Origin of the sequence: Janthinobacterium sp. 64 (assembly GCF_002813325.1) — a bacterium.
GTDB lineage: Bacteria > Pseudomonadota > Gammaproteobacteria > Burkholderiales > Burkholderiaceae_D > Janthinobacterium.
Map to the genome: position 1 here is coordinate 5,314,728 of NZ_PHUG01000001.1, position 227,556 is coordinate 5,542,283.

General features: G+C 62.1%; 204 protein-coding genes, 7 tRNA genes, 3 rRNA genes, 1 other RNA gene, 2 pseudogenes and 1 riboswitch (2 of these 218 running past the window's edge). Of the genes and pseudogenes, 114 read left to right on the forward strand and 103 right to left on the reverse strand.

Annotation, left to right across the window (positions count from 1 at the left end):
- The 15 genes from epsE to CLU91_RS23440 form a co-directional block, all read left to right on the forward strand.
- Window positions 1–398 carry the 3' portion of a polysaccharide export protein EpsE gene (gene epsE, locus CLU91_RS23370; protein WP_232730851.1) on the forward strand. Its footprint begins 367 nt before the window's first position, so the window shows 398 of its 765 coding nt (coding positions 368–765); the start codon falls outside the window, past its left edge; the stop codon is at window positions 396–398.
- Between the two features lie 109 nt (window positions 399–507).
- Window positions 508–1,917 (forward strand): chain length determinant protein EpsF, encoded by a 1,410-nt coding sequence (gene epsF, locus CLU91_RS23375; protein WP_100876027.1) that lies wholly within the window; start codon window positions 508–510, stop codon window positions 1,915–1,917.
- Between the two features lie 16 nt (window positions 1,918–1,933).
- Window positions 1,934–2,821 (forward strand): chain length determinant protein tyrosine kinase EpsG, encoded by an 888-nt coding sequence (gene epsG, locus CLU91_RS23380; protein WP_100876028.1) that lies wholly within the window; start codon window positions 1,934–1,936, stop codon window positions 2,819–2,821.
- A 377-nt stretch (window positions 2,822–3,198) separates the two neighbouring features.
- Window positions 3,199–4,299: a glycoside hydrolase family 5 protein gene (locus CLU91_RS23385; protein ID WP_157814786.1), complete on the forward strand. Its 1,101-nt coding sequence runs from the start codon at window positions 3,199–3,201 to the stop codon at window positions 4,297–4,299.
- Between the two features lie 460 nt (window positions 4,300–4,759).
- Window positions 4,760–5,653, forward strand: a complete 894-nt coding sequence (gene xrtB, locus CLU91_RS23390; RefSeq protein WP_100876030.1) for an exosortase B — start codon at window positions 4,760–4,762, stop codon at window positions 5,651–5,653.
- Window positions 5,646–6,359, forward strand: a complete 714-nt coding sequence (gene epsI, locus CLU91_RS23395) for an exosortase-associated protein EpsI, B-type (RefSeq protein ID WP_157814787.1) — start codon at window positions 5,646–5,648, stop codon at window positions 6,357–6,359. Before xrtB ends, epsI begins: the two co-directional genes overlap by 8 nt.
- A gap of 57 nt (window positions 6,360–6,416) precedes the next feature.
- The gene (locus CLU91_RS23400) at window positions 6,417–7,703 is read left to right on the forward strand and encodes a polysaccharide polymerase (protein WP_100876032.1); all 1,287 of its coding nucleotides are present in this window, start codon (window positions 6,417–6,419) and stop codon (window positions 7,701–7,703) included.
- Window positions 7,704–7,746: 43 nt separating this feature from the next.
- Complete coding sequence (locus CLU91_RS23405; RefSeq protein WP_232730852.1) at window positions 7,747–8,820, forward strand: glycosyltransferase family 4 protein; 1,074 nt, start codon at window positions 7,747–7,749, stop codon at window positions 8,818–8,820.
- A gap of 192 nt (window positions 8,821–9,012) precedes the next feature.
- Complete coding sequence (locus CLU91_RS23410) at window positions 9,013–10,080, forward strand: acyltransferase family protein (RefSeq protein ID WP_100876033.1); 1,068 nt, start codon at window positions 9,013–9,015, stop codon at window positions 10,078–10,080.
- A 45-nt stretch (window positions 10,081–10,125) separates the two neighbouring features.
- Window positions 10,126–11,328 (forward strand): glycosyltransferase, encoded by a 1,203-nt coding sequence (locus CLU91_RS23415; protein WP_157814788.1) that lies wholly within the window; start codon window positions 10,126–10,128, stop codon window positions 11,326–11,328.
- A gap of 13 nt (window positions 11,329–11,341) precedes the next feature.
- A complete protein-coding gene (locus tag CLU91_RS23420; protein ID WP_100876035.1) occupies window positions 11,342–12,841 on the forward strand; it encodes a lipopolysaccharide biosynthesis protein in 1,500 nt (499 codons plus the stop codon).
- A gap of 18 nt (window positions 12,842–12,859) precedes the next feature.
- Complete coding sequence (locus CLU91_RS23425) at window positions 12,860–13,585, forward strand: WecB/TagA/CpsF family glycosyltransferase (RefSeq protein WP_100876036.1); 726 nt, start codon at window positions 12,860–12,862, stop codon at window positions 13,583–13,585.
- A gap of 150 nt (window positions 13,586–13,735) precedes the next feature.
- Window positions 13,736–14,881: a sugar phosphate nucleotidyltransferase gene (locus tag CLU91_RS23430; RefSeq protein WP_100876037.1), complete on the forward strand. Its 1,146-nt coding sequence runs from the start codon at window positions 13,736–13,738 to the stop codon at window positions 14,879–14,881.
- Between the two features lie 16 nt (window positions 14,882–14,897).
- Complete coding sequence (locus tag CLU91_RS23435) at window positions 14,898–16,316, forward strand: mannose-1-phosphate guanylyltransferase/mannose-6-phosphate isomerase (protein ID WP_100876038.1); 1,419 nt, start codon at window positions 14,898–14,900, stop codon at window positions 16,314–16,316.
- 76 nt (window positions 16,317–16,392) lie between these two features.
- Window positions 16,393–17,418, forward strand: coding sequence for a TIGR03790 family protein (locus CLU91_RS23440; protein ID WP_332870901.1), 1,026 nt, complete (start codon window positions 16,393–16,395; stop codon window positions 17,416–17,418).
- Between the two features lie 6 nt (window positions 17,419–17,424).
- On the opposite strand, the gene CLU91_RS23445 is transcribed toward CLU91_RS23440, so the two are convergent.
- A complete protein-coding gene (locus CLU91_RS23445) occupies window positions 17,425–18,219 on the reverse strand; it encodes a PEP-CTERM sorting domain-containing protein (RefSeq protein ID WP_157814789.1) in 795 nt (264 codons plus the stop codon).
- 372 nt (window positions 18,220–18,591) lie between these two features.
- Between CLU91_RS23445 and CLU91_RS23450 the strand changes: the two genes are divergently transcribed.
- Window positions 18,592–21,615 (forward strand): ExeM/NucH family extracellular endonuclease, encoded by a 3,024-nt coding sequence (locus CLU91_RS23450; RefSeq protein ID WP_100876040.1) that lies wholly within the window; start codon window positions 18,592–18,594, stop codon window positions 21,613–21,615.
- Window positions 21,616–21,625: 10 nt separating this feature from the next.
- Window positions 21,626–22,264 (forward strand): NF038129 family PEP-CTERM protein, encoded by a 639-nt coding sequence (locus CLU91_RS23455; RefSeq protein WP_100876041.1) that lies wholly within the window; start codon window positions 21,626–21,628, stop codon window positions 22,262–22,264.
- A 29-nt stretch (window positions 22,265–22,293) separates the two neighbouring features.
- On the opposite strand, the gene CLU91_RS23460 is transcribed toward CLU91_RS23455, so the two are convergent.
- Complete coding sequence (locus CLU91_RS23460; protein WP_157814790.1) at window positions 22,294–22,644, reverse strand: protease inhibitor I9 family protein; 351 nt, start codon at window positions 22,642–22,644, stop codon at window positions 22,294–22,296.
- A gap of 276 nt (window positions 22,645–22,920) precedes the next feature.
- Here CLU91_RS23460 and gspG point away from each other — a divergent pair, with 276 nt between their 5' ends.
- The 12 genes from gspG (at window position 22,921) to CLU91_RS23520 (ending at window position 33,181) form a co-directional block, all read left to right on the forward strand.
- Window positions 22,921–23,364 carry a type II secretion system major pseudopilin GspG gene (gene gspG / locus CLU91_RS23465; protein ID WP_100876043.1) on the forward strand — a complete coding sequence of 148 codons (444 nt, stop codon included), beginning with the start codon at window positions 22,921–22,923 and terminating at the stop codon, window positions 23,362–23,364.
- 35 nt (window positions 23,365–23,399) lie between these two features.
- Window positions 23,400–24,605, forward strand: a complete 1,206-nt coding sequence (locus CLU91_RS23470) for a type II secretion system F family protein (protein WP_100876044.1) — start codon at window positions 23,400–23,402, stop codon at window positions 24,603–24,605.
- Window positions 24,602–26,296, forward strand: coding sequence for a GspE/PulE family protein (locus CLU91_RS23475; protein WP_100876045.1), 1,695 nt, complete (start codon window positions 24,602–24,604; stop codon window positions 26,294–26,296). The genes CLU91_RS23470 and CLU91_RS23475 overlap by 4 nt, the downstream gene beginning before the upstream one ends.
- Complete coding sequence (locus CLU91_RS23480) at window positions 26,289–27,113, forward strand: hypothetical protein (protein WP_100876046.1); 825 nt, start codon at window positions 26,289–26,291, stop codon at window positions 27,111–27,113. Before CLU91_RS23475 ends, CLU91_RS23480 begins: the two co-directional genes overlap by 8 nt.
- Entirely contained in the window at window positions 27,110–27,658 is a 549-nt protein-coding gene (locus CLU91_RS23485) for a hypothetical protein (protein ID WP_100876047.1), read from the forward strand. Before CLU91_RS23480 ends, CLU91_RS23485 begins: the two co-directional genes overlap by 4 nt.
- Window positions 27,655–28,227, forward strand: coding sequence for a hypothetical protein (locus CLU91_RS23490; protein WP_100876048.1), 573 nt, complete (start codon window positions 27,655–27,657; stop codon window positions 28,225–28,227). The genes CLU91_RS23485 and CLU91_RS23490 overlap by 4 nt, the downstream gene beginning before the upstream one ends.
- A complete protein-coding gene (locus CLU91_RS23495; RefSeq protein WP_100876049.1) occupies window positions 28,224–28,754 on the forward strand; it encodes a hypothetical protein in 531 nt (176 codons plus the stop codon). The genes CLU91_RS23490 and CLU91_RS23495 overlap by 4 nt, the downstream gene beginning before the upstream one ends.
- Complete coding sequence (locus CLU91_RS23500) at window positions 28,754–30,745, forward strand: secretin N-terminal domain-containing protein (protein ID WP_100876050.1); 1,992 nt, start codon at window positions 28,754–28,756, stop codon at window positions 30,743–30,745. Before CLU91_RS23495 ends, CLU91_RS23500 begins: the two co-directional genes overlap by 1 nt.
- On the forward strand, window positions 30,742–31,224 hold the full coding sequence (locus tag CLU91_RS23505) for a type II secretion system protein (protein WP_100876051.1): 483 nt from the start codon (window positions 30,742–30,744) through the stop codon (window positions 31,222–31,224). The genes CLU91_RS23500 and CLU91_RS23505 overlap by 4 nt, the downstream gene beginning before the upstream one ends.
- A 3-nt stretch (window positions 31,225–31,227) precedes the next feature.
- Window positions 31,228–31,620, forward strand: coding sequence for a type II secretion system protein (locus tag CLU91_RS23510; RefSeq protein ID WP_100876052.1), 393 nt, complete (start codon window positions 31,228–31,230; stop codon window positions 31,618–31,620).
- Window positions 31,621–31,625: 5 nt separating this feature from the next.
- Window positions 31,626–32,300: a type II secretion system protein gene (locus CLU91_RS23515; protein ID WP_232730853.1), complete on the forward strand. Its 675-nt coding sequence runs from the start codon at window positions 31,626–31,628 to the stop codon at window positions 32,298–32,300.
- 398 nt (window positions 32,301–32,698) lie between these two features.
- The gene (locus CLU91_RS23520; RefSeq protein ID WP_100876053.1) at window positions 32,699–33,181 is read left to right on the forward strand and encodes an FxDxF family PEP-CTERM protein; all 483 of its coding nucleotides are present in this window, start codon (window positions 32,699–32,701) and stop codon (window positions 33,179–33,181) included.
- A gap of 57 nt (window positions 33,182–33,238) precedes the next feature.
- Here the strand turns inward: CLU91_RS23520 and CLU91_RS23525 are convergent, their stop codons facing one another.
- Window positions 33,239–34,207: an IS1595 family transposase gene (locus tag CLU91_RS23525; RefSeq protein WP_100876054.1), complete on the reverse strand. Its 969-nt coding sequence runs from the start codon at window positions 34,205–34,207 to the stop codon at window positions 33,239–33,241.
- Window positions 34,208–34,367: 160 nt separating this feature from the next.
- A complete protein-coding gene (gene murJ / locus CLU91_RS23530) occupies window positions 34,368–35,915 on the reverse strand; it encodes a murein biosynthesis integral membrane protein MurJ (protein WP_100876055.1) in 1,548 nt (515 codons plus the stop codon).
- A gap of 308 nt (window positions 35,916–36,223) precedes the next feature.
- On the opposite strand from murJ, the gene rpsT reads away from it, so the two are divergent.
- Window positions 36,224–36,490, forward strand: coding sequence for a 30S ribosomal protein S20 (rpsT, locus tag CLU91_RS23535; RefSeq protein ID WP_010395935.1), 267 nt, complete (start codon window positions 36,224–36,226; stop codon window positions 36,488–36,490).
- 132 nt (window positions 36,491–36,622) lie between these two features.
- Here the strand turns inward: rpsT and CLU91_RS23540 are convergent, their stop codons facing one another.
- The 3 genes from CLU91_RS23540 to CLU91_RS23550 form a co-directional block, all read right to left on the reverse strand.
- Window positions 36,623–37,075 carry a DUF192 domain-containing protein gene (locus CLU91_RS23540; RefSeq protein ID WP_100876056.1) on the reverse strand — a complete coding sequence of 151 codons (453 nt, stop codon included), beginning with the start codon at window positions 37,073–37,075 and terminating at the stop codon, window positions 36,623–36,625.
- Between the two features lie 131 nt (window positions 37,076–37,206).
- Entirely contained in the window at window positions 37,207–37,476 is a 270-nt protein-coding gene (locus CLU91_RS23545) for a hypothetical protein (protein WP_100876057.1), read from the reverse strand.
- A gap of 110 nt (window positions 37,477–37,586) precedes the next feature.
- A complete protein-coding gene (locus CLU91_RS23550) occupies window positions 37,587–38,150 on the reverse strand; it encodes a pseudouridine synthase (protein WP_100876058.1) in 564 nt (187 codons plus the stop codon).
- Between the two features lie 280 nt (window positions 38,151–38,430).
- Between CLU91_RS23550 and icd the strand changes: the two genes are divergently transcribed.
- Window positions 38,431–39,684 carry an NADP-dependent isocitrate dehydrogenase gene (gene icd / locus CLU91_RS23555; RefSeq protein WP_100876059.1) on the forward strand — a complete coding sequence of 418 codons (1,254 nt, stop codon included), beginning with the start codon at window positions 38,431–38,433 and terminating at the stop codon, window positions 39,682–39,684.
- A gap of 95 nt (window positions 39,685–39,779) precedes the next feature.
- On the opposite strand, the gene cspE is transcribed toward icd, so the two are convergent.
- Window positions 39,780–39,983, reverse strand: coding sequence for a transcription antiterminator/RNA stability regulator CspE (cspE, locus tag CLU91_RS23560; protein WP_010395943.1), 204 nt, complete (start codon window positions 39,981–39,983; stop codon window positions 39,780–39,782).
- 321 nt (window positions 39,984–40,304) lie between these two features.
- Here cspE and clpS point away from each other — a divergent pair, with 321 nt between their 5' ends.
- The 3 genes from clpS (at window position 40,305) to CLU91_RS23575 (ending at window position 46,414) form a co-directional block, all read left to right on the forward strand.
- Complete coding sequence (gene clpS, locus CLU91_RS23565) at window positions 40,305–40,607, forward strand: ATP-dependent Clp protease adapter ClpS (protein ID WP_096234388.1); 303 nt, start codon at window positions 40,305–40,307, stop codon at window positions 40,605–40,607.
- The gene (gene clpA / locus CLU91_RS23570) at window positions 40,604–42,904 is read left to right on the forward strand and encodes an ATP-dependent Clp protease ATP-binding subunit ClpA (protein ID WP_100876060.1); all 2,301 of its coding nucleotides are present in this window, start codon (window positions 40,604–40,606) and stop codon (window positions 42,902–42,904) included. Before clpS ends, clpA begins: the two co-directional genes overlap by 4 nt.
- A gap of 168 nt (window positions 42,905–43,072) precedes the next feature.
- A complete protein-coding gene (locus tag CLU91_RS23575; RefSeq protein ID WP_232730854.1) occupies window positions 43,073–46,414 on the forward strand; it encodes a S41 family peptidase in 3,342 nt (1,113 codons plus the stop codon).
- 4 nt (window positions 46,415–46,418) lie between these two features.
- Here the strand turns inward: CLU91_RS23575 and CLU91_RS23580 are convergent, their stop codons facing one another.
- The 4 genes from CLU91_RS23580 to prpR form a co-directional block, all read right to left on the reverse strand.
- A complete protein-coding gene (locus CLU91_RS23580; protein WP_198521393.1) occupies window positions 46,419–47,138 on the reverse strand; it encodes a LytR/AlgR family response regulator transcription factor in 720 nt (239 codons plus the stop codon).
- Window positions 47,135–48,190 (reverse strand): sensor histidine kinase, encoded by a 1,056-nt coding sequence (locus CLU91_RS23585; protein WP_232730855.1) that lies wholly within the window; start codon window positions 48,188–48,190, stop codon window positions 47,135–47,137. Before CLU91_RS23585 ends, CLU91_RS23580 begins: the two co-directional genes overlap by 4 nt.
- Before the next feature lie 3 nt (window positions 48,191–48,193).
- Window positions 48,194–49,066: an alpha/beta fold hydrolase gene (locus CLU91_RS23590; protein WP_100876062.1), complete on the reverse strand. Its 873-nt coding sequence runs from the start codon at window positions 49,064–49,066 to the stop codon at window positions 48,194–48,196.
- Between the two features lie 105 nt (window positions 49,067–49,171).
- On the reverse strand, window positions 49,172–50,797 hold the full coding sequence (gene prpR, locus CLU91_RS23595; RefSeq protein ID WP_100876063.1) for a propionate catabolism operon regulatory protein PrpR: 1,626 nt from the start codon (window positions 50,795–50,797) through the stop codon (window positions 49,172–49,174).
- 209 nt (window positions 50,798–51,006) lie between these two features.
- Between prpR and CLU91_RS23600 the strand changes: the two genes are divergently transcribed.
- Entirely contained in the window at window positions 51,007–54,666 is a 3,660-nt protein-coding gene (locus tag CLU91_RS23600; protein ID WP_100876896.1) for a sensor domain-containing protein, read from the forward strand.
- Here the strand turns inward: CLU91_RS23600 and xth are convergent.
- Window positions 54,663–55,427 (reverse strand): exodeoxyribonuclease III, encoded by a 765-nt coding sequence (gene xth / locus CLU91_RS23605; RefSeq protein WP_100876064.1) that lies wholly within the window; start codon window positions 55,425–55,427, stop codon window positions 54,663–54,665. The genes CLU91_RS23600 and xth overlap by 4 nt on opposite strands.
- 570 nt (window positions 55,428–55,997) lie before the next feature.
- Between xth and CLU91_RS23610 the strand changes: the two genes are divergently transcribed.
- Genes CLU91_RS23610 through CLU91_RS23625 form a run of 4 tightly spaced genes read left to right on the forward strand, consistent with a single transcriptional unit; the run spans window position 55,998 to window position 57,617 of the window.
- Window positions 55,998–56,369: a hypothetical protein gene (locus tag CLU91_RS23610; protein WP_100876065.1), complete on the forward strand. Its 372-nt coding sequence runs from the start codon at window positions 55,998–56,000 to the stop codon at window positions 56,367–56,369.
- A 10-nt stretch (window positions 56,370–56,379) separates the two neighbouring features.
- A complete protein-coding gene (locus tag CLU91_RS23615) occupies window positions 56,380–56,568 on the forward strand; it encodes a DUF1653 domain-containing protein (RefSeq protein WP_034782199.1) in 189 nt (62 codons plus the stop codon).
- 33 nt (window positions 56,569–56,601) lie between these two features.
- Window positions 56,602–57,072, forward strand: coding sequence for a CreA family protein (locus CLU91_RS23620; RefSeq protein WP_100876066.1), 471 nt, complete (start codon window positions 56,602–56,604; stop codon window positions 57,070–57,072).
- An 11-nt stretch (window positions 57,073–57,083) separates the two neighbouring features.
- Window positions 57,084–57,617 (forward strand): hypothetical protein, encoded by a 534-nt coding sequence (locus CLU91_RS23625; RefSeq protein WP_232730856.1) that lies wholly within the window; start codon window positions 57,084–57,086, stop codon window positions 57,615–57,617.
- A gap of 62 nt (window positions 57,618–57,679) precedes the next feature.
- Here the strand turns inward: CLU91_RS23625 and CLU91_RS23630 are convergent, their stop codons facing one another.
- Entirely contained in the window at window positions 57,680–59,173 is a 1,494-nt protein-coding gene (locus CLU91_RS23630; protein WP_100876067.1) for a leucyl aminopeptidase, read from the reverse strand.
- 67 nt (window positions 59,174–59,240) lie between these two features.
- Between CLU91_RS23630 and lptF the strand changes: the two genes are divergently transcribed.
- Genes lptF through CLU91_RS23650 form a run of 4 tightly spaced genes read left to right on the forward strand, consistent with a single transcriptional unit; the run spans window position 59,241 to window position 62,924 of the window.
- Complete coding sequence (lptF, locus tag CLU91_RS23635; RefSeq protein WP_100876068.1) at window positions 59,241–60,386, forward strand: LPS export ABC transporter permease LptF; 1,146 nt, start codon at window positions 59,241–59,243, stop codon at window positions 60,384–60,386.
- Window positions 60,383–61,552: an LPS export ABC transporter permease LptG gene (gene lptG / locus CLU91_RS23640; RefSeq protein ID WP_100876069.1), complete on the forward strand. Its 1,170-nt coding sequence runs from the start codon at window positions 60,383–60,385 to the stop codon at window positions 61,550–61,552. Before lptF ends, lptG begins: the two co-directional genes overlap by 4 nt.
- Window positions 61,552–61,959 carry a sirohydrochlorin chelatase gene (locus tag CLU91_RS23645; protein WP_100876070.1) on the forward strand — a complete coding sequence of 136 codons (408 nt, stop codon included), beginning with the start codon at window positions 61,552–61,554 and terminating at the stop codon, window positions 61,957–61,959. Before lptG ends, CLU91_RS23645 begins: the two co-directional genes overlap by 1 nt.
- Entirely contained in the window at window positions 61,956–62,924 is a 969-nt protein-coding gene (locus CLU91_RS23650) for a Stealth CR1 domain-containing protein (RefSeq protein ID WP_100876071.1), read from the forward strand. The genes CLU91_RS23645 and CLU91_RS23650 overlap by 4 nt, the downstream gene beginning before the upstream one ends.
- On the opposite strand, the gene CLU91_RS23655 is transcribed toward CLU91_RS23650, so the two are convergent.
- The 8 genes and pseudogenes from CLU91_RS23655 to CLU91_RS23685 form a co-directional block, all read right to left on the reverse strand.
- Window positions 62,921–63,571: a hypothetical protein gene (locus CLU91_RS23655; RefSeq protein WP_157814791.1), complete on the reverse strand. Its 651-nt coding sequence runs from the start codon at window positions 63,569–63,571 to the stop codon at window positions 62,921–62,923. The genes CLU91_RS23650 and CLU91_RS23655 overlap by 4 nt on opposite strands.
- Window positions 63,572–63,822: 251 nt before the next feature.
- Complete coding sequence (gene cobA / locus CLU91_RS23660) at window positions 63,823–64,587, reverse strand: uroporphyrinogen-III C-methyltransferase (protein ID WP_100876073.1); 765 nt, start codon at window positions 64,585–64,587, stop codon at window positions 63,823–63,825.
- A gap of 14 nt (window positions 64,588–64,601) precedes the next feature.
- The gene (locus CLU91_RS23665; protein WP_100876074.1) at window positions 64,602–65,921 is read right to left on the reverse strand and encodes a sulfate adenylyltransferase subunit 1; all 1,320 of its coding nucleotides are present in this window, start codon (window positions 65,919–65,921) and stop codon (window positions 64,602–64,604) included.
- Window positions 65,921–66,838 (reverse strand): annotated as a pseudogene (cysD, locus tag CLU91_RS28565) (sulfate adenylyltransferase subunit CysD); the annotation flags it as partial. The gene CLU91_RS23665 and the pseudogene cysD, both read right to left, overlap by 1 nt.
- 33 nt (window positions 66,839–66,871) lie before the next feature.
- The gene (locus CLU91_RS28570) at window positions 66,872–67,588 is read right to left on the reverse strand and encodes a phosphoadenylyl-sulfate reductase (protein WP_232730858.1); all 717 of its coding nucleotides are present in this window, start codon (window positions 67,586–67,588) and stop codon (window positions 66,872–66,874) included.
- 9 nt (window positions 67,589–67,597) lie between these two features.
- On the reverse strand, window positions 67,598–68,158 hold the full coding sequence (locus tag CLU91_RS23675; RefSeq protein ID WP_100876075.1) for a DUF934 domain-containing protein: 561 nt from the start codon (window positions 68,156–68,158) through the stop codon (window positions 67,598–67,600).
- Window positions 68,151–69,839: a nitrite/sulfite reductase gene (locus CLU91_RS23680; RefSeq protein ID WP_100876076.1), complete on the reverse strand. Its 1,689-nt coding sequence runs from the start codon at window positions 69,837–69,839 to the stop codon at window positions 68,151–68,153. The genes CLU91_RS23675 and CLU91_RS23680 overlap by 8 nt, the downstream gene beginning before the upstream one ends.
- A gap of 69 nt (window positions 69,840–69,908) precedes the next feature.
- Window positions 69,909–70,682, reverse strand: a complete 774-nt coding sequence (locus CLU91_RS23685; protein ID WP_100876077.1) for a sulfite exporter TauE/SafE family protein — start codon at window positions 70,680–70,682, stop codon at window positions 69,909–69,911.
- A gap of 160 nt (window positions 70,683–70,842) precedes the next feature.
- Between CLU91_RS23685 and CLU91_RS23690 the strand changes: the two genes are divergently transcribed.
- The 3 genes from CLU91_RS23690 to CLU91_RS23700 all read left to right on the forward strand — a co-directional run bounded on the left by CLU91_RS23690 (window position 70,843) and on the right by CLU91_RS23700 (window position 73,688).
- Window positions 70,843–71,784, forward strand: a complete 942-nt coding sequence (locus CLU91_RS23690; protein ID WP_034751505.1) for a CysB family HTH-type transcriptional regulator — start codon at window positions 70,843–70,845, stop codon at window positions 71,782–71,784.
- A 60-nt stretch (window positions 71,785–71,844) separates the two neighbouring features.
- Window positions 71,845–72,495 (forward strand): class I SAM-dependent methyltransferase, encoded by a 651-nt coding sequence (locus CLU91_RS23695; RefSeq protein WP_100876078.1) that lies wholly within the window; start codon window positions 71,845–71,847, stop codon window positions 72,493–72,495.
- 194 nt (window positions 72,496–72,689) lie between these two features.
- Window positions 72,690–73,688 (forward strand): porin, encoded by a 999-nt coding sequence (locus CLU91_RS23700; protein ID WP_100876079.1) that lies wholly within the window; start codon window positions 72,690–72,692, stop codon window positions 73,686–73,688.
- A gap of 48 nt (window positions 73,689–73,736) precedes the next feature.
- Here the strand turns inward: CLU91_RS23700 and CLU91_RS23705 are convergent, their stop codons facing one another.
- The 3 genes from CLU91_RS23705 to CLU91_RS23715 form a co-directional block, all read right to left on the reverse strand.
- On the reverse strand, window positions 73,737–74,927 hold the full coding sequence (locus CLU91_RS23705; RefSeq protein WP_100876080.1) for a PAS domain-containing sensor histidine kinase: 1,191 nt from the start codon (window positions 74,925–74,927) through the stop codon (window positions 73,737–73,739).
- A gap of 170 nt (window positions 74,928–75,097) precedes the next feature.
- Window positions 75,098–75,856: a LytR/AlgR family response regulator transcription factor gene (locus tag CLU91_RS23710; RefSeq protein WP_100876081.1), complete on the reverse strand. Its 759-nt coding sequence runs from the start codon at window positions 75,854–75,856 to the stop codon at window positions 75,098–75,100.
- A 63-nt stretch (window positions 75,857–75,919) separates the two neighbouring features.
- Entirely contained in the window at window positions 75,920–77,212 is a 1,293-nt protein-coding gene (locus tag CLU91_RS23715; RefSeq protein ID WP_100876082.1) for a sensor histidine kinase, read from the reverse strand.
- 574 nt (window positions 77,213–77,786) lie between these two features.
- Between CLU91_RS23715 and CLU91_RS23720 the strand changes: the two genes are divergently transcribed.
- The 6 genes from CLU91_RS23720 (at window position 77,787) to CLU91_RS23745 (ending at window position 84,351) form a co-directional block, all read left to right on the forward strand.
- Window positions 77,787–79,317: ribosomal RNA gene (locus CLU91_RS23720) — 16S ribosomal RNA — on the forward strand.
- 79 nt (window positions 79,318–79,396) lie between these two features.
- Window positions 79,397–79,473 (forward strand) — tRNA-Ile (locus tag CLU91_RS23725).
- 25 nt (window positions 79,474–79,498) lie between these two features.
- Window positions 79,499–79,574, forward strand: a tRNA-Ala gene (locus tag CLU91_RS23730).
- 242 nt (window positions 79,575–79,816) lie between these two features.
- A 23S ribosomal RNA gene (locus tag CLU91_RS23735) occupies window positions 79,817–82,692 on the forward strand.
- A 138-nt stretch (window positions 82,693–82,830) separates the two neighbouring features.
- Window positions 82,831–82,943, forward strand: a 5S ribosomal RNA gene (gene rrf / locus CLU91_RS23740).
- Together the 16S, 23S and 5S rRNA genes with 2 tRNA genes alongside form the textbook arrangement of a ribosomal RNA operon.
- A 109-nt stretch (window positions 82,944–83,052) precedes the next feature.
- Entirely contained in the window at window positions 83,053–84,351 is a 1,299-nt protein-coding gene (locus CLU91_RS23745) for a leucine-rich repeat-containing protein kinase family protein (protein ID WP_100876083.1), read from the forward strand.
- A gap of 53 nt (window positions 84,352–84,404) precedes the next feature.
- Here the strand turns inward: CLU91_RS23745 and CLU91_RS23750 are convergent, their stop codons facing one another.
- Window positions 84,405–85,664, reverse strand: a complete 1,260-nt coding sequence (locus CLU91_RS23750) for a nitronate monooxygenase (RefSeq protein WP_100876084.1) — start codon at window positions 85,662–85,664, stop codon at window positions 84,405–84,407.
- Window positions 85,665–85,847: 183 nt separating this feature from the next.
- On the reverse strand, window positions 85,848–86,333 hold the full coding sequence (locus tag CLU91_RS23755; protein WP_034759416.1) for a YajQ family cyclic di-GMP-binding protein: 486 nt from the start codon (window positions 86,331–86,333) through the stop codon (window positions 85,848–85,850).
- A 185-nt stretch (window positions 86,334–86,518) separates the two neighbouring features.
- On the opposite strand from CLU91_RS23755, the gene murB reads away from it, so the two are divergent.
- Window positions 86,519–87,547, forward strand: a complete 1,029-nt coding sequence (murB, locus tag CLU91_RS23760; RefSeq protein WP_100876085.1) for a UDP-N-acetylmuramate dehydrogenase — start codon at window positions 86,519–86,521, stop codon at window positions 87,545–87,547.
- On the opposite strand, the gene ppnP is transcribed toward murB, so the two are convergent.
- The 15 genes from ppnP to CLU91_RS23835 all read right to left on the reverse strand — a co-directional run bounded on the left by ppnP (window position 87,548) and on the right by CLU91_RS23835 (window position 105,629).
- Window positions 87,548–87,862 carry a pyrimidine/purine nucleoside phosphorylase gene (gene ppnP / locus CLU91_RS23765; protein WP_100876086.1) on the reverse strand — a complete coding sequence of 105 codons (315 nt, stop codon included), beginning with the start codon at window positions 87,860–87,862 and terminating at the stop codon, window positions 87,548–87,550. It lies immediately after the preceding gene.
- A 25-nt stretch (window positions 87,863–87,887) separates the two neighbouring features.
- Window positions 87,888–88,913 (reverse strand): diguanylate cyclase, encoded by a 1,026-nt coding sequence (locus tag CLU91_RS23770; protein ID WP_100876087.1) that lies wholly within the window; start codon window positions 88,911–88,913, stop codon window positions 87,888–87,890.
- A 10-nt stretch (window positions 88,914–88,923) separates the two neighbouring features.
- On the reverse strand, window positions 88,924–89,973 hold the full coding sequence (cheB, locus tag CLU91_RS23775; protein ID WP_100876897.1) for a chemotaxis-specific protein-glutamate methyltransferase CheB: 1,050 nt from the start codon (window positions 89,971–89,973) through the stop codon (window positions 88,924–88,926).
- Window positions 89,974–89,995: 22 nt separating this feature from the next.
- The gene (locus CLU91_RS23780; protein ID WP_100876088.1) at window positions 89,996–92,281 is read right to left on the reverse strand and encodes a hybrid sensor histidine kinase/response regulator; all 2,286 of its coding nucleotides are present in this window, start codon (window positions 92,279–92,281) and stop codon (window positions 89,996–89,998) included.
- Entirely contained in the window at window positions 92,278–92,964 is a 687-nt protein-coding gene (locus CLU91_RS23785; RefSeq protein ID WP_100876089.1) for a chemotaxis protein CheW, read from the reverse strand. Before CLU91_RS23785 ends, CLU91_RS23780 begins: the two co-directional genes overlap by 4 nt.
- 9 nt (window positions 92,965–92,973) lie before the next feature.
- Window positions 92,974–94,209 (reverse strand): CheR family methyltransferase, encoded by a 1,236-nt coding sequence (locus CLU91_RS23790; protein ID WP_100876090.1) that lies wholly within the window; start codon window positions 94,207–94,209, stop codon window positions 92,974–92,976.
- Window positions 94,206–94,661, reverse strand: coding sequence for a chemotaxis protein CheW (locus CLU91_RS23795; protein WP_100876091.1), 456 nt, complete (start codon window positions 94,659–94,661; stop codon window positions 94,206–94,208). Before CLU91_RS23795 ends, CLU91_RS23790 begins: the two co-directional genes overlap by 4 nt.
- Window positions 94,662–94,665: 4 nt before the next feature.
- Entirely contained in the window at window positions 94,666–96,477 is a 1,812-nt protein-coding gene (locus tag CLU91_RS23800) for a methyl-accepting chemotaxis protein (RefSeq protein WP_100876092.1), read from the reverse strand.
- Between the two features lie 326 nt (window positions 96,478–96,803).
- A complete protein-coding gene (locus tag CLU91_RS23805) occupies window positions 96,804–98,039 on the reverse strand; it encodes an argininosuccinate synthase (protein WP_100876093.1) in 1,236 nt (411 codons plus the stop codon).
- A gap of 69 nt (window positions 98,040–98,108) precedes the next feature.
- Window positions 98,109–99,029, reverse strand: a complete 921-nt coding sequence (gene argF, locus CLU91_RS23810) for an ornithine carbamoyltransferase (RefSeq protein ID WP_100876094.1) — start codon at window positions 99,027–99,029, stop codon at window positions 98,109–98,111.
- A 286-nt stretch (window positions 99,030–99,315) separates the two neighbouring features.
- Window positions 99,316–102,165: an ATP-binding protein gene (locus CLU91_RS23815; RefSeq protein WP_232730859.1), complete on the reverse strand. Its 2,850-nt coding sequence runs from the start codon at window positions 102,163–102,165 to the stop codon at window positions 99,316–99,318.
- A gap of 179 nt (window positions 102,166–102,344) precedes the next feature.
- The gene (locus CLU91_RS23820) at window positions 102,345–102,800 is read right to left on the reverse strand and encodes a hypothetical protein (RefSeq protein ID WP_100876096.1); all 456 of its coding nucleotides are present in this window, start codon (window positions 102,798–102,800) and stop codon (window positions 102,345–102,347) included.
- A gap of 269 nt (window positions 102,801–103,069) precedes the next feature.
- On the reverse strand, window positions 103,070–103,975 hold the full coding sequence (gene rsgA, locus CLU91_RS23825; protein WP_096234426.1) for a ribosome small subunit-dependent GTPase A: 906 nt from the start codon (window positions 103,973–103,975) through the stop codon (window positions 103,070–103,072).
- A complete protein-coding gene (locus CLU91_RS23830; protein ID WP_198521394.1) occupies window positions 103,972–104,352 on the reverse strand; it encodes a 4a-hydroxytetrahydrobiopterin dehydratase in 381 nt (126 codons plus the stop codon). Before CLU91_RS23830 ends, rsgA begins: the two co-directional genes overlap by 4 nt.
- Window positions 104,349–105,629, reverse strand: a complete 1,281-nt coding sequence (locus tag CLU91_RS23835) for a M48 family metallopeptidase (RefSeq protein ID WP_100876097.1) — start codon at window positions 105,627–105,629, stop codon at window positions 104,349–104,351. Before CLU91_RS23835 ends, CLU91_RS23830 begins: the two co-directional genes overlap by 4 nt.
- Before the next feature lie 56 nt (window positions 105,630–105,685).
- Between CLU91_RS23835 and orn the strand changes: the two genes are divergently transcribed.
- Window positions 105,686–106,294, forward strand: coding sequence for an oligoribonuclease (orn, locus tag CLU91_RS23840; RefSeq protein ID WP_198521395.1), 609 nt, complete (start codon window positions 105,686–105,688; stop codon window positions 106,292–106,294).
- Between the two features lie 72 nt (window positions 106,295–106,366).
- Here orn and CLU91_RS23845 read toward each other — a convergent pair whose 3' ends face one another.
- Both CLU91_RS23845 and gcvA read right to left on the reverse strand, forming a co-directional pair.
- Window positions 106,367–106,732, reverse strand: a complete 366-nt coding sequence (locus CLU91_RS23845; protein ID WP_100876098.1) for a hypothetical protein — start codon at window positions 106,730–106,732, stop codon at window positions 106,367–106,369.
- Window positions 106,729–107,673, reverse strand: a complete 945-nt coding sequence (gene gcvA / locus CLU91_RS23850; protein ID WP_100876099.1) for a transcriptional regulator GcvA — start codon at window positions 107,671–107,673, stop codon at window positions 106,729–106,731. Before gcvA ends, CLU91_RS23845 begins: the two co-directional genes overlap by 4 nt.
- Before the next feature lie 316 nt (window positions 107,674–107,989).
- Between gcvA and CLU91_RS23855 the strand changes: the two genes are divergently transcribed.
- From CLU91_RS23855 to CLU91_RS23875, 5 genes are all read left to right on the forward strand, one after another.
- The gene (locus CLU91_RS23855; RefSeq protein WP_100876100.1) at window positions 107,990–108,889 is read left to right on the forward strand and encodes a DMT family transporter; all 900 of its coding nucleotides are present in this window, start codon (window positions 107,990–107,992) and stop codon (window positions 108,887–108,889) included.
- A 198-nt stretch (window positions 108,890–109,087) separates the two neighbouring features.
- A complete protein-coding gene (locus CLU91_RS23860; protein ID WP_198521396.1) occupies window positions 109,088–110,188 on the forward strand; it encodes a hemin-degrading factor in 1,101 nt (366 codons plus the stop codon).
- On the forward strand, window positions 110,176–111,102 hold the full coding sequence (locus CLU91_RS23865; protein WP_100876101.1) for a heme/hemin ABC transporter substrate-binding protein: 927 nt from the start codon (window positions 110,176–110,178) through the stop codon (window positions 111,100–111,102). The genes CLU91_RS23860 and CLU91_RS23865 overlap by 13 nt, the downstream gene beginning before the upstream one ends.
- Window positions 111,099–112,145, forward strand: coding sequence for a FecCD family ABC transporter permease (locus tag CLU91_RS23870; RefSeq protein ID WP_100876102.1), 1,047 nt, complete (start codon window positions 111,099–111,101; stop codon window positions 112,143–112,145). Before CLU91_RS23865 ends, CLU91_RS23870 begins: the two co-directional genes overlap by 4 nt.
- Window positions 112,146–112,156: 11 nt before the next feature.
- On the forward strand, window positions 112,157–112,945 hold the full coding sequence (locus CLU91_RS23875) for an ABC transporter ATP-binding protein (protein WP_100876103.1): 789 nt from the start codon (window positions 112,157–112,159) through the stop codon (window positions 112,943–112,945).
- Between the two features lie 4 nt (window positions 112,946–112,949).
- On the opposite strand, the gene CLU91_RS23880 is transcribed toward CLU91_RS23875, so the two are convergent.
- The 6 genes from CLU91_RS23880 to CLU91_RS23905 all read right to left on the reverse strand — a co-directional run bounded on the left by CLU91_RS23880 (window position 112,950) and on the right by CLU91_RS23905 (window position 119,367).
- Window positions 112,950–113,384 (reverse strand): hypothetical protein, encoded by a 435-nt coding sequence (locus CLU91_RS23880; RefSeq protein ID WP_198521397.1) that lies wholly within the window; start codon window positions 113,382–113,384, stop codon window positions 112,950–112,952.
- Complete coding sequence (locus tag CLU91_RS23885; protein ID WP_100876104.1) at window positions 113,381–114,826, reverse strand: efflux transporter outer membrane subunit; 1,446 nt, start codon at window positions 114,824–114,826, stop codon at window positions 113,381–113,383. The genes CLU91_RS23880 and CLU91_RS23885 overlap by 4 nt, the downstream gene beginning before the upstream one ends.
- Window positions 114,823–115,893: an HlyD family secretion protein gene (locus CLU91_RS23890; protein WP_100876105.1), complete on the reverse strand. Its 1,071-nt coding sequence runs from the start codon at window positions 115,891–115,893 to the stop codon at window positions 114,823–114,825. The genes CLU91_RS23885 and CLU91_RS23890 overlap by 4 nt, the downstream gene beginning before the upstream one ends.
- Window positions 115,894–115,919: 26 nt before the next feature.
- Window positions 115,920–117,464 carry an MFS transporter gene (locus CLU91_RS23895; protein ID WP_100876106.1) on the reverse strand — a complete coding sequence of 515 codons (1,545 nt, stop codon included), beginning with the start codon at window positions 117,462–117,464 and terminating at the stop codon, window positions 115,920–115,922.
- A gap of 191 nt (window positions 117,465–117,655) precedes the next feature.
- Window positions 117,656–118,591 carry a LysR family transcriptional regulator gene (locus CLU91_RS23900; protein WP_100876107.1) on the reverse strand — a complete coding sequence of 312 codons (936 nt, stop codon included), beginning with the start codon at window positions 118,589–118,591 and terminating at the stop codon, window positions 117,656–117,658.
- Between the two features lie 77 nt (window positions 118,592–118,668).
- Window positions 118,669–119,367, reverse strand: a complete 699-nt coding sequence (locus CLU91_RS23905) for a UPF0149 family protein (protein WP_034785080.1) — start codon at window positions 119,365–119,367, stop codon at window positions 118,669–118,671.
- Between the two features lie 103 nt (window positions 119,368–119,470).
- On the opposite strand from CLU91_RS23905, the gene CLU91_RS23910 reads away from it, so the two are divergent.
- Together CLU91_RS23910 and CLU91_RS23915 are read left to right on the forward strand one after the other, a co-directional pair.
- Window positions 119,471–120,484 carry a serine/threonine protein kinase gene (locus CLU91_RS23910; protein ID WP_100876900.1) on the forward strand — a complete coding sequence of 338 codons (1,014 nt, stop codon included), beginning with the start codon at window positions 119,471–119,473 and terminating at the stop codon, window positions 120,482–120,484.
- Window positions 120,485–120,609: 125 nt separating this feature from the next.
- Window positions 120,610–123,045 (forward strand): hypothetical protein, encoded by a 2,436-nt coding sequence (locus tag CLU91_RS23915; protein ID WP_100876108.1) that lies wholly within the window; start codon window positions 120,610–120,612, stop codon window positions 123,043–123,045.
- Window positions 123,046–123,055: 10 nt separating this feature from the next.
- On the opposite strand, the gene CLU91_RS23920 is transcribed toward CLU91_RS23915, so the two are convergent.
- The 11 genes from CLU91_RS23920 to CLU91_RS23970 form a co-directional block, all read right to left on the reverse strand.
- The gene (locus CLU91_RS23920) at window positions 123,056–124,009 is read right to left on the reverse strand and encodes a hypothetical protein (protein WP_100876109.1); all 954 of its coding nucleotides are present in this window, start codon (window positions 124,007–124,009) and stop codon (window positions 123,056–123,058) included.
- A gap of 192 nt (window positions 124,010–124,201) precedes the next feature.
- Window positions 124,202–124,576 carry a hypothetical protein gene (locus CLU91_RS23925; RefSeq protein WP_035826012.1) on the reverse strand — a complete coding sequence of 125 codons (375 nt, stop codon included), beginning with the start codon at window positions 124,574–124,576 and terminating at the stop codon, window positions 124,202–124,204.
- Window positions 124,577–124,600: 24 nt separating this feature from the next.
- A complete protein-coding gene (locus CLU91_RS23930) occupies window positions 124,601–125,836 on the reverse strand; it encodes a TerD family protein (RefSeq protein ID WP_100876110.1) in 1,236 nt (411 codons plus the stop codon).
- Window positions 125,833–126,819, reverse strand: a complete 987-nt coding sequence (locus CLU91_RS23935; RefSeq protein WP_035826029.1) for an HpcH/HpaI aldolase/citrate lyase family protein — start codon at window positions 126,817–126,819, stop codon at window positions 125,833–125,835. The genes CLU91_RS23930 and CLU91_RS23935 overlap by 4 nt, the downstream gene beginning before the upstream one ends.
- Window positions 126,812–127,918, reverse strand: a complete 1,107-nt coding sequence (locus CLU91_RS23940; protein WP_100876111.1) for a cysteine protease StiP family protein — start codon at window positions 127,916–127,918, stop codon at window positions 126,812–126,814. Before CLU91_RS23940 ends, CLU91_RS23935 begins: the two co-directional genes overlap by 8 nt.
- Entirely contained in the window at window positions 127,915–128,667 is a 753-nt protein-coding gene (locus tag CLU91_RS23945) for an HAD family hydrolase (RefSeq protein ID WP_100876112.1), read from the reverse strand. The genes CLU91_RS23940 and CLU91_RS23945 overlap by 4 nt, the downstream gene beginning before the upstream one ends.
- On the reverse strand, window positions 128,645–129,802 hold the full coding sequence (locus CLU91_RS23950) for a phosphoribosyltransferase domain-containing protein (protein WP_100876113.1): 1,158 nt from the start codon (window positions 129,800–129,802) through the stop codon (window positions 128,645–128,647). Before CLU91_RS23950 ends, CLU91_RS23945 begins: the two co-directional genes overlap by 23 nt.
- Entirely contained in the window at window positions 129,799–130,836 is a 1,038-nt protein-coding gene (locus CLU91_RS23955; protein WP_100876114.1) for an ATP-grasp domain-containing protein, read from the reverse strand. The genes CLU91_RS23950 and CLU91_RS23955 overlap by 4 nt, the downstream gene beginning before the upstream one ends.
- Window positions 130,837–130,931: 95 nt before the next feature.
- The gene (locus CLU91_RS23960; RefSeq protein ID WP_035826041.1) at window positions 130,932–131,648 is read right to left on the reverse strand and encodes a TIGR00266 family protein; all 717 of its coding nucleotides are present in this window, start codon (window positions 131,646–131,648) and stop codon (window positions 130,932–130,934) included.
- Window positions 131,649–131,712: 64 nt separating this feature from the next.
- A complete protein-coding gene (locus CLU91_RS23965; RefSeq protein ID WP_034785104.1) occupies window positions 131,713–132,288 on the reverse strand; it encodes a TerD family protein in 576 nt (191 codons plus the stop codon).
- A gap of 103 nt (window positions 132,289–132,391) precedes the next feature.
- Window positions 132,392–133,474, reverse strand: coding sequence for a DUF475 domain-containing protein (locus CLU91_RS23970; protein ID WP_100876115.1), 1,083 nt, complete (start codon window positions 133,472–133,474; stop codon window positions 132,392–132,394).
- 233 nt (window positions 133,475–133,707) lie between these two features.
- Between CLU91_RS23970 and CLU91_RS23975 the strand changes: the two genes are divergently transcribed.
- The 6 genes from CLU91_RS23975 (at window position 133,708) to CLU91_RS24000 (ending at window position 144,731) form a co-directional block, all read left to right on the forward strand.
- Window positions 133,708–134,133, forward strand: a complete 426-nt coding sequence (locus CLU91_RS23975; protein ID WP_100876116.1) for a divergent PAP2 family protein — start codon at window positions 133,708–133,710, stop codon at window positions 134,131–134,133.
- A 239-nt stretch (window positions 134,134–134,372) separates the two neighbouring features.
- Window positions 134,373–135,545, forward strand: coding sequence for an efflux RND transporter periplasmic adaptor subunit (locus CLU91_RS23980; RefSeq protein WP_100876117.1), 1,173 nt, complete (start codon window positions 134,373–134,375; stop codon window positions 135,543–135,545).
- A gap of 3 nt (window positions 135,546–135,548) precedes the next feature.
- Window positions 135,549–138,770 carry an efflux RND transporter permease subunit gene (locus CLU91_RS23985; protein ID WP_100876118.1) on the forward strand — a complete coding sequence of 1,074 codons (3,222 nt, stop codon included), beginning with the start codon at window positions 135,549–135,551 and terminating at the stop codon, window positions 138,768–138,770.
- 180 nt (window positions 138,771–138,950) lie between these two features.
- On the forward strand, window positions 138,951–140,456 hold the full coding sequence (locus tag CLU91_RS23990; protein ID WP_100876119.1) for an efflux transporter outer membrane subunit: 1,506 nt from the start codon (window positions 138,951–138,953) through the stop codon (window positions 140,454–140,456).
- Window positions 140,457–140,513: 57 nt separating this feature from the next.
- Entirely contained in the window at window positions 140,514–141,662 is a 1,149-nt protein-coding gene (locus CLU91_RS23995; protein WP_232730860.1) for an efflux RND transporter periplasmic adaptor subunit, read from the forward strand.
- 9 nt (window positions 141,663–141,671) lie between these two features.
- On the forward strand, window positions 141,672–144,731 hold the full coding sequence (locus CLU91_RS24000) for an efflux RND transporter permease subunit (RefSeq protein ID WP_100876121.1): 3,060 nt from the start codon (window positions 141,672–141,674) through the stop codon (window positions 144,729–144,731).
- A gap of 135 nt (window positions 144,732–144,866) precedes the next feature.
- On the opposite strand, the gene CLU91_RS24005 is transcribed toward CLU91_RS24000, so the two are convergent.
- The 6 genes from CLU91_RS24005 to CLU91_RS24030 all read right to left on the reverse strand — a co-directional run bounded on the left by CLU91_RS24005 (window position 144,867) and on the right by CLU91_RS24030 (window position 152,217).
- A complete protein-coding gene (locus CLU91_RS24005; RefSeq protein ID WP_100876122.1) occupies window positions 144,867–145,214 on the reverse strand; it encodes a hypothetical protein in 348 nt (115 codons plus the stop codon).
- A gap of 254 nt (window positions 145,215–145,468) precedes the next feature.
- Entirely contained in the window at window positions 145,469–146,392 is a 924-nt protein-coding gene (locus tag CLU91_RS24010) for an SAM hydrolase/SAM-dependent halogenase family protein (RefSeq protein WP_100876123.1), read from the reverse strand.
- Between the two features lie 17 nt (window positions 146,393–146,409).
- Window positions 146,410–148,917, reverse strand: coding sequence for a TonB-dependent receptor plug domain-containing protein (locus CLU91_RS24015; protein WP_232730861.1), 2,508 nt, complete (start codon window positions 148,915–148,917; stop codon window positions 146,410–146,412).
- A gap of 159 nt (window positions 148,918–149,076) precedes the next feature.
- Window positions 149,077–149,955: an NAD(P)H-hydrate dehydratase gene (locus CLU91_RS24020; RefSeq protein ID WP_100876124.1), complete on the reverse strand. Its 879-nt coding sequence runs from the start codon at window positions 149,953–149,955 to the stop codon at window positions 149,077–149,079.
- 16 nt (window positions 149,956–149,971) lie between these two features.
- Window positions 149,972–150,736: a histidine phosphatase family protein gene (locus CLU91_RS24025; protein ID WP_100876125.1), complete on the reverse strand. Its 765-nt coding sequence runs from the start codon at window positions 150,734–150,736 to the stop codon at window positions 149,972–149,974.
- Between the two features lie 80 nt (window positions 150,737–150,816).
- On the reverse strand, window positions 150,817–152,217 hold the full coding sequence (locus tag CLU91_RS24030; RefSeq protein WP_099392921.1) for an L-cystine transporter: 1,401 nt from the start codon (window positions 152,215–152,217) through the stop codon (window positions 150,817–150,819).
- A gap of 262 nt (window positions 152,218–152,479) precedes the next feature.
- Between CLU91_RS24030 and CLU91_RS24035 the strand changes: the two genes are divergently transcribed.
- Together CLU91_RS24035 and CLU91_RS24040 are read left to right on the forward strand one after the other, a co-directional pair.
- A complete protein-coding gene (locus CLU91_RS24035) occupies window positions 152,480–152,857 on the forward strand; it encodes a nuclear transport factor 2 family protein (RefSeq protein WP_100876126.1) in 378 nt (125 codons plus the stop codon).
- Window positions 152,858–152,870: 13 nt separating this feature from the next.
- A complete protein-coding gene (locus CLU91_RS24040) occupies window positions 152,871–153,260 on the forward strand; it encodes a hypothetical protein (protein ID WP_100876127.1) in 390 nt (129 codons plus the stop codon).
- Window positions 153,261–153,263: 3 nt separating this feature from the next.
- Here the strand turns inward: CLU91_RS24040 and CLU91_RS24045 are convergent, their stop codons facing one another.
- The 6 genes from CLU91_RS24045 to CLU91_RS24070 form a co-directional block, all read right to left on the reverse strand.
- Window positions 153,264–153,869, reverse strand: a complete 606-nt coding sequence (locus CLU91_RS24045; protein WP_100876128.1) for an IMPACT family protein — start codon at window positions 153,867–153,869, stop codon at window positions 153,264–153,266.
- Window positions 153,870–153,963: 94 nt separating this feature from the next.
- Window positions 153,964–154,323: a hypothetical protein gene (locus CLU91_RS24050; RefSeq protein ID WP_100876129.1), complete on the reverse strand. Its 360-nt coding sequence runs from the start codon at window positions 154,321–154,323 to the stop codon at window positions 153,964–153,966.
- 40 nt (window positions 154,324–154,363) lie between these two features.
- Window positions 154,364–155,143 (reverse strand): hypothetical protein, encoded by a 780-nt coding sequence (locus CLU91_RS24055; RefSeq protein ID WP_157814792.1) that lies wholly within the window; start codon window positions 155,141–155,143, stop codon window positions 154,364–154,366.
- Window positions 155,144–155,368: 225 nt separating this feature from the next.
- The gene (locus CLU91_RS28010) at window positions 155,369–155,653 is read right to left on the reverse strand and encodes a hypothetical protein (RefSeq protein ID WP_157814793.1); all 285 of its coding nucleotides are present in this window, start codon (window positions 155,651–155,653) and stop codon (window positions 155,369–155,371) included.
- Between the two features lie 330 nt (window positions 155,654–155,983).
- A tRNA-Lys gene (locus tag CLU91_RS24065) sits at window positions 155,984–156,059 on the reverse strand.
- Window positions 156,060–156,130: 71 nt separating this feature from the next.
- Window positions 156,131–156,206, reverse strand: a tRNA-Lys gene (locus CLU91_RS24070).
- 119 nt (window positions 156,207–156,325) lie between these two features.
- On the opposite strand from CLU91_RS24070, the gene CLU91_RS24075 reads away from it, so the two are divergent.
- A complete protein-coding gene (locus tag CLU91_RS24075; RefSeq protein ID WP_100876132.1) occupies window positions 156,326–156,784 on the forward strand; it encodes a MarR family winged helix-turn-helix transcriptional regulator in 459 nt (152 codons plus the stop codon).
- Window positions 156,781–158,280 carry an MDR family MFS transporter gene (locus CLU91_RS24080; protein ID WP_232730862.1) on the forward strand — a complete coding sequence of 500 codons (1,500 nt, stop codon included), beginning with the start codon at window positions 156,781–156,783 and terminating at the stop codon, window positions 158,278–158,280. The genes CLU91_RS24075 and CLU91_RS24080 overlap by 4 nt, the downstream gene beginning before the upstream one ends.
- On the opposite strand, the gene CLU91_RS24085 is transcribed toward CLU91_RS24080, so the two are convergent.
- Window positions 158,274–159,362, reverse strand: a complete 1,089-nt coding sequence (locus CLU91_RS24085) for an NADH:flavin oxidoreductase/NADH oxidase (protein WP_100876133.1) — start codon at window positions 159,360–159,362, stop codon at window positions 158,274–158,276. The genes CLU91_RS24080 and CLU91_RS24085 overlap by 7 nt on opposite strands.
- Window positions 159,363–159,468: 106 nt before the next feature.
- On the opposite strand from CLU91_RS24085, the gene CLU91_RS24090 reads away from it, so the two are divergent.
- From CLU91_RS24090 to CLU91_RS24105, 4 genes are all read left to right on the forward strand, one after another.
- The gene (locus tag CLU91_RS24090; protein WP_100876903.1) at window positions 159,469–159,810 is read left to right on the forward strand and encodes an ArsR/SmtB family transcription factor; all 342 of its coding nucleotides are present in this window, start codon (window positions 159,469–159,471) and stop codon (window positions 159,808–159,810) included.
- Between the two features lie 122 nt (window positions 159,811–159,932).
- Window positions 159,933–161,063: an acyltransferase family protein gene (locus CLU91_RS24095; RefSeq protein WP_100876134.1), complete on the forward strand. Its 1,131-nt coding sequence runs from the start codon at window positions 159,933–159,935 to the stop codon at window positions 161,061–161,063.
- Window positions 161,064–161,146: 83 nt separating this feature from the next.
- Entirely contained in the window at window positions 161,147–161,419 is a 273-nt protein-coding gene (locus tag CLU91_RS24100) for a BrnT family toxin (RefSeq protein WP_100876135.1), read from the forward strand.
- Complete coding sequence (locus CLU91_RS24105) at window positions 161,379–161,678, forward strand: BrnA antitoxin family protein (RefSeq protein WP_100876136.1); 300 nt, start codon at window positions 161,379–161,381, stop codon at window positions 161,676–161,678. The genes CLU91_RS24100 and CLU91_RS24105 overlap by 41 nt, the downstream gene beginning before the upstream one ends.
- Window positions 161,679–161,723: 45 nt before the next feature.
- On the opposite strand, the gene CLU91_RS24110 is transcribed toward CLU91_RS24105, so the two are convergent.
- The 9 genes from CLU91_RS24110 to ybgC all read right to left on the reverse strand — a co-directional run bounded on the left by CLU91_RS24110 (window position 161,724) and on the right by ybgC (window position 167,417).
- A tRNA-Lys gene (locus CLU91_RS24110) sits at window positions 161,724–161,799 on the reverse strand.
- Window positions 161,800–161,888: 89 nt separating this feature from the next.
- Window positions 161,889–161,964 (reverse strand) — tRNA-Lys (locus CLU91_RS24115).
- A 67-nt stretch (window positions 161,965–162,031) separates the two neighbouring features.
- Window positions 162,032–162,790, reverse strand: coding sequence for a tol-pal system protein YbgF (gene ybgF, locus CLU91_RS24120; protein WP_100876137.1), 759 nt, complete (start codon window positions 162,788–162,790; stop codon window positions 162,032–162,034).
- Between the two features lie 134 nt (window positions 162,791–162,924).
- Entirely contained in the window at window positions 162,925–163,446 is a 522-nt protein-coding gene (pal, locus tag CLU91_RS24125; protein ID WP_096234468.1) for a peptidoglycan-associated lipoprotein Pal, read from the reverse strand.
- 43 nt (window positions 163,447–163,489) lie between these two features.
- Complete coding sequence (tolB, locus tag CLU91_RS24130; RefSeq protein ID WP_442906612.1) at window positions 163,490–164,758, reverse strand: Tol-Pal system beta propeller repeat protein TolB; 1,269 nt, start codon at window positions 164,756–164,758, stop codon at window positions 163,490–163,492.
- Window positions 164,759–164,763: 5 nt separating this feature from the next.
- Window positions 164,764–165,774 carry a cell envelope integrity protein TolA gene (tolA, locus tag CLU91_RS24135; protein WP_100876139.1) on the reverse strand — a complete coding sequence of 337 codons (1,011 nt, stop codon included), beginning with the start codon at window positions 165,772–165,774 and terminating at the stop codon, window positions 164,764–164,766.
- Between the two features lie 48 nt (window positions 165,775–165,822).
- A complete protein-coding gene (locus tag CLU91_RS24140; protein WP_223278896.1) occupies window positions 165,823–166,263 on the reverse strand; it encodes an ExbD/TolR family protein in 441 nt (146 codons plus the stop codon).
- Between the two features lie 15 nt (window positions 166,264–166,278).
- Window positions 166,279–166,968 (reverse strand): protein TolQ, encoded by a 690-nt coding sequence (gene tolQ, locus CLU91_RS24145; RefSeq protein ID WP_034759183.1) that lies wholly within the window; start codon window positions 166,966–166,968, stop codon window positions 166,279–166,281.
- A gap of 47 nt (window positions 166,969–167,015) precedes the next feature.
- Complete coding sequence (ybgC, locus tag CLU91_RS24150; RefSeq protein WP_099380468.1) at window positions 167,016–167,417, reverse strand: tol-pal system-associated acyl-CoA thioesterase; 402 nt, start codon at window positions 167,415–167,417, stop codon at window positions 167,016–167,018.
- 284 nt (window positions 167,418–167,701) lie between these two features.
- Window positions 167,702–167,826, forward strand: a riboswitch (ZMP/ZTP riboswitch).
- Window positions 167,827–167,937: 111 nt separating this feature from the next.
- Between ybgC and glyA the strand changes: the two genes are divergently transcribed.
- The 11 genes from glyA to CLU91_RS24205 all read left to right on the forward strand — a co-directional run bounded on the left by glyA (window position 167,938) and on the right by CLU91_RS24205 (window position 180,172).
- Window positions 167,938–169,185, forward strand: coding sequence for a serine hydroxymethyltransferase (glyA, locus tag CLU91_RS24155; protein ID WP_100876140.1), 1,248 nt, complete (start codon window positions 167,938–167,940; stop codon window positions 169,183–169,185).
- A 143-nt stretch (window positions 169,186–169,328) separates the two neighbouring features.
- Window positions 169,329–169,790 (forward strand): transcriptional regulator NrdR, encoded by a 462-nt coding sequence (gene nrdR / locus CLU91_RS24160; protein WP_034759169.1) that lies wholly within the window; start codon window positions 169,329–169,331, stop codon window positions 169,788–169,790.
- Window positions 169,791–170,029: 239 nt separating this feature from the next.
- A complete protein-coding gene (gene pilV / locus CLU91_RS24165) occupies window positions 170,030–170,599 on the forward strand; it encodes a type IV pilus modification protein PilV (RefSeq protein WP_100876141.1) in 570 nt (189 codons plus the stop codon).
- A complete protein-coding gene (locus tag CLU91_RS24170) occupies window positions 170,596–171,564 on the forward strand; it encodes a PilW family protein (protein ID WP_100876142.1) in 969 nt (322 codons plus the stop codon). The genes pilV and CLU91_RS24170 overlap by 4 nt, the downstream gene beginning before the upstream one ends.
- Before the next feature lie 12 nt (window positions 171,565–171,576).
- The gene (locus CLU91_RS24175; RefSeq protein WP_100876143.1) at window positions 171,577–172,233 is read left to right on the forward strand and encodes a pilus assembly PilX family protein; all 657 of its coding nucleotides are present in this window, start codon (window positions 171,577–171,579) and stop codon (window positions 172,231–172,233) included.
- Entirely contained in the window at window positions 172,230–176,078 is a 3,849-nt protein-coding gene (locus tag CLU91_RS24180) for a pilus assembly protein (protein WP_100876144.1), read from the forward strand. Before CLU91_RS24175 ends, CLU91_RS24180 begins: the two co-directional genes overlap by 4 nt.
- 45 nt (window positions 176,079–176,123) lie before the next feature.
- Window positions 176,124–176,615 (forward strand): type IV pilin protein, encoded by a 492-nt coding sequence (locus CLU91_RS24185; RefSeq protein ID WP_100876145.1) that lies wholly within the window; start codon window positions 176,124–176,126, stop codon window positions 176,613–176,615.
- A 3-nt stretch (window positions 176,616–176,618) separates the two neighbouring features.
- Entirely contained in the window at window positions 176,619–177,188 is a 570-nt protein-coding gene (locus CLU91_RS24190) for a GspH/FimT family protein (RefSeq protein WP_232730864.1), read from the forward strand.
- A gap of 66 nt (window positions 177,189–177,254) precedes the next feature.
- Window positions 177,255–178,328, forward strand: a complete 1,074-nt coding sequence (ribD, locus tag CLU91_RS24195; RefSeq protein ID WP_198521507.1) for a bifunctional diaminohydroxyphosphoribosylaminopyrimidine deaminase/5-amino-6-(5-phosphoribosylamino)uracil reductase RibD — start codon at window positions 177,255–177,257, stop codon at window positions 178,326–178,328.
- 29 nt (window positions 178,329–178,357) lie between these two features.
- Window positions 178,358–178,993: a riboflavin synthase gene (locus CLU91_RS24200; protein WP_100876147.1), complete on the forward strand. Its 636-nt coding sequence runs from the start codon at window positions 178,358–178,360 to the stop codon at window positions 178,991–178,993.
- A 99-nt stretch (window positions 178,994–179,092) separates the two neighbouring features.
- Window positions 179,093–180,172: a hypothetical protein gene (locus CLU91_RS24205; protein WP_100876148.1), complete on the forward strand. Its 1,080-nt coding sequence runs from the start codon at window positions 179,093–179,095 to the stop codon at window positions 180,170–180,172.
- Here CLU91_RS24205 and CLU91_RS24210 read toward each other — a convergent pair.
- Window positions 180,169–180,594 (reverse strand): OsmC family protein, encoded by a 426-nt coding sequence (locus tag CLU91_RS24210; RefSeq protein WP_100876149.1) that lies wholly within the window; start codon window positions 180,592–180,594, stop codon window positions 180,169–180,171. The two genes, CLU91_RS24205 and CLU91_RS24210, sit on opposite strands and share 4 nt — an antisense overlap.
- A gap of 297 nt (window positions 180,595–180,891) precedes the next feature.
- Here CLU91_RS24210 and ribBA point away from each other — a divergent pair, with 297 nt between their 5' ends.
- The 3 genes from ribBA (at window position 180,892) to nusB (ending at window position 183,229) form a co-directional block, all read left to right on the forward strand.
- On the forward strand, window positions 180,892–182,013 hold the full coding sequence (ribBA, locus tag CLU91_RS24215) for a bifunctional 3,4-dihydroxy-2-butanone-4-phosphate synthase/GTP cyclohydrolase II (RefSeq protein ID WP_100876150.1): 1,122 nt from the start codon (window positions 180,892–180,894) through the stop codon (window positions 182,011–182,013).
- A gap of 59 nt (window positions 182,014–182,072) precedes the next feature.
- Window positions 182,073–182,555 (forward strand): 6,7-dimethyl-8-ribityllumazine synthase, encoded by a 483-nt coding sequence (gene ribH / locus CLU91_RS24220; protein ID WP_100876905.1) that lies wholly within the window; start codon window positions 182,073–182,075, stop codon window positions 182,553–182,555.
- A gap of 203 nt (window positions 182,556–182,758) precedes the next feature.
- Complete coding sequence (nusB, locus tag CLU91_RS24225) at window positions 182,759–183,229, forward strand: transcription antitermination factor NusB (RefSeq protein ID WP_100876151.1); 471 nt, start codon at window positions 182,759–182,761, stop codon at window positions 183,227–183,229.
- 134 nt (window positions 183,230–183,363) lie between these two features.
- Here the strand turns inward: nusB and CLU91_RS24230 are convergent, their stop codons facing one another.
- Window positions 183,364–184,281, reverse strand: coding sequence for a lytic transglycosylase domain-containing protein (locus CLU91_RS24230; RefSeq protein ID WP_171984962.1), 918 nt, complete (start codon window positions 184,279–184,281; stop codon window positions 183,364–183,366).
- 478 nt (window positions 184,282–184,759) lie between these two features.
- On the opposite strand from CLU91_RS24230, the gene ubiD reads away from it, so the two are divergent.
- The 7 genes from ubiD to CLU91_RS24265 all read left to right on the forward strand — a co-directional run bounded on the left by ubiD (window position 184,760) and on the right by CLU91_RS24265 (window position 192,369).
- Window positions 184,760–186,244 (forward strand): 4-hydroxy-3-polyprenylbenzoate decarboxylase, encoded by a 1,485-nt coding sequence (gene ubiD / locus CLU91_RS24235; protein WP_100876152.1) that lies wholly within the window; start codon window positions 184,760–184,762, stop codon window positions 186,242–186,244.
- Between the two features lie 82 nt (window positions 186,245–186,326).
- Window positions 186,327–186,425: signal recognition particle sRNA small type (gene ffs, locus CLU91_RS24240), an RNA gene on the forward strand.
- A 215-nt stretch (window positions 186,426–186,640) separates the two neighbouring features.
- The gene (locus tag CLU91_RS24245) at window positions 186,641–188,920 is read left to right on the forward strand and encodes a DNA polymerase III subunit gamma/tau (RefSeq protein WP_100876153.1); all 2,280 of its coding nucleotides are present in this window, start codon (window positions 186,641–186,643) and stop codon (window positions 188,918–188,920) included.
- A 42-nt stretch (window positions 188,921–188,962) separates the two neighbouring features.
- Window positions 188,963–189,289 carry a YbaB/EbfC family nucleoid-associated protein gene (locus tag CLU91_RS24250; protein WP_034759121.1) on the forward strand — a complete coding sequence of 109 codons (327 nt, stop codon included), beginning with the start codon at window positions 188,963–188,965 and terminating at the stop codon, window positions 189,287–189,289.
- A 47-nt stretch (window positions 189,290–189,336) separates the two neighbouring features.
- Window positions 189,337–189,927, forward strand: coding sequence for a recombination mediator RecR (gene recR, locus CLU91_RS24255; RefSeq protein WP_034786598.1), 591 nt, complete (start codon window positions 189,337–189,339; stop codon window positions 189,925–189,927).
- 7 nt (window positions 189,928–189,934) lie between these two features.
- Window positions 189,935–191,155, forward strand: a complete 1,221-nt coding sequence (locus CLU91_RS24260; protein ID WP_100876154.1) for a CaiB/BaiF CoA transferase family protein — start codon at window positions 189,935–189,937, stop codon at window positions 191,153–191,155.
- 71 nt (window positions 191,156–191,226) lie between these two features.
- Complete coding sequence (locus CLU91_RS24265; RefSeq protein ID WP_100876155.1) at window positions 191,227–192,369, forward strand: esterase-like activity of phytase family protein; 1,143 nt, start codon at window positions 191,227–191,229, stop codon at window positions 192,367–192,369.
- Here CLU91_RS24265 and CLU91_RS24270 read toward each other — a convergent pair.
- The 4 genes from CLU91_RS24270 to CLU91_RS24285 all read right to left on the reverse strand — a co-directional run bounded on the left by CLU91_RS24270 (window position 192,338) and on the right by CLU91_RS24285 (window position 199,800).
- The gene (locus CLU91_RS24270; RefSeq protein WP_100876156.1) at window positions 192,338–194,497 is read right to left on the reverse strand and encodes a putative bifunctional diguanylate cyclase/phosphodiesterase; all 2,160 of its coding nucleotides are present in this window, start codon (window positions 194,495–194,497) and stop codon (window positions 192,338–192,340) included. The two genes, CLU91_RS24265 and CLU91_RS24270, sit on opposite strands and share 32 nt — an antisense overlap.
- A gap of 1 nt (window position 194,498) precedes the next feature.
- Window positions 194,499–197,348, reverse strand: coding sequence for a hybrid sensor histidine kinase/response regulator (locus CLU91_RS24275; protein WP_100876157.1), 2,850 nt, complete (start codon window positions 197,346–197,348; stop codon window positions 194,499–194,501).
- Window positions 197,349–197,539: 191 nt separating this feature from the next.
- The gene (locus CLU91_RS24280; RefSeq protein WP_100876906.1) at window positions 197,540–197,740 is read right to left on the reverse strand and encodes a YbdD/YjiX family protein; all 201 of its coding nucleotides are present in this window, start codon (window positions 197,738–197,740) and stop codon (window positions 197,540–197,542) included.
- On the reverse strand, window positions 197,740–199,800 hold the full coding sequence (locus CLU91_RS24285; RefSeq protein ID WP_099760107.1) for a carbon starvation CstA family protein: 2,061 nt from the start codon (window positions 199,798–199,800) through the stop codon (window positions 197,740–197,742). The genes CLU91_RS24280 and CLU91_RS24285 overlap by 1 nt, the downstream gene beginning before the upstream one ends.
- Window positions 199,801–200,045: 245 nt before the next feature.
- Between CLU91_RS24285 and CLU91_RS24290 the strand changes: the two genes are divergently transcribed.
- From CLU91_RS24290 to CLU91_RS24310, 5 genes are all read left to right on the forward strand, one after another.
- Entirely contained in the window at window positions 200,046–201,419 is a 1,374-nt protein-coding gene (locus CLU91_RS24290) for a cache domain-containing protein (RefSeq protein ID WP_100876158.1), read from the forward strand.
- Window positions 201,420–201,425: 6 nt separating this feature from the next.
- On the forward strand, window positions 201,426–202,055 hold the full coding sequence (locus CLU91_RS24295) for a response regulator transcription factor (RefSeq protein WP_100876159.1): 630 nt from the start codon (window positions 201,426–201,428) through the stop codon (window positions 202,053–202,055).
- A gap of 264 nt (window positions 202,056–202,319) precedes the next feature.
- Entirely contained in the window at window positions 202,320–203,444 is a 1,125-nt protein-coding gene (locus CLU91_RS24300) for an EAL and HDOD domain-containing protein (protein ID WP_332870902.1), read from the forward strand.
- Window position 203,445: 1 nt separating this feature from the next.
- Complete coding sequence (locus CLU91_RS24305) at window positions 203,446–205,491, forward strand: putative bifunctional diguanylate cyclase/phosphodiesterase (protein WP_100876161.1); 2,046 nt, start codon at window positions 203,446–203,448, stop codon at window positions 205,489–205,491.
- A gap of 147 nt (window positions 205,492–205,638) precedes the next feature.
- Window positions 205,639–205,728, forward strand: a tRNA-Ser gene (locus CLU91_RS24310).
- Between the two features lie 487 nt (window positions 205,729–206,215).
- Here the strand turns inward: CLU91_RS24310 and CLU91_RS24315 are convergent.
- Window positions 206,216–207,118 (reverse strand): LysR substrate-binding domain-containing protein, encoded by a 903-nt coding sequence (locus tag CLU91_RS24315; RefSeq protein ID WP_100876162.1) that lies wholly within the window; start codon window positions 207,116–207,118, stop codon window positions 206,216–206,218.
- Between the two features lie 157 nt (window positions 207,119–207,275).
- On the opposite strand from CLU91_RS24315, the gene CLU91_RS24320 reads away from it, so the two are divergent.
- The 4 genes from CLU91_RS24320 (at window position 207,276) to CLU91_RS24335 (ending at window position 210,655) form a co-directional block, all read left to right on the forward strand.
- Window positions 207,276–207,821: a sugar ABC transporter gene (locus CLU91_RS24320; protein WP_100876163.1), complete on the forward strand. Its 546-nt coding sequence runs from the start codon at window positions 207,276–207,278 to the stop codon at window positions 207,819–207,821.
- Between the two features lie 7 nt (window positions 207,822–207,828).
- Window positions 207,829–208,155 (forward strand): hypothetical protein, encoded by a 327-nt coding sequence (locus CLU91_RS24325; protein WP_100876164.1) that lies wholly within the window; start codon window positions 207,829–207,831, stop codon window positions 208,153–208,155.
- A 21-nt stretch (window positions 208,156–208,176) separates the two neighbouring features.
- Window positions 208,177–209,016, forward strand: a complete 840-nt coding sequence (locus CLU91_RS24330) for an MBL fold metallo-hydrolase (protein ID WP_100876165.1) — start codon at window positions 208,177–208,179, stop codon at window positions 209,014–209,016.
- Window positions 209,017–209,474: 458 nt separating this feature from the next.
- Window positions 209,475–210,655 (forward strand): IS3 family transposase gene (locus CLU91_RS24335; protein ID WP_232730747.1). Its coding sequence is split into 2 segments (ribosomal slippage): window positions 209,475–209,745 and window positions 209,745–210,655, totalling 1,182 coding nucleotides; the frame shifts between segments, so codons are not numbered across the junction.
- Between the two features lie 91 nt (window positions 210,656–210,746).
- Here the strand turns inward: CLU91_RS24335 and CLU91_RS24340 are convergent.
- The 3 genes and pseudogenes from CLU91_RS24340 to CLU91_RS28580 form a co-directional block, all read right to left on the reverse strand.
- Window positions 210,747–211,010 (reverse strand): annotated as a pseudogene (locus CLU91_RS24340) (DDE-type integrase/transposase/recombinase); the annotation flags it as partial.
- A 3-nt stretch (window positions 211,011–211,013) separates the two neighbouring features.
- Window positions 211,014–211,295 (reverse strand): hypothetical protein, encoded by a 282-nt coding sequence (locus tag CLU91_RS28575; protein ID WP_232730866.1) that lies wholly within the window; start codon window positions 211,293–211,295, stop codon window positions 211,014–211,016.
- Window positions 211,296–211,326: 31 nt separating this feature from the next.
- Window positions 211,327–211,530, reverse strand: coding sequence for a hypothetical protein (locus CLU91_RS28580; protein ID WP_232730867.1), 204 nt, complete (start codon window positions 211,528–211,530; stop codon window positions 211,327–211,329).
- Window positions 211,531–211,872: 342 nt separating this feature from the next.
- Between CLU91_RS28580 and CLU91_RS28015 the strand changes: the two genes are divergently transcribed.
- The 4 genes from CLU91_RS28015 (at window position 211,873) to CLU91_RS24360 (ending at window position 215,816) form a co-directional block, all read left to right on the forward strand.
- Window positions 211,873–213,102, forward strand: a complete 1,230-nt coding sequence (locus tag CLU91_RS28015; protein ID WP_157814794.1) for a hypothetical protein — start codon at window positions 211,873–211,875, stop codon at window positions 213,100–213,102.
- 264 nt (window positions 213,103–213,366) lie between these two features.
- Window positions 213,367–214,347 (forward strand): hypothetical protein, encoded by a 981-nt coding sequence (locus CLU91_RS24350; RefSeq protein ID WP_157814795.1) that lies wholly within the window; start codon window positions 213,367–213,369, stop codon window positions 214,345–214,347.
- 192 nt (window positions 214,348–214,539) lie between these two features.
- A complete protein-coding gene (locus CLU91_RS24355; RefSeq protein WP_100876168.1) occupies window positions 214,540–214,887 on the forward strand; it encodes a hypothetical protein in 348 nt (115 codons plus the stop codon).
- 536 nt (window positions 214,888–215,423) lie between these two features.
- Window positions 215,424–215,816: a GFA family protein gene (locus tag CLU91_RS24360; RefSeq protein WP_100876169.1), complete on the forward strand. Its 393-nt coding sequence runs from the start codon at window positions 215,424–215,426 to the stop codon at window positions 215,814–215,816.
- A 167-nt stretch (window positions 215,817–215,983) separates the two neighbouring features.
- Here the strand turns inward: CLU91_RS24360 and CLU91_RS24365 are convergent, their stop codons facing one another.
- Both CLU91_RS24365 and CLU91_RS24370 read right to left on the reverse strand, forming a co-directional pair.
- Window positions 215,984–216,367, reverse strand: coding sequence for a c-type cytochrome (locus CLU91_RS24365; protein ID WP_100876170.1), 384 nt, complete (start codon window positions 216,365–216,367; stop codon window positions 215,984–215,986).
- Window positions 216,368–216,569: 202 nt separating this feature from the next.
- A complete protein-coding gene (locus CLU91_RS24370) occupies window positions 216,570–216,935 on the reverse strand; it encodes a hypothetical protein (RefSeq protein ID WP_232730868.1) in 366 nt (121 codons plus the stop codon).
- Between the two features lie 182 nt (window positions 216,936–217,117).
- Between CLU91_RS24370 and CLU91_RS24375 the strand changes: the two genes are divergently transcribed.
- The 3 genes from CLU91_RS24375 (at window position 217,118) to CLU91_RS24385 (ending at window position 218,442) form a co-directional block, all read left to right on the forward strand.
- The gene (locus tag CLU91_RS24375; RefSeq protein WP_100876172.1) at window positions 217,118–217,588 is read left to right on the forward strand and encodes a hypothetical protein; all 471 of its coding nucleotides are present in this window, start codon (window positions 217,118–217,120) and stop codon (window positions 217,586–217,588) included.
- 94 nt (window positions 217,589–217,682) lie between these two features.
- Entirely contained in the window at window positions 217,683–217,880 is a 198-nt protein-coding gene (locus CLU91_RS24380; protein ID WP_096234537.1) for a DUF3079 domain-containing protein, read from the forward strand.
- Window positions 217,881–218,016: 136 nt separating this feature from the next.
- A complete protein-coding gene (locus CLU91_RS24385; protein WP_198521398.1) occupies window positions 218,017–218,442 on the forward strand; it encodes a prolyl-tRNA synthetase associated domain-containing protein in 426 nt (141 codons plus the stop codon).
- A 9-nt stretch (window positions 218,443–218,451) separates the two neighbouring features.
- On the opposite strand, the gene CLU91_RS24390 is transcribed toward CLU91_RS24385, so the two are convergent.
- Window positions 218,452–219,597 (reverse strand): MFS transporter, encoded by a 1,146-nt coding sequence (locus CLU91_RS24390; RefSeq protein WP_198521508.1) that lies wholly within the window; start codon window positions 219,595–219,597, stop codon window positions 218,452–218,454.
- A 235-nt stretch (window positions 219,598–219,832) separates the two neighbouring features.
- On the opposite strand from CLU91_RS24390, the gene CLU91_RS24395 reads away from it, so the two are divergent.
- Window positions 219,833–220,450, forward strand: a complete 618-nt coding sequence (locus CLU91_RS24395; RefSeq protein ID WP_100876174.1) for a TetR/AcrR family transcriptional regulator — start codon at window positions 219,833–219,835, stop codon at window positions 220,448–220,450.
- Here CLU91_RS24395 and CLU91_RS24400 read toward each other — a convergent pair.
- Together CLU91_RS24400 and CLU91_RS24405 are read right to left on the reverse strand one after the other, a co-directional pair.
- Complete coding sequence (locus CLU91_RS24400) at window positions 220,447–220,917, reverse strand: GNAT family N-acetyltransferase (RefSeq protein ID WP_100876175.1); 471 nt, start codon at window positions 220,915–220,917, stop codon at window positions 220,447–220,449. The two genes, CLU91_RS24395 and CLU91_RS24400, sit on opposite strands and share 4 nt — an antisense overlap.
- 37 nt (window positions 220,918–220,954) lie before the next feature.
- Window positions 220,955–221,614 carry an XAC2610-related protein gene (locus CLU91_RS24405; protein ID WP_157814796.1) on the reverse strand — a complete coding sequence of 220 codons (660 nt, stop codon included), beginning with the start codon at window positions 221,612–221,614 and terminating at the stop codon, window positions 220,955–220,957.
- A gap of 164 nt (window positions 221,615–221,778) precedes the next feature.
- Between CLU91_RS24405 and CLU91_RS24410 the strand changes: the two genes are divergently transcribed.
- On the forward strand, window positions 221,779–222,435 hold the full coding sequence (locus tag CLU91_RS24410) for a tetratricopeptide repeat protein (protein WP_198521399.1): 657 nt from the start codon (window positions 221,779–221,781) through the stop codon (window positions 222,433–222,435).
- On the opposite strand, the gene CLU91_RS24415 is transcribed toward CLU91_RS24410, so the two are convergent.
- The 5 genes in view from CLU91_RS24415 to CLU91_RS24435 are tightly spaced (at most 38 nt apart) and all read right to left on the reverse strand, a layout consistent with a single transcriptional unit that may run on beyond the window.
- Window positions 222,422–223,399, reverse strand: a complete 978-nt coding sequence (locus CLU91_RS24415; protein ID WP_100876178.1) for a ribonuclease Z — start codon at window positions 223,397–223,399, stop codon at window positions 222,422–222,424. The genes CLU91_RS24410 and CLU91_RS24415 overlap by 14 nt on opposite strands.
- Before the next feature lie 38 nt (window positions 223,400–223,437).
- Window positions 223,438–224,271 (reverse strand): formate dehydrogenase accessory sulfurtransferase FdhD, encoded by an 834-nt coding sequence (gene fdhD, locus CLU91_RS24420; RefSeq protein ID WP_100876179.1) that lies wholly within the window; start codon window positions 224,269–224,271, stop codon window positions 223,438–223,440.
- A gap of 12 nt (window positions 224,272–224,283) precedes the next feature.
- Window positions 224,284–225,204 (reverse strand): bestrophin family protein, encoded by a 921-nt coding sequence (locus CLU91_RS24425; protein WP_100876180.1) that lies wholly within the window; start codon window positions 225,202–225,204, stop codon window positions 224,284–224,286.
- A 12-nt stretch (window positions 225,205–225,216) separates the two neighbouring features.
- Window positions 225,217–226,197: a cytochrome d ubiquinol oxidase subunit II gene (locus CLU91_RS24430; RefSeq protein WP_100876181.1), complete on the reverse strand. Its 981-nt coding sequence runs from the start codon at window positions 226,195–226,197 to the stop codon at window positions 225,217–225,219.
- Window positions 226,198–226,227: 30 nt separating this feature from the next.
- Window positions 226,228–227,556, reverse strand: partial view of a cytochrome ubiquinol oxidase subunit I gene (locus CLU91_RS24435; protein ID WP_100876182.1) — the 3' portion only. It continues 51 nt past the right edge of the window; only the last 1,329 of its 1,380 coding nucleotides appear in the window; the start codon falls outside the window, past its right edge — the gene reads right to left on this strand; it ends in the stop codon at window positions 226,228–226,230.

Below are 227,556 nucleotides of genomic sequence, written 5' to 3' on the forward strand. Positions count from 1 at the left end.
CCGGTGGCATCGGTCCCGAGGGCGGCGATACGGTCAGCCTGATCCGCAAACGCGATGGCAAGACCACTACCGATGTCGTCGATGTCGTGGAAATGGTGCGCACTTCCGACCTGAACCGCGATTTTGACCTGGCCGCCAACGATGTTGTATTTGTAGAACGTGCTCCACGCATCTATATTTATGGTGAAGTGCAACGTCCAGGCCCCATGCGCCTGGAGCGCTCGATGACGGTGCTGCAGGCGCTGTCGGCCGGTGGCGGCCTGACCCAGCGCGGCACCGAGCGCAACATCCGCATCAAGCGCCGGGGGGCGGACGGCAAGTTGCAGATCATCGATGCCAATCACGATGACCTGCTGCTCAGCGACGACGTGGTGTATGTGAAGGAAAGCTGGTTTTAAGAGCCGATTTCAGCAGTGAGCGTCTTCTGCTGGGATAGGATCTGATGATGGTGGCAGCGTTGCTGCCTATTTTGTACCGATTGTTTTGCAATGATATGAGACGGTTTCTATGAATTTCTCCCAGTTTTTACTGATATTGCGCGCTCGCCAGCGCGTCATCTGGATCACCCTGGTGATTGTGGTGGCGACAACGCTGGCGATCAGCCTGCTCCTGCCCAAGACGTACAAGGGCACGGCATCCGTGTTGCTCAATTACAAGGGCGTCGATACCGTCACGGGCCTGGCAATGCCGGGTCAACTGATGGCAGGCTACATGGCGACGCAAATCGATATCATCAGCAGCAAGAACGTTGCCCTGCATGTCGTCGATTCTCTGAAGCTGGCGCAAAATCCTGCCGTCATCGCCCAGTTCAACGCTGCCACGGGCGGCGAGGGCGCGGTGCGTGACTGGCTGGCCGATCTGTTGCTGAAAAAACTCGAGGTCGTACCGTCGCGTGAAAGTAGCGTTGTAGAAATCAGTTTCAGCGGTTCGGACCCGAATTTCGTGGCCGCCATCGCGAATGCCTTTGCGGAAGAGTACCAGCGCGTCAGCATCCAGCTGAAAGTCGAGCCTTTGAAAAAAGCCTCGGCCTATTTCAATGACCAGACGCGCCAGATGCGCGATGTGCTGGAAGCAGCGCAAAGCCGTTTGTCCAAGTACCAGCAGGAAAATGGCATCGTCAGCCTGGATAACCGCGTCGACGTGGAATCGAACCGCCTGAACGATTTGTCGCAGCAACTGGTGATGGCGCAGTCGCAGTCGATGGAAGCGACCTCGCGCCAGCGCATGGCGCAAGGCGCATCGTCGCTGGAATCGCCCGATGTGGCGCAAAATCCGATGATCCAGAATTTGAAGATTGCCCTCGGCACGGCCGAATCGAAGTTTGCCGAGATTTCACAGCGCCTGTCGCAGAACCACCCGCAATACATCAGCGCCAAGGCGGAACTCGATAAATTGCGCAGCGACCTGGCAGCGGCTATCCATGTCACTGCAGGCAGCGTCAGCAACAATGCGCAGATTTTGCAGCAACGCGAAGGTGCCATCCGTGGCGCCATGGCGGCGCAAAAAACCAAGGTGCTGGAACTGAACCGCACGCGTGATGAAATGGGCGTGCTGATGAAGGATGTCGAAAGCGCCCAGCGCGCCTACGACGCCACGTCGCAGCGTTTTTCGCAGACCAGCATCGAAGGCCAGGCCGAACAGTCCGATATCTCGATCCTCAATCCTGCCGTGCCGCCGGTCGTGCCGGCGGGGCCGAAAGTCATCCTCAACACCGTGCTGGCCTTCTTCTTTGGCGGCTTGCTGGGTCTGGGCTTGAGTATTCTGCTGGAAATGCTGGACCGCCGCGTGCGCTCCGAACGCGATCTGTTCGATGCGCTGCAAATTCCGGTGCTGGGCGTGATCGCCTGGCAAGCGCCTAAGCGCCGCCGCTTCAAGTCCCTGAAGTCGGTGTTGTCGAGCCGCTTGCGTTTGAATTAATTCGATAGGAAACACAATGAATCATCCTGCACTGGCTGGCCATGTACCAGCACCTGCCGCCCACACGGCGAACGTTGGCGATTCCAGCATCGGCGGCTTGCTGCTGGAGTCGGGCAAGATCACGCCGGAAAATGCCGAACGCGTGCTGCGCATGCAGAAGGAACTGGGCATCCGTTTTGGTGAAGCGGCGCAGCGCCTGGGCCTGATCACCGAAGCCGATATCGAGCAGGTACTCGCGCGCCAGTTCAATTATCCCTACCTGCCGCGCGGTACTGGCAACTTTTCGGACAAACTGCTTGCCGCGTATGAGCCATTTGGCCAGCAAGTCGAAACCTTGCGCGCCATCCGCAGCCAGCTGATGCTGCGCTGGTTCGCACGCGGCCACAAGGCGCTGGTGGTGGTGAGTATCAATGCGGACGATGGCGCCGCCATCTTTGCCGCCAACCTGGCCGTGGTCTTTTCCCAGCTCGGCGAGCAAACCTTGCTGGTCGATGCGAACTTGCGCTCGCCGCAACAGCAGGAATTCTTCGGCCTGAAAGGGCGCCAGGGCCTGTCGGACCTGCTGGCTGGCCGCGGCGACCTGGACGCGATCGCCAAGATCGATTCGTTTGTTGCCCTGTCGGTCATGAGCGCGGGCACCTTGCCGCCGAATCCGCAGGAATTGCTTAGCCGCACTTCATTTGCCACACTCAACGAGCAAGTCGCCTCGCGCTATGACGTGGTGCTGTACGACGTCGCGCCATTCTCCAGCGGCTCGGACGCGCTGGCCGTTGCTGCGCGCGCGGGCGGCGCCTTGCTGGTGGCGCGCAAGAATGCCACTGGACTGGCCGATCTGGCAACGTTCGCCGAACAGCTGGAACGTAACGGTGTTGAAATTGTCGGTACCGTTATGCAAGAGTTTTAAGCGCACATTCTCGCTGCGCCTGCGCATATCGTGCCTAAGCAGGCATGGTATGCATGCTTCCTCTCCCCGAATTTGCCTGGCCGCCCTGTGCGGCCATTTTCATTATGTGAGCTAGCGGCACACGAATTCTTTCCGTGATGAAATAGCGCGGCTTGTCCTGGCGTCGTATCAATTACCGCTTATGATTAAACTATCGCTGCTTGAGCGGGGCGTCGCCCGGCAAAGATGACGCAATGCTTGCCGGTGGCAACATGCTGCACGTATTGACCAGGCCGGGCCATGTTCAGCATCAAGCCAGGCCCGGTTTGTATTGCGCCAGCAAGGATGGGAAATGTATAGTGGCAAACGATGTATTTCCACAATGGAGGGATGGCAACATGAAATTTCTGTTCGACACAGTCCGACAATTGAGCAGCGATCACAGGGGGCCAGATGCCGGCAGCGCCATGGCGGGCGCAGGACGTGTGCGCCGGGGCGCGCTGGTCGTGTTGCTGGCCGCGGCGATGGCCGTTGCCGTGCCTGCCGGCGCCACTTGCCTGGACAAGGCGCCCTTGCGCGGCGTCAATATGGCCGGGGCAGAATTCAATGGTGGCAAGATTCCCGGTACCGTATTCAAGGATTTCATGTATCCGAGCGCGAACGATATCAGCTACTTTGCCAATCTGGGCGCGAACATGCTGCGCCTGCCGTTCCGCTGGGAACGTTTGCAGCCTGTCGCGGGCGGTCCGCTCGACCCGACACAGCTCAGGTTTATTGCCAAGGTGGTGGAGACGGCGAAATCGCGCGGCATGTGCGTGCTGCTCGATGCGCATAATTATGGTGCCTACAACAATATTCCATTGGGCAGTCCTGGCGCCACGACCGAGGACTTCGCCGATTTCTGGGTACGCATGAGTGCAGCCTTCCCGGATGTTGATACGGTCGCGCTTGGACTCATGAACGAGCCGGTGCTGACGAGCCTGAGGCAATGGGGCGAAACGTCCAAGGCCACGCTGGCAAAATTGCGTGAACATGATGCGAAACACCTGGTCGTCATTGCTGGCGGCACCTATAGTGGCGCGCATGACTGGGCCACGCCGCGCGACGGCGTGTCCAACGCCACGACTTTTGCTGGCGTGAAAGACCCGCTGGGGCGCACCCTGATCGAGGTGCACCAGTATGTCGACTCGAATTACTCGGGAACCAAGGCCGACTGCATCTCACCGGCCAAGCTGACGGATATCCTCGAAAAGGTCAGGGTCTGGGCCGTGGCCAACAAGCAAAGGGTGTTCATGGGCGAATTTGGCGTTGCCGACACGCCAGAGTGCCGTCCCACCTTGCAGGCGGCGCTGACGTCGATGCGTAACGCGCCATGGGCCGGTTGGACGTACTGGTCAGCGGGCGCGTGGTGGGGCAAGAATTATATCTTCAGTGTGCAGCCGGTCGTGGGCGTGACGCGCAATTCCCTGTCCCTGCTGCAGGTTGAGTGGCAAAAATAGACTGTGGCGTAGCATGCCACGTCGCTTGTTGCGCACGCATGGCCGCGCCAGTTGGCGCGCTCATGCGCCCCGTTTTGTCGCGGAGCTTGCCGCTGAAGTGAGTGTGTTGCCGTTCGTGTCAGTCCGTTTCCGCCGTGACAGCTGCGGCAGGTTAAAGTTGATCAAGAGTATCATCTTTCCGTATGGCAAGTGATTGATTGCACAGGGATTTGTCTCTTTTGCCCATATTTGCGCGTGGACGAAAAAATAGCCTGCCCAAATGCAGTATTTCAGCTTGACCAGCGTCGCGGCTCCGTTATAATCTTAATGTTTTGTTAAAATAGTTTCATATCCTTTAAAGGTTTCTGGGGGAGCTATCTTGCAAATACGATAGGCCGAGGTTAACCGATGCCAACGATGCGGTGCTGTACCATTCGGTAAGGCAGGCGCTTTTGATACGACAGTCATTCATGGGGTAGTGATGCAAACCTCTTCCTTAAGCTCGCGCGACGCCGTGATACCGTGGTGGAGGGCCGCCATTCCCGAATGGGGACCGGTCGTGGTCGGTTTGCTGGCCCTGTACGTCCCGTCCTTTTATGACCTGATCACAGGTTTGTGGATGAGCGAGGAGCAGGCGCATGGCCCGATCATCCTCGTGCTGTCGACCTGGCTGCTGTACCGCAAGTGGCCGGAAATGATGGCAAGAACGGAAGGCCAGCCTTCGTCCAGGGCCGGCTGGATCGTCGCCGTGGTGGGCCTGGTCATGTATGTGCTGGGCCGCTCGCAACAGTTTTCCATCTTTGAAATCGGCTCCTACATCGTCCTGCTGGCGGCAGTGCTGCTGATCAAGCGCGGTACCCTGGCCTTGCGCATCATGTGGTTTCCCCTGTTCTTCATGCTGTTCATGATTCCCTTGCCCGGCATCCTGGTGGCGATGTTGACGATGCCGATGAAGACGGCTGTGTCGTATGTCACTGAACATGTGCTGTTTTTCCTTGGTTATCCGATCGCCCGCAGCGGCGTGATTTTGCAGATGGGCCAATATCAGTTGATGGTAGCAGATGCCTGCGCCGGTTTGCACACGCTGTTTACGCTCGAAGCCCTGGGTTTGTTCTACCTCAATCTGGTGCGCCATACGTCTGCCCTGCGCAACGGCGTGCTGGCCATACTGATCGTGCCGATTTCCTTTACGGCCAATGTGATCCGCGTGATGACCTTGACCCTGATTACGTATTATTTCGGCGACGCGGCAGGGCAGGGCTTCCTGCATGGTTTTGCCGGCATGGTGCTGTTCATATCGGCCCTGTTGCTGATCCTGGGCGTTGATTGGCTGTTGCAGTCGTATGTGCAGCGGCGGGAGAAAAAACATGCTTGATACACTGCAAGGTATGCAGCGCAAGACGCTGTTCGCAGGCCTGCTGCTGGGCCTGCTGATGGTATCGACCTCGGTGCTGACGAAGATAGTGACGCCGACGGTCAAGATGTCCGAAGGCAAGCCCATGCTGGACCTGACGGCGCTGGTGCCGGCCGAGTTTGGCGAGTGGCATGAAGAGCGCGATACGGCCGCCGCCGTGGTCAACCCGGAAGCCGAGGCTGCGCTGGCGAAGATTTACACGCAAACGCTGGCGCGCACCTATGTGAACGCCGCTGGGGAACGCATCTTGCTGTCGGTCGCTTATGGCGATGACCAGCGCGGCGAAGCGACACAGGCACACCGCCCCGAAATTTGCTATACGGCGCAAGGCTTCGCCATCACCAGCAATGACGTGGGCCTGCTGAAGGCGGCCGAGCGCAACATTCCCGTGCGCCGTCTGGTGGCAGTCAGTGGCAGCCGCAATGAGCCGATTACCTACTGGGTTACCGTCGGCGACCGCGCCACCTTGCCTGGCGTGGGACGCAAGCTGCTCCAGCTGTTCTATGGCTTGGGCGGCAAGGTGCCCGATGGCTTGCTGTTCCGCGTCTCGAGCATCCAGGCCGACAAGACGGCGGCATATGCGTTGCAGGATCAGTTCGTCAATGCCCTGTTTGCCCATATCGGCAAGGCGCCGACGGAAAAACTGGCCGGCAAGTTCGATGACTAGCAATAACACGGCGTGCAGCCTGACCAATCTGTCTTATTAACCGATGATGAAACAAGCATGACTCTCTACGCCCGCCCCCCCCGCGCCAGCCAGCCCAACGCTGGCGAGGAGAGCAACAAGCGCCATTTGTTGCTGGCCATCCTGATCGCCGCCACCGTTTACCAGGCCGTGCTGTGCTTTGTGCATACGCATTTCTTCAAGGCATCGACGGCGCTGGTGGCGTTTTCCGAGCTGTGCATCTACGTCACCTGTGCCGTGCTGCTGTTGCGCCGCATCGAACTGTCTTTCGTGGCCATCCTGACCCTGATCGCCTCGTATTTGCTGCTGCTGGCCTTGCTGCGCAGTTCGCTCGATCCCAAGGGTTTCCGCGACATTATCATCCTGGTGCTCTTCTACTTTCTCGGGCGCAATTTCGGTGATGAGAAATTCGCCGACCGGCTGTTGAAAATTATTATCTATATCGTGCTGGCGGTGGGCTTTTTCGAGTTGCTGCTGGTCGACGTGTACTCCAAGCTGTTCAATGTGTATTCGTATTACCTGGCGCAAGGCAATATCTCGACCAGTACCAACTGGGCCGAAGGCAGCACCCTGGCGCTGAACGGCATCCGCCCGGCCGGCATCGGCCGCACCATCCTGCCTTTCCTGCTGGGCAGCCACCGCGTTTCGTCCGTATTTCTCGAACCCGTTTCGCTCGGCAACTTTGCCGTGATCGTGGCCGCATGGGGCTTGTCCAAGGGCCGCGAGCAATGGCGTTCGATGGCCTTTTTCCTCGGCGCCGCCGCCATCATGATCACGCTGGCCGATTCGCGCTATGGCCTGGTGACTGTCGGCTTGATGGTGCTGATGCGCCTGCTTTTTTCGGGACGCGGCAATCGCCTGGTGATGATCCTGCCTTTCGTGTGCGGCGTCATCCTGATCCTGTTCGGCCTGTACTACGATGGGCGCTACAGTGACAACATTCCTGGCCGCCTGTATTCGAGCGGCATTACCATGGTGCGTTTCGGCACGGCGGAGATTTTCGGACTGGCCGGCTACAACATCAACTTCGGCGACATGGGCTATTCCATCATCCTGACGCGCTTTGGCCTGTTTGGCTGCGTGGTGCTGTGGATCGGCCTGTGGATGATCAAGATGCGCGACGAACACGGCGAGCGCTTCCGTACCTACATCGTTATCTATATGTCGCTGATCCTGTGCATCAGCGGTACCTCCCTGTTCGCGCTGAAGTCGGCTGGCGTCCTCTGGTTCTTGCTCGGCTGTTGCGCCGTGCGCGACAAGAAATGGCTGACCTCTCCGCTGCGCTCCGGCCAATTTGTTGCCGGGAAAGCCCATTATGCCGATTAAAGTTGCACATGTTGTTCGTCAGTACTATCCATCGATCGGTGGCATGGAAGATGTCGTACAAAATATTGCCCATTACCAAGCCCGTTGCCACGGCCACATTCCCACCATCATCACGCTGAACCGTGTATTCGTGAACCCGGCCGACATCCTGCCGGCAGAAGAGGTGGTCAATGGCGTGCGCGTGATCCGCATCCCCTACTCGGGCTCCACGCGCTATCCGTTCTCGCCCGGCGTGGTGCGGCTGCTGGGCGACTATGACGTGGTGCACGTGCATGGCGTCGATTTTGCCTATGATTACCTGGCCGCCACCAGGTGGCTGCACCGACGTCCGCTGGTTGCCTCCACCCATGGCGGCTTCTTCCATACCAGTTTCGCCTCGCGCCTGAAGACGATCTTCTTCCATACCGTCACGCGCGCCACCTCGCACGCGTATGCGCGCGTGGTCGGCACCAGCGACAACGATGGCAATGTGTTCGGCAAGATCATCAAGGCGCCGCGCCTGACGGTGATTGAAAACGGCGTCAATGTGGAAAAGTACCACGCCAAGGGTTCCGCCACGAAGTTGCCGTGCATCATGTATTTCGGGCGCTGGTCGTCGAACAAGGGGTTGAAGGAAACGCTGGACCTGTTTGCCGGACTGGCCGCGCGCCATCCTGAATGGCGCCTGGTGATTGCCGGGCGCGAGTATGACCTCAGCCGTGCCGACCTGGAAGCGCTGGCGCGCGAGAAGGGGATTGCCGAACGCGTCAGCATCGTCGCCAATCCCAGCGATGCGCAACTGGCCGAGCTGATGTCGCAGTCGAGCTACTATATTTGCCTGTCGCGTCATGAAGGCTTTGGCATCGCCGCCATCGAAGCGATGAGCGCGGGCTTGACGCCCGTGCTCAGCGATATTCCGCCATTTCGCAATCTGCTGGAAAAGGCGCAGCTCGGTATCTTGCACACTGGCGACGTGGCCCAGACGGTGGCGGCAATTGCCGCCGCGCATGCGCAAGACCAGGATGCGTACGCGGCGCGGCGCATGCAATTGCAGCATTTTTCCGAGCAGTACAGCTGGAATCATATCGGCGGGCGCTACGTGGCCATCTATGAAGAACTGCTGCGCAAGCGAAAGTAAGCTGGCGTCAAAAGATTTTTCCTTGCCGGTGTTGTGGTGCAAATGGTAATTGTTTCAAGCTGCATGTCGTAATGTGCGGACAATAAAGATTAATCTAATTATAATAATGCTGCGCGGCAGTGTATTGATGCACTGATCGCAGGAGCAGCCGAGACGGCTATGTTTTTCCTTCATAACCGGTGAGTTATCTCAGTGAACAAGAAAATCGATTCAATCTCCGGCCTGGCCGGTTTTGCCGCCCTGATGGTGATTTACGCCCACATGGGGAGTGAAGGATTTTTGCGCCTGTCGCACCATTTCAATAACCTGGGCGTGATGATTTTCTTCTCGCTCAGCGGCTTTCTCTTGTCTTACCTGTATATCGACAAGAAATTCTGTGCCGAGGACGTGACTGCCTACAGCCTGGCGCGCTTTACGCGCATCGCGCCCGCCTACCTGTTTACGATCCTCGCGTCCTTCGTCATCTTCACGTTCTTCGACCCGCAGTTCGAGTATCAGATCGGCACGCACAATTTGCTGCGTCATCTGTTGTTCATCGGTAACGAGTCTGTCTTCTGGACGATAGGCCCGCAAGTGCAGTTCTATGTCCTGTTCCTGCTGCTGTGGAGCGCGACGGCCCACTATGTGTCGACCAAGAATGCCATGCCACTGATCTTTATCGTCTTCGCCTGCGTGCTGCTGATCATGCTGCGCCGCAGCCTGCCGGGCACGTTTGTGGGCGCCAATCTGCACTACTTTGCCTTTGGCGTACTGGCCGGCGTGGTGCGCCGGAAGATGCACATTGAATTTCACCAGCCGCAGTTGATCAATATCATCCATGTGAGCTTGCTGCTGCTTTTCCTGGGCGTCGAATGCGGCATCATCGAACTCAGTGAGCGCATGACCCATGACAACCTCAGCACGATGGCGATGGCGGTGCTGGTGGCCTTCTTTATTTTTGTCTTTTCCTTCGACTCCCTCAGCGCGCGCCTGCTGTTCGGCAATCCCTTGCTGCGGCTGATGGGAAGCCTGAGTTTTTCACTGTACCTGCTGCACATGCCGGTGCTGTACTGGGTCAAGAAACTGTATCCGGACGATATTGCCCATCCCGTCGTCGTCGCGCTGACTTTCATGCTGATCATTGCGCTGGCGACCCTGTACTTCTATACGGTGGAACGCTATTGCGCGCTGGCCGTGAAAAACCTCGGCAAGAAGTACGCCGGACGGATCGAGGGCATGTTCACGCGCCTGGGCGTCAAGCACAAGGCGACCGTCAGCTGACGCCATGTCCACTTTTTTCTCTCTTTTTACTGATCGGGCGCCGACTTGAAAATTTTGCTTGTGTGTGCCGCCTTTCCTCCGCGCGGCAAAGGGGGCGGGCCGGAAGGCTCGTTCATGATCGCCAGCGGCTTGCTGGCCCAGGGACACGAGGTGCGCGTCGTCACGGTCGGCGACGCCGCCGGCGTGGAACAGTACAAGGGCGTGGAAGTGCATATCGTGCGCTCGCCGAATGTGTACTGGGACTACTTTTTTACCAAACGCCCGGCGGCCTTGAAGATGTTGTGGCATGTGCTGGAAAATTTCAATCCGCGCGCCTACTGGCGCTTGCGCCCGCACGTCAAGGCGTTCCGGCCCGACGTCGTCATGACGGTCAGCATTGAAAACATCAATGTGGCAACCTGGTTGCTGGCGCGCATGCACAAGGTGCCCGTGGTCCACGTCATCCAGAGTTACTTTCTGGCTTGCTGGCGTGGCGGCCTGTTCAGGAACGGCGCCAATTGCACGGGCCAGTGCGGCAGTTGCAAGGTGTTGTCAGTGGGAAAGAAGCCGATGTCGCACCTGGTGGACGGGGTCTTTGGCGAAACGCGTTTTGTTGTCGATCAACATCTGCAACTGGGCTACTTCAAGCACGCCACCTCGGCCGTCATTCCCGGTCCCGTGTTCCCCATCGCGGGGCGGGTGCCCAAGGCGCGCGACGGCAAGCTGGTCGTGGGCTACATGGGCGTGCTGGCGCCGCACAAGGGTGTCGACGTGCTGGCCGATGCGGCGCGCCTGATGGGGCCGAACAGCAATGTACGCTTCCTGATCGGCGGCACGGGCGAAGACGAAGCGTATGTGGCCAGCCTGCGTGAAAAATTCGGCGATGCCGACGTCGAGTTCATGGGCTGGGTCAAGCCCGATGACGTCTATCCGCTGTTCGACGTGCTGGTGGTGCCGTCGAAGTGGAAGGAGCCGTTTGGCCGCATCGTCGTCGAAGCGCTGGCCTACGGCGTGCCCGTCATTTGCGCGCGTTCCGGCGGCATCGCCGAGAGCATCCGCGAAAATGAGAATGGCTACACCTTTGCCTCGGGCCAGCACGACGAACTGATCACCTTGCTACGCGACGTGCTGGAACCGGACGAGCCTGCGCGCATGCGCCTGGCGCAAAATGCGCTGCAGCATTCGCACCGCTTCGATATCGGCACGATCGCCGCGCGCATCAGCGATTTCGTCAGCGCGACCGTGGCCAGCTACAAGGCGCGCCCGTGAGCGGGGCTGCAGCATGAGCGAGAGCAAAGCCGAAGGCGACGTCAAGGCGCCTGGCATGGCGTCCGGCTCCTTCTGGGCCGTGCTCGACAATCTGGCCCAGCAGGGCTTGTCCTTCATCATCTTCGCCATCCTGGCGCGGCTGCTCAACCCTGCCGAATTCGGCTTGTTGACGATTGCCCATTTGTTCATACTGTTCTCGCGCCTGGTCGTGCTCGACGCACTGGCCATGCCCGTGATCCGCGCGAAAGAACCCGATGACGGCGCCTATTCGGCGCTGTTCTGGCGCTGCACGGCAGCCGGCCTGTTGCTGTGCGCCTGCATGTTCCTGAGCGCCGGCCCCGTCTCGGCGCTGTTCAGCGCACCATCGCTGGCGCCCGTGCTGCAAGGCATGAGCCTCTCCATCCTGTTCTTCGGCATGGTGCGTTCATACGAAGCGCGGCTGGTGCGGCAGATGAAATTCAAGCAGCTGGCCATCCGCTCCACCGTGTCCGTCATGCTCGGTGGCGTGCTCGGCATTGCACTGGCCTACCATGGCTGGGGTGCCATGTCGCTGGTGGTGCAGCAAGTGATGGCGGCCGGGCTGGCGCTGCTGCTGGTGGTGCTGCAAAGCGGCTGGCTGCCCAGCCTGGCGTGGCGCGCGCGGCCCAGCCGCTACTGGCATGATGTGCGCCAGGTCAGCGTCTCGGGCATCTTGTCCTTTGCCAACAGCAATGGCGATTCCTTGCTGGTGAGTATCTTTTTGGGGCCGTATGCGACCGGACTGTACAACCTGGCCAAGCGCCTGACGTCGGCCGTGTACCTGGTCATCACGGCGTCGCTGCTGCGCGTGTCGCTGCCCGTGTTCGCCGCCGCCAGCGGCAAGCCCGAGCAGCTGCGCCAGGCTTACCTGCAATTGCTGGCGATGATGCTGTTCCTGATGCTGCCCATGCTGCTGTTCCAGGCCGCCCTGGCCGAGCCGCTGGTGGCAACGGTATTTGGCCAGAAATGGTTGCCGGCCAGCAGTACCATCGCCGCGCTGGCACTGCTGTATTGCCTCTCTTCGGTAGCGGAACTGAACAACTACGTGCTGTTTGCCCTGGGACACAGCCGCTGGCCGCCGCTGCTCGGTATCTTGCAGCTGAGCCTGGCCGTGATCCTGGCCGCCTGCTTCAGCCAGTATGGCTTGCTGGCGATGAGCTTGTCGTTTGCCGCCGCCTACCTGCTGATGTTGCCGTGGTCGCAGCACCTGGCATGCAAGGCCATGGACTTGCCCTGGACGTCCTTCCTGGTGGCGTTGCAGCCTGTCCTGGCGGGCGCTGCGGCACTGTTGCTGACCTTGTACGCGATGGCGCGCTGGTGGCAGGGCAGCGCCATCGTGCTGCTGGTGCTGGCCCTGTTTGCCGGCGCCATCGCCTACCTGCTGCCGATGCTGCTGCTGGGGCGCGCGCTGCGCGGCACGGCAGGGGGCTTTGATCCATTTTCACTGCTCAGGCAATTACGCAATTTGAAGCACCGCGGCGCGGCCGCGGATTGAAGGAGGCGCACAAGCACCATGGAAGCACCAGAAACCATCAACATCAGCCGCTTTCCCGTGCTGAGCACGACGCGCGAGTGGCTGGCGCAGCATTTGCTGGGCGTCATCGCGCGCGGGGAAAAGACGGCGCTGTTTTTTGCCAATACCAACTTTATCGTGAAGAACCGCTTCGTGCTGGAAGCGGATCCCTCGCGCCGCTACCTCATCGTCAACGATGGTGTCGGCATGGATATCGCCGCCAGGCTGATGCAGGGGCGCCGTTTCGCCGCGAATCTGAATGGCACCGATTTCACGCCGTACTTGTTCGGGCAAAGCGCGCAGCCGCTGCGCGTGTTCATGCTGGGCGCGCAACCGGACATCCTGGCCAGGGCGGTGACGCATGTGCGCACGGTGCTGGGGCAGGACGTCGTCGGCAGTTGCGATGGCCATGCCGGCATCGGCAGTGCGCCCGATCTGGTGCGGCAAATCAATGCGACGCGCGCCCAGGTCGTGCTCGTGGCGATGGGCAACCCTATCCAGGAGCGCTGGATACTCGCCCATCAGGATGGCCTGGACGCCAACGTCCTGGTGGGCGTGGGCGCGCTGTTCGACTTCTGGTCCGGCGGCAAGCGGCGCGCGCCCGCTTTTGTGCAGCGCATCCACATGGAGTGGTTTTACCGTTTGCTGCAAGAGCCGCGCCGGCTGCTGCGACGCTATACCTGGGACATCCTGGTATTCCTGCGCGAATGCGTCAGGTACCGCTGACGCGGTTGCCATCAAAGATGGCAGTCTGGCATGTTGCAATGCGCAAAAAATAATATAAAAAAGGTAATAGTGTTGCCAAATTGGTGATATTCTACCGCTTCGGGCAGGCGCAAGCAGAGTTCGGCGTCCCCATAAACATTGGAGCGTGAAATGAAAGCAATGATTTTGGCCGCAGGAAAGGGGACGCGCGTGCGCCCGCTGACCTATGACTTACCCAAGCCCATGATCCCCATCCTGGGCAAGCCCGTGATGGCCTATCTGATCGAGCACCTGGCCAAGTATGGCGTGCGCGACATCATGGTCAATGTCAGTTACCTGCATGAAAAGATCGAAGAGTATTTCGGCGACGGCCACCAGTATGGCGTGCAGATCGGCTACTCGTTCGAAGGCTATATGACCGATGCCGGCGTGGTGGTGCCGCAGCCGATAGGCTCGGCCGGCGGCATGAAGAAGATCCAGGAATTCGGAGGCTTTTTTGACGATACCACCATCGTCCTGTGCGGTGATGCGGTGATCAACCTCGACATCCAGTCGGCCCTGTTCGAGCATCGCCGCAAGGGGGCGCTGGCCAGCGTGATCACGCGCGAAGTGCCGTGGGACAAGGTGTCGAGCTATGGCGTGGTGGTCAGCGACAAGGATGGCCGTATCAAGGCGTTCCAGGAAAAGCCCAGCCAGGAAACGGCCCTGTCGAACCATGTCAGCACCGGCATCTATATTTTCGAGCCTGCCGTGCTGGACTTGATACCGAAGGACACGGTCTTCGACATCGGCTCGGACTTGTTTCCCTTGCTGGCCGAAAAGGGCTTGCCTTTCTACGCCCAGTCGCGCACGTTCAGCTGGATCGATATCGGCAACATCAAGGATTACTGGGAAGTATCGCAAAGCGTCATGATGGGGGAAGTGGCCCACATGGACGTGCCTGGTGTACAGTTGGAAGAGGGCATCTGGGTGGGCTTGAATACGAGCATCGAGTGGGAAGGCACGCACATCGAAGGGCCCGTGTACATCGGCTCGGGCTGCAAGATCGAGGCGGGCGCCACCATCATCGGCCCCACCTGGATCGGTCACGGCAGCCATATCTGTTCCGGTGCGCGCGTGGTGCGCAGCGTGCTTTTTGAATATACGCGCGTGCTGCAGAACATTGCTCTTGAAGAAGTTATCGTCTTCAAGGAATACAGTGTCGACCGCAACGGAGACATGAAACACGTGTCCGAATGCCTGACCGATCAATGGTCGAACGCGCGCGACCGGCGCAGCAAGCGCCGCAGCCCCGTTGAACTTGCATTATTGAAATAAATAGAGGACGTCCACCATGAAGATTTATCCCGTCATCCTGTCCGGCGGCGCCGGCAGCCGCCTCTGGCCCCTGTCGCGCGCAGCGCTGCCCAAGCAGCTGTTGCCGCTGGTATCAGATAAAACCATGCTGCAGGAAACGGCGCTGCGCCTGGCTGGCTGGCCGGAGATGATGGCACCGCTGCTGATCTGTGGCGACGAGCACCGTTTCCTGGTAGCCGAGCAGATGCGCGATATCGCCATCGAACCGCTGGCCATCATGCTCGAATCGGTGGGCCGCAACACGGCGCCGGCCGTCGCCGCCGCCGCCTGGTATTTGCAAGCGCTCGACCCGCAAGCCATCATGCTGGTGTTGCCAGCCGATCACGTCATTGAAGACCGGGCGGTCTTTCATGCGGCCATCGACAAGGCGCTCCAGGCCGCCTCGCAAGGCGCGCTGGCCACCTTCGGCATCGTGCCGACGGCGCCGGAAACGGGTTATGGCTACATCCGTCGCGGTGCCGCCATCGCGGGCAGCGAAGCGTGCTACCAGATTGACCGTTTCGTGGAAAAACCCGATGCGCAGAGCGCGGCCGGTTTTGTTGCCAGCGGCGACTACTACTGGAACAGCGGCATGTTTCTCTTCAGCGCCGCCAGCTATTTGCAGGAATTGACGCAATTCCAGCCCGCCATGGCCGACGCCACCGAAGCGGCAGTGCGCCTGGCTTACCGCGACCTCGATTTCTGCCGCCTGAGCGAGAAGGAGTTCGCCGCCTGTCCCGCCGACTCCATCGATTATGCCGTGATGGAACACACGAGCCGCGCCGTGGTCGTGCCGGCCGATATCGGCTGGAGCGACGTGGGCTCCTGGTCCGCGCTGCGCGAGGTCTTGCCGCGCGATGCAGCCGGCAATGCCGTGCGCGGCGATGTGTACCTGGACGACGTGAGCAATTCGCTGGTGCGCGCCGAAAGCCGCATCGTGGCGCTGATCGGCGTGCAGGATGTGGTCGTGGTGGAAACTGCGGACGCCGTGCTGGTGGTGCACAAGGACCAGGTGCAGCGCGTCAAACAAGTGGTTTCCCACTTGCAAAGCACAGGCCGTACCGAGCATTTGCAGCACACCAAGGTGTATCGTCCATGGGGTTGCTACGAAGGCATCGACCTGGGCGACCGTTTCCAGGTCAAGCGCATTACGGTCAATCCAGGCGGCAAGCTGTCCCTGCAGATGCATCATCACCGCGCCGAACACTGGATCGTCGTCAGCGGCACGGCGCAGGTGACGTGCGGCGATGAAGTCAAGTTGCTGAGTGAAAACCAGTCGACCTACATTCCTATCGGCATGACGCATCGCCTGGAAAATCCCGGCCGCCTGCCGCTGCACCTGATCGAAGTGCAGTCCGGCAGCTACCTGGGCGAAGACGATATCGTGCGCTACGAAGATGTCTACAAACGCGTCTAAGCCCGCATGCAACGCCAGGGCGACGGTTCTGGCGTTCCGAGGTTTTCATCGACCAGCACAGGCCAGCCACTCCGCTTTGAAATACCTGCTCATCCCCTTGCTCGCCAGCGTCCTGCTGCCGGCCGACGCCCGCGCCCAGTTTGTCGCCCCCGCCATGTCGCCGGCGCTATCGGCCGGGCAGCTGGCGCTGGTGGTCAACGACGATGAGCCCAATAGCGTGGCCATCGCCGACTATTATCGGCAGGCGCGCAATATACCGGCTGCCAATATCGTTCACGTGCGCATCGCCAATCGTCCGCATAAGCTCAGCGCCGTCGAGTTCGCCACTCTGAAAAAGCAGATCGACAGCCAGCTCAGCCCTGAAATCCAGGCCGTGCTGATGGTCTGGACGGCGCCGTACGCCGTCGAATGCAATTCCATCACTTCCGCCTACACCCTGGGCGTCGATGCGGGACTGTGCGCGCGCAGCTGCGGCGCGAGCCAGCCCAGCCCCTATTTCAATGCCGCACACGGCCTGCCGTATGCGCAATACAAGATGCGCCTGAGCATGCTGTTGCCCACCGAATCGGTGGCGCAGGCGCGCGAGCTGATCGAGCGTGGCGTCAGCGCCGGTTTTCGCCTGCAGGAAGCGAATGCGTATTATTTGACGACCGGTGAAACGGCGCGCAACAGCCGTGCGCCGTTTTTTCCGCCGGCAGGACGTTTGCCGACAAAAAAACTGAACATCAAGCGCCTGCGCGCCGACGAGCTCGACGGCGCAACGGACATCATGGTCTACCAGACGGGCATGGCGCGCGTGGCCAAGCTCGACACGCTCAAGTTTGCACCGGGCGCGCTGGCCGATCATTTGACGTCGTATGGCGGCGACTTGTTGGGAACGGCGCAGATGAGCAGCTTGCGCTGGCTCGAGGCGGGCGCCACGGCCAGTTATGGTAGCGTTAGCGAACCGTGTAATTACTGGCAGAAGTTTCCGCAGCCGACGGTGCTGCTGCAGCGCTATCTGTCCGGTGATACGGCGATCGAGGCTTACTGGAAGAGCGTGGCCTGGCCGGCGCAGGGCATCTTCATCGGCGAACCGTTGAGTACGCCATACCGACGCTGACACATATTAGCGGCTGCGGCGGCGCAGCGCCAGGCTGACGAGGGCCAGTCCGGCCAGCAGCATGGCCCAGGTGGACGCTTCCGGGATGGCCGGGATATTCGGATCGGTCGGCGTCACTACCGGTGGCGTGACGATGGGCGGCGTCACGACGGGCGTCCCTGGCGTCTCGACGCCCGCGACGGGCGGATTGGTGCCAAACACGCCAGGGTCGCCGGAAGCGCCGCCAGTGGCGCCCGGGCTGACGAAGCTGGCAGCTGCCAGGCGTTCGGTGCCGCCAGCATTCGCCGCAGGCCAGCCGACCCAGCCAGCCGGCGCGAATGGCTGCAAGGTTGATGCTGCATTGAAACTATCCGTGCCCGTGCTGGTCAAGGCGCCAGGTATGGTGGCGAGCGGACGGCTGCTCACGCTGCTAAACTCCAGTGCATCCGATGGCAAGCGTTTGACGCCCGTCCTGGCGTCGTCGCTGGGCAGGCTGCGGTGGTAGGCGGCATCGTCACCGACGCTGCTGACCTCGCCTGGAGCGACGCCATCATTCTTGAATTCATCGTAATTGATATCGCCATTGGACAGGCTGCACGGGCTGCTCACGCCTTCCATGCTGACGCCGGATGCGCCCTGGCCCTGCGCTTTCGTGTTTCCATCTTGCATGGACTGCGAGCAATTTGGTTTTTTGCCAGGCGGCACGGCTTGCGGATTGACATAGTAACCAGCGTAGGTATTCGCCTGGGCCGGCAGCAGGGGCAGCAGCAGAGATCCTGCAAGCAACAGTGTGGAATATGAAGGGTAGTTATTTTTTCTCATGATCAATCTTTCCTATCTCTGCTGTTTGCCCGTTGCCGCGGCTGCTGTTTGCCGCCATCTGTTTACTTAGCGCAAACAGATGGTAGCATACTTGCACTCTACGCAATTTCTCATAGCTTATTTTTATTATCATTTCATACAGTTCTGCATACTTTTATGCAACAAAATATTGTGTGATAGGCCAGCTTGGCATTCCTGTACGTGCAAACTGCATGCATTCCCGTCAACTTTTGTCATCAAGCTGTCACGCTTGAATATTACTATGAATTAATAGTAAAAAGACTATTTGATTGATCAATGTTATTGCCTGAAATTCAACGCCGCCTGCTGGTATTGGCAGACCGGAACTTTAAATTTCCACCAGGAATTTTTATGAGAAATAGTTACACGCCGGCTCGCTCTGCATTGCCCGGACTGTCCCTGCGCGCCGCGCCGTGGCGCCTGACCCTGATGGCCGGCTTGCTGTCGTCGCTGGGCATGCCGGCACTGGCCGCTTCCGATATCGTCATCAGCCAGGTGTATGGCGGTGGCGGCAATACGGGTGCGCTGTACCGCAACGATTTCATTGAATTATTCAACCGTGGCGCCAGTCCCGTGAACTTGAGCAACTGGAGCGTGCAATACGGCGCCGCAGCTAATACGAGCTGGTCCGTGACGGCCTTGCCGGCTATCGATTTGCAACCTGGCCAGTATTTGCTGGTCCAGCAAGCCAAGGGCGCGGGCGGCACGCAAGACTTGCCCACGCCCGATGCCTCGGGCAGTCTGAGCATGTCGGGCACGACCGGCAAGGTGCTGTTAAGCAATAGCAAGACGGCCCAGGTGGGCGCCAGCCCCTCGGGCGCCGCCGTCATCGACCTGGTCGGCTTCGGCACGGCCAACGGTTTCGAGGGCAATCTGGCGCCCGCGCCGTCGAATACGCTGGCGATCCTGCGCGCCAACGGCGGCTGCAGCGATACGGACGACAACGGCGTGGACTTCGCCAGCGGCAGCGTGACGCCGCGCAACACGGCCTCGCCGCGCAATGCCTGCGGCGGCCCCGTGGTGCACCAGATCATTACCAACTGCCCCGCCAGCCTGGCCTTGGCCGAGGGCAATAGCGGCAACGCCGTGCTGCGCGCTGCCGATGTCGATGGCGTCGTGAATGCCGCCATCTTGAGTTCGCCCGCCGTGGCCGGCATCAGCCTGGCCAGTTTCAGCGCGGCCGGCGTGGCGGGCGAGAGCGCCAGCGTGAACTTGCTGGTGGCCGCCGGCGTGCCGGTGGGCAATTATCCCGTCATCGTGAATTTCAGCAACGACCAGCAGCAGACAGCCTCGTGCAAGGTGGACGTGGCCGTGCAGGGCCTGGCTGCCATCAGCCACACGATTGCGCAAATCCAGGGCAGCGGCGCGGCCAGCCCGTACGCCAATTCCGTGCAGACGACCGAGGGCGTGGTGACACTGAAAGTGGGGACCGGCTTCTTCCTCCAGGATGCGGCCGGCGATGGCGACCCGTCGACGTCGGACGGCATCTTCGTGTACACGGGCGCGACGGCCACCAGCGTGCGGCCGGGCGAACTGGTGCGCGTGACGGGCACGGTGTTTGAATACACGCCCACGGGCGCAAAGAATTCCTACACGGAATTGAAAGACGTGACGGCCATCCTGACGCAAAGCGCGGGCCACAGCATCGTGCCGACGAATGTGACCTTGCCCAACGACAACCTGGCGGCCGTGGAAGGCATGCTGGTGCGCTTCACGCAACCGTTGACCGTGTCGCAGAACGCCTACCTCGGCGCGCGCGGCGAATTGACCCTGTCGGCCGGACGGCGCGAAGTGCCGACCAACCGCTACCCGGCCGGCTCAAACGAAGCGCAAGCCTTGATCGCGGCCAATGCGCACAACCTGATCGTGCTCGATGATGGCATCTTCGTTGCACCGCCCACCATTCCTTACATCGGCCAGGATGGCACCGTGCGCAGCGGCGATACGGTGGCCGACTTGACGGGCGTGGTCGACTTTGGCGCCATCGGCGGTGGCGGCGCCGCGTACAAACTGCAGCCGACGCAAGCGCCGCAGTTTTCGCGCGACAACCCGCGTGCGGCCAGCCCGGAATTGCCTGTTGGTAACGTCAAGGTGGCCAGCGCCAATGTGCTCAATTTCTTCACGACCTTTACGAATGGCAGCAACGTGTTTGGCCAGACGGGGCAGGGCTGTACCGTGGGCACGTCGACAAGCAAGAGCAATTGCCGCGGTGCCGACAACCTGGCTGAGTTCGTGCGCCAGCGCGACAAGATCGTCGCCGAACTCCAAGCCATCGATGCCGACGTGGTGGGTTTGATGGAAATCCAGAACAATGGCGAGACGGCCGTCACCTACCTGGTCGAGCAACTGAATGCGGCCATCGGCGCCGTGAGCTATGCCGTGGTGCCGAAACCGGCCGCCACCGGCACGGATGCCATCCGCGTGGCGATGATTTACAAGCCGGCCAAGCTGGGCCTGGTGGGCGGCGCCTTGTCGGATGCCAATGCCATCAACAACCGTCCGCCGATGGCGCAAACCTTCCGTGCCGGCAATGGCGAGAAATTCTCGCTGATCGTCAATCACTTGAAATCGAAGGGCAGCTGCCCGTCGGGCGGGGTGGACGCGGACCAGAACGATAGCCAGAGTTGCTGGAACGCCACGCGCGTGCAGCAGGCGCAGCGGCTGGTGGGCAGTTTCGTGCCGCAAGTGGCGGCCGCTGCCGGCGATGCGGATGTGCTGGTCATCGGCGACCTCAATTCGTATGGCGCGGAAGACCCGATCCAGGTCATCACGGACGCCGGCTTCGTCAACGAACTTGAGCGTTTCGTGCGCCCGTCCGGCATGCCGTATTCGTATGTGTTTGGCGGCCAGAGCGGCTACCTCGACCATGCGCTGGCCAGCGCTTCGCTGAGCCCGCAAGTGGCCGGTGTGGCCGAATGGCATGTCAATGCCGACGAGCCGGAAGTGATCGACTACAACATCGATGCGGCCAAGCCGCAAGACTTGTACACCGCCTTGCCGTACCGCGCCTCGGATCACGACCCCGTCGTCGTCAGCCTGGACTTGCAGCCCGCCTACCGCGACATCACGGCCGCCGTGGCGCAAGCCAGCTCGGGCCTGGCGTTCAACCGCGCGACGCAGAAATACACGGGTACGTTCGCCTTCACCAATACGGGCACGAGCACGCTCAGCGGCCCATTCCAGGTGGTGTTTGGCGGCTTGCCGGCTGGCGTAAGCCTGGCCAACGCCACGGGCAGCCATGCGGGCGCCGCCTACGTCACCGTCAACGCGGCCAGCCTGCCGCCGGGCGCGACGGCTTCGTTTGCCGTCAGTTTTACCAATCCGTCGAAAGTGACGATCAATTACTCGGCCAGCATCTTCGCCGGCAACTTCTAAGGACATCACCATGTTTGCAACGACACTCAACCGTACCTTGCGCCACGCCGTGCTGGCCGCCTTGCTTGCCGGCAGCTCCAGCCTGGCGCTGGCGGCTCCGCTCAGTTACCACGTGGAAATCGACACCAGCGCCTTTTCCGGCGCCGGCTTCCTCGACTTTGCCTTCATCGCCGGCAACAGCCCCGCACCGGGCGCCAGTGCCGTGCTGAGCAATTTCTCGGGCGCGTTCGGCGCGCTGGCATCGCAGGAAGGCAATGTCAGCGGCAGCGTGCCAGGCACCTTGACCTTCGGCAATAGTGGGGCCTACAACGACTGGTTCCACAACGTGACCCTGGGCGGCAAGTTCGCATTCAACGTGGTCTTCGGCGGCGACTTCCTGAACACGGCCGGCAACGCGGGCACGACCTTTGGCGTGGGCTTGCTCGACTACACAGGCACCACTTACCTGGGCAATGCAAATGGTAACCTGGTGCAGTTCGAACTGACGCCGGTCAATGGCGGCTTGCCCGCCAGCATTGCCGGCAGCACCTATGCCAGCATCGCGTCGATCTCGGCCGTACCGGAAGCCTCGGAATGGATGATGCTGACGGGCGGCCTGGCGCTGATCGGCTTTGCCTTGCGCCGCCGCCAGCGTCTGCCAGCGGCGTAAGCACCGGCGCTGCCGGCCCGGGCCAGGCTTCAGCGCTGCGCATCGGGCACGCTGCGCGCACCGCTGTCATTGACATGCTCTTCGGTGCTGGGCGAGACGCGCGCGACGAGGGGGCTGGCGCGCAGGCGCTTGACCTCGGCTGGCGTGAGCAGGGCGGCAAAGCCGTTCAGCGTGGCCGTGTAGTGGTGTTGCACGCTGGCCTCGGGCACCAGCGCCAGCACGGCGCGCCGTTGCGCCTCGGCCTGCGTTGCCCGGGCTTCGCGCTGCGCCGCTGCCGGCAATTGCACGGGTAATTGCACAATATACGCCTGGCGCGCGGGGGCAGCCGATGGGCCCATGGCGCCAGCGAGAATGACCAGACCCAGATGGAATGCGGGCATGCGTGCTCCTTCGGTGCGCGGTGGCGGCATGCCACCCGTGCACGGATTGTACGCGTGCTGCGCGGCAGGCGGCGCGTGCGGCGCAACGTGGCGTCTTGCGCAAGCTCAAGCTTCTTTGCTGAAATTTTGTTATTTACAATACAAAGAAAAGATTGTCTTAACCATAAGCGGCATGGTAGCCTGATATGCATCAGGCAAGCGTGTCGCTCCTGTGTGCGGCCATCAGCTGCGCATGGGGGCGCAATGCATTGAAGGTTGGCATGAGGGAGTGAGCGGATGCAAGCAGCACACAGGCATAACTTGGCAACAACGCGCGCTGCGCGTGGTTTTACATTGCTCGAATTATTGGTCGTCATCGTGATCATCGGCTTGCTGGCGGCGTATGTCGGCCCCAAGTATTTTGCCCAGCTGGGCAAATCGGAAGTGACGGTGGCCAAGGCGCAGATCGAGGCGTTTGAAAAGTCGCTCGATACCTATCGCCTCGACGTGGGACGCTACCCGTCCACGGAAGAAGGCCTGGGCGCACTGCTGGTGGCGCCGCCGGCTGCCGGCACGCGCTGGAATGGACCGTACCTGAAAAAGGCCGTGCCGCTCGACCCCTGGGGCCATGCCTATCAATACCGCGCGCCCGGCAGCAAGGGCGAGTACGACATCGTCTCGATGGGCAAGGATGGCCAACCCGGTGGCAGCGGCGACAACGCCGACATCAGCGCGCAATAGCGTCAGCGCCACTCCTCCCTCACGGACACGCCATCATGCAGTTTGAAGTTCGCGCGCTCTCCACGGACCAGGCAGCGGTCACCTTGTCGACCTGCGTGATTGACGCACGCGACGCAGCCGACGCGCGCCGCCAGGCTGAGGCGCGCGGCCTGTTCGTCAGCGCCATCCGCCCCGTGCGGACCACGCCGTTCAGCGCGGCCGGACGCCAGCGCGCGCGCGCGCTGCCCCTGTTGCTGTTCAGCCAGGAATTGCTGGCGTTATTGAATGCGGGCCTGGGCATCGTCGAGGCGCTGGAAGCCTTGCTGGAAAAGGAAGCGGCGCCCGCCACGCGCAGCGTGCTCACGCGTCTGCTGGAAGGCTTGCGCGAAGGCAAGCGTTTTTCCGCCGTGCTGGCAGAGCAGGCCGAACTGTTTCCACCGCTCTACATTGGCATCGTCAAGGCGGCCGAAGGCACGAGCGACTTGCCGCGCGCGCTGTCGCGCTACATCGACTACCAGCAGCGCATCGACACGGTGCGCAGTAAAATCGTCAGCGCCGCCATCTATCCGGCCATCCTGCTGGCCGTGGGCGGCGGCGTCAGCGCCTTCCTGATCAGCTATGTGGTGCCGCGTTTCGCCGAGGTGTATCAGGGCGCCGGACGCAACCTGCCGTGGATGTCGCAAGTCATGCTCAGCTGGGGCCAGTTCGTCACCGAACACGGCGTGCTGCTGTTGCTCGGGCTGGCGCTGGCCGGCAGTGTGTTGCTGACCGCCGTGCGCCGCGTGCTGCGCCGTGGCGGCGTGGCGCGCCTGCTGGCGGCACTGCCCGGCATCGGCGAGCGCGTGCGCATCTATGAACTGTCGCGCCTGTACCTGACCCTGGGCATGCTGGCCGAAGGCGGCATCACCATCGTGCAGGCGATCGCCACCGTGCAAGCGATGGTCTCGCCGGGCATGCAGGCGTCGTTGCAGCAGGCGCGCGGCGCCATCGAGGCGGGCCAGCCCCTGTCGTCGGCCTTTGAGCAGCACCGACTGACGACGCCGATTTCCCTGCGCATGCTGCGCGTGGGCGAGCGCACGGGCGACATGGGCCCCATGCTGACGCAGTCGGCCGCCTTTTACGACGGCGAAATCAGCCGCTGGATCGACCGTTTTACACGCACCTTCGAACCCTTGCTGATGGCCGCCATCGGCCTGATAGTGGGCGCCATCGTGATCCTGCTGTACATGCCCATCTTTGACCTTGCCGGCGATATTGCATGAACCAGATTTCCTCCGTTCCTGTCGCCATCGATCCTGCGCTGCTGCAGCGCGCGCGCGCCCAGTGCCGGCAATCGAAGCGCAGCCTGGTCGAAGAATTGCAGGAGCTGAGCGGTATCGAGGCGCGCGCCGTGGTGCGCGCACTGGCGTGCCCGTTCGGCCTGGCCGTGCTGGAAACGGCCGACATGCTGGCATATGCTCCCGCCTTCGACCTGCTGCCGCTGTCGCAGGCATTGGCGCGCCACAGCGTGCTGCTGCGCGGCGCCGATGGCCAGCTGCTGGGCGTGATTGCCGACCCGTTCGACCTCGACCTGCAAACCTGGCTCGGCGCGCGCGCGGGACAGGGCGCCTTGCACGTGCGTCTGGCGCTGCAGGCCGACATCGGCGCCTACCTGTCGAAGCAGGAAGAATCGGCGCGCGCCGTCGACAACCTGCTGCCCGGTGCGGCCGCAGACACCCGGCGCGACGGCAAGACGGCCGCAGTGCTGTCATTCGCCAGCGTGTCGGAAGCGGCCAGTCCCGCCGTCAAGCTGGTCAACTCGACCTTGTACGACGCGCTCAAAGCTGGCGCCTCGGACATCCACCTGGAAAGCACGGCTGGCGGCCTGGCCGTCAAGTACAGGATCGACGGTGTGCTGGATCACGCCACGTCCGTCAACGGCATCGAAGTGGCCGAACACATCATCTCGCGCCTGAAGGTGCTGGCCGAACTCGATATCGCCGAGCGCCGCGTGCCGCAGGACGGCAGCTTCCGCGTCGAGGCGGGCGGGCGTGAAATCGACTTGCGCGTTTCCATCATGCCCAGCATCCATGGCGAGGACGCCGTCATCCGCATCCTCGACAAGCGCGCCATGATCGAGGCGTATGGCGCCCTGACCCTCGAAGCGCTGGGTTTTGACTCTCCATCGCTGGTCGCCTTGCGCGCGCTGGCGCAGGAAGCGTACGGCATGCTGCTCGTCACCGGTCCCACCGGGTCGGGCAAGACCACGACTTTATATGCGGCGCTGACGGAAATCCATAACGGGCGCGAAAAGATCATCACCATCGAAGACCCCGTCGAATACCAGCTGCCCGGCATTTTGCAGATACCCGTGAATGAAAAGAAGGGGCTGACCTTTGCCAGGGGCTTGCGCTCGATTTTGCGCCACGACCCCGATAAAATCATGGTGGGCGAAATCCGCGACCGCGAGACGGCGGAAATCGCCGTGCAGTCGGCCCTCACGGGCCATCTGGTGCTCACCACCGTGCATGCGAATAATGTGTTCGACGTGTTCGGCCGTTTTACCCACATGGGCATCGATCCGTATGCCTTCGTCTCGGCCCTGAACGGCATCTGGGCGCAGCGCCTGATCCGCACCAACTGCCCCCATTGCGCGGTCGATTACACGCCGGATGACGGTGAACTGGCCAGCGTGGGCCTGGCGCGCGCCGACGTGGCGCAATATCGATTCAAGCAGGGCAAGGGTTGCGGCGATTGCCGTGGCACTGGCTACAAGGGGCGCCGCTCGATCGCCGAAATCCTCGTGCTGACCGATGAAATCCGCGAACTGATCGTCGACAAAAAACCGATCCGTCAGATCAAGGCGGCCGCGTATGCGAACGGCACGCGCAGCCTGCGCCTGGCGGCGCTGGAACTGGTCAAGCGGGGCGCCACCACCATCACGGAAATCAAGAGGGTCACCTTGCATGCGTAGAGGTCTTGGACAAGGATTGCGCCTGGGCGTGGCGGTGGACAGCATGAGCCTGTGGCGCAGCAGCCGCTGGCGCGCCCCGGCGTGGACCTTGCTGGGCGAAGCGGCGTATGAGCCGCACGCCGGTCTGGGACTGCATGGCGACTTTGCCGCCCTGGGCCAGGCGCTGGAACAGATTCTGCCTGAGGGACAATACGCGCGCTGGCCTTTGTCCGTGGTGCTCGACGATGGGTTGGCGCGCCTGTGGCAAGTGGACATGCCGCACGGCGCCGCGCGCCTGGCCGACATCGAGGCGGCCGCCGCGCTGCGCTTTCAGTCGCTGTATGGCGATCCTCCCGGCCTGTGGCGCAGCAGCAGCGCGTGGGATGCGCGCGTACCGTTTTTCTGCGCCGTGCCGCGCGCGCTGCTGGCGCAGCTGACGCGCGTGGCCTTGGACCGCAAGCTGGCATTGATCTTTATCACGCCGCAATTCGCGCGCCACTGGAACCGCTGGCATGGTGCGTTGAAGCCGGGCGCCTGGTTTGGCCAGTTGCAGCAGAACGTACTGACCCTGGGCATGCGTCACGAGGGCCGCCTGCTCGCCGTGCGCGCGCTGCCCGTGCCCCCGGACGCCGGCGATGGCTGGCTGGTGCAGACCCTGGCGCGCGAGGCGCTGCTGCAAGGCGTGCCTGCACCGGCGCTGCTGCAGCTGTGCGGCGCGCCGCCGGCGAGCTGGCTGACGCCATCGAAAGAATTCATCTGCCAGGTTTTTTTCGCGCCGGACGGGGACAGCACCTTGTCGCCGGCGGCCCGGCTGGCGCGCAGCGGAGGACTGGCATGACGCGCCTCGATATCGATTTCGCGCCGCCCAACTGGCGCCGCAGCCTGCAGCGCGTGCCCGCCTGGGCATGGTGCGCGGGTGCGCTGGGCGTGGCGCTGACCATCGCGGCGGCGTACGGCGGCAGCGCCGCGCTGCAGCGCCAGCAGGCCAGCGAGGCGCAATGGCAGCGCGCGCAGCAGCGCGTCGCGCAAGCCATGCAGGGGCCGGCGCTTGCGCCGCAAATCGCCATCGCGCCCGCGCAGGCGGCAGCCGTGAATGCGGCCATCCTGCAATTGAACCTGCCGTGGCGCGATCTGCAGGATGCGCTGGCCAGCGCCACGCCGCCGACCATCGCGCTGCTGGCGCTGGAGCCGGATGCGCGCAAGCGGATATTGAAGATCACGGCCGAAACCACCAGTAGCGACGCCATGGTGGCGTATGTGTCGCAATTGAAGCGGCAGGAGCTGTTCGGCACGCGCGTGCTGCTGCTGCGCCATGAAATCAATGCGCTCGATCCGAACAAGCCGTTGCGCTTCCAGCTCGAAGCGCGCTGGGGTGCGCCATGATGGCCATCGACCTCGCGATGCTGCGCCTGCGCGCGCAACTGCTGCTGCGCCGCCTGGGCGCTCCCGCCTGCCTGGCCGCGGCCTTGCTTGCGCTGGGCGTGGCCGCCTGGGTCTGGGCCTGGCAGCAGCGCGCCGTGGCGGCGCAACTGGAAGCGCGAACCATGCCCGTGCCAGCGCTGGCCGTGCTGGCCGCGGCGCCGCCGGCGACAGCCAGCGACAACCTGGCGCGCTTTTATGCCGTCCTGGGACAGCAGCGCCACGCGGAGCAGCAGGTCAAGCAGCTGTTCGACCTGGCCGCGAAAAACGGCTTGCTGCTGGCGCAGGGCGAATACAAGAGCGGCTACGACAAGGCCAGCCGCGTCGCCACCTGGCAGGTGACCTTGCCGCTGAAGGGCAGTTATGCGGCCGTGTGGCAGTTTGCGCTGCAGGCGTTGCGCGCCATGCCGTTCGCCTCGCTCGACGAACTGAGTTTTCGCCGCGAGCAGATCGCCGATACGGAACTTGAAGCGCGCTTGCGCCTGACGTTTTATCTGAACGATGCGCCAGGCGACGCGGGAGATGTGCCGTGACCCCGCGCCACTATCTGCTGCTGGCCGGCGTGCTGGGCGCGGGCGCCTTGCTGCTGTTTGGCGAGCGCCAGCCCGTGGCCGAGGTGGCAGAAGCCGTGGAGCGGGCCGTCGCGCCCGCGCGCCAGCGCGCTGCCAGGCCGCCAGTCGCGCAGCCGGCCATCCTGGCGCTGCTGCCGCGCAGCGAAGTGGCGGGCGAGGAGGGCGAGACCTTTGGCGGCGCCGATGGCGCTGCCGCTGTCTTCCAGAGCCAGAACTGGACTCCGCCGCCGCCAAAAATGGTGGTGACGGCCGCGCCGCCGCCACCACCGCCGATGGCGCCGCCGCTGCCCTACGTCTACCTGGGCAAGGTGGCCGCCGACGGCGCCTGGGAAGTGTTTTTGTCGCGCGCCGACAAGACGTATATCGTGCGCGCCCATACCGTCATCGATGGCGCCTACAAGGTCGTGACGATCGCGCCGCCCGTCATGACGCTCACCTATCTGCCGTTGAACCAGGTTCAGCAGCTCAACATTGGAGTTTCCGAGTGATGCCTCGTTCCTTTTCATCGGCACTGCTGCCAGTACTGCTGGTGCTGTTGTCCGGCTGCGCCGGGCAGCAGGCTTACCGCGACGGGCGCGAGCTGCTGGCGCAGAATCACATCCCGGCCGGGCTGCAAAAGCTGCAGGAAGCGCTGCAGCAAGACCCCGGCAACGCGCAATACCGCAGCGCGTACCTGCAGGCGCGCGAACGCGCCACCAGCACCGGCCTGCAGCAGGCCGAGCGCCAGGCGCAAACGGGGCAGGGCGAGCTGGCGCGCGCCTCCTTCATGAGCGTGCTCGACATCGATGCGCAGAACGAGCGCGCCAACAGCGGCTTGCGCGCGCTCGAACGCGCGCAGCGCCAGGGCAAGCTGCTGGCCGAGGCGCAGAAGGATATCGAGGCCAAGCGCTACGACCCCGCGCGCCAGCGCCTGAACGCCATCCTGACGGAGCAGCCGAACCACGCGGGCGCGCGCGCGCTGCTGCGCGAAGTCGATGAAAAGACGGCGCCGCCCATCGTCGAATCGGGCCTGGCCAAATCGTACAAGCAGCCGATCACCATCGAGTTCCGCGACGCGCCATTAAAACAGGTGTTCGAACTGATTGCGCGCCGCTCGGGCCTCAATTTCGTCTTCGACAAGGACGTCAAGGCCGACGCGAAAACCTCGATCTTCCTGAAGAACAGCACGGTGGAATCGGCCATCTACTTCCTGCTGGTGACGAACCAGCTGGAGCAGCAGGTGATGGATGCGAACACCATCCTGATTTACCCGAACGTGGCGGCCAAGCTGAAGGAATACCAGGAAGTGCTGGTGAAGACCTTCTTCCTGGCGAACGCGGACGCCAGGCAGGTGGCCAATACGCTCAAGACCATTTTGAAGACGCGCGACGTGGTGGCCGATGAAAAGCTCAACCTCGTCATCGTGCGCGACACGCCTGAGGCGATCCGCCTGGCCGAGCGCCTGATTGCGCTGCAGGACGTGCCCGAGGCGGAAGTGGTGCTGGAGCTGGAAATCCTCGAAGTCAAGCGCAGCCGCCTGATGGAACTGGGCGTGGCCTGGCCAGCGGGCCTGACCCTGACGCCGCTCTCCACCTCGGGCGGGATGGGCCTGACGATCAGTGACTTGAACAGGCTGAACCAGCGCAGCATCGGCGTGAGCGACCTGTCCGTGACGGCAAACGCCAACAAGACGGATGGTGATGCGAACATCCTGGCCAACCCGCGCATCCGCGTGCGCAACCGGGAAAAGGCGAAGTTCGTCATCGGCGACAGGGTGCCCGTGGTGACCACCACCATTTCGCCGGGCACGGGCGGCTTCGCGTCCGAGTCGGTCAGCTACCTGGAGGTGGGCCTGACGGTGAACGCCGAGCCGACCATCTATCTGAACAATGAAGTGGGCATCCGCATCTCGCTCGAAGTGAGCAACCTGGGGGCGGCCACCACCACCCGCAGCGGCTCGACCCTGTACCAGATCGGCACGCGCCAGGCGTCGACCATGCTGCAATTGAAGGATGGCGAAAACCAGGTGCTGGCGGGCCTGATCAACAATGAGGAGCGCAGTTCGGGCAACAAGGTGCCGGGCCTGGGCGATATTCCCGTGCTGGGGCGGCTGTTCGGCAGCAGCAAGGATGACAGCCAGAAGACGGAAATCGTGCTGTCGATTACGCCGCGCCTGGTGCGCACGGTGCAGCGTCCGGAAGCGCAGGAGTCGGAATTCTCGGCCGGCACCGAGGGCAGTTTCCGCCGCCGGCCAGACATGGCGGCCAAGGCGTCCACGCAGATGCCGGGCACGGTAATCGTGCGTTCCGGCCCTTCCGCCGTCGGCATGCAGGCGCCGCCGCCGCAGCCGACCTTGCCATACAGCGTGCCCGCGCCGGAAGTGGCGCCGTCGCCCGAGCCGGCCGCGTCGCCTTTGCCGATATCGTCCGGCCAGCCCGTGCCGTTGCAGGCGGCGCCCTTGCCGTTCTCGTCGAGCCAGCCGGTGCCGGTCGCCAAATGAGACTGGCGCGCGCGCACGGCGGTTTTACGCTGATCGAACTGCTGGTGACCTTGGCCATCCTGGGCGTGCTGGCCACGCTGGTGGTGCCCGTTACGCAGGTGGCCATGCAGCGGCGCCAGGAGCAAGAACTGCGGCGCGCGCTGCGCGAGATCCGCCAGGGACTCGATGCCTACAAACGCGCCGGCGACGAAGGCCGCGTGGCGCGCGCGCCAGACGCCAGCGGCTACCCGAAAAGCCTGGAAGTGCTGGTCGAGGGCGTGCCGGACCAGCGCAACCCGAAGCGCAGCAAACTGTTTTTCCTGCGCCGCGTGCCGCGCGACCCGTTCAATGCCGATGCCAGCCTCAGCGATGCGCAGACGTGGGGCAAGCGCAGCTACGCCAGCGAGGCGAGCGAGCCGCGCGAAGGCGACGATGTCTACGATGTGTATTGCACGTCCAGCAAGACTGGCCTGAACAATGTGCCTTACCGCGTATGGTGAACCATGGCTACCGATAACCATGCTGCGCGCGCGCGCGGCTTTACCCTGATCGAATTGCTGGTGGTGCTCGGCATCGTGGCGCTGCTGCTGACCTTGGCCGTGCCGCGCTATTTTCCCAGCCTGGACAAGGCCAGGGAAACCGTGCTGGCGGACAACTTGCGCAATCTGCGCATCACCATCGACCAGTACCATGGTGATACGGGCCGCTATCCCGATACCCTGGAGCAACTGGTGGACAAGAAATACCTGCGCGCCATGCCCATCGACCCCATCACGGAGAGCGAATCGACATGGCTGATCGTGGCGCCGCCCGACGATACGCCGGGCCAGGTGTATGACGTCAAGAGCGGCGCGCCTGGCAAGGACCGCAACGGCACGCCGTTTGCCGACTGGTAGCTGCGATGCATGCTCGTGCGTACCGCCAGCGCGGCTTCACCTACCTTGGGCTGATCATCCTGGTGGCCATCCTGGGCCTGGTGGGCGCGGCCGGCCTGAAGATGGGTTCCCTGCTGCAGCGCCAGGCGGCCGAGCAGGAGCTGCTCGACATCGGCGCGCAGTTTTCCGATGCCCTGCGCAGTTATGCTGCCGCCACGCCGCCGGGACAGCCGCAGCAGCCGCTGACGCTTTCCGCCTTGCTGCGCGACCCCCGCGTGCCGCAGCTGCGCCGCCATCTGCGCAAGCTGTATGTCGACCCCATCACGGGGCGTGCCGAGTGGGGCTTGCTGTACCAGCCCGGCAGCAATGGCATCATCGGCGTGCATAGCCTGTCGCCGGCTGCAGCGTTGAAAGTGGGGAACTTTGAGGCCCGGTTTGCCGGTTTCGACGGCAAGGCGCGGCTGTCGGAATGGCATTTCATGGTCGACGCACAAGCGCCCCAGCCGGCGGCGCAGGCTGGGGAAGCGGGCCTGGCAAATGCATCGGCCGCACTATCGCCAGGCGGTGCCGCCGCACCGCCGCCATCATTGTTTTCCAACTATATTTCTGCGCAGCAAGAAGACGCGCCGCCAGAAGCGCCCCAGCTTCTGGCTCCGGCCGAGCTGCCAGCCGACGACGCCGCAGCGCCAGTGCCCCGATAGCGGGCAGCTGGTAGCGGAACGATGCGTGCGGAACTATTTACCTATGGAAAGTGCTCGATGCAGGCAAATAGTTCAGTCCGTAAATGGTTATCTCGGATGAAACTTAGATAAAATATTTACAAGTAATTAGATGCATTTATGCTACCATTCTGTTCAGTACTTCAAGTAATCATCAGGAAAATATTGTGAATTTATGACGAACAGAACCGGATGCTATGCAAGGCGCCCGCTGCGACGCAGTGCGAGCACTGCTAGCAGCGGGCAAGCCTCGTCGGCCACCTTGCAGAGCGCCGGTTATGGAAGTCAGAAATCACAATAATTTATTGGGGGTTACTTAGTACTAAAACTCTTGGTGGCCTGCGCATCGCAGCCATAAATTACTTTTTAAGGGATAAACTATGAAATTGAAATTTATCGTTGCCGGCATTCTGGCCGCGGCGTCGTTCAGTGCTTCTGCAGGTGATCAATCCATTAATGTTAATGCTAATGGCCACGCGCATGCCTTCAACGCTGTCGTCGACGATGGCATCCTGTCCGGCGGCCTCGATGAAATCCTCCTCACCGGCTTGGGCGCTGGCAAGTACAACATCGGCTTGACGATTAGCGGCCAGAACCTTTCGTTTGATGCGCTGACATCGAACTTGAACGGCAAGCTGGGTGAATCATTATCGACTGGCAGCCTGCGCTTCTTTGGCGTGGAATATACCGGTGTCGGTCCGTTCAAGTTGCAACTGTTCGGTGAATCCTTGGCTGGCGCCAATTACACGGGGACGTACACCGTCAGCGCCGTGCCTGAGCCAGCAACCTATGGCATGCTGCTGGGCGGCCTGGGCCTGTTGGGCTTCATGGCGCGTCGCCGTGCCGCAAAAAAGGCAGCCTGATCTCGCTGCCTTGCCGTATCGCTAAACCCGCCCGCATCCCGGCGGGTTTTTTTTTGGCTATGTCACCGTCAGATGTGGGAATGTCCCCAAAGTGGCTCTGAGCAAGCTTTCGGGGGACAATATTCTCCGTGCGTCGAGTATCCAGCGCCAGCCCAGGTAGTTCGGCAGGTAGCGCGTGGCCACGCCATGAAACGCACGCAGCCAGCCGCGCAACCTGCTGTGATACGCATTGACGTTCTGCACATGCACCGTGCCGCGCACGCGAACGCCGGCCCGCAAGTTAACGGCCGCATGCCCGATGCCGATCTCCCTGGCAAACACGGGATAGGCCGGATGGCCATCGCTCACCAACAAGATGTCACGGTCGATCACCGCTGGCAGGCAGGCGTGCAGTTTGGCCTTGCTCAGCTGGCCCATGCCGGCAATGAAGTCGACGGTTTGGCCGGTGCGGTCGCGCGCCACCAGCACGCACACCTGCTCATTGGAAATGCCACGCTGGCTGGCGCGGCCTCCGCGCTTGCGCGCCGGACGCGTCATGTGTTTTGAACCTTTCTGCGACTCCAGCACATACATCTCGTCGGCTTCGGTAATGCCATGCAGGCAGCGCGGCCGGTCGGTCTTGGCCAGCGCGAGGAAACGGTGGCGCCAGCGAAAGCTGGTGTTGCGATGGATATGCACCTTGCTGGCCGCCTTGCGTACCGAAAGCGAGTTGAGCAGGCAATCGGCATAGGCCAGCCAGCGTTCCTTGTGGTGCAGATGCGCCAGCGGCGTGCCGCTCAAGGCGTTGAAGGTTTTGCGGCAAGGCACGCAGCGATAGCGCTGCAGACCGTGGGCCTGGCCGTGACGGTGGAAATGTGTCGATCGGCAACTGGGACAATGCAGTTGCGCCAGCGCTGTTTGCTCGATCAGGACGACGGCCGCAGCCTGTGGCGCGCTGGTGCGCAATAATTCGCTGCTGGCAAGACGCTGGCGGTGCGACAGTTGCGGGAATTGGCTGGCGAAGGTCTGCCACTGGGTGGCGTCCATGATCGGCTCCTTGAAAGGAAATACCTGATCCAGTTAGACCTCAGCAACTGTGGCGCGTTCCCACCGCTTTCGGTGACAGCGCCTTTTTTTTTCGCCCCGCCACATGGTGCGGGGCGTCCTGCCGACGGCAAGGCGCCGGCAGCGGGGCCTGCGCCGCGCGTCAGGCGTTGCGCTTGAAGTCGCGGAAGCGGAAGCCAACTAAAAATAGGGTGGCAAAGTACGCCACGCCACACAGGCTCACCACCAGGGCCAGCGCGCCGGCCCGCAGCAGCGGATGGGCTTGCATAGCGATCCAGTCGATGCGCATGGCGCCAGCATACGCCACGCCGCCCATCACGATGAGTGCCGGCAGCAGGCGCAGGAAGAACTTGGCCCAGCCCGGTTTCGGCTGGTAGATGCCGCGCTTGCGCAAGCCCCAGTACAGAAAGCTGGCGTTCAGGCAGGCGCCCAGGCCGATCGACAGGGCCAGGCCGGCCACGGCGATGTAGGGCACGAACAGCAGATTCATCAATTGCGTGGCGATCAGCACGCCGATGGCGATTTTCACGGGCGTGCGGATGTCCTGGCGCGCATAGAACGCGGGCGCCAGGGTTTTCACGAGGATGATGCCGATCAGGCCCAGGCTGTAGGCCACCAGCGGCTGCGTCGACATGGCCACCGATTCGGCCGTGAATTTGCCGTAGTGAAATAATGTCGCGATCAGCGGCGTGGCCAGGGTCGCCATGCCGACGGCGGCGGGCAGGGCCAGCAGGAAAGTCAGGCGCAAGCCCCAGTCCAGCAGGGCCGAGTATTCCGTCTTGTCGCCATCCACGTTGGCCTTCGACAGGCTGGGTAGCAAGATGGTACCCAGGGCCACGCCCAGCATCGCGGTCGGAAATTCCATCAGGCGGTCCGCATACGACAGCCAGGAAATGCTGCCCTCCGTCAGGCGCGAGGCGATGCTGGTGTTGATCATCAGGCTGATCTGGGCTGCCGAGACGGCGAACACGGCCGGCCCCATCTTTTTCAGCACGCGGCGCACGCCGCCGTCGGACAGGCCGATGGCGGGATTGAGCGACAGGCGCGGCAGCATGCCGATCTTGATCAGCGCGGGTATCTGGATGGCCACCTGCAGCAGGCCGCCAGCGAACACGGCAATGGCCATGGCGTAGATCGGCTGTTTCAGGTGCGGCGCGAGAAATAGCGAGGCGGCGATGAACGACAGGTTCAGCAGCACCGGCGTGAAGGCGGGAATCTTGAATTCGCGCCAGGTATTCAGAATGCCGCCCGCCAGGGCCACGAAGGACATGCAAGTAATATAAGGGAACATCAGCCGCGTCATCCACACGGCCGCGTCAAAGGCGCCCGCGTCCTTGGTCAGGCCCGTGGCGATCGCATACACGAACCACGGCGCGCCGACGATGCCGATGGCGGACACGAGCAACGTGGCCCAGACCAGGGTGGTGGCGACATGGTCGGCCAGTTGCTTGCTCGCTTCCTGGCCATGCTGGTTCTTGTATTCAGACAAGATCGGCACGAAGGCTTGCGAGAACGCGCCCTCGGCAAACAAGCGGCGCAACAGGTTGGGGATGCGGAAGGCAACAATGAAGGCGTCCGTGTAGGCGCCGGCGCCAAAGGCGCGCGCGAACAGGCTTTCGCGCAATAATCCGGTTACACGGGACAGCATGGTCATGCTGGAGATGGCGGCGAGGGTTTTAAGCAAGTTCATGGGGGCAGATTATAGCCGGGCGCGCTCCCGTTAAACGCTTAAAATATGGTAACAATTGCTGCCGATTTGCCGCCGATTCACCCTTGCCAGGCCCATTTTCAGGTGTTTTTGTTGTCACACACGGTTTTTTGATTTGCCCCCGCTTGAAAATATCGCTATAATCGAAGGCTGTACAGAATTCTGTTACGCAGACACTAATGTTTGACAGGCACTGGTTTGGCACACATGGTTCGGCAGACGCACAGAACGCACCGGTTGGCAAACACTAATGTTTGCAAACGCACTTTGACCCTGTTTTAGGAAATTCCATGGCAAATACCGCACAAGCGCGCAAACGCGCTCGTCAAGCAGTTAAGCAAAACGCACACAATTCGTCCCAACGTTCGACCTTGCGCACGGCTATCAAAGCTGCTCGCAAAGCGATCCAGGGCGGCGACAAGGCAGCTGCTGCTGCAATCTTCCAAGCATCCGTGTCGACCATCGACCGTATCGCTGACAAGAAGATCATCCACAAAAACAAGGCAGCTCGCCATAAGAGCCGTCTGGCAGCTGCCTTGAAAGCACTGTCCGCTTAATATTCGCCAGCAGGCAAGCCACCATGGTGGCCTTGCCTGTGCCGGTACGCTGGCACTGGTTGAAAAGCAAAAACCCGCAGATTCATTCTGGCGGGTTTTTTCGCGTTTCTTTGCGGCCGCGGCCGCCATTATTTAGCGCGTCGCGGGCAGGTTGCCGATGCTCATGCCCGGCTTGATGTTTTTTTGCTTGAACCAGCCCAGGTTCATTTCCAGCGCATAGCGCACGGGCACGGTTTTGGTCGAGCAATGGCTGTCGAGCGTGTGCGCTTGCATGTCTTCGATGTTGACGATCTTGCCGCTGGCATCGATAAAGGCCACGGACAGGGGCAGCGGCGTGTTTTTCATCCACATGCATTGCGTCGATGGATTGCCAAAGACGAACAGCATGCCCGCATTGGGCGGCATCTTTTCACGGTACATCAAGCCTTGTTCGCGTTGCGCTTCCGTAGCGGCCACTTCCGCCTGAATCAAATGCATGCCGGCCGAGAGCTGCACGCTCTTGCCTTGCGGTGTTTGCGCTTGCGCAATGCTGGCACACGCCAGCACGGTGATGGACAGGCTGAGACGGCGAAGGGAAATTTTCATGGCGCGGGACGGTGGCTGCGAAGCGGCGATTAAGCCATGCTGGCGGCTGCCTGGTCAAGCATGCTGCCTGGCCGCAGCGAAAGCGTGGGGTTACAGCAACATAGTCGCTGCCGTCACCCCGGGAACGACGCTTACTTCATCGGCTTGCCTGCTTCAGCGGCCGGCTGCTTCGTCTTGCGCGGCTGCGGAATCAGGCGTGGTGCATCGGTTGCGGCCGAGGCGTTGACCGAGGCCGCTGCCGGCTTGACGGCATCGGTGGCAGCCGAGGCATGGCTGGCTGCCGATGCGGGTGGAGGCTTGATGGCATCGGTCGCGGCGGAAGCGTGCACCTTGGCGCCCGATTGCGCCAGTGCGGCGCCAGCAAACAGGGTAGCGGCCAGGGCCAGGATTACTTTTTTCATCATCTTTCCTTTTCCGTCATGTGAAGGTCAGATGATTTTAATGCATTATCTAAAAATAAATAGTGCTTATTGGAAAAATTCGATGACGAGGCTGTTTTTTCTTGTCCTGTTCACGCTTTTCCAATGTTCTCGGCCGGCACTTCACACCATTCGCCTGGCAGCAGAGGGTGGCTGGCCAGCGAGAACGGGCCGATGGCGCTGCGCACCAGGCGCAGGGTAGGCAGGCCGACGGCAGCCGTCATGCGCCGCACTTGCCGGTTTTTTCCTTCTTTTAAGGTGATCGCCAGCCACGAGGTCGGCTTGTCGGCGCGCGCGCGGATCGGCGGATTGCGCGGCCACAGCCAGTCCGGCTCGGCGATGCGCACGGCCTTGCACGGCTTGGTGATGAAGTCACCCAGGTCCAGCGGCGCCTGCAGGCGCGCCAGGCTGGCCGTATCGGGCACGCCATCGACTTGCACCAGATAGGTTTTCGCTTCCTTGCGGTCGGGGTGGCTGATCTCGTGCTGCAGGCGGCCGTCGTCCGTCAGCAGCAGCAAGCCTTCGCTGTCGGCGTCGAGCCGGCCGGCCGGGTAAATGCCGGGAATGGTCAAATGGTCGGCCAGCGTGGCGCGGCCATCCTGCGGTGAAAACTGGCACAGGACCTGGAATGGTTTATTGAAGAGAATGAGTGGCATGCTGGATAAATGGATGCAAACGATGGTGGCTGCTGGTCGGCGCCGCAAAAGCGTGGCGCCCTGTAAGATTGTGGTGCATAATGTGAAACGTTAGTCTTATGTCTTATAGAAGACTATGGCGCTGCGCTTCTTTGGCGCTGCGGATGGCCCGGCGGTTCTTTCCCTGCTAAAGTGCGTTGTTGCCGCCCTGTTCGGACTTGTTTTTGTAAACTCTGCAACCGCAGAGCGCGTCGCCGGCCCGTGTTGCCCGCCAGCGGTGTGTCCCACTTCGGAGATCACGATGTACCAACATATCACTGTACCTGCTGACGGCCAAAAAATCACCGTCAACGCCGATTTTTCGCTGAATGTACCAGATAATCCCATCGTTCCCTTCATTGAAGGCGATGGCACGGGCATCGATATCAGCCCGGTCATGATCAAGGTGATCGACGCAGCCGTTGCCAAAGCCTATGGCGGTGCGCGCAAGATCAGCTGGATGGAAATCTACGCGGGCGAAAAATCGACGAATGTGTACGGCCCCGACGTGTGGCTGCCGGAAGAAACCCTGCAAGTACTCAAAGATTACGTCGTCTCCATCAAGGGCCCGCTGACGACGCCCGTCGGCGGCGGCATCCGTTCGCTGAACGTGGCCCTGCGCCAGCAGCTCGATCTGTACGTCTGCCTGCGTCCCGTGCGCTACTTCACGGGCGTGCCGTCGCCCGTGAAAGAGCCGGAAAAGACGGACATGGTGATTTTCCGCGAAAATTCGGAAGATATCTATGCCGGCATCGAATACCAGCAGGGCTCGCCCGAAGCCAAAAAATTGATGGATTTCCTGATCAATGAAATGGGCGTGACGAAGATACGCTTCCCGGCCACGTCGGGCCTGGGCATCAAGCCCGTCTCCATCGAAGGCACGCAGCGCCTGGTGCGCAAGGCCATCCAGTACGCGATCGACAATGACAAGCCATCCGTGACGATCGTGCACAAAGGCAACATCATGAAATACACGGAAGGCGGCTTCCGCGACTGGGCGTATGCGCTGGCGCAAACGGAATTCGGCGCCGAGCTGATCGATGGTGGTCCATGGTGCAAGTTCAAGAATCCGAAGACGGGCCGCGACATCATCGTCAAGGATTCCATCGCTGACGCGTTCCTGCAACAGATTTTGCTGCGTCCGGCCGAATACAGCGTCATCGCCACCCTGAATTTGAACGGCGATTACATTTCCGACGCGCTGGCGGCGCAAGTGGGCGGCATCGGCATCGCGCCGGGCGCCAACCTGTCCGACTCCGTGGCCATGTTCGAAGCGACGCACGGCACGGCGCCGAAGTACGCGGGCAAGGATTATGTGAATCCCGGTTCCTTGATTTTGTCGGCGGAAATGATGCTGCGCCACATGGGCTGGCTGGAAGCGGCCGACCTGGTTATTTCATCGATGCAAAAATCGATCGCCTCGAAGCGCGTCACCTATGACTTCGCCCGCCTGATGGAAGGCGCGACGCAAGTGTCGTGCTCCGGTTTCGGCGACGTGATGATCGAGCACATGTAACACGCGGGGCAGGGCAGGGTGCAGCGCACCCTGCGGACGAAAAAAAACCCCGCTTCAAGGAAGCGGGGTTTTTCACATCTGAGGGCCGGCGATGCTTAGGCTGCTTGGATGTTGGAAGCTTGCTTGCCTTTAGGGCCTTGCGTGACTTCGAATTGAACTTTTTGACCTTCTTTGAGGGTCTTGAAACCGTTCATGTTGATTGCGGAGAAATGAGCAAACAAATCTTCGCCGCCATCATCTGGAGTGATGAAGCCAAAACCTTTGGAATCATTGAACCACTTAACTGTACCTGTTGCCATAAAAAGAACTTTCAAAATTAAAACAAATCACACGAGCCATAAAAGCAAGAAGCTTCTTGCCCCCTCCTCGACGTCTCACTTCTTATCAAGCTGTACATTACTGCAACAGTCGATACAGCATTGTTGGCGGAATAAATAATGAAGTCAAGCGCTTTTCCATCGATATTGCCAAATTCTTCACGACAACCAAAAAAGCAACTCTTGATTTTGACAGCAAGGTCGCCATCTGCGCACTATTAAGAAAACGCGTAAGATTGAAAACAATTGGAAAGGCGTAGATATTGCGCATGACAACCACTGTGAAAGCATTAGAATAAGCGTATGGCAACCAAGCACGACACAGAAACCCTGCTGGAGCGGCAAGTGCTGAAGCCGCCACCGCTCTACCAGGTGGCCTTGCTCAATGACGACTACACCCCGATGGAATTCGTGGTGGCCATCATTGAGGAGTATTTCAACAAGGACCGTGAAACGGCGACGCAAATCATGCTCAGTGTTCATCGCTACGGCAAAGGAGTGTGCGGCGTGTTCTCTAAAGATATAGCGTGTACCAAAGTGGAGTTCGTTTTAACGCATGCGCGCAAGGCGGGGCACCCCCTGCAGTGCGTGATGGAGGAAGTATGATTGCGCAGGAATTAGAAGTAAGTTTGCACATGGCGTTTGTCGAAGCTCGGCAGGCACGGCACGAATTCATCACGGTTGAGCATTTACTGCTGGCACTGCTGGACAATCCCTCCGCTGCCGAGGTGTTGCGTGCCTGCGCGGTCAATATTGAGGACCTGCGCAAGACCCTCACCAATTTCATCGGCGATAACACGCCGACCGTGCCTGGCACGGGCGAAGTCGACACCCAGCCGACGCTTGGTTTCCAGCGCGTCATCCAGCGCGCCATCATGCACGTCCAGTCCGCATCGAATGGCAAGAAGGAAGTCACCGGCGCCAATGTGCTGGTGGCCATCTTCGGCGAAAAGGATTCGCATGCGGTCTATTACCTGCACCAGCAGGGCGTGACGCGCCTGGACGTGGTCAATTTCATTTCGCATGGCGTGCGCAAGGACCAGTCGACGGAAAGCGCGAAAGCTTCCGAAGGCGTGGAAGAAGCGCCCGTCGATGGCCAGCCGAAGGAAAGCCCGCTCGACCAGTTCACGCAAAACCTGAACAAGGCCGCTGCCGAAGGCAAGATCGACCCGCTGATCGGCCGCGAGGAAGAAGTCGACCGCGTGATCCAGATCCTGTGCCGCCGCCGCAAGAACAATCCGCTGCTCGTCGGCGAAGCGGGCGTGGGCAAGACGGCCATCGCCGAAGGCTTGGCCTATCGCATCACGCAGAGCGATGTGCCGGAAATCCTGCAGAATGCCGTCGTGTATTCGCTGGACATGGGCGCCTTGCTGGCCGGTACCAAATACCGCGGTGACTTCGAACAGCGCCTGAAAGCCGTGCTCAAGCAATTGAAGGACAATCCGAACGGCATCCTGTTCATCGACGAGATCCACACCATCATCGGTGCGGGCTCGGCGTCGGGCGGCACGCTGGACGCGTCGAACTTGCTGAAACCGGCACTGGCGAATGGTCAATTGAAGTGCATCGGCGCGACCACGTACACGGAATTCCGCGGCGTGTTCGAGAAAGACCATGCGCTCTCGCGCCGTTTCCAGAAAGTGGACGTCAACGAGCCGACCGTCGAGCAAACCGTGCAGATCTTGCGCGGCCTCAAGTCGCGCTTCGAAGAGCACCATGGCGTGAAATACTCGGCCTCGGCCCTGTCGACGGCGGCCGAACTGGCGGCGCGCTTCATCAACGACCGCCATCTGCCCGACAAGGCGATCGACGTCATCGATGAAGCGGGCGCGGCGCAGCGCATCCTGCCGAAGTCGAAGCAAAAGAAAACCATCGGCAAGGCCGAGATCGAGGACATCATCGCCAAGATCGCGCGCATTCCGCCGCAAACGGTCAACCAGGACGACCGCAGCAAGCTGCAGACGATCGACCGCGACTTGCGCAACGTCGTGTTCGGGCAAGATCCCGCCATCGACGCGCTGGCCTCGGCCATCAAGATGGCGCGTGCCGGCCTGGGCAAGACGGACAAGCCGATCGGCTCCTTCCTGTTCTCCGGCCCGACCGGTGTCGGCAAGACCGAGGTGGCCAAGCAACTGGCCTTCATCCTCGGCATCGAGCTGATCCGTTTCGACATGTCGGAATACATGGAACGCCACGCCGTCAGCCGCTTGATCGGCGCGCCGCCGGGCTACGTCGGTTTCGACCAGGGCGGCTTGCTGACGGAAGCGATCACCAAGAAGCCGCATTCGGTCTTGCTGCTCGATGAAATTGAAAAAGCCCATCCGGACATTTTCAATATCCTGCTGCAAGTGATGGACCATGGCACCTTGACGGATAACAATGGCCGCAAAGCCGATTTCCGCAACGTGATCATCATCATGACCACCAATGCGGGTGCAGAAAGCTTGCAGAAAGCCTCGATCGGTTTCACCAACTCCAAGCAGGCAGGCGACGAGATGGCCGACATCAAGCGCATGTTCACGCCGGAATTTCGTAACCGCATCGACGCGACCATCAGCTTCCGCGCGCTGGACCAGGACATCATCCTGCGCGTGGTCGACAAGTTCCTGATGCAGCTGGAAGAGCAGTTGCACGAGAAAAAGGTCGAAGCCGTGTTTACCGAGAAGCTGCGTGCTTTCCTCGGCAAGAAAGGCTTCGATCCGCTGATGGGCGCGCGGCCGATGGCGCGCCTGATCCAGGATCTGATCCGCAAGGCCCTGGCCGACGAGCTGCTGTTCGGCCGCCTGGTCAGCGGTGGACGGGTCACCGTCGACCTCGACGACAAGGACCAGGTCTTGCTGGAATTCCCGGAACCGCCAGACGCGGCACCGACGGCGGCACCGGAAACGGTGGAAGTCGAGTAATCACCGCCAGTGCCAACCGTGATCAAAAACCCGCCCACGCAAGTGGCGCGGGTTTTTTTACGTTTTTGTGGGCAATAAAGAAGGTTTTCTTTGGTCGCAGGTATGCCAGAATTGCTGTCCGGTATCGACATGATGTCCATGCCACCTGACCGCTATCTGGATGCCCACATGAAAATTTCCCGTACTCTCGCCTTCCTGTTGTTTTCCGCCGGCCTGCTGGGCAGTGCCGCCGCCGCTACTGCCACCAGCTATTTCCGTTTTCCTGCCGTGCGCGGCGACACCGTCGTCTTCACGGCCGAAGGCGACCTGTGGAAAAGCAGCGTGCGCGGCGGTGCGGCGCAGCGCCTGACCACGCATCCCGGCTATGAAACGAATGCGGCGATTTCGCGCGACGGCCAGTGGCTGGCTTTTTCCGCTGCCTACGAAGGGGCGCAGGAAGCGTATGTGATGCCGCTGGCGGGCGGCTTGCCGCGCCGCATTTCCTTTGATAATGGCGGCGTGCTGGTGCTGGGCTGGACGGCGCAGGGCGAAGTACTGGTCAGCACGCAAAATACGGATGGTCCCGCTTCGCGCCGCATCGTCGCCGCCATCGACCCCGTGAAACAGACGCGGCGCGTGTTTCCCGTCGCCGACGCCAACGACGCCGTGCTCGACGACGCTGGCAAGACGCTGTACTTCACGCGTTTCGGCCTGGCCATGACCAACGACAATGTACGCAACTACCGGGGCGGCGCGCATGCCACCTTGTGGCGCTATGACCTCGATGGCAAGGGCGAGGCCGTGCGCATGCATACGGAGCCTGCCGTGTTGGCTGGTAACAACAAGCGCCCCATGTGGTGGCAGGGCAGAGTCTATTACATCAGCGACGCGGGCGGCAGCGACAATCTGTGGAGCATGCTGCCGGACGGCTCCGACCGCCGCGCACTGACGACCCACACGCAGTGGGACGTGCGCAATGCGCAGTTGGGCGACGGCAAGATCGTGTATCAGCTGGGCGCCGACCTGCAGGTGCTGGACCTGGCGGCAGGCACGGACTCGTCACCATTGCCGATCAGCCTCGTGTCCGACTTCGACCAGCAGCGCGCGCGCCAGATCCGCTCGCCGCTCGATACCTTGAGCAATGTGCAGCTGTCGGGCAAGGATGAGCGCATCATCCTGACGGCACGGGGCCGCGTCAGCATCGCCGGCACGGGCAGCTTGCGCCGCGTCGATATCGCCATTCCCGAAGGAGCACGGGCGCGCGACGCCGTCTTTTCCAGCGACGAGAAATCCGTCTTCGCCATCGTCGACACGAGCGGCGAGAATGAAATCTGGAAGTACGCCGCCGATGGCTCGGGCAAGGGCGAGCAGCTGACGACGCAGGGAGATAATCACCGCTGGAAACTGTATCCGTCGCCGGATGGGCGCTGGCTGGCGCACACGGACAAGAAGGGCCGTTTCTGGCTGCTGGACCTGGCCACCAGGGGCAATCAATTGATCGACGATGCGGGCAAGGCGGGCGTGGACAAGCACGACGAAGTGCAATGGTCGCCCGACAGCCGCAACCTGGCCATCGTGCGCGTGGCCAGCAACGAGCAGCGCGAGCAGATCGGCTTGTACAACCTCGCCTCGAAGCAGTTGCAATTCGTCACCAGCGACCGCTACACGTCCGGTTCGCCCGTGTTTTCGCCCGACGGCAAGTGGTTGTATTTCATGTCGGCGCGCAATTTTCAGCTGGCCAACGGCTCGCCGTGGGGCGACCGCAACATGGGCCCCGTGTTCGACAAGCGCATCGGCGTGTATGCGTTGGCGCTGCAGCCGGGCAACCGTTTCCCGTTCCAGCCCGATGATGAGCTGAGCCGTCCGGGAGTGAAGCCGGCCGAGACGGACGATGAAAAGGCGGCCGAACTGGCGGCGGAAAAGGCCCTGGAGAAAGCCGGTGGCAAGACGAGCGTGAAGAAAGCGCCGGCGGCGCTGCCGGACGTCGTCTTCAAGGGACTGGCCGAGCGCCTGTATGAAGTTCCGCTGGCGGCGGGCAATTACGGTGCGCTGGCCATCGATGACAAGCGCCTGTATTTCCTCGAGCGCGACAGCGGCGAGAACAAGTCCAGCCTGAAAACCCTGGCGATTGGCAATACCGGCTCCAAGCCGGAACTGCTGGTGGCCAATGTGCGCGAATTCGACCTGGCGCAGGATAAAAAGCATTTGTACTACAGGACAGCCGCAGCTACTGGGCCGGGCGAGATGCTGGTGATCGAGGCGGGCGCCAAGCTGCCATCCGACCTGTCGAAGGCCAAGGTCAAGGTCGACGACTGGACGTTCGTGTCGAATCCGCGCCTGGAATGGAAGCAGATGTTCAACGATGCTTGGCGCTTGCACCGCGATTTCCTGTACGACGCGAAGATGCGCGGCGTGAACTGGAAGGCGGCGCGCGACAAATATGCGCCGCTGGTCGAGCGGGTCACGGACCGCGCCGAACTCAATGATGTACTCGGCATGATGGTGGCCGAAGTGGGCGCCCTGCATTCGCAGATCCGCTCCGGCGAATTGCGCCGCACGGAGCAGGAAGGCACGCCGGCGGGCTTGGGCGCCGTGCTGGCGCGGACAAACGAGGGCTACCGGGTCGAACACGTCTACCGCAGCGAAGCGGAATTGCCGTCGGCGCGCGCACCGCTGTCGCGCCCCGAAGTCGATGTGAAGGCGGGCGACGTGATCACGGCCGTCAACGGCAAGGACGTGCTGGCCGCGCGCGACATCAGCGACCTGCTGCTGAACCAGGCCGACAAGCAGGTGCTGCTGCAGGTCCAGCGAGGTAAAGGCGCGCCGCGCGCCGTCATCGTCACGCCCGTCAACATGGCGAAACAGACGGCGCTGCGCTATGGCGACTGGGAATTGAGCCGCGCCGAGCAGGTGGCCGCCGCCTCGCAAGGGCGCATCGGCTACCTGCATTTGCGCGCCATGGGCGCGAACGACATCGCCTCGTTTGCGCGCGACTTTTACGCCAACGTCAACCGCGAAGGCCTGATCATCGACGTGCGGCGCAATAACGGCGGCAATATCGACAGCTGGATCATCGAAAAACTGCTGCGCAAGGCCTGGGCCTACTGGGCGCCGCCTGGCGTGCAGCCGTCGTCGAACATGCAGAACACCTTCCGCGGCCACCTGGTGGTGCTGGTCGATGAACTCACGTATTCCGATGGCGAGACTTTCGCTGCCGGCATCAAGGCATTGAAACTGGCGCCGCTGGTCGGCAAGCGCACGGCCGGCGCCGGCGTCTGGCTCAGCGACAATACGCGCCTGGCCGACAACGGCATGGCGCGCGTGGCGGAAAACGGCCAGTTCGGCATCGACGGCCAGTGGCTGATCGAAGGCGTGGGCGTGGTGCCGGACGTCGAGGTGGAAAACCCGCCGCACGCCACCTTCGTCGGCGCCGACCGCCAGCTGGAAGTGGCGCTCGACATGCTGGCGAAAAAGCTCAAGGAGCAGCCGCGTCCCGCCTTCCAGGCGCAGCCCATCCCCGCGCTGAAGTAGACGGTTACAGGCCGGTGACGGCCTTGAACTGTTGCGCGCGGCGGCGTGATACTTCCACCACGCTGCCGTCGAGCAGATGCAGGGCCAGGCCATCGGCCGCATTCGGCGCCACTTGCGCCACCTGCGCCAGGTTGACGATCTGGCGCCGGTTGGCGCGCAGGAACTGGGTGGGGTCGAGTTTTTCTTCCAGCTGGTTCAGGGTGCGCAGCATCAGCGGATGGTGCGCGCCGAAATGCACGCGCGTGTAGTTGCCTTCCGATTCCAGCAGGCGGATATCGTCCAGCGCGACGAACCAGCATCTTTCCCCATCCTTGATGAAGACCTTGCGTGGCGCGGGCGGCGGCATGGCGTGCGCCCGCGCGCCGGCACGCGCCAGGGCCGTGGCCAGGCGTGCCGCCTGCACCGGTTTTTGCAGGTAGTCGAGGGCGCTCACTTCAAACGCCTGCAGCGCGTACTGGTCGAAGGCCGTGCAAAAGATGACGTCGGGCGCATCATCGAGCGCGGCCAGCAGGTCGAAGCCGGAGCCGCCCGGCATCTGCACGTCGAGCAGCAGCAGGTCCGGGCGCAGCTTGCCGATCTGCGCGACGGCGTCTGCCGCGCTGGCCGCCTCGCCGACGATCTCCACGGCACCCTGCTGCACATGTGGCGCCAGCAGGCGACGCAGCTCGGCGCGCGCCAGGCGCTCGTCATCGACCAGCAGCACCTTCAGCGGCGATCCGTTCATGGCGGCTCCGGCAAGTCGATGGTGGCGACCACCCAGCCCGCCTGCTGGCGCAGTTCCAGGCTGGCGTGCTCGCCGCAGGCCAGCTGCAATCGCTGGCGCGCATTGCGCAAGCCGATGCCGGTGGAGCCGGACGCGCTGCGCAGCTCGCCCGTGTTGGCCACCTCGATCCGCAGCGCGTCCATGCCAGCGCTGCGCTGCGCCGTGATGCGGATGTCGCTGCCATCGGCGCTCGCTTCAACACCATATTTGACGGCGTTTTCCACCAGCGTTTGCAGGGCCATGGGCGGCACGCGCACGTGTTCCAGGCCGGGCGCGCTGATCTCGACCGCGAAGACGACACGCAGGCGTTCCTCGAAGCGTACTTGTTCGATGGCCAGGTAGGCGCGCACGGCGTCCAGTTCGGCCGCCAGCGGCACCGTGGCATGCTGGCCGGACTGCAGCGCGTGGCGCATCAGGCTTGCCAGTTGGTCGATCATGTGCGCGGCCGCTTCGCGGTCTTCGAAGATCAGCGCGCGCACGCTATTGAGGCTGTTGAAGAAAAAATGCGGATTGACTTGCGCCTGCAGTGCGCGCAGTTCCGCTTCCCGTCCATGCAGCTGCAGGCGCAGGGTTTCCGCTTCCAGGTGGGCGGCGCGCCGCAGCGACAGCGCCGTGAAGTAAAACACGGTCCAGGTCAGCAATACCCCGAACCAGAACAGCAGCGCGCCGGGCAGCCAGGCGATGCCGCGGATGGTGTCGGGCGGATACATGACGTGGAAGGCGGCCGTCACGCTGGCCGTCTGGATGGCGGCCAGCACGATCAGCGACGGCACGATGCGTGTCCAGCGCAAGCCGTTCGCCGCCCAGCCGCGCCGGCGCAGGACGCCATGCCACAGGTGCGACAGCAACAGCCCGCCCAGCGAACCCCAGCAGGCAATCGTCACGACGATGCGCAACTTCGAGGAGCCGCCATACACGCTGTTGAACAGGGCGAGCGCGCCCCAGCCGGCCAGCTGGAAGGTCCAGTACCAGTTGATCCTGGTCAGCAGCGGCCGGTGCAAGGGTGCGTTCACTGCCTAGTCCAGGAACTGTTCGATGCGCGCATGCATCCAGTCCGGCTGGTCGTACATGATGAAATGGCGCGCCGTGTCGGCCAGCGCGATTTTGACGCCTGGCAGCTGTGCATACTGCTGCTGGAAGGTCGCTTCGATGGCGGCGCGCGGCGCATAATCCTGGTAGGCGATCCAGGTACCCAGCACCAGCGTGGGCGACGTGATGCGCGCCACGTCCTGGCGCAGGTCGCTGGCCATCAGCGTGCCCATGGCGCGGATGACCGTTTCGCGGTCCGAGCGCTGGCCCCAGCCGATGATGCGCTCCACGTCGGCCGGCGCGCTGGCCATGCTGGTCACGGTGCGGCGCTGGCTGGCGCTGGAACTTGCCGCATCCTGCGCCCGCATGGCCGATTGCATCTGCTGCGACATGGCTTGCAGCTGTTCCTGCGTAATGGAGGGCATTTGCACCGCGCCCAGCGCGGGCAGCGAGTCGACGATCACCAGCTTGCCTGTTTGGGCCGGATGGTCGATGGCCATTTTCAGGGCCAGGAAGCCGCCCAGGCTATGCCCGATGATGGCTGGCTGGCCCAGTTTCCGGGTGCTGATGTAATCGGCCAGCTGCTGCTCGGCCTGCGCCAGCAGGTCGCCTTCGATGGGCGCTGCTCCGGCAAAGCCGGCCAGGGTCAGCACGTGGCAGGCGCGTGCTGTTTTCGGTCCGCACAGGCGCGCCACCGTGCCTTGCCAGACTTCGCCCGAGGATGCCAGGCCGGGAATCAGGATCAACGGGCGGCCTTGTCCTGTGACGTCGACCGTGAATGCCGTTGGCGTGGCGGCGTGAACGGCGCCTGTCAGCAGTGCGCTGGCAAGCAAGGTCAATGCGGATATCGTTTTTTTCATGGGGGTGTTTCCTCCTTGACGACGATGCTAGCGGGCCAGGCGGTCCGCCGCCAGCACCGCGGGATGAGCGGCGGCAGGCAGGGATGAACGGCCCTGTTCCCCTCCTCAGCCGGCGCGCAGCCGGCGCCACAGGGTGGTGCGGCTGATGCCCAGATAGCTTGCGGCCGCGTCGCGGCGCCCGCCGAAGCGCGCCAGCACTTCGCTGGCGCTTTCCTCCTCGCGCTGCCGTGCAACGGCGGCAGCCGGCGCCGGCAAAGCCGCGGCCGGGCTGGCGCCTTGCGCCAACTCCGGCGCTACGCCCAGCACGAAGGCGGGGGTGAGCGCCTGCAGCGGTTCGGCGGCCAGGAACAGGGCCAGGCGCTCGGCCAGGTTGCGCAGTTCGCGCACGTTGCCGGGCCAGTCGTAGCGGCGCAGCAGCGGCGCGCACGCCTGGATTTCCGCATGCAGATTGGGGTGCGGACGGGCGCCCAGCGCGGCCAGCGCGTTTTTCAGCGACCACTCTGCCAGGCCAGGAATGTCGCTGGCGCGTTCGCGCAAGGCGGGCAAATGCAGGCGCAGCACGGCCAGGCGGTAGAACAGGTCGGCGCGGAAGCGGCCTTCGCGGATGCGCTGCTCCAGGTCGCAATGCGTGGCGCTGATGACGCGCACATGGATGGCAATGGGCCGCGTGCCGCCCACGCGCACCACTTCGCGTTCTTCCAGCACGCGCAGCAAGCGCGTTTGCAGGGCCAGCGGCATTTCGCCGATTTCGTCGAGGAACAGGGTGCCGTGGTTGGCCGCTTCGAACAGGCCAGCATGGCCGCCCCGGCGCGCCCCTGTAAAGGCGCCGTCCTCGTGGCCGAACAGTTCCGATTCCAGCAGGGATTCGGCGATGGCGCCGCAATTGATGGCGATGAAGGGCCGGTTCGCGCCCAGGCTGCGCGGGCTTTCCCGGTGGATGGCCTGCGCCACCAGTTCCTTGCCGCTGCCCGTCTCGCCCTGGATCAGCACCGTCGCCGGCGAGCGCGCATACAGCACCACCGACTGGCGCAGCGCTTCCATCGCTTCCGATTCGCCGCGCAGGTCGTGCAGGCCGTGGCGCGCGCGCAGGGTGTCGGCCACCACCGCGCGTCGTCCCCGCGTCGATTCGATCTGCGTCAGGCGCGCCAGTTCCAGCGCGTCGTCGAAGGCGCGCCGGATGGCCGTGGCCGAATACACGAAGACGGCGGCCAGTCCGGCCTCTTCGGCCAGGTCGGTGACGAGGCCCGCGCCGACGACGGCTTTCACGCCCGCCGCCTTGAGTTCATTGATCTGCGCGCGCGCGTCTTCCTCGGTGGCATAGGTGCGCTGGGCGATCTGGAAGCCGAAGGTGGCAGCAAATTCAGCCAGTTCCGGCATCGGGTCCTGGTAGGTGACGACGCCGATGTCCGGCGAGATGCGCCGCGCGCGCGCCAGCGCCTGCATCACGTCGTAGCCGCTGGCCTTGGCGATGATGACGGGTACCGACAGCCGGCCTTTCAGGTAGGCGCCGTTCGAGCCGGCGGCGATGACGGCGTCGCAGCGTTCGGTGGCCATGCGTTCGCGGATGTGGCGCACGGCGTCGTCGAAGCCCAGGTTGATCGGTTCAATCGTCGCCAGGTCGTCGTATTCGAGCGTGATGTCGCGGAACAGGTCGAACAGCCGCGAGACGGAGACGGTCCAGATGACGGGTTTGTCGCGGTGGTCGAGCGGAGGTTGGGGAGGACGGCGCATGCTTTATTCTAAACGATTTGTTTCATTTTCTTGCCATGCAACGCCGTTGCAACGAAGGTGTTGCAAGTGGTCTGTGGCGTTTCAGATATTGCCAATAAGGAATATGAAAAAACCCCGGGAAACTGGTTTATGATCTGACAGCACTATGATGCCTGACAAATATATTGCTCAGGTCCATTCCGACCGCTAACAACCGATCCATGGTGTCCATGAACCGCGTACCGACCAGCCCCGATTTCATCGCCGATGCCTTGCAGCTGATCGCCTTGCCGGCCTGCGCCTGCGATGCGTGCGGCATGGTGGTCGCGGTGAATGGGGCCTTGAGCGCCTTGCTGGGCAGCGATGTGTCGGGCCGCCTGCTGACCGACTGTTTTACGGACGCCTACCGTGCGTCGAGTACCAGCATGCTGCGCGGCGCGCTCGGTGCGGCCGGCCGCGAGCGGCACTGGGACAGCAGCCTGCAAGGGGTATCGGGCGCCATCGCTGTGCAGATCTGGTCCCGGCCGCTGCCGGCGGGCGATGGCTTGCCGGGCGCAACCCTGGTGTTTGCCGACATCAGCGTGCAGCAGCGCGACCAGCAAGCCTTGCGCAAGACCTTGCTGGAACAGCAGGCCATCCTGGAAAGCGCGGCCGTCGGCATCGTCTTTTCCAAGGGCGGCTTCATCGAGGAGTGCAATATCCGCGCCGCCGAGATGCTCGGCTATGCGCGCCACCAGTTGACGGGCATGCCGGGCGCGGTGCTGTACCGCTCCGCCGAGCATTGCCGCAATCTGGGGCTGGAAGCGGCGCCGCTGCTTTCCAAGGGCAAGCCGTACCGCACCGAACTGGAATTGCGGCGCCAGGATGGCACGCTGTTCTGGAGCCGCCTGCACGGGCGCGCCGTCGATCCCTTGAATACCCATGACGGCACGGTCTGGATCATCGAAGATATCAGCGACCACCGGCGCGATGAAGACCAGCTGCGCCGCGCCATGCTGGAAATGCAGGCCGTGATGGACAACGCGCCGCTGGCCATCGGCTTCCAGCGCGACAAGGGCGTACTGCGCTACAACCGCCGCTTCGCCGAATGCTTCGGCTTTGATGGCGACAGCGGCGTGGGCATGGCCGTCGCCGACCTGTACCCGTCGCGCGCGGCTTACGAGAACGTGGTGCGGCAAGCGTCGCCCCTGCTGCGGCGCGGCCAGCCGTTCCAGGGCGAGATGGAGATGCGCCGCCGCGACGGCTCCACCTTCTGGGCGCTGGCGTATGGCTATGTGCTGAACCCGGAGAGCCAGACCGACCGCGGCCTGCGCGACACGATCTGGCTGTTTGACGACCGCAGCGCGCAGAAGGCGGCCGAGGAGGCCACGCGCCAGCTGATGCTGGAGCAGCAGGCCATCCTCGACAATGCGTCCGTCGGCATCCTATTTTCGCGTTCGCGCCTGGTCTTGCGCTGCAATCCCCGCTTCGCCGAAATGTTTGGCTACGCGCAGGACGAGATGATCGGCCTGCCCGCCGCCGAGCTGTTTCCCTCGCCCGCCGCCTACGAGGCATTCGGCGTGCAAGCTACGCCGCTGCTGGGGCAGGGCTTGCCGTACGAGCAGGATGAATCGCTGTTCCGCCGCCGCGACGGCAGCCTGTTCTGGTGCCGCATCCGCGCCAAGGCCGTCGACCAGGCGCACAGCGAGCAGGGCACCATCTGGATCCTCGAAGACGTCACGGACAGCCGCCAGGCGCAGATGGAGGTGGCGGCCATCATGACGAATGCCTCGGTGAGCATCCTGTACACCAAGAACCGCCAGATCACGCGCTACAACCTGGGCTTTGCCGCGATGTTCGGCTACAGCGGCGACGAGGCGCTGGGTCTGCCCGGGCGCGCGCTGTACGTGTCGCAGCAGTCGTACGATTTATTGGGCGCGGCCGCGTTTCCCTTCCTGTCAGTCGGCAAGCCGTTTCAGACGGAAGTGGAAATGATGCGCCGCGACGGCACGACCTTGTGGGCGCAGCTGATCGCCTATGTCGTCAATCCGGACGATCCCGCCGCCGGCACCATCTGGATCATCGAGGACCGCACGGAAGCGAAGCGCGCCGAAGAATCCTTGCGCAATGCGCTGCTGGAAAACCAGGCCATCCTCGACAGCGCCGTGCTGGGCATCTCGGTGGTGGAGGGCGGCTACAATTTGCGCGCCAACAGCAAGATGGAAGAGCTGTTCGGTTATGGACCGGGCGAGATCAACGGCCTGTCGGTGCAGACCCTGTACCCGGACGTGGCCGCGTGGAAGGCGGCGCGCGGCGAGACGGCGCGCGACTTCGCGGCAGGGCGTGTGCACATGTCGGAATACCAGCTGGTGCGCAAGGATGGCAGCCGCTTCTGGGCGCGCCTGTCCGGCCGGCCGTTCGACCTGGCGCATGCTCATGGCCGTTCCGTGTGGCTGGTTGACGACGTGACGGCGCGCCGCGAGGCGGCCGAGGCGGTGCGCCGCGCGCGCGACGAACTGGAACTGCGCGTGCACGAACGCACGGCCGAACTGGCCGGCGCCAACCTGCTGCTGCAGGGCGAGATCGCCGAGCGGCGCCAGGCCGAGGCGCGCGTGCATCACATGGCCTACCACGACAACCTGACGGGCTTGCCGAACCGCGCACTGTTGTCGGACCGCCTGGAGCGGGCCATGCTGGCCTCGCAGCGCTCCGGGCGCAAGCTGGCCGTGATGTTCATCGACCTCGATCGCTTCAAGACCATCAACGATTCGCTCGGTCACATGACGGGCGACTTGCTGCTCAAGGAAGTGGCTGCCCGGCTGTGCCGCGCCGTGCGCGCCAGCGACACGGTGGCGCGCCTGGGCGGCGATGAATTCGTCGTGCTGGTGCCGGGCATCCGCGACACCGACGAGGCGGCGCGCGTGGCCGAGAAGGTCATCGAGGCGCTGACGCCCGCTTTTCCGCTCGATAGCCATGTGCTGCACGTCACGCCGTCGATCGGCATCTGCGTGTATCCGGACGATGGCGGCGATGTCGACGCGCTGATGCGCCATGCCGATGCGGCCATGTATCACGCCAAGGGCAATGGCCGCAACAACTACCAGTTCTTCACGCAGACGATGAACCAGGCGGCGGCCCTGCATTTTGATCTGGAAAGCAGCTTGCGCACGGCGCTGGCGCTGCAGCAGTTCGAACTGTTTTACCAGCCCATCATCGATATCGCCACGCGCCGCCTGCATGGCATGGAAGTGCTGCTGCGCTGGCGCCGTCCCGGCCATGGCCTGGTGCTGCCTGACCGCTTCATCCCCATCATGGAGGAAAACGGCTTGATCGTGCCGGTGGGCGAATGGGTCATGCGCCAGGCGTGCGAGCAAAGCATGGCCTGGCAGCGCCAGGGCTTGCAGCCCGTGCCCCTGGCGGTGAATCTGTCGCCGCGCCAGTTCATGCACAAGGGCCTGGTGGCGGCCATCGGTGACGTGGTGCGGGAAACGGGCATCGATCCGGCGCTGCTGGAATTCGAGATCACCGAAACGGCGCTGATGCAGCACGGCGAGCATACGCTGGAGATTTTGCGGCAGATCAATGGCATGGGCCTGCGCCTGTCGATCGACGATTTCGGCACCGGCTATTCCAGCCTGGCCTACCTGAAACGCTTCCCCGTGAAAAAGGTCAAGATCGACCGTGCCTTCATCAAGGACCTGGAACACAGCGCGGAAGACCGCGCCATCGTGGCGGCCATCATCGCGCTGGCCGACAGCCTGCAATTGTCGACCGTGGCCGAGGGCGTGGAGACGGAAGAACAGTTCGCCCTGCTGCAGGCGAACGGCTGCCGCTATGCGCAGGGCTATCTGTTTTCCGCGCCCGTGCCGGCGGTTAATGCGCAGGTGCTGCTAGAGAGGCGCAGCGTTTAATCGATGGTGGCGACGACCGGCGCGTGGTCGGATGGCTGTTCCCACTTGCGGGGCACGCGATCGATCACGCAGGCCGTGCAGCGGCCAGCCAGGGCGGGCGAGAGCAGGATATGGTCGATGCGCAGGCCCTTGTTCAGGCGGAAGCCCAACTGGCGGTAGTCCCACCAGCTGAACGATTTTTCCGCCTGTTCGAACAGGCGGAAGGCGTCCGTCAGGCCGATGTCGAACAGGCGCTGCAGGGCGGCGCGCTCCTTGTCCGAGACCAGCACCTGGCCGGCCCAGGCGACAGGGTCGTGCACGTCGCGGTCGTCGGGGGCGATATTGTAGTCGCCCACGACGGCCAGCTGCGGGTGCTGCAGCGCTTCTTCGGCCAGCCAGTCGTGCAGGGCGGACAGCCAGCCCAGCTTGTACTCGTATTTGTCCGACTCGATGCTCTGGCCGTTCGGCACGTAGGCGCACACGACGCGCACGCCGCCGATTGTGGCGGCCAGGATGCGCTGCTGCGCATCTTCATAGCGGGGATTGTTCTTCACCACGTCGGTGATCGGCAGCTTCGACAGGATGGCCACGCCGTTGTAGGTTTTCTGGCCGCTGAAGACCACCTGGTAACCAGCCGCCTCGATCTCGGCGACGGGGAACTTGTCATCCGTGAGTTTGGTCTCTTGCAAGCAGAGTATGTCGACCGGATTGTCGGTCAGCCACTGCAGCACTTGCGGCAGGCGCACTTTGAGTGAGTTGACGTTCCAGGTGGCGAGTTTCATGGGAAAAATCCTTGCTTGAATAGGTATCGATAAGCGCGAATCTTACCGCATGCGTGTCGCCGGCGTGCTGCCTGCCGCTTGTCGCGCAAGCACGTTATTTTCCCACAGGGAAAAAGAGTGTCAATAAAGTATTTATATTCAGCCAATCGTGGCGCATGAATATTATGTTTTTGTGTATGATTGATCAACCCCTATGTTTGATTTGGCATAAGTGGCTGGCGTGGCAGGCTGCGTGTCGCCGTTTAACGCGACAAAGGTGTAAAGTTTCTCGCTGAAACGCGATAAAAACTACTAAAATGGCACAATGTAACAACTGTGTCACACGGCTTTGTTACAGCCAAGTTAAGAACCGAACAGGAAGCAGTTGTAATTAGTTGTAATTGCTATTCCGATTACATGACCACTGTGCCGGAGCGGAGCGTCAATTCCGTTTTCGGCGCCGCCAGACTTGTTATATAAATTGCAGTACTATATCTATGAGACTGTTTTGCGACATCAATAGATGGTACTATTTTGAAATGTTGCAGTTTTAATAGTGAGACTTGCGCGTAGCATTTGCAAAGGAAGAAAATGCGAACTGCATTTGAAGCGTGGGCGCAGCGTGACGGCCACATTGTGCGGCGAAGAGAAGACAAACCGGATGAGTACCTGATTTTCGAAACCCAGCGCCGCTGGGTTATCTGGCAGGCAGCTCTGACGCATGGCAAGACGCCGGCCAAGCCGCGCGTGAGCGCGGCCGAAAAGGCGGCGAAAGCCCAGCGCGCGCTGGAAATGTCTTCCGATGAGGCGACCGTGCGCAACAAGGTGCTCAATGAAGTGCTCGACGCCTTCAGCGGCGCCGATGGCGCTGCCGGCATGGAAGGCATACTGAAAGTAATCCAGGGCCTGAAGATGAAGCAGAAGGCACTGGCCGACGACAAGAGCGAAGATTCAACGGCTTGAGGGGACGGCGATGCGTTATCGACACTACAAGGGCGGTATTTATGAACTGGTGTGCGAAGCCACGCTGGAAGCGGATCTGACACCGATGATCGTGTATCGCGCCGCGGATGGTTCCATCTGGACCCGGCCGAAAGACGTGTTCTTTCAACTGATCGAAGTCGAAGGCGTCATGGTCCAGCGTTTCGCTCCCATCAACTGATGGCCGCCTGCGTGCGTGCCCGGGATTATCTTCATGCGTAAATTGCTGCCTGCCGCTGTGGTGCTGGGTTTTGCCTGCGCCGCGGCGCATGCCGAAACCATCGGTTCGGTCGACACGGTGTTCAAACTGATCGGCCCTGACCACAAGATCGTCGTCGAAGCCTACGACGATCCCCGTGTTGCCGGCGTCAGCTGCTATCTGTCGCGCGCCAAGACCGGTGGCATCAAGGGCGCCGTCGGCCTGGCCGAAGACAAGGCCGATGCGGCCGTCGCCTGCCGTCAGGTGGGGCCGCTGCAATTCAAGGGCAAGCTGCCGCGCCAGGAAGAAGTGTTTACCGAGCGTGCCTCGATCTTCTTCAAGCATGTGCGCGTGGTGCGCATGGTCGACAGCAAGCGCAATGCGCTGGTCTACCTCGTGTATTCCGACCGCCTGATCGAGGGCAGCCCGAAAAACAGCGTCACCGCCGTCGCCGTGCCCGGCGACCAGCCGATTCCCGTCCGTTAAGCGAGCTTCCCATGCGCGTGCCGCTGTCTGCCCCCCTTGTCGCCTTTGCCGCCGGGGCGCTGCTGTTCGCTCTGGGCGGCTGCGCCACCCTGACGGGCAACACCGAGCAGATGGTGCTGGTGCAAACCATCCAGGACAACCGAGAGCTCAATGGCGCCGGCTGTATCCTCAGCAACGACGTGGGCAAGTGGTTCGTCACCACGCCGGGGCGCATTACCATCCGCAAGAGCCAGGAGCCGTTGAAGGTCGATTGCCGCAAATACGGTTCGCCCGCCATCGCGACGGACGACCATATCGACCCCAAGCTCAATGCCAGCGTCTGGGGCAATGTCATCCTGACCTTGGGCGTCGGTTATTTCGTCGACCGCAACACGGGTGCGGGCTTTGACTATCCATCGATTTTGACCATCGTCATGCAGGACCCCGCGCGCCTGGCGCCGCCGCCCGCGCCGGTTTTCGTGCCGCCGCCAGCGGCCGCCGTGCCGGAAACGGTGGTCCAGCCGAAGGTGGCGCCATCGCCGTTGCCCAATCCCGTCGTCTACTGATTACTACACACGAAAAAAGCCGCCAGGGTCAGTGACCCTGGCGGCTGTCTTCTTGCGTTATCTTACACGCGGTTGATCAGGAACGTCGTCAGCAAAGGTACTGGACGGCCGGTCGCGCCTTTTGCGCCGCCCGATTTCCATGCCGTGCCGGCGATGTCCAGATGCGCCCAGGTGTACTTCTTGGTGAAGTTTTCCAGGAACGCCGCTGCCGTCACCGAACCGCCGCCTGGCGTGCCGATGTTGGCCAGGTCGGCGAAGTTCGACTTCAGCTGCTCGTTGTACGCTTCTTCGATCGGCATGCGCCATGCCGTGTCGCTCGACTGCTTGCCCGCTGCCAGCAATTCGTTGGCCAGCTGGTCATGCGCCGCATCGCTGCGCGTAAACAGGCCGCTGTTGTGGTGGCCCAGGGCGACGACGCAAGCGCCCGTCAGGGTGGCGATATCGACGACGGCTGCCGGCTTGAAGCGTTCGGCGTAGGTCAGCGCGTCGCACAGCACCAGGCGGCCTTCGGCGTCGGTATTGAGCACTTCGATGGTCAGGCCGTTCATCGACGTGACGATGTCGCCCGGCTTGGTGGCGCGGCCCGATGGCATGTTTTCACACGCGGCGATGACGCCGATGACGTTCAGCTTCAGGTTCATTTCGCCGATGGCGCGGAAGGTGCCCAGCACCGAGGCGGCGCCGCACATGTCGTACTTCATTTCATCCATGCCAGGACCGGCCTTGATCGAAATGCCGCCCGTGTCGAAGGTGATGCCCTTGCCGACCAGGACTACTGGTGCATCCTTGGCCTTGCCGCCCATGTGCTTCAGGACGATGAATTTCGGTGGCTGTTCGCTGCCGTTTGTGACGGACAGGAAGCTGCCCATCTTCAGCGCTTCGAGCTGTTTGCGGTCGAGTACTTCGACTTCAAACTTGTAATCCTTGGCCAGCTGCTTGGCCGTGTTGGCCAGGTAGGTCGGGTTGGCGACGTTCGCCGGCAGGTCGCCCAAGTTGCGCGTCAGGTCGGAACCGTTGGCGATGGCGACCGCTTGCGCCAGCGCGCCGCGCGTGGCTGCCGTTGCGGGAGCGGCCAGGACGATCTTGCGCACGCCTGCTGGCGCCGGATCTTTTTTGCTTTTTTGCGAGTCGCAGCGGTATTCGCTGTCGTGGGCGGCTTGCACCACGCAACGGATTGCCCAATTTACGTCGCGCTCTTTCACTTCCGTCAGCGGTAATGCGATAATGGCGTCCGCAGCGCCCAGCGAGCCAAAAGCCTTGAGGGCCGCTTGTACACCGGTAGCGAAGCTTTTTTCGCTGACAGTGTCATCGCTGCCCATGCCTACCAGCAGAACACGTTCGGCGGCGACGCCATCGACAGCGCGCAGCAGCAAGGTGCTGCCTGGCTTGCCGCTGATGTCGCCGGACTTCAGCGCAGCCGAAATCGCACCCTTGCTGTCCAGCGATTTTGCCGCTGGCGACAGTTTTTTGTTTTCGAATACCGCAACCGCGATGCATCCGCTTTTGGCCGTGCCGAGGGTGCTCTTGGTATCGAATGCTTTTATGCTAAAGTCCATTTGGTTCTCCGTTTTCATTTACTAGTAACGTGTTACTCAACTAACTGACCCGAATTATAAACTCCGAATGATCTTTCAACGCGCCCTTCGACGTGAATTGGCTAGTGCCGCCGGGGCCACCTTCACTGTTTTGTTCAGCATCCTGCTTACCTGGATGCTGATCGGTATTCTCGGCAAGGCGGCGGGCGGCAAGATTGCGTCGGCCGACGTCATGTCGCTGATGGTTTTTTCCGCCCTGATGCAGCTGCCCACCATCATCATCCTTACCGGTTTCATTTCGGTGCTGATGGTCGTCACGCGCAGCTACAAGGAGTCGGAAATGGTGGTGTGGTTCGCCTCCGGCCTGAGCTTGTCGCGCTGGATCTGGCCCGTGCTCAGCTTCGGCCTGCCGCTGGTGCTGGCCACCGGCATCCTGAGCCTGTACGCCACGCCGTGGGCGCAAAAGAAAAGCGATGAATATGTGGCGCGCTTTGAAAAGCGCGAAGACCTGCAGAAAGTCACGCCGGGCCAGTTCCGCGAATCGGCCGGCAGCAACCGCATCTTTTTCGTCGAGGGCGTCAGCGGCGAGAAGAACGTGGTGCAGAACGTCTTCGTCAATACCGTCGATGAAAAAGGCAGCGCCGTCGTCGTCGTCGCCAAAGAAGGCGTGATCAATACCGACGCCAAGGGCGAACGCTTCCTGGTGCTCAAGAGCGGACGCCGCTACCAGGGCGTGCCGACGCAGGCGGACTTCCAGACCATGGAATTCGAGCAGTACATCATGCGCATCGAGAGCAAGCAGCAGGAACTGGGCGCGGAACTGGGCGTGCGCGCCATGAGCACCATGGCCCTCATCGCCGATCCGAATCCCTACACCATGGCCGAATTGCTGTGGCGCGTCAGTGCGCCCATGATCGGCCTGATGCTGATCCTGCTGGCCATCCCGCTGGGCTTTGTCAATCCGCGCGCCGGCAGTTCGGCCAACCTGATCGTGGCCCTGCTGATTTTCTTTACATACAGCAACCTTATCAAGGTCGTCGAAGCGAGCGTGAAACAGGGGCGCCTGACATTCGGCCTGGCCTGGTGGCCGCTGCACCTGCTGGCGGCACTGGCCGTGGTGGCGCTGTTTGCATGGCGCCTGAATGTGAATCACCGCTATCATCCGCTGGTCTTGCTGGCGTCCTTCAAGCGCGCGCGCCGCGCCGGAAAACCTAGTAAAGCGGTATCGAAATGAAGATTTTACAGCGCTATTTTGCGGTCTCGATATTCCAGGCGGTGCTGTTCGTGCTGCTCGCCTTTTTGGCGCTGCAAGCCTTCATCGACCTGACGGGCGAGTTGCCCAAGGTGGGCCGCAACGGCTACACCATCCAGTATGCCTTCCTGTACGTGCTGGTGCTGGTGCCGGGGCATGTGTACGAGGTGATGCCGATTGCGGCACTGATCGGCACCATCTATACGATGGCGCAGTTTGCGGCCAGTTCCGAATTTACCATCATGCGCGCTTCGAGCATGTCGACGGCGATGGCGGCCGGTTTCCTGTTCCGCATCGGTATCGTCTTCGTGGTCATTACCTTCATCTTCGGCGAGCTGATCACGCCGCGCACCGAACCGCTGGCCGAACGCCTCAAGCTGACGTCGCGCGGCGCGGCCGTGTCGAGCGAGTTTCGCTCGGGCCTGTGGACCAAGGACATGGTCAAGAGCGACGGCCTGACAGGCACCGTCACCGGTTCGCGCTTTTTCAATGTGGGCGAAGCGCGTCCGGACGGCCAGCTGAAAAACGTCAAGCTGTATGAGTTTGATACCGATATGCGTTTGCGCACCCTGACCGTGGCCAAGGGGGCGACGTATCAGGGCAATAATATCTGGCGCCTGACGGATGTGACGGAAACCTCGTTCTCGAACAGCGCGTCGACCTCGCCCGGCTTCGAACCGAAGCTGGCGAACTACTTTGGGCAGGAAACGAGCCTGGTGCGCACGGTGCAAAGCGCCAGCAAGGACATGGTGTCGGAAGTGACGCCGAAGATCCTGACGGTGTCCGCTTCCGACCCCGAGCGCATGTCGGCCAGCGAACTGGCCGTGTACACGCGCCACCTGGCCGAGAACAAGCAGGAAACCGAGCGTTTCCGCATCGCCTTCTGGAAAAAGCTGATCGATCCGCTGGCCATCTTCGTGTTGATGGCGCTGGCGCTGCCGTTCGCCTACATGCACACGCGCAGCGGCGGCATCAGCCTGAAGATCTTCATCGGCATCATGATCGGCGTGAGCTTCATGCTGGTCAACACCCTGTTTTCGCATCTTGGGCTGCTCAGCACCTGGCCGGCCTTCCTGACGGCGGTGGCGCCGAGCACCTTGTATCTGCTGCTGGCGCTGGGCGCCCTGTGGTGGGTGGAGCGGCATTGATGGAGACGAACGTGCAACAGGCACTGATCTTGTTTGCCCATGGCGCGCGCGCCGCATCGTGGGCCGCGCCCTTCGAGCGCCTGCGCGACCTGACCCAGGCGCGCATGCCTGCTACCGGCGTGCACCTGGCTTTCCTGGAGCTGATGACGCCGCGCCTGCCCGAACTGGTGGCGACCCTGCTGGCCGAGCTGCCCGCCGGCGCCATCCTCGACGTCACCGTGGTGCCCGTGTTCCTGGGGCAGGGCGGGCATGTGCTGCGCGACTTGCCGCTGTTGCTGGAAGAACTGCGCCAGCAGCATCCGGCACTGCGCCTGAAGGTGGTCGAGGCGGTGGGCGAGAACGCCAGCGTACTGGCCGCCATCGCCGATTACTGCGTGGCGGCGCCAGGCTCCAGCCCTTTGCCTTGAGCGGCATCGACATCGTTTACCTGTGGGTAGACGGCGCCGATCCCGCCTGGCGCACGCGCCGGCAGCGCGCCTATGCCGCCTGGGAGCAGGCGCATCCCGGCCAGCTGGCCCTGCACGGCAACGTGGCGGGGCGCTACCGCGACAACGGCGAACTGCGCTACAACCTGCGCGCGCTCGAGCGCTTCTTCCCCGGCCACGGCCACATCTACCTGCTGACGGACCGGCAAGTGCCCCACTGGCTGCGCGCCTCACCGCGCCTGACGGTGATCGACCATGCCAGCCTGATGCCCGGTGCTTCCCTGCCCGTGTTCGACTCCGGCCATATCGAATCGTACCTGCACCATATTCCCGGCTTGTCCGAACGCTTCCTGTACCTGAACGACGACGTATTTTTTGGCGCGCCGTTCGAGCCCGCATTCTGGTTCGGGGAGGAAAGGGAGGGGCGTTTGAGTGTGTTTACGGAGAGCGCGCTGCAGCCCGATTTGCAGGGCTTGCGCGCCGACGTGGCGGCGCCCGTCAATTGCGCCATCCTGTCGCGGCAATGGCTGTCGGCGCAGTACGCCGATTACCTGCATGAACCGCGCCTGTATGCGCATGCGCCGCGGCCCATGCTGAAAAGCGCGCTGCATGCACTGGAAGCGCTGGCGCCGGCCATGTTTGCCAGCGTGCGCGCGACGGTGTTCCGTTCCTGGCAGGTGCCGGCGTTGCTGCCCGACCTGGTGCCGCGCTGGATGGTGCATCAGGGCGTGGCGCGCTCGCGCATGCTCGATCCGCTGCATATCGCCAGCGGCGATGTGGAAGCGCCGCGGCAGCTGGAGGAGCTGGCGGCGCGTTTCGGCAGCTTGCCGTTTTTCTGCATCAACGATACCTGTGACGAGGCCGAGGACGACGACCCGCGCCTGCTACGCGTGGCCGCCACCTTGCAGCGGCTGCTGCCGCTGCCATCCTCATTCGAAGGCGCTTAAGCCGATTTCTTCTTTGGCGCCAGGCTGATGCGGGCGGCGGCTGAACTGTCGGACAGCGACGCGAGGAACAGCAGCAAATAGGCGCCCAGTTCGAAGACTTCCTCGCCCAGCAGCGCGTAAGCGTCCGGCATGCCGTGAAATACCTTCTTGTCGAAAGGCCAGCCGGCGACCATCAGCAAGCCGCCTATGGCCGTCAGGATGGTGATGCGCATGCTGAAAATCCGCGGCGCCGCGGCAAACACCTTGCGCGCGCGCGGCGCGAAAAAGATCAGTATGCGTATCAGGATCAGCAATTCCACCACACGCAGGGCTTTTTCCAGTTGTGCCCAGGCCGGTGCCGTACCGAACTGGTCGATATCGAGTTCGCGCAGCAGGAAGCCGAATAGCAGGGCCGACAAGCCCGCATGCATGAGGAAACGCAGGGACTGGCGGTCAGGCTCTTGCCACGCGCGCACGCCGTGCACCGTGCAGGCCAGGGCAAGGAACAGCGCCTGCAGCCATTCCAGTAAATGGTTTTCATCGTCGATATTCGGAAACACCGTCCACAGGGCGATGGAGGCGAGCATGCTGAGCAGCACAGCGCTGGCGACGCAGGCATTGCTGCGGCTGAGCGAAATCAGGGCTTCGCGCATGGAAGTGAAATTCATGGTTGGATCGTAACGGCTAAAGTTGCGCGGCGGCGGTATTGCAGCCTGCGGGCGCAGCTTTTTTCGGGGAGACTGCCGCGCGGTTCCCGTCAGCGCGGAAGCCGCACAGCAAGCGCTATGGCGGGGTGTAGCGGGGATTTCATTGCTATTACGCAATAACTTCTCGAGAAAAGATGCGTGAGCATCGTATCATGTTTCTTTTGAAGACGTCGGTTACTGACTTTAAAGTCGGTAAAATACGCTGTGTTTATTCAAGCATGGCGCGCCAGATGGGCGGCCGCTTCTTCGATGGACTGGTGCGCGCGCGCGGCCATGGCGTCGCCCAGCATCACCAGCACGGGACCGTGGGTGTCGCCCAGGCCATGCGCCAGGGCGCTCAGCGTCAGGCGCACGATGCGCTGGTCCGGGCGGCTGCAGTTTTCAATCACCACCACCGGGGTATCGGCGCGGCGGCCCTGGGCCAGCAGGCGCTGCGCCGTGGCGATGGCTTCGCGTCCGCCCATGTATTGCACCAGGGTATCGCAGTCGGGAATGCGCGTCTGCTCCGGTTCTCCCGGCGCCGTGCTCGAAGTAAAGAAGGCCACGCTGCGCGCCACGCCCCGCTTGGTCAGCGGTTGCAAGGTGGCGGCGGCGGCCGCCAGGGCCGTGGTAATGCCGGGTACCACTTCGACGGCGATGCCCGCTTCTTCCAGCGCCCGCAGCTCTTCGTCGGCACGGCCGAACAGCATGGGGTCGCCCCCTTTCAGCCGCACGACGACGGCGTGCTTGCGCGCGTTGTCGACCAGTTGCTTGTTGATGAAGGCTTGCGCCGTCGACAACTGGCCGCAGCGCTTGCCGACCAGAATCTTTTGCGCCTGCGGGCACAGCTCCAGCATCTCTTCGGTGACCAGCGCGTCGTGCAGCACGACGTCCGCTTGCGCCAGCAGGCGCGCGCCGCGCAAGGTCATCAGGTCTTGCGCGCCGGGGCCGGCGCCAACCAGGTAGACCTTGCCGGGGAGAGATGCGGAGTTGTTCATGGTGCTTGCCTTCCTTAGCTGACGCGGATCATGCCGGCCGCGACCGTCTGGTGGGTGACTTCATCGATCAGGATAAACGCACCGGTGGCCCGGATATCGGCATACGCATCGGCCGCCAGCGCCTGCTGCACGTTCAGGCTGATGCGCGCGATGTCGTTCAGTTTCAAGCCTTCGGCCGGATGGCGCTGCTGCGTATTGATGTCGAGGATAGACTCGATCGCCGTCACTTTCGCCGCCGTCTGTTTCGTGCCGTGCTTGATCCAGTACTTGCGGCGCAGGTCCAGCGCGTCTTCGGACAGCCAGCACACGTCGGCCACCACTGTTTTCAGCAGGGTGGCAGGGCGCTCGCTGCTTGCCAGCAAGTCGCCGCGCGAGATATCGAGGTATTCATTGAGCAGCAGGGTGACGGACTGGCCCACCACGGCGGTGCTCAGCGAGCCGTCCAGGGTGACGATATCCTTGACCGTTGCCGTCTGGCCCGAGGGCTGCACCACCAGGGTGTCGCCGATGCTGACCTTGCCCGCCTCGATGCGGCCCATGTAGCCGCGGAAGTCGTTCGCTTCGTGGCCATTGTGGCGCGCCACCAGTTGCACCGGGAAACGGAAGGGCGTGTCGTGCGATTCGTCGTAGACGGACAGCGATTCAAGCAGCTCGATCAGGGTCGGGCCCGTGTACCAGCCCAGCTTGTCGCCGCGTTCGACGACGTTGTCGCCCGTGAGTGCCGACAGCGGGATCGGCGTGATGTCTTTCAAGCCCAGCGACTGGGCGAATGTGCGGTAGGCAGCGACGATGCGGTTGTACACCGTTTCATCGTAGTCGACCAGGTCCATCTTGTTGACGGCGACGACCACGTGCTCGATCTGCAGCAAATGGGCAATCGTCGAATGACGCTTGGTCTGGATCAACAGCTCCACGCTGCCATCGTCACCCAGTTTCACTTTCGACACGTCGATCAGGATGATGACGGCGTCGGCCGTGGACGCCCCCGTGACCATGTTGCGCGTGTACTGTTCATGGCCCGGCGTGTCGGCGATGATGAACTTGCGTTTCGGCGTGGCGAAGTAACGGTAGGCCACGTCGATGGTGATGCCTTGCTCGCGTTCCGCTTCCAGGCCGTCCGTCAGCAGCGACAGGTCGACCGTGTCGCCCACCGTGCGCTTGTGCTTGGAGCGCGACATGGCGTCGAGCTGGTCGGCGAAGATGCCCTTGCTGTCGAACAGCAAACGGCCGATCAGGGTGCTCTTGCCGTCATCGACGGAACCGGCCGTAATAAAACGCAACATGCCGCGCTCTAAACTGTCGGTGGAGGTGGTGTTCTGGATTGCTGCGTTCATTAGAAATACCCTGCTTTCTTGCGTTTTTCCATCGAGGCTTCGGAGGTCTGGTCGTCCATGCGGGTGGCGCCACGTTCCGTGATTTGCGTGATTGCCGTTTCGGCGATGATGGCGTCCACGGTTGCCGCATCGGACGAGACGGGGCAGGTGCACGAGATATCGCCCACCGTGCGGAAGCGCACGACTTGCGTTTCCACCGTTTCGCCTTCGCGCGGCGGCGTCAGGTCCGTCAGCGGCACCAATAAACCGTTGCGCGGGATCACCTGGCGCTCGTGCGCGAAGTAGATCGGCGGCAGTTCCAGCTGCTCGCGGGCGATGTATTGCCATACATCCAGTTCGGTCCAGTTCGAGATGGGGAAGACGCGCATGTTTTCACCGGGATGGACGCGCGTGTTATACAAATCCCACAGCTCGGGACGCTGCGCTTTCGGATCCCAGGCGCCGAATTCGTCGCGGAAGGAAAAGATGCGTTCCTTGGCGCGGGCCTTTTCTTCATCGCGGCGCGCGCCGCCAATGCAGGCGTCAAATTTATGTTCAGCGATGGTTTCCAGCAAGGTCACGGCTTGCGCCGCATTGCGCGAATCCGTGGCCGGGTTGCGCAGGCGCACGGTGCCGCGCTGGATCGAGTCTTCCACGGAGCCGACGATCAGGCGCTCGCCCAGTTCCGCCACCTTCTTGTCGCGGAAGGTGATGACTTCCGGGAAGTTGTGGCCCGTGTCGATATGCACGAGGGGGAATGGGAACTTGCCCGGGCGGAAGGCTTTTTCGGCCAAACGCAGCAGGACGACGGAATCCTTGCCGCCGGAAAACAGCAGGGCGGGATTGGCCGATTCGGCCGCCACTTCGCGCAGGATGTGGATGGCTTCCGATTCAAGGCTGTCGAGGTGACGCTGGTTCAAAATATTGCTCATATGGGTGCTTTCTTGTTCTGCTGAGTCTGTTGTGTCTGTTCAGGCTGCCACGGATTTGATGCGTATTAACTTGCCGTCCACCATGTGCAGGCCGCATTCCTTGGAATCCGGGTTTTCCCACCACCAGCGTCCTGCCCGTACATCTTCACCCGGCTGGACGGCCCGCGTGCACGGTTCGCAGCCGATGGACGGGTAGCCCTGGTCGTGCAGCGCGTTGTAGGGCACGTCGTTGGCGCGGATGTAGGCCCACACGTCTTCTTCCGACCAGTCGGCCAGCGGATTGAATTTCGTCATGGCGTGTGCCGTATCAATCTCTTGCACGTGCAATTCGGCGCGCGTGGTGGACTGGGCGCGGCGCTGTCCCGTCACCCACGCCTTGTTGCCGGCCAAGGCGCGGCCCAGCGGTTCGACCTTGCGGATGCGGCAGCATTCGCGGCGCATCTCGACGCTGTTGTAGAACGCGTTCAGGCCGTTCTGTTCCACGTAGGCAGCCACCGCTTCCGGCTGCGGGCGGTACAAAGTAATGTCGTGGCCGTAGCGGGCTTTCACCTTGTCGAGCACGGCCAGGGTTTCCTGGTGCAGCCGGCCTGTTTCCAGGGAAAAGATGTCGATTGGCAGCTTCGCCTTGAGTATCATGTGGGTCAGCACCATGTCTTCGGCTGCCAGGCTGGACGCGAACACGGCCGGCGAAAACTCCGCGGCGATGCGTGTCAGCGTTTGCTCGGTGGCGTCAATCAAAGAAGTCAGATCGCTCATGATGGGTCCTCAGATGCCGGCCGCGTTGTCGAGGTCAGGATTCTGGCCTTCGCGCTGATGACGGCGGAACAGCGGCGATTTCTGATCCCACGAGGCCTGGTAGGTTTCCGAAAAGACCGACAAACCTTTCAGGGCGTCATGGATGCTGCGGTCGGGCCGCGTCGCATAGGCGTCAAAGCCTACCCGGTGCATGGAAAACAGCTGGTCGCGCAGCACGTCGCCGATGGCCCGCAATTCACCCTGGAAACCGAGACGGGCGCGCAGGTTGAAGGCGATGGAGTAGCCGCGGCCATCCGTGAATTTCGGGAAGTCCACGCCGATGACGGGCAGTAGCGCCACGTCGGCCGCCAGTTCTTCCGGACGCTCGTCGCTGGCCAGCCAGACGCCGATGTCGGGCAGGCGCGCGGCCAGGGTGTCGCGCTGGGCTTGCCATACGGGCAGGGGGACGATGACCTTGCCGGCAGGCACGACGACCGTTTCCGGCGTGTCGGTTTCATCGAGGCGCAGCAAGCCCCAGGTATTTGGCACCACGGCGGCGTTCTTGATGATTTCTTCGCGTACTTCAAACATATTCGTCTTCTCCCACCAGGTTGCCGACCGTGATCGGCGTTGCATATACGTGTTCCTTGAACGGCGCCAGGCCCAGGCGCTGGGCCGTGTCGACGAAGCGTTCGCCTTCGTGGCGGTCGCGCACGTAGACGTGCAGCAGGCGGCCGATGACTTCAGGCATCTGCAGGGAAGAGAACGAGGGGCCGATGATCTTGCCGATGGCCGCGTTGTTGCCCTGCGCGCCGCCGATCGACACCTGATACCATTCGCTGCCATCCTTGTCGACGCCGAGAATGCCGATGCTGCCCACATGATGGTGGCCGCAGGCATTGATGCAGCCGGAAATATTCAGTTCGATCTCGCCGATGTCGTGCTGGAAGTCGATGCTGTCGAAACGTTCGGCAATGGCGGCCGCGATCGGCAGCGACTTGGCGTTCGCCAGCGAGCAGAAATCGCCACCTGGGCAGCAGATCATGTCCGTCAGCAAACCGATGTTCGGCGTGGCCAGGCCGTGCGCCTTGGCTTCCTGCCACAGTTTAAAGAGTTTCGATTGCTCCACGTCGGCCAGCACCAGGTTTTGCTCATGCGTCACGCGCAGTTCGCCAAAGCTGTAGCGGTCGGCCAGATCGGCCGCGAAGTCGATCTGCTCGGCCGTCGCGTCGCCCGGTGGCACGCCCGTTTTTTTGAGCGACAGCACCACGGCCACATAGCCGGGGCGCTGGTGTGGCTTGACGTTGCGCGCCAGCCAGTTCACATACGCCTTGTTGTCCGCGTGCTCGGCCTTGTAGTCGAATTCCGGCAGGGCAAGGTAGGCGGGCGGATTGAAAAAGTCCGCCACGCGCTGCATTTCCTCGGCCGTCAAGGTTTCCGGACCATCTTTCAAGTCAACCCACTCCGCTTCCACCTGGCGCGTGAATTCTTCCACGCCGATGGCTTTCAGCAGAATCTTGATGCGCGCCTTGTATTTGTTGTCGCGGCGGCCGTGCAGGTTGTACACGCGCATGATGGCCTGGATGTAGGTCAGCAAATGCTGCCACGGCAGGAAGTCGCGCACGACGCTGCCCAGGATCGGCGTGCGGCCCATGCCGCCGCCCGCCATGACCTTGAATCCCACCTCGCCGGCGGCGTTGCGCACGGCCGTCAAGCCGATATCGTGCACGGCAATGGCGGCGCGGTCTTCCTCGGCGCCATTGATGGCGACCTTGAATTTGCGCGGCAGGGCGATGAACTCGGGGTGGAAGGTGCTCCATTGGCGCAACACCTCCGCGTACGGGCGCGGATCGATGATTTCATCGGCGGCGACACCGGCGTACGGGTCCGATGTTGTATTACGGATACAGTTGCCGGACGTCTGGATCGCGTGCATTTCCACGGAAGCGAGGTCCGTCAGGATATCGGGAGTCTGTTCCAGCTCAATCCAGTTGAACTGGATGTTCTGGCGCGTGGTGAAGTGGCCATAGCCGCGGTCATATTTGCGAGCGATGTGCGCGAACATGCGCATCTGCGTCGACGACAGCAAGCCGTACGGCACGGCGATGCGCAGCATGTAGGCGTGGCGTTGCATGTACAGGCCGTTTTGCAGGCGCAGCGGGATGAATTCCTCTTCCGTCAGTTCATTGGCGATACGGCGCGCAACCTGGTCTCGGTACTGGGCGATGCGCTCTTTGATGATGAGGTGGTCGTACTGATCGTAATGGTACATATCAATTCCTAAAAAAGCCGGGGTACTGGAAGACTGCCTGGGATGATGTTCTGGATACTGCTCTTGTCTTTAATAGATTAGCTTTATTGCCACGCCGGTCAAGGTCATCGCCAGCAGCACTCTTAAAAACTTTTCCGGCACGGAGCGGGCCACCCAGGAGCCGAGCGTGATGCCGGGCAGGGAGCCGACCAGCAGCGAGGCCAGCAATTCCCAGTGGATGGAGCCGAGCCACCAGTGGCCCAGGGCGGCGATGGCCGTCAGGGGCACGGCATAGGCGATATCGGTGCCCGCCACTTCGGCCGAACTCATGCGTGGATACAGCATCACCAGCAAGGTGGCGCCGATGGCGCCGGCGCCGATCGACGAGACCGTCACCAGCACGCCCAGCACGGCGCCGGCGATGATGGTCGCAGCGGCAAGCTTGTTGCCTTGCAATTGTTTCTCAGGGTGCGCGTTGATCCAGGCCAGCATGCGGCCCTTGAAGATCAGCGCCACGACGGTCAGCAGCACGGAGACGGCGATCGAGTAGCGGATGATCTGGCCGATTTCCGGCGACAGGGTGCCGAACGACTTGAGCGCCAGGGTCGACACGACGGCGGCAGGCAGGGCGCCGATGCACAGGCGCTTGACGATATCCCAGCGGATGGTGCCGCGCAGGCGGTGCGTCAGGGTGCCGGCGCTCTTGGTGATCGAGGCGAACGCGAGGTCGGTGCCCACGGCCACGGAGGGCGGCACACCAAACAGCAGGGTTAACAGCGGCGTCATCAGCGAGCCGCCGCCCACGCCGGTCATTCCTACGAGTAATCCTACGGCAAATCCTGAGACTATATAAGACAAAGTCATGCTTGCACCCCCAAAGTACCCGCAATAGTAATAAACTTAGTGTTTATTCCAAACTACTTAGTACGCATTTGCTTATATGCGATATGCGTATATGCATGAGCGCAAAATCATGGGTGGGGCGGAAACTCGGCAAATCACGGCAATCTAGGGCAAACCAGCAATGAATCTCCATCAACTGCGCTTCGTGCGCGAAGCGGTCCGTCAGAACTATAACCTGACGGACGCCGCCAAGGCCTTGTTTACGTCGCAACCGGGCGTATCGAAAGCCATCATCGAGCTGGAGGAAGAGCTGGGCGTGGATATTTTTACCCGCCATGGCAAACGTATCCGCGGCTTGACCGAGCCGGGCCGCCTGGTGCTGGAATCGGTCGAGCTGATCATGCAGGAAATCGACAGCATGAAGCGTATCGGCAAGGAATTCGCGGCGCAGGACAGCGGCAGCTTTACCATTGCCACCACGCATACGCAGGCGCGCTACACCTTGCCCAAGGTGGTGCAAGCCTTCATGCTGAAGTTCCCCAAGGTACGCTTATCTTTGCTACAAGGCAACCCACGCCAGATCGCCGAGATGGTGCAGCGCGACCAGGCCGATCTTGCCATCGCCACGGAATCGATCGCCGCCATCGATGGCCTGATTACCTTGCCCTGCTATCAATGGGAGCACGTGGTGGTGGTGCCGGTTGACCATCCGTTGCTCAAATCGAAGTCCGTGACCCTGGAAGAAATCGCTGCTTTCCCCTTGATTACCTATGACAGCGCGTTTGCCGGACGTAACAAGATCGACCACGCTTTCGTGCTGCGTGGCCTGAAGCCGGACATCTTGCTGGAAGCCATCGATGCCGACGTCATCAAGACTTATGTCGAGTTGGGCATGGGGATTGGTATCATAGCGGGTATGGCCTTTGATGCCGAACGCGACAAAGGCTTGCGCGCCATCCCTGTTGGCCACCTGTTCGGCATGAATGTGTCGCGCGTGGCCGTCAAGCAGGGCGCGTATTTGCGCAGCTATATTTATACCTTTATCGAGTTGCTGACGCCGACGCTGAACCGCAAGCTCATTGAGCAGGCGATGAGCGGTGATAAAGAGCACTACGAACTATAACAATGCATGAAGTCGGCCGGGCGGTTGCCTTGCCAAGATTATTTAAGAAGAGAAGAAACAATGATTACCGATCAGCTTGCCAAATATTACGCCACCATCGCGCAGCAGTACGAGCGCGTCTATGACAAGCCCGAACGCCAGGAAGACCTGGAAGTGTTGCGCGACAAGGTTGCCGACGTGCTGGAAGGCCACACCGTGCTGGAACTGGCCTGCGGTACCGGCTACTGGACGGAAGTGGTCGCCGAGTCGGCCGAGTCCGTGCTGGCCACCGATATCAACGATGAAATGCTGGCGCTGGCCCAGGCACGCGGCTTGCCCGACAACGTCAGTTTCGCCAAGCTCGACGCATTCAACTTGCCCGATGACTTGCTGGGCAAGTTCACGGCCGTGTTCGCCGGTTTCTGGTGGTCGCACGTCAAGCGCGAAGACCAGGACAAATACCTGAAGCAATTGCGCAACAAGCTGGGCAAGGACATCCTGCTGGTGCTGATCGACAATTCTTATGTCGATGGCAGCAGCACGGTCATCGCGCGCACTGACTTGCTGGGCAATACCCACCAGTTCCGCACGACGGAGGCAGGCGAGCGTTATGAAGTGCTGAAGAATTTCCCGTCGGATAGTCATCTGCGCAAGAAGTTTGCCCACTCGGCCCGTGAAATCCGCATGAAGCGCCTGGAATACTACTGGCTGCTGAGCTGCCGCCTGAAGTAAGGCCGGCACGGCAAGACAAGCCGCCTGCGGGCGGTTTTTTTTCGTCTGTTGTTTTTATGTGACATGATGTTGTGCCAAAAAGCAACATCTTGTCGATGTCATATTGTTGAAGTATTTCGTGGGCATGATTCGGTTCAGCAGCTAAGCAGCTCAGCAGCAGCTCAACTTGTCCAACCTAATGTAGAGAATCTCAAGTGAAAAAAATTACTCTGGCAGCATTGATCATCGGTACCTTCGCAGCAGCTACGGCGCAAGCACAATCGAACGTTACCGTCTATGGCGTGGTCGATCTGGGCATTGCCAAGACCACGGGCGCTGCGTTGGTGGAACGTGAAAATCAGGCATCGCGCATTGGTTTCAAGGGCACGGAAGATCTGGGTAACGGCTTGAAAGCCATTTTCAACCTGGAAAGCGAATTCAAGGCTGACACCGGTGCGCAAGCGACCGTCAATACCCTGTTCGATCGCCAGGCATGGGTTGGCCTGACCGGTGACTTCGGTACCGTCTACCTGGGCCGTACCAAGGACCTGATCGACGGCACCCTGGCACGCGTCGATCCATTCAACACCTACGGCGTCATCGGCAAGATCAATGAGCCAGTCATGCGCGGCGGCCAGTCGCCCAATGGCCCGCAAGCCATCCCGAGCGCATCGGTCGTGGGCGCGTCGCGCGTCAGCAATGCCGTGACCTACAACAGTCCATCGTTCAGCGGTTTCGTCGTCAGCGGCCAATACGTCGCCAGCGAAATCAAGGATGCCGATTCGGGCTTCAGCGTGGTTGCCACGTATGACCAGGGTCCAGCAAGCGCACACGCCGGCTACCAGAAGAAAGTGCAGTCCGCTGCCAACGCAGTGGCTGAGCCGAAACTGTGGATCGTCGGCGGCGGTTACAAATTTGGCCCTGCCAAGATCACCGTCGATTACTCGAAAGCCGATACCGATGCTGCCGTTACCGGCGAATTCAAGAGCTACCTGCTGGGTCTGGCCTATGACATCGGCGGCGGCGCCATCAAGGTCAGCTACGTGAAGCAGAAGCAAGACAGCAAGACCGTCAGCGGCAAGGAAACGGCCAAGGCCTTTGGCCTGGGCTACGACTACCCGCTGTCGAAGCGTACCGCCGTGTACGGCTATGCTGGCCGCGATCAGTTCAGCGAAAAATCGATGTATCAGCTGGGTATGACCCACAAGTTCTAAGCAAAAGTCTTTTGCCGCGACAAAGGCGCCTGCGGGCGCCTTTTTTCGTTATGACGTGGCTGTTTCCATCACTTCCGCCTGCATGGGCAGCGAAATTTCAATGCGTGTGCCGCCCAGGTCGTTATCGGCGCCGATATGGATGCTGCCGTTCAAGCCCCACACCCGCTCGCGCATGCCCAGCAGTCCCAGGGCCGTGGCTTTTTCCAGGTCATGTTCGGCAATGCCGCGGCCGTCATCCTGAATGGTGATCGCCAGCGAGGAATCGATGCGGTGCAGGGCGATGGTGATGTGGCTGGCCTCGGCATGGCGCGCGATATTCGTCAGCGCTTCTTGCACGATGCGATAGATGGCCGTGCTGCGCGCGTCGTCGAGCACGAGGTCGGCCTCGTCGGCCAGCAAGTCAAAATGGATGGCGCGGCGCAACAGGAAGTCGTGGCGCAATTTTTGCAGCGCGAAATACAAGCCTCCTTCGTCGAGCGCGCGCGGACGCAGGTTGCTGGCGATGCGCCGCAGCGAAGTGATGGCCGTCACCAGCAAGCCGTCCATGCTGTGCAGCAACGCTTGCAGGGGCGCGGTGGTGTCCGAGTGCTGGCGCACCAGGGTCAGGTCGACCCGCAAGGTGGCTAGCAATTGCCCCAGGTCATCATGCAGTTCGCGCGCGATATGCTTGCGCTCTTCTTCGCGGATCGATTGCAGAGCGCTCGACAATTCACGCAATTGCGAAAAGGAGCGGGTCAGTTGTTCATGCATCTGCTGGCGCGCGCTGATATCGCGCACGATGATGGTAAATACGCTCTGGCCGTTTTCTTGCATGGCCGAGAGCGAGCCTTCGAGGGGAAACATGGCGCCATCGCTGCGCCGTCCCGTCAGCGTGTAGTCGGTGGCGCGCCGGCCCGTCAGGCGCAGCTCCTGGCTGATGTCGCCAAACGGCGGATCGCCATCGTGCGTGCCCAGGCCGTCCAGGGTGCGCAAGTCGCGCAGGATATAGTGGCCCAGACGCATGCCGCGCATGCCGGCTGGCGTGTCGTCGAACAATCTGGCTGCTGCCGCGTTTGCATGCAGGATGAATTGCCTGCTGTCGATGCTGATGATGGCGTCGCTGGCGCTGTCGATGATGGCTTGCCCGCGCGCCTGCCGTTGGCGGCGGGCTTTCAGCGGAGGAAACAAGCACAGCAATAGCGCCGCCGCCATGCCCAGCGGCAGGATGCGCAGCAGTGTGGCACTGCCTCGGTCGGGCATGGGCTTCTCCTTGCGAACGTGTACGAAGGCAGGCAAGACAGCGATGGAGAGTCGGACTTCATGTAGCCTATGCCTGCTGGGGCGGCGCGGCTTGATGTGGCGCAGGAAGGGGGGAGGAAGAGAAGAGATCAAGGCGCCGCGCCGGCATGGGCCGGGCGGCGGCGAGCGACTTACATTTGCTTGAACAGGTGCAAGAAGCTGCGGCTCACTTCGAGCTTGTCGGATTTACCTTTGATGAGCACCAGATGGCGGCCGCGGATGTCGCGCGTCACGCCTTCGATGGCATTCACGTTGACCAGGGTGGCGCGGTGGATTTGCCAGAACAGCGCAGGATCGAGCTCTTCGGCCAGATCGCGCACGGGCTTGCGGATCAGTGCCTCGTACTTGGCGGTTTGCACGCAAGTGTATTTCTCGTCCGAACGGAAAAATAAAATCTCTTCCACGGGGATCATGCGCAAATCCTGGCCGATGCTGGCCTGTATCCATTGCAAATAGGTGGGCTTGGCCGTGATTTTCTCTGCCAGTTGCGACAGCATGGCCGTGACGCTGCTGTTGACGTCCAGGGCCGGCTTGTTCAAGTGCGTTTTCAGGCGTTCCACCGTGACCAGCAAGCGCTCATGCTCGGGCGGCTTGAGCACGTAATCGACGGCGCCCCGCTCGAAGGCTTCGACGGCATGGCTATCATAGGCCGTGACGAAGACGATATGCGTCTTGCCGCCTATCACTTGCGCCGCCTCCATCCCCGTCTTGCCCGGCATGCGGATATCGAGGAAGGCAAAGTCGGGCTTGAGTTGCTCCACCAGTTCGATGGCTTCGTCGCCATTCTTGGCTTCGCCGATGATTTCCAGTTCGGGCCAGGCCTCGCCCAGGCGCAGGCGCAGCTGGTCGCGCATCAGTCTTTCGTCGTCGGCAATAATAGCGGTAGGCATAGGTCTCAAGTGTGAACAGGCGAAGATTGATTATTCAATGATTTGGCGTTTTTATCAACTGTCTTATTTAGACAGCTGATATGGCACTTCGATCACGGCGCATACGCCGCTGGGCTGGTTGGGCGTGATGGTCAGGCTGCCCTGGTCGCCATGCAGCAGCTTCAGGCGTTCGCGGATGGTGGGCAAACCCAGTCCCGTGCCATCGCTGGGCACCACGCCAAAGCCCAGGCCGTCGTCGGTCACCGTGACGCGCAGCTTGCTGTGCGCCACTTCTGCCACGATGCGCAGGGTGCCACCCTCCGGCTTGACTTCCAGTCCATGCTTGATGGCATTTTCTACCATCGATTGCAGCATCATGGGCGGGAAGGCGGCGCTGCGCAGGCCGTCTGGAATCTGGAAATCGACGGTCAGGCGCTCTTCCATGCGCATTTTCAGCAGGTTCAGGTACGCTTGCACCATGTCCGCTTCGCGGCCCAGGTTGGTAATCAGGGCGTTGTCGCGCATTTGCGGCAGCACGGCGCGCAGATACTGGATCAGGCTGCGCTGCATCTTGGCCGCGCGCGGCGGATCGACCTGGATCAGGTGTTCGACGGAGGCGAGTGTATTGAACAGGAAGTGCGGTTCGACTTGCGCCTGCATCATCTGCATCTTCGCTTCGCTGAGCTGGCGCTGCATGGATGCGCGTTCGGCCGCCTCATTCGCCGTGACGGTTTCCGCTTCGGCGCGCTTCTTGCCGCCAACCAAGGCTTTCATGGCGAACAGGGCCAACACCAGCAAGGACACAAAACTCTTGAACCAGGTCGAGGCTTGCTGGTGGTAGCGCGACACTTTTTGCTCCGCAGCATCATCGACCGCTTCTTCAATGGCATTCGACAATTCTTCGCCGATTTGTGGTGGCAATTCAATATGGACTTCTTCCCCCGAAGCATTGGTGGTCACGGGATAGCTGGGTTTGGCGGGGGCGGCCGGTGGTTGAGGCGGCTCTGGCGGTACGGCACTGGCTTGGGCGTCCGCTTCGGCGGCATCGGCCGGATCGCTGGCCGCGTCGGCCGCGCTGCTGCGCCGGTTCTTGCTGTTGCGAGGATTGAAATGGATGCCGGTATCGTCGATCAGGATATTGGTTTCACCCGAGCCCTTGCTGCTGCGTTTATGCGACTTGATGACCACTTCTTCGTCCGGGCTGGACGAGAACAGCTCATCTTGCAAAATGGAGCCGGCGATCAGGGCCAGCGCCGCAAACAGAAAAAATTTCCACCAAGATAGTTGGGTAACCCAGGTTGTCGTCGCGTCGAATGCCCGTTGCGCCCAAGCGAGGATGGTTTTCAACAATTCGGGCAGGCTGGAAATCGGAAGCATGGGGCACTTTCAAGTACAAGAGTTAATCGACGCGGCGGGCAAGTTTAACCCCTTGTTGAGTAGCGTCAGAGTCTGATGTTGCCACTGTGCCTAAAGACCACGAACTACGCCAGCCGATTGCGACAGGCTGCACAAAAAGGCGCTTGAAGTGAAGGCCAGGCTGGCTGGGCGGCGAGGGTGGGCAAATAGCCCTTGCGGCGCGCGCAGACCAAGGCTATAATTCGCCCCCTCGCTGAACGACGCATGCAAATGCCGAGTAAAGCAGGGTGAAAAAAGAAGGAGTTGACGGATGTAGTGAAATGCTTCATACTCTTCCTTCTTCGCAGCTGACAAACACAACGCTTTGTCGATAGCGCGAAAGTAGCACCGAATACAGTTCTTTAACAATTAACAGTCGATAAGTGTGGGCATTTGATGTAAGTGCAGCGCTGCGCAAGCAGCGTAAAACTTAAAATATCAAATGTTCACAAGAAATAATGAAATAGGCGCTACGAAAGTAGTGGCCTGTCAGTTTTTTGAGTGAGCGACCCATCAGCAATGATGGTGCCTGTAAAAGGGCAAAGTAACAGAGATTAAACTGAAGAGTTTGATCCTGGCTCAGATTGAACGCTGGCGGCATGCCTTACACATGCAAGTCGAACGGCAGCACGGAGCTTGCTCTGGTGGCGAGTGGCGAACGGGTGAGTAATATATCGGAACGTACCCTAGAGTGGGGGATAACGTAGCGAAAGTTACGCTAATACCGCATACGATCTAAGGATGAAAGTGGGGGATCGCAAGACCTCATGCTCGTGGAGCGGCCGATATCTGATTAGCTAGTTGGTAGGGTAAAAGCCTACCAAGGCATCGATCAGTAGCTGGTCTGAGAGGACGACCAGCCACACTGGAACTGAGACACGGTCCAGACTCCTACGGGAGGCAGCAGTGGGGAATTTTGGACAATGGGCGAAAGCCTGATCCAGCAATGCCGCGTGAGTGAAGAAGGCCTTCGGGTTGTAAAGCTCTTTTGTCAGGGAAGAAACGGTGAGAGCTAATATCTCTTGCTAATGACGGTACCTGAAGAATAAGCACCGGCTAACTACGTGCCAGCAGCCGCGGTAATACGTAGGGTGCAAGCGTTAATCGGAATTACTGGGCGTAAAGCGTGCGCAGGCGGTTTTGTAAGTCTGATGTGAAATCCCCGGGCTCAACCTGGGAATTGCATTGGAGACTGCAAGGCTAGAATCTGGCAGAGGGGGGTAGAATTCCACGTGTAGCAGTGAAATGCGTAGATATGTGGAGGAACACCGATGGCGAAGGCAGCCCCCTGGGTCAAGATTGACGCTCATGCACGAAAGCGTGGGGAGCAAACAGGATTAGATACCCTGGTAGTCCACGCCCTAAACGATGTCTACTAGTTGTCGGGTCTTAATTGACTTGGTAACGCAGCTAACGCGTGAAGTAGACCGCCTGGGGAGTACGGTCGCAAGATTAAAACTCAAAGGAATTGACGGGGACCCGCACAAGCGGTGGATGATGTGGATTAATTCGATGCAACGCGAAAAACCTTACCTACCCTTGACATGGCTGGAATCCCCGAGAGATTGGGGAGTGCTCGAAAGAGAACCAGTACACAGGTGCTGCATGGCTGTCGTCAGCTCGTGTCGTGAGATGTTGGGTTAAGTCCCGCAACGAGCGCAACCCTTGTCATTAGTTGCTACGAAAGGGCACTCTAATGAGACTGCCGGTGACAAACCGGAGGAAGGTGGGGATGACGTCAAGTCCTCATGGCCCTTATGGGTAGGGCTTCACACGTCATACAATGGTACATACAGAGCGCCGCCAACCCGCGAGGGGGAGCTAATCGCAGAAAGTGTATCGTAGTCCGGATTGTAGTCTGCAACTCGACTGCATGAAGTTGGAATCGCTAGTAATCGCGGATCAGCATGTCGCGGTGAATACGTTCCCGGGTCTTGTACACACCGCCCGTCACACCATGGGAGCGGGTTTTACCAGAAGTAGGTAGCTTAACCGTAAGGAGGGCGCTTACCACGGTAGGATTCGTGACTGGGGTGAAGTCGTAACAAGGTAGCCGTATCGGAAGGTGCGGCTGGATCACCTCCTTTCTAGAGTTTGCACGAATCAGTCATGATTCACGCATCAAATGTTCACACTTATCGGCTGTTAATATAAAGAACAGCATTTGGGGCTGTAGCTCAGCTGGTTAGAGCACCGTGTTGATAACGCGGGGGTCGTTGGTTCGAGTCCAACCAGCCCTACCAGTTTCTGTAGTCTGGAAATACCCTAGGGGGATTAGCTCAGCTGGGAGAGCACCTGCTTTGCAAGCAGGGGGTCGTCGGTTCGATCCCGTCATCCTCCACCAAAAGTTCAAACGTAAATCAGTGCAGAGAGTGCGCCGGGATTTAGGTTTGGTCTTTTCGAGATCAAGTGCTGTATGTTCTTTAACAATCTGGAAGAAGTAAAGATTATTTATTGATCGGTTTGCCGTAAAAAGCGAATCGATGGGTAATGATTGTATGTATCAACAAACAAGCAACAACGTTGTACTTTCTTATCCCTGTAGCGCTCTTTGATAGTTTCGATTATCAGAGGCTAACGTTATAGGGACAAGCGAATAAGTGCACATGGTGGATGCCTTGGCGATTACAGGCGATGAAGGACGTAGTAGCTTGCGATAAGCTGCGGGGAGTGAGCAAACACACTTTGATCCGCAGATTTCCGAATGGGGCAACCCACCCTTTTAGGGTATTGCATACTGAATACATAGGTATGCAAGGCGAACGCGGCGAACTGAAACATCTAAGTAGCTGCAGGAAAAGAAATCAACCGAGATTCCCAAAGTAGCGGCGAGCGAAATGGGAAGAGCCTGTACGTGATAGTCGGACTGATAGAAGAATCCTCTGGAAATAGGAACCGTAGCGGGTGATAGTCCCGTATTCGAAATCAGACCGGTGGTACTAAGCGTACGACAAGTAGGGCGGGACACGTGACATCCTGTCTGAATATGGGGGGACCATCCTCCAAGGCTAAATACTCGTAATCGACCGATAGTGAACCAGTACCGTGAGGGAAAGGCGAAAAGAACCCCGGAAGGGGAGTGAAATAGATCCTGAAACCGTGTGCATACAAACAGTAGGAGCGGACTTGTTCCGTGACTGCGTACCTTTTGTATAATGGGTCAGCGACTTACATTCAGTGGCAAGGTTAACCGAATAGGGAAGCCGTAGAGAAATCGAGTCCGAATAGGGCGATCAGTCGCTGGGTGTAGACCCGAAACCAAGTGATCTACTCATGGCCAGGATGAAGGTGCGGTAACACGCCCTGGAGGTCCGAACCCACTAATGTTGAAAAATTAGGGGATGAGCTGTGGGTAGGGGTGAAAGGCTAAACAAACTTGGAAATAGCTGGTTCTCTCCGAAAACTATTTAGGTAGTGCCTCAAGTATCACCATCGGGGGTAGAGCACTGTTATGGCTAGGGGGTCATTGCGACTTACCAAACCATTGCAAACTCCGAATACCGATGAGTGCGAGCTTGGGAGACAGACGTCGGGTGCTAACGTCCGGCGTCAAGAGGGAAACAACCCAGACCGCCAGCTAAGGTCCCAAAGATTGGCTAAGTGGAAAACGAAGTGGGAAGGCTAAAACAGTCAGGATGTTGGCTTAGAAGCAGCCATCATTTAAAGAAAGCGTAATAGCTCACTGATCGAGTCGTCCTGCGCGGAAGATGTAACGGGGCTAAGCCAGTCACCGAAGCTGCGGATATATAGCAATATATATGGTAGGAGAGCGTTCTGTAAGCCTGCGAAGGTGTCTTGTAAAGGATGCTGGAGGTATCAGAAGTGCGAATGCTGACATGAGTAGCGATAATGGGGGTGAAAAGCCTCCACGCCGTAAGCCCAAGGTTTCCTGTTCAACGTTCATCGGAGCAGGGTGAGTCGGCCCCTAAGGCGAGGCAGAGATGCGTAGCTGATGGGAAGCAGGTTAATATTCCTGCACCGTCGTATGATGCGATGGGGGGACGGATCGCGGAAGGTTGTCCAACTGTTGGAATAGTTGGTTTTTGGCTCATAGAAGGCGCTTAGGCAAATCCGGGCGCGGAATTCAAGGGGTTGAGACGAGTGAACTTGTTCACGAAGCAATCGGAAGTGGTTCCAAGAAAAGCCTCTAAGCTTCAGTCATACGAGACCGTACCGCAAACCGACACAGGTGGGCGAGATGAGTATTCTAAGGCGCTTGAGAGAACTCGGGAGAAGGAACTCGGCAAATTGGTACCGTAACTTCGGGAAAAGGTACGCCCCGGTAGCTTGACTGGTTTACTCCAGAAGGGTGAAAGGGTTGCAATAAACTGGTGGCTGCGACTGTTTAATAAAAACACAGCACTCTGCAAACACGAAAGTGGACGTATAGGGTGTGACGCCTGCCCGGTGCTGGAAGATTAAATGATGGGGTGCAAGCTCTTGATTGAAGTCCCAGTAAACGGCGGCCGTAACTATAACGGTCCTAAGGTAGCGAAATTCCTTGTCGGGTAAGTTCCGACCTGCACGAATGGCGTAACGATGGCCACACTGTCTCCTCCCGAGACTCAGCGAAGTTGAAATGTTTGTGATGATGCAATCTACCCGCGGCTAGACGGAAAGACCCCATGAACCTTTACTGTAGCTTTGCATTGGACTTTGAACCAATCTGTGTAGGATAGGTGGGAGGCTTTGAAGCGGGGACGCTAGTTCTCGTGGAGCCAACCTTGAAATACCACCCTGGTTTGTTTGAGGTTCTAACCTTGGTCCGTTATCCGGATCGGGGACAGTGCATGGTAGGCAGTTTGACTGGGGCGGTCTCCTCCTAAAGTGTAACGGAGGAGTTCGAAGGTACGCTAGATACGGTCGGACATCGTGTTGATAGTGCAATGGCATAAGCGTGCTTAACTGCGAGACTGACAAGTCGAGCAGGTACGAAAGTAGGACATAGTGATCCGGTGGTTCTGTATGGAAGGGCCATCGCTCAACGGATAAAAGGTACTCTGGGGATAACAGGCTGATTCCTCCCAAGAGTTCATATCGACGGGGGAGTTTGGCACCTCGATGTCGGCTCATCACATCCTGGGGCTGTAGCCGGTCCCAAGGGTATGGCTGTTCGCCATTTAAAGTGGTACGTGAGCTGGGTTTAAAACGTCGTGAGACAGTTTGGTCCCTATCTGCCGTGGGCGTTGGAAATTTGAAGGGGGCTGCTCCTAGTACGAGAGGACCGGAGTGGACGTATCTCTGGTGTACCGGTTGTCACGCCAGTGGCATTGCCGGGTAGCTAAATACGGAAGAGATAACCGCTGAAAGCATCTAAGCGGGAAACTTGCCTTGAGATGAGATTTCCCAGAGCCTTGAGCTCTTTGAAGGGTCGTTCGAGACCAGGACGTTGATAGGCTGGGTGTGGAAGTGCAGTAATGCATTAAGCTAACCAGTACTAATTGCCCGTACGGCTTGTCCCTATAACCTTAGCAGGTACAGAGGATAAGACGGTACAACGTTGCGTGTTTGTTGATACTACCAGTCATTACCCCAATCTTTGCTTCTTCCAGATTCAGGCTTTGTCGCTCCATTGAGGACAAATGCCAGTACAAGTTATGCCTGATGACCATAGCAAGTTGGTCCCACCCCTTCCCATCCCGAACAGGACCGTGAAACAACTTTGCGCCGATGATAGTGCTGCAACCAGTGTGAAAGTAGGTTATCGTCAGGCTTGTTATTCGAAAAAACCCCCATCGGTGATCCGGTGGGGGTTTTTTTACGTCCGCTGGATTGAGCTATGCCAGCGCTTGCCGGGTTTTGAAAGGGATATCTTGTCTGCTGTGCATACACTGGAACAATTACACACTGGCCAACTGGCCGGCGTGCGCCGCCTGACGCTGTCCTGCGGCTTGACGGACTTTCCCCGTGAGATATTCGACCTGGCCGACAGCCTGGAAATCCTTGATTTATCGGGCAATGCGCTGTCCTCCCTGCCTGACGATTTTCCTCGCCTGCACAAGCTGCGCATCATTTTTTGCTCGGATAATCTGTTCACCACCTTGCCGGCCGTGCTCGGTTCTTGTCCTGCGCTGGAAATGATTGGTTTCAAGGCGAACCGGATCGACCATGTGCCAGCCGCAGCCTTGCCGCCCAGGCTGCGCTGGCTGACCCTGACCGACAATGCCATCGAAGTCTTGCCGGATGAGCTGGGCAAGTGCGGTGCATTGCAAAAACTTATGCTGGCGGGAAATTGCCTGGCCAGCTTGCCCGCCTCCCTGGCCAATTGCCGCCGACTGGAGCTGGTGCGCATTGCTGCCAACCGTTTCACGGCGCTGCCCGATTGCCTGCTGTCTTTGCCGCGCCTGAGCTGGCTTGCGTACGCGGGTAACCCGTTTACGCAAGTGCGCGAACTGGCAGCCCTGAGCGATGCCGGCACGGCAGGTGTGGCCTGGCCCCGCCTGGCATTGGCGCAGCAGCTGGGCGAGGGCGCATCGGGCGTGATATACCGTGCCCGCCTCGATGGCGCAGATCATGTCGCCGTCAAAGTATTCAAGGGGGCGATGACCAGCGACGGCTTGCCACGCAGCGAAATGGCCGCCGGTGTCGGCGCGGGTGCGCACGCGGGCCTGATTCCCATCCTTGGGACGCTCGATGGGCATCCGCAAGGGGCGATGGGTCTGGTCATGCCGCTCATCGATGCTGCCTTCCGCAACCTGGCCGGTCCGCCCAGCCTGGCGTCATGCACGCGCGATGTGTATGCCGATGGCGTGCGCTTTGACCCAGCGCAAGCGCTGGCCATTGCCCATGGCATCGCCTCGGCTGTGTGCCAGCTGCATGCGCGCGGCATCGTGCACGGCGACCTGTATGCGCACAATATCCTGCATGCGGATGGCGGCGCCTGCCTGCTGGGCGACTTTGGCGCGGCGTCCATGTTTGCGCCCGGCTCGCCGCAAGGGGAGGTGCTGCAGGGTATAGAGGCGCGCGCCTTTGGCGTGCTGCTGGGCGAGCTGATCGCGCATTGCGCGACGCCCTTGCCCGGCCTGCAAGCCATGATGGATGCTTGCCTGCAAGAAGAAGTGCAGCGGCGGCCACAGTTCGACGTGATCGAACAGGGATTGCGGGATATGCTTCGCGCATAAAAAATGGCGCAGCCTTCGCAGGCTGCGCCATTTTCAGTTCAGGCTGAGGATATTCAGCCCTGGACTGCTTTTTCCGGCAGGGCGATCTGGTTGTCGACGCTGAACTGGTAATCCTTGAAGACGTGTTCGGCCGTCAGGATCTGGTATTCGCCGTTGTCGAGCTTGTGCGTGGTGTCCTTCAGGCGATACGTGTAATGGCCGCAGGTCCAGCAGTTGAAGTTGCGCATGTGCGTGCACAGGCAGGTCTTGTCCATCACGACGACGGTTTTTTGTTCCGGATGGGCCGCGACTTCGCGGTTGTACGAGTTGATGTACGCGCAGTTGCCCGTCGCATCGAGCAGATAGCCATACGATTCGCAGCCTGGACGGATGCCGGCGCCGATGGCGGGCGTGTTTTTCAGCATGCGCATCGGGTAGCCTGTCGGCGAGACACCATTGACGATGATGTCTTCTTCCGAGGCCTTGTAGTATTCCTGCTTGACCTTGTTTGGCAAGCCGCATTCCTCGGTGACGGTGAAGCGCGTCGCCACTTGCACGCCAGCTGCGCCCGCTTCCAGGAAGGAGACGGCATCGCTGCCCGTGAAGATGCCGCCGGCGGCGATCAGCGGGATGTCCAGCTGTTCCGTTTTCAGATAGGCCAGCAGTTCCGCGGTGATCGTGTGCAGGTCGTAATTGGCCCAGTCCATGCCGAAACCCAGGTGGCCGCCGGCCAATGGTCCCTCGACGATGATGAAGTCGGGCAGGCGGTCCAGCTTGGCGTTCTTGCGCAGGAAAATCTGCAGGGCGCGCACGGACGAGACGATGATGCCCAGCTTGGCATCGCGGAAGCGTGGATGGTCGGCCATCAGGGCGAACGAGCCGAAGTGCAGGCCGGCCGACAGGGTGATGCCGTCGATACCCGCGTCCAGCGCCGCATTCAGGCGCACGCGCAAGGTTTCGCGCGGGCCATTCATGGTCAGCTTTTCCATGCAATTGACGAAGATCAAACCATCGCCTTTTTTGGCTTCCATGGTGCGGCCGATATGCAGGCGCTGCGCTTCGGCCAGGCGGCCCAGGTCGAACTGCACTACGGCCTTGTCGCTATTATTAATGTTGAACTTGTACAGTTTCGTCTTGTCTTTGACGAAGGTGGTGTCGAAACGGCGATCCGACACATCTTCCACCATGGCATCGGAGATATGCCCGATACCGTTCAGCCGGGCCGCTTCCAGGGCCAGCTCCGACGTGGAAATATCCACACCCATTCCGCCTATCATGATGGGCACATATTCTTTTTTGCCAAATCGCAGGCGGAAATCATCAACACGTTTCATTGCTATCCTTAGACTACCGTGGTTATCACTGAGCCAGATGTACGGTCAAACCCGCAGCCGGTCGGGCGCGCGGGCGCATGTAGCTGTGCGCAGCTTCAATTCTACCCCAAGCGGGCAGGCTCTCCGGGGCGGCTTGCCAGCATGCTGCTGCAAGCGCGGGCCGGATCGCGTGCCGCATCGAAATTAATCGCGGAAATTGTTAAATTCCAGCGGCATGTCGGGCACGTCCTTGCGCAGCATGGCCATGGCCGCCTGCAGGTCGTCGCGCTTGGCGCCCGTGACGCGCACGGCTTCACCCTGGATGCTCGCTTGTACCTTCATCTTGCTGTCCTTGATGACGCGCACGATTTTCTTGGCATCATCCGATTCGATGCCATTCTTGATCTTGATGATCTGCTTGACCTTGTCGCCGCCGATCTTCTTGATGTCGCCTTCGTCGAGGAAGCGCACATCGACCTTGCGTTTGGTCAATTTGTTCGTCAGTACGTCGCGCACCTGGCTGAGCTGGAATTCCGAGTCCGCAAACGCGGTCAATTCGTTTTCCTTGTGTTCGACGCGGGCGTCGCTGCCCTTGAAGTCGAAGCGCGTCGTGATTTCCTTGTTGGATTGCTCGACGGCATTCTTGACTTCGATCATATCGGCTTCGGAGACTACATCAAATGACGGCATGGTCTGTTCCTTTTCTTGTTAAAGCGAGCGCACGCTCGGTGCGCTGGGCCTTGGCGGCTGATTCCGCGCCATGGGACGGCCCTGTTAAAGATGCGACATTTTAACGGACAACGGGCAAGTCGCCCTTGTCCTGAGGTGGTTTTTTGTCGCTTTCGCTCTATAATCGAGCAAAATTCCCCTATCCCATGCATCCAGAGCTCACCATCGAACACAATTACTCCCTCCAGCGCCTGAATACCTTCGGCATTACGGCCAATGCGGCCGCCTACGTACGCATCACGTCGCAAGCCCAATTGCAGGCCGCGCTGCAAGATCCCGCCTTGTCCGCCATGCCGCGCCTGATTCTGGGCGGCGGCAGCAACATCGTGCTCACGGGCGACTTTCCCGGCGCCGTGCTGCACATGGCCACGCGCGGCATGCGCCTGGCGCAGGCGGACTTCGAGACGATACTCGTCACGGCCGCGGCTGGTGAAAACTGGCACGATTTCGTCCAGTGGACCCTGGCGCAAGGCGTGGGTGGGCTGGAAAACCTGTCCTTGATTCCCGGCACGGTGGGAGCGGCGCCTATCCAGAATATCGGCGCGTATGGCGTGGAAATCAAGGACTATCTGCATAGCGTGAGCGTCATGCATAGCGCCAGCGGCATCGTCTTTGACATGGACCGCGACGCTTGCCGCTTCGCCTACCGCGACAGCATCTTCAAGCAGGCGGACGGACGCGAGCTGATCGTGCTGGAAGTCACGTTTGCCTTGCCGGCCGAGTGGCAGCCGAACTTGCGCTATGCGGAACTGGCGCAGGCCGTGGCCGAGCGCAATCTTGCCGAGCCGACGCCGCAACAGGTGGCCGACACGGTGATGGCGATACGCCGGCGTAAATTGCCGGACCCGGCCGTGATCGGCAATGCGGGCAGCTTCTTCAAGAATCCCGTGGTGTCGAAGGAGCAATGCCTTGCCTTGCTGGAACGTTTTCCTGCCTTGGTGCACCACGCGCAAGCCGATGGCACGGAAAAACTGGCGGCCGGCTGGCTGATCGATCAGTGTGGCTGGAAGGGGAAAAACCTCGGGCCCGCGGGAGTGTATCCCAAGCAGGCGCTGGTTCTGGTGAATAATGGCGGCGCTCGTGGCGCGGACATTACCCGGCTGGCGGCAGCGATACAGGATGATGTAGAGGCGAAATATGGCGTGCGCCTGTCGCCCGAGCCTGTGTTTGTCTAATCAACCGAAGTGGCAGACGTAATCGACGGTCTCGACGGTTTCAATGTCAAAATAGCTATTGCCCGGGATACTGAATTGCGTGCCCGCGGCATAGCTGTTCCACTCGCTTGCATCGGCCAAGCGGACCTTGCACAGGCCGCCGACGATTTCCATGATTTCCGGCGCGCCCGTATTGAAACGCAGCGATGACGCGAAAATCACGCCCACGCTTTTCTTCGTGCCATCGGCCAGGATGACGTTGTGCGAGACGCACTTGCCGTCAAAGTAGATATTCGACTTCTTGACGACGCTGACATTGTCCAGTTGTGTGCTCATGCTTCACTTTCCTTGCTGTTAAAAATCAGTTTTCGACGTCATCGGCGCTCAGCACGCTGTTGCGTCCGCCGCGCTTGGCCGCGTACAGGGCCTGGTCGGCGCGGTTGATCAATTGCTCGACCGTCGAGTCCGGGGACGGCACGATGGTGGCCACGCCGATCGAGATGGTGACGATGCCCGTGCTTGTTGCCGGGTTCTCGATCTGCAAGCCCTCCAGGTGACGCCGGCACGCTTCGGCGATCAGCAAGGCCCCTGCGGCCTGCGTTTCGGGCAGGATCAGGGCGAATTCCTCGCCGCCATAGCGGGCTGCCAGGTCGGCCGGGCGTTTCAGATGTTCCGTCAGCACGGCGGCCACTTTTTTCAGGCCCAGATCGCCGGCCAGGTGGCCGAAGTGATCGTTATAGCTTTTAAAATGGTCGATATCGCAAAACAGCAAGCTCAGCGGCGCCTTGTCGCGCTGGCCCCGCTGCCATTCGAATTGCAAGGTTTCATCGAAACGGCGGCGGTTGGCGATGCCCGTCAAGCCATCGAGGGCGGCGAGTTTCTGTAATTCAATATTCGCATCGGCCAGGTTTTTTTGGCTTTCGCGTAGGAAACGAAATGCCTGGTCGCGCTGCAGGCGGCTGATGTGCGCGTTGGAATGGTAGCGTATGCGCGCCAGCAATTCCAGGCGGTCGGGCAGTTTCACCACGTAGTCATTGGCGCCGACGGCAAAGCTGTGGGCCTTCAGTTTCGGGTCATCCTTGGCCGACAGCACGATCACCGGCACATGTGCCAGCGCCGTGTTTTCGCGGTACAGCTGGATCAGCGCGAAGCCGTCGATGCCCGGCAGCACCAGGTCTTGCAGGATGACGGTCGGTTGCAAGCGCAGCGCCGTGTCCAGCGCCTGCGTGGCGTCGGTCACATAATGAAACTCGATATCCTGCTGGTCGCTCAGCATGCGCCGGATTGCCTCAGCAATGATCAACTGGTCGTCCACCAGCAGCACGCTGACCTTGAATTCGGTCAATGCGGGCTCATGCAGGGTGATACTGGAGGAAAATTCTGGCATTGCATTCTTTTCAGATGTTAGGGGAGGACTCCCAACCATTGTTGAGTTTTGCGCCCAGGCGGTTGCGCACGCTGGCGCCTATTCTATCCAATGGCAGGATTTGCTGCGCTGCATCGAGTTCGGCTGCCGCGCGCGGCATGCCATACACGGCACTGCTGGCCTGGTCTTGCGCTATCGTCGTCTTGCCCGCGCGGCGCATGGCCAGCAAGCCGTCGCCGCCATCGCGACCCATGCCTGTCAGCAACACGCCGATGGCATCGCCGCGCCAGTGCTGTGCCACGCAATGAAAGAAAACATCGACGGAAGGACGGTAAACATAGTCGCGTGGTGCCGCATCGTAACCCAAACGATAATTTTGATCTAGCAGCAGGTGATCATTGGTCTTGGCGACCAGCACGCTGCCTGCCACCAGTTCGTCGCCCTCGGCAATCACGCGCACCGGCATGTCCAATTGATCGTCCAGCCATTTGGCGAAGTGCGAGGCAAAGGTTTCATCGATATGTTGCACCACCACGATGGCGCAGCCGGGCGGCGCCGTCCAGCCGGACAGCACCTTGGCCACGGCCGACGGCCCGCCCGTCGAGGCGCCGATGGCCACCAGCGTGGTGACCTGGCCGTCGCCGCGCTCGCCGTTGGCTTGCACCTGGCGCGGCAGCGGCGCTTCGGCGCTGTGGCGTATCAGCTTGCCGATGGTCTTGATCTTGGCCAGCAGTTCGCTGTCGCCGCCCACCTCTCCCTGCAGCACGGGCGTGGCCGTGACGTCGAGCGCGCCGGCGCCCAGCGCGCGGAACACCTGGTTGACATTGTCCTGCGGGCGTCCCGTGACCACCAGGATGGCGCACGGGCTTTGCTCCATGATCAGGCGCGTCGCTTCCACGCCATCCATCTCCGGCATGTTCAGGTCCATCAGGATCAGGTCGGGACGGTTGCCCTCGCACATGCGCACGGCCTCCAGACCCGTGCGGGCGATCCACAGCACCTGGTGCTCCTGCGTGCTGGCCACTACCCGGCGCAGGGCCTCGGCGGCCATGGCGACATCGTTGACAATGGCAATTTTCATGAAGTACAACTCGTAGTACACATCATAAGCTGGCATCTCCTATCAGGTCGGCCACCGCGTCGAGCAAGGTCTCGTCGTGGAAGCTGCCTTTGGTCAGATAATAATCGGCGCCGGCGGACAGGCCGCGCGCGCGGTCTTCCGGACGGTCCTTGTACGAGACGATCATCACCGGCAGCTTGTGCAGGTGCAGGTCCTTCTTGATCAGCGAGACCAGCTCGATGCCGTCCATGCGCGGCATGTCCACGTCGGTGATCACCAGGTCGTATTCTCCGCTGCGCACCACGTTCCAGCCGTCGATGCCGTCGATGGCCACGTCGACGTCGAAGCCGCGCGCCAGCAGCAGCTTGCGCTCCATTTCGCGCACCGTCAGCGAATCGTCGACGACGAGGATGCGCTTGGCGCGGCGCTGCTGCGCGTGGCCGGCCTGCGCCAGCTGGTGCAGGCCGCCCTCGTGCAGCAGCTTGTCGATCGACAGCAGCAAATCGGGCACGTCGAGGATCAGCACCGGCTCGCCGTCGTCGAGCAGGGCGGCGGCGGAAATGTCGCGCATCTTGCCGAAGATCGGGTCGATGGCCTGCACCGCCAGGCTTTGCTCGCCGCGGATGGTGTCGACCACCAGCGCATAGCTCTGCTTGCCGCGCCCGATCACCACCACCGGCAAATCGTCGGCGCTGCCGGGCGTTTCGCCCAGCTCCAGCACCTGCGCCGCCGACACCAGGCCCAGATGCTCGCCCTTGAGTTCAAAGAACTGCTTGTTTTCCAGGGTATGGATGGCCGCTTGCGGCACGCGCACCACGCTTTCCACCTTGACGATGGGGATGGCGTAGGCTTCGCCCTGGATGTCGATCACCAGCGCGCGCACGATCGACTGCGTCAGCGGCAGGGTAATCAGGGCGCGAAAACCCCGTCCCGGCTCCGATTCCAGGCGCACCGTGCCGTTTTGCTGGCGTATCGTCTCGTGCACGATATCGAGGCCCACGCCGCGTCCGGACAACTGGTTGGCTGTCGCTTTCAGGCTGAAGGCGGGCAGGAACAAAAATTCCAGCAGCTCGCCCGGCGACAGCGCGGCGGCCATGGCGGGGCTGGCCATCTTGCGCTCGATGACGCACTGGCGGATTTTCTCCAGGTCGACGCCGCGCCCGTCGTCGCTGATCTCGATGCTCAGCATGCCGGCGCGGTGGCGCGCTTCCATGCGTATCGTGCCCATTGCTGCCTTGCCGGCGTCGATGCGTTCGTACGGGCCTTCCATGCCATGGTCGATGGCATTCCTGAGCATGTGGTTCAGCGGGCTTTCGATCTTCGCCAGGATGTCGCGGTCGACCAGCGTGTCTTCGCCGTCGATCTCCAGCTGCACTTCCTTGCCCAGGCTGCGCGCCAGGTCGCGCACCATGCGCGGGAACGCGTGGATGCCGTCGCGGAAAGGGCGCATGCGCAGGGCCAGCACTTCGTCGACCATGCCTTGCGAGACGGCCAGCAAACGCCGTTCATAGGTTTCGATGTCGGCGATGTGCTCGAGCATGAACTGCTTCAGGGGCTGCGTCTTGTGCAGCGCCAGCAGCGACTTTTCCATCAGGCCCGGGTCGCCCGAGCGGGCAATGGCCTCATGCAGGTGTTCGATGGCGGAAAACAGGCTGCTCTGGTTGCGCTTGAAGCGCTGCAGCGCGCCGATGAACGGGTGCATCTGGTGCGCATTGATGCGTGATTCGCTGGCCAGCGACAGCAGTTTGTCGAAGTTCTGCGCCGGGGCCTTGGCTGGTGCGCCTGCACGCGGCGCGGTAGCGGCAGCCGGTTCTTCGCCGGTCAGGCCGCTGGCCACGGGAGCCTGCGCATCGTCCGCTTCCGGCGGCGCCGGTGCCGGGACAGGCGCCGAGGGCAGGGCCGGTAGCTCCGGCAGCTCGGCGATGCCGGCGATGGCGTTCAGGGTCTGGTCGATCTGCGCCGCATTCGCGGCCAGCCACGCTTCGGCGCCCGCATCGTCGAGGCGCGACAGCTGCACGATCAGGTCGACGCCCGACAGCAGCACGTCGACCCGCTCCGGCGTGAGTTTCAAGCGGCCATGCTGGGCGGCGACAAAGCTGTCTTCCATGCCGTGCGCCAGTTGCACCACCACTTGCAGGCCGACGATGGCGGCGGCGCCCTTGATCGAGTGCGCCGCGCGCATCATCGATTCGACGGCGGCCGCGTCGCCTGCATGGCGCTCCATGGCCAGCAAGCCATCGGTGAGAATCTGGGTCTGGCTGTCCGCCTCCATGCGGAACAGGTCCAGCATGGAAAAGGCACTCAGGTCGCCGTGCTGGTCCTGGCTCATCGTAATAGTCTCGCAAGTTGAAAGCCGATCAGCGCCGTGTCCAGGCAGCCGATGCGCATGTCGCCCTCGGTGATGACACCGGACAGATAGCGCGACAGGCCTTTGTTGATGGTGGCAGCCGGCGTTTGCACGCCGCTAGAGGCGTAGCGCACGATGCCGTGCAGGTCGGCCACGGGCAGGGCGTAGGCTTGCTCTTCCCAGCGCATCAGCAGCAGGCGCGCAAAGGTGTGGCGGCCGCGGGCCGCGGGCGCACCCTGTTCGTCGATGCCCAGCAAACTGGCCAGCGACATGCACGGATACAGCTTGCCGCCGATATTGACGATGCCCGCCAGGCCGCGCCCGCCGCGGTGCGGCAGCACGTGCGGCTTGGCCTGCGGCGCGACGGCGTCAAACACGCGCGTGGGCAGCGCCAGCCATTCGCGGCCGATGCGAAACACCAGCGCGGAACTGTCGCGCACTTCGCCGCCCGCATCGTTCTGGCGGAAGTGGCTGGCCCAGTCGCGCTGGTAGTGTGCGTCCACGGGCCGCTGCAGATTGCGCTGGGCGGCGCCCGCATACACGTCGCAGTTACGGCAATGGACGTTGGCTGGCAGCCTGGGGCAGCTCTGGTCGCCGACCACGCCGATATGGTTCCAGCAATCGTCGATGGTGGCGGGGGACTCCGTGGCGATGAAGTTGGTCATGCTTGCCCCTTAGTTGGATGCCTGGCGGCGCTGGTAGATGCGCGCCGCGCGCGCCTTCAGGGTGGCGGCGGCCGTGTGGTTGCCATTGCGTTCGGCCAGCAGCGACAGGTGGCACAGCGCCTCGTAATGGTCGGGTTGCAAATAGATGCAGCGGCGCCAGTAGTCGTCGGCCAGGTCCATCTTGCCGGCCAGTTCATTGATGATACCCAGCATGAAATACGCTTCGGCCGCCTCGGGCACGCGGGCCAGGTGGGCGTGGCATTTTTCACCCGCCTCGCGCAGCTGGCCGCGGTCGGCCAGCCGGCGCGCTTCGGCCAGCAGATCCGCAGGCGGCTGCGGCGGCTGCACCGGCACGGGGCGCGGACGCGCCGCCGGTGCAGGGGCGGCGCGGGCCGGCGCGGGCCGTGGCGCGGGCGGCACGCTGCGCAGCGTGCGCGTCGGCGGCGGCAAGGCGGCCACCTGGATCACGGCGGCCGGTGGCGTTGCTTCCTTTTTCAGCGCGAAGGCCTGGCGGAACTGCAGCGGTGCAAAGCCGTTCTGGCAAAACGACGGCACTTCCGCATAGCCTGCCAGCAGCATGCCGTCGTCGGCCAGCAATGCGGACAGGTTGGCGATGGCGGCGCGCGTGGTCGGCTTGTCGAAATAAATCAGCAGGTTGCGGCAAAAGATGACGTCGTAATGGCGGCTGTAGGTGGCCGTATCGAACTGCAGCAGGTTGCCCTGCCTGAAGGTGACTTGTTCGCGCAAGGAGTCGATGATGCGGTAGGCGTCATCGGCCACGTGCGTGAAATAGCGTTCGCGGAAGGCCACGTCCTGCGCGCGGAAGGCGTTGCGGCCGTAGATTCCCGCCTGCGCCCGTTCGATGCAGCCGGGACTGAGGTCATACGCGTCGATGCTGAAGGCCTGCTTCGGCATGGCGCCGTCGCGCAGCGCCATGGCCATCGAATACGGTTCTTCGCCGCCCGCGCACGGGATCGACAGGATGCGCGTGGCGCGCCCGCGCGCCCAGCGTTCCTGCACCAGTTCGACGGTGGCGTAGAACGCCTGCGGGTCGCGGAACAGCCACGATTCCGGCACCACCACCAGTTCGATTAGCTGCGTCATTTCGGCCGGCGTGAGCGCCTGCAGATAGGCTGCACTATCGGCAAAGCCCGTTTGCTCCATGCGCTGGCCCACGGCCCGCTCGGCCACGGCTTTGGAGACGGACAGGCCGGTCGCGCGGCGCAGCAGGGCTTGTGCCGTCATTGCGCGCTCGCGTCTTGAAACAGCAGCGCACGCACGTCGGGCGGCAGCAAGTGTGCCAGTTCGACCAGCTGCACGATGCCGTCGGCGTCGCTGGCCACCTGGCCCAGGAATGGCGCCGTCGCCACGCCGCTGTCTTCAAGCCCTTGCGGGTCGATGTCGGCGATGCCGCGCACCTGCGAGGCCATCAAGCCCAGCGCATGCGTGGCGCCGCCAGGCGCGCGGTAGTCGACGATGACGATGCGCGTGTCGAACTGCGCGGCGGCAGCCGGCAGCCCGGCCAGGCGCGACAGGTCGATCACGGGCACGGGCGTGCCGTGCAAGTCCATCAGGCCGGCCACATAGTCTGGCGTGAGCGGCAACTGTTTCAGCTCCAGCAGCGGCAAGACGCGCACGATGCGGGCCAGGGGCAGGCCATAGCGGTCGCGTCCGATGTGAAAGAGCAGTACTTTCATGGGATCAGATGGTGACGGCGAAGGACGACACGCTCGACTGCAGGTCGCCGGCCGCATATTGCAGCTGGTGCACCGCCTCGCTGGTGGCTTTCAAGGATTCCACCGTTTGCTGGGTGGCGTCGTTGAGCTGCATCATGGTATCGGAAATTTGCGAGGCGCCTATCGCTTGCGACTGCATGCCTTGCAGCACGGCATCAAATTGCGGCGTGAGCTTTTGCACCTGGTCCATCACGGATGACAGCTGCTCGGCCACTTGCCGCACTTCGCCCACGCTGCGGCGAATTTCCTCGGAAAATTTATCCATGCCCATCACGCTGGCCGACACGGCCGACTGCATTTCCTTGAGCATTTGCTCGATATCCCAGGTGGAAACAGAGGTCTGGTCGGCCAGGCGGCGAATTTCAGTTGCCACCACGGAGAAGCCGCGGCCCGCTTCGCCAGCCTTTTCCGCCTCGATGGCGGCGTTCAGCGACAGGATGTTGGTCTGGTCGGCCACCTTGGTGATGGTGATCAGCACGCTATTGATATTGCTGGCCTTTTCCGACAGGGCGGCCAGCTTGGCGTTGATCGAATCGGTGGCCGAGACCATGTGCTGCATGGTCGAATCCATGCGTTTGAGGTTGTTTTGCGCTTCGGCCGTGGCATTCGTCGTGTAGTCGGCCACGGCGGTCGCGTCTTCCATGGTTTTGAGCAACTGACTCGTGTTGGCCGAGATTTCCTTGGTGGTGCTGAGGATTTCCACGCTGGTTTGCGCCTGCTCGATGCCGGTCGCTTCCTGCTGGCGCGCCGAGGCGGCGATTTCCGTGGCCGACGTCGTGACCTGGATGCCGGCCTTTTGCACATTGTTGAGCAGGCTGCGCAGGTTCTCGAACATCTTCGCCAGGCCGTTGCCCAGCTGGCCGATGGCGTCGCTGCCCGTGATGCTGACCTTGCCCGTCAGGTCGCCCGAGGCCGCTTTTGAGACCACTTCCAGCAGGGAATCGACCTTGGCCCGCAAGCTATTCGTGGCGGCCAGTTCATTGGCCTGGTTGTCCTGGATGGTTTGCGCCATGCGGTTGAATTCTTCCGTCACCTTGCCCAGCTCGTCGCGCGAGAGGATGGCGGCGCGCGCGTTCTGCTCGCCGCCGGCGATGCGCCCGACGGCATCGGTCAGGTTGTTCAGCGGACCGAGGATGGATCGGCCCAGCAGGTAGGAAATGCCCAGCGCCAGCACCACGCACAGCAAGCCGCCCAGCGCCAGGGTCAGCACCATGGTTTCCTGCAATTTTGTCGTGTTGGCGGTGCGCTCGGCCAGCAAGCGGGACTCTTCGGCAGCGACTTCGTCGAGCAGCTTGTTCGCCTGTGCGACGGCGGGGTAGCCGGTCGGCGGCATGGTGCGCGCCACCGCTTCCGTGGCGCCCGGCGCATTGCCCAGCGCGCGGCGCTTCTCGATCAGCGGATTGATCCACTCCTTGACCCAGGTGCTGGTCAGCTGGTCGATCTTGCGGAAGCGTTCCGACTGCAGCTTGTTGTCGACCGTCATGGCAATGGCTTTTTGCGTGTGCTGGCTCAACACCCCCGTTTCATCGGTTTCCGGCGTCAGCGAGGCTTCGTTGCCGGTCAGGATGAAACCGCGTACTTCCACCTGGATTTGCAGGACGGAATTGTGAATCTTGTCGATCTCGACCAGCACGTCCATCGTATGTCGGTCCCATGCATTGGCTTCCGACAGGCGCGAGAAACTGTTGTAGGCCATGCCCAGCAGGATCAGGATGATGGCCACGATGGAGCCGAAGCCCAGGTACAGTTTATTCTTGATACTCAGGTCTTTGAACATGGTGGCTCCGGAAGCGGGAATTTTTCGACTAAGAGCGCCTAACAGAACCGTAGCGAGCGGCAGTGAGGCTCGGCGCCCCCGTTGGTCTGAGAAGCGCAGCTGTGCGAATGCACAGTGAGCATCGGAGGCCGCAAATCGCGACGCGCAGTAGGTTATGTTAGGTGCTCTAAATTGCACTGTAGCATTTTGCCACGGGGACAGCAAAACGGGGGGCAATCCAGGGGCGCGCAGGGGCGTAAATCACGGACGAGTGCGTTCCAGACGTAAAAAAGCCGCCCGTGGGCGGCTTTCGGCTGGCGCGGGAGGGGTTGCCTCCCGGCAGCGGATTACTTCTGGCCGCGCTTTTCGCGGGCGATGGCGGCGATGCGCATGCGCAAGGCGTTCAGCTTGATGAAGCCGCCGGCGTCGGCCTGGTTGTAGGCGCCGCCGTCTTCGTCGAAGGTGGCGATGTTCATGTCGAACAGCGAATCGGTCTTCGAATCGCGCGAGACGACGATGACATTGCCCTTGTACAGCTTGATGCGTACCCAGCCGTTCACGGTTTCCTGCGTGTGGTCGATCAGGGTTTGCAGGGCGACGCGCTCAGGCGCCCACCAGTAGCCGTTGTAGATCATCGACGCGTAGCGCGGCATCAGGTCATCTTTCAGGTGGGCCACTTCGCGGTCCAGCGTGATCGATTCGATGGCGCGGTGGGCTTTCAACATGATGGTGCCGCCCGGGGTTTCATAGCAGCCGCGCGATTTCATGCCGACGTAGCGGTTTTCCACCAGGTCCAGGCGTCCCACGCCATGCTTGCCACCCACTTTGTTCAGTTCGGCCAGCACGGTGGCAGGCGACATGCGCACGCCGTTGATGGCGACGATATCGCCTTTTTCGTATTCGATGTCCAGGTACTCGGCTTCGTCTGGCGCCTTTTCAGGGCTGACGGTCCAGCGCCACATGGTTTCTTCCGCTTCGGCGCTCGGGTTTTCCAGGTGGCGGCCTTCAAAGCTGATGTGCAGCAAGTTGGCGTCCATCGAGTACGGCGCGCCGCCGTTCTTGTGCTTCATGTCGATGTCGATGCCGGCGTCTTCCGCGTACTTCAGCAGTTTTTCGCGCGACAGCAGGTCCCACTCGCGCCATGGGGCGATGATTTTCACGCCAGGTTTGAGCGCGTAGGCGCCCAGTTCGAAACGCACCTGGTCGTTGCCCTTGCCGGTCGCGCCGTGCGAGATGGCGTCGGCGCCGGTGGCGTTGGCGATTTCGATCAGGCGCTTGGCGATCAGCGGACGGGCGATCGAGGTGCCCAGCAGGTATTCGCCTTCGTACACGGTGTTGGCGCGGAACATCGGGAAGACGAAATCGCGCACGAATTCTTCGCGCACGTCTTCGATATGGATGTTTTCCGGCTTGATGCCGAACTTGATGGCCTTGGCGCGCGCCGGTTCCAGTTCTTCACCCTGGCCCAGGTCGGCCGTGAAGGTGACGATTTCGCACTGGTAGTTATCTTGCAGCCATTTCAGGATGACGGAGGTGTCGAGTCCGCCGGAATAGGCCAGGACTACTTTTTTAATGTCGCTCATATTGCTTCCAGTTGTCGTTGTCGATGTATGTGATGCGATGCTGCCGGGAGTTCTGCAATTCCAGGCGAGTTATTGGATTTTACCGAGTAACAGGTATTCGATCAGCGCTTTTTGCACGTGCAGGCGGTTTTCCGCCTCGTCCCACACCACCGATTGCGGGCCGTCGATCACTTCGGCGGCCACTTCCTCGCCGCGGTGGGCGGGCAGGCAGTGCATGAACAGGGCGTCGGGCGCGGCGCGGGCCATCTTCGCGCCATCGACGATCCAGCCGTCGAAGGCGGCAATGCGGGCCGCGTTTTCCGCTTCGTAGCCCATGCTGGTCCACACGTCCGTGTTGACCAGGTGCGCGCCCTCGCAGGCGTCCGATGGGTTGGCGAAGAAGGTGTAGCGCTCGGTCTTGACTTGCGCCAGGTCGATGTCGTAGCCCTGCGGCGTCGATACGTTGACGTGGAAGCCGAACACTTCGGCCGCCTGCAGCCACGAGTACAGCATGTTGTTGGCGTCGCCGATCCAGGCGACGACCTTGCCGGCGATCGAGCCGCGGTGTTCGATGTAGGTGAAGATGTCGGCAAACACTTGGCACGGGTGGTGTTCATTGGTCAGTCCATTGATCACCGGCACGCGCGAATTGGCGGCGAAACGCTCGATGATCTCCTGGCCAAACGTGCGCACCATGATGATGTCGCACATGCGCGACATGACCTGGCCCGCGTCTTCCACCGGCTCGCCGCGGCCCAATTGGGAATCGCGCGTGTTCAGGTAGATGGCCGCGCCGCCCAGCTGGTGCATGCCCGCTTCGAACGACAATCGCGTGCGGGTGGAGTTCTTTTCAAAGACCATCACCAGGGTGCGGTCGATCAGTGGATGGTAGATTTCGTAATTCTTGAACTTGCGCTTGATCAGATGGGCGCGTTCGATCACATATTCATACTCTTCCAACGTGAAATCGGAGAACTGGAGGTAGTGCCTGATCGGTTTTTTTGTCGACATAATGACCACTTGAAGATGCGCAGGCCGCCGGCGGCGTGCCTTTCCCGCCGGGTTGCATCAGCGTACAACATCTCGTCTGATGACTGCCTCGCCCGGCGCGCTGCTGTGTTGATCGGTGCCCGTGCCTGTTTGTCGCGCGGGTCGATGCGGTTTGCCAAGTTGAAAATCATGCAATGGCAGGGACTTCAGCCATTCAATTATAAGGGTTTTGCTTTTAGATTGGAAAGACTGGCCGGACGGGTACTTGTGTAGACAAGTGGCCGCGTCCAGCCAGGCTCTTGCCGGCTCAATAAATGTTGGCCGGGGTGGCCGCATCGATCTGCGGCGCTACCAGCGGCAGATCGAGCGTGAAACGCGTGCCGGCGGAGCTGCTGGCCACCTGGATGGTGCCGCCCAGCAAGGCCGTGACGATGTTGTAGCTGATCGACAAACCGAGGCCGCTGCCGCCCTGGCCCAGCTTGGTAGTAAAGAAGGGGTCGAAGATGCGCGACAGATGCTGTTCGGCGATGCCGCCGCCATTGTCGGCAAAGACGATCTGTACGCGCGCGCCATCGAGCGTGGCGGACAGGCGCATGCAGCCCGCGCCGGCGCCGCCATCGTTGGGCGCGGGAGCGAACGCGTGCAGCAGGGCGTTGTTGATCAGGTTGGTGATCACCTGGCCGAATGGGCCCGGATAGCTGTCCATGGCGATGCCGAATGCGATGTCCGCCTCGATGCGGTGGCCTGAGCTGCGGATGCGGTTCATGACGGTGGCGATGATTTCATTGCTCACTTGCTGCAGGTCGAACTGGCGTCGCTGTTCGGTGGTGCGGTCGACGGCTACCTGCTTGAAGCTGTTGACCAGGTCGGCCGCGCTGCGCAGGCCGCGCATCACCAGCGCCGAGGCCTTGGCGGCATCGTCGAGGAAGGCGGCCAGGTCGGAGCGGCGCAGGCCGGGGCCGTTCATCAGGCGTTCCACGTCTTCCGTCTTTTGCTGCATGGTGCTGGCGATCAACAGGCTGTTGCCGATCGGGGTATTGAGTTCATGCGCCACACCGGCCATCAGGGAACCGAGGGCGGCAAGTTTTTCCTGCGACACCAGTTGCGCCTGGGCATCTTGCAGCTGCCGGTAGGCGCTGGCATTGTCGAGCGCGATGGCGCCATACGCGCACAGGGTGCGGAAGATCAGCCGCTCGCGCTCGCCGTAGGCATGGGCATGGCAAGCTTGCACCGTCATCACGCCCAGCACGCGCTCGCCCACCGTCAAGGGCACGTACAGTACGCTCTGGTTATGCAGGGTGCCGGGCACCGTGTAGGCATGGCGCTTGGGTGGTACCTGGTCGATATACACTTCGCGCCGGCCCAGCAGGCAGCGCACGGAATAGGCGCGTGGATTGCTCAGGGGAATGGCGTTGTCGGGCAGGGGGCGGCCCGCTTCCATGCCGTGCGCGCGGCGCAGCGCCGTGCCCGCCGCATCGAGCATGTAGACGGCGAAGGTGTTGACTGGCAGCAAGGCATGCACGTGGCGGTCCAGCACCTGGAACACGGCGCTGGCGTCGAGGTGGGTGGTGATTTCCTGGCCGATGGCCGACAGCCGTTCCAGCGTGTCGCTGGTTTGCTGCAGCACTTCGGCGCGGCGCGCTTCGGAGGCGGCCAGTTCGCGGTGGTGATAGCCTTCCGAGCGCGCATGTTCCGTCTGGTGGTAGATCTGCATGGCGGTGGCGCGGTTGCTGGCTTGCTGGGTGTGGCTTTTTTCGCGCGCCACGCCCGCATCGAGGGCGATATCGTAGGCGCGCGCATAGTCGCCCGCATGCGCGTATTCGCGTGCCAGCGCATCGAGCAGTTCGCCGGGCGGCACATAGCCATCGATGGACGAGGCTAGCTGCAGCGCCTGGTGCAGGAAATGCAGGGCCGGGTTGCGTTCCTGCATGCCTGCCGGCGGCGGCAGCTCGTGGCGCGCATGCAGCATGGCCAGCACGCGCAGCGCCGCCACCTGGTGCATGGCGTCGCCCTGCACCGTGGCCAGCTGCCGCGCCCGCTCGGCCGCCTGCAGCGCTTCGTCCGGGCGGTCCAGGTAGGACAGCGCGTGGGCGCTGCCGCGCTGCGCCATGCTGCGGAAATCGGCCTGGCCCAACGCTTCGGCGCGCTGCGCCAGGCGGCTGAAGGCGTTGAGCGCCGTGTCGTAGTCGCCCTTGTCCAGGCTCAGTTCGCCCAGGTGGAACAGCGCGTTGGCATACGTGCGCGCTCCCGACATGGGCGCCAGCAGGTGCAGCGCTTCGCGCAGCAAGTCTTCGGCGGTGGCCAGGCGGCCCAGCTTGCGCATGGTTTCGGCCGTATGCGTCTGGCAGGCGCCGATGCTGCGCGGCCAGCCGGTGGGGCGCGCCAGGTCCAGCGCGCACTGCATCCATTCGAGGGCCGATTCATTGTCGTTGAGGCTGGAGAAACAGTCGCCGATATTGATGGCGGCCGTGATGGCGCCGCGCAGCTGGCCGCTTTCCAACGCCGCTTCATAGCTTTGCATGTAGTGGCCGGCAGCCGCGCCCAGGTCGCGCGACGTATGCGCGAGCAAGCCACGGAAGTCGTGCGCCCAGGCAGCGAGCGGCGCAGGCAGCTTGCCGCTGGCGCTGTCGGCCTGGAAGTGCTTGCCCCAGCGCGCCTGTGCGGCTGGCGCATCGCGCAAGACGGCCCAGCGCGCCGTGGCCGCGTCGGCCAGGCTGGCGCGCATGGCGTCGCCGGCGCCGCGCGCTTGCTGCGCCGCGGCCAGCAGTTCTGCATCGCAACGGGCATGGTCGCCGCGGTCGACGGCGATCGAGGACAGCAGCCAGTGGGCATCGGCGCAGCCGACGGCGTCGCCATGCGCGTCGCAGGTGGCGCGTGCCGCCATGGCCAGACTTTCCGCAGAGTCGAGTGCGCCTTGCAGCCACGCTACTTCCGCCTGCACCAGTTGCAGGCGCGCGCGCGCCTGTTCCAGTGCGGCCGCTTCGAGGCCGGCCAGCGGCAGCAGCAGCTGCGCTTCCTCGCTCAGCGCAATTGCTCTGGTGCAATCACGCTGGCGCAAATGCCAGGACAGCAACAGCAGCAGCGGTACGCGCCCGGCGCCGCGCAACGGCAGCAATGCGCTTTCCCACTGCGCTACGTCATGTTCGAGCGCGAACATTTCCATTCAAGCATTCTCCCCGCAAACAGTGGCGCCAGCCTGCGACCGCACAGGCCATGCGTCATGGCATTGTAAGCTGCATTCAGGGGAATTGTTCAGTGCGCCTGTCAGAATTGTTCATCCGGCATGGCGCCACGGCGGGGGCGATTTGCCCCGACGTTCGATGCCGGGCCCGGCGCCTAGCGCGACACGAGGCGGATGCTGCCGCTGCCAGCCGCGGTGCTGGCGCTGCGCATCTCGGCGGGCATGCGCAAGCCGGGCAAGAACTGGGCGTCGTCGATCACCACATGCGCGCCTTCATTGCTGAAGACAAAGGTCGAACCCTGCCTGGTGATGAATTGGCCAGGGCCGGTAGGGTAGATTTCCACGCTGGGTTTTGCCTGCCATTCGCGCTCATCGATCAGGCGGCCAAAAAAATGCTTGTCCTGCTGGCGGACGTCCAGCCGTTGTCCATTCGACAGGCGGTATTGCTGTTCGATGTCGAAGGCCTCCTGTGCCGTAACGTGATAGGAGGCGCCAGAGGTGACGCGCACGCTGTCGGTGGCTTGCGGTGCGGCGGCGGTTTGCGCCTGGGCAGTGCCGCCGGCAAGGGCGAAGATAGCGGCGAGGAGGGGGAGTAAGCGTTTGGTCTGCATGACATTCACCTTCGATCAGGATGACAGGATGGGTTGGAGTTAGATCGTGTGGTCGCTGGCGGGTTTCCGGCAGGGACTGGTGTCAAGTTAGCAAACGCGTCTCGCCATCGCCAGTGGCAGGCGATGGAAGGCAGGTTTGACGCGCTGAAATGCCGAAAACAGCGGATGAACGGTTTTGGGATTAAAGTCGGATAGCAGGCTAGACAGCGAAATTAAATTTCGCCTGGTCGGTGTTTTTCAGGGCTATATTTGAATGGGCGACATATTTATTAATACAAGGTCTGTGCCGATTCGTGCAGCAGCTGGCCATACAGGGTATGGCGCATCTTGGCGATCTTGCCTTCTGACAAGGCCTGCAGGATGGCGCACTGCGGTTCGATCAGGTGGCGGCAGTTGTAGAACTTGCAGCCGCCCAGATAGGGCTGGAATTCGCGGAAGGCCCGTTCCAGCATGCCTTCGGACAAGTGGTACAGGCCAAATTCCTGGAAGCCCGGCGAATCGATGATGGAGCTGTTGGCGCCCAGTTCGTCGAGCTTGTACAGGCGCGTAAAGGTCGTCGTGTGCTTGCCCGTGTCGAGCGCGGCCGAGATTTCGCGCACGGCGATGTCCGCGTCCGGCACCAGCAGGTTGATCAAGGACGATTTGCCCATGCCCGACTGGCCGATCAGGATAGACGACTGGCCCGCCAGCAGCGGCGCCAGGGTGGCCACGGCGTGCTCGGGTTCGGCGCGCGCCGACACTTCATCGACGGGATAGCCCATCGAGGAATACGGCAGCAGGCGTTCGCGGGCGCGCTCCAGCGAAGCGGTCACGTCCGTTTTATTGAGGATGATGCGCGCCGCGATGCCGGCCGCGTCGGCCGCCACCAGCGAGCGCGAGATCAGGTCGTCGGCGAAGCCCGGTTCCGTCGCCACGACGATGAACAGCTGCGTCAGGTTGGCGGCCAGCAATTTCGATTTGTACTGATCCGAGCGGTACAGCAACGTCTTGCGTTCCTCGATGCGGTCGATGACGGCCTGGTCGTTCGAAGTGCGCGTCAGGTGCACGATGTCACCGACGGCCACATTGGTTTTCTTGCCGCGCGTCACGCATTGCAGCTTGGCGCCGTCCACGTCGGCCAGGTAATGGCGGCCATGGGCGGCGATGATGATACCCGTCAACTTGCCTTCGCTCATGGGGCCACCTGGCTGCTCTGGTAGATGAGGTCGGCCTTGGCGGCGCAGATGAAGTCGTTTTCGGACAGGCCGCCGGCGCCCTGGTTGACCGAGTGCGTATCGTAGCGCACGGCGCAGGTTTTGTAAGTGATGATGAGCTCCGGATGGTGGTCTTGCGTATGGGTCATATAGGCCAGGGCGTTTACGAACGCCAGGGTCTGGTAATAATTCTTGAAGCCGAAGTCGCGGCACAGCTTGCCATTTTGCAAGCTCCACTGGGGCAGCAGGGCGTGCAGGGTGGCGATGTCCGTGTCGCCCAGCGCCTGCTGGCGCGGCGTGCAGCTCAGTTGGGCCAGGTCTTGCGAAGTCGATGGCGTATTCGTCGATGGCGTATTCATGTGGCAGCCCCTTTCAGGTGGCGGATGCGCACGCTGGCCGGCGGGTGGCTATCGTAAAAGGCCGAGTGCAGCGGGTCGGGCGTCAGGGTCGACGCATTGTCTTCATACATTTTGACGAGGGCCGAGACGAGGTCGTCCGCCTGCGTGTGCGTGGCGGCAAAGGCGTCCGCTTCGAATTCGTGCTTGCGCGAGCTGAGCGAAGTCAGCGGTCCCAGCAAGAAAGTGAAGACGGGCAAGGCCAGCATGAACAGCAGCAGGGCCAGCGCGTCGGTCGGCTGGCCCGTCAAGGCCAGCGCCACGGGATCGACACCCAGGCCCGCGTAAAACCACGGCTGCGTCTTCAGGAAGCCCAGCAGCGCCAAAAAGCCCAGCGAGATGACGAACATCACGGCGATGCGCTTGACGATGTGCTTGAGCTTGAAATGGCCCAGTTCATGCGCCAGCACGGCTTCGATTTCCTGCGGCGCCAGGCGCGACAGCAGGGTGTCGAAGAAGACGATGCGCTTGTTGGCGCCAAAGCCCGAGAAATACGCATTGCCGTGGGCGCTGCGCTTCGAGCCGTCCATGACGAACAAGCCTTTCGAGGCGAAACCCACGCGCTGCATCAAGCCTTCGATGCGGCTTTTCAGCGCTTCGTCGGCCAGTGGCGTGAATTTGTTGAACAGCGGTTGAATAAAGTTGGGGAAGATGACCATCATCAGCAAGGAGAACGCGCTCCAGACGATCCAGGCATAGAACCACCACAGGTCGCCACTTTTTGCCATCAGGACAAGTATGACCCAGAGCAATGGCAGACCCAGCACGGCCGTGATGCCTATGTTCTTGAGCAAATCCGTGAAAAACAGGCCCTTGCTCATCATGTTGAAGCCAAAACGCTGCTCCAGCACGAACTGCTGGTAGTACTCGAATGGCAGGTCGATCAGGCCGGAAATGGCGGCAAAGGCGGCGATCAGGCCGATCTGGTACAGCATGGGCGAACCCGCACCCATCCATTCATTCAGGGACAGCGCCAGCCATTGCAGGCCGCCCAGCAAGGTAAATCCGATCAGCACGGCATAGTTGACCAGCAAGGTCAGCAGGCCGAACTTGGTCTTCGCCACCGTGTAGTCGGCCGCCTTCTGGTGCGCGGCCAGCGGGATCTTTTCCGCGAATTCGGCAGGCACGGCAGCGCGGTGCGCCAGCACGTGGCGGATCTGCCGCGAAGCGAGCCAGAAGCGCACGGCCAGGGTCAAAACGAGGACGGATACAAACAAAATCGAAAACGCGAGTGAATACATTCTGTGCCTGTGAGAAAATGGCTGATTATTTAGTTTGATTAGGCCAAGAGAGAATTATGTCACAAGCGACCGACTTAACTGCACCCACCTCTGCATCCACCCCTGCTCCCGTCGTCCCGGCACGTCCAAATGAGATGAACCTGGTCTGGGTCGACATGGAAATGACGGGCCTGGAGCCCGATACCGACCGCATCATCGAAGTGGCCGTGGTGGTGACGGACATGCACCTGAACCTGCTGGCCGAAGGCCCAGTGTTCGTGATCCATCAGTCGGATGAAACCCTGAACAAGATGGATGCCTGGAACAAGGGCACGCATGGCCGCTCGGGCCTGATCGACAAGGTGAAAGCGTCGACCGTGACGGAAGCGCAGGCGGAAGCGGAACTGATCGCGTTCCTGAAGAAATACGTACCGGCAGGCAAGTCGCCCATGTGCGGCAACACCATCGGCCAGGACCGCCGCTTCATGGTGCGCGGCATGCCGAAGCTGGAAGCGTTCTTCCACTATCGCAACGTTGACGTGTCGACATTGAAAGAGCTGTGCAAGCGCTGGAAGCCGGAAATCGCCACCGGTTTCAAGAAACACCAGAAGCACACGGCGCTGGCCGATATTCTGGAATCGATCGAGGAATTGAAGTACTACCGCGAGCACTTCATCAAGTTGTAATGATGTTGTCGGCTTACGCGCTGCGCGCTAGCCCGACCTACTGGCCATCCACCGCCGCTGGCGTAGGTCGGCTTAGCGCCCTGGCGCGTAAGCCGACGCATCCACCGGCTCGACATCGAGGGTGGACCAAGTGCCATCCTCATCCTGCCACTCCAGCGCAAACGGCCCCGTTTGCCGCAAGCCAATGATCCAGCGCACGTCGCCAGGCTGGCGGAAATACGCCGCGCACTGCCGGAACGGCTGCTCCAGCCGGCAAATCACCAATCCCTCGCCCGCCACGGCGCACCACTGTTCATTGACGTCGATCAAGGCCACGGCCGGGTCGCCATAGAACTCGCCCACGCTGGCTTGCCGGCCATCGGCCGCCGTCACCGTGGCCTGTTCATATTCATGCTGCACACTATATGCGGCGCTGCGCGCCAGTTCCTGCTGAGTCATGCGCTCTCCACTGTAGGCCAGACGGTTTCCTGGTCGGCGCGCGCCTCGGCGATCAGCCATTCGCAGAAGGCATGCACGAGGGGCCGGGTTTCCGCCTGGGGCGAGCGCAGCAGATAATAGCAGTGGGGGCCGCGCACGGCGTGTTCGAACACGCGCACCAGGCGGCCCGAGCGCAGATCGTCGCCGATCAGGGGGCTGGCGGCGATGGCCACGCCCTGGCCGCTGGCGGCCGCGTCCAGGCATAAATACGTGTGCGAAAAGCGCGCGCCGCTGTTGCCGCTATTGCCGCTGTAATGCACGCCGCAGCTGTGCAGCCAGCGCGTCCAGTCGATTTCACCGGGCAGGTGCACTTCCGGCTCGTCGTGCAGCAGCGGGTAGCGCAGCAGGTCGGCGGGCTGGCGCAGGCTGGCCGCGTTGGCGCGGAAATCCGGGCTGCAGACGGCGGAAAACCATTCTTCCATGAGTAAATCCACTTTGAGGCCCGGATAGCGGCCCGGTCCCAGCCGGATGGCCACGTCCACGCCATCGCGCGCCAGGTCGACCGGATGCATCGATGCCAGCACGCGCAGCTCGATCTGCGGATAGCGGTCGCGCAGGCGGCCCAGACGCGGCATCAGCCAGCGCGAGACGAGCGAGCTGGTGGCCGTCACCGTCACCACCTTGTCGTCGCCCTGGCGGCGCGCCTGTTCGGACACGTCGGCCAGTTGGTTGAGTATCGGGCCCAGCGAGGCCGCATAGCGCTGGCCCGCGCTGGTCAGCACGACGCCGCGCGGCAGGCGCTGGAACAGCACGATGCCCAGCCACGCTTCCAGCTGCTTGACGTGGTGGCCGATGGCGCCGGCAGAGACGTGCAATTCTTCGCCCGCGCGCTGGAAGCCTTCATGGCGGGCGGCCGCCTCGAAGGCGTGCAAGGCGGCAAGTGGGGGCAAGGGACGTGACATGGCATTCTCAAGAGAATTGAGCCTCAGTAATATTTGGCCTATCCGTGAAGAATATTGGTTTGTTTCATTTTGCGCAAGCGAATATGATGCCGTCATCGTGTGAAGTGACCCGCAATAGGATTCACGCATGCATTTCACGTACGCATCACCTTCCAGCCTTGCTTGGCATTAATATTTACAACGCCTGGGAAAACCGTCGCGAGCGGCAGTGATTTGTGGCCGAGAAGCGCAACCGTACTTCAGTACGGTGAGCATCGCCGGCCGCAAAGCGCGACGCGCAGCAGGTTTGCCCTGGCGTACTCAAAGAGGTTTAGTCATGTCTGATCGCCGCGCCGTTGCGCTGGTGTTGCTGTCGGCCGCCGGTTTCGGCAGTTCCGCAGTGTTTGCCAAGGCGGCATATGCGTCCGGGGTCAACCCGTCGACCATGCTGGCCTTGCGTTTCGTTATCGCCGCCATGTTGTTGCTGCCGCTCGTGTGGCTCGGTGGCTGGCGCTTGCCGCGCGGCCGGCTGCTGGCCGGCTACATGCTGATGGGCCTGATGTACACGGCCCAGTCGCAAGGCTATTTCAATGCCCTGATGTATGCCAGCAGCGGCCTGTGCGGCATGCTGCTGTATGTGTATCCCGTGCTGGTCACCATCCTGGCGCTTGCCTTGGGCTGGGAAAAGCTGGACCGGCGCATGCTGGTGCTGATGGCGCTGGCCATTGCCGGCATGGCCATCACCCTGGGCGGAAAGCTGCAGGGCCAGCCCATCGGCATCGCGCTGGCATTGATGGCCGCCGGCGTGTACGCCGTGTACATCCTGTTTGGCAACAGCCTGTCGAAAAGCCGCGAGAATATTCACCCATTGGCCGCCTGCGTGGTGATCCTGGGCACGGCTGGCCTGTCGAATACTGCGATTGCCCTGTGGCAAGGCGTGGCCTTGCCGGGCACGGCGACGGGCTGGCTGGCCGTCAGCGCCATTGCCCTGTTCTCGACGGCGATCGCGATTGCCGCCTTCTTTGCCGGCGTGGCGCAAATCGGCGCGGCCAAGGCGTCCATTATTTCCACGTTTGAACCTGTGATCACGATGGCGTTCGGCGTGACCATGCTGAAAGAATCCGTGAGCGGCACGCAATTGCTGGGCGGCGCCATGGTGCTGGCCGCCGTCGTCTTGCTGGCGCAGCGTCCCACTGCCAAGCCCGCAGCCATGCCAGCCGTGCAAGCGAGCGCCTGATCCTGTTTTCCTGAACTGATCGGCTGTAGCGATCGGTCTCCTTTGCGCCGCGACGGGTTTCCTGTCGCGGCGCTTTTTTTGGCCGCGCACAAATAAGTCTTGATTGCGAATGATTCTCATTTATAATTGATTTCAAGATTCCCCACCACCAGCCAGCCCTCCGCATGCCAGCCAGTGTTCGCCTTGAAAGGAGACACCGTGTCGAGCACGTTCCCCATTTGCAATACCGAACTGGTCGCCAGCGAATTTGCCCGCCTGCGCCGCGAAAAGAAAGCCCGCCACCGCGACATCGCCGAGGCACTGGCCATAGCCGAAGGCGAGCTGATCGCCGCGCATGCGGGCCTGTCGCTGGCCGATGGCGCCTTGCTGGGCGCCGTGCGCCTGCAGGCCGACTGGCCCGCCATCATCGCCGCGCTGGAACCGCTGGGCGAAGTCATGGCGCTGACACGCAACGCCTCGTGCGTGCATGAAAAGACGGGCGTCTACCGCAAGGCCAGCCACAACAACCATGTGGGCCTGGTGCTCGGTGGCGACATCGACCTGCGCGTGTTTTACCGCCACTGGGCGCATGGCTTTGCCGTACGCGAGGTGAACGCGGGTGAGAAGAAAGTGCAGCGCAGCCTGCAGTTCTTTGATGCGGCAGGCCATGCCGTGCACAAGATTTTCATGAAGCCGCACAGCGACCTGGCCGCCTACGATGCGCTGGTCGCGCATTTTGCCGACGCGGACCAGTCGGCCGGCATCGCCGTGACGGCGCTGGCAGCCCCGCCGGCGGAATTGCCCGACGCGCAGATCGACGTGGCCGGCTTTCGCGCCGCCTGGGCCGACTTGCGCGACACGCATGATTTTTTCACCGTGCTGAAAAAATATTCGGTCTCGCGCCTGCAAGGCCTGCGCCTGGCCGAGCCGCGCTTCGTGCAGCAGATCGACACATCCTGCGTGCTCGACCTGCTCAATAGCGCCGCCCTCGAAAAGGTCGCCATCATGGCCTTCGTCGGCAATGCCGGCATGATCCAGATCCATTCGGGACCTGTGCACAAGATCGCCGTGATGGGGCCGTGGATCAATGTCCTCGACACGCGCTTCAACCTGCATTTGCGCGAAGACCATATCGCCAGCGCCTGGGTGGTGAAAAAGCCCACCGTCGATGGCCTGGTGACGTCGGTGGAACTGTTCGACGCGAAGGGCGACACCATCGTCATGTTCTTCGGCGAACGCAAGCCGGGCGTGCATGAACTGTGCGAATGGCGCCATATCGTCGAACGCGTGCTGCAGGAGGGCGAACTATGCGCCGCATGATCGCCGCCAGCGTGGCGCGCCGCATCGCGCTGAAAAAAATGGGGGCGGGAGCGCTGGCCCTGGCCGCGCCGATGCAGGTGCTGGCCGCCGTGTCCGACGCGGGTAAACCCGTGGCGAAAGCGCGGCGCATCGTCAGCGTGGGCGGCGCCCTGACGGAAATCGTCTACGCGCTCGAAGCGCAGGGCGAACTGGTGGGCGTCGATACCACCTCGCTGTATCCGGCCGTGGCGCAACAGCTGCCGCAGGTCGGTTACGCGCGCACCCTGTCGGCCGAGGGCGTGCTGTCGCTGGCGCCCACACAGCTGATCGCTACCGAGGAAGCGGGGCCGTCGGCCGTGCTGCGCCAGGTGCGCGACGCGGGCGTGCCGGTGGCGGTGCTCAGCGCGAATAACAAGTTCGAAGGCTTGCTCGAACGCGTAAAACAGGTGGGCCAGATCACGGGCCGTGCCGACCCTGCCGCGCGCCTGGCGCAAGCCTTGCAGCAGCAGTGGGACGGCGCCCTGGCCAAGGTGCGCCAGCGCCAGCATGCACCCGTGCGCGTGCTGTTCATCCTCGCCCATGCGCCCAACCAGGTGATGGTGGGCGGGCGCGAGACGGGCGCCGACTCCATGCTCGCGTATGCGGGCGCCGTCAACGTGATGGGCGGGCAGGGCGGATTCGCCGGCTACAAGCCGCTCACGCCCGAAGCCGTGATCGCCGCGCGGCCCGACGTCGTGCTCGTCACGGACCAGGGCTTGAAGGCCTCGGGCGGTGTGGACGGCATCCTGAAACTGCCAGGGCTGGCGCAGACGCCGGCCGGGCGCAAGCACCGCATCGTCTCGCTGGAAGCCATGCTGCTGTTGGGCTTTGGCCCGCGCATGCCGCAGGCGCTGATGGAGCTCGACGCCGCCTTCGCGAAAGCCATGGCTGCATGAACGTGCGCGCGATGACGCCGGCAGTATCCTGGCCACGCTGGGGTGCTGGCGGCATGCTGGCTGTGGCGTTGTTTGCCGGTCTGCTCATCGCCGTGCAGGCGGGCGCCGTGCCCGTGACGCTGGCCGACTGGCTGGCGCCGTTTCAAGCGGGCGACGAGGCATTGTCCGGCGGCGCCTACGTGCTGTGGCATATCCGTTTGCCGCGCGCCCTGTTCGCCATTCTGATCGGCGCCGCGCTGGCGCTGGCCGGCGGCTTGACGCAAGGGCTGTTTCGCAATCCGCTGGCCGATCCGGGACTGCTGGGCGTGAGCAGCGGCGCCGCCTGCGCGGGCGCGGCCACCATCGTGTTTGCCGCCAGCCTGCACGTGGCGCCCGAGCTGCGCGTGTGGCTGTTGCCGGGGGCCGCGTTTGCCGGCGCCATGCTCATTTGCGTGCTACTCGACCGCGTTGCCCGCTGGGCCACGCCAGGCTCCATCGTCGGCCTGCTGCTGACGGGCGTGGCGCTGAACGCCATCACGGTGGCCGTCATGGGCTTGTGCATCTACCTGGCCAGCGACGACCAGCTGCGCACCCTGACTTTCTGGACCCTCGGCTCGCTGTCGGCCGGCAGCTGGCGCCAGGTGGCGGCCCTGCTGCTGGTGCTGGCGGGCGCCCTGTGGGCCACGCGCTTCCTGATGCGTTCATTGAACGCGCTGGCGCTGGGCGAGGCGCAGGCGCTGCACGTGGGCATCGACGTGGGCCGCTTGCGCACGCAAGTCATCGTGCTGGTGGCCGTGCTGACGGGCTTTGCCGTCGCCTGGTGTGGCGGCATCGGTTTTATTGGCCTGATCGCGCCGCACCTGGTGCGCACCTGGCTGGGCGCGGACCAGCGCCGCGTGCTGCCGCTGTCGATGCTGGCCGGCGGCTTGTTGCTGCTGTTGGCCGACACCCTGGCGCGCACGGTCGCCATTCCCGCGGAAGTCCCCGTCGGCATTTTCACGGCCTTGCTGGGCGGGCCATTTTTCCTGATGCTGTTGCGGCGCTTCCGCCACGGCACTGCCTAGCAGCGACGACCATGACGCCTTTACTTGAACTGAGTTTTGCCACCACCCAACTGGGCCAGCAGTATTTCGGCCCCTTCAACGTGCGGGTGGCGCCCGGCGAGCGCATCGCCATCCTTGGCCCCAGCGGCGCGGGCAAGTCGACCCTGTTGAAACTGATGGCGCGCGAACTGCGCCCGCAGGCGGGCCAGGTGGTGCTTGCCGGCCGTCCCCTGGCGCAGTGGCCGCTGGCCGACCTGGCGCGGTGCCGCGCCGTGCTGCCGCAAGGCTCGAACGTGGCCTTCGGCCTGCAGTGCGCGCTGGTGATCGGACTGGGAAGAGTGGCGCGCCAGGTCGACCCGCAGCTGGAACGCATCGTGCAGGACGCCGCCGTCCTGGCGCACGCCGGGCATCTACTGGGCCGGCGCCTGGACACCCTGTCCGGCGGCGAGCAGGCCAGGGTGCAGCTGGCGCGTATCTTCGCGCAGATGTGGGACGTACGCGATGGCTTGATACTCGTCGACGAACCGCTGGCGGCGCTCGATCCCGGCCTGCAGTTCGATCTGCTCGACAGCCTGCAGCAGTTCTGCGCCGCGCGCGGCCACGCCGTCGTCGCCATCCTGCACGACATCAATCATGCCTTGCTGGGCTTCGAGCGGCTGCTGCTGGTGCGTTCGGGCCAGCTGACGGCCGACATTCCCGCCAACGCCGACGCCGTGCCCGCGCTGGCCGCGCTGTACGGTATCGCCCTGACGACGGCCACCAGCAGCGATGGTCATGTCTGCGTCATCCCTGCCCGAAGCGCCGTGCGCCGGGCCGCCTAGATTGCTACCAGACGTCCGCCGCGCGCGGCCGCGCCATCTGGCCGCTGCCCAGCAGCCACACCATCAGGGCCTCGGCTTGTTCGCGCGTGGCGGCGACTTCCTGCAGTATGCCGAAGGCCTTCATGGCGCCGGCCGCCATCGCTTGCAGCTGCGCGCGTTTTTCCCCGTCCGCCTCGATCGATACCAGACCCCGGCAAAGGGCGGCCAGCGCCACCTTGTTGTGCTTGAGCCACAGGCCGCGCCGCTTGCGGTCGACGTGCGCTTCATCGCTGCGTTCCGCTTCGAACAGCATGACGAACGGTACGCCGTGGCGCAGCAAGGCGTCCATGTCGTTTTCCCACAGCGGGGCATAGCCGGTGACGGCCGTTTCAGGGCGAAAGCGCACGATGGGAAAATCGCTGACGTCGTGGATGGAAAAATGGGCGGGATTCGGTTTCATGGCGTGCTTTCTTGCGAGGTGCTTGTAAATGCTTGCCAGCCGCCGCCCAGCGCCTTGTAGGCCTGGACCAGCGACAGCGACGCGGTGGCGCGGCTGTCGACCAGCGCCGCTTCGTTGTTCAATAAGGTGTTTTGCACATGCAGTACGTTGAGCAAGTCCGTGCCGCCCTGGCGGTACTGCAGCTCCGCGCTGCCCAGCGCGCGGCGTCCCTGTTTGACTGCTTCATCGAGGCTGGTCTGGCGGCGGGCGTTGGCCTGGTAGCCAGACAGCGCATCTTCCACTTCGTGCCAGGCGGCCAGCACGGTCTGGCGGTAGGCGATGGCCGCTTCCTGCTGCTGCGCCTCGCGCAATTGCAAGTTGCCGCGCAGGCGGCCGCCATCGAACAGGGGCACGCTGAAGCCGGGGCCGAAGGCAAAGCGTTTGGCGTCCCAGCCGATGTCGGACAGCTGTATCGCTTGCAGGCCGATGCTGCCCGAGAGCGTGATGCGCGGATAAAAATCGCCTTGCGCCACGCCGATGGCGGCCGTGGCCGCGTGCAGCTGCGCTTCGGCGCGGCGGATGTCGGGCCGCCGCTCGGCCAGGCTGCTCGGTACGCCCAGCTGCACCTGCATGGCCACAACAGGGATCTCCTGGCTGGCCGCCAGTTCCGCCCGCAGCGACTGCGGCGGCAACGCCAGCAAGAGGGCGAGGGCATTGCCGAGGCGCGCTACGCGCTGTTGCAGCGGCGGCAAACGCGCTTCGATGGTGGCGACATGGGCCGCCGCCTCGGCTTCGTCGAGCTGCGTCGCCGCGCCTTCCTGCAGGCGGATGCGCGTCAGGTTCAAGGTATGGCGGGCGATATCGAGCAGTTGCTGCGTGATGGCCAGGGTCTGCTGCGCGCCGCGCAGCTCGATGTAGTCGCGCGCCGTTTCTGCCAGCACGGCCAGCAGCACGCCGCGCTGCGTTTCCATGGCCACGTCGACGCGCGCGTCAGCCGCTTCCACTTCGCGCCGCACGCGACCCCACAAGTCCAGCTCCCAGGCCGCATCGAGATTGCCTTGCCACAGGCTGTAGGCGGACTGGCCGTTGTTGCGCGACGGGTCGCTCAAACCCTGCTCGCTGTTGCGCGCGCGGCTGTAGCTGCCATTCGCGCCCAGCGACGGGCCTTGCGCGGCGCCGGCCATACCGCGCGCGGCGCGGCTTTGTTCCAGCCGGCTGGCGGCCGCCAGCACGTCGAGGTTGGCGCCGGCGGCGCGCTGCAGCAGGGACGACAAAGTCGCGTCGCCAAAGCCGTCCCACCAGCGCTGCTCGATGGCGCCATCCTGGCTTGCGGTGAAGCGGGCGTCTTGCGCCTGGCGCCATTGCTGTCCCAGCTCATGGGGCGGACGCTGGAAGTCGGTGCCGACGCTGGCGCAGCCGCAGCCGGCCAGACCCAGGGCCGTAAAGAGTATCAGTGCTTTCATCGCGCGCTCACCTGTTGCAGCTGTTGGCGGCGCATGGCCGTATCGATGCGCACTTCGGCCGACATGCCCACGCGCAGGCGGACGTCGTTATCCTGGCCCGGATCGAGCGCGATCCTGACGGGGATGCGCTGCACCACCTTGGTGAAGTTGCCGGTGGCGTTTTCCGGCGCGATGGCGGCAAACGTCACGCCCGTGGCGGGCGCGATGCTGTGCACCGTGCCGTGCAGGAGCACGCCCGGATAGGCGTCGACGGCGATGCTGGCGCGCTGGCCCTGGCGCACGTGAGTCAGCTGGGTTTCCTGCAGGTTGGCGACGACGAAGCTGCGGTTCAAGGGCACCACGGCCATCAGGCTGGCGCCAGGCGCGACCAGGGCGCCGACGCGCACGGCGCGGCGTCCGACGATGCCGTCGATGGGCGCGCGCAGCTGCGTATGCGACAGATCCAGTTCGGCGCGTTGCAGGCTGGCGCGGGCGCGCAGCAGGGCCGCTTCGGCCGCGCCTTGCTGCGCTTGCAAAATGTCCGTCTGCTTGCGCGTGGCAACCAAGGCGGCGCGGTTTTGCGCCAGGCGCGCGCGGCTCACGTCGTAGCGCGATTGCGCCTGCTGCGCGTTTTGCACGCTGCCCGCGCCCTGGCCGGCCAGGTGCGTTGAGCGGGCCAGCTCCTGCTGCGCCAGTTTGTCTTCCGCCTGGTTGGCGTCGACCAGGGTGCTGGCTTGCTCGATCACCGATTGCTGGCGCTGCACCGTGGCGCGGGCAGTGGCCAGCTGCGCCTCGGCGCCAGCGACTTCGGCGCGGGCCGAGGCGGCGGCGGCCTGGTAATCGCGGTCGTCGATGCGCGCCAGCAGCTGACCCGCCTTGACAGCCTGGTTGTCTTCCACCAGCACTTCGCGCACGATGCCGCCCACCTTGGGCGAGAGCACGGTGTAGTCGGCGCTGACGAAGGCGTCGTCGGTGCCTTGTTCTTCGCTGGGGGAAAACAGCAGTTGCCAGGCGCAAAAGGCGAGGGCGCAGGCCAGCAGGGCCAGGCCGAGAAGAAAGGCGCGCGAGCGCAGTATGGGTGTTTGCATGGTGTAGCTCTTTCGTTAAATAAAAGTCAGGCGGCGCGCGGCGGAAAGACGCGCGTCGGCAGGATGGGAATGATCACAATCATGGCCAGCGCGATGGCGGCCACGGTGAGGTACAGGTCGGACGAGGTCAGGGTGACGACTTGCGCATGCATGCGCGCACTCAGGCCAGCCCCCAGCCCTGCCATGTCGACGCCGGCCGGCAGGTTGCCCAGGCGTTCGCTGAGCACCGTCGAATGAAAATGGTTGCGGCGCGTGATCAGCGCATCGAGCACGCCGGTGGCGACGACGGCCGACATGCCCTTGATGGTGTTGAACCAGGCCGACGCGAACGGGCCATCCTGCGGCGCCAGGCCCGTGGTGGCCAGCAGCAGCAAGGGAATCACGGCCATTGGTTGCGCAAAAATCTGCACCGCTTGCAGCAGGTAGAAATGCGTGCGGATCCAGTCCGGCGACATGCGCGCGCCGAGCACGCAGGACAGGGCCAGCATGCCCAGGCCGATGGCCAGCACCCAGCGGCAGTCGACGGCGCGCAGATTGCACAGGGCGGCCACCAGCGGCAGGGCGATCAGCTGCGGCAGCGCCACCATCAGCATCACGGGTGCCGTTTGCAGCGGGCGGTAGGCGTGCACCTGCGCCAGGTAGGACGAGGGAATCAGGATCACGGCCAGCAGCACGAACAGCACGCCGCCCAGGGTCAGCAGGGCGTGGCTGAGGTTACGCCGCGACAGCAGCTGCAGCTTGAAGAACGGCAGCGGGTGCGACCACTCGTTGATGAAGAACAGCACCAGCAGCACGGCGCCGCCGCCCAGCAGCACGCAGATCAGCGGCGAATGGAACCAGTTCAGGCGCTCGCCCTGCAGCATGCCGACCACCAGCATGCTGATGGCGGGCAGGCCAAGCAGCAGGCCGCGCCAGTCGAACTGGCGGAAACGTTCGAGGCGCAGCGGGTCTTGCGGCAAGCCCCAGGACACCATCAGCAGGGCGACGATGCTGCCCGGGACGACTTGCCAGAACGCCCATTGCCAGCCCAGGGACTCGGTCCAGAAGGCGGCCAGCGGCGTGCCCAGGCTGGGGCCGAAAGTGGCGCTCAGCGCATAGCCGCCCAGGCCGTACAGCTTGATGTTGGGTGGCAGGAAGCGCAGCGCCACCGTCATCAGCATGGGCGGCAGGGCGCCGCCGGCCGCGCCCTGCACCACGCGCAGGACCATCAGCACGGACAGATTCGGCGCGAACGGGCACAGCACGCCGGCAGCCATGCAGACGATGATGGCGGTGGCCGTCAGGCGGCGCAGCGAAAAGGTGACGGAGCACCACGGCGCAAAGGCCATGGCCGACACCGAGGCGGCCGCATACAGGGCCATGAGCCAGCTGGCGTCGTCGCGAGAAATACCCATGGCGCCGCGGATGTCGGCCAGCGCGACCTTGGTGATGTTTTCATTCAGGCCGGACACCAGCACGGCCAGCAGCACGCCGGCCAGGCCCGTGGCCAGGCGCAGGCCGAAGATAGGAGGTGCGGGAGGAGCAGACGGCGCGGCCGCGGGGGCGGCGCCGGGAAGGGGGACAGCAGACACAGGGAACTCCGTGGATGAGGATCAGTCCACGCAGTATAGGTAGCCGTTAATCTTGTGAAAATTGATAATTAAGGAAGTGTGAATTGCGTCTGGCGCAACGATGGGTGGGGTCGGACCCTGTGGATCTGACCCCGGTCTTTATCGTTGGGTTTGGCGTCTGGCGGGTGAATTCAAATCAAACTCCCCCCCAATCAAATGCCGGGGTCAGACCCGCAAGAGTCTGACCCCGTGCACAAGTCCTTGATCATGCGGCGCAGCCAGCGGTGCGCATGGTCGTGGTCGAGGCGCGGGTGCCAGGCCTGGAACACTTCCACGCTGTCGACGGGAATTGGCAGTTCGAACGTGCGCAGCTTCAGGCCCAGGCGTTCGACGATGGCCAGCAGCGGCGTGGGCATCAGCGGCAGCAGCAGGCGCGAATCGGCCACGGCGAAGATGGCCGACTGGAAGTTGGGGCTGATCAGCGAAACCCGGCGCGTGTAGCCACGCTCGGCCAGGGCAGTGTCGAACGGGCCGCGCGCCAGGCCGCGCCGCGAGACGCTGATATGTTCGTACTCGGTAAAGCTGTCCAGGTTGATGGGGCCGTCGAAGAGCGGGTGGTCGCTGCGGGCGATGCCGACAAAGCCGCTGCTAAACAGCTGCTGCAGCTTGATATCGGGTGCAAAGGCGCGCCGCGCGCTGATGTACAGGTCGATGCGGCCCGCGTGCAAGGCGTCGTTTTCCGTGGCGCCGTCGCCTTCGGGCACGAAGCGCAGCACCGTGTGCGGCGCGTGCACGGCCAGCAGGTCGCGCAGCTTGCCGCCGTAGGCGCCGACAAACACGTCGTTGGCGCACAGGCTGAAGGTGCGTTCCAGGGTGCGCAGGTCGATCTCACGACCGGATGTGAAAATGGCGTGCGCCTGCTCCACCACGCCGCGCACCTGCTCGCGCAATTCCAGCGCACGCGGGGTGGGCGCCAGGCCCCGCCCGGAGCGCACGAAGACGGGGTCGCCGATAGCGTCGCGGATGCGCGCCAGGGTGCGGCTCATGGCCGGCGCGCTCAGGTTCATGCGCCGCGCGGCGGCCACGGCGCTGCCTTCCTCGAGCAGGATGTCGAGGGCAACGAGCAGGTTCAGGTCGGGGAGTTTCATGCGCCGATTATAGCCCGGGGGCCAGCGCCAGCGCTGCGCCGGCAGGACGCCGGCGCAACAGGGATGCTACTGCGCGATTACTCGGCTGCCGGCTCGGCGCCGCAGCATTTCTTGAACTTCTTGCCGCTGCCGCAAGGGCAGTCGTCGTTGCGGCCCACTTTCGGCTCTTCGCGCTTCATGGTTTGCACCGGTGCCTTGCGGCGCGGGACCCAGAAACGGTGGATGGCCGGCAGGTTTGCTTCCAGTTCCTGCGCCAGCTTGTGCGCCTTGACCGGGTCTTCCACCAGTTTCAGCTCTTCTTCCTTGATTTCGTCGGCGCCCAGCAGGTAGATAGGCTGCATCAGCTCGGCCACTTCGGAATCCCAGATCTCGTTCCATGAGCCCGGACGCAGTTCCATGCCGTCCCAGAAGCCCCAGCACCAGGCTTCGGCGTCGATCAGGGTCTGGCCTTCGTAGTCGTGCTCGACGAACAGGGCTTCGAATTCTTTCGGCGCGACTTCAAACGTCACCAGCACTTCGTTCATGAAGCGCATGATCAGGTTGACGATGCGCTCTTCTTCCTTGCTGTTCTTGAATTTTGGCGCATCTTCGGCATCTTCGCCCCACACGCGCGGCAACCATTCGGCCGGCATGATCGGTTCCGGACCGATGGCGACGGCCGTCAGATAGCCGTGCAGCATATCCATGGTCATCGCGTCCTCGGAGCAGCGCTCCGACAACAGGAATTGGTCTAATTCGTCGAATTCTTTTTCTGATAATGGCTGTTCGAGTTGCATGGCTTGCTCTTTGATTGAATGTAAGTCGCCAGTATACGCCTTGCTGCGGCTTGCCGCCGAAGTGTTTGCACCGGCGGCCCGCGCGCGCCTTACAATGTCGCTTATGCACAATGAAAACCAGCCGCACGAGGACGACCGGCCCGTCCATCCCTTTTCCGCCCTGAGCCCCGATTGCGTGCTCGACGCCCTCGACAGTGTGGGCTTGCGCGGCGATGGCCGCCTGCTGGCCCTGAACAGCTATGAAAATCGCGTCTACCAGGTGGGCATCGAAGACAGTGCGCCCCTGGTGGCCAAGTTTTACCGTCCCGCGCGCTGGACCGATACGGCCATCCTGGAAGAGCACGCGTTCGTGTCCGAGCTGGTCGAGCGCGAAATCCAGGTGGTGCCGGCACTGTCCATCAACGGCAGCACCCTGCACCAGTACCAGGGCTTCCGCTTTGCCGTCTTCCCCCGCCACGGCGGCCGCGCGCCCGAGCTGGACGACCCGGCCACGCTGGAATGGATAGGGCGCTTCATCGGCCGCATCCACGCCGTCGGCGCGCTGTCCAGTTACAAGGAACGTCCGGCGCTCGACCGCCAGACGTTCGGCGTCGAACCGCGCGAGTTTCTGCTGGAAGGTAATTTCCTGCCGCCCGAACTGCTGGCCGCCTATTCCAGCGTGGCGCAGCAGGCGCTCGACGGCGTCAAGCGCTGCTATGACCGCGCGGGCGACGTGGCCATGCTGCGCACGCACGGCGATTGCCATGGCGGCAACGTGCTGTGGACGGACGCTGGCCCCCATTTCGTCGATTTCGACGATAGCCGCATGGGACCAGCCATCCAGGACCTGTGGATGATGCTGTCGGGCGAGCGCAGCGACCAGGTGCGGCAGATGAGCGACATCCTGGCCGGCTACGAAGACTTTTGCGATTTCGACCCGCGCCAGCTGTACCTGGTCGAAGCGCTGCGCACCCTGCGCCTGATCCATTATTCGGCCTGGCTGGCGCGCCGCTGGGACGATCCCGCCTTCCCCGTCGCCTTCCCGTGGTTTAACACGCAGCGCTACTGGCAGGACCGCATCCTTGAACTCAGGGAGCAGGTGGCGCTGATGGATGAAGCGCCATTGTGGCCTGTCTGACCTAAACGCCCGAAAAGGGCGGTAAAAGGTGCTCTTCTTGCCGCGCTGATTTGCAGGCGCTTACTCGATAATGGTGTTAATAAATTCCCATAAGCAAAAGAATTCACCCGAATAAGCGAGAAATCATGCAAGCACAGCAAAATCCGCGCCAGGCCGCCTCCCTCACCGTCGCGTATTGCGCCGACGATGAGTTCGACCAGGACAGCATGGTCTCGCTGCATGATTTCAAGGACCTGGAGCGCAAGGCGGAAGCACCAGCCGTCGCCATCGCGCCCGAACCGCAACCCGAACCGCAAGCCGAGCCGGCAGCCGTAGCCGATGCCAGGGCGCCCGCCGCCGAACGCCAGAAAATGGAATTGAAAGCCATCCACGAGGCGATTGCCCGCGTGGAAGCGGAAGCGAAGGCCACGTGCGCCGCCGAAAGCCGCGCGCTGGCCGAGGCGCGCGTGCGCTCGCTGGCCGAGGACCGCGCCGCCATCGACGCGGCCGCCGCAGCCGCCGCACAGCAAAATGCGCAGGCAGCCGAAGAAGCGATTGCCGCCAACCGCGAACGCCTCGACACCATGCGCGCCGCCGCGCAAGCGAGCGTGGCCCGCCTGGAAGCCGTCAAGCAGGAAACGGCCGAACTGCGCGCGCGCGTGGAATCGGACAATGAAATCCGCCTGGCCGCCGAACAGCGTTCGCGCGCCGAGCAGGAAAGCCGCTTGCGCGCCAGCGAGCAAGTGGCCGTGCAGTCGGAACTGGCCGAACAAGCGGCCCGCGCCGCCGAAGAATTGCAGGTGCAGACGGAGCAGGCGCGCCTGCAAGCCGTCGAGCGCGTCGCCGCCGTGCAGGCGGCCAAGGAAGAAATGGTGGGCATCGCCTCGGCCGACGCCAGAGTCGCCGTGCTGGCGCGTGAACGCGAGCGCCATGCGCACGGCGCGCGCCAGACGGCGCAGATGCTGGCCGAAGCGGAAAGCGAAGCGCTGGACTTGACGGTGCAGCGCGAGCGCGCCGACCAGATCGCGCTGGAATCGGCGTTCAACCGAGCCGCCGCCGAAGTGCGCGCCCTGGAAGAAGCGCGCGCGCTGGCGCACCTGGAACAGGAACGCGAAGCCATCGCGCTGGCGCAGGCGGAATCGGAACGCCATGCTGCCCAATCGCTGCGTTTGCGCCTGCAGACGGAAAAAGAATTGCGCGACGCTGCCATTCACCGCGAGCGCCTGGAAATGGTCGCCGTGGCCAGCGCGCAGGCGCGCCGCGATGCCGACGTGCGCATCCTGGCCGCCACCGAGGCGCGCATCGAAGTGGACCGCCAGCTGCGCGCCGTGGCGCTGGCCCGCGTGACGGCCGAACAGGATGCGGAAATCGCCGGCCACGCCAGGCTGGAAGTGGAAACGGCCGCGCTGGAACAGACCAAGGTTCGCGAAGCGGCCGAACAGGCAGCCGCCGTGGCGGCAGCCCGCGAACTGGAAGAGCAGCAGCGCGCCGCCAGCCTGGCGCACGAACGCGCCGAGCTGGCGCGCCAGGCGTCGGAACTGGCCGCCAGCCAGAACGACGCCGAGCAGGCCGCAGTCGATGCCGGCAAGGCGACCCTGGCTGCGCAGGTACAAGCGTCGCAACTGGCGCAGGAAAAAGCTTTGCAGGCAGAGCAGTTGCTGCAGGCGGAGCAGGAGCGCCAGGCCGCCGAACAAGCCGCCATCGCCGCCTTGAAAGAAAAACTGGAAGCGGAAGCGCTGGCGAGCAACGCGGCGCAGGAACGCATCGCCGCCGAAGGCGCGCAAGCGGCACTGCTGCGCGGCCAGCACGCGGCAGAACTGGCCTTGCGGGAAGCGGCGCAAAAGGAAGCGGACGCCATCCGCATCCTGATGGACCAGGCGCTGGTCGAAGGCGAACAGAAAGCGGCTGCCGCGCAAGCCGTGCAGGCGCAGGCGCGCCTGGCTGTGGAACTGGGACAAGTGCATAGCGAGCGCGCCCGCGTCGAAGAAGACAAGGCGCAAGCGGCCGATGCGCTGCTGGCGTCCGAGCGCGATTTCGTCGCTGCCGAACGCGAGTCGCTGGCCTTGATCGCGCAAAAACTGGTGCAGCAGCGCCAGACCAGCAGCGCCGAAGAGCGCGCCTCGCAAGCCATCGCCGGCCGCCTGGAAGCGGAAAAGCAGGCGACAGCGGCCGCCGAAGCGCGCGCCACCATGGAACAGCAGGCGCTCGACGCCATGCGCCAGCGCGAGCAGCTGGAACGGGCCGCACAGCAGGCCGCCAGCGAAAAGCTCGACGCGCAGCAAGCCTTGCTGGCCAGCGCCCAGGCCCATGCGGCTCTGCAGCGCAAGGCCGCCGAGACGACGCGCGCGATGGCGGCCGCCAGGCAGCAGTTGCTGGAGCAGGACACGGCGCGCGCGCAGCAGCAAGAGCGCGAACTGGCCGCCCTGCGCGCCAGCCTGGAGCAGCCGCAAAGCGCGTTTTCCAGCTCCCTGACCGCCGCCCGCGCGAAAGCCGAACAAGTCAGTTCGGCCAGTTTGACGCGTGAAGTGATCGAGCGATTGACGCAGCCGAATGATGCTGGCGCCGTCTGGCGTTCGCGCTAGGCTCGAACGTTTAAAACTTCCTGCCCACGCCCACCAAAATCACATCCGCATCGCGGTGATAATCGGTGATGACCCGGTTCCACGCCACTTGCGCCAGCCAGTGGCGGTCGACGTGGTAGCGGGCCACGGCTGACAGCAAGCCTGTCAGGCGCGCGTCGTGGCCCTTGGTGTCGCGGCCGTCCCAGGCCACGTATGGGCCGGCGCCCATGCCGAATTCCACCTTTTCATTGAGCGAGCGGATCAGCCACAGTTGAGCGGCCGCGCCGCGCCGGTGTGCCAGCGCCGTGCTGCCTTCGTCGATGAGGGTGGCGCTCCAGTCCACGTATTTTCCCGCGGCGCGCCGGTATTCCAGCGTGAACGGACGCGAGGATTCGGAGCGCAAGCTGTTGACGATGGTGTGGCCGGTCGATAAGGTCAAGGTGTCGTCATACGCCCAGTTCTGCAAGTGCAGCTTGGCACCCGGCACGCCGTCATAGCGGTAGCCGGCGCCGATCAGCAGGTGCGTGGTAGTGTCCTTGCCGCTGGGGCGGATGCGGTTGAGCTGTGCTTGCGCATACCAGCGGTTGTCGAATTGCCAGCGTGCCTGCAGGCTGGCGATGGAACCCCAGCCGTGGTCATTGTCGAAATTGTGCGGCGCTTCGTCCGTCCTGGCCGTGTCGAAGAAAAAATAGCGCCCCACGCCGGCGCCCAGCATCAGCCCCTGGACCACGTTTTTCGTGCGCAGCCAGACCTGGCACGCCATGCCGTCGCGATGATGGTCTTCTGGATGCCCCTCGTTGATATACGACAGGCTCAGCGCATTGTAATTGCCCACCAGCTGCGTGTAGCTGATGGCGGCGACAAAGGTGCGCTCCCTGGTCGAGTGTACTTTCAAGGCGCCGGCCATGCCGGAGATATCCTGTGCCTGGGCGGACAGGGGCAGCGAGGCGGCCAGCAGGGCCAGGAAGGTCGATTGTATGCGCATGACGTTTTCCAGTGACGGGTGACTACACGCTAACGACGGGCTGACACAGCATCATGCGATTGCGCAAGCATCTTGCACATTGATTACATTTGTAAATGGTTTAGCCAGAATGCGGCACGAGAAGATACTGAGGAGGAGAGGGAAGCGCCGGCCTGGAAAGGCTGGCCGGCGCGGAACGACGAAAATGCGGTATTACTGGCTCAATACGACTTTATCGGCAAAATATTCCGTCTCGCCGAAGCATTGCGTGGGCACGCCCTTGTGCTGGCTGTAGGTGACGAGAATGCGCTTGCCGGCGGCGGCCGTCAATTGCTTCGCCACCTCGTCATCGCGCACGCTGAACTGGAATTTTTCCGGGATGGTGCCTGGCAGTGCCGTCAGCAGCAATTCACCTTCCCATGTCTTGCAGATCCAGCCCCGCTTGGAGAACTTTTGCAGGTAGCCCGCCCGTTCGCCTTCCGAGTACGAGAAGCTGAGGGCCATCCACGTGTAGGCTGCCAGCAGCAGGAAGCCGGCCACGAGGAAGATGGCAAAGGCGAAGGTGACTTTTTTGGTCGTAGGGGTCATGGTTGGGTTGTCTAGGTAAAAGGATCAGTCCTTGCGGCCGGCTTTCCAGTTCAGACCAAAGTTATATCTTTCGTCCATGGCCTGGTGCGCCGTGATTTTACCTTGGCCGCCGAAGTATTCCACCAATTTTGTCACCTGCAGGTTGCCGCCGTGGTTTTCCAGCATGGCGATGGCGCACATGGCGTGCTGGCTGTCGCTGTCGAGGCGCACTTCCACGGTAGGCTGGCCGGGAATCTCGATCGTCACGACGCCATCCGTGGCGGCCCAGTTCGGCACGCCTTCGTAGATGAAGGCGTAGACGAGCACGCGCTTGATCTGGTCGAAATGGGTGCCGTTGATGAAGATGTTTTCGCCGCTGCTGATGCTGCCCGTGCGGTCGTCGCCTTCCAGGTGGATGTACGGCGGACGGTCATACGCGCCCCAGCTGTTGCCCAGCGCCTGCACGGCGCTCTTGGCGCCGCCGCTCATTTCGAACAGGCAGCCGATATCGAGGTCGATGCCGCCCGAACGGCCAGCCGGCTTGTTGAACAGCTTGCCGAGGAAGCCCGTGTCCAGTTTTGACGCGGGCGCCTGGCCTTGCGACGCGTTCTGGTTCCAGTTCAGGTTGACCCGGATGCGGCCATAGCCGCCGCTGTCGCGCTTGTCGAGCGAAATTTTGTCGCCGCGCTTTTCCAGACGGATTTTCGACAGCGAGATTTTATTCGCCGGTGGCGGTGGCGCTGCTGGCGTGGGCACGGGAGCAGGGGACGACGAAGCCGCCTCGCTGCCGCCAAAGTGCTTCAGCAGCGCCGCCAGGCCGCCGGCGAAACCCTGGCCCACGGCGCCGAAGCGCCAGCTGCCGTCGCGGCGATACAGTTCGCCGATGATGACGGCTTTCTCGTCCTGGAAGTCATTGCCCGTGAAGGCAAACGTGGCCGCCTGGCCCAGCGCCATGCTGGAGTTGCCCAGCGCGCGCATGCTGCCCTGTTCCGTCGCCGCAGTAAACACCAGCTTGTCGATCGAGGCGGGCAGGCGGGCCAGGTCGACCTGGAAGGTGGAGCGGGGGCCGTTCAAGTCCACCGTGATGGCGTTGTCCGGCGCGCTTTTCTGGTTGAAGAACACCATGTAGCGGTCGTCCGACAGCTTGCCGGCCGCATCGACGCCGAAGCAGCTGACGTCCACTTCCATCGAACCCGAAACGATATCGAGCGTGACGGCAAACGGGCCATTCAAGCCCAGGTCCGCCAGTTTGCCTTTTTGTCCGCGTGTGAAATTCGTCATGGTCGTGCAATCCCTTCGTCGCTTGAGAGTTGAATCAATGAGGTATTCGCGTGGTGCGCGGCGGCGCCATCGGCCGCATGGCGGATGCCGAACAGGCGCGCCTGCTCGATGATGCGCAGCGCCCAGCTACTGTGGGTCGCCACTTCGCACATCGATTCCTGCATGCGGAACACGGCCGGGCTGTCCGGGTCGATGATGCGCAGCGCCAGTTCGATGTCCGACTGCGCCACCTGGTAGTGGCGTTCGATCTGCGGCACCTGGTCCGGGTGGATGGCCGTCTTGGCGATCATGCCGTGCGCCATGTCCTGCGCCACTTCGGCATCGAGCCAGCTGCCTTGCGACAGGTGCTCGAAGACGGGCGCCGTCAGCTGGAAGCCGTGCGGCTTGAAGATGGTGACCAGGCGGCCGATGACCTGGCCCAGCGGCGTTTGATAGATGGTGCCGCTGGTGGGGCGGCGCAGTCCCAGCAGAGCCAGCAGATCGTTGCCGCCGATGCGCAGGGCCAGGATGCGGCGGCGCACTTCCGGCGCCGACAAAATGATGCGGAACTGCTTCATTTCCTCGTCGTCGAACACTTCCGCCGTTTCCAGCGTCGGCATCAACAGATGATGCGTATGGCGCACCAGCTCGAAATACGCGCTGAAGTTGTGGCGCGTGGATTTCGGCAGCACGAAGCCGCTCAATTTGTCGGCGCCGGGCATGGCCAGCACGCGCGCCAGCACGTCGAGATTGCGCACGCGAACGAAGCGCAAGGTATCCGATTCGTCGCACATGTTCTGCAGCGCCAGCGATAAATTGAACAGCGCGTAACTGAGATCGCGTTCCGCGATGGCGTCTTCGGTGCAAAGGATCACCGAACGCAAATGGCTGAATTTGTCGCCATTGGCGATCGCCAGCAAATCCTTGTGCGTGGTCGGCACATACATGGAGGCGCCCAGCGCCGCTTTATGCTCACTTTGTGGGTGTAGGGAGTTGTTATCCATCGACTGCGCTCCTGATAAGGGCGACCGCCTGGTAAGGCAGCGCCGGTTCTACTGTGACGGGTATGGCTTTTTCCTGCGCCAGAAGCAGCAAATGTGCCACGTCCGGCGCATTCGTGTCGCGCACGATCAGGCGCTCGGGCACGCGACGCAGCAGCACGCGCGTCGCTTCGCCGATGCCTGGCTTGATCAGGTTGATGTCGCTGATGCCGTATTCCTGCTGCGCGGCCGCCATGTAGGCTTGCGAGCGGGCCGCCATCGCTGGCGCATCGCTCGCTTCGGCCAGCGGGATGCCGCTGCTGGCGGCAATCGCCACGGCGTCGGCCACCAGTCCGTCGGCGAAAGCGCGCGACTGGTCGTGCGCTTCGAACTGCGCGTAGTACACGCAGCCGTGGAAGTCGTCCGCACCGATGGCATCATTGAGCACGGAGCGGCTGACCAGGCCCGAGACGGTGGCATTCAGAATGCTTGACGGGATCAGGTAGTCGCTGGCCGAAGCGGCGCAGGCGGCCGTGCCGGCCAGGTCGGACAGCACGAACAGGCCGCCGTCGATGGCCGTGCTATTGGCCGCATTGAAATCGTTCACCGTTTGGCGCAGTTCGCGCGAAATCACGCCCTTGCCCGTCCAGCCGTCGACGAAGACGAGGGAGTCGGCCGCATGGCCGTGTGCCAGGATGTGGTTCAAGGCATTCGCATCGATGCCGCGGTCGCGGATGATGGAGACGGAATAATGGCTGCACTCGCGCTGGAACACCTGGCGCAGCAAATGCCCCAGGATCACGCCCACGGGCGTGCCGGCGCGCGCCAGCGACACCAGCGTGATGGCGCCCGTGCGGCGCGCCGCGATCAGGGCGGCCAGGCGCAGGCAGTCGCGCGCCATTTGCAGGCGGTTGGCGGCAAACGCGCTCTGGAACAGGGCCAGGTAGGCGGGCGAAGGCAGGGATTCCGGCGACAGCATTTCGCTGTAGTGGCGCTGGCCCGACTGGATCAAACGCTCTTTTTCGGCCAGGTCGAGGATGGGTTCGAGCGCCATGGGCGTCAGCAAAAACTCCACGTCTTCCTGGCGGTAGCTGCCGCTGAAATGCTGCTTGCCGTCGGTCATAGCGCCGCCACCGTGAGTGCCGCCAGCTGGGTGCCGTTGGGGATGATGGCGTAGTCGCAGGCGGCCATGAAGCGCGCGTCCGAGCGGCTGTCGCCCATGCCGAAGCTGACGATGGGGCCATGTTCGGCTTCCAGTTCCGCGCGCAGGTAGGCGACGGCGCGCGCCTTGTTCAGGGTCTTCGGCAGCACGGCCAGGTTGTTGCCGTTGCGGTGGATGAAGTAGTCCGAACCTTCGGTGGCGATCCACTGCTGCAGCACCTGCTCTTCGATGTCGGCCAGGCGTTCGCCGCGCGCTTCATGGTCCTTGACGACGATGTAGAACGGCGTGTTGTAGTCCTCGATCAGGCGCGCGCGCGAAGGCATGCCCGTCTTGACCTGGAAATCGTCGATGATGCGCATGGCGTCGCGCAGGCCGGGCAAGGCCGTCTGCATGTCGTTCTGCATCAGGGCCAGCCAGCCGGCGTCGAGCGCGCCGCCCGGCTGCAGCACGATGCCGCCGTAATCGAGCACGCTGTAGCTGGTAAACGGCAGGTCGACCCTGCGAAACGCGTCGCCATTCCTGGCCGTGGCGGGGATCAGGGTCATGCCGCTTTGCGCGAATTCAAAGAAGGCGCGCTGGCGCGCCGTCGTAAACGAGCAGGCGTCGCCATTTTTCAAATACGCGGCTGGCTGCAAATCGGTCTCGCCGGGGCATTTCTTAGGGGTCTGGAACAGTGTGTCGTCCAGATCAACAAACAGGAATTTCTTCAATTTTGGTCTCTGACTGAAAGTGGAACAGGCGGCCGTTCAACTGGCCGGCGAGTTGCATGAGGGCCGGGCTGGCCGGGGTTTCATGGCAGATGAAAACGTGCTGGTACTGGCCAGGCGCCACGTTGTACAGGTAATTGGCGATGCCTTCGCCGTAGTTGTCGTCGCAGCGGACGATGTGGCCGACGGAACCCCACGACAGGATCGGCGAGCGCGTGGTCGATTGCACCACGACGTTCTTGCCCAGGCTTTCCAGTTCGCGCGCGAGCAGGAACGACGGGTGCATGAATTCGCCCGTGCCCAGCACCAGCACGGAGTCGCCGGCGCCGATTTCCTGCGCCAGCTGCACGGCCAGGCCTTGCGGCGGAGTCAATGCGCGTCCCACGCCGATGCGCCCGAAGGCGGGGCTGGCGCCCCGTTCCGCATTCGCCTCGAAGCGCTGCGCGCTGGCCGCCACGGGTGCTGGCGCTGCGCCGGCCTGGAAGGCGTAGTGGCCGGACAAGGCTGCGCCTATGGTCGTGGGCAGGCCGAAACGCTCGCTTAAGCCCGCGTTGGCGGCCTGGCCCATGAAATTGGTGATCACGCCCAGGTGCAGCTTTTCCAGTTGCGGATAGCGCGCGCGGCACACTTGCACCAGGTTGGCAAAGGTGTTGCCGGTCGACGCTTCATCGTCGATCAGCACCAGGCTGCGCGCGCTGGAAAACAGGGCGCTGGCAGCGTCCGATAAATGCAGAAACTGGCGTGGCGCGTGGCTGTGCGATTCCTCGAATTCGAAGAAGGGCACCGTGCCCACGCGGTAGCGCGAACTGTGCAAAAACAGCGCTTTTCCGTTCGGGTTGGCGCGCAGCCACGCTTCGAACACGCCCTGGCCCAGGCCGACGGCCGTTTCCGCCATGGCGATGAAGACCACGGGGCCGGGCAGGCTGGGGGGGATCTGCGCGGCCAGGTCGTCGTGGATGGCTTGCATGGCGCGCGGCGTGACGGGCCAGTGCTTGCCCAGCACTTTCGAGAGGAACAGGAAGCCGCGCTTGGCGTTGGCGCGCGCGGCAAAGCCGATCAGCCAGTCCAGCGGAAAACGCGCCTCGTCCACTTTCAAGGTCAGCTCGCCCGTGGGCATTTGCTGCTTGACGACGTTCATGGCAGCTCCACGGCGTAGGCGGCTTCGCCCACGCGCATGCCTTCGGCGATGGCGGGCACGGTGAGCTTGTCAAAGCCCTGGTCGAAACCGGCCAGCGCCAGGTAGGGCAGGTTGGGGCCGGCCGCGCACGCCATGCCGATGCCGCCCGACATGCGCGGGTTGATCTCCAGCAGCGCCAGGCCATGCGCGCCTACACGGAACTGGATGTTGAACACGCCATTCAAGCGGTAGTCGCGCGCGAGTTTGTCGCAGGCCGCCAGCAAGTCGGCGCGCAGCTCGATCAGCTGGCCGCTGCCGCCTCCGTTTAGCTTCTTGCGCGGCACGGCGCAAATCAGCGTGCCCTGGTCGGCCACGCAGTCGGCGCTGTATTCGTCGCCATCGAGGTATTCCATCAGCAGCAGGGTCTTGAACGATGCCATCTGCGCCAGGCCGTTGCGCAGCTCTTGCGCATTGATCTGGTAGGCGGCGCCGGCCAGCAGCAGCTGGGCGCTGCTGCGCTCTTCATCGAGTATGGCAAAGCCCAGCGCATACACGGATTCGGACGGCTTGATGCACAGTTTGCTATGCAAAGGGCGCAGCTCGGCCCAGGCGGCATCGTATTCTTCGATGGTGGTCACGGCGCGGTAGTCGGCCGGGCGCGCCATGGGCAGGTCGAGGCCGTCGCAGAAGCGGGCCTTGTCATGCATCAGGTCCAGTACATCTTCGGTGGCCACGCTGAGCACGCGCGTGCCGTGGGCGGCGAAGCGCGCGCTGGCGCTGCCGATCAGGCCCGCTTCCTTGCCGGGCCAGAAAATCGTGATGCCCCGCTCGCGGCAAAATTCCAGGCACCACTCGACATAATTGAGGCCCGTCAGGCCCGACGGTTCGACCGCGTATTCGTGGGCCGCCAAAAAGGCGGCAGCGTGCGCGTTCGTATTGCTGCACACGATGTGATAGCGGGGCGCGCCGTTTGTCGCGGCCATGTCGGCCTCGCGGATCAAACGCATGGCCGTGCCGACCGAGGAAAATGTTTTGTTGAACCAGACTCTTTGCATGTACGGGGACCGGGTGGAAATAGGGGAAGCCGCGCGCAGGTGCGCGCGCGGGGATTCTGAACGACCAGACTTAACCTGGCCTTAGAGGGAAGGGGTCAGCCGGCTTTGCCCGACGCCGTCCACTTCAGGAAGGCGTCGCGGTTGCGCGAGCAAATAAATACTTTGCCCGAGCCGGAAAAGCGCAGCACGATGCCTTCGCCGCTGGTCACGCTGTTGACGATATTGCCGAGGAAGCCGCCGATGCCGCCGCCGCTCGCGCCGCCGCCCGTGGTCACGGAAATTTCGTATTTCAGGCTGTTGTCCCAGCAGACCACGTGGGAATTGTCGATCACGACATCCTTGCCCGGCTCGACGTCGAGCTGGAACATGGAGCCGAAGCCCGACACCACCACTTGTCCCGTGCCGGCCGTCTCCATCACGAAGAAGCCGCCCGACTGCGCAAACAAGGCGTTGCCGATGCTTTGCGTGCGCACTTTCATTTCCGTGCCCGAGGTGGCGGCGACAAAGGCGCCGTCGTTGAGCAGGTACTGGCGCGCGCCCACGTCGACCACTTCGATGGCGCCCGGCAGGGTGGGCGAGAGCAGGCAGTCGCCGCTGCCGCGCACCGCTTCGATGTGCTGCTGGAAAAACGATTCGCCATTCGCGAAGCGGCGCATGATGGCGCTGCCCAGGCCGCCCGTCATCTTGCCTTTCAAGTCCAGCGCCGTTTCCATCATCACCATTGCATCGGATTCGCAATAGATGGTTTCGCCCTGCTTCATGCTGACGTGCAGGAATGGATCGACGTCGCCCGTGACACTAAATACTGGCATGATAAATCTCCAAAAAAAAGCCGCCTGAATACGTCCAGGCGGCTGTGTTTAGCGCATAAAACGTTTAGGCATTGACGCCGAACGAACGGGCCAGAGGACCCAGGCCGCCGTTGAAGCCCTGGCCGATGGCCTTGAACTTCCATTCGCCGTTGTAGCGGTAGATTTCGCCAAAGATCATCGCCGTTTCCGTCGAGCTGTCTTCGGACAGGTCGTAGCGGGCGATTTCTTTTTCGCCTTCCGCGTTCAGGCAGCGGATGAAGGCTTTCGAGACCATGCCGAAGTTCTGGCGGCGCGCGTCGGCGTCATGGATGGTGACGGTGATGCTGATGCGGTCGATGTCTGCCGGCACGCGCGACAGGTCGATTTCGATGCGCTCATCGTCGCCTTCGCCTTCGCCCGTGGTGTTGTCGCCCGTGTGGACGACGGAACCGTCGGTCGACTTCAGGTTGTTGTAGAAGATGAAGTCAGAGTCGCCACGGACTTTGCCGTCGCTTTTCAGGAGGAAAGCACTACCGTCAAGGTCGAAGGTGGCGCCGTCCGTCGAACGAGGATCCCAGCCGAGGCCGACGATGATCTTCTTCAGGTTCGGTGCTTCCTTGCTCAGGTTGACGTTGCCGCCTTTTTGCAAACTGATTGCCATGTGGTGCTCCTTTTCAGTAATTTACTTAAACATACCTGCATGGGATGAGCGCGCAAGGCGCTCGTGCCATTACTCTTTCAATTGGGGGCGCAACCCCCCGATTTCAAGCTTGTGCCGCGTGCCGTTTGCGATAACGCAGGGACGACCACAGCGAGACCAGGATGAAGGCCACGCCCGACAGGCCCGTGAACCACTCCGGAATATGGTACTTGACGGACGCCAGCATGATCAAGGCCAGGATGCCGATCGCATAATGGGCGCCGTGTTCCAGGTAGACAAATTCGTCCAGGGTGCCCTTGTGCACGAGGAAGACCGTCATCGAGCGCACGAACATGGCGCCGATGGCCAGGCCCAGCATGATGATGACGACGTCGTTGGTGATGGCAAAGGCGCCGATCACGCCGTCAAAGCTGAACGAGGCATCGAGCACTTCCAGGTACAGGAAGCCGCCGATGCTGCCGCGCGCCACCGTTTTCACCAGGTCGCCATTGCCGTTTTTGGCCGGTGCTGCGCCTTCTTCTTCGTCATCCTGCAAGTCCGGTTCGCCTTCTTCCAGCAAGCCGCTGATCCAGTTCACGCCGATATAGACGGCGATGCCGACGATGCCCGACGCGAGCACGCTGTATTTTTCTTCCACGGGGCCCATGGCCACGCAGGCGGCCACGGCGCCCATGGTGATCAGCACGGCCAGGCTTTCGGTGCCCAGCGCGTTGACTTTTTCCTCGGCCCAGCCCAGCCAGTGCAATTCCTTCTCGTCGTCAAACAGGAAGTTCAGGAACACCAGCAGCAGGAAGGCGCCGCCGAAGGCCGCCACTTGCGCATGGTTGTCCGTCAGGTGCTTGGCATATACATCGGGCGTGGTGGTGGCCATGGTCCATACGTCGACCAGGCCCAGGCCCGTGGCCACGGATACGATGACGAGCGGGAACAGCAGCCGCATGCCGAAGACGGCGACGAGGATACCGACCGTCAGGAACAGTTTTTGCCAGAATTCATTCCAGTGGCGCAAGACCGAGGCGTTGACCACGGCATTGTCGAACGACAGCGACACTTCCATGACGCCCAGCACGCCGGTGATCCACAGGGCATTGATCAGGCCAGGCATGCCGCCATGGCTGTAACCCCACCAGCCCGACACCGCCATCAGGATAAAAGTGACTAAAAAAGAAATTCTGAAATGCCGCATGAGGACCCCGTTGCAAGTATGAAGACGTTTGATTATCCGCGCCGCTGTGCGCGCCGCACTCAGTGTTGATATACGTCAATTGTTGTATATGCCATGATTTTATATTAGTTGCCGCCGGGGGCCGCGTTTTATAGTCTGACGCCAGACAGTTCTGCTGGCGCGGATGATCTGCGATAATTGCGGCGCGCCCGTCTCTCAAGACACACTCTACACATATAAAAGAAGGAATACCCGTGGATATCGCTTACCTCGTCACGCCCCTGATCGCCTGGATCCTGGTCGGACCGATCAAATTCCTGATCAACAGTGCCCGCACGCGGCAATGGGCGTTCGGGCTGGTCGGCAATGGCGGCTTTCCCAGCAACCACAGCGCCGTCGTGTCCAGCATGGCAACGTTGATCGCCTTGCGCGAAGGCATCGGCCACCCGGCCTTCGGCGTGGCCGTGACCCTGGCCTTCATCGTCATCATCGACGCCAACAGCCTGCGCCAGCACGTGGGCAAGCAGGCTGCGGCCATCAACCGCCTGGCCGGGGAAGCGGCCAGCGCCGCGCACAAGACCTTGCGTGAGCGCATGGGTCATACCCTGGTGGAAATCGCCGGCGGCCTGTGCACGGGCGTGGCCATCGGCTTCCTGATCAACACCGTTTTCAGCCGCTAAGTTCGCTTCCCCTGAAACGCAAAACCCCGCTTCAAGGCGGGGTTTTGCGTTTCAGGGCGTAAAAACTACGTTTCATCCATTGAATAAAGCATTACAGGAAACGGCCGATTGACATGCCCGGATGCGCTCATGGATACTTTGGCGCTTGTGGTTTTAATAAAAATAAATGCTTGCTAACGCCTGCAGCCCTATCCGGGCCGTGGGGACGGTAGCGGTGCTATCTATCCGGAGAATTACCCATGTTGCGCAAAACCCTGTTTGTTCTGGCAATCGCTTCTGCCCTGGCCGCCTGCGGCAAAGAGTCCAAAGATCCCGGCAAGGGCGGCAAGAATGCCAAGGAACAGGCGGGCGCCGCCGTCAATCTGCTCGTCTCCCCGGAAGACTTGCTGACCATCCAGAGCAATGCGCTGGCGTCGGGTCCCGTCATCACCGGTTCCGTGCAACCGGAGCGCAACGCGGACTTGCGCGCCGAAGTATCGGCCGTGGTGATTCAGGTCATGAAGGAAAATGGTGAAGTCGTCAAGCGGGGCGACGTACTGGTGCGTCTGGATGAAACGTCCATCCGCGACAGCCTCAATTCGGCCGAGGAAGCCAGCCGTGCCGCCAGCCAGGTGCTGGAACAGTCCGAACGCATGTTCCAGCGCATGAAAACCCTGCGCGCTTCGGGCATGACGTCGACGCAGGCACTGGAAGACGCGGAAATTCGCCGCAATAATGCACAAAGCGATCTGTCCGCCGCGAAAAGCCGCGCCGTGCAAGCCCGCCAGCAGCTGCAGCGCACCCTCGTGCGCGCGCCGTTCGACGGCATCGTGAGCGAGCGCAAGGTATCGAATGGCGATACGGCGCAAATCGGCAAGGAATTGATCAAGGTCATCGATCCGACCAGCATGCGTCTGGAAGGCCTGGTGTCGGCCGACAAGATCGGCGTCGTCAAGGTGGGCCAGCCCGTGCTGTTCCGCATCAATGGGTATCCGGGCCAGGATTTCGCGGGCAAGGTGCGCCGAGTCGATCCTGCCGCCAATGCCGTCACGCGCCAGGTGGCCGTGCTGGTCGATTTCAACGACAAGGAACAACCGAGAGTGGCGGGCCTGTATGCGGAAGGGCGCATCGAGACGGACAGCATCAGCGCGCTGATGATACCCGACTCGGCGCTGGTGAAGGCGGGCGACGTCACGTACACGTGGAAGGTCAAGGACAAGGCTTTGCATAAAGTCACACTGCGCATCGGCGCGCGCGATGTGCGCACGGGCCAGTGGGAAGTGCAAAGCGGCCTGGTCAGCGGCGACACCGTGCTGCGCACGCCGGGCTCGACCTTCAAGGATGGGCAGAAAGTGGAGCTGACGGCCGGCAAAACCGTACCCGCTGCTGCCGTGGCCAGCAGCAGCACCGCCGTTGCCGGTAAAGGAAACTAAGCCATGTTCCTTTCCGATTTCAGTATCAAGCGGCCCACCGCCACCATCGTCCTGATCCTGGCGATGATGTGCGTCGGCTTGCTGGCGCTCAAGAAATTGCGCGTCAACCAGAATCCGGACGTCGAGGTACCCTTCATCGTCGTCAGCATTCCTTACCCTGGCGCATCGCCCGATACGGTCGAGCGCGAAGTGGTGAACCGCCTGGAAAAGTCGCTGCAAAGCATTTCCGGCGTGACCGAAGTCAACAGCGATTCGAATGAAGGGTCGGCCACCATCTTCCTGAAGTTCTCGTTCAATTCCAATTTGATCGAAGCGTCCGACAATATCCGCAATGCGATTGCCGCCGTGCGCTACAAGTTGCCGACGGAAATGCGCGAGCCTATCTTGCAGCGCATCGACCCGGCTGCCGAACCGATCATGCAACTGGCGCTGTCGTCGAATACGCAAAGCCATGCGGAAATCTCGCGCCTGGCCGAAGACGTGCTGTCGGACCGCTTCCGCACCGTCGATGGCGTGGCGCTGGTCAACGTGGGCGGTTCGCTCAAGCGCGAACTGTCCGTGCTGCTGCGCGCGGAAAAATTGCGTGAATACAATGTGTCCGTCAGCGATGTCGTCACTGCTTTGCGCAACCAGAATACGAATGCCCCGGTGGGCAAGGTGCGCGGCATCCTGGACGAGAAAAGCATCCGCCTGGTGGGCCGCATCGAGTCGCCAAGCGACTTCGAGAAAGTGGTGATCAAGCGCCGCGGCGAGGAAATCGTGCGCCTGGCGCAAGTGGCCACCATCGTGGATGGCTTTGCCGAAGTCAACAGCCTGAGCATGCGCAGCGGCAAGCCCAACGTGGGCATATCGATTACCCGCGTGCGCGACGCCTCCACCGTCAGCGTGGCCAACAAGATCCGCGACATGGTAGCGGAAATCAACAAGACCTTGCCGAAAGGCACCTTGCTGCAAGTGACGCGCGACGGCGGCGAAAACGCCCAGCATAGCCTGAACAATGTGATCGAATCGCTGGTGCTGGGCGCCGTGCTGACGATTTTCGTCGTCTACGCCTTTTTGAACTCGTGGCGTTCGACCCTGATCACGGCGCTGAGCCTGCCGACGTCCGTGATTGCCGCCTTCATTGCCGTGTGGCTGTGCGGCTTTACCCTGAACTTCATGACCCTGCTGGGCCTGTCGCTGGCCATCGGCGTGCTGATCGATGACGCCATCGTGGTGCGCGAAAACATCGTGCGCCACATGCAGATGGGCAAGGACCGCCGCACGGCCGCGCTGGAAGGCACGGCCGAGATCGGCATGGCCGTGGCCGCCACAACGTTCTCCATCATCGCCGTCTTCATTCCCGTCGCCTTCATGCCGGGGATCTCGGGCGAATGGTTCCGTCCGTTTGCCTTGACGGTGACGTGCTCGGTGCTGGTCAGCCTGGGCATCTCGTTTACGCTCGACCCCATGCTGTCGGCCTACTGGGGCGACCCGGTCGAGGAACATGCGGCGCCGAAAAAGGGCATTGGCCGCGTGCTGGAAAAATTCAACCACTGGTTCGACCACCAGGCGGACCGCTATGGCCGCGTGATCGCCTGGGCCCTGCATCACCGCCGCTGGATGGCCGTCATCGCCTTCGGCAGCCTGGTGGGCGCCATCGTCCTGCACGCCACGCATGGCGGCACGAGTTTCCTGCCGGCATCCGATTCGGGCAATCTGATGATCAATGTGCGCACGCCATCGTCGAGCAGCATCGAGTATTCGCGCTTGAAACTGGAAGCGGCAGCCGTACTGGCGCGCACCTTGCCTGAAACCAAAGATACCAACAGCTCCATCAATGCGGGTGGCGGAAGAGTGTATGTCGACATCGGCAAGCGCAACACGCGCAAGCGTTCGGCCAAGGAAATCGCGGTCGAGCTGCGCGAGAAGATGTCGCGCCTGGTGGGCGCCGAATACGTGGTGCAGGATGACTTGAGCAACGGTTCGCAAAAACCGATCCAGGTGGAATTTACGGGTCCGGATTCGCGTAAACTCATGGAGATCACCAACGCCTACATGGACAAGCTGCGTGCCATTCCCGGCGCCGTCGACGTGGGCTTGTCCGAGCAGGACCCGAAAAACGAGCTGCAGATTGAACTGAACCGTGGCCTGGCCAACTCGATGGGCATTTCCGTCAATGACGCGGCGCAATCGCTGCGCGTGGCGTTTGCCGGCGTGGAAGTGGGCGACTGGGTCGATCCGACGGGCGAAACGCGCGACGTGGCCGTGCGCCTGCATCCCGATGACCGCGTGGCATCGGAAAACATCGAGCGCCTCCCGATCAGCGTGACGGGCACGTCGCAAATGGTGCCGCTCGACCAGATCGCCACCATTACCATGGGCAAGGGACCGTCCGGCATCGAGCACAAGAATGGCAAGCGCACGATTACCGTGTCGGCCAATGCGCAAGGCCGCTCGAACGGCGAAGTGACGAGCGACGCCATGAAGCTGGCCAACTCCATCGACTTCCCGCCCGGCTACGGCCTGGCGCTCGGTGGCGCCGGCCAGGACCAGCAAGAGCTGTTTACGGAAATGCTGATCGCGCTGGTGATGGGTATCGGCCTGATGTATTTGATCCTGGTAATGCAGTTCGGTTCCTTCACGGCGCCGGTGGCCGTGATGATGTCCTTGCCGCTCAGTTTGATTGGCGTGGTGGTGGCGCTGGTGATCACGAACAATACCCTCAACCTGATGAGCTTTATCGGCATCATCATGCTCATGGGTCTGGTCGCCAAGAACGCCATCCTGCTGCTCGACGCGGCGCGCAAGCGCGAGGAAGAGGGCCATGGCCGCGAAGACGCGCTGATGTATGCGGGCCGCATGCGCTTGCGTCCCATCCTGATGACGACGTTTGCGCTGATCGCCGGCATGTTCCCCGTGGCGCTGGGCCTGGGCGAGGGCGGCGAGTTCTACCGTCCATTGGCGATCGCCATCATCGGCGGCACCATCACCTCGACGATTCTGACCCTGCTGGTCGTGCCGACCTTCTATGACAGCATCGAGATCGCCCGCGATGGCGCCGTGGCCAAGTTCCACCGCCGCGCCGTCCGCATGCCGGTGGCTTTCGCCATGATCCTGACCCTGATCGAATGCGTGCTGACCTTGCTGCTGGTGCGCTTCGTCTACCGCATGCTGAAAAAAGCCGTGCTGTTCCTGATGGGACGCCGCGCGCCGAAAGCGGCACCGGTCGGCCTGCAAAAGTAAGTCAGGCAGCCTCGGCTGCATAACATTTGTGCCAAGTCAAAGAGCCTTCTTCGGAAGGCTCTTTTTACGTCAGGTGCTCTACAATCGTAGAACGGGTGGGCGCGAGAGTCAGCCTGTATGGGGATATTTTGGGATATTTTTCAACGACGATGTGGCACTGCAACGTATCGGACCAGCACCATGTTCTCCAGCATCCGGCAGCCCTGTCTCGGCATTCTTACGGCTTGCCTGCTGGCCGCTTGTGCCGCCGGACCGGATTTTCAGCGTCCTGCCGCTCCCGGCGGCGGCGACCGCTACACGCCGGCACCGTTGCCGGCACAAACGGCGGCCTCGCCCGGTCCCGCGGGCCAGGCGCAGCGCTTTGTCCCCGGCCAGGATATCCCCGCGCAATGGTGGTCGCTATTCCAGTCGCCGGCGCTGGACCAGCTGGTGCGCGGCGCCCTCGCGCGCAGTCCGGGCCTGGCGTCGGCCCAGGCGGCCCTGCGCCAGGCCGATGAAAACTACCGCGCCCTGTCCGGCCGCCTGCTGTATCCCGAGGTCGGTGCGCAGCTGGGCGTGAGCCGTGAAAAAAACAGCAGCCTGGAAGGCAAGGGCGGCGTTTTCAATTTGTACAATGCCTCCGTGAATATATCGTATGCCCTGGATGTATTTGGCGGCAACAAGCGCCAGCTGGAGGGGCTGCAAGCCCTTGTTGACTATCGGCAATACCAGCTGGAAGCGGCGTACCTGGCCCTGACGGCCAACCTGGTGACGGCGGCCATCCGCGAAGCATCGCTGCGCGGACAGCTGCAGGCCACCAGCGACATACTCGACGCGCAGCAGAAACAGCTGGACGTGATCGAGCAGCAATTGCGCTTCGGCGCCATCGGCCGTGCCACGGTACTGCTCCAGCGCAACACGGTGGCGCAGACGCGGGCCAGCGTGCCGCCGCTGGAAAAAGCCCTGGCCCTGACGCGCCACCAGCTAGCCGTGTATGCGGGCAGGCTGCCCAGCGAGCCCGGCATGCCTGAATTCGACCTGGCGTCGCTGCACTTGCCGCAGGACTTGCCCGTTTCCCTGCCGTCTGCCCTCGTGCGCCAGCGTCCCGACATCCGTGCCAGCGAAGCGCTGCTGCAGCAGGCCAGCGCGCAGATCGGTGTCGCCACGGCAGCCATGTATCCCCAATTTACCTTGACGGGCAATCTTGGCGCCTTGGCTACCAGCTTTCCCGCGTTGCTGCATGGCAGTTCTTCCGTGTGGGGCGTGGCGGCCGGGCTGGCCCAGCCTGTTTTCAACGGCGGCGCGCTGCGCGCCAGGCGGCGGGCCGCCATCGCCGCCTACGAGGGCGCGGCGGCCGATTACCGCGCCACCGTGCTGGCCGCCTTCCAGAATGTGGCCGACAGCCTGCGGGCCATCGAGGCTGATGCTGCCGCCTTGCAGCAGCAAGCCGAGGTGGAGGCGCTGGCCAGCGAATCGCTGGCGCTGAGTACGCAGCAATTCAAGCTCGGTGCCATCAGTTATCTCACCTTGCTGGATGTCCAACGCACGTACCAGCAGGCCAGGGTGGGCCTGATACAGGCGCAGGCGGCCCGCCATGCCGATAGCGCCGCGCTGTTCCAGGCGCTGGGCGGCGGCTGGTGGAACCGGCCCGCGCTGGACAACGTTCCCGCCACGACCAGCTTGCCGGTGGCGGCTGGCAGGAACTGAGGGGCTTGCAATACAACACCGCAATGGCAGCCGGAAGGAATGACAAGGAGCGCATCCATGACGAAACGCAATAAGCGCATGCTCATCATGCTGGGGGCGGTGGTGCTGTTGATTGCCCTGCTGGCGCTGGGATTTTTTCTGCACATCCGCCAGCTCATGGCCAGTTCACCCAAGCCCACGCCGCAGACGGTGTCGGCGACCATCATCCGCAAGGTCGAGTGGCAGCCGCACCTGGCGTCGGTGGGCACCCTGGTGGCCGTGCGCGGCGTCGACGTGACGAGCGAGATCGCCGGTCTCGTCAGGTCCATCCATTTCAAGTCCGGCCAGGAGGTGGCGGCGGGGCAAGTGCTGGTGCAACTCAATGCCGATGCGGATATTGCGCAGCTGCGCGCGCTGGAGGCGGCGGCCGAACTGGCCGCGTCCGTGCTGGCGCGTGACCGCCAGCAATTTGCCGTGCAAGCGATCAGCCAGGCACAGATCGATAGCGACGTGGCGGACCTGAAAAGCCGCAAGGCCCTGGCCGCCCAGCAGGCGGCGCTGGTGGAGAAAAAAACCATCCGCGCGCCGTTTGCGGGCAAACTGGGCATCACCACCGTCAATCCGGGCCAGTACCTCAATCCCGGAGACAAGATCGTCACCTTGCAAACCATCGATCCCATCTATGTCGACTTCCATATTCCGCAAAAGCAGCTGAGCGGCCTGCAAGTGGGGCAAGCCCTGAACCTGTCCAGCGATGCGCATGCGGACACGGCCTTTGCGGGCAAGGTCAGCGCCATCAGTTCCAAGGTCGACCCCGCCACGCGCAATGTGCAGGTGGAGGCCACGGTGGCCAATCCGAAACGGCAGTTGCTGCCGGGGATGTTTGCCAACGTCAACGTGGAAGTGGGGGCCAAGAAACAGTATCTGACGTTGCCGCAGACGGCGATCACCTACAACCCGTATGGTTCCACCGTCTTCGTCGTGCATCCGGCGCAGGCGCCCAAGGTCGGCGCGCCACCGCCGGCGGCAGGCGAACGGGTGGTGCAGCAAGTGTTCGTCACCACGGGTGAAACGCGCGGCGACCAGGTGGCCATATTGACGGGGCTCAGCGAGGGGCAGCAAGTCGTCACCAGCGGGCAGATCAAGCTCAAGAATGGCAGTCCCGTGGTGATCAGCAACGTCGTCGAGCCGCGCAACAATCCGCGGCCCACGCCGCAGGAACACTGAGGCGCCGCCATGAACTTTACCGATCTTTTTATCCGCCGGCCCGTGCTGGCCATGGTGGTGAGCCTGCTGCTGGTGGTGCTGGGCTTGCGTTCCCTGTTCAGCTTGCCCATCAACCAGTATCCGAAGACGCAGAATGCCGTCGTGACGATCTCCACCACGTATTACGGCGCTGACGCGCAGACGGTGGCGGGGTTCATTACGCAGCCGCTGGAATCGGCCATCGCCCAGGCGCAGGGCATCGATTACCTGTCCTCGTCCAGCAGCAGCGGCGTGTCGACCATCACGGCTACTTTGCGCCTCAATTACGACGCGAACCGGGCTTTGACGGAAATCAATACCCAGGTCAGTTCCGTGAAGAATCAGCTGCCGGCCCAGGCGCAAACGCCCGTGCTGACGGTACAGATGGGGCAGACGACGGACGCCATGTACCTGGGCTTTTACAGCAAGACCTTGCCGACGAATAATGTGACGGATTACCTGAGCCGCGTGGTCAAGCCCAAGCTCGATGCCGTCAGCGGCGTGCAGACGGCGGAACTGCTGGGCGCGCGCCTGTTTGCCCTGCGCGCCTGGCTCGATGCGGACAAGATGGCTGCGTTCGGCGTGACGGCGGCCGAGGTGAGCACCGCTCTGGGCAATAACAATTACCTGGCCGCGCTGGGGTCCAGCAAGGGCCAGATGGTGACCGTTCCCCTGACGGCCGGCACGGATCTGCATTCGGTCGAGGAATTCAGGCAGCTTGTCGTCAAGCGCAGCGGCGACTCCATCGTGCGCCTGGAAGACCTGGCCACCGTCGTGCTGGGTTCGGAAAACTATGATTTCAACGTCGCCTTCAGCGGCGTGCGCTCCGTCTTCATCGGCATCAAGGTGGCGCCGGAAGCCAATATCCTCGACGTGGCCGAGCGTGTGCGCGCCAGCTTCCCCGATATCCAGGCCCAGCTGCCGGCCGGCCTGACGGGCGAAATCGTGTACGACTCCACGTTCTTCATCAATACCTCCATCAGGGAGGTCATCAAGACCCTGGTCGAGGCGCTGCTGATCGTCACCATCGTCATCTATCTGTTCCTGGGCAGCTTGCGGGCCGTGATCGTGCCCGTGATCGCCATGCCGCTGTCCTTGATCGGCACGTTTACCGCCATGCTGGCGCTCGGCTATTCCATCAATTTGCTGACCTTGCTGGCCATCGTGCTGGCCATCGGCCTGGTCGTCGACGACGCCATCATCGTGGTGGAAAACGTGGACCGCCACATGAAGCAGGGTCAGCCGCCATTGGAAGCGAGCCTGCTGGCGGCGCGCGAGCTGGGCAGCCCGATTTTGGCCATGACGGTGGTGCTCATCGCCGTGTACGTGCCCATCGGCTTCCAGGGCGGGCTGACGGGGGCATTGTTCACGGAGTTCGCCTTCACCCTGGCCGGCGCCGTGGCCGTATCGGGTGTGGTGGCCCTGACCCTGTCGCCCATGATGTGTTCGCGCTTTTTCCGTCCGGAACAGGACAGCGGGCGCTTCGTGCAAGCGATCGACCGCGTCTTCGGCAAGGTGCACGATACCTATCGGCGCCTGCTGCACGCGCTGCTCGATACCTGGGTGGTGCTCATCGTCATGGCGGCGATTCTGATGCTGGTGCTGGGGTTGATGTTCAAGATGGCGCAGTCCGAGCTGGCGCCCGAGGAAGACCAGGGCGTGGTGCTGTCGCAGGTGGTGGGCGACCCGACGGCCACCTCGGACCAGATGCAAGTGTATGCCGAGCAAATCTACCAGGTGGCCAAGGCCATGCCCGAATACAGCCAGATGTTCCAGATCACGGGCGTGCCGACCGTCAACTCGGGTTTTGGCGGCATGCTGATGACGCCGTGGAACGAGCGTGCGCGCAGCGCCCAGGAGGTCCAGCAGGACTTGCAGGCGGGCTGGAACAGGATAGCCGGCGCCCGCGTGGCCGCCTTCCAGTTTCCCGCCTTGCCCGGGTCCTCGGGTTTGCCGGTGCAGTTCGTCATCGCTACCACGGAGCCGTTTGAAAATCTCGACGCCATCGCGCAGCAGGTGCTGGAAAAGGCGCGCGCATCGGGCAAGTTCTATTTCATCGATACGGACTTGAAAATAGACAAGCCGCAAGCGACCGTCGTGGTCGACCGCGACAGTGTCGCCGCGCTGGGCATGACGCAGCAGGACGTGGGGCAGGCGCTGGGCGCGGCCTTGGGCGGCGCTTACGTCAATTACTTTTCCATCGCCGGGCGTTCCTATAAAGTGATCCCGCAAGTGTTGCAGGTCGACCGCCTGAACCCATCGGCCGTGCTGGATTTTCATATCAAGACGCCCAATGGCACGATGATACCGGCCAGTACCGTCGCGCACATCCAGTACGACGTCGTGCCCGAGTCGGTCAACCGCTTCCAGCAGCTCAACGCCGTCACGCTGTCCGGCGTGTCCGGCGCCTCGCAGGGCGAGGTGCTGGCCTTCCTGCGCGATGCGCTGGCCCAGGTGGCGCCCAGCGGCTACACGGCCGATTATGCGGGCCAGTCGCGCCAGTTCGTACAGGAATCGGGCGGCTTCATCGTCACCATGCTGTTTGCCGTGGTCATCGTCTTCCTGGCGCTGGCGGCGCAGTTCGAGAGTTTTCGCGACCCCGTCGTGATCCTCGTTTCCGTGCCGCTGGCCCTGTTTGGCGCCACCATGTTCATCTTCCTCGGCTTCGCCTCGATCAATATCTACACGGAGGTGGGCCTGGTGACCCTGATGGGACTGATCAGCAAGCATGGCATCCTGATCGTGGAAGTGGCGAATCAGCTGCAAAGGACGGGCAAGAGCAAGCGCGAGGCGGTGGAAGAAGCGGCCGCCGTGCGCCTGCGTCCCATCCTGATGACGACGGCCGCCATGGTGTTCGGCGTGCTGCCCCTGGTGATCGCCTCGGGCGCGGGCGCGGCCGGGCGCCACGCGATGGGGCTGGTGATTTTTACGGGCCTGTCCATCGGCACCTTGTTTACCTTGTTCGTGGTGCCGGCCATGTATCTGTTCCTGGCGGCGGACCACCAGGCGCTGGGCGCACGGGCCACAGCGAAGGCGGCGCCAGCCCACTGAGGCGCCGTGGCGCCTCGTGATGGAGAGTTGCTACGCTGTGCAAGAAAAAGAGCCTTCGTCGGAAGGCTCTTTGCTGCGTATGCTGCCGCAGGCTTTGTCTTGCCTGACTTTCGGCCGGTCGCCGGGACGCGGCGTTTAGCTGTTGCGCGGCGGTGGGTTGGTGCCTGTACCGGTGCCTGTCCCGGTTCCTGGCGTGGTGCCATTGGTGGGCGGGGTGGCTGGCGGCGTGGTCGTGCCGTCGGGATTGGTCGTGGTGCCCGGCGCAACGGATGGCGTGGCGGGGGTGGTGGTATCGGGCGTGGTGGTGCCGCTGGTGCCCGAGGTGCCGCTGCCGCCCGTGCCGGGCGTGGTGGCGGGCGCCGTGTTGGGCGTGGCCGCCGGGGCGGTGGTGGACTCATTGTGCTTGTTGCAGCCGCCCAGCAGCGCACACACGATGGCGGTGCCGAGGACAAGCTTGCTGGTGCTAGGGAGTGGGGCCGTCATGATTGTTCCTTTCTCGTTGGAAAGCTGTCGAGGGTGATCGTACCTTGCCAGGCGACCTGCCATGATGCGGGCAGGCTGTCGTAGCAAGGCTGGCATCGCTTGCAAAAATTAGAGTAGGCAGGCGCGCGCAGGTTCACCGGATTTACAAATCAGCGGCCATCGGCGAGGAAAGAGGCAATCCGTTTTGACATGGCGCAAACGCGCCACGTGAACGGGCAGGGCCAGGACAGGACGTCCCGGCCGCTGGCGAGAGCTTATTTGGCGGCAGGGACCTTGCTCACTTCCACTTCCCAATCCACGCCTGACTCAATGTGATGCTTGGCGGCAAAATCGCCCTGGCTGATGGCCACCGCCACGTCGAGCAGGCTGTTCAGGTAGACCAGGGGCTTGCCCTTGGCCACGCCGCCAAACGTGTGCTCGAACGGCGCCGTGACCTTGGCCACTTGTTTGCCCTTGTGCAAGATGCGCACTTGCAGCGGATCATGCAGTTTTACCTGCAATTCGTCGAGCAGCGATTTCGGAATGTTCGTCCAGACATTGCCATATTTCACGTCCAGCACGGGCACGATGCCGCGGATGGTATTGCCGTCGCGCACAGGCTTTTGATACGCAATCTTGACCACGGATTCGCTCGGCAATTGCGGGCCCACCTGTTCATAGCTGATGGCGCCGGACGCCAGGCGCGCACCGACATACGCGTACACGTCGCGGCCATGGAAGGTGTACGACTCGGCGGAGCCGGCCAGGCGGTTGACCTTTTCATCGATTTCGCGCAGTTCGGCCACGCCGTCGCGTTCGGCGATCAGGGTGAACAAGCCATTGTCCGGCCCCACGAAGTAGCGGCCACCCTTGGTTTTCAGCACCACCGACTTGCGATTGGTCCCCACGCCCGGGTCGATGACGGACACGAACACCGTGCCTTGCGGCCAGTAATTGGCCGTCTGGTACAAACGGTAGGCGCCCAGCCAGATGTCGTAGTCGGGAATCTGGTGCGTCAGGTCCGAGATGGTGAGCTTGGGATCGACGCCATAGGCCACGCCATGCATGGCCGACACGGCGCCATCGGCCGTGCCGAAGTCCGTCATCAGCACCAGCGGAGATGCCGCATGCGCAGCGGACAGCATGAGGGCGCTCAGGCAGGCGCCGGCGACGAGGTGGGATATTTTCTTGGTGATCATGGGTTCTTTCCGTGGCCTTAGAAGGTGTAGTTCAGCTTGGCGTAAAAATACGCGCCATTGACGCCGATGGGGTTGATGAAATTGTAGGGCAGGGCGCCGCCATACGTGGCGTTATTCGTTTCACGCACGCGCTGCGGATAGCGGTCGAGGATGTTGTTGCCGCCCACGCTCAAGGTTAGCTGCTTGCTGAGTTTCAATTGACCTTCCAGGTCCAGCGACCAGACGGCGCCAAAACGTTGCGCGGGGATGCCATCGATCAGGGGCGCATCGCTGTCGTACGAGAAATCTTTCAGCTCGCCGAAGCGCGTGGCGCGCGCCTGCACGCCCCAGCCAGCCGCCTGCCAGTCGGCGCCGAGTATCAATTTGCTGTTGGGGGACGCATGTTTGATGCGGAACAAACTCGTCTCCGTCAGCAGGGTCAGACTTGGATCGATGGCGCTCAATGCAGCGGAACTCTGGCGTACCTTGTCGAGGCTGGTCTTGTTCAGGTTTAGCGCCGCGTTCAGGTTCAGTTTGCCTGACGTGAACGCCAGGTCGTGGTTCAGCACCACGTCCAGGCCCTTTGTGCGTGTGTCGAGCAGGTTGGCCAGGTAGGCCACGGACTGGATGTCGCTGCGGCCATTCACGGCCAGATAGGCCGTGACGGCGTCGCTTTGCAAGTCGCTTGAGCGCGTGATGCGGTCGCGGATGCGGATCACGTAGGCGTCCACCGTCACGCTGGTGGCCGCGGCCGGTTTCCAGGCCAGGCCAAGGGACACGTTGGTCGATTTTTCCGGTTTCAGCTGTTGCGCGCCGAAGCTGCGCGCCAGCGGGTCGCTGGCCGGCAGCAAGGCCGCCGTTTGCAAGGCCGTGCCATCGGCGTTGAAGTTCAGCGTGGCAAAGCGGAAACCCGTCTGCACGAGGGCCGGCGCGCGGAAGCTGTTCGACAGCGAGCCGCGCACGAGGAAATTGTCCGTTACTTTATAGCGCGTGGACAGCTTGCCCGTGCTGGCGCTGCCGAAATCGCTGTAATCAGAATAGCGGGCGGCGGCGCCCACCAGCAGGCGGGGCGTGAGGTCGCTTTCCACGTCCGCGTACACGGAGCGGATTTGCCGGCTGCCGTCGTAGGCGTCGGACGGGCGCAAGCCCGGTCCCGCCTGCGCGCCCGGTGGCGCATCCGTGAAGCTGCCGGCCGCGTACGAGGCAGGGTCGCCGGCCGAGCTGGTGTAGGTTTCGCGCATCCATTCGGCGCCCACAGCCAGGCTCAAAGGGGCGGGCAAGCCGATGTCGATGCTGCGCGTGGCATCGAGGTTCAAGGCGTTCTGGCGGAAGTCGAAACCGGCCAGCTTGAAACGCGTGGGGCTGGCAGCGCCCAGCGAGGCGTTGAGGGAGTGGCTCACGCCGTAGTCAAAGCGGTCGCTGCCGTGGCGCGCGCTGGCGTCCCAGTTCCATTCGCCCAAGCTGCCGCGCACGCCGGCCACGATGCTGAGGTCGCGCTTGTCGCCATTGGTGACGGGGCGGTAGCCGTTCGGATACAGGGCCGGTACGTTCGACGGGTCGCCAGGATAGCGGAAGTAGGCGCTGCCGTCCGATTTGCGTTCGTTCAAGGTGGCAAACGAGTACAGGTCCAGGCCGTTGGCCAGGGTGAGCTGGGTGTTGTAGAACAAATAGTTGTTGCGCTGGCGCGAGTCGCCCGACTTGAACACCACCTTGCCGTCGAGCGCCTGGTCGGCCGGCGTGAAGTTGTAGGACGTCCAGCCAGCGTCGCTGGGGCCGGCCCGTTCCGTGGGCGAGCGGCGCCGCGTTTCCGCGCCGAAGCGGAAGAATCCCGCCTCGCCCAGCGGTACGCCATAGTCGGCGTTGACGATGACGGTCTGGCCATCCGTCAGGGTGTGATCGGTCGGCTCGAAATGCGTGTGGTTGGCGCCATAGCTGACGGAGGCGGCGCCGCCCGTGCGGGCTTTTTTCAGCACGATGTTGATCACGCCCGCCACGGCGTCGCTGCCGTACTGGGCGCCAGCGCCGTCGCGCAGGATTTCGATGTGGTCGATGGCGTTGGGGGGAATGGCATTGATGTCGACCGGCACGGTGCCGGCGAAGCTGCTTTCCGTGTCGAGCACGGCGCTCGTGTGGCGGCGCTTGCCGTTGATCAGCACCAGCACCTGGTCGGGCGCCAGGCCCCGCAACTGGATGCCGCGCACGGAGTCCGACGCGCCGCTCGACTCGATGCGGGGGAAGTTGATCGACGGCGACAGGTTTTGCAGGCCCGCGCCCACGTCGCCCGTCGCCAGTGCATTGCTCACTTCGCGCGCGCCGAAACGGTCGATGGGCACGCTGCTGTCGAATACGGTGCGGTTGCGCGCGCGCGAGCCGACGACGGTGACCTGGTCGATGCTGGCGCCGGCCGTTTCATTGGCGCTGCCGGTGGTAGCTTGCGCGTCCTGTGCCCAGGCGGGCGCGGTGCCCAGCATGGCGCAGGCCAGCACGATGGCGCGCAGCGGCGTGGCGGGAAGGGAATGGGGGGCGTATGAGTGGCGCAGGTGCACGGCGGTATCCTTTTAAGCTTGTTCATCTGAAAACAATGGATGGAGCTTAAGGGAGGTTGTTGCCTAGGCGAACGATTCTTTATGGATATGCTTATGGCTGTTGTTTTCATGCCGCGCCGCTCAGGGCGCCAACTCAGGGTGCAAGATCAGGGCGCAAGATCAGGGTGCAAGATTGCGCAGCAGCGCAGGTAACTCGGCCGGGATTTCGCGTGCCAGGTAGCCGAGGATGCCGAAGCGTAAGGCCAGCTGTTCGCCCGCCAGCGCATGCAGGGCGATGCCCCAGGCGCAAGCCTGTTCCAGCGGCGCGCCGCGCGCGGCCAGGCCTGTGATGATGCCGGCCAGGGTGTCGCCGGAACCGGAAATGGCCAGGCCGATATTGCCGCCCGCATGTGTCCAGCTGGTGCCATCGGGCATGGCGAGGACGGTCAGCGCGCCTTTCAGCGCGACGATGGTGTTCCAGCGCCGCGCCGCGTCCGTGGCGCAGGCATGCGGGTCGGCCAGCACGGCGTCTTTCGACATGCCCATCAGCTGGGCCAGTTCACCCGCATGCGGCGTCAGCAGCACGGGCTGCTCGAAGCGGAAGTGCGCGGGCTGGCGCACGACCTGCATGGCGCAGGCGTCCAGGATCAGCCGGCTGTCCGCAAACAGGGGCAGCAGATGGCGCATCAGTTCGCAACTGGCGGCCGTGTCGCACATGCCTGGCCCGACAAGTACGGCATCGACCTTGCCGGCCAGCGGCGCCAGCTGGTGTTGCGCCTCGTGCCGGAAGCCGCCCAGCGCCGTTTCGTCCAGGCCGATGACCCGCGCCTCGGGCATGGCGATGGCCACTTGCGCCGCCACCGAGGCGCCCGTCGCCAGGGTCAGCTTGCCCGCGCCCGCGCGCAGGGCGGCCGTGGCCGCCAGCACGATGGCGCCCGGCATTTCCTCGGAGCCAGCGACGATCAGCAAATGGCCGCGCACTTCCTTGTCGCCATCGGCCCGGGGCATGGGCAGGGGCCAGGAGCGCAGCAGGGAAGAAGTGATGTCGATGGCGTCCATGTATGCCTCCGAAGGATCAGGATTTTGGCGCGGCCGGCATGTCGGGCTGGGCCGTGACTTGTGTGCCGGCCGCTTCCAGCGGCGCGACGAAGTTGCACAGGTCCAGCTGCAGCTTGCCGTGCCTGCCCAGGGCGGGATTGAAGGCGTACGAAGTGACGCCGCAGTTGGGCACGTCGGCCGCCTTGTCGATGGCCAGGATGGCGTGTTCGTCGCAGCGTTCCAGCAGGTAGCGGAAGCAATTGACGATGACCTGGTGGCCGACGATCAGCACCCGTTCTCCCCGGTATTCGCGGGTGATGGTGTCGAGCACGCTGCGCAGGCGCAGGATGACGTCGCACCAGCTTTCGCCGCCCGGCGGGCGGAAATAAAACTTGCCCACGTGCTGGCGCTGCTCGTGCAATTCCGGGTATTTGCTGGCGATGCCGTGCACGGTCAGGCGGTCGAGGATGCCGAATTCCTTTTCGCGCAGGCGCTCGTCGGCCACCACGGAGGCGAGGCTGTCCGCATCGAGGCGCGCCAGCACGGCTTGCGCCGTTTGCTGCGCCCGCACGTACGGCGAATACAGCACGACGGTCGGTCGTTGTTCATGGGGGAGGGTGGCGAACCAGTCGCCGAGGGCTTGCGCCTGGCGCGCGCCCAGCTCGGAGAGGGGGACATCGACATCGCGCTCGGCGATGGCGATCAACAATTGCTTTTCCGCTTCGGCGGCATCGCGCGCCACGTTGCCGGCACTTTGGCCGTGACGCACGATCCAGATTTGCTGCGGCCATTTCTGTTCCATCGCCTTGCGCCTTCCTCTGTATTTATTGTTGATCAATATAGAGGAAAGCGGCAAGGCGCGGCGCGCCGGTGGATACGTTCTTAGGCTGTGTGTTCCGCCTCATCCAGGTCGGGCGCGTCGTCGCTGTTGTAGACGGCCAGGTCGGTTTGCCCCATGACCCGGCTGGTGACGGTGCCGGCCGTGATCGAGCCGCTCACGTTGAGGGCCGTGCGGCCCATGTCGATCAGCGGTTCGACGGAGATCAGCAAGCCGGCCAGCGCGACGGGCAAGTCCATCGCCGACAGCACGATCAGCGCGGCAAACGTGGCGCCGCCGCCCACGCCGGCCACGCCGACGGAACCGATGGTGATGATGGCCAGCAAGGGCAGCAGGAAGCTGATCGTGAAGGGATCGACGCCGACGGTCGGGGCGATCATCACGGCCAGCATGGCCGGATAGATGCCGGCGCAGCCGTTCTGGCCGATGGTCGAACCGAACGAGGCGGCGAAGTTGGCGATGCCTTCCGGCGTGCCCAGACGCTGGGTTTGCGTCTGCACGCTCATCGGGATCGAACCGGCGCTCGTGCGCGACGTGAACGCGAAGGCCAGCACGGGGAAGACTTTTTTCACGAAGCGCAGCGGGTTCAGGCCCACGCCGGCGATGATGGCCAGATGCACGAGGAACATCAGTATCAGCGCGCTGTACGAGGCGACGACGAAGTTGATCAGTTTCAAAATGTCCGTGTAGCTCGACGAGGCGACCACTTCAAACATCAGTGCGAACACGCCGTACGGCGTCAGGCGCAGCACCAGCGTGACCATGCGCATGACGATGGCGTGCGCCACTTTCATGAAGTTCTCGAACGAGGCGAAGATTTCCGGCTTTTTCGCGGCGATGCCCGTGGCCGAAATACCGATGAAGATGGAAAACACCACCACGGCGATGGTCGACGTCTTGCGCGCGCCCGTCATGTCGAGAAAGGGATTGGTCGGCACGAAGCTGACCAGCAGTTTCGGCAGTGACAGGGCTTTTGCCGTTTCCAGCGAGCCTTGCAGCTGTACGCCGCGCGCCACTTCGGCCGCGCTCGACGTCAGTCCCACGGCCGTCAAGCCGAACAGCTTGGCCATCAAAATACCCAGCGCGGCGGCGATGGTCGTGGTGATGAGCAGGGTGCCGATGGTCAGCGCGCTGATCTTGCCCAGCGAACTCGCGTCCTTGAGTTTCAGGATGGCGGAAATGATGGACACCATGATCAGCGGCATGATGATCATCTGCAGCAGTTTGACGTAGCCGCTGCCGACGATGTCGATGTATTCATTGGTGCCGGCGATGATGGGCGAGCCGGCGCCATACAGCCACTGCACGGCCGCGCCGAGCAGCACGCCCAGGCCCAGGCCCGTGAAGACGCGCACGGTAAACGTCGCGTGTTTGCGTTGCTGGTGGAACATGAAGGCGAAGACGAGCAACGCTACGAGCAGGTTCAGGATGATGTTAATTGCCATGAAGGGGCCTTATCTTGGTTTTATTCGAGACTGCACGCAGCACATAAAACTGTACTACAACTGACAGCTGCCCCAGCCCGGGGCGGAAGGGCAAGTACTGTACAGTACTATGGTGGCGTTTTGCGCCATACCGCTGCGAATATTACGCTATATAAATATGCTCCACAGGCATAAGTCTTCCGGCGGATTGTGAAAAATCCAATTTCATGCCAGCATGTTTTGCCTATTTATTAATGTCGTGCCAATTATTTCAAGGAAAAAGATGAATGCTTTAACGGAAGTGCAGGTACTCGATGCGGAAGAACGCTTGCGCCTGGCCATGATGGCCTCCGATGTGGCTGTACTGAATCAGTTGCTGGCCGATGACTTGTTGTTTACCAATCACCTGGGGCACTTGCTGAGCAAGCATGCGGACCTGGCAGCGCACGAGCAGCGCCTGCTGACCATCACGGACTTGCGCGCCTCCGAGCGCCATGTGCGCGTCAACGGCCACGTGGCCGTCGTTTCCGTGCGCATGCAACTGACGGGCAGCTATCACGACGTGGAAACGCATGGCGACTTCCGTTTTACGCGCGTCTGGACGCAGGATGCGGCCGGCGCGCTGCAAGTGACCGCCGCCCATTCCGGCGTCGTGGCTTGAGGAGTACGGTTTAGTGGATCATCGTTCCAAAGGGCAGCTGTTTGAAGCTGTCATCGCCGCCGGCCCGGCCACCCTGGCCGTCGCGGCTGGCTATCCGGTGCTGCTCTACAACCTGGTGCGCACCTGGGCCGACGCCCCGGGCGCCAGTGCGCTGGCCGCGCTGCTGCTGACGGGCGGCGTGTGGGCCTTGCTGGAATTCTGGCGCATCGCGCTGGCGACGGTGGCGCGCAAGGCCTATGCGTTCAACTGGCGCTTCTGGCTGGCCATCGCCGGTTTCCTCGGCTGCTTCGTGCGTTTCGTGCCGGACATGCCTGCCGGACTGATGCTGTTGCTGCTGGTGTTGCCGGCGCTGGCGTGGACGCATTTCATCCTGTTGCAGATCAAACGCCCGCGCGACTTGTAAGTTTTATTCTTCCTCTTCCGCTTCCACTTTCAGCCAGGCTATCCGCCCATTGCCCGCCTCATGCAGGTGAGCGAGCAGGGCGGTGGCCGCCGTTTCAGGCAGGCTGAAGTCGAACAGCACGGCGTCGCCGTGTTCCACGTTCAGCAAGGTGGCGCCGGCGCCGTCGAGTTCGCGGCGCAGCATGCCTTCCATCGCATATGGCACCGTGCAGCGCAGGGTACGCTGGCGCACGATGGCCGTCTTTTCGGCCTGTAATAGCGCTTGCGCCACGCTGTCCGTGTAGGCGCGCACCAGGCCGCCGGCACCCAGCTTGATCCCGCCAAAGTAACGCACGACGGTCGCCAGCACGCCTTCCAGGTCCTGGTGGCGCAGCACGTCGAGCATGGGCCGCCCGGCCGTGCCGCTCGGTTCGCCATCATCGACGGCCGCCGATTGCCCACCCGCCAGCAAGGCCCAGCACACATGGCAGGCGCCCGGATGCTGCGCCTTCAAGTCATTGACCACTTGCTGCGCGCTGGCGCGGTCCGTCATCGGCTGCACGCAACCGATGAAACGGCTTTTCTTGATGATCAGTTCGCTGTGGACGGGAGTGGCAATGGTAAAGGGCATGGGGCAGGGAGATGATGCTGGAATGCCAGCATCATAGAACAAACCGCGCCATCGCTGCCAGCCATTGCGTCGGCAGAACGCAGGAGCTTCGGGTCTATGACGATCTGATGGGACGCTTGTTGATGATAATGTCAGCGTAGACAATTAAAAATTCGATGCACTTGTATCCAACCATGCAGAGAAATATGACAAGGATGACTTTGTACAACGTTCCCCATGCGCTGCGCTTGCTTGCGCCAGCAACGCTATCTTGTACGAATGTAGGTGTTTTTCTGCTGTTGTCTTGCAAGGGCAGGCCTGTGTAGATATCCACTCCCCTTGCCCGGCGATCCATTTCCAGCTTGGCTGCAGCACCAAATGGATGATCGTGAGCGTTGATGCCCGCACCGGCTTGCTCTTGCGGGCTGGCGCCATGGAGGTAATGTGGAATGTGGCGGGAATCGTCGTCGTTCATATTGTTCCGGGTCGGTTGATCATGGCAGGTGATTGCCTGCTTACTGTAGTGGTGCAAGCACGCTGATCCAGGTTGAGTCGGCCAGGAGGTCGAGGATCGGTTGCGCTTCGTCGTGGTATTTCTTGACCACCATTTTTCGCAAAGATGTGCAATTTTTTTCCGCCCGCGCCAGATCGGCAAGCGTACGGCCGCCTTTCAATGGAGACAGACAGATGTCGCGCAACGCCGTTGTGTTTTTTTTGTTGTAAAACAAGTATTGCAAGAGGAATGCCTTGCTCCTGCTAATTGCCCATTGCGTTGCCATCGGCGATTGTTGATCCAGCGATGCCATGCAAGATGGGCTAATGCGGCAGGCGTAGGCGGAAGCGTTGATACGGTTGAAGCCGGCGCCGTTGTGATCTTTTATGGCCGGATCTTCCATGGTGGACGCAACTGCTAATTCGCTTGCTGGCATCAAGGAGGCAAGCTGGGCCTGACTCATGTAAGTGCTGGCCGGACTCAGTTGATAGTCTGCGCTGATTTGTTGTCCTATCCAGTCAGCGATTCGATGATGTTCGAGCTGTTTGCCGTGGGCGTTGCCGAACATAGTGTGCAGCAGCACTAAAACAATTCCCCCCGCCATGAATATGCCGGAGATAATCTTAGCCAGAAGAAAAAACACGTATTTCATTTCCCCCGGGCGTATCGGATCTCCGCCCAGTCCCGCATTAATAGCATTCATCTGCTGTACATGATTGCGGTTGCCCAGCCATCTCAACTGTTTCTGGTGCCGAGTTTCTGGCGTATCGCCTGGGTCTGGTGTTTCTGGTGCATGGAACATGATGGTGTGCCTCGTATAAGCTGGTGTGAGTGCTTGCTTTGAGGGGGGCATCCAAGATCCCATCGAATATTGCTCGATCACTCCTGGTGCCGCGTCCCGGTGCCTATTTGCCGAGTACTGTCGAGCCACTTTCAGTCTTGGTCAAGCGCATGTTGATCTTATGCATAGTGGAGTATCTGATAATGGATGCCAGCGTATTTAGCAAGAAATATTGCTTTCAAGTACTTATTTCTGCAGGGCGGTCCAGCCTTTGTCTGTTTTGACCATGCGCGTGTTGATGACACGTCCTTCGCCGTTTTCGACATCGCAGTTGTAGCCCGATGGTTCGGCCTTGCTACAGCTGATCACCTTGAACTTGGCAACGATCGCGGGAACGTCGGCCTGTATGAAGTCGGGCTTTTGCAAGGTCAGTTCCCTGGCCAGAGCCTCGCGAATTTCCGTGTCACTGGGTGCACCACTGCAAGCGGACAAGGCTGCAAGAGTTGTGATGAGAGTAATTTTTTTGTACATGATCAAATTTCCAAGTTGTGTGAATCAGCGGGCAAATCAAGCCGGCCTTCATACATGTGCCAGCCTGTTTATCTCTGCCCCATTCTGCTCCCCAGCCTTGGCAGTAACCAGTGTTTTGACATAACCGAATTATTACGTCGTCCAAGTCATTGAAATGAATAGGTTTTTATTTGATCGTGTCACTGCGGAAAGCGATAGTGGCCTGGCCGACGCGCTCGGTGCAAGCTTGCTGCCGCGTCGCTGAGTGGCAGTGATGCGAGACAGGATTGTGGAAATCAGGGCGGCAAAACAAAAAAGCCAACCGCGAACGGTTGGCTTCTCTGAAGTATTTGGTAGGCCGTGCGGGATTCGAACCTGCGACCAACGGATTAAAAGTCCGCTGCTCTACCAGCTGAGCTAACGACCCAAAAACTTTTACAACTGAACTGCGGTAACGCTGTGTCGTATCAGCATGCTTGCATGATGACGACTGAATCTTGGTAGGCCGTGCGGGATTCGAACCTGCGACCAACGGATTAAAAGTCCGCTGCTCTACCAGCTGAGCTAACGACCCAAGGGCGGCTATTATGACGGCCAACGGCGGTTTTGGGAAGGGCGGGGATGGAAAAAACCTTGCGCAGCGCTCGGGGGTGCACTAATATAGGTAGATAGCCTACCTACTTATATATTCCAATGTCCACGACCGAAGACCTTCCCATCCCCGAACGCGCGCTGGCGCTGTCCGATGAATTGCGCACGGCCTTCAAGCGCCTGCTGCGCTCCATGCAGCGCGAAGGGGGCGAGCTGGAAGGCGGCGTGTCGATGATGCAGACCATGCTGCTGGCCCTGATCCACGAGCATCCCGGCATCGGCGTGGCCGCGCTCGCGCGCCTGCAGAATGTGCGCGGTCCCACCGTCAGCGCCCAGGTCAAGTCGCTCGAAGAGGCGGGGCTGGTCGAGCGCGGCGCGCCCGATCCGCAGGACCGCCGGCGTTCGGGCCTGCACGTGTCCGCGCAAGGCCTGGCCATGCTTGAGGCCCTGCGTGCGCGCCGCCGCGATGCGCTGGCGCAGCGCATTGCCCGTCTGACGCCGCAGCAGATCGATGCACTGGAAGCGGCCATGCAGCCGCTGCTTGAGATCGGACAAGCATGAGCGGCCCCGATCACGCCACAGGCGCAGAAAAAAGCGCGGCCAAACCCGTCACCGAGCGCGAAGTGCGCGCCATCTACCTGGGCCTGATGGCCGTGCTGGGCCTCGGTGCGCTGGACCAGAGCATCGTTGCCACGGCCTTGCCGCGCATCGTCGACGACCTGGGCGGCATGGCGCATCTGTCGTGGGTGGTGACGGCGTACGTGCTGGCCTCGACGGCCACCATGCCGCTGTACGGCAAGCTGGCCGACCAGTACGGCCGCCGCCCCATGATCTTTACGGCCTTGCTGACCTTTCTGCTTGGTTCCGTGCTGTGCGGGTTGGCGCAGAACATGACGGAGCTGATCATCTTCCGCGCCATCCAGGGCCTCGGTGCGGGCGGCTTCATGCCGCTGGCGCAAATCATCATCGGCGACATCGTGCCGCCGGCCGAACGGGGCAAGCGGCAAGGCATGGTGCCCATCGTGTATGCCGTCACCAGCGTGCTGGGGCCCGTGCTGGGCGGCGTCATCACGGATGCCTGGTCGTGGCACTGGATTTTCTATGTCAACCTGCCCATCGGCGCGGCTGCCTTTGTCATCATCGCGCGCGCCATGCGCAAGCCCGTGCGCACGCATGCGCACCAGATCGATTATCTGGGATCGGCATTGCTGACGGGCGCCATCACGGCGGCCCTGCTGGTGCTGGCGCTGGGCGGCACCGAGTGGCCGTGGGATGCGCTGGCCATCAAGGTGTGCGGCGGTGTCGCCGTGCTGCTGGGCATCTGGCTGGCCTTCCACGTGGGCAGGGTCGATGAACCCGTGCTGCCGCCCGACCTGTTCGAGAACCGCACCTTCAATATCGCCAGCCTGGTGATGGCCGTGACCTTCATGGGCCTGATGGGCGCCAGCGTCTTCTTTCCCCTGTTCTTCCAGTTGGTGATGGGCACGAGTCCCGCGCAGTCCGGCGTGATGACGGTGCCGATGATGGTGGGGCTGGTGGCGTCGTCGATCTTCAACGGCCGCGTGCTGTCGCGCTCGGGCAAGTACAAAATGGTGCAGGTGGCGGGATTGGCCGTGGCGCTGCTGGCGTTTGCCGTACTGGCCTGGGGCATGGAAACGTCGCGCGGTTACTGGGTCATCGAGCCGGCCATCTTCCTGCTCGGCACGGGGCTGGGACTGGTGATGCCGAACATGACGATTGCCGTGCAAAATGCCTTGCCCCTGGCGCGCCGCGGCGTGGGCACGGCCATGCTGGCCTTTTTCCGCTCGCTGGGCGGCTTGCTGGGCGTGACGGCGTCCGGCGCCATCCTCGCGCATCAATTGCACAAGCACGGCGTGGAAGCCGTCTCGGCGCTGGGCGCGCAGGCGGCGACGCAGACGGTGGAGGTCTACCGTCATGCGATCGCCAGCGTGTTTGGCGCCGGCGCCGTGCTGCTGCTGGTGGGACTGGTCTTCCTGCTGTTCCTGCCGGAACTGCCCCTGGAGGGGCATCCGGCAGCGGTCAAGGACGATCAGTAGCGTTCGAGCCAGTGCGCGTACGGCGCTGGCAGGGTCCACGAGGCGCGTTCCACGCCGAGTTCCTTGGCGGCAAAGTATGCCCAGTGCGGATTGGCCAGGTGCGCCTTGCCGACCATCACCACGTCGAGCTGCTCGTCCTTGACGACGCGCTCGGCAATGGCTGGCGTGCCGAAGCCCCAGGCGGACGAGACGGGCACACCCGCCTCCGTGCGCACGCGCTCGGCGATCGGCCCCATGAAGGCCGGGCCCCATGGAATCGACACGTCGGGAATGGTAAAACCCATGCTGACGCTGAGCATATCCATGCCAGCATCCTTGAACTGGCGCACGAGGCCGATCGATTCGAGCAGGGTTTGCTCATCGCGGCCGTCGAATTCCAGCACGCCAAAGCGGATCGTCAGCGGCAGGTGCTCGGGCCATACTTCACGCACGGCCTTCAAGGTTTCCAGCAGGAAGCGGCTGCGGTTTTCCAGGCTGCCGCCATAGATATCATCGCGCTGGTTCGAGTGGGCCGAGAAAAAGCTTTGCGCCAGGTAGCCGTGGGCGAAGTGCAGTTCCAGCCATTCGAAGCCCACTTCGCGGGCGCGCACGGCGGCGTCGACGAAGTTCTGTTGCACGCGGGCGATATCGTCGAGGTCCATGGCGCGCGGCACTTTCGGCAGGCCGCCGCCAAAGGCGATGGCGGACGGCGCGATGGTTTGCCAGCCGCGCGCGTCGCCTTCAGCAATATGGTCGTCGCCTTCCCATGGGCGGTTGGCGCTGGCCTTGCGGCCCGCGTGGGCGATCTGGATGCCGGGCACGGAGCCGGCCGCCTTGATGGCTTTGACGACGGGCACGAACGCTTGCGCCAGGTCATCGTTCCAGATACCCGTGCAGCCGGGCGTGATGCGGCCTTCGGGCGCCACGGCCGTCGCTTCGACGATCACCAGTCCCGCGCCGCCACGGGCCATGCCCGCATAATGCGACAGATGCCAGTCGTTGGCGACGCCATCGACGGCCATGTACTGGCACATGGGCGGCACGGCGATGCGGTTGCGCAGGGTGACGTTTTTGAGGGTGTAGGGCTGGAAGAGGGCGGACATGGTGGCCTTTGTGTGTGTTGGTAGAAATGGTGGGAAGTACTGATTCGGTAGTTCGTAAATATTCGAAGAATGGAATTAGTATAGCGCATGCTGTATGATTCTGCTCATGCGCCCACACAAACATCCTCCCGCCAGCGAATTCGTGCTCGAAAGAGTGCTGTACGCCTTGAGCGATTCCATCCGCCTCGACATCGTGCGCCACCTGGCCCGAGTCGACGCGGCCGCTTGTGGCGACCTCGACGGCGGGCGGCCGAAGTCGACCGTTTCCCACCATTTCAAGGTCTTGCGCGAAGCGGGCCTGGTCTACACGGAAAACGCGGGCACGACGCACATGAACACCCTGCGCCGCGCCGATATCGAGAGCCGTTTCCCCGGCCTGCTCGATGCCATCCTGGCGCAGCAGCCATTGGCGCCCGCATCGCCGGACGCGGACGGGCAGCGAGTTTAGCCGCCTGCCGTGCCCCGCCATTTGCCAGGCTCGGCTATCATGTCGGCCTTTCGGTAAATCCTCGGCCGCGCGCCTGTTGCGCGATGGGCTGGCGACACTACCTGGCACGGCAAGGATAGGGAATGACGGCAGCAGCAGTGGTAGTACAGGCGGACCTGGCAAGTCGTCCGCAGTTTGGCTGGATCAATGGTTTGAAGGCGGGCGCGGCGCAGTTGATCGTATTGCACCACCTGGCGTTTTACGGGCCCATGTCCGATTACGTGCAGCCCCTGTGGCCCGAGTTGCTGGGCTGGCTGGGCGGCAGCGCGCGCATCGCCGTGCAAGTGTTTCTCGTCATCGGCGGCTTTCTGGTCGCCAAATCCCTCTCGCCCGCCGGCCGTCCCGGCATTGCTTCCCCGCTGCAAGCGATCTGGCGCCGCTATGCCAAGCTGGCGCCGCCTTTCCTGGTCGCCACCGTGCTCGCCGCAGTGATTACCCCAGTGGCCGGCATCTGGATGCTGCACGACTCCATGTCGGCCGCCGTCACCCTGGGCCAGCTGAGTGCCCATGCCTTGCTGCTGCACGGCGTGCTGGGCTATGAATCGCTGTCGGCCGGCGCCTGGTACGTGGCCATCGATTTCCAGCTGTACCTGCTGACGGTATCGCTGCTGTCGCTGGGCGGCCGCGTGGCGGGCCAGCGGCGCGGACACTGGTTGATGCCGCTGGCCATCACCGTGGGCATCACTTTTTCCTTGCTGTATTTCAATCTCGACGCGGACTGGGACAATTGGGCGCCATATTTCTTCGGCAGCTATGGCCTGGGACTCATGGCCTGGTGGGCCAGCGACCCGGCCCGCAAACCGGGCGCCATGGTCGTGCTCATGGCCATGATGGCGGCGCCCGTCCTGCTGGCCCTGGCCGTCGACTATCGCAGCCGCATCGCCCTGGCCCTGGTCGTCGCCTGCGCCCTGATCCTGTTCGGCCGCGCCCGTACGCCATCGCACGGCGGTGCCTGGAACATCGTCAACACTCTGGGCCGCATCTCGTATGCAGTCTTCCTCGTGCATTTCCCCGTCAGCCTGCTGGTGAATGCCTTGTTTATCACGTATGTACCGCTCGAGCCGGAGTGGCAGGCGCTGGGCATGTTGACGGCCTGGGGCGCCAGCCTGGCGGCCGGCGCCGCGTTTTACCGCTGGGTGGAGGTGCCGCTGGGGCGGGTGATGGGTGGCGTGGTGGCGCATCTGGCCGGGCGGCCAGCGCTGGTGTCGCGCTAAGGACGGCGATGTAGCTGTCCCATTGGCGCCCTTGCCCGTGAAATAGGGCTGGCTGTTTCTATTATTTGTTACTACAATAAATAATGAGGATCACTTTTGATGCTGCCAAGCGTGAAAAGACGCTCAGGGAGCGTGGTCTCGACTTTGCGCGTGCGCACGAAGTGTTTGACGGGCTCACCATTACGCTGCCGGACCAGCGCCAGGACTACGGTGAACCCCGCTTCATCACTGCAGGCTGGCTCGACGAGCGTCTGATTGCATTGGTCTGGACGCCGCGTGGCCTGGCGCGCAGAATCATCAGCATGAGGAAGGCAAATGAACGCGAAATCAACAAATACAAGCAAGGCCTGGGTTGATCCCGACGATGCGCCTGAATTGACGGACGGTTTTTTTGAGCAAGGCGTCTGGCAAGTGGGCGAGAAGCCCGTTTCCCGTCCCGAGGCGCAGCAAGAAATGGCGCGTCGTCGCGGCAGGCCTGCTGGTAGTGGTGGCAAAGTCAGCACGACCATACGCTTCGACGCGGAGATCATCGATGCTTTCAAGGCCACCGGCGATGGCTGGCAGACGCGCATGAATGATGCGTTGAAGGAGTGGCTGCGGGCGCGGCGGGTCTAGAAAACAAAAAAGCCAACCGCGAACGGTTGGCTTCTCTGACGTATTTGGTAGGCCGTGCGGGATTCGAACCTGCGACCAACGGATTAAAAGTCCGCTGCTCTACCAGCTGAGCTAACGACCCAAAAACTTTTTACAACAACTTCGGTAACACTGTGCCGTAAAAAAATGCTTGCTGGTACAACTCGCAAGCAGATCAGTACTGCGTATTCGTGGTAGGCCGTGCGGGATTCGAACCTGCGACCAACGGATTAAAAGTCCGCTGCTCTACCAGCTGAGCTAACGACCCGAAGAAGGAAGATTATAGGGGGTGCCCGGGATTCTGTCAAACCTAACGGGCAACTTTTTCCCCGCTTTTACTTTTTACCGCCCCGTTCCTTGGCCGCCTGGGCCGCGCTGGAGTCCGGGTAGCGCGAGATCAGCGCGTTCAGCGTCTTGGTCGCGTTCGGCTTGTCTTTCAGCTCCGTGTAGCAGCTGGCGATGTTGAGCATGGCGTCGGGCGCTTTCGGGCTGTCCGGGTAGTGTTTCAGCACTGCCTGCTGGGCCGTGATGGCGCTCTTGCAGTCGCGCTGGGCGTAATAGGCGTTGCCCAGCCAGTATTGCGCGTTGGCCGCGTAGGCCGATTCCGGATAGCGTTTCACAAAGGCGTCCAGGGCCGTGACGGCGCCCTTGTAGTCGCCCGACTTGAACAGGCCGAACGCGGACTCGTACGCGCTTTGCTCGGACACGCCCACGGCCGCTTCCTGGCCATCGATGGTGACCTGGCGCGGCTCGAGCTTGCGCAGGCGCGCGTCGATGTCGGTGTAGAAATCCTTCTGGCGCTTTTGTACATTCGTCAGGTCGTTGCCCAGCACTTCGATCTGGCCGCGCAGGCGGGCGATCTCTTGCATGGTCTGGTCGTGCTGGTTGATCAGGCTCAAGGTGCTGGTCTTGTCCGCCTTGGTGTCAACGCGGCTGTTCAGGTCGCGCGCCATGGCGTCCACCTTGGCGCGCAGCTCGATGATGGCCTTGCGTGCTTCGTCGTCATCGAACAGGGCGGCATTGGCGTGCAGGGGCAGGTAGGCAAACGCGGCCATCAAGGCGGCGGCGACGCCGGCTTTCGAGAATGTCATCATGGGTCGGGCTTTCTAAGGTTACGCAAACATGCAAACGGGGCGCCGGGCGGTGAATCACCGCGCTGCGCCCCATTATTATGCCTATGACTGGCCAGTTAGGTAAGCGTCAATGCTGCCGCGCTCACCCGTCAACATCAATAAACGATGTCAGCGCGGCGGTTTTCTGCCCATGCTGCTTCGTTGCTGCCTTGTGCTTTAGGCTTTTCTTTGCCCAGCGACACGGCTTCCATCTGGCCTTCTGGTACGCCCAGAGCTGCCATCGACTTGCGCACGGCTTCAGCACGTTTCTGGCCCAGGGCCAGGTTGTACTCAGCGCCACCGCGTTCATCGGTGTTACCTTGGATCAGGATCTTGCGGCTAGGCGTTTTCACCAGGTAGCCAGCGTGGTTTTGCACAACTGCGGTGTCTGCTTCGCGCACGACGTATTTGTCGAAGTCGAAGTAGATGCTGCGGTTAGCCAGCACGCCTTTTGGATCGTCCAGTGGGTCGACCGATGCGGTCGTCACTGGCTGAACTTGACGGGTGTCAACTGGAGCGACGACTTTTTCAGGAGCGCGCTCAACCACTGGGGTCTCTGCTACTTTGACTGGGGTGCTGCAGGCGGACAGCAGGGCTGCGGTAGCGGCGATGAAAGCCAAACTTTTAAAGTTACTCATTTTTATTCTCCGGGTCATGGTTAAAGGTGAAACTGTACAGCATTTACTTCATGAAAGGACCCCAGGTGGGCTCCTTGATATTGCCAGCTTGCGTAGTCAAACGCTGTTTGACGCGGCCATCCACCGATACCACTGCCAGCGACTTGCGTCGTCCGGATTCGGTCGCGTACATGATATATTTCCCGTTGGGCGAAAAGCTCGGTGATTCGTCGTTGGCGGTGTCCGACAGGCGCAGTTCCTGGCCACTAGCCAGGTCGAGCGCGTAGAGCTGGAAATTGCCGTCGCGACGGGAAATATAAGCGAGAGTCTTCCCGTCGGACGAAATCCGCGGGCTGATGTTGTAGGAGCCGCCAAACGTCACGCGCTTGGCTTCGCCACCGCTGCTCGACATGCGGTAGATCTGTGGTCCGCCGCTGCGATCGCTGGTGAAGTAAATGCTTTGGCCATCGGCCGAGAATTGCGGTTCCGTATCGATGCCGCTGCTGTTGCTGACGCGGCGCAAGCCGCTGCCGTCGGCATTGACGGTATAGACCTGGGTATGGCCGTCGCGCGACAGGGCCACGGCCAGGCGTGCGCCGTCCGGGCTCCAGCTGGGCGCCGAATTGCTGCCTTTTTCATTCGACACGATGGTGCGCTGGCGCGTCACCAGGTTTTGCACGTAGACGATCGGTTTTTTCTTTTCAAACGATACATACGCGACCTTGGTGCCATCCGGCGACCACGACGGCGAAATGATCGGCTCGTTCGAGCGCAGGGCAACCTGGATGCCTTCGCCATCGGCGTCGGCGATTTCCAGCCGGTATTCGCGGCCCGATTGCGTGACGTAGGCGATGCGCGTGGCGAACGCGCCTTTGACGCCCGTCAGTTTCTCATAGATGTCATCGGCGATCTTGTGCGCCAGCAAGCGGTTGAACTGCGGCGCGGCCGCATTGTTCATGCTGGAAATCTGCGCGCCCTTGATGGTGTCGAACAGCTTGTAGCGCACGTCCAGGCGGCCATCGGCCATGCTTTGCACGCTGCCGGCCGCCAGCGCGTCGGCGCCGCGCGACTTCCACTGCTCGTAGCTGACGGGCGCCGTTTCCGATACGGGCGCATCGGCGTCGATCAGCTTGAACACGCCGCTGCGCGCCAGGTCGGCCTTGATAATGCCCGACAGCGATTGCGGCGCCGCCGATTCATTGACGAAGCTGGCGACAGCCACCGGAATCTGGTTGCTGCCGATCCCCGTAATCTCCACGCGCAGCTGCGCCTGGGCGCCTGAGGCTCCCAGCATCAGGCCGGCGCAGAGCACGACATAGCTCATTTTTTTCATGGTCATCATTTAGGCAAATCCTTCATCTCGAATATGAGTTCAATCTCGCGTTCCACGGTGCCGTCTTTTTTCTTCGGCAGTGGCGAGGATTTATTAATGGCGTTTTCCACCGAGCTGTCATACGCCGGCAGACCGCTGCTTTTAATCTTTCGGACCGAAATAATTTCCCCAGTTGGCAGTTGCTCGATCTTGAACACGGCGCGCGGGTTGCCCGGCACGTCCGTGCTACCGCTGTACGCGATATTGCTCTTGATCTTGCTCGTCAGGGCAGCGACATAGCCGCTGTCCTTGCGTGGCGCGGTCGCTTTCGCGGCCGTGCCCGTTGTGCCATTGCCTGCCTGCGCCATCATCCGCTTCATGTCATCGGCACGCAATTTGTCGGCTGCGGCTTTTTCCGCCGCCGCTTTCTTGGCCTTGGCCGCTTTTTCCGCTGCGGCTTTTTTATCGGCCAGTTCTTTCTCGGCTTTTTCTTCCGCCGCTTTTTCTTTGGCTTCCTTGGCTTTCTCCAGCTTGTCGGCTTTTTCTTTTTCCAGCTTGTCAGCCTTGTCTTTTTCTTTCTGCTTCTGCTTTTCCAGTTCGCGCTTTTCTTCTTCGCGTTCCTTCAATTCCTGCTTGCGGCGTTCTTCCGCTGCCGCTTTTTCCTTCTCTTCCTTCAGTTTGGCCTTCTTGCGTTCCAGGGCGATCTCCGCCTCGCGCAGGTCGACCTTCGGCTCGGGCGCGGCCACCGGCGGCGGTGGCGGCGGGGCCGGCTGTTCCACTTGCGGTTGCGGCGGCGTTGGTGTCGGCTCCGGTTCCGTCGCCACTTCAGGCGGCGGCGCGGCCGTCTGCACCTTCATATCCCACACTTCCGCTTCGACGGCGACAGGTTCCGTATTTTGCCAGTGTACGCCCACCCACAGGAAAAACAGCAGGCCAAGGTGCATCGCCAGCGCCAGGCCCAGCGAGGGCCAGCGGCTGCGTTCGCGCGGCACGCTGTAAGGCTTGCCGAGTACATGGTCGATTTGTTTGGTCTGCAAAGTCTGGTCTATCTAAAAACGGTCAAGTCTGGAAACAGGATGCTGCGCTTACTTGGTGGCCAGGCCGACTCTGGTAATGCCCATCTTTTTCGCTTCCGAAATGAGCTGGATCACATCGTCGTACTTGCTTTCCTTGTCGCCCGCGATCATCACGGGATAATCGGGATTGCTTTCATGCAAACCGCGCAGCTTGCGCAGCAGGGCGTCGCGGTTCGGTTCCGTTTCCGGCGACAGCTGTTCTTTGCCGATGACGCCGATCGACAGCGAACCATTCGGCTTCAGCACGATCTGAATATAGTCATCGGGCGGTTTGGCCGACTTTTCCGCGTTGGGCAAGTTCACCACGCTGGGATTGTTCGACGACGGCATCACCATGAAAATGATCAGCAGCACCAGCATCACGTCGATATACGGCACGACGTTGATTTCGGACTTGAACTTGCGGCCACGGCCACCGCGCATGCCGCCGCTATTGAATGAGGAACCCATGGATCTTGCTCCCTCTTAGCGCGACTGGCGCTGCAAGATGTTGGAGAATTCCTCGACGAAGCTTTCGAAGCGGATCGCCAGGCGGTCGATGTCATGCGAAAAACGGTTGTAGGCGACGACGGCGGGAATGGCGGCGAACAGGCCGATGGCGGTGGCGATCAGCGCTTCGGCGATACCGGGCGCGACGGCAGCCAGGGTGGCTTGCTGCACATTGGCCAGGCCGCGGAAGGCGTTCATGATGCCCCAGACGGTACCGAGCAGGCCGATGTAGGGCGAAACGGAGCCGACGGAGGCGAGGAAGGCCAGGTGCGATTCGAGCACGTCCATTTCGCGCTGGAAGGCGGCGCGCATGGCGCGGCGTGCGCCGTCGAGCACGGCGCCCACGTCCAGCGCTTCGCGCGAACCGTACGATGCCTTGCCCTTGATGAATTCGCCCATGCCGGCGTCAAAAATGCGGGCCAGCGCGCCGCTCTGGTCGCGGTTGCCGCTGGCATTCTGGTGCAGCGCATGCAGGTTGCCGCCGGCCCAGAAGCTGCGTTCGAATTCGATGGTTTGCTTGCGCGCCTGGCGCACGGCAAACATCTTGCGGAAAATGTAAGTCCAGCTGGTCAGGGAAATCAGCAGCAGCAGGGCCATGATCAGTTGCACGATCAAATGGGCATTGGAGATGAGCGCGAGGAAAGAAAGATCTTGTGTAACGTTCATTGGCTGGCAGTCTGTTGGGTGAATTGTCCGGGGGTGGCGGGTAGGGCTCAGGCGGCGCGCATGCGGACCGCCACTGCATCGGGCACGGCGCGCGGGCGCAATGCCGAGTCGACGCAGCCGATCTTGACGCGGGCCGTGTTCAGCAGGCGGTCGCCGCACCAGGCTTGTTGCAAGAAAACGATGGAGGCACGCCCCATTTTTTCTATGCTTAAGGTTAATCTTACCGTGTCATCGAGCCTGGCTGGCGCATGATAGTCGGCGTTGACGCTTTTGACAACGAACATTGCGTCGTGCTGTTCCAGCAATTCCTGCTGGCCAACGTCGATGGCGCGCAGCCATTCGGTGCGCGCGCGTTCGAAGAATTTCAGGTAATTTGCGTAATAGACGATGCCGCCGGCGTCGGTGTCTTCATAGTAGACACGTACGTTCCAGGTAAAGACTGAAGGCATGTTTATTGCGCCAGTAGTGAGATTGAGCAACATTTTACGCGATTTTTCTTCTTGTGACTGTGGGCGCTTGCTGGAAAGCCATGCAAAAGCTGCATATAAGTTGCACCGCAGCATTGTAAAACGGAGGGCTGCAATGGCAAGTCCCGTAACATACGCTTACATACCGCAGCAAAGTTTACGTCCAGCTTAAGACTGCGGACCGGCGTTGCCCCGGGCGGCGATTATAGCCGCACGCTTGCATTCCTTGCTCAATCCGGGTACTTAACTTACAATTTGTCTTCCATTACGTCTCACGTGACTGGCGAAAAGTCGGGCGATCTCCATGAGTGGCGATCGGCAAACCGGCGAAAGGTGGGCACCCACCGGGAAATGTGAGATTTTTCATCAGCCGTTCGCCTGGGTAGCCACTATGGAAAAGCACGAAGAGGCTGCCTGTCCAATGTTGTTATTCACTTAACGCCGGCTCCCCTCATTCGATCCAACCTGCCAGTACAAGCACCCTCATACTTGGAGTTTTTACATGTTTGCAAAAGATCACAACCTCGCCAACGTCGATCCTGAATTGTTCGCCGTCATTCAAAAAGAGAACACGCGCCAGCACGACCATATCGAACTGATCGCGTCGGAGAACTACACGTCGCCAGCCGTAATGGAAGCGCAAGGCTCGCAGCTGACGAATAAATATGCCGAAGGCTATCCAGGCAAGCGTTACTACGGCGGCTGCGAATACGTCGATGTGGCCGAGCAACTGGCCATCGACCGCGTGAAACAGCTGTTCGGCGCCGAATGCGCGAACGTGCAGCCGAACTCCGGCTCGCAGGCGAACCAGGGCGTGTTCTTCGCCATGTTGAAACCAGGCGACCTGATCATGGGCATGTCGCTGGCCGAAGGCGGCCACCTGACCCACGGCATGCCGCTGAACATGTCCGGCAAATGGTTTGACGTTGTATCGTATGGCTTGACGGTGGAAGAAGACATCGACTACGAGGCGATGGAACGCCTGGCCCGCGAACGCAAGCCAAAGCTGATCATCGCCGGCGCGTCCGCGTTCTCGAAAAAGATCGACTTCGAACGCTTCGGCAAGATCGCCAAGGAAGTGGGCGCCTACTTCATGGTCGACATGGCCCACTACGCCGGCCTGATCGCCGCCGGCCTGTACCCGAACCCGGTGCCGTTCGCCGACTTCGTCACCTCGACCACGCACAAATCGCTGCGCGGCCCCCGTGGCGGCATCATCCTGATGAAGGCCGAACACGAAAAAGCCATTAACTCGGCCATCTTCCCCGGCATCCAGGGCGGCCCGCTGATGCACGTGATCGCCGGCAAGGCTGTTGCCTTCAAGGAAGCGCTGAGCCCTGAATTCGTCGAATACCAGAAGCAAGTGATCAAAAACGCCGACGTACTGGCGAAAACCCTGATCAAGCGCGGCCTGCGCATCGTGTCCGGCGGCACCGAATCGCACGTCATGCTGGTCGACCTGCGCGCCAAGAACCTGACGGGCAAGGAAGCCGAAGCCATCCTCGGTTCCGCGCACATCACCTGCAACAAGAACGGCATCCCGAACGATCCGCAAAAACCATTCGTCACCTCGGGTATCCGCCTGGGCAGCCCGGCGATGACGACGCGCGGTTTCAAGGAAGCGCAAGCGGAAGAAGTGGGCAACCTGATCGCCGACGTGCTGGACAATCCGCATGACGCCGCCACCATCGAGCGCGTGAAAGCGGCCGTGAAAGTCCTGGCCGACGCGCACCCTGTGTACGCTGCATAATTATTTGTCCAGAATGTGTCATACGGAGTAAGATTCTGTATGACACATTCCTTCGTGCCCAAGGGCGCCCGGAGTGATTCGGGCGCCCTTTGCACAAGGGCGGCGATTTCCCGTAATTATTACTATAAAGTTGTAGCCAGCCCATGAAATGTCCATTTTGCCAGCACGGCGACACCCAGGTTCTCGATACGCGCGTATCGGAGGAAGGGGATGCCATTCGGCGCCGCCGCCGCTGCGGCAAATGCGACAAGCGTTTTACCACCTACGAGCGCATTGAACTTATCATGCCGGCCGTCGTCAAAAAGAATGGCAGCCGGACGGAGTTCGCTGCGGATAAGTTGCGCGGCAGTTTGATGCTGGCCTTGCGCAAGCGTCCCGTCGCGGCCGCCTCCGTGGATACGGCCATCGCCTCCATCCAGGAAAAACTGCTGACCAGCGGCTTGCGCGAAGTCGATTCCGGCTATATCGGCGAACTCGTCATGCAGGAATTGAAGCGCCTGGACAAGATCGCCTACATCCGCTTTGCCTCCGTCTACAAGAACTTCGAAGACCTGGCCGAATTCCAGGACGCGATCGCCGAAGTGGGGCAGGCGCGCAAGCCCTGACCTTCGCCCTGACGTTCGGCTTCTTGCTCACCTTCTTGCTCGCCTTCTTGCTCACCACGCCCAGGTTCGCCTGGCAAGCGGCCTGATCAACACCAACGCTGTTCTTCTCACCTTATCGCCGTGCTGTTTGCGCCAGCGCAGACCCGGCTTTTTGCGCGCGCCTATCTTGTAGCTGGGCCGCCTGTTCCTGCGACTCTGTCTGCGGAAGGGAGTAGCGCATGGGCAAGAGCGGTCGCACTATGTTTCCTGCGGGTGGCAGCAGCCTCGTCGAGGTGCTGGTGTCGCTGCTGCTGTTGGCGCTGGGTCTCCTCGGTGCCAGCATTTTGCAACTGAACTCCCTGCGTGCGCGCCATGAGTCGGCGCTGTTGTCGGCGGGCGTGCAACTGGCCGCCGGCATGGCCGAACGCATGCGTGCGAACAGCGTGCTCATGAACGGCCCCGATACGGGCAATCCCTACCTGAACGTGGCCTACGCGGCGGCGGACGGCGCCGACGCTGGCGGCGGCGCGCCTGACTGTTTTGGTACTGCCGCCTGCAGCGCGGCCGAGCTGGCGCAATTCGACATCGCCGAGTGGAAACAGCAACTGCATGCGGCCTTGCCCGGCGCGCGCCTGCATATCTGCCGCGATGCGCCCGCCTGGGACGCCGCCGCGCAAGGCTTGCACTGGGCGTGCAGCGGTGGCAAGGGCGCGCCCATCGTCATCAAGCTGGGCTGGCGCGGCCGACAGCCCGATGGCTCGCCCGCTGTGAATGGGGCGGGCGAGTCGCTGCCCCGGCTCGCATTCCAGCTGGGCGGAGGCGGCGCATGAACACGCTCTTGCACCGGCATCGCGGCATGAGCCTGGTCGAATTGCTGGTGGCCCTGTCGCTGGGCGCGCTGCTGATGCTGGCGGCCAGTAGCGTGCTGCTGGCCGCCAGCGGCAGTTATGGCGACCAGTCCGCCAGCGCGCGGCTCGACGACAACGGCCGCTATGCGCTCGACACCATCGCCCGCGCCGTGCGCCAGACGGCGTACGTGAACTGGGACAGCAGCGCCGCGCCCGTCGCCCATGCCGATTTTGACAGCGCCAACGTCGCCGGCCTCGACGCGCACAGCCTGGGCAAGAACAGCGAGGGCATCAGCGGCGCGCTGCCCGGCGCCCTGCATGGCAGCGACGTGCTGGCCCTGCGCTATTACGGCGCCGGCAAGGAAGAGGGTGGCGATGGTTCCGTGCTCAATTGCGCGGGCTTCGGCGTGGGCGCCGCGCAAACGCAGGCGCAGCGGGGCTGGAGCATTTTCTATGTGGCGCAAGGTGCCGATGGCGAGGGTGAATTGCGTTGCAAATACCGTGGCGCGAACGGCTGGGGCGCGGACGCCGTCATCCGTGGCGTCGACGGCTTCCAGGTGCTGTATGGCCTCGATACGGATACGCCGCCCGATGGCGTGGCGAACCGCTATGTCAACGCCAGCGCGCTTGACGCTTACGATGCGGCGCTGGTGCTGGTGGGGGCGGATGCGGCCGCGCGCCAGCGCGATTTGCACCGCCGCACGCACTGGAAGCGCGTGGCCAGCGTGCGCGTGGCCTTGCTGTTGCATGGCGAGGCGGGCCAGGCGGACAAGATGGCGGAACTGGGGCCGGCGCAGTTCGACCTGTTCGGCAAGGCGTATGCTGAGGCGCACGGCGCAGGCGATATGGGCGTGCGCATCGCGCGCGCGTCCTTGCCTGTAGCAACGCGCTCGCGGCTGCGGCAACAGGTGCAGACGAGCATCATGCTGCGCAACGGGCCGGCCTAGGCGGGCGGCGCGATGGCTGGCGCGGGCGTCCGCCGTTGTTCAGGCTGCTGCGTTTCTGGCGGACAAGGGCGTGGCGCCACCCTCGTGTATGTGCTGTGCCTGCAGGTGATCATCTTGCTGCTGGGCATATCGGCGGCGCAGATGGCCTTGCAGGGCGAAAAGGCGGCGCGCGGTGAGCGCGACCGGCAGATCGCGTTTCAGGCGGCGGAGGAGGCATTGGTGGATGCGCAGAACGATATCGAAGGTTCACCGGGCGCGCCCGGGCGCAGCAGCCTCTTCGCGCCAGGCAGCGCGGCCGGGTTCGCGGACGGCTGCGGGGAAGGGGGCGCACTGGGTCTGTGCCTGCCCGCATCCCCGGACGCGCCGGCGCTCTGGTTAAGTACGGACCTCGATGGCGCCGAAGGTGCCAGCCGCACCGTGCCGTATGGCCAGTTCACGGGCGCCGTCATGCAGACGGGGCAGGGTTTCCTGCCGTCGCGCCGGCCCCGCTACCTGATCGAACTGCTGCCGTTCCACCCGCCCGGTGCGCAGGCCACGGCCGTGGCTGGCGGCCTGGCGACGGAAAGCTATGTGTACCGCATCACGGCCATCGGTTTTGGCGCGCAGGAAAGCACGCAAGTCGTGCTGCAAAGTTACTATCGCAAGCAGGCGGCGGGAGCGGGGCCATGAGGGCTTTGTCGTTTGCCTGGCTGCTGCTCGGCTGGATTTTCCTGGCTTGCGGCGGCGCCCTTGCTGCGGCCGCACCTCCCGTGACGCTGGCGCGGGCCGACGCGGGCTTGCACGGCGCCAGGGTGCCGCCGAACCTGCTGCTCAACCTGTCGCTCACGCATGCGGCGGCCGCTGCCGCGCATGGCGGCGACTATGCGCCGCAGCGCGAGTACGCAGGGTACTTCCATGCGCGCATGTGCTACAGCTATCCGTACCGCAGCAAGGACGGCGACATGCTGCCGGACTTGCGCGTAGCGACCGCTTACTTCTCCGTGCTGAAGCCGGCCGATGCGCTGCACGGCTGCGGCGGCGACAGTTTTAGCGGCAATTTTCTGAACTGGGCCAGCACCAGCATGCTCGACATCGTCCGTGTTGCTCTGACGGGCGGCGACCGCGTCATCGACGAGGTGCGCAAGACGGTGCTGCAGCGCGCCTGGCTGCCCGATGCGGATAGCCCCATCGACTTTTTTGCGCACCCCGTCTTTTTTCCGCGCAAGGTGCTGCACGGCGGCGTGGCGGCGGCGACACCGTTTGCGCTGGCGCAACTGGCCATCGTTTCCTGCCGCAACCGCCTGCTGTTCGGCGACGCCAGCTTGCCCCCGGGCGGTAGTTGCGACGCGCCGGGCGTTGCTGCCACGCACGGCGTGTTCCTCGCGCGCGTGCGCGTCTGCGACGCGGAAGAAGGACCGCTGCGCGACGATTTATGCCTCGCGTATGGCAAGCACTACAAGCCGGTGGGCGCCGTGCAGCGCCATGGCGGCAGGGTGCGCGTGGGCGTGTTTGGCCACTTGAACGGCGTGCCCGCCAGCGCCGGCCCCGTGTATGGCGGCGTGCTGCGCGCGCCGCTGGCCCACGTGGGCAGGCAACGCTGGACGGCGCCTGATTTTATGCCGCAAGACAATGCCGGCGAGGAATGGAATCCTGCCACCGGTGTGTATGTGTTCCAGAGCGCCGGTCCTGGCGGCGGGGTGACCGCTTACATCAATGGTCTGGGCCGCGGCAACGCCGGGCATCCTGGCACGTACGCCAGCGCGGCGCCGCTGGCCGAATTGCTGTACGAATCGCTGCGCTACCTGCAGGGAAGGCAAGCGAGCGCCGTCGTGCCACCCGCCACGGCCCCGCCTGCCATCGACGGTGGCTTGCCGGTCGTGACTGCGTGGAGCGATCCGCAAACGGCCAGTTGCCAGCGCCACATCGTCGTCAGCCTCGGCGATGCGGGCATGGCGGGCGACCGTTACGTGCCTGGCAATGTTCCTGTGGCTCCCGCATCCAACGGCGACCGTGCACGCGCTGCCGATGGTTTTGTGCCACCGCCATTTGATGCGATGGCCTGGACACACGCGGTAGGCAGCCTGGAAAGCGGCGGCACGCCCGGCAATCCCGCGCCACGGCCCGACCTGGCGGCGCTGGAATGGCTGTCCGACGGGGTGGGCGGCGCCAGCTACCATGCGGCAGGGCTGGCCTACTGGTCGCATGTGCAGCCACTGCGTCCCGGCGGCAAGAACGACGGCCTTACCAAGGTTGAGCACTACGCGGGCGACTTGCGCCAGGGGGACCCGGCCGGCGAGTCTGCCACCACTCCCGCCGCTACGCCCTTGTTATTGGCGGCCAAATATGGCGGCTTTCTCGATGCGAACGGCGACGCCAACCCTTTCAAGAGCGCAACGGGCAGCGCGTTCGATGAGTGGAGCGTGGATGGCCGCTGGCCCGCCCATTACTTGCCCGGCAGCGACCCGGCCGCCCTGATCGCGGGACTGCGCGCAGCCTTTGCTGCCGCCGACAAGGCTACCTTGCCAGCGACGCTCGCCGGGCCGGCCCTGATGGCGCTGGCCAGCGGCACGGAAGAGGCATACTGGTTCCAGACGCAGCTGCGCCTGGCCGATGGCGGTATGAGCTTGTCGCGCACCGCGTTTGCCGTGGGCGTCGATGGCACACTGCTTCCCGGCAAGCCATCATGGACAGCCGGTGGACAAGAGAAATCCGTGCCGGATGGCACGCCCGCGTCCTTGCGTCCCGTCTACACGCCCGACGCCAAGGGCGCCCTGATGCCGCTGGCCTGGACGCGGCTCGCTGCGGAACAGCGCGGCGCATTCGACGGCGCCGATGGACGAGGGGAGGCGCGCCTGGCGTACCTGCTGGGCCAGCGCACGCACGAGGTGGGCCAGCCGGGCGGCTTCCTGCGGCGCCGCTCAGGCAGCCTGGGCGCGGCGCCCTACGGCAATTTGCTGTACGTGGGTGCACCCAGGCTGGGCATGGCGGGCGCCGGCTATGGCTTGCACCGCCAGGTGCTGCTGCAGCGGCGCAGAATGTTATATGTAGGCGCCAACGATGGCTTGCTGCACGCCTTTGATGCGCGCACTGGCAGCGAAGTGTTGGCCTATCTGCCGCAGGCGCTGCTGCAGACGGCCCCAGCCGCTGCGAGCACCCACTACAGTCCGGGTCCGCTGCTCGATGGCGCCGCGGCCACGGCGGAAGTGCTGGCGCTGGGGCACTGGAAAACGGTGCTGGTGTCGGGCATGGGCGGCGGGGCGCAAGGCGTGTTTGCGCTCGACATCACCGATCCTGCACGCTTCGCGCAGGACGGGGCGCTGTGGGAATTTACGGACCGCGACGACAGGCTGATGGGCAACGTGCGCGCGCCGCCTGCGTTTGCCCGCATCAACATGGGCGGCAAGGAGGGCGCGCCGGCCTACCGCGACTTCGCCATCGTTGCCAGCGGCTACAACAACCATGTGAACGACGGCAAGGAGACGACGGCGCCCGCCGCGGCCGCCGCCATCTTCCTGCTGGCGCTGGACAAGGTGCCCGGCACGCCGTGGCTGATGGGAAGTAATTACTTCCGCCTCAAGGTGCCCGTGGCCAGCGGCGGCGGTGGGCATGACACTGATGCGGGCGCCGGCGCCGAGCCACACGCGCTGGGTCCGCCCGCCGTGGTGCCGGGCGGCGATGGCGCACTGGCGTATATTTATGCGGGCGATTTGCAGGGCAATATCTGGCGTCTCGGTATGGCCGGCGGGCCGCCGTGGAAGGAGGGCCAGGGACGCAAGCTGGTCTTTGTCGCGCGCGACGCGCAGGGGCGGCGCCAGCCCGTGACGCAGCAACCGAGCGTGGCGTACGCGCCCGGTGGCGGCTATCTGCTGCTGTTCGGCACGGGCAAGCTGGTCGAAGCGGCCGATACCTGGCCTTCCGCCTTTCTGTCCCAGTCGTTTTATGCCGTGCACGATGATTTGCGGGAAACATCCCCTACGCGCAGCCGGGCCGACCTGGAGCCGCGCGTCTTGGGCGAGGTGGTGGGCGGTGTGCGCGTCGACGGCGCCGAGCTGCGCTATACGGGCAGCGAGGCCATGCGCGGCTGGTACCTCGATTTTCTCAATCCTGCGCAGACGGGCGAACGCAGCATCAGCAGTGCCGTGTTGGCCGCCGGCAAGCTGCTGTTCAATACCGTATTGCCTGGGCGCGATCCTTGCGCCAGGCCGGCCACGCGCCTGTACGTGCTCGATGTGCTGAGCGGCTTTGCCGCCGATGGCGCCGGCGTCGTGCAGGCGGGCGCGCAGACGGGACGCTTGTTCGACGGCCTGGCGCGCGCGCCGCCGCTGGCGCTGGAGCTGAACAGCACGGTGGGCGCGGCGACGGCGGCAGGGCGGGCCGAGGGACGCAAGGAATTGGCCGTGCTGCAGCCGGGTTTGCCGGGCGCGGCCAGCGTTGCGGTGCTCAAGGTCGTCAGCGCGCCGCTGCCCGCGCGGCGCCTCAGTTGGCGCGAAGTGGCGAACTGGCGCGAATTGCACGAGGCGGCCAAGAAAAAATAGGCCAGTGCATCGCGCTGGCTGGCGCTTTTTGGAAAGGAAGATCGCATGGGGACGCTGGCAAGGCGGAATTGGCGCTCTGCAAAAAGTGCACGTACTCCCGGCTTCAGCCTGATCGAACTGCTGTCCGCGCTGGCGATCATGAGCCTGCTGCTGGCGCTGGCCGTACCCGCTTATCATGGCCATGTCGTGCGCGCCAAACGGGTGCAGGGACAGGCGGCTCTGTTGCGGCTGATGCAGCAGCAGGAACGTTATTATTCGCAAAATAATCGCTATCTGGCCTTTTCCTCGGCATCGCCGGCGGAGCAGGCGCAGCAGTTTCCATGGTGGTCCGGGGAAGGGGGCGCGGCCGGCAGCGCGTATGAAATCGAGGCGCTGGCCTGTCCCGGCCTGACGATAGGGCAATGCGTGCTGTTGCGGGCCATGCCCGGTACGTCCAAGGTCGACGCGCAGTTCCAGGATGCCGATTGCGGTGTGCTGTCCTTGAGCAGCACGGGCCAGCGCGGCAGCAGCGGCCCCGCCAGCCGTTGCTGGCGCTAGGCCATGGTCACCGACCTGCGGCCACGCTGGACAGGGCATACCTTGCTCGAATTGCTGGCCGTGCTGGCGATTGCGGCGCTGCTGGCGGCCGCTGCCATGCCCAGCTTGCAGCAGGTGCTGGCGCACCAGCAAGTGCGCGCGGCCGCCGCGGATTTGTTTTCGGCCATCGAATTGACGCGGGCGCAGGCGATGGCGCGGGGACAGCGCGTGCTGCTGATGCCGGCCGGGCCAGGTGGCACGGACTGGCGCACGGGCTGGCTGATCTTCATCGACCGCAATGCCAACCTGGCGTTCGATGGCGATGACGAATTGTTGTTCCGCCAGGGACCGCTGTCGGAGGGCATCACGGCCCAGTTCGCGTTTTCCTCTGCCACGGCGCCGTTTTATATCGCCTACAATGGCGCAGGACGCAGTTGCAGCGCGACCAATAGCCTGGCGGCGCGTTGGGGTACCTTGTCCCTGGCTTTGGGAAAGCAGGTGCGGCATATTAAAATCAATATGCTGGGCAGGGTGCGCGTGTGCGATCCGCAGCAGCAAGTGGCCAATTGCAGCGGCGTGGCCGACAGTTCATAGCAAGATTTACCAATCAATCACCTTCAAGCAAAGTAGCCCGTGGAAATACTCAACGATATCGATGGCATGCGCCTGGCGCTGGAATGGGCGGCGCGTGGTTTATATACGACCTCGCCCAATCCCCGCATCGGCTGCGTCATCGTCAGGGATGGCCAGGTGATCGGTGCCGGCGTGACGCAGGCGGCGGGGCAGGATCATGCCGAGGTGCAAGCGCTGGCGAATGCGGCGGCGCGCGGCAACGACGTGCGCGGCGCCACGGCGTACGTCACGCTGGAACCGTGCAACCACCATGGCCGCACGCCGCCTTGTTCCGATGCACTCGTGCGCGCAGGGCTGGGCCGCGTCGTGGCCGCCATGACGGACCCGAATCCGCTGGTGGCGGGGCAAGGGCTGGCCAAGCTGGAAGCGGCCGGCATCGCCGTCACCACGGGCGTGCTGGCCGATGAAGCCTATGAAATGAATATCGGCTTCTTTTCGCGCATGCAGCGCGGCAAGCCGTGGGTGCGCATGAAAACGGCGGCCAGCCTGGACGGCATGACGGCCTTGCACAATGGACAAAGCCAGTGGATCACGGGACCGGAGGCGCGTGCCGACGGTCATGCCTGGAGGGCGCGCGCCTGCGCCATCCTGACGGGCATCGGCACGGTCAAGGCGGACGATCCGCAATTGAACGTGCGCGCCGTCGAGACGCCGCGCCAGCCGCGCCGCATCGTCGTCGACAGCCGGCTCGACATCAGCCTCGACGCGCGCATCTTGCAAGGGGGCGGCACGTGGATCGTGGCGGCCGTCGCCAACCCGGAAAAGGAAGCACAGCTGCAGGCGCTCGGCGCGGAAGTCATCCTGTTGCCGAATGGGGACGGCAAGGTCGACCTGCCCGCGCTGATGCTGGAACTGGGCCGCCGGCAATGCAATGAAGTCCACGTCGAGGCCGGCGCCAAACTGAATGGTTCGCTGATCCGCGAAGGCTGCGTCGACGAGCTGCTGGTCTACCTGGCGCCCACCTTGCTGGGCGATGCGCAAGGCATGTTTGCCTTGCCAGCCTTGACGGATCTCAAACAGCAGCGCACTTTGCAATTTCATCAGGTTCAGCAAGTGGGCGAGGATGTGCGTATCCTTGCAAGATTCGCGCAGCGAAATTAACATTTTTACATTTTTATAGGGTTAGCTCCATGTTTACAGGAATTGTTGCCGCCATCGGCAAGATTGAAACCGTGCAAGCACTCGACGGCGGCCTCGATGCCGGCGTGCGCCTGACCATCCATGCGGGCGGCTTGCCGCTGGTCGATGTGGCCCTGGGCGATTCGATCGCCATCAATGGCGCCTGCATGACGGTGGTGGAAAAGTCGGACACGGGCTTTGCCGTCGATGTCTCGCGCGAAAGCCTCAATTGCACCGTGGGCCTCGATACCACCACGGAAGTGAACCTGGAAAAAGCCCTGACCCTGGCCGAGCGCCTGGGCGGCCACCTGGTGTCCGGCCACGTCGACGGCCTGGGCATCGTGCGCAAGTTCGAAGCCGTGGGCGAATCGTGGGAGCTGGTCATCGAAGCGCCGCATGAACTGGCGAAATACCTGGCCTTCAAGGGTTCCGTCGTCGTCAATGGCGTGTCCCTGACCGTCAACAGAGTGGAAGACCTGGGCGCGGGCGCCGTCAATGGCTGCCGCTTCTCGATCAACCTGATTCCGCACACGATCGCCATGACGACCCTGAAACACCTGACGGTCGATGGCAAGGTCAACCTGGAAATCGACCTGATCGCCCGCTATGTCGAACGCATGTTGTCCTTGGACAAGGCTGCTGCTTAAGACGACAGCGTAAGGCAACACAGCTGCCGGCTTGCCAGGCGTGTGTTGCTTTTCTTGCAGACGCGCATACTATGAAGCTTTCCGCATCGAAGGCTAGCCATGGACCCGATTTCGCGCGCAACCGTGCCCAATGTCATACCTGCCACGCCGCGCGTGGGCGAGACGGTTCCGCTGGTGCCGCTGGCGCCCGCATTGCCCGTGTCGTCCTCCGGCACGGCGGCGGCCCTTGCCGCTCTGTCATCGACCCAGGTCGACCTCTCTCCGCTGGGCCAGTTCCTGTCCGGCGTGGCCTTGTCGCGCCGGCAACTGCTGGCCTTGCAGGGCGCCGCAGAGCAGGCCGGCACGGCAAATACCCCCGTGAATGTCAATGACGACTTGCTGGCGCTGGCGCGGCAGCTGACGGAATCGTTCGCCCAGCTGCAAACGAGCGGCATCGATGCCAGCCAGCTGGCGATGGCCGGCGATACGCCGGGCAGCCTGGCGCAGCGCTACGATTTGCTGTCGGGCGACGGCACGACGGACGCGGCGTCCGCGCTGGCGCAGGACGGCAGCTTGCTCACGCAAGCGCAGCTGGCCCGCATCGGCATCGATTTGCGCAATGAAGAGGTCGATGCGACAACGTTGCAAGCCGCGTATGCGGCCGACAGCAATGCCACCCTGGACGCCTTGCAACAGGGAACGGACGTGCTGGCACAGGTGGGCGCCGTGCTGGTCCGGCAGCAGGGCGCGCCGCTGGCGGCCGTGGTCGAAGCGGATTTGACGGGCGCAGCACTGCCGTCCGGCGCCGTGCAGCCGCAGGCCGTTGATGCGGCGCCGCCGCAAACGGCTGCCATTGCGCAGCGGCAACTGGAACTGCAGCAGCAACTGGAAGCGGAAGAACTGAACCTGGACTTGCAGGAACTGCGGCCCCGGCCGCCGGCACAAGCCGCCGCCACCATCGATGAGCGCGACTTGCTGCCGGCGCGACAAGAGGAGGCCACGCGAGCGGCGGGCCAGGCCGTGCCGCCGCCGTCATCGCAAGATCCGTCCGTGGCGGCAGCCATCGCCGCGTATAACCTGAACAATGCGGCCCTGAATCCGGGCTTGATGAACCGGCCATTGCCGGCCAGCGACTCGCGCCTGCCGCTGGTGGCGCCCGTCGCTGCCGTGGAGCCCGTCAAGCCCGTGACGAAAATCTAGGCCAGCAGGGTAGCGTCGAGGGTAATGTTGGCTTTCAGCAGCTTCGACACGGGGCAGCCGGCCTTGGCCTTGCCCGTCAATGTCTCGAATGTTGCCTGGTCGGCGCCCGGTATCTTGGCTTTCAGGATCAGGTGGACGGCCGTGATGGCAAAACCGTCGTCCACCTTGTCGAGGGTCACTTCGGCCGTCGTTTCCATCTTTTCCGCCGTCAGGCCCGCTTCGCCGAGGATCAGCGACAGGGCCATGGTGAAGCAGCCCGCGTGGGCGGCGCCGATCAATTCTTCGGGATTGGTGCCGGGCTTGCCTTCAAAGCGGCTGGCAAAGCCGTAGGGATATTCCTGCAAGGCGCCGCTGTGCGTGCTGATGGCGCCCTTGCCGTCCTTGATGCCGCCTGACCAGATGGCCGATCCCTTGGTTTTCATGTTGCCGCTCCTGTGTGAGGTGTCGCTGCGAGGGGGATGTCAGCGCCGGGGCGGTGACTGGCTGATCTTATGCTCTTTGCAAGGCCCGCGGCGCGCGTCTTGCCGCCGCCGTGTGCGCTGGATCGGAGAAGCGGCGCTTCGTGGGGCAAGCTGCGGCATCCGTGCCGCAAAGCTGTCTTATTTCAGGTCTGCAAGCGCTAAATCCTTTAAAATAGCAGGTTATAAGAAAATTCCCGGAAATTCGCGGAATATTCGCACGCGATGTTTCAGTTTTTAGTCTTACTAAGAGGATCAATGATGTCTATTTCCAGCACCGAAGAGATCGTCGCTGAATTGCGCGCCGGCCGCATGGTGATACTGGTCGATGAAGAAGACCGGGAAAATGAAGGCGATCTGGTGCTTGCCGCCGATTTCGTGACGCCTGAAGCCATCAATTTCATGATCACGCATGCGCGTGGCCTGGTCTGCCTGACCCTGACGGAAGAGCGTTGCGACGAGCTGAACCTGTCGATGATGACGTCGCGCAACGGCACCGCCTACGGCACCAACTTTACCGTGTCCATCGAAGCGGCCGAAGGCGTGACGACGGGCATTTCCGCCGCCGACCGCGCCAAGACCATCCAGGTGGCCGTGGCCAAGGGCACGCAGCCCAGCGATATCGTCCAGCCCGGCCATATTTTCCCCCTGAAAGCGCAAAAGGGTGGCGTGCTGATGCGCGCAGGCCATACGGAAGCCGGTTGCGACTTGACGGCCATGGCCGGCCTGACGCCCGCTTCCGTGATTTGCGAAATCATGAAGGACGACGGCACCATGGCGCGTCTGCCGGACTTGCTGGTGTTTGCCGAGCAGCATGGCCTGAAAATCGGCACGATTGCCGACCTGATCCATTACCGCAGCCAGACGGAATCCCTGGTCGAGCGCGTTGCTGAGCGCACCCTGCACACGGCGCATGGCCAATTCCGCTTGATCGCGTTCCGCGACAAACCCAGCGCGTCGGCCCACCTGGCCCTCGTGCATGGCGACCTGGCCCCCGGCCTGGAAGCACTGGTGCGCGTGCACCAGCCCGTTTCCCTGCTGGACGTGCTGGAAAGCGAAGCGACCACCCACTCGTGGACGGTGGCCGCCTCGATGGCCGCCATCAAGCAGTCCGAACGGGGCGTGATGGTCTTGCTGAACTGCGGCGAGACGTCGGGCGAGCTGTTTGCCCAGTTCGCCGCCCTGGACACGCCGCAAGCCAAGCCGAAAGGCCGCGCCGCCAGCATGGATCTGCGCAGCTATGGCATCGGCGCGCAAATCCTGCGCGACCTGGGCGTGAGCAAGATGCAATTGCTGGCCAGCCCCCGCAAGATGCCGTCGATGGCCGGTTTCGACTTGGAAGTCACGGGTTTTCAGTGCCATCCTGGCCAGGCGTCGATGTGAGAGTAAACGATGGCGGCATGTGTGTGTCGCCCTGAACCACCAGATTAAAGAGGCTTATGATGACCGTAGGAACTTATGAAACCAATTTTGCCGGCGAAGGTTTGCGCGTCGGTATCGTCCAGGCACGATTCAATGAAATCGTCGGTGGTGGCTTGCTGTCGGCATGCCTGGAAGAGTTGAGCAAGCTGGGCGTGGCCGATGAAGATATCCTGCACGTGACCGTGCCGGGCGCCCTGGAAATCCCACTGATTCTGCAAAAAATGGCGGAAACCGAGCAATTCGACGCCCTGATCGCTCTGGGCGCCGTGATTCGCGGTGAAACCTACCACTTCGAGCTGGTATCGAACGAATCGGGCGCAGGCATCACGCGCATCGGTCTCGATTACGGCATCCCCATCGCCAACGCAGTGTTGACGACCGAAAACGACGAGCAGGCGGAAGTGCGCATGCTGGTCAAGGGAGCCGAAGCGGCACGCGTGGCGGTGGAAATGGCTAATTTAGCGCAAGCGCTAGAAGAGTTGCAGGAATCCGAGGAGGACTAGCCGTGTAGTGAACGTCCGATAAAACGCCCATAGCTGCGTTGCAAGCCCTCGCCGTACATTCGTACTGTCTTCGGGCTCGCGCCTTGCTCTGAGCATTTTCTCGAACGTTCTGACACGCGATTGGCTGCGGCGCGTTGAAAAGCGCACCTTGGCCACTTCGTTGGAATTTGTAATGAACAAGTACTTAAAAACAGGTAACAATCATGACTGAGAAAAATTTGCTCGCCAATCCCAGCAAAAACCGCACGCCGCGTCACCGCGCGCGCGAGTTTGCGCTGCAGGGCTTGTACCAGTGGCTGCTGAACAATGAAGATGCGACCACCGTCGTGAACAATATTCGCGCCGCGCATGGTTTCGACAAGGCCGATAGCGATCATTTCACGGTGCTGCTGTACGGCGCCATCAAGGATTCGCTGGCGCTGCGCGACAGCATGGCACCCTTGATCGACCGCAATATCGCGGAACTGTCGCCCATCGAACACGGCATCCTGCTGATCGGCGCTTTCGAGCTGAAGAACAACATGGAAATCCCGTACCGCGTCGTCATCAACGAAGCGGTCGAGCTGGCCAAGTCGTTTGGCGGTATCGACGGCCACAAGTATGTGAACGGCGTGCTGGATAAACTGGCAGTGAAATTCCGCGAGGAAGAAGTCAACGCCAACAAGCGCAAGTGATCGAGTAAGTAGTTTTTGCGGCTGTTGCCGCAGGGCAGTAAAAAAGCCACCGGCACTTGCGTGCGGTGGCTTTTTCATTGGATGCTGTTTTCGAGTGCTGCTTTTGGGATGCCCCTGTGAGGGCTTTTAAAGGGTCACAGGCCGGCGATCTCGTTGTGGGGCAGTACTTTGATGGTGATGCCGCTTTCCGCTGCCGGCGCCTTGGCTGGCGCTGGCGTGTTCGACGCCATCACCGGCGTCGTGGTCGGCACGCGCTGGCCGGCGGACACTTGCTTCAGGCGGCGGTATTCGGCCAGCACGCGCGAGCCGTAGCCCGAGTCGGTGGCGAAGTTGGCGGCGCCGACGTAGGTTTTCAAGCCCGCTTCGACGGAACCGCCACGCGTAACGTAGTCTTTCAGGATCAGGGAGCCGACGCGGATGTTGGCAACCGGATTCAAGGCTGCTTGCACGCCGCCCATTTCCTGGAAGCGCTCATGGTGCACTTTCGACATGACTTGCATCAAGCCTTGCGCGCCGACGGGGCTTTCCGCGAACGGATTCAAGCCCGATTCGATGGCCATCACGGCCAGGATCAGCAGCGGGTCCAGCTTGATTTCGCGGGCCGTCAGGTACGCCGTCGAGACAAGCATATTGGTCGCGTCGTTGGCCACGCGGTAGCGCTTGGAGAGCCAGTTGGTGACCCATTGCTGCTGCTTTTGCGTGCCCAGCAAGGCTTTTTCTTCCTTGCTCAGCGGCGCGTCGCTGGCGGCGGCCGTTTGCACGGAAGCGGGCGCTTCCATCAGTGCCGACAGGGCCGGCGCTTCAACGGCTTGTGCCTCTGCCATCGGCAGCGGGAACAGGCTGTGCGTCAGTTGCTTGCCCAGGTCGGGGCGGAACATCAGCAGGGCGATCAGTGCCAGGGCGGAAATGCCGAAGACTGTCAGTGTGTGTTGCGCGGTGGTTAAAACGCCACGTGCCGAAATGGCTTGTGCGCGGGCGCGCAAACGCGCCAACGCTGGCTGGCCAGCCACGGTTGAAGCAGGCAATGCTGCTTCAGTGCTACGATGAGTCATAGAGTTCCCCGAAATGTCGCGTCAACAGGCAGTCCCTCCGCGGTCTCGCGGTGTTGTGGGTACTGCCAATGCCGTGCATCAGAAATATCATCGTTTCCGCCGCGTATGGATGCGTGCGAGAAACGCCGTCATTGCTTGCTTGAGCTGATCGGTCCCGTTTTGGTATTGGATCAGTCGCAATACAACTTTTACCGGGGGTAAGGCAGACGCCTTTTGAAAACACTCCTTAAAATGTCATGTGGAGCCCCGACTCCGTGAATGAAAGAGAAACGCTAAAATCAAGCTCTGGGCCGGCGTGCTCTTTCAAGTTGGGCGAATTGTAGAAGCCGTTTTATATCAAGTCAATACTAACGAATCGATTCTTTATTACTTTTATGTCTTACTTTTTGTCTTGCATTGTGCCAAAAGCCAATAAAATCAATTACTTGGCATAGATCCTTCAGCAACGGCGTCCGACGTCAAAAAAAATTAAAAACACATGAAATATTCAGATTTGCGAGATTTTATTTCTCAACTGCAACAAATGGGTGAACTTAAGCCTATTTCGACCCCCATTTCGCCGATTTTGGAGATGACGGAGGTGTGCGACCGCACCTTGCGCGCAGGCGGACCGGCCTTGCTGTTCAATAATCCGACGGGACACACCATGCCGGTGCTGGGCAATCTGTTCGGCACCACGCGCCGCGTGGCGCTGGGCATGGGCGCCGAGGATGTCAGCGAGCTGCGCAAGATCGGCCATGTGCTGGCGCGCCTGAAGGAGCCGGAGCCGCCGAAGGATTTCAAGGATCTGCTGGGCCTCGGTTCCCTGGTCAAATCCGTGTGGGACATGTCGCCGAAAGAGTTGCGCGGCGCCAAATGCCAGGAAATCGTATGGGAAGGCAACGAAGTGGACCTGGCGCGCCTGCCCATCCAGCATTGCTGGCCCGGCGACGTCGCTCCCCTGATCACCTGGGGCCTGGTGATCACCAAGGGTCCGAACAAGAAGCGGCAAAACCTGGGCATCTACCGCCAGCAAGTACTGGGACGCAACAAGGTCATCATGCGCTGGCTGGCGCACCGGGGCGGGGCGCTGGACTTCCGCGAGCACGCGATCCAAAGCAAGGGCAAGCCGTATCCGATCGCCGTCGCGCTCGGTGCCGATCCCGCTACTATATTAGGGGCCGTCACGCCGGTGCCGGACAGCCTGTCCGAATACCAGTTCGCCGGCCTCTTGCGCGGCAGCCGCACCGAATTGGTAAAAGCGATTGGCAGCGAGCTGCGCGTACCCGCGTCGGCCGAGATCGTGCTCGAAGGCCATATCTATCCGGATGAAAACCATCCGAGCGGCTACGAGCACGCGCTGGAAGGGCCGTATGGCGACCACACGGGCTACTATAATGAGCAGGACAGTTTCCCCGTGTTTACCATCGACCGCATCACCATGCGTCGCGACCCGATCTACCACTCCACGTATACAGGCAAACCGCCGGACGAGCCGGCCGTGCTGGGCCTGGCGCTGAACGAAGTGTTCGTGCCGCTGCTGCAAAAGCAGTTCAGCGAAATCACGGATTTCTATCTGCCGCCCGAAGGCTGCAGCTACCGCATGGCCGTGGTGCAGATCAAGAAGCAGTATGCGGGCCACGCCAAGCGCGTGATGTTCGGCGTGTGGAGCTTCCTGCGCCAGTTCATGTATACCAAGTTCATCGTGGTGGTCGACGAAGACGTGAATATCCGCGACTGGAAAGAAGTCATCTGGGCCATCACGACGCGCGTCGACCCCATCCGCGACACGACCCTGGTCGACAACACGCCCATCGATTACCTGGACTTCGCTTCGCCCGTCAGCGGCCTGGGCAGCAAGATGGGCATCGATGCGACGAATAAATGGCCGGGTGAAACGACGCGCGAGTGGGGCACGACGATCGCCATGACGCCGGAAGTGAAGGCGAAGGTGGATGGGATTTGGCAAGAGCTGGGCATTTAAGCCCAACGGCGTAAATGCCGGGTCTGACCCCGGATTTCAGCTTGCTTCCCCAATCTTGCGCAGGTCGGTTATAATTGTCCCCGGCGGGCCCCTGCGCATCGTGGCATGGCTAACCTGGTCAGGTCGGGAACGAAGCAGCCACGGCTATTAACCATGAGTGCCGCAGATCAGGCTCGCCTCCTTCGGGAAACAAACAGTAAAGCTGCCATTGGCGGCTTTTTTGTTTTGCGGCGCTGTATTTTTGCCAGTCCGCATGCTTGCCTGATTTTCCAGAATGCCACTCTCCATGTTATACAATTGCTGCTTTGCCGCGTTTGCCATATTGGAATGGCCCGGCCATGAGGCTTGCGCCCGCCGCGCAGGATCACCCGCAAAATCGCATGGTAAAATCTCAGCATGTCCTATCAAGTCCTCGCCCGTAAATACCGCCCCAAGAATTTCGAGACGCTCGTCGGCCAGGAGCACGTCGTGCGCGCGCTCACGCATGCCTTGCACAGCGGCCGATTGCATCACGCCTACCTGTTCACGGGCACGCGCGGCGTCGGCAAGACGACCCTGTCGCGCATCCTGGCCAAGTCGCTCAATTGCATCGGTCCCGACGGCACGGGCGGCATCACGGCCCAGCCTTGCGGCGTGTGTGAAGCGTGCACGGCGATCGATGCGGGACGCTTTGTCGACTATATAGAGATGGATGCGGCGTCGAACCGCGGCGTCGATGAAATGGCGCAGCTGCTGGAGCAAGCCGTGTATGCGCCAAGCAATGCGCGCTTCAAGGTCTATATGATCGATGAGGTGCACATGCTGACGAACCACGCGTTCAATTCCATGCTGAAAACCCTGGAAGAGCCGCCCGAGCACGTCAAGTTCATCCTGGCCACGACGGACCCGCAAAAGATTCCCGTGACCGTTTTGTCGCGCTGCCTGCAGTTCAACCTCAAGCAGATGCCGCCCGGCCACATCGTCAGCCACCTGGACAATATCCTGGGGCAAGAAGGCATCGCCTTTGAACAGCCGGCCTTGCGCCTGCTGGCCCAGGGCGCCCACGGTTCCATGCGCGACGCGCTGTCGCTGACGGACCAGGCCATCGCCTACGCGGCCGGCGCAGTGACGCTTGACGCCGTGCAAGGCATGCTCGGTGCGCTCGACCAGTCGTATCTGGTGCGCCTGCTCGACGCGCTGGCGCAGCAGGATGGCGCGGACCTGCTGGCCGTGGCCGACGAGATGGCTTCGCGCAGCCTGTCGTATAACGGCGCGCTGCAGGATCTGGGTACCTTGTTGCACCGCATTGCACTGGCGCAAACCGTGCCGGCCGCCTTGCCGCAGGATTTGCCGGAATACGCGGATATCGTGCGCCTGGCCGGCGCGTTTGACGCGGAAGAAGTGCAGCTGTTTTACCAGATCGCCGTGCATGGCCGCAATGAACTGGGCCTGGCGCCCGACGAATACGCGGGCTTTACCATGACCTTGCTGCGCATGCTGGCCTTTCGGCCCGGCATAGGCGGCGCCGATGGCGTGCCGGCGGCGGCACCCGCCGCTGCAACGGGCAACCGTCCCGCTGCCGTGGCCGCCGCGCGCGCCGCCGCTGGCGCATCCGCGCCGGCAGCCCGCGCCGCCACGAACAGCGTGGCCAGCCATGCAGCCGTGACCCCGCCCGCCGTGGTCGCCGCGGCTGCCGCCAGCATGGCGCGCAGCGAAGCGCCGCCGCCACGCGCAGCTGCACCGGCACCTGTACCTGCCCCGCCGCCAGCTGCTGCTGCCCCTGCAGCCTCGGGCGCGCCCATCAGTTCCGCCCGCGCCGCCATCAATGCGGCGCTGGAAGCGGCCCGCGCCGCCTCGAAAGGCCGTCCGGGCAGCGCGCCATCGGCGCCATCGTCGGCGCCCAAGCCAGCTGTACCGGTACCGGCAGCGGAGCCTGCCGCCGCCGCGCCAGCAGCGCCAGCACCAGCACCAGCGCCGCCACCGCCTGCCGCCGCGAAAGCGCCTGCGCCGTGGGACGATGCGCCACCAGTGGCCGTGATGGAAGCGCCCGTGGCCGCGCCGCCCGCGCCCGTGCAGCCGGCACGCCAGGCAGCGCCACAGCAGGCGCCCGCCGGTGACGACTTGCCGCCGTGGGTCACCGAATTTTCCGACGACAGCGCCTCGGCCGCCGTGGCGGCGCCCGCCGCGCCAAGCAGCGAGCAGCCGGCCGTCGTCATGCCGCAGCGTGCCGCCAAGCAAGCCGCGCCCAGCGGGCCGTATGTGATCACGCCCGTGCCGGGCCTGGACTGGGATGGCAACTGGCCGGCCGTCGCCGCCGTGCTGCCCCTGCGCGGCATAGCCCAGCAATTGGCCGTGCAGGCCGAGCTGATCGAATGCCTGCACGATGGCCACAGCACCACGTTCCGCCTGCGCGTGCCGATCGACACGTGGCGCAGTCCGGCCAACGTGGAAAAACTGGCGGCCGTGCTGAGCGAGCGTTTCGGCCGCAAGGTCGCCGTCGACACGGAACTGGGCGCCGTCTGGTATACGGCCAGCGCGGAAGCGCAGGCCCACCGCGAGGCGTGCCAGCTTGCCGCGGAAGAAACCATCGCCAGCGATCCCTTCGTGCTCGACATGAAGCGTGCATTCGACGCTTTTGTTGTGCCGGGAACGATTACCCCTGCACCGGCCGGCTCGGCCGCGCCGACCCTGCATTAATGATTAACAAAACTCATAAACTGAATTGAACGGAGCATTCTCATGATGAAAAATCAACTGGCTGGCCTGATGAAGCAGGCGCAAGCAATGCAAGACAACATGAAAAAAGCCCAGGAACAACTGGCGCTGGTGGAAGTGGAAGGCCAGTCCGGTGCCGGCCTGGTGAAAATCGTCATGACGTGCAAGAACGACGTCAAGCGCGTCTCCATCGATCCGTCGCTGTTGGCCGACGACAAGGACATGCTGGAAGACCTGGTGGCTGCCGCCTTCAACGACGCCGTGCGCAAGGCGGAAGCGACGTCCGCGGAAAAAATGGCAGGCTTGACCGGCGGCATGAACTTGCCAGCTGGCTTCAAAATGCCATTCTGATGCACTACCGCATGCGCTCGATCGATGGCACGGGGCAGGGTTGATCCATGTCCAAGTCGCTTGAATTTTTGACCGAGGCGCTGCGGCGCCTGCCCGGCGTCGGCCCCAAGTCGGCGCAGCGGATGGCATTTCATTTGTTGCAGCACGATAGGGAAGGCGCGGCCATGCTGTCGCGCGCCCTGTTCCAGGCCGTCGATGCCGTGCATCACTGCGGCCTGTGCAATACCTTTACCGAACACGAAGTGTGCGAGACCTGTCTCGACGAAGAGCGCGACAAGCGCTTGCTGTGCGTGGTGGAAACGCCCGCCGACCAGCTGATGATCGAGCAGACGCTCACCTACAAGGGCCTGTATTTCGTCCTCATGGGCAGATTGTCTCCGCTGGACGGCATCGGCCCGAAAGACATCCACCTTGAAAAACTGCTGAACCGCGCCAACGATGGCGTGGTCGGCGAAGTGGTGCTGGCCACCAACTTCACCAATGAAGGCGAAGCGACGGCCCACTACATCAGCGAAATGCTCAAGGCGCGCGGCTTGCGCGTGAGCCGTTTGGCCCGCGGCGTGCCCGTGGGCGGCGAACTGGAATACGTCGACGCGGGCACGATTGCCCGCGCGATGCTCGACCGCAGGGCAACCTGAGCACAACATGACAGAATCCTCCGCGACAACTGGTCCATTGCAAGGCATTAAAGTGCTGGAACTGGGCACCCTGATCGCGGGGCCGTTCTGCGCCCGCATGCTGGCCGAATTCGGCGCCGACGTGATCAAGATCGAGTCGCCCGATGGCGGCGACCCCATCCGTACCTGGAGAGTGCTGAAGGATGGCACCTCGCTGTGGTGGTCGGTGCAGGCGCGCAACAAGAAAAGTCTGACCCTGAACCTGAAAACGCCCGAGGGCAGGGCGATTGCCCGCCAGCTGGCCTTGGAAGCGGACATCATCATCGAGAACTACCGCCCCGGCGTGCTGGAAAAGTGGGATCTCGGCTACGAACAGCTCAAGCAGATCAAACCGTCCATCATCATGGTGCGCCTGTCCGGCTTTGGCCAGACGGGGCCGATGAAGGACTTGCCGGGTTTCGGCGCCATCGGCGAATCGATGGGCGGCTTGCGCTATGTGTCCGGCTTTGCCGACCGTCCGCCCGTGCGCGTCGGTGTGTCGATTGGCGACTCCGTGGCGGCCCTGCACGGCGTGATCGGCGCCATGATGGCCTTGCGCCACCGCGACGTGACCGGTGGGGTGGCCTCCGGGGAAGGGCAGATGGTCGACGTGGCCCTGTATGAATCCGTGTTCAACCTGATGGAGTCGCTGGTGCCCGAATACGACCAGGCGGGCGTGGTGCGCGAGCGCACGGGCGGCTCCTTGCCCGGCATCGTGCCTTCGAATACCTACACCACGGGCGACGGCGAAAACATCGTGATTGCAGGCAATGGCGACGCCATCTTCAAGCGGCTGATGCTGGCCATGGGCCGCATCGACATGGCGGGCGACCCGCAACTGGCGCGCAACGACGGCCGGGTGGCGCGCACGCAGGAGATCGACGACGCCATCGGCGCCTGGTGCGCCACGCACACCATCGATAGCGCGCTGGCCGTGCTGAAAGCTGCCGACGTGCCGTCTGGCAAAATCTACTCCGTGCGCGACATGTTGAGCGACCCGCAATTTCTTGCCCGCGACATGTTCGAACAGCACCATTTCGCCGACGGCACGCCCGTCAAATTGCCCGCCATCAGCCCGAAACTGTCCGCCACGCCGGGCAAGACGCAGTGGCTGGGACCGACGCTGGGCCAGCACAACGACGAGGTGCTGGCGTCGCTGGGCTATGACGCGGCCGCCATCGCGCGGCTCAAGGCCGATGGGGTGGTGTAATTTTTTGGGGTCAGACCCGTCGGGTCTGACCCTAGCTTTTATTTCTGGGTTCAATTAATTTCGGAATCAGCATGCCTCAACCGTTCCACCGCCTGCGCACCGCGCTTGCCCTGGCGTCTTCCGCCATCCTCCTCTGCGCCTGCGCCAGCTTCCCCCACGACGCGCCGGTTGCCGGCCTGCGCCTGATCGGCGAACAGCGCATCGCGCTCAGGCAGGCGTTTCAGGGCACCACGGTGGGCGGTTTGTCCGGCATCGATTACGATGCGGCCAACAAGAGCTGGGTGATGGAAAGCGATGACCGCTCGGAAATCAATCCGGCCCGTTTCTACCGTGCCACCTTGAATTACGACAGCAAGGCGTTTACGGGCGTGACCTTGAACAGCGTGCATTTCTTCACGCAGCCCGACGGCAGCCGCTACCCGAACCTGGCGCATGCCAGGCTGGAGCAGGGCGAGCAGGTGCCCGACATCGAAACCATCCGCGTCGATCCGCACGATGGCAGCCTGTGGTACGGCAGCGAAGGCAATCGCAAGGTGGGCTTGCACCCGTTCGTGCGCCACGCCGATAGCGGCGGCCACTACCTCGCCACCTTGCCCACGCCCGCCATGTTCAAGGTTTCGCAGGACGCAACGGGATCGCGCAACAACATGAGCTTCGAAGCGCTGTCGTTCTCGTCGGATGGCAAGGGCTTGTGGCTGGGCATGGAAGCGGCGCTGTACCAGGATGGCCCGCTGGCTACGCCCGATCATGGCTCCGTGGTGCGCATCACGCGCCTGGACCGCGCCGGCACCGTGCTGGGCCAATATGCATATCCGATTGAACCGGTGGCGTCGCGGCCCGCGCCTGGGCGCGAGGCGGACAATGGCGTGTCGGAAATCCTTGCCGTCAACGATCACCAGGTGCTGGTGGTGGAGCGGGCCGGCGTGGAACACGCCGATGGCGTGTATTCGAACCATGTGCGCATCTACGCGATGGACACCGATGGCGCCAGCGACATCCAGGCCATCCCGGCGCTGGCCGGCGCGGCCTACGTGCCGGCGCGCAAGCGCCTGTTGCTGGACCTGGAAAAGATCGGCCTGGATAGAGTCGACAATATCGAGGGCATCAGCTGGGGGCCGCGCCTGGAAAACGGCCGCCGCAGCCTGGTGATGATTTCCGACGATAATTTTAATCCGCTACAAGTCACGCAAATCCTTGCCTTCGAAGTGCTCTAGTTTCCAGGCTGGCCAGCTGGCCCGCCTGCCTGGCCAGCATGGCCGTGATCGTGTCGTGCGGCGACGGGTGGCCCAGGAAATAGCCTTGCGCCATGTCGCAGCCGTATTCTTCCAGCATCAGCAGTTGCTCGTCCGTTTCCACGCCCTCGGCCACCACCACCATCTTCAAGCCATGCGCCATGGCGATGATGGCGCGCGTGATAGCCGCGTTTTCCGCATCCTGCGGCAAGCCGGCGATAAAACTCTTGTCGATCTTCAAGGCCCGCACGTCGAAGCGTTTCAGGTAATTCATTGACGAATATCCCGTGCCGAAGTCGTCGATCGACAGGTACACGCCGATGCCGCGCAATTGCTCCAGGGTCACCATGGTGGCGCGCGCATCGTCCATCAAGGTGCCTTCCGTCAATTCGAGTTCCAGCAGGCGCGCATCGAGGCCCGTGTCGGCCAGGGCCGACAGCACGATCTGCATCAGGTTTTCATCCTTGAATTGCTTGGCCGACAGGTTGACGGCCATGCGGATGGCGCGCCCGCTACCGTTTTGCCACGCCTTGGCCTGGTTGCAGGCCGTGCGCAGCACCCATTCGCCGATGGGCACGATCAACCCCGTCTCTTCGGCCAGCGGGATGAATTCCGTGGGCGAAATGATGCCCCGTTCGGGATGGCGCCAGCGCACCAGCGCTTCCACGCCGACGATCTGCGTGCTGGGCACGTCGATCTGCGGCTGGTACAGCAGGTACAGCTCGTTGTTTTGCAAGGCCTTGCGCAGACCCACTTCCATCTTGACGTGGCTCATGATTTCCATCGTCAGCGATGAGCTGTACAGCTTGGCGTTGTTCTTGCCGCAGTTCTTCGCGTGGTACATCGCCGTGTCTGCATATTTCAACAGAGAATTGCAGTCCTCGCCATCTTCCGGATACAGCGAAATGCCGATGCTGGCCGTGACGAAAATCTCGTGCCCCTCGATCATGAAGGGCCGGCGCATGGCTTCCTTGACGCGGTGCGCCACGTTCAGCGCATCTTCCACGCGCTCCAGATCGGGTATCAGAATCGTGAATTCGTCGCCGCCCAGGCGCGCCAGGTTGCTGCCGCCGAAGCTGGCTTCGAACTCGTGTTCGGCGCGCAGCACCAGGTCGCTGGGGCGGATGGTTTCGCGCAGGCGCTCGGACACCACCTTGAGCAAATGGTCGCCCACGTCGTGGCCCAGGGTGTCGTTGATGCGCTTGAAGGCATCGAGGTCCATGAACAGCACGGCAAATTTCTTGTCGTGCTCCTTCGAGCGCAGCAGTTCGCGTTCCAGCGTTTCCAGGAAGGCTTGGCGGTTGGGGATGCCCGTCAGGCTGTCGCAGTAGGCGAGGCGGCGGATCTGCTCTTCCGTGCGCTTGCGTTCGCTGATGTCGCGCACCAGGCCCAGCACCTCGTCGGCCCCCGTCGCCACCAGGCGCGCCTCGAAATGGCGTGTGCTGTCTTCGTGCGTGAGCGTGTAGTCGACCGAGCCGATATGCTGCGTGGCCAGCACGGCGTGGGCCTTGTCGAGCAGGCGCGCGGCGATTTCGGGCGGCAGCACGTCGCCGATATGGCTGCCCACGCAGTTCGTGATGGAAAAGCCGGCGCTGGCGTCGTGGCCCTGTTCATAGTCGAGATAAAAGCCTTCGCTGTTGAGGCGAAAGAAGGTGTCGGGGATGGCGGCCAGCACGGCGCGGTTGTGCGCGTCGGCGATGCGCAGGCGGGCGATGGCGTCGCTGGCGCGCAGCACGTACAGCACGCGGTGTCCGAGTATGGGCCAGTTGATGGGCTTGGAAATGAAGTCGGTGGCGCCCACCTCGTAGGCGTGCGTGACGGCTTCCAGTTCGTCGCCGCCCGTGACCATGATGATGGGCACCGTGCCGCCCACTTCCTGGTGGCGGATTTCGCGGCACACGGCAAAGCCGTCCATGGCCGGCATGTCGACGTCGAGCATGACCAGGTCCGGCCCGCTGTGCTTGTAGCTGGCCAGCGCCTGCACGCCGTCTTCGGCCTCGATCACGTCCAGGCCTACCTGCGTGAGCATTTGCCGCATCAGCAGGCGCATCACGGGATCGTCGTCGGCCACCAGCACCAAGCCGCGGGGAGGGGAGAGGGGCGCTGTCATGTCAGTGTTCCTTCACGAGGATGGCGCTCAGCGATTCGCGTACGGCCAGGAAGGCTTGCTGCATCTGCTGCAGCAGGGGAGCCGCGCCCTCGGTACTGCCGGCGCGGCCCAGTTTTTCCATCTCCTTGCACAGCTGCGCCAGGCCATCGGCGCCCACGTTGGCGCTGCCCGACTTGAGGCTGTGGGCCACCTTGCGCAGCGCTTCCGCATCCGCGCCGGCAATCGCCGCGCGCATGGCGCTCAACTGGCGCGGCGTCTCGCTGGTAAACGCCAGGATGACCCGTTCCAGCAGCGCATCGCCATCCGTGCCGGACAGGGCGCGGATGTTTTCCAGCGCTTGCCGGTTCAGCGGCTGGCCGGGGGACGAGGCTTCTGGCGTGGGGGAAAGTACTTCTGGAGGCGTCTGCCGCTCCGGCACTTCGCTGTGGTGCACGGTGGCCGCGCGCGGCAGGGTGATCCAGCGCGCGATCGTATGGCCCAGGTCTTGCTGCGTGAATGGCTTGCTCAGGTAGTCGTCCATGCCGGCCGCCAGGCACGCTTCGCGGTCGCCCTGCAGCGCATTGGCCGTGATGGCGACGATGGGCAGCACGCGCGCGTGGCCGCACTGCTGTTCGTGGCGGCGGATTTCCGCCGTGGCGGCAAAGCCGTCCATCACGGGCATCTGGCAATCCATCAGGATCAGATCAAAATCCTCGGCCTGCGCCGCCTGCAAGGCTTCTTCGCCGTTGTGCGCGCAGACCACGTCCAGGCCCAGGCTGTCGAGCATGGCCAGCGCCACTTCCACGTTGACGGGATTGTCCTCTGCCAGCAGCACGCGGCGGCGCTGGCGTCGGCCCACCTGACGGGTCGCGTGCGGCGGATGGGTGCGCATGCCCTCGCTGGTGCGCGGCGGCGTGACGATGCAGTCGAACAGGTCGCATTCGCGGGCCGGCTTGATCAGCTGGAAGGCCACGCCCGCCTCGCGCCGCTGCACGGGGTCGGCCGCCGCCTGTTCCGTGCTCAGCAGCAGTAATTTGAGCTCGGCCAGCAGCGGGTCGCTCTTGATGGTGGCGGCCAGGGCCAGGCCGCTAGTGCGCGGCAATTCCATGTCGAGCAGGGCCACGCCATACGGCGTGCCCGCCTGTGCGGCCGCGCGCAGCTTGCCCAGGCAGTCGCTTGCCGTGCCGGCGCTGTCGCTGACGATGTGCCAGCTGGCCAGCTGCCGCTCCAGCACGGCGCGCGTGGCGGGTGTGTGGTCGACGATCAAGGCGCGTAACCCTCGTGTGGTTTTCAGGTTGAAGGACGGGTCATCGCTGTCGACCCGCCGCTTATCGAAATTTACTTCGAACCAGAAGATGGAGCCTTGCGTTAAAGCATTATCGACGCCGATAGTGCCGCCCATCAGCTCCACCAGCTGTTTCGAGATCGTCAAGCCCAGGCCCGTGCCGCCGTGCTTGCGCGTGGTCGAACCGTCCGCTTGCGAGAACGATTCGAAGATGCGCGTCTGCGCCTCGTTCGATACGCCGATACCCGTGTCGTGCACCTCGAAGCGCAAGCCCACGCTGGGCGCGTCTTCGCTGCACACGCATACTTTCACGGTGACCTTGCCCGTTTCCGTGAACTTGATGGCATTGCCCAACAGATTGACGATGATCTGGCGCAAACGGTTCGGGTCGCCGCAGATGGCGATGGGAATGTCAAACGCGATATCGAATTCCAGGCTGATGTTTTTCGCTTGCGCCTGCGGCGCGAACACGTGCTCTATGTCGTCGAGCAATTCGCGGAAATTGAAGCGGATGTACTCCACGCTCAGCTTGCCCGCCTCGATCTTGGAAAAGTCGAGGATGTCGTTGATGATCACCAGCAAATTCTGCCCCGAGCGCTGCACCATGCTCGTGTAGTGGCGCTGTTGCGGGCTCAAAGGGCTGGCCAGCAGCAGCTCCGTCATGCCCAGCACGCCATTCATCGGCGTGCGGATTTCATGGCTCATGGTGGCAAGGAAGGCGCTCTTCGCCTGGCTGGCCGCCTCGGCCGCATCCTTGGCCTTTTCCAGCTGCGCCGTGCGCACGCCCACCTGGCGCTCGAGCTGGTCGCGGTAATTGGCCAGGGTGCTGTCGCGGCTGTCGATCTGCGCCAGCATGTCGTTGAAACTGTCGATCAGCACGCCCAGCTCGTCGCTGCGCTGGTGCGCGATGCGGTGGCTGTAGGTTTGGCTGCTCGACACTTTTTGCGCCGTATCGATCAGCTTGGTGATCGGTTCGGCAATCACGCTCTTGAAGCGCCGCGCCAGGAACACGGCGATCAGGAAGGACAGCACGGTGGCGCCGCCGATGGCGCCCACGTGGCGGCCGATGTCGCGCCACATGTGGTTCAGGTCCGCCTCGATCAGTACGGCGCCGATGATCTGCTGCGGCTCGCCTGGCCGGTAGACGGGACGGTACAAGCGCATGGCCGGCGCCAGGGTCGTGCCAGCGCCTTGCGTGACGGGCTGCACGGCCATGTCGGCCAGCAAGGCCGGGTCCATGTCTTCCGGCGCCGCCAGGCCGTCGGCGTGCTGCGACGCGCGGTACAGGGCGAACAAACGCCCGCCCCGGTCGAACAGGGCCGCCTGGGCCACCTCGTCGCGCGCGGCCAGCGCGGCCAGCACCTGTTCCGCCTGCGGCTGTGCCGATTTCCCCGCCAGCAAGGGCGCCGCGCTGGCCGCGCCGATCACGCCCGCCAGCGACAGCAGCTGCTTGCCTTCATCATTCTTGTGACTGAGCACGGACGTCAGCGCAAACGCCACGAACACCAGCAGCAGCGCGCTGCCCGACGACAGTACCGAAATCATGGTCAGCTTCTGGCTGATGCTGGAGCGTTGGAAATTGAACATGAATTCGCTGCTTCCCCGGTCGCCCGTTGACTGTTATTTAATTCCTATTGGAAAAATATAGACGCGAAGACACACCCTGATATTGATGTGGGTCTAAGGGAGGAGAGGGGAGGGGAACTTATACGAGATGAAACAAATAGGGCGGTCTCGCAAGACCGCCCTCAAATTATTGCTGAGCAACAACACAGGACTTAACAACACCCTCCGCGTTTTCCTGCGCCGCCATAACGGGCTTCCTGCCGTTCGCGGAAGAACTCTTCATACGTCATCATCGGCTCGCCGGGATGGGTCACTTCCCGGTGCGCCACATAGGTGTCGTACTCGGGCAAGCCGCACATGAGCCGCATGCTTTGCCCCAGATACCGTCCAGCCTTGATGATTTCCTCGATCATCATTGCACCGTGGGCATGGCCTGGAACGGCGATTCCTTGGTGCTTGGCTGGCTGTCGGCGCGTGCCTTCATGATGGTGCGGATGCCGAAGAACAGCACGCTGATCACGACGATGACGAAGAAGGCGGCCAGGCCGGCGTCCAGGTAATCGTTGAAGATGATCTGCTGCATCTGCGCCACCGACTTGGCCGGCGCCAGCAGGGTGCCTTCATCGAGGGCCGCCGAATATTTCTTGGCATGCGCGAGGAAGCCGACGCGCGGATTGGCGTCGAAAATCTTTTGCCAGCCCGCCGTCAAGGTGCACAGCAGCAGCCAGATGGTCGGCGTGATGGTGACCCACGCATACTGGCCACGCTTCATCTTGAACAGCACGCAGGTGCCGAGGATCAGCGCGATCGCTGCCAGCATCTGGTTGGCGATGCCGAACAGCGGCCACAGGGTGTTGATGCCGCCCAATGGATCGACCACGCCCTGGTACAGGAAGTAGCCCCAGGCCGCCACGCACAGGCCCGTGGCCAGCAGGTTGGCGATGACGTTTTCCGTCTTTTTCAGGCTGGGCACGAAGCTGCCCAGCAAGTCTTGCAGCATGAAGCGGCCCGCACGCGTGCCCGCATCGACGGCCGTCAGGATGAACAGCGCTTCGAACAAAATCGCGAAGTGGTACCAGAAGGCCATCATGGCCTTGCCGCCGATGGCGCCGGACAGAATCTGCGCCATGCCGACGGCCAGGGTCGGTGCGCCGCCGGCGCGCGAGATGATGCTGTGCTCGCCCACATCCTTGGCCGTCTGCGTCAGCATTTCCGGCGTGACATAGAAGCCCCATTGCGAAATCGCCTGTGCTGCCGACTCGGCCGTGGTGCCGATCAGGGCGGCCGGGCTGTTCATGGCGAAATAGATGCCCGGCTCGATGGTTGAGGCGGCCACCAGGGCCATGATGGCCACGAACGATTCCATCAGCATGGCGCCATAGCCGATGAAGCGGGCGTGGCTTTCGTTTTCAATCATCTTCGGCGTGGTGCCCGAGGAAATCAGCGCGTGGAAGCCGGAGACGGCGCCGCAGGCAATCGTAATGAACAGGAAGGGGAACAGATTGCCCGACCAGACAGGGCCGGAGCCGTCGATGAACTTGGTCATGGCCGGCATTTTCAGGTAAGGCGCGACGACGATGATGCCGATGGCCAGGCCGAGAATCGTGCCGATTTTCAGGAAAGTCGACAGGTAGTCGCGCGGCGCCAGCAGCAGCCACACGGGCAGGACGGAAGCGATGAAGCCGTAGCCGATCAGCATCCACGTCAGTTCCGTACCCGTGAACGTGAACATCGGGCCCAGCACCGCGTGTTCCTGCACGTACTGGCCGCCGATGATGGCCAGCATCAGCAAGACAAAACCGATGATGGAAATCTCGCCGATGCGGCCCACGCGGATGAAGCGCGAGTACACGCCCATGAACAGGGCGATGGGAATCGTCGCCATCACGGTGAAGCTGCCCCATGGGGAGCCGGTCAGCGCCTTGACGACGATCAGGGCCAGCACGGCCAAAATGATGACCATGATCATGAAGCAGCCCAGGAGCGCAATCATGCCGGGAATTTCGCCCAGTTCAGCCTTGATCAGGTCGCCCAGCGAGCGGCCGTCGCGGCGCATGGAAATAAACAGCACGATGAAATCCTGCACGGCGCCCGCAAACACGACGCCCGCCAAAATCCACAACATGCCGGGCAAATAGCCCATCTGCGCGGCCAGCACGGGGCCGACCAGGGGGCCGGCGCCGGCAATCGCGGCGAAATGGTGGCCGAACAGCACATATTTGTTGGTCGGCACGTGGTCGAGGCCATCGTTGTGCTTGAAGGCCGGCGTCATGCGGCGTGCATCGAGGCCCAGCACCTTGTCGGCGATGAACAGGCTGTAGAAACGGTAGGCGATCAGGTAGACGCAGACGGCGGCGATGACGATCCAGATTGCGCTGATCGGTTCGCCACGTTGCAGGGCGACGACGCCCAGGGAGCCGGCGCCGGCCAGCGCAAGCGCTGCCCAGCCGAGCTGTTTGAAAATGCGGTTCATGCTTCCTCCAGAGATTGACGGGCGCTGTGCCGTGCGATGATGTGTGCTGCGGTTCCTGGTCGTCGCCAGTTTGATGTGACTTTTGGTGTATTTGCAGCTTATGGCAAGTATTCAGGAATCGTATAATCGCCGCAAGCGCACGACTACGCAGTAACGCTCAGTATTACTACGCAGGCCGATCACGGCGCCGCGACGTAAAATCACGCATTCCCACCAGCATCGACGCCGCCGGAGCGCGCAAGGCCATGAAACTCAGACAGAAAGTCATCTTCCTGGCCATCACGCCGCTCATCCTCGCGCTGTGCGCCATCGCGTTTGCCGTGCGGCACCAGGCGATTACCCTGGCCGAGCAGCAGCGCGCCACCATCCAGCAAGCCTACCTGGCCAGCAAGGAAGCCGAACTCAAGCATTATGTGACCCTGGCCAGCCATTCCATCGCCTCGCTGTATGGGTCGGGCCGCAAGGATGCCGCCACGCAAGAGGAAGCCAAGCGCATCCTGTCTGCCCTCAGCTATGGCGACGATGGCTATTTCTTCATCTACGATTTGCAGGGCAAGTCGCTGATGCATCCGCGCCAGCCCGAGCTGGTGGGGCAGAATCTGTGGGAGTTGCGCGACGCGGACGGCAACCTGACCATCCAGCGCCTGATGCGGCGCGCCAGGAGCGGCGGCGGCTTCGAGCGCTACAACTGGATCAAGCCGTCGAGCAACAAGTCCGCGCCCAAGCTCGGCTATGTGATCCTGATGCCGGAGTGGGGCTGGATGATGGGCACCGGTATTTATATGGATGACGTGGACCAGGCGCTGGCCAAGGTCGATGCCCAGCAGTCGCGCAATATCCGCTCGACCATGGAACTGATCGCCGCCATCGCCATCCTCGGCTCCCTGCTGGTGGCCGCCTGCGGCCTGGTGCTGAACTTGCGCGAATTGCGCGTGGCCGACGCCAAGCTGAAAGTGCTGGCGCAGCGGGTGGTCGAATCGCAGGAAGAGGAGCGGGCGCGGCTGTCGCGTGATTTGCATGACGGCATCAGCCAGTGGCTGGTGTCGATCAAATTGCAGATCGAGGCGGGCATCGCGCGCCTGGCCGGCAATGCCGAGCAGAAAGAAAAGGCGCCCGCCACGTTCGAGCGGGCCGCCGAGCAGCTGAACAAGGTGCTGGGCGAGGTGCGGCGCATTTCGCACAACCTGCGCCCGGCCATTCTCGATGACCTGGGCCTGGCCGCCGCGCTCGACCACCTCGTGCATGAATTTAACGACAGCAGCAGCGCGCAAGCCAGTTTCACGGCCAGCCCGGCGGCGGCGGGCGAGGGCTTGCCCGACATGGTCAATACCGTCTTGTTCCGCATCGCCCAGGAAGCGCTGACCAATTGCGAGCGCCATGCCCACGCCCGCGGCGTGGAAGTGAGCCTGCGCGAGGCGGGCAAGGCCGTGGAATTGCGCATCGAGGATAATGGCGGCGGCTTCGACTTCGACGGCATCGCCCTGCATCCGCAGCGCGGCATCGGCCTGCGCAACATGACGGAACGCATGGAAGCCATCGGTGGCAGCCTGCACATCACTTCGTCTGCGGCCGGCACCCTGGTGCTGGCGCGGCTCGAGCTTTCCTCCACATTAAAATAGAGAACCATGACCGAAACGATCAACATCCTGCTGGTGGACGACCATCCCCTCGTGCGCGACGGCTTGCGCGCGCGCCTGGAAGCGGTGGCGCATTTCGACGTGGTGGCCGAGGCGGGCGGCGCCGACGAGGCGCTGGCACAGGCGCGTGCGCACCAGGTGGACCTCGTGTTGATGGATATCAATATGCGCGGCATCAACGGCATCGAAGCGACGGCGCTGTTCAAGCAGGCGTTTCCGCAGATTGCCGTGCTGATCCTGTCCATGCACGACAAGCTCGAATATGTGTCGCAAGCCATCGCCGCCGGCGCGCGCGGCTATGTGCTCAAAGATGCTCCAGGGAAAGATATCGTCTTCGCCATCGAGACGGTGATGTCCGGCGGCATTTATTACAGCGCGGCCCTGGCGCGGCAGCTATCGCGCCCGCAAGTGCACGATTCCTTCCTCACCACGCGCGAGCAGCAAGTGCTGCAACACATCGCGGCGGGCCAGTCGAACAAGCAGATCGCCCGCGACCTGGACCTGAGCGTGCGCACGGTCGAGACGCATCGCCTGAACATCAAGCGCAAGCTCGGTATCGAAGGTCAGGCTGAATTGATCAAATATGCGGTCGAACATGCGCATGGCGGCGGCGCCTGAACGGCGCTGGCGTTACGGTGTTTTTTTCAAACCCGCATGACAGGCGGGTCTCCCCGGGGAAATGTTCTTTTTGAATATTTATTGCCAAAATTAAACTGTTTCACGGGTGAGATTCGGATAGAATGATTCTCACTGTCGAGGGCATCCCTGTCGGGCCAGGGTTGCCAATGCTGGTCAGTTTATTTACTATGGCGCCCTACCCACACTGAGATACCGATGTCAGCGTCTGAATCAAACCTGTTTCCGTTGGTGGGATTACAAGCAGTGGCCAATGCTCATAACGAGTGGGTCGCTGTCACCTTGCATGGTCCGCAGGCCTCGACGGCGCCGCTGCTGGCGGCGCTGGCCGCTGCCGATGCGTATGCCTTCCTGGCGCCGCTCGACTGCATCATTCCCCTGGCCGACCCGCATGGCGTGGACGAGGCCGTGCTGGCGCAACTGGCGCCGCAACGCACCATTTTCCGTTTGCCGGCGCAGTTTGCCGGCGACAAGCAAATTCAGAAAAAATGCCAGCAATGGCGCGACGCCGGCTATCGCATCTTGCTCGATGGCGCCGATGCCGGTCCCGTGGTGGCGGCGCAGGTCGACGCGCGCGCGCTGAGTTTTGATGCGGCGGGCGTACGTCCGGCCCTGCATCAGCTGCTGCCCTTGCCGGGACCGCACCTGGCCTACAACATCGGCGATGCAGGCCAGCTTGCTGCATTGCAAGAACTTGGCGTGAGCTGGTTTGCCGGCGACTATGCCTTGCAGCATGCGCGCCAGCAAAGCGAGCCGGAAGACGCCACCTCGCGCCGGCGCTTGATGGCGCTGCTGGGCCTGCTGGCCCGCGATGCCGACGCGCACGAGCTGGAAGTGCCGCTCAAACAAGATCCATCGCTCAGCTATCATTTATTAAAACTGGTCAATTCGGCCGCCTTCGGTTTCACGGCGCCGATTACCAGCTTCAGCCAGGCCATCACCCTGCTGGGCCGGCGCCAGCTGCAGCGCTGGCTGCAACTGCTGCTGTATGCGCGCCAGCAAGACGATGGCAAGATCCACGCGCTGCTGCCGCTGGCGGCCGTGCGCGCGGCGCAGATGGAAGCGCTGTGCCAGCTGCGCGGCGGCGACCGCGACGCGCAAGACCTGGCCTTCATGGCGGGCGTGTTTTCGCTGCTCGACGTCCTGCTGGGCATGCCGATGCAAGAGATCATCGCCACCCTGAACCTGGCACCCGAAGTCAATGAAGCCTTGCTGGAACGCAATGGCGAGCTGGGCACCTTGCTGGCGCTGGTCGAAAGCGCCACGCCGCCGCCCGAACGCTTGCGCCGTGCCGGCATCGATGGAGAAACCTATTGGCGCAGCCTGCTACAGGCCTACCAATGGGCCATCCAGGTCAGCCGGAACCTCTAGCATGACCTTGCTGCCGGTGTCGGATTACCTCGGTGACAGCGCCGCCCTGTGCGATGCCGTCGTGCGTTTGCGCGGTCCCGCGCTGGTGGCTGAGCTGGGCCGTATCGCCAGTGCCGTGATGGCCAGTCCGCATGGCCAGTTTCTGCCTGCGGGCAGCATGGGCGCTGCTGTGCCAGCCGCGCCGTTTCCCCGCGATACGCCTGCTTTGCTGCAGGAAATCAATTTCGACGGCCACTGTTTCGGCCATTACAGCGTGGCGGGGCGCAGCGTCTACAACGACGCCGACCGCCGCCACCTGGCCAGCCTGGCCTCGCTGACGGCCGGCGTGCTGCAGGTGCATTCGCTGGCGCAACGCTCGACCCATGCGTTTGCGCAAGTCGAAGCCTTGCTGGCGCAGCAGACGCAAATCCTCGACCAGTTGCACGAATCCGTGCTGACGATGGACTTGACCGGTTACATCACCAGCTGGAACAAGGGCGCCGAACGGCTGTTCGGCTACACTTCGGTGGAAGCCGTGGGGCGCAACATCCTGTTCCTGTACGACGATGAAGATACGGGCTTCCACGACGCCTTCCTGGAGCAGGGAGGGCGCCTGATGGAGGTGCGCCGCCGAAAGAAGTCGGGCGAAATCTTCTGGGCCAGCCTGTCCCTGTCGCCGCTGCAGGACATGGACGACAGGCCCATCGGACTCATCGCCTACCTGACGGACATCACGGAACGCAAGCTGGCCGAAGAGCGATTGCACCATCTGGCCTATTACGATCCGCTGACCAGCCTGCCCAACCGCACCTTGCTGGCCAAGCTGGTCGACCAGGCCCTCTCCGTGGCGCAGCGCAGCAAGATGCTCGGCTGCGTGATGTTCATCGACTTGAACCGTTTCAAGCTGATCAACGACACCCTGGGCCGGCGCATCGGCGATGAATTGCTGCGCCAGGTTTCCTTGCGTTTCCGCAAGGTATTGCGCGACCAGGACCTGGTGGCGCGCCTGGGCGGCGACGAGTTCGCCGTGGGCCTGTTCGACATCGGCCAGCACTTCGAGGCCAGCATGGTGGCGCAAAAGCTGCTCGCCTCCCTGGTGCAACCGTTCCTGATCGAAGGCCACGACTTGCGCGTGGGCGCCAGCATCGGCATCAGCGTGTATCCGCAAGACGGGCAGGACGCGGAAACCCTGCTGCGCCTGGCCGACATCGCCATGTACCGCGCCAAGCAGGACAGTGGCAGCGAAGCGGAAAGCGTGGCCTTCTACAGCCAGGACATGAACCTGGGCATGCAGGCGCGCATGCGCCTGGAAACCGGCTTGCGCCAGGCATTATCGGAACAGCAACTATTGCTGCACTATCAGCCGAAATACGCACTGGGCAGCGGGCGCATCATCGGCGCCGAAGCGCTGGTGCGCTGGCACCACCCGCAGCACGGCATGATCCCGCCCGCCGAGTTCATTCCTCTGGCCGAATCGACGGGTCTGGTGGTGCAAGTGGGCGAATGGGTGCTGGAAGCGGCCTGCGCCCAGGCGCAGGCGTGGAAACTGGCCGGCCTGCCGCCGATCCGCCTGGCCGTCAACGTCTCCGCGCGCGAATTCACCTCGGCCCTGCCTGCCAGGGTGGCGGCGACCCTGGCCCGCTACGGCCTGGAAGCGGCCTGGCTGGAACTGGAAATCACGGAAAGCACGCTGATGCACAACATCGAGAGAGTCATCGGCATCATGGACCGCATCACGGCCCTGGGCGTGGCCCTGTCGCTGGACGACTTCGGCACCGGTTATTCCAGCCTGTCCTATTTGAAACGCTTTCCCATCGATACATTGAAGATCGACAGGTCCTTCACCACCGGCATCCCGACAGACGCCAGCGACTGCGCCATCGCCAGCACCATCATCAGCATCGCCCAGCAACTGCACCATAAAGTGATCGCGGAAGGCGTGGAAACGGCGGAGCAACTGGCGTTTTTGAAGAGTTCAGGCTGCGACGAAGTGCAGGGCTACCTGTTCTCGCGCCCGTTGCCAGCGGTGGAGTTCGAGAAGGCGCTGCGGGAAAACTGGGGCCTGTAAGGCTTTGCTGTGGAGCGCCAGCGCAGGTATTGAACCCACAGACGAAGAGCCGGGGCCGTACCCCAGTCTTTGCTATTGGGGGAAATATGGTGGTGATGGCGCTGGCCATTGGTAAGCGACTGCGCTTTATGTATAATGCTGCCATCTGGAAGCGTGGCCGAGTGGTTGAAGGCACTAGTCTTGAAAACTAGCGACGGGTTACACTGTTCGTGAGTTCGAATCTCACCGCTTCCGCCAGGAAATAAAGAAACCGCCTTCGGGCGGTTTTTTATTGCCTGGCGGAAGCGAGCAGGGCGCCTTCGCGCCCTGCGTGTGAGATTCGAAGGGCTGGGCCTACCGGCCCAGCCCGCCCCGAATCCTCCACTTGCTGCCGCTGCGCGGCAGCACCGCGCGCCGCAGGCGCGCGTTCGTGGTTTTCATCAGCTTTTCAACTGAGCCAGCCTGTAACGACGGTCAACGCATCAGTTCGTGTCCGAATGGCGGACCTGACCCTCGCGCCCCTTGGTTGCGTCACGCGCTGGCTAATTTCGCTGATCACCCGGATTGACGACTTCCTGGCCTGGAACTGCGCCGCGCAGCTTTCCTCGGCTTAAATACCACGCCGCATCCCATAGCTGTGATGCCATCATCTAGCAAATCAAGGCGAGGCTCGAGATGGCTCTGGCTTTACACTTGCCAGTATCACGCTTGTCCTCCTTGGTATTGGCCGGCGATGGTGCTGCGATCAATGTCGCGTCGACGATGGTTTCTTGGCTTCGTCTAGTATCCATTGAGCAAACGCTTTTATTGGCTCCCCACTCAATCCGATCGGCTCAGGAAGGACGAGACAGAAGGTTTTGGAAATTGTTTTTCCCTCTGGCCATGGAGCGACCAACCGTCCTTGAGCAAGTTCGGTTTCAACGTAGAGGCGCGGTACTAACGCAACACCGAGGCCAGCCAACGCAGCTTCGATCAACATCGCATGAAGATCGTAGCGTGCACCAATCGCTGGATTGGTCAGAAGGATTCCAGTCTCCTGGGAGTAGCGGTGCCAAGCTTCGGGGTTCTGTCGCCGGTGCAGGCGCGGCAGGTTATCCAGTACGGCTGTGCCTTCGTCCCCTGTCAGAATGTCTGGATGGCAAATCGGAACCAACACCTCATCCAAAAGGTGGTGAGTTCTCATTCCCGTCCAGGCCGGGTGCTCGAAATGGATTGCAGCGTCGAATCCGCTGCCGGCGAGGACAAAGGGTTCCATGCGTTCTGCAAGATGCACAGTGATATTCGGATGCTGCCGCTGGAATTGTGACAAGCGAGGAATCAGCCACCGCATCGCGAAAGTCGGGATGACGGCAATGTCGAGGCTTGCGCCATCGACTGGCTGTCCCATCAGGTACTGGCTGTCTCGCTCCAGCCGGTCGAGCGACTCGCGCACTTGCGCCGCATAGCGCTGCCCGTTGGGCAACAGCCGGACGCGATTTCCGACTCTTTCAAATAACATCACGTCGAGAAAGGCTTCCAGCCGGCCGATCTGGCGGCTGATGGCCCCTTCCGTCAATGACAACTCCGCCGCCGCCCGGGCGAAACTGCCATGGCGGGCAGCGGCCTCGAATGCCATCAATGCGGCGTTGCTGGGGATCTTCCTGCGCATGAGCGTTCCTGATACAGAGCAAGGTATTGGCTCACCTTGATTTTTAATCATGGAAGCATACCAAAAAATCGATTTATACGGCGAAATTCAGGTCGCATAATGACTGAACATCAACAAGGAAGGCCGGTGCGCACAGCGTCCGGCCACAAACCATCTCATGATATATACCGTCGAATGCAGCTTTGCCGATCCCGCCAGCGAAGCGGAGTGGAATCATTTCTATAGCCTGGAAAAGCTGCCCGCGCTCATTTCGGTGAGCGGCTTCCATACCTCGCAGCGTTTCAAGGCCTTGAGCGCCGGTTGCCCTGTCTACCTCGCCATGCATACGATCGACAGTCTCGATGTGCTCCAGGGAGAGGAGTATCGCCAGAAAGGCGGTGGCAATTTCGCGCGCTGGCAGCAGCACATCAGCGACTGGCACCGCAATCTGTATGCTGGCCTTGAGCGTGCCCCGACCATCGGCGAAGACGACTATCTGGTGACGAGTACGGTCGGCCCTGAGCCACTCATCGACATGGGCCTTACTCCTTATCGGATGCAGGCTGTCGCATTGGAAAGGTTTCCTGAACAGCGATGGGTGGCGAAGATGGAGTACCCCATTGACCCCGGCATGGAACAGCTTCCAGAGGGCGTCCATCTGTATGCGCCCATGACCGGTCAATTGACGAGTGGCAGCGATATCGCCGCGCACACTTCGCGGTAGAGCCCACATGCCCAACGTGACGATTTTCATGCCAACAGAAAAGATGCCGCCAGATACGAATCTGGCGGAACTCACCGACCAATGTACCCAACTCTGCACAGAGGTACTTGAAGCTGCGCTGGAGAACGTGCACATCATCTATGTCGGTGTCCGTCATGGCCGGGGGAATCCGGCCTATGCAGAAATCAAATACCGGCTTGTACCGTTCAGGACGCAAGCAGTCATGGCGGTGTTCATGGAAAGGCTGGAGGGCATCATCAAAGCAAATACCGGCCTTGCCGCACGCATCCGCTGTTTTGGCTATGCGACCCAGGCCATTCATGCACGCAATTGATTATCAGATAGGAATACGGCAATGGATCACATGATATTTCCCAGCCAGCAGATAGGCGAGTTTTCGATCACGGCCATCAGTGACGGCTACCTGTCCGCCAGTCTGGATTTGCTCTCCAATATCGGATCGATGGATGCGTCAAAATTGCAGCAGGACGCGGGGGTGAGCGATCCCTCTTCCATCCATATCAACTGCTATCTGGTGCGCGGCCGTGGCCGCACAATCCTGATTGATGCGGGTGCAGGGGGATTCAAGCAATGGGGCGGCAAGCTGAAAGTCAATCTTGCGCTGGCTGGCGTACAACCTTCCGACATCGACACGATACTGCTGACGCATGCGCATCCCGATCACGTCGGGGGGCTGCTTGATGCGTCAGGAGAAGCAGCCTTTCCCGATGCGGAGTTAGTAATCCACCAGCATGAGGTTTCTTTCTGGGAAGACGATGGCAATCTCAGCCGGGCCAGTGAGCGCGCTCGCGGCAACTTCCTGTTTGCCCGGAAGGTGTTTGACCAGTATAGGGAGAAGATGCGCCTGTTTACCGAGAGCGAAGTTCTCCCAGGTATTAGTGCCATGCCCCTACTGGGGCATACCGCAGGGCATTCCGGTTATCGCATCGAATCCTGTGGCCGCAGTCTGTTGATTTGGGGGGATATTGTGCATTTCCCCCAAATCCAGATTGCGCGTCCCGACGTATCCATTGCATTCGACCAAGATCCGCTGCTGTCGGCCGAAACACGCTCAAAACTGCTGGACGTGGTCAGCTCGGACAACATCCTCATCGCCGGCATGCACCTTGGTGAACTCGGCTTCGCGCACATCCAACGCAAAGGCCATCTCTACAGGATAGTCTACGAAGCTTAGCGGCCAGTAAAGATGCCTGTGATGCGCCGACCGCCGGGAATGAGGTCAATGACTCCATGACGCTTGCTACTAGCGATCACTGAAATGCCAGGTACGCAGGCCTATGTAGCGAGACGCCGCTTGAAGTCGGCCGGACCGCTCTTTTAAGCGCTGGCGCATTCGACGCTGCCGGTCACCCAGTGACGCGCTTGCGCGATGTCCGCAAACGCCTTCTTTGGATAGTCGGGGCGATACTTCAACGTCCTGAACATCGGTTCCGAGTACGGGTTGTCGTTGCTGACGGCCGGTCGGCTAAACGATGGGCATGACGCCGGGCGTTTGCAGGGGGGGGGCTAAGTAGGGCGCAATAAATTATTGTGATTTCTGACTTCCATAACCGGCGTTCTGCGGTGTTGTGTAGTGGTTTAATTTGCCCGGACACCTCAATAGGTGGAAAATCCACCATCTGAGGAAAAAGCATGACAACAAGAAAACGTAGAACCTTCGAGCCGAGCCTGAAACTGGAAGTGGTCCGGCTGATCAATGAGCAGGGCCAGAGCGTCCAGAACGTCAGCGAAAGCATGGGCATCGGCCAGACCGCGATCCGTCGCTGGCTGCAGCAGTACAGTGCCGAGCAGAACGGGCAACCCGGCATCGGCAAGCCGCTCACTGCCGAGCAGCAAAGAATCCGCCAACTGGAGCTGGAAAATCAGCAGCTACGGCAGGACGTCACCATCTTAAAAAAGGCCTCGGCCTTCTTTGCCCGCGAAATGAAGTGACCCATACGCTTATTCGCCAGCTGCAAAAGGAGGCCATCCCAGTCCAGCACAGCTGTCGCATCCTGGACGTGAGCCGATCTGGCTTTTACGAGGCGCAGCGTCGTTCTGCTAAACCGGTTTTGTGCAAAGCGAGCGTTCATCTGCGGGCCGCGTTTATGGCAAGCCATCAGAGCTACGGAAGCCGCCGACTGGTCACTGCCATGGCCAGCGCAGGGTTCGACATCGGGCGCTACAAGGTGCGCAGTTTGATGCGCCAGCAGGCTTTGAAGCCGGTCTGGAAGCGCAAGTTCGTCCATACGACGGACAGTAAGCACGACCTGCCAGTGGCCGCCAACGTGCTGAACCGACAGTTCAATCCGAGCGCGCCGAACCTGGCGTACGTCAGCGACATCACGTACATCCGTACCGGTGCCGGCTGGCTGTATCTGGCAACCGTGCTGGATCTGTACGCGCGCAAAGTGGTGGGCTGGGCCATGGCGCCAAGCATGCCAGCCAAGCTGGTCTGCGATGCGTTGACGATGGCCATCCAACAGCGCCGGCCGGCAGCCGGATTGATCGTCCATTCCGACCGGGGCAGTCAATATGCCAGCGAGCTTTACCAGGACCTACTGGCCAGCCACGGCTTCGTCTGCAGTATGAGCCGCAAAGGTAACTGCTGGGACAACGCCGTCGCTGAACGCTTCTTCTTGAACCTCAAGATGGAACGGGTCTGGCAGCGTCAATACGCTAACCACGCCGAGGCCAAAGCCGACATCACCGACTACATCGTCGGCTTCTACAACTGCAAGCGCATCAATTCAGCATTGGGCAATCTGCCACCCTCTGTCTACGAACAGAAAATGGCAGAACGTGAACCTATCGTTGTGTCCGAAATTACTTGACCACCGCATTGCCCGCTGCTGGCAGTGCTCGCACTGCGTCGCAGCGGGCGCCTTGCATAGCATCCGGTTCTGTTTGTCATAACTTCACAATAATTTCCCACGACCTAATTAGCATGGTCGCGCCCTTCATCGGGCTTCCATTGTCAGAGTGCAGGATCACATGGTGCGGCTGGATTTTTTCACTCGCGCAGATGTCCCGCAACACCGCTGTCGCCAAGTCGCTGTTTTCATCTCGATAGACCTGCCATCCGACGACCTTTCGGCTGTAGATATCAATGAACATATACAGGTAAAGATAGCGTCCCTTCACGCCGCTTGGCAGATAGGTAATGTCCCAGCTGTAGAGCTGATTCGGCGGTCAGTCCGCGCTGCGGGTGAGGTCATTGGACCTCGTCCTCCCACAGCGCATTGCACTTTTTTGCAGTAAAAGCAGCGCTGCCGCCTCCGCCAGGGCTTTATCCTTACGATCCAGATCTTTCCTCAGCTTATCGTTCTCTTGCTGCAGACTGCGCACCGCACGTAGTTCGACGGCGGCGTTGCCAGGCTTCGCGTCAAGGCAGAACGCCATGCGCCATTCCTCCAGGTGATGCACAAACAGGCCACGTTCACGACACCAGCCTTGCAGCGCTTCTTGGTCCAAGGCATGCGTCTCGTGAAGCGCTATCAACTGCTCACTTCTGCTCCAATCCTGCGGCTGCCTTTTCCCTGCCAGAAGAGGCGTTCAACATATATAAATTCTTTCTACGTATCCAGTTCTTGACCGTGTAATAGTTGACATGCAGGTCGTCGGCAACGTCCCGCACGGTGCGTTTGCCGCGAGAATAGACCTTGATCAAGGCCTGCTCGATGAAGGCGTCAGCATACACTTTGCTCATGTTGTTTCCTAAAAATGTAAGGAGACAACTAGCCTGACACAGGGGGATGGCTGACCTGGCCCTCGCGCCGGGGATGAATGCGTGAGCTCATGGACTGAAGTTTATGCGATGTGCTGTAACCGGTGGGACGATCTCGGTGGCAAACCGCCGATCAACTCGTCAAGCACAGCTTTGGCCCGGAACAGGGCCATGCTGCGACGAGGAGTGAAACTAAACATCTAGTGGGCCATCAATGAGGCTGCTAATGAATTAATTGCATTTCAAATACATAAGAAGTACGATTGAGTAACATTGCATTCCTAAGAGTAATGTTATTCATTATTTAAGTTACTAAGGAAATGGATGAAAGCTTTATTTTTTACAACTCTGGCCACTATTTTTGTCGCTCCAGCACAAGCGGAAGTTGTCGTTCACCCCATCGTTGCGGGTTCATCTTCTGCTCGCCTCTATGGAGGTGCCGACTACTGTAAGGACTTCTTCATCATGAGGATTGCGGACGGTTGGTCTGTCGTCCAAGAGGGAGAGGCCGATTTAAAAAACGACAAATTTGAGAAGCTTCAAGGATGTTTGGGAAAGACAGACAATGACACCGTCGATGTGGTGGTCTTTTCAGCTGCGGTCATGGATAAATGTACTACATATACTCAATGCGTACCGCCGATACTTGGAAACGGCGCTTGTGTCAATCGAACATCCTATAGACACCGTACTTCGCGCTACGATGGCTATTTTGCATGTAACTCAAACTTTGCAAACCGGAAGGGGATGCTCAATGGACTACAGTTTGATGCTCCAATTGACAACAACTTACTGGCATCTGCATTGTCTAGTAATGCAATAAAAGCAGCGTCAACTGAATTCGCTCAAGCTCAGTACAGCCGTATTCTGGCTAGTATAGAACAAGTTGACACTGCAAAGTGTGGAAGTTGCCAACTAGAACGCGACGCCATCATTAATTTCTTTAATAATTTTTCAAACTATACAAATCCAGAGAAACTAATTACGGCAGGTCGCGATTATATTAACATAACCGGTATCCGACAATTGCCATCATGGATGATGGCTCGGATTTCTCCAGTTACAGCGGAAATGCTTATTGCTCAAGGCGGGCAAGATTGGCGTCAAAAATATGTGGCACGAATAAAGCAATTAATGGCATCTGATGCAAATATGAAAGATATTGAATCATTCATTAAGCAACTGGAGAATTCTTCAAACGACAATTGGAGTTCGGTTGATTTTGATGGTAAATTGCCACAGTTTAAAGAGTTACTCCGAAACCGCATGAATGAAGAAAATCGTCTGGCTAAGAAGCGAACGCAAGACGCTGCACAGGAAGCTGAGCGTCAACGCCAGGCCGAGGCAAAAAAAGTGCTGGCTTGGCGTAAAACCCTGCAAGTCGGCTCGGATACCTTCTGCGGTCCTGTGATTGAAATCCGCCATCCTATGGTAAAAATTTTTATTAGCGTTCAGCTGCAAGGATTCGGTAATGAGGCTTGGCTTAAGTCTTCCGACATATTTCCACCTGAGTACGGTTGCCGTAATGTAAACGGCCGTTTAAGCACCTACTGATCGCCGAAGCGGCAACGGTAAAATTGGCTGGGGGCATTGCATCTGCCCTTCTGGCGTTCCGAACGTGCCGTAAAAGAGGTGGCATAGCATACCCAACGGCCCCGGACAATGAGTTTCGGTTATCATTGCATTGCATTGCATTGCATTGCATTGCATTGCATTGTATTCACCGGCGTCTTTTAACTTCTTTCATTTACTGCTCTTCATTTTTCAGTGCATTGCTGTCAGAATGTTGGCAATACTTAGTCACCCAAGGATCAAAAAATGAGTTTGTCGCAAACGAGAAAAGGAATGCTGGCCGGAATACTTGTTGCTGGACTCCTTGGCGGATGTACCACTACAGAGAAGTATGCGGCCTATAAAAAGGAAGCCCAACAAGATCACGTTGAGGCAGGAAAATTTCAGCTGATGACTGGTGATCCGCGCATGAGTGGCCAGAATTACTACGCCCGATTGACCAATTCGAATGGCCTCTGGACCAGCGAATTGAGCGCCAAACAATTCCGGCGAACCAACGAGCACCAAGAGTTATTCGTAATAGATGTAGAGAAAATGCAGATTAAGCCAGATTTCGTTACGGCGCGTGGCGACCATGTCATTGTGCCTGATAAGTATCAAACGGTAATTTGTCCCCCGGATTTCATCTCCAGTGAATTAAAAAAAGTGAAATACACAGTATGTACGACAGTATTTGCTGCTTCACTTGGCAGTGTCAAATGGACTGAGATGGCAGCGGTCGTGGCAGGCTCGGACTTGCCGGAGAAGGTACTTGGTATGGCAACTGTTCAAGCCAAAGATGCTGCGCAGGTGGAGGCGGATAAAAAAGCGGTGGCTGTCCGAGTTGAGGAAGGCGCAAGGTTGAGGGCGATCCAAGAAAAGGAAAAGTATCAGTTGCTAAAGCGCGACGGTGATGCACGCGCTGACATCCAATTTGAGGCGAGAAGCAGGGCTCGTGCGCTGCAATGCGGTCCGGCAGATTTTGCTGATTCATACATCAGCGAGAATAAGAAATTCATGGCATACCGCTATGAACATAATCCCGGCATGAAGGCAATTTTCACATCCGCCAAAGAGATGGAGCAACAGATAATGCGCGAGATGAATTCTGCAGTGCCATATGATGTTCGGACATGTACCGAGGATGTGCGGAGTATGATCGCTCTTCAAAAAAGTCGAACTCAAGAAATGCTCACCGTAAAACAGATGTCCGAGAAGTTCAAGCGGGACCAGAAGATTTCTAAATGAGATGTTAATGTTCGCAGTTATCGGGGGCAGATACCATCTTGAATGAAAAGTCCTTTTGCCCAGTAATGCGCATGGCGCACTCATACCGTCGTTTACACGTGCCACAGCTCGACCGCTGAAGTAGGCCATTTGTGCAACAGAGCCAACTTGCTGTATAAAGTTGTTTTTTTAAATATAGCATGAGGATAAGAAATGGAGTCGAAAGATGTTGGGATATCCAAGGAAGTTGGAAAATATTTATACCGTATCGCTCCAGAGGATGCAAAAATAATTCTGATGATTGCCGTCCTTTCTCCCGAAGGTGACGTTGGGCGCTTTGAGTTTTATTCAAACAATGGAGTTGCTGAGGGAACGTTTTCCGTCAGTGATGCAGATGTGAAGAAACTTATTGACTTGCTTGGTGAACATCAGCAATTCATGGTTAGTAATAATCAGCCTGCATGGACGCGTTGCGAGTTTACGGTAAATGTTGATTCCGATAAATTTTCTATGGAACTGGGTTATGAGGGGGATATGTTTAAATTGGGTTCCTTGCGATAATTTATAGGTGACTTTGGTTTTGGTGGGGTGAGGGCGGTGGTTTTAATCAGATTTCACTTGGTGTCGCCAATGCGGATCAGCACGAAACTAGAAAATTAACATTTCCTGGGAATCTGATTGACAAGGAAATCGTGCGCCACCTGCATGAATAAAACAGGAGAATCGTTGTATGCCTCGTGTCCTGCATATGGAATATTCAGGAAGGCACAACCTTTTATTTGACTTCGTAACAGAAATGGACTCCCGATAGCATTGCCTATGATTTCAAAGTAGATTTCGGCATCCTCAACGGATAAGTGCTGGCATGAAGAATGCGTAAAAGTCGTCATCGTGAATTTATCCCTGTATTTTGATTTGTAGATCATACGTGGGTCGACTGTCAGTTTTTGTCAGTATCTGATCGGTATCTGGCCCTCGCGCGCGCTCTCGCCCGCACGGTGCCTTCTGCTGTAGCTTTTGATATTCCTCGATGTGGACCTTGCCTGCACAGAAGTACTGTGTAAAAATACAGTGTCAACTTTCAAAAAGGACACCTCATGATCAAAGGCAGTTGCTGCTGTGGTTCGGTAAAGTTTGAATTGGCATCCCCCCCAAGCATGATGGGCATGTGTCACTGTTCTCGTTGTCGGAAGGCCGGAGCGAGTGCCTTGGCCTTTGTGGATAAAAATTCTTTTACCTTGCTGGAGGGGCGAGAATTTATTCAACGCTATGAGCCAGAGCCTCCGTTTACATATGCAAGAACTTTTTGCAAAAACTGCGGAACGTCGTTGGGGGAAATTGGCTCAGAGAATGATTCATTTCCAATATCGCTTAACTGTCTGGATGATGACCCTGAGGTAAGAATGCAATTTCATGTTCATGTTGGCTCCAAGCCTGCATGGTATGAAATTTGTGACAATGCAAAACAGTTTCAAGAAAGTCCGGCATAATAAAAAAAGCCAGTCAGTTGACTGGCTTTTTTATCGCACTCTTGATATTTCGAAGAATGTCGATGTTCGTTTTCTGCCTTCGCGTCCCGCATGTGAAATTTGAAGGGCCGGCCTGTCGGCCCAACTCGCTCCGAACCCTCCAACGGTGCACCGATATTGCCTGAAAATCATCGATTTTTTGTAATCACGCCACTCATGTATTGATTCAAGTCGCGAAAATCCTGAACCTTCCATGCGTAAGGCGATATTTTTACGCCATTTTCTCGCAAAGTTTTTGGGATCAAGTCGCCATTCGGGCGAAGTATGACTGATGAAACAATCACGCCCGGATAATCTTTCAGGCGTTTTTTGAAGGCGGTGGTTGTAAGGTCAGGCGTGGGAGGATTGCTTTTATTCGCCAATGGCCCGCTTCCCTTGATATCTGTTCCGTGGCACACGGCGCATCGCTGTATATAGAGATTTTTCCCGTTGATATTATCCGCGAAGGATGGTGATGCTTGAATTAGCGATAGCATTCCCAGCGAGGCGATGAATGTTATTTTGATTTTCATGTGGTCTTGTATCAATAAAATCTGAGTCGATTATTATATCTGCCGTTGTTCGGTTGCACCAGTTTGGTGATTCGGGAGCGAAATGGTGGTGCCAGTGATAAGGGCGCGCCGCGTGGTTCCGCTTATTTCCTCGGTTGAGCCAGTTTCTACGGCGTCCAGCACCTCCGTTCGTGTGCAATGCCATGGAATGACCCCGATGTGCTCAGGTAGGCGCCATCGGCCCCTTGTTGATGGGTACGAACACTGTCCATTTCTTTTGTATCGTGGGCGTTACGGTCTGGTCGCAACTTACCGCAACATTCGCTCCAGACAAGCCATGGCTCTTCGGAGCCCATTTCACGCGCAGCGATACCGCACATCTGGCAACCAGAATCTTCCGGTTCGGCTCCATGGCCTGCCACTTTGTTCCATTTTTCAGATTCTCTGCTGCAATAAACTGTACCGCAGCCTCCCTTATCTCAAACAATCCATGTATGTCACCGCGTGTCCGATCCTCGTCAAGCGTGCTGGCAAACGCCGATGAGGCACCCGCAACAAGAAAAAAGGATCCAGCAATGGTGGTGTACACGCGTTTATTCAATCGTAACGGTAGCAACATATTTATAATCCTTGCCAAGTTTGTTCTTTATCAGATAAGTTTCAGCGTGCCTGCTTGCGTGGCTTGGCCGCCTCGGTTTTGAACTCTCCGGCAATGCATGCATTATTCGGCGCAACCATTGAGTGAGCGCTTACAAAAACTCTTGCACACTTATGATACCTGTCTACACCCTCGCCGTAGCCTTGGCACAAGACCCCGCCCGCTTCGCCAAGACGCAATCGCTCACGCTCGACAGCGCCAAGCCCCACATGGGACTGAAAGGCAGGCACGGCCTGTTCGCTTCCGACGCATGGTGGGACAGCATCAAAGCCGGCCGCATCCAGACGCAAACGGTGACGGGCAGCATCGAACGCACGTATTTCGCGGGCCAGGACAGCCGCCGTGGCGATCAAGTCAACAGCTTCATCCTGCGCCTGACTGACGGTTCGACAGTCGACGAAAGTATCTACATGCAGCGCAAGCAGGATATCGCACTGTTCGTGCCCGGCGCCATGGTGACGATGGTGTATGCGCTGGACGAACTGAAGGAACAGCCGGCCGTGGATGGCAGTGTCAATGTCGCGCGTATCGTGCTGGAAGTGTACTGCGCTTTGCCGCCACACCGCCCATCTGCGCAGAATTGATCCCGGACAAGTTTCCAACCGAAATTCGTTTGACCGCCCCCCGCGCCAGGTCTAGAGTCGTTGAAGAGACCTCAACCGACTGCATCCCCACGCCATGGCCAAGCCCTTTCCCTTGAACCCCAAGAATCCCGAACGCATCTGCTGGGGTTGCGACAAGTATTGCCCGCCGGACGCCATGCGCTGCGGCAATGGTTCCGAACGCACGCAGCACCCCATCGAACTGTTTGGGGAAGGCTGGAATGACTGGGGGCTGGCGGCCGCTGACAAGAAAGAGGACGAAAGCAAGCCTTAGGCAAGCGCACCATGCGGAGCGGCGCTACAATTGCCCATCGCACACGCGCCCTCGCTGAGAAAATCACATGCAAGCAACCCTGTCCCGCTGGCTGGCAAGCAGTGCCGGTGACTACACCTTGGTGTAACACCCGGCCGTGCACACCATCGATGAAGCACTGAAGCACGTGCCGGCCATGTCCGGCCTGATGGTGAAAAACCTGTTCGTGCGTGACGAGAAGGGCCGCCGGCATTTTCTCGTCATCGTGCCGTTCGACAAGCGCATCAACCTGGCGGCGCTGGGGCGCTTGCTGACGGCCAGCAAGTTGAGCATGGCCTCGCCCGAGCGTTTGCTGCAGCACCTCGGTATCACTCCTGGCTCCGTCAGCCTGTTTGCGCTGATACACGACGGCGCACAGGCGGTGGAACTGGTGCTGGACCAGGCCGTATGGGAAGCTGATTCTGTGCAAGCCCATCCGCTGCGCAATACGGCCACCGTGGTGCTGTCGCATGCCATCTTGGCCAGTTTCCTGGCGCATACGGGGCACGTGCCCCGCATCGTGACGGTGCCGGCGGCTGATTAAACGGTCGCCTCAGTGCCCGGCCACGGGCGCCGCACCGCTGCGCCGTCCTGGCCGGAAACCGTGCGCGCGTGCCGTCCAGGCGAACGCGAACGCCAGCACCAGCAATGCCACCATGGCCCAGGGAAAGGCCCCTGCGCCCCAGGTTTCCAGCAGGGCGCCACCCACCACGCCCGCGGCCGCAATCGCCCCATTCCACGCCACCACATTCATCGACAAGGCCACGTCGGCGCCGCTGCCGGCCGTGTCCGCCAGCGCCGTCTGTAACAGCGTTGCCGCGCCGCCGAAGGACAAGCCCCAGACGGCCATGCCCAGATAGATCACAAAGGGAATGTGCGAGGCGACGCCCAGCGCCAGGGCCGTCGCGGCAAACACGGCCAGGCTGGCCAGCACGGTGGCGCGCAAATGGCGCTCGACCAGTTTACCCGTGATCCATATGCCGGCCATGGCGGCGGCGCCAAAGACGAGCAGCACCAGGTCGATGCGCGCCGTCAATCCGGCCGGTGCCACGAACGGGGCAATGTAGGTGTAGAGAATATTGTGCGCCAGCATCCAGGCGATGACGACGGCCAGCACGGGCCGCACGCCCGGCGTCGTGAAGACGCGGCGCAGGGGCAGGCGCTCATGGACGGACTGGCCGGGATAGTCCGGCACCTTCGCCAGTACCCAGGCAATCAGGATCAACGTCAGGGCGGAAATGATCCAGAACGCGGCGCGCCAGCCGACGAGCGAACCGAGCAGGGTGCCCAGCGGCACGCCCAGGGACAGGGCGACGGGCGCGCCCACCATGGCCAGCGCCAGGGCGCGGCCTTGCTGCTGCGGCGCCACCATGCGCCGCGCGTAGCCGGCCAGCAAGCTCCACGCCAGCCCGGCCGCCATGCCGGCAAAGAAGCGGGCCGCCAGGGTCAGCCAGTAGTGCGATGACAGGGCTGTGACGGTATTGAACACGAGAAAGCCGATGATGGTCAGCAGCAGCACGTTACGGCGGCGCCAGCCGCGCGTGGCGATGGTCAGCGGAATGGCCGCCAGCAGGGAGCCGAGCGCATAGGCCGTGACCATTTGCCCGGCCAGCGCGGCGCTGATGCCGAGGCCCGCGCTGATCTGTGGCAACAAGCCGGCGGGCAAGGTTTCCGTGACGATGCAGATAAAACCCGTCATGGCCAGGGCCAGCAGGCCGGCAACGGGGAGGCGGTCGGCCAGCACTGGGCTGGCTCCGATAGTGATAGTGGCGTGATTCACGGCAAACATCCTTGTAAAGAGATCAGGCGCAGGAGTGCCCTGACCGTCATGGCGGTACATATATATCGTTCGGTACAAATATAGGTGATGGCGTGCTCCGTTGTCAACGACTTCTGTATCGAGTAGTATGTAAGTAGATGAAAGGGAGCGATCGATGGCGCAAATGGGACGGCCGCGCACGTTCGACCGGCAGGCAGCGGTCGAGCAGGCCATGTTTTTATTCTGGCAGCAAGGGTATGAGTCGACGTCCTTGAGCCAGCTCAAGGCGAGCCTGGGCGGCGGCATTTCCGCGCCCAGCTTTTATGCGGCGTTCGGCTCGAAGGAAGCGTTGTTCCGCGAGGCGGCGCAATGCTATCTGGATACCTTTGCGCGCGTCACGCAGTGTTTGTGGGACGAAGGCCTGGCGCCGCGCGCGGCCGTCGAGCTGGCCTTGCGCCAGTCGGCCCGCATGCAGTCCGATGCGGGGCATCCGCCCGGTTGCATGGTGGCGCTCGGCTGCATGAGCGCGCCGACGGCCGAACATGCGGCCGTGGCCGCACCGCTGACCGCTTCGCGCGCGCGCACGCGCGCCGGCTTCGTGCGCTGCGTCGAGCGGGGCATGGTCAGCGGCGAATTGCCCGCAGATACGGATGCAGCGGCTCTGGCATCCGTCTTCGACAGCTTTTTATCGGGCGTGTCGATTCAGGCCCGCGATGGCGTTGGCTACGCCGTGTTTGACGGGGCGATTAGCCAGTTGATGCGCGTGTGGGATGCCAACCGCTTGACCGCTTAGGCCGTAAAGTGAAATTCCAGCACATCGTCGCCATACTTGTCGGTCTCGCCCGTCGCCGTCCAGCCCAGGTAGCGGTAAAAGCCGTAGGAGCGCGAGGCGGGGTCGCTGGAACAGCCGAGGAACAGGCGTTGGTGGCCTTGCGCGCGCAGTTCCGTCATCACCAGTTCCAGCAAGGTCTTGCCTAAGCCTAAGCCTTCGAATGCCGGCAGCAGGGCCAGGACGATGATTTCGCCCGTGTCGCGCTCGCCAAAGCAGTAGCCGGCCAGCTGGCCGTCGTGATGGCAGACCTGGCCGGGCAAGCTGCCCGAACGCATCATGTCCGCCCAGGTGTCAGCCGTGATACCGACTTCCGCCAGACGTTCGCGTGAAACGGCGTTTTGCCGCGTCTTGCCGCGCAATGCGATGAAAGCGGGAGTGTCTTCCGCCTTGGCGGCATGAAAAGTAATCGATGCGGGATGTGTCGTCATATGTGTTGTTCGATGGTGTCGGATTGGGGGGTAAATATCACTCCCAGGATTTGCGCATCATGCGCGCATGGCGCTGCCAGTCATAGGCTTTGGTATTCTCGATGGCTTGCTGGCCAGGATTGCCGCTATCGATGATTTCATCCTTGACGATGATCAAGTCGTTTTTATCATTCAAGCGGTATTCCCGGTAGCGCTCGCAATCCTGTGCGCGCCGGGCGATGGTAATTAATTTGCTGGCCTGCCAGGCATAGCTGTCTTCATAAAAACATTGCGCCGCGCAGCCGCAATTGGCGATGCCGCCTGCGATTGCTTGATCGGCGATGCGGATTTCCAGATTCGGAATCGCTGACAAGGGTTGGTTGAAACGGTATTGCCGCGCTGGCGCATCCCATAGCCACACATCGGAACAGCGGATGCGTCCCTGGCTATCCGTATAACCGGTCACCCACAGGTCGGCATGGCCGTCAAAATTCATGTCGAGCAGCAGCGCGTGCAAATTGCCCGTGCCGCTGCTGCTGCAGTTGCCAGCGATCCACCGCTTGCCGACTTTCATCTGATAAGTCTGTTTTTCATCGTGATTGACATAGCGGATATCGGCCGCTTGCCGCACTTTGCCTGTCGCGGCCTTGTCCAGGTGCAAGGTGCCGCCATAAGCGGAGGTGGACAGCAGGGATAAAAGCAGAGCAATCAGTTTCATGGCGATATTCTTGGGCTGGCATGTGATCTGATGCCGGGATTCAATCGTGCGGTGAACGATCATAACGCAGGATTTGGGCAATGCGCCACACCATACCCTATCGTGCATTTGGCGCGGAACAGTGCTGTGTACAATGCCAAAAAATCCACGAACAAGGAATTCTGATGACATCCTCTCCCGACTCTTTGAATGAAGCGGGCATCCTCGCTTATAACGACGGCAATTACGCCGAGGCCTTCAAACAATTCGATGCGGCTGCGCGCAGCGGCGATCCGGCCGGCCAGCATTTATTGGCCAGCCTGTATTACCAGGGCCATGGCGTGACGCAAGACGTGCCGCAAGCGGTGGAACTGTTCACGGCGGCGGCGCAAGCGGGCTTTCCGCCGTCGCTGGCCAACCTGGCCCTGATGTATGCGAGCGGCGATGGCGTCGCGCAAAACATGGCGCAATCGCTCGCGTATGGCCGCCAGGCGGCCGAGGCGGGCGATGGGCAGTCGCAATTCAACCTGGCGCAGGCCTACCGCAAGGGGATGGATGTACCGCAAGACTACGCCGAGGCGGCGTTCTGGTACAAGCAGGCGGCCGAAGCGGGTTCCTTGTCCGCGCAGAATGAATACGGCTTGCTGTACGCGCAAGGGCAGGGCGTCGAGCTCGACTACGTGCAGGCCTACGCGTGGATTGCCATGCCGGCCGAGGCGGGCAGCGCACAATCGATCAAGAACCGCGACCAGTTGCTGGAAATCCTCACGCCGTCACAGCAGCAGGCGGCGCGCGCGCTGGCCGCCGAGTATGCGGCGCAGTATGGCGTCAATCCCCACTAGATTTCTTTGCCGGCAGCTTGGTCAGTACGCCGGCCGCATCGAGTGCATAGCTGTCGAAATCGCGCGCCAGGAACAATTCACCCGAGTAATGCAGCCGGGCTTCCGCTTCCAGTTCGGCCATGCCGTCCGCGTTGTGATAGCGGGCGCTGAAGTGGGTGAGGATCAGATTCGGCAAGCGGACCGCTTCGGCAAACTGCGCCACGCGCTGCACGGAACTGTGCGTGGGGCCGGGGCCCACCTTTTGCAGCATGGCTTCCGTGTAGGTGGCTTCATGCACGAGCAATTGCGCGTCCGCGCAAGCGTCCGCCAGCAGCGTCGGCGTGTCGTTGTCGCCGCCGATCACCACCGTGGCGCGCTGCGTGTCCACCTGGCGGAAATCGGTGGCGTGCAGTACCGTGCCATCGTCCAGGACCGCGTCCTGGCCCGCCTGCAACATTCCCCAGGCGGGTCCGGGCGGCGCGCCAGCCGCTATCAAGGCAGGCTTGTCCAGCTTCCATCTGCTCGTTTCCAGTGCAAAACGATAACCGACGCTTGGTGCGCGGTGCGACAGCGCATGGCGCGAGATGGTCAAGCCCGCTTCGTCGTGTACGACTGGCGCGCTGTCCACGTCGATATGAATCAAGGGGTACGTCAAAAACAGTTCCGTGTGCAGCAGGGTGGCGTCGATCCAGGCCTTGATGGCGGCCGGGGCGATCAGCAGCAAGGGCTTCTTGCGTCCCGTCATCGAGGCGCTGGCCAGCAAGCCAGGCAGCCCATAGCTGTGGTCGCCATGCACGTGGGTGATGCAGATGCCCACCAGGTCGTGCACGGACAAAGGCAGGCGCTGCAGCCGGTGCTGCGTGGCCTCGCCGCAATCGATCATCCACCAGTCGCGGTTGTGCGTGGTTTGCAGGGCCAGCGACGTGACGTTGCGGTGGCGCGTGGGCACGCCGGAAGACGTGCCGAGAAAAGTCAGTTTGAACATGCCCGCATTATGCGGCAGGCGTGCCCGCTTGCCAATGTTCAGCCCACCGGCGGCACCTCGTCTGCCGTGTAGTCGACAAAGCCGTCGCGGCGGCAAAAACTGGCCAGTTGCATGCCGGCCTGGCGCGCGATGCGGATCGCCAGCGAGGTGGGGGCGGAGATGGTGGCGACGAGCCCGATATGCATGCGCGCCGACTTGCGCACCAGTTCATAGCTGGCGCGGCTGGACAGGAAGACGAAACCGTCGTGCATGGCGATGCGGTGCAGCGCCAGGTAGCCGATCAGTTTATCGAGGCCGTTATGCCGGCCCACATCCTCGAACACTTTCACGATGGCGCCCTCGGCCGTGCACCAGGCGGCCGCGTGCACGCCGCCCGTCTTGTGCATCAGCTCCTGGTAAGGCAGCAGTTCGCGCGCGGCGCGCCCGAGGATGGCGCTGCTGGCGACCAGCGGCGGCAGCGGCCGCGTGATCTTTTCCGGCACCAGGTCCAGCAGGGCCAGGCTTTCGATGCCGCACACGCCGCAACCGGTGCGCCCCGTCAGCGCGCGGCGGCGGGCCTTGAGGCGGAGCAAATCCGGCTGGGCGATGGTCAGCCGCACTTCCGCGCTGTCCGCGCCGCAGCACACGTCGAGGTCGTAGATGTCGCGCACGCTGCCGACGATGCCTTCGGTCAAGGTAAAGCCGACGGCGAATTCCTCCAGGTCGCGCGGCGTGGCCATCATCACGGCGTGAGCGATGCCGTTGTAGACGAGGGCCACGGGATATTCCTCGGCCACCATGTCGTGGCCCGCCGTGGCCACGCCGGCCTGGTGGCGCACCATGGGAACTTCCAGGAAACCGTCGCGTTCGGTGGTAGTGGTATCAAAGTCCATGCTGTTCTCCGGTTAATTGATCTGATAGCGCGGGCAGGGCCGGATCGAGGGCGGCAACGGGGCGCCATGCAATTCCAGCAGCGAGCGTTCCGTTTCCCGCGTCATGGCGTTCAGGGCCAGGCAGTTGGGCGCCAGGCCGAACGGTTCGGCGATCTGTTGCGCGATGGCTTCCAGCGCAAACAGGGTGTAGGCAACAAAGACGGAAATGAGGGGCGTGGCCACGCCGATGGCGTCCACCAGACCCAGCGGCAGTAAAAAACAGTACATATAGACGGTGCGGTGCACCAGCACGCCGTACGGATACGGAATCGGCGTGTTCTTGATGCGCTCGCAGCCGGCCACGGTGGCGGCCAGGTCGTTGAGCTGGGTGTCGAGCATCCACAGCAGCTGCGTCTGGCCCGGCTGGCGCTGCACGGCCTCGTACAGCATGGCGCGTACCGAATGGAGCACGGCGACAGGCTTGAAGTTGACGCCCTGCAAGCGCTGTACATCCTCGGCCGGCAGGTAGCGTGCCAGGTCTTGCTGCGGGTCCGTCTGGCGCAACTGGTGCTTGAGCGCATACACGAAAGCGATCAGGCGGCGCAGCAGCAACTGGTGATCGAGGCCGCTCGTCTCCTGCGGCAGATACGTGAGCGCCTGCGAAGCGAGGGCCCGCGCGGCGATCAGCAATTGCCCCCAGATATGTCGCGCCTCGACAAAGCGCGCATAGCTGGCATTGTTGCGAAAGCCGAGGAAGATCGCCAGGCTGATGCCGACCATGGGAAACGGCGCCGTATCGAGCGGAATCTTGACGCCGAAGATACGGCCATCCGTCAGCAGGGCCAGCGAACTGACGACCAGCATCAGCAGCAATTGCGGGATGATGGCTTGCAGCACCGAGCCATCCCAGACGAACAGCATGCGGAACCAGTTGGTGGTAGGCCGAATGATCATGTTTGATGCCGCTCAATGCTTGCGGGGCACGACTTTGCCCTCGAAGACGTAGTATTGGAACAGGTTGTAGCCGATCATGATCGGCAGCATGGAACCCATGCCGATCAGCATGAAGATCAAGGTAGGCTCGTCCGATGCGGCCGCCGCGATGCTCAGCTTGCCCGGCACGAGGTCGGGGAAGAAGCTGATGGCCAGGCCCGCGAACGAGGCCAGGAACAGCACGATGGCGCCGCGGAACGGTCCGCGCACGCCGTTCACGTGCACGGCCCACAGGATGTAGATGAAGGCGCTGGCGGCGATGGCGGCCAGGGCCAGCAGCACGCCGAACACGCCCGGCTGCGCCCAGAGGTCGTGGCCGATGGCGCTGAAGACCATGGTGCCGGCCGACAGCACGATGGCAGCCGCGACCGTCGCCAGCACGCTGGCCGTCGCATAGCGGCGCGCCGCCGCTTCCAGCTGGCCGCCCGTCTTCTTGATCAGGTAGGTGCTGCCCAGCAGGCAGTACCCGGCCACCACGCCCAGCGCCGTGCAGGCCGTGAAGACCGCACTCAGCGGGCCCGGCTGCAAGCCCGTGATGACCTCGCCCAGCACCACGCCTTGTGCCACGGCGGCCAGCAGGCTGCCCACGCCGAAGACCAGGTCCCACAGGCGCTTGTTGCCGGCCGCATGGCGGAACTCGATCGAGGCGCCGCGCATGATCAGGCTGGCGATCAGCAGCATGATGGGGATGTACAGCTGTTCCAGCAAGGTGGCGTAGGCGCTGGGAAAGGCGCCGAACAGGGCGCCGCCCACCACCACCAGCCAGGTTTCATTGGCGTCCCACACGTGCTCGATGGACTGGAAGATCAGGTTGCGTTCCTGCTCGCGGCGGGTGAACAGGCTGAGGATGCCCACGCCCAGGTCGAAGCCGTCCGTGACCACGTAAAAGATCAGCATCAGGCCGATCAGGCCGAACCAGGCATTGCCCAGCATGGCATGCGAATTGATATTCATTACAAACTCCTTGATTGGTAGGGGCGCATTTCAGTACCCCGCGGCATGGGCAGCGTCCGGCAGCGGCAGTGCCACATCCGGGCCTTGCTGCAGCCATTTCCTGGCGAACACAAAAAACGTAAGGAACAGCACGATGTAAAACACGCAGAACATCAGCATGCTGCCGGCCACGGCATGGGCCGCCACGTCGGAGACGGCGTCGCGCGTGCGCAGCAAGCCGTACACGACCCATGGCTGGCGTCCCACTTCGCGCACGATCCAGCCGCACTCGACGGCGATATACGGCAACGGTATCGTCAGCACCCAGGCCAGCAGCAGTTTGCGCTGGCGCACGAACTCCTGCACCCGCCCACCCACCTTGCGCCAGGCCACGAAGGTCCAGAACGACAGCAGCACGAACCACATGCCGATGCCGGCCATGGCGCGAAACGCGTAATACAGCAGCGGCAGCATGGGCGGCTGGTCTGCGCGGGCGATGTCGGCCAGGCCCGTGATCTTGCCCGTCGCGCTATGCGTGGCGATCACGCTGAGCATGCCGGGCACTTCGACGGACCAGTCATTCTTTTGTTCAAGCTGGTTGGGCCAGGCCAGCAAGGACCACGCCGCGCCTTCGCCATCGGGATTCGTGTGCCAGTGGCCTTCGATGGCCGCGCCTTTGGCGGGCTGGGTCTTGAAGACATCGACGCCGCTCGAATCGCCGAGCCACACTTGCAGCGGCGCGATGACCAGCAGCAGCATCAAGGCCAGCTTGAACGAGCGGGCGAAGAAGGCCGGCTCGCGGCGCTTGAACATATACCAGGCGGAAATGCCGGCGATGACGAACAGGCCCGTTTCCACGGCGGCCACCCACATGTGGCCCACGGCCCAGGCCATGTCGGGATTGAAGATGGCGGCCACGTAATCGGTGACGATGATCTTGCCATCGAGCACGCGCACGCCGGCCGGCGTCTGCATCCAGGAATTGGCGACCATGATCCAGAACGAGGAAATGCTCGACCCCAGCGCCACCATGCCGGTGGCAAACAGGTGCACGCCTTTCGGTACGCGGCCCCAGCCGAACATCATGACGCCGATGAAGCCCGCTTCCAGCATGAAGGCCATGGCGCCTTCGAAGCCGAGGATGTTGCCGATGAACTGGCCGGAATGGTGCGAGAACGGCGCCCAGTTGGTGCCGAACTGGAATTCCAGGGGAATCCCGCTGACGACGCCGACGGCAAAGTTCAGCACCAGCAACTTGCTCCAGAAGCGCGCGTGGCGGTAGTAGACGGGGTCGCTGGTGCGCAGCCACAGCGCCTCGACAACGAACAGGAACAGCGACAGGCTGATCGTCAATATGGGCCACAGAATGTGGAAGATGGC

Excerpts from the sequence above, each read along its gene's own strand:
- CLU91_RS24100 (WP_100876135.1), top strand. The coding sequence starts at position 161,147 with ATGAGGATCACTTTTGATGCTGCCAAGCGTGAAAAGACGCTCAGGGAG.
- gspG (WP_100876043.1), top strand. The coding sequence starts at position 22,921 with ATGCAAGCAGCACACAGGCATAACTTGGCAACAACGCGCGCTGCGCGT.
- CLU91_RS23520 (WP_100876053.1), top strand. The coding sequence starts at position 32,699 with ATGAAATTGAAATTTATCGTTGCCGGCATTCTGGCCGCGGCGTCGTTC.
- CLU91_RS24325 (WP_100876164.1), top strand. The coding sequence starts at position 207,829 with ATGCCCAACGTGACGATTTTCATGCCAACAGAAAAGATGCCGCCAGAT.
- CLU91_RS23450 (WP_100876040.1), top strand. The coding sequence starts at position 18,592 with ATGAGAAATAGTTACACGCCGGCTCGCTCTGCATTGCCCGGACTGTCC.
- CLU91_RS24020 (WP_100876124.1), bottom strand. The coding sequence starts at position 149,955 with ATGGACGCCATCGACATCACTTCTTCCCTGCTGCGCTCCTGGCCCCTG.
- CLU91_RS24410 (WP_198521399.1), top strand. The coding sequence starts at position 221,779 with ATGACATCCTCTCCCGACTCTTTGAATGAAGCGGGCATCCTCGCTTAT.
- CLU91_RS23615 (WP_034782199.1), top strand. The coding sequence starts at position 56,380 with ATGCGTTATCGACACTACAAGGGCGGTATTTATGAACTGGTGTGCGAA.
- CLU91_RS24350 (WP_157814795.1), top strand. The coding sequence starts at position 213,367 with ATGAGTTTGTCGCAAACGAGAAAAGGAATGCTGGCCGGAATACTTGTT.
- epsG (WP_100876028.1), top strand. The coding sequence starts at position 1,934 with ATGAATCATCCTGCACTGGCTGGCCATGTACCAGCACCTGCCGCCCAC.
- CLU91_RS23925 (WP_035826012.1), bottom strand. The coding sequence starts at position 124,576 with ATGACCCCTACGACCAAAAAAGTCACCTTCGCCTTTGCCATCTTCCTC.
- CLU91_RS23905 (WP_034785080.1), bottom strand. The coding sequence starts at position 119,367 with ATGCAACTCGAACAGCCATTATCAGAAAAAGAATTCGACGAATTAGAC.
- CLU91_RS23870 (WP_100876102.1), top strand. The coding sequence starts at position 111,099 with ATGAACGTGCGCGCGATGACGCCGGCAGTATCCTGGCCACGCTGGGGT.
- CLU91_RS23575 (WP_232730854.1), top strand. The coding sequence starts at position 43,073 with ATGAAAATTTCCCGTACTCTCGCCTTCCTGTTGTTTTCCGCCGGCCTG.
- tolQ (WP_034759183.1), bottom strand. The coding sequence starts at position 166,968 with ATGAACGTTACACAAGATCTTTCTTTCCTCGCGCTCATCTCCAATGCC.
- CLU91_RS23900 (WP_100876107.1), bottom strand. The coding sequence starts at position 118,591 with ATGAAACTCCCCGACCTGAACCTGCTCGTTGCCCTCGACATCCTGCTC.
- CLU91_RS23845 (WP_100876098.1), bottom strand. The coding sequence starts at position 106,732 with ATGACTCAGCAGGAACTGGCGCGCAGCGCCGCATATAGTGTGCAGCAT.
- CLU91_RS23620 (WP_100876066.1), top strand. The coding sequence starts at position 56,602 with ATGCGTAAATTGCTGCCTGCCGCTGTGGTGCTGGGTTTTGCCTGCGCC.
- CLU91_RS24360 (WP_100876169.1), top strand. The coding sequence starts at position 215,424 with ATGATCAAAGGCAGTTGCTGCTGTGGTTCGGTAAAGTTTGAATTGGCA.
- murB (WP_100876085.1), top strand. The coding sequence starts at position 86,519 with ATGCATCCAGAGCTCACCATCGAACACAATTACTCCCTCCAGCGCCTG.
- CLU91_RS23970 (WP_100876115.1), bottom strand. The coding sequence starts at position 133,474 with ATGCGGCATTTCAGAATTTCTTTTTTAGTCACTTTTATCCTGATGGCG.
- CLU91_RS23705 (WP_100876080.1), bottom strand. The coding sequence starts at position 74,927 with ATGCCCGACCGAGGCAGTGCCACACTGCTGCGCATCCTGCCGCTGGGC.
- CLU91_RS23590 (WP_100876062.1), bottom strand. The coding sequence starts at position 49,066 with ATGAAAAAAACGATATCCGCATTGACCTTGCTTGCCAGCGCACTGCTG.
- CLU91_RS24270 (WP_100876156.1), bottom strand. The coding sequence starts at position 194,497 with ATGACAGCGCCCCTCTCCCCTCCCCGCGGCTTGGTGCTGGTGGCCGAC.
- epsI (WP_157814787.1), top strand. The coding sequence starts at position 5,646 with ATGCTTGATACACTGCAAGGTATGCAGCGCAAGACGCTGTTCGCAGGC.
- CLU91_RS23780 (WP_100876088.1), bottom strand. The coding sequence starts at position 92,281 with ATGAGCCAGGACCAGCACGGCGACCTGAGTGCCTTTTCCATGCTGGAC.
- CLU91_RS24140 (WP_223278896.1), bottom strand. The coding sequence starts at position 166,263 with ATGGGTTCCTCATTCAATAGCGGCGGCATGCGCGGTGGCCGTGGCCGC.
- CLU91_RS23420 (WP_100876035.1), top strand. The coding sequence starts at position 11,342 with ATGAGCGAGAGCAAAGCCGAAGGCGACGTCAAGGCGCCTGGCATGGCG.
- CLU91_RS23865 (WP_100876101.1), top strand. The coding sequence starts at position 110,176 with ATGCGCCGCATGATCGCCGCCAGCGTGGCGCGCCGCATCGCGCTGAAA.
- CLU91_RS24320 (WP_100876163.1), top strand. The coding sequence starts at position 207,276 with ATGATATATACCGTCGAATGCAGCTTTGCCGATCCCGCCAGCGAAGCG.
- CLU91_RS23800 (WP_100876092.1), bottom strand. The coding sequence starts at position 96,477 with ATGTTCAAAGACCTGAGTATCAAGAATAAACTGTACCTGGGCTTCGGC.
- CLU91_RS23665 (WP_100876074.1), bottom strand. The coding sequence starts at position 65,921 with ATGAACGCAGCAATCCAGAACACCACCTCCACCGACAGTTTAGAGCGC.
- CLU91_RS23630 (WP_100876067.1), bottom strand. The coding sequence starts at position 59,173 with ATGGACTTTAGCATAAAAGCATTCGATACCAAGAGCACCCTCGGCACG.
- CLU91_RS24035 (WP_100876126.1), top strand. The coding sequence starts at position 152,480 with ATGAATGCTTTAACGGAAGTGCAGGTACTCGATGCGGAAGAACGCTTG.
- CLU91_RS24200 (WP_100876147.1), top strand. The coding sequence starts at position 178,358 with ATGTTTACAGGAATTGTTGCCGCCATCGGCAAGATTGAAACCGTGCAA.
- CLU91_RS23770 (WP_100876087.1), bottom strand. The coding sequence starts at position 88,913 with ATGCCAGAATTTTCCTCCAGTATCACCCTGCATGAGCCCGCATTGACC.
- CLU91_RS23435 (WP_100876038.1), top strand. The coding sequence starts at position 14,898 with ATGAAGATTTATCCCGTCATCCTGTCCGGCGGCGCCGGCAGCCGCCTC.
- fdhD (WP_100876179.1), bottom strand. The coding sequence starts at position 224,271 with ATGGACTTTGATACCACTACCACCGAACGCGACGGTTTCCTGGAAGTT.
- CLU91_RS23915 (WP_100876108.1), top strand. The coding sequence starts at position 120,610 with ATGCAAGCACAGCAAAATCCGCGCCAGGCCGCCTCCCTCACCGTCGCG.
- icd (WP_100876059.1), top strand. The coding sequence starts at position 38,431 with ATGTACCAACATATCACTGTACCTGCTGACGGCCAAAAAATCACCGTC.
- CLU91_RS24075 (WP_100876132.1), top strand. The coding sequence starts at position 156,326 with ATGTCCACGACCGAAGACCTTCCCATCCCCGAACGCGCGCTGGCGCTG.
- CLU91_RS23715 (WP_100876082.1), bottom strand. The coding sequence starts at position 77,212 with ATGCTTCCGATTTCCAGCCTGCCCGAATTGTTGAAAACCATCCTCGCT.
- CLU91_RS24185 (WP_100876145.1), top strand. The coding sequence starts at position 176,124 with ATGGGGACGCTGGCAAGGCGGAATTGGCGCTCTGCAAAAAGTGCACGT.
- CLU91_RS24400 (WP_100876175.1), bottom strand. The coding sequence starts at position 220,917 with ATGACGACACATCCCGCATCGATTACTTTTCATGCCGCCAAGGCGGAA.
- CLU91_RS23835 (WP_100876097.1), bottom strand. The coding sequence starts at position 105,629 with ATGTATTCACTCGCGTTTTCGATTTTGTTTGTATCCGTCCTCGTTTTG.
- CLU91_RS23710 (WP_100876081.1), bottom strand. The coding sequence starts at position 75,856 with ATGCCTACCGCTATTATTGCCGACGACGAAAGACTGATGCGCGACCAG.
- CLU91_RS23525 (WP_100876054.1), bottom strand. The coding sequence starts at position 34,207 with ATGGACGCCACCCAGTGGCAGACCTTCGCCAGCCAATTCCCGCAACTG.
- ribH (WP_100876905.1), top strand. The coding sequence starts at position 182,073 with ATGACCGTAGGAACTTATGAAACCAATTTTGCCGGCGAAGGTTTGCGC.
- ppnP (WP_100876086.1), bottom strand. The coding sequence starts at position 87,862 with ATGAGCACACAACTGGACAATGTCAGCGTCGTCAAGAAGTCGAATATC.
- CLU91_RS23430 (WP_100876037.1), top strand. The coding sequence starts at position 13,736 with ATGAAAGCAATGATTTTGGCCGCAGGAAAGGGGACGCGCGTGCGCCCG.
- clpA (WP_100876060.1), top strand. The coding sequence starts at position 40,604 with ATGATTGCGCAGGAATTAGAAGTAAGTTTGCACATGGCGTTTGTCGAA.
- CLU91_RS23505 (WP_100876051.1), top strand. The coding sequence starts at position 30,742 with ATGAGACTGGCGCGCGCGCACGGCGGTTTTACGCTGATCGAACTGCTG.
- CLU91_RS24180 (WP_100876144.1), top strand. The coding sequence starts at position 172,230 with ATGAGGGCTTTGTCGTTTGCCTGGCTGCTGCTCGGCTGGATTTTCCTG.
- xth (WP_100876064.1), bottom strand. The coding sequence starts at position 55,427 with ATGAAACTCGCCACCTGGAACGTCAACTCACTCAAAGTGCGCCTGCCG.
- CLU91_RS24000 (WP_100876121.1), top strand. The coding sequence starts at position 141,672 with ATGAACTTTACCGATCTTTTTATCCGCCGGCCCGTGCTGGCCATGGTG.
- CLU91_RS23790 (WP_100876090.1), bottom strand. The coding sequence starts at position 94,209 with ATGACGGCACAAGCCCTGCTGCGCCGCGCGACCGGCCTGTCCGTCTCC.
- CLU91_RS23480 (WP_100876046.1), top strand. The coding sequence starts at position 26,289 with ATGCGTAGAGGTCTTGGACAAGGATTGCGCCTGGGCGTGGCGGTGGAC.
- CLU91_RS23425 (WP_100876036.1), top strand. The coding sequence starts at position 12,860 with ATGGAAGCACCAGAAACCATCAACATCAGCCGCTTTCCCGTGCTGAGC.
- CLU91_RS24085 (WP_100876133.1), bottom strand. The coding sequence starts at position 159,362 with ATGTCCGCCCTCTTCCAGCCCTACACCCTCAAAAACGTCACCCTGCGC.
- CLU91_RS24425 (WP_100876180.1), bottom strand. The coding sequence starts at position 225,204 with ATGATCATTCGGCCTACCACCAACTGGTTCCGCATGCTGTTCGTCTGG.
- ubiD (WP_100876152.1), top strand. The coding sequence starts at position 184,760 with ATGAAATATTCAGATTTGCGAGATTTTATTTCTCAACTGCAACAAATG.
- CLU91_RS24105 (WP_100876136.1), top strand. The coding sequence starts at position 161,379 with ATGAACGCGAAATCAACAAATACAAGCAAGGCCTGGGTTGATCCCGAC.
- CLU91_RS23445 (WP_157814789.1), bottom strand. The coding sequence starts at position 18,219 with ATGAGAAAAAATAACTACCCTTCATATTCCACACTGTTGCTTGCAGGA.
- epsF (WP_100876027.1), top strand. The coding sequence starts at position 508 with ATGAATTTCTCCCAGTTTTTACTGATATTGCGCGCTCGCCAGCGCGTC.
- pilV (WP_100876141.1), top strand. The coding sequence starts at position 170,030 with ATGTTTCCTGCGGGTGGCAGCAGCCTCGTCGAGGTGCTGGTGTCGCTG.
- CLU91_RS23510 (WP_100876052.1), top strand. The coding sequence starts at position 31,228 with ATGGCTACCGATAACCATGCTGCGCGCGCGCGCGGCTTTACCCTGATC.
- CLU91_RS23940 (WP_100876111.1), bottom strand. The coding sequence starts at position 127,918 with ATGACCGACGGCAAGCAGCATTTCAGCGGCAGCTACCGCCAGGAAGAC.
- CLU91_RS24275 (WP_100876157.1), bottom strand. The coding sequence starts at position 197,348 with ATGTTCAATTTCCAACGCTCCAGCATCAGCCAGAAGCTGACCATGATT.
- CLU91_RS24050 (WP_100876129.1), bottom strand. The coding sequence starts at position 154,323 with ATGAACGACGACGATTCCCGCCACATTCCACATTACCTCCATGGCGCC.
- CLU91_RS23820 (WP_100876096.1), bottom strand. The coding sequence starts at position 102,800 with ATGCAGACCAAACGCTTACTCCCCCTCCTCGCCGCTATCTTCGCCCTT.
- CLU91_RS23755 (WP_034759416.1), bottom strand. The coding sequence starts at position 86,333 with ATGCCGTCATTTGATGTAGTCTCCGAAGCCGATATGATCGAAGTCAAG.
- CLU91_RS28010 (WP_157814793.1), bottom strand. The coding sequence starts at position 155,653 with ATGTACAAAAAAATTACTCTCATCACAACTCTTGCAGCCTTGTCCGCT.
- CLU91_RS24285 (WP_099760107.1), bottom strand. The coding sequence starts at position 199,800 with ATGAACCGCATTTTCAAACAGCTCGGCTGGGCAGCGCTTGCGCTGGCC.
- lptF (WP_100876068.1), top strand. The coding sequence starts at position 59,241 with ATGATCTTTCAACGCGCCCTTCGACGTGAATTGGCTAGTGCCGCCGGG.
- lptG (WP_100876069.1), top strand. The coding sequence starts at position 60,383 with ATGAAGATTTTACAGCGCTATTTTGCGGTCTCGATATTCCAGGCGGTG.
- CLU91_RS23965 (WP_034785104.1), bottom strand. The coding sequence starts at position 132,288 with ATGGCAATCAGTTTGCAAAAAGGCGGCAACGTCAACCTGAGCAAGGAA.
- CLU91_RS23625 (WP_232730856.1), top strand. The coding sequence starts at position 57,084 with ATGCGCGTGCCGCTGTCTGCCCCCCTTGTCGCCTTTGCCGCCGGGGCG.
- CLU91_RS23990 (WP_100876119.1), top strand. The coding sequence starts at position 138,951 with ATGTTCTCCAGCATCCGGCAGCCCTGTCTCGGCATTCTTACGGCTTGC.
- CLU91_RS23795 (WP_100876091.1), bottom strand. The coding sequence starts at position 94,661 with ATGAAAGTACTGCTCTTTCACATCGGACGCGACCGCTATGGCCTGCCC.
- argF (WP_100876094.1), bottom strand. The coding sequence starts at position 99,029 with ATGTCGACAAAAAAACCGATCAGGCACTACCTCCAGTTCTCCGATTTC.
- ribBA (WP_100876150.1), top strand. The coding sequence starts at position 180,892 with ATGTCTATTTCCAGCACCGAAGAGATCGTCGCTGAATTGCGCGCCGGC.
- CLU91_RS23470 (WP_100876044.1), top strand. The coding sequence starts at position 23,400 with ATGCAGTTTGAAGTTCGCGCGCTCTCCACGGACCAGGCAGCGGTCACC.
- CLU91_RS24330 (WP_100876165.1), top strand. The coding sequence starts at position 208,177 with ATGGATCACATGATATTTCCCAGCCAGCAGATAGGCGAGTTTTCGATC.
- CLU91_RS23485 (WP_100876047.1), top strand. The coding sequence starts at position 27,110 with ATGACGCGCCTCGATATCGATTTCGCGCCGCCCAACTGGCGCCGCAGC.
- CLU91_RS23455 (WP_100876041.1), top strand. The coding sequence starts at position 21,626 with ATGTTTGCAACGACACTCAACCGTACCTTGCGCCACGCCGTGCTGGCC.
- CLU91_RS24190 (WP_232730864.1), top strand. The coding sequence starts at position 176,619 with ATGGTCACCGACCTGCGGCCACGCTGGACAGGGCATACCTTGCTCGAA.
- CLU91_RS24395 (WP_100876174.1), top strand. The coding sequence starts at position 219,833 with ATGGCGCAAATGGGACGGCCGCGCACGTTCGACCGGCAGGCAGCGGTC.
- cspE (WP_010395943.1), bottom strand. The coding sequence starts at position 39,983 with ATGGCAACAGGTACAGTTAAGTGGTTCAATGATTCCAAAGGTTTTGGC.
- CLU91_RS23955 (WP_100876114.1), bottom strand. The coding sequence starts at position 130,836 with ATGCAAAGAGTCTGGTTCAACAAAACATTTTCCTCGGTCGGCACGGCC.
- CLU91_RS23580 (WP_198521393.1), bottom strand. The coding sequence starts at position 47,138 with ATGAACGGATCGCCGCTGAAGGTGCTGCTGGTCGATGACGAGCGCCTG.
- CLU91_RS24415 (WP_100876178.1), bottom strand. The coding sequence starts at position 223,399 with ATGTTCAAACTGACTTTTCTCGGCACGTCTTCCGGCGTGCCCACGCGC.
- CLU91_RS24005 (WP_100876122.1), bottom strand. The coding sequence starts at position 145,214 with ATGACGGCCCCACTCCCTAGCACCAGCAAGCTTGTCCTCGGCACCGCC.
- CLU91_RS23540 (WP_100876056.1), bottom strand. The coding sequence starts at position 37,075 with ATGAAAATTTCCCTTCGCCGTCTCAGCCTGTCCATCACCGTGCTGGCG.
- CLU91_RS24095 (WP_100876134.1), top strand. The coding sequence starts at position 159,933 with ATGACGGCAGCAGCAGTGGTAGTACAGGCGGACCTGGCAAGTCGTCCG.
- tolB (WP_442906612.1), bottom strand. The coding sequence starts at position 164,758 with ATGAAAAAAATGAGCTATGTCGTGCTCTGCGCCGGCCTGATGCTGGGA.
- CLU91_RS24250 (WP_034759121.1), top strand. The coding sequence starts at position 188,963 with ATGATGAAAAATCAACTGGCTGGCCTGATGAAGCAGGCGCAAGCAATG.
- gcvA (WP_100876099.1), bottom strand. The coding sequence starts at position 107,673 with ATGTCACGTCCCTTGCCCCCACTTGCCGCCTTGCACGCCTTCGAGGCG.
- CLU91_RS24390 (WP_198521508.1), bottom strand. The coding sequence starts at position 219,597 with ATGACGGGTTTTATCTGCATCGTCACGGAAACCTTGCCCGCCGGCTTG.
- CLU91_RS23685 (WP_100876077.1), bottom strand. The coding sequence starts at position 70,682 with ATGACTTTGTCTTATATAGTCTCAGGATTTGCCGTAGGATTACTCGTA.
- CLU91_RS23460 (WP_157814790.1), bottom strand. The coding sequence starts at position 22,644 with ATGCCCGCATTCCATCTGGGTCTGGTCATTCTCGCTGGCGCCATGGGC.
- CLU91_RS24210 (WP_100876149.1), bottom strand. The coding sequence starts at position 180,594 with ATGAAAACCAAGGGATCGGCCATCTGGTCAGGCGGCATCAAGGACGGC.
- CLU91_RS24295 (WP_100876159.1), top strand. The coding sequence starts at position 201,426 with ATGACCGAAACGATCAACATCCTGCTGGTGGACGACCATCCCCTCGTG.
- pal (WP_096234468.1), bottom strand. The coding sequence starts at position 163,446 with ATGAGTAACTTTAAAAGTTTGGCTTTCATCGCCGCTACCGCAGCCCTG.
- CLU91_RS23950 (WP_100876113.1), bottom strand. The coding sequence starts at position 129,802 with ATGAACGTCGTCAAGCAGCAAATGCCCACGGGCGAGCTGACCTTGAAA.
- CLU91_RS23500 (WP_100876050.1), top strand. The coding sequence starts at position 28,754 with ATGCCTCGTTCCTTTTCATCGGCACTGCTGCCAGTACTGCTGGTGCTG.
- CLU91_RS23680 (WP_100876076.1), bottom strand. The coding sequence starts at position 69,839 with ATGTACCATTACGATCAGTACGACCACCTCATCATCAAAGAGCGCATC.
- glyA (WP_100876140.1), top strand. The coding sequence starts at position 167,938 with ATGTTTGCAAAAGATCACAACCTCGCCAACGTCGATCCTGAATTGTTC.
- CLU91_RS23875 (WP_100876103.1), top strand. The coding sequence starts at position 112,157 with ATGACGCCTTTACTTGAACTGAGTTTTGCCACCACCCAACTGGGCCAG.
- CLU91_RS23855 (WP_100876100.1), top strand. The coding sequence starts at position 107,990 with ATGTCTGATCGCCGCGCCGTTGCGCTGGTGTTGCTGTCGGCCGCCGGT.
- CLU91_RS23785 (WP_100876089.1), bottom strand. The coding sequence starts at position 92,964 with ATGACCAACTTCATCGCCACGGAGTCCCCCGCCACCATCGACGATTGC.
- CLU91_RS23610 (WP_100876065.1), top strand. The coding sequence starts at position 55,998 with ATGCGAACTGCATTTGAAGCGTGGGCGCAGCGTGACGGCCACATTGTG.
- prpR (WP_100876063.1), bottom strand. The coding sequence starts at position 50,797 with ATGCGCCGTCCTCCCCAACCTCCGCTCGACCACCGCGACAAACCCGTC.
- nrdR (WP_034759169.1), top strand. The coding sequence starts at position 169,329 with ATGAAATGTCCATTTTGCCAGCACGGCGACACCCAGGTTCTCGATACG.
- CLU91_RS23550 (WP_100876058.1), bottom strand. The coding sequence starts at position 38,150 with ATGCCACTCATTCTCTTCAATAAACCATTCCAGGTCCTGTGCCAGTTT.
- cobA (WP_100876073.1), bottom strand. The coding sequence starts at position 64,587 with ATGAACAACTCCGCATCTCTCCCCGGCAAGGTCTACCTGGTTGGCGCC.
- CLU91_RS24025 (WP_100876125.1), bottom strand. The coding sequence starts at position 150,736 with ATGGAACAGAAATGGCCGCAGCAAATCTGGATCGTGCGTCACGGCCAA.
- CLU91_RS24305 (WP_100876161.1), top strand. The coding sequence starts at position 203,446 with ATGACCTTGCTGCCGGTGTCGGATTACCTCGGTGACAGCGCCGCCCTG.
- ribD (WP_198521507.1), top strand. The coding sequence starts at position 177,255 with ATGCGCCTGGCGCTGGAATGGGCGGCGCGTGGTTTATATACGACCTCG.
- CLU91_RS28580 (WP_232730867.1), bottom strand. The coding sequence starts at position 211,530 with ATGAGCAAAGTGTATGCTGACGCCTTCATCGAGCAGGCCTTGATCAAG.
- CLU91_RS24010 (WP_100876123.1), bottom strand. The coding sequence starts at position 146,392 with ATGATCACCAAGAAAATATCCCACCTCGTCGCCGGCGCCTGCCTGAGC.
- CLU91_RS24030 (WP_099392921.1), bottom strand. The coding sequence starts at position 152,217 with ATGGCAATTAACATCATCCTGAACCTGCTCGTAGCGTTGCTCGTCTTC.
- CLU91_RS23995 (WP_232730860.1), top strand. The coding sequence starts at position 140,514 with ATGACGAAACGCAATAAGCGCATGCTCATCATGCTGGGGGCGGTGGTG.
- CLU91_RS23515 (WP_232730853.1), top strand. The coding sequence starts at position 31,626 with ATGCATGCTCGTGCGTACCGCCAGCGCGGCTTCACCTACCTTGGGCTG.
- CLU91_RS23400 (WP_100876032.1), top strand. The coding sequence starts at position 6,417 with ATGACTCTCTACGCCCGCCCCCCCCGCGCCAGCCAGCCCAACGCTGGC.
- CLU91_RS23405 (WP_232730852.1), top strand. The coding sequence starts at position 7,747 with ATGGAAGATGTCGTACAAAATATTGCCCATTACCAAGCCCGTTGCCAC.
- CLU91_RS23920 (WP_100876109.1), bottom strand. The coding sequence starts at position 124,009 with ATGCGCATACAATCGACCTTCCTGGCCCTGCTGGCCGCCTCGCTGCCC.
- CLU91_RS23690 (WP_034751505.1), top strand. The coding sequence starts at position 70,843 with ATGAATCTCCATCAACTGCGCTTCGTGCGCGAAGCGGTCCGTCAGAAC.
- nusB (WP_100876151.1), top strand. The coding sequence starts at position 182,759 with ATGACTGAGAAAAATTTGCTCGCCAATCCCAGCAAAAACCGCACGCCG.
- CLU91_RS24355 (WP_100876168.1), top strand. The coding sequence starts at position 214,540 with ATGGAGTCGAAAGATGTTGGGATATCCAAGGAAGTTGGAAAATATTTA.
- CLU91_RS23930 (WP_100876110.1), bottom strand. The coding sequence starts at position 125,836 with ATGACGAATTTCACACGCGGACAAAAAGGCAAACTGGCGGACCTGGGC.
- CLU91_RS23600 (WP_100876896.1), top strand. The coding sequence starts at position 51,007 with ATGAACCGCGTACCGACCAGCCCCGATTTCATCGCCGATGCCTTGCAG.
- CLU91_RS24045 (WP_100876128.1), bottom strand. The coding sequence starts at position 153,869 with ATGCCCTTTACCATTGCCACTCCCGTCCACAGCGAACTGATCATCAAG.
- recR (WP_034786598.1), top strand. The coding sequence starts at position 189,337 with ATGTCCAAGTCGCTTGAATTTTTGACCGAGGCGCTGCGGCGCCTGCCC.
- orn (WP_198521395.1), top strand. The coding sequence starts at position 105,686 with ATGTCACAAGCGACCGACTTAACTGCACCCACCTCTGCATCCACCCCT.
- CLU91_RS28015 (WP_157814794.1), top strand. The coding sequence starts at position 211,873 with ATGAAAGCTTTATTTTTTACAACTCTGGCCACTATTTTTGTCGCTCCA.
- CLU91_RS23830 (WP_198521394.1), bottom strand. The coding sequence starts at position 104,352 with ATGAATACGCCATCGACGAATACGCCATCGACTTCGCAAGACCTGGCC.
- CLU91_RS23645 (WP_100876070.1), top strand. The coding sequence starts at position 61,552 with ATGGAGACGAACGTGCAACAGGCACTGATCTTGTTTGCCCATGGCGCG.
- CLU91_RS24090 (WP_100876903.1), top strand. The coding sequence starts at position 159,469 with ATGCGCCCACACAAACATCCTCCCGCCAGCGAATTCGTGCTCGAAAGA.
- CLU91_RS24365 (WP_100876170.1), bottom strand. The coding sequence starts at position 216,367 with ATGAAAATCAAAATAACATTCATCGCCTCGCTGGGAATGCTATCGCTA.
- CLU91_RS24205 (WP_100876148.1), top strand. The coding sequence starts at position 179,093 with ATGGACCCGATTTCGCGCGCAACCGTGCCCAATGTCATACCTGCCACG.
- CLU91_RS23985 (WP_100876118.1), top strand. The coding sequence starts at position 135,549 with ATGTTCCTTTCCGATTTCAGTATCAAGCGGCCCACCGCCACCATCGTC.
- CLU91_RS24375 (WP_100876172.1), top strand. The coding sequence starts at position 217,118 with ATGATACCTGTCTACACCCTCGCCGTAGCCTTGGCACAAGACCCCGCC.
- xrtB (WP_100876030.1), top strand. The coding sequence starts at position 4,760 with ATGCAAACCTCTTCCTTAAGCTCGCGCGACGCCGTGATACCGTGGTGG.
- CLU91_RS24170 (WP_100876142.1), top strand. The coding sequence starts at position 170,596 with ATGAACACGCTCTTGCACCGGCATCGCGGCATGAGCCTGGTCGAATTG.
- CLU91_RS23675 (WP_100876075.1), bottom strand. The coding sequence starts at position 68,158 with ATGTTTGAAGTACGCGAAGAAATCATCAAGAACGCCGCCGTGGTGCCA.
- CLU91_RS23880 (WP_198521397.1), bottom strand. The coding sequence starts at position 113,384 with ATGAAACCGAATCCCGCCCATTTTTCCATCCACGACGTCAGCGATTTT.
- CLU91_RS24080 (WP_232730862.1), top strand. The coding sequence starts at position 156,781 with ATGAGCGGCCCCGATCACGCCACAGGCGCAGAAAAAAGCGCGGCCAAA.
- CLU91_RS23980 (WP_100876117.1), top strand. The coding sequence starts at position 134,373 with ATGTTGCGCAAAACCCTGTTTGTTCTGGCAATCGCTTCTGCCCTGGCC.
- CLU91_RS24405 (WP_157814796.1), bottom strand. The coding sequence starts at position 221,614 with ATGAAACTGATTGCTCTGCTTTTATCCCTGCTGTCCACCTCCGCTTAT.
- CLU91_RS23695 (WP_100876078.1), top strand. The coding sequence starts at position 71,845 with ATGATTACCGATCAGCTTGCCAAATATTACGCCACCATCGCGCAGCAG.
- CLU91_RS24245 (WP_100876153.1), top strand. The coding sequence starts at position 186,641 with ATGTCCTATCAAGTCCTCGCCCGTAAATACCGCCCCAAGAATTTCGAG.
- ybgF (WP_100876137.1), bottom strand. The coding sequence starts at position 162,790 with ATGATGACATTCTCGAAAGCCGGCGTCGCCGCCGCCTTGATGGCCGCG.
- CLU91_RS28570 (WP_232730858.1), bottom strand. The coding sequence starts at position 67,588 with ATGAGCGATCTGACTTCTTTGATTGACGCCACCGAGCAAACGCTGACA.
- CLU91_RS23960 (WP_035826041.1), bottom strand. The coding sequence starts at position 131,648 with ATGCCAGTATTTAGTGTCACGGGCGACGTCGATCCATTCCTGCACGTC.
- CLU91_RS23490 (WP_100876048.1), top strand. The coding sequence starts at position 27,655 with ATGATGGCCATCGACCTCGCGATGCTGCGCCTGCGCGCGCAACTGCTG.
- CLU91_RS23885 (WP_100876104.1), bottom strand. The coding sequence starts at position 114,826 with ATGAAAGCACTGATACTCTTTACGGCCCTGGGTCTGGCCGGCTGCGGC.
- CLU91_RS24380 (WP_096234537.1), top strand. The coding sequence starts at position 217,683 with ATGGCCAAGCCCTTTCCCTTGAACCCCAAGAATCCCGAACGCATCTGC.
- murJ (WP_100876055.1), bottom strand. The coding sequence starts at position 35,915 with ATGAACTTGCTTAAAACCCTCGCCGCCATCTCCAGCATGACCATGCTG.
- CLU91_RS24230 (WP_171984962.1), bottom strand. The coding sequence starts at position 184,281 with ATGACTCATCGTAGCACTGAAGCAGCATTGCCTGCTTCAACCGTGGCT.
- CLU91_RS24055 (WP_157814792.1), bottom strand. The coding sequence starts at position 155,143 with ATGTTCCATGCACCAGAAACACCAGACCCAGGCGATACGCCAGAAACT.
- CLU91_RS23890 (WP_100876105.1), bottom strand. The coding sequence starts at position 115,893 with ATGCAAACACCCATACTGCGCTCGCGCGCCTTTCTTCTCGGCCTGGCC.
- CLU91_RS23545 (WP_100876057.1), bottom strand. The coding sequence starts at position 37,476 with ATGAAAAAAGTAATCCTGGCCCTGGCCGCTACCCTGTTTGCTGGCGCC.
- clpS (WP_096234388.1), top strand. The coding sequence starts at position 40,305 with ATGGCAACCAAGCACGACACAGAAACCCTGCTGGAGCGGCAAGTGCTG.
- CLU91_RS23750 (WP_100876084.1), bottom strand. The coding sequence starts at position 85,664 with ATGAAACGTGTTGATGATTTCCGCCTGCGATTTGGCAAAAAAGAATAT.
- CLU91_RS23805 (WP_100876093.1), bottom strand. The coding sequence starts at position 98,039 with ATGAGCGACATTAAAAAAGTAGTCCTGGCCTATTCCGGCGGACTCGAC.
- ybgC (WP_099380468.1), bottom strand. The coding sequence starts at position 167,417 with ATGCCTTCAGTCTTTACCTGGAACGTACGTGTCTACTATGAAGACACC.
- CLU91_RS23935 (WP_035826029.1), bottom strand. The coding sequence starts at position 126,819 with ATGGATAACAACTCCCTACACCCACAAAGTGAGCATAAAGCGGCGCTG.
- rpsT (WP_010395935.1), top strand. The coding sequence starts at position 36,224 with ATGGCAAATACCGCACAAGCGCGCAAACGCGCTCGTCAAGCAGTTAAG.
- CLU91_RS23475 (WP_100876045.1), top strand. The coding sequence starts at position 24,602 with ATGAACCAGATTTCCTCCGTTCCTGTCGCCATCGATCCTGCGCTGCTG.
- CLU91_RS24175 (WP_100876143.1), top strand. The coding sequence starts at position 171,577 with ATGGCTGGCGCGGGCGTCCGCCGTTGTTCAGGCTGCTGCGTTTCTGGC.
- CLU91_RS23910 (WP_100876900.1), top strand. The coding sequence starts at position 119,471 with ATGCACAATGAAAACCAGCCGCACGAGGACGACCGGCCCGTCCATCCC.
- CLU91_RS24290 (WP_100876158.1), top strand. The coding sequence starts at position 200,046 with ATGAAACTCAGACAGAAAGTCATCTTCCTGGCCATCACGCCGCTCATC.
- cheB (WP_100876897.1), bottom strand. The coding sequence starts at position 89,973 with ATGAAAATTGCCATTGTCAACGATGTCGCCATGGCCGCCGAGGCCCTG.
- CLU91_RS23815 (WP_232730859.1), bottom strand. The coding sequence starts at position 102,165 with ATGTTCGCGCTCGAACATGACGTAGCGCAGTGGGAAAGCGCATTGCTG.
- CLU91_RS24265 (WP_100876155.1), top strand. The coding sequence starts at position 191,227 with ATGCCTCAACCGTTCCACCGCCTGCGCACCGCGCTTGCCCTGGCGTCT.
- CLU91_RS23385 (WP_157814786.1), top strand. The coding sequence starts at position 3,199 with ATGAAATTTCTGTTCGACACAGTCCGACAATTGAGCAGCGATCACAGG.
- rsgA (WP_096234426.1), bottom strand. The coding sequence starts at position 103,975 with ATGAGCGAAGGCAAGTTGACGGGTATCATCATCGCCGCCCATGGCCGC.
- CLU91_RS24430 (WP_100876181.1), bottom strand. The coding sequence starts at position 226,197 with ATGAATATCAATTCGCATGCCATGCTGGGCAATGCCTGGTTCGGCCTG.
- CLU91_RS24260 (WP_100876154.1), top strand. The coding sequence starts at position 189,935 with ATGACAGAATCCTCCGCGACAACTGGTCCATTGCAAGGCATTAAAGTG.
- CLU91_RS24280 (WP_100876906.1), bottom strand. The coding sequence starts at position 197,740 with ATGATCGAGGAAATCATCAAGGCTGGACGGTATCTGGGGCAAAGCATG.
- CLU91_RS24315 (WP_100876162.1), bottom strand. The coding sequence starts at position 207,118 with ATGCGCAGGAAGATCCCCAGCAACGCCGCATTGATGGCATTCGAGGCC.
- CLU91_RS23655 (WP_157814791.1), bottom strand. The coding sequence starts at position 63,571 with ATGAATTTCACTTCCATGCGCGAAGCCCTGATTTCGCTCAGCCGCAGC.